Annotated in this window: 216 protein-coding genes, 2 tRNA genes, 1 pseudogene and 2 riboswitches (2 of these 221 running past the window's edge); of the genes and pseudogenes, 103 read left to right on the top strand and 116 right to left on the bottom strand. The window is 43.4% G+C overall.

The genetic code is table 11. The annotated features are described in order from the left end of the window. Both tolC and OCU46_RS20245 read left to right on the top strand, forming a co-directional pair. On the top strand, nt 1-1,144 hold the 3' portion of the coding sequence (gene tolC / locus OCU46_RS07615; RefSeq protein WP_141271457.1) for an outer membrane channel protein TolC. Its footprint begins 194 nt before the window's first position; 1,144 of the gene's 1,338 nt are visible here — the last part of the coding sequence; its start codon lies off the left edge, out of view; its stop codon occupies nt 1,142-1,144. 88 nt (nt 1,145-1,232) lie between these two features. Beyond that, complete coding sequence (locus tag OCU46_RS20245; RefSeq protein WP_141271456.1) at nt 1,233-1,592, top strand: HPF/RaiA family ribosome-associated protein; 360 nt, start codon at nt 1,233-1,235, stop codon at nt 1,590-1,592. A gap of 95 nt (nt 1,593-1,687) precedes the next feature. On the opposite strand, the gene OCU46_RS07610 is transcribed toward OCU46_RS20245, so the two are convergent. The 6 genes from OCU46_RS07610 to OCU46_RS07585 form a co-directional block, all read right to left on the bottom strand. Beyond that, nucleotides 1,688-3,061: a YjiH family protein gene (locus tag OCU46_RS07610; protein WP_141271455.1), complete on the bottom strand. Its 1,374-nt coding sequence runs from the start codon at nt 3,059-3,061 to the stop codon at nt 1,688-1,690. A gap of 121 nt (nt 3,062-3,182) precedes the next feature. After that, entirely contained in the window at nt 3,183-3,326 is a 144-nt protein-coding gene (locus OCU46_RS07605; RefSeq protein WP_167495385.1) for a hypothetical protein, read from the bottom strand. Nucleotides 3,327-3,392: 66 nt separating this feature from the next. Beyond that, nucleotides 3,393-4,496: a phosphoribosylaminoimidazolesuccinocarboxamide synthase gene (locus tag OCU46_RS07600; RefSeq protein ID WP_141271454.1), complete on the bottom strand. Its 1,104-nt coding sequence runs from the start codon at nt 4,494-4,496 to the stop codon at nt 3,393-3,395. 139 nt (nt 4,497-4,635) lie between these two features. Beyond that, nucleotides 4,636-5,010, bottom strand: a complete 375-nt coding sequence (locus tag OCU46_RS07595; protein WP_141271453.1) for a hypothetical protein — start codon at nt 5,008-5,010, stop codon at nt 4,636-4,638. Nucleotides 5,011-5,141: 131 nt separating this feature from the next. Then, nucleotides 5,142-5,333 carry a hypothetical protein gene (locus OCU46_RS07590; RefSeq protein ID WP_141271452.1) on the bottom strand — a complete coding sequence of 64 codons (192 nt, stop codon included), beginning with the start codon at nt 5,331-5,333 and terminating at the stop codon, nt 5,142-5,144. 172 nt (nt 5,334-5,505) lie between these two features. Then, the gene (locus tag OCU46_RS07585; protein ID WP_017030739.1) at nt 5,506-6,189 is read right to left on the bottom strand and encodes a DUF2786 domain-containing protein; all 684 of its coding nucleotides are present in this window, start codon (nt 6,187-6,189) and stop codon (nt 5,506-5,508) included. 191 nt (nt 6,190-6,380) lie between these two features. On the opposite strand from OCU46_RS07585, the gene ydiJ reads away from it, so the two are divergent. Next, nucleotides 6,381-9,410 (top strand): D-2-hydroxyglutarate dehydrogenase YdiJ, encoded by a 3,030-nt coding sequence (gene ydiJ / locus OCU46_RS07580; RefSeq protein ID WP_167495384.1) that lies wholly within the window; start codon nt 6,381-6,383, stop codon nt 9,408-9,410. A gap of 90 nt (nt 9,411-9,500) precedes the next feature. On the opposite strand, the gene OCU46_RS07575 is transcribed toward ydiJ, so the two are convergent. Further along, complete coding sequence (locus OCU46_RS07575; RefSeq protein ID WP_141271450.1) at nt 9,501-10,019, bottom strand: phosphoribosyltransferase; 519 nt, start codon at nt 10,017-10,019, stop codon at nt 9,501-9,503. A 255-nt stretch (nt 10,020-10,274) separates the two neighbouring features. On the opposite strand from OCU46_RS07575, the gene OCU46_RS07570 reads away from it, so the two are divergent. Then, nucleotides 10,275-10,658 (top strand): hypothetical protein, encoded by a 384-nt coding sequence (locus tag OCU46_RS07570; protein WP_141271449.1) that lies wholly within the window; start codon nt 10,275-10,277, stop codon nt 10,656-10,658. 58 nt (nt 10,659-10,716) lie between these two features. Here OCU46_RS07570 and OCU46_RS07565 read toward each other — a convergent pair whose 3' ends face one another. The 3 genes from OCU46_RS07565 to OCU46_RS07555 all read right to left on the bottom strand — a co-directional run bounded on the left by OCU46_RS07565 (nt 10,717) and on the right by OCU46_RS07555 (nt 13,238). Further along, complete coding sequence (locus OCU46_RS07565; RefSeq protein WP_141271448.1) at nt 10,717-11,718, bottom strand: metal-dependent hydrolase; 1,002 nt, start codon at nt 11,716-11,718, stop codon at nt 10,717-10,719. 772 nt (nt 11,719-12,490) lie between these two features. Further along, nucleotides 12,491-12,694 carry a hypothetical protein gene (locus OCU46_RS07560; protein WP_141271446.1) on the bottom strand — a complete coding sequence of 68 codons (204 nt, stop codon included), beginning with the start codon at nt 12,692-12,694 and terminating at the stop codon, nt 12,491-12,493. Between the two features lie 223 nt (nt 12,695-12,917). Next, entirely contained in the window at nt 12,918-13,238 is a 321-nt protein-coding gene (locus OCU46_RS07555; RefSeq protein WP_141271445.1) for a DUF4144 family protein, read from the bottom strand. 173 nt (nt 13,239-13,411) lie between these two features. Here OCU46_RS07555 and OCU46_RS07550 point away from each other — a divergent pair, with 173 nt between their 5' ends. Next, complete coding sequence (locus OCU46_RS07550) at nt 13,412-14,068, top strand: HAD family hydrolase (RefSeq protein ID WP_141271444.1); 657 nt, start codon at nt 13,412-13,414, stop codon at nt 14,066-14,068. Nucleotides 14,069-14,206: 138 nt separating this feature from the next. Here OCU46_RS07550 and OCU46_RS07545 read toward each other — a convergent pair whose 3' ends face one another. After that, nucleotides 14,207-14,914 (bottom strand): DUF3581 domain-containing protein, encoded by a 708-nt coding sequence (locus OCU46_RS07545; protein ID WP_141271443.1) that lies wholly within the window; start codon nt 14,912-14,914, stop codon nt 14,207-14,209. A 337-nt stretch (nt 14,915-15,251) separates the two neighbouring features. On the opposite strand from OCU46_RS07545, the gene thrS reads away from it, so the two are divergent. The 4 genes from thrS to rplT all read left to right on the top strand — a co-directional run bounded on the left by thrS (nt 15,252) and on the right by rplT (nt 18,432). Then, the gene (thrS, locus tag OCU46_RS07540) at nt 15,252-17,180 is read left to right on the top strand and encodes a threonine--tRNA ligase (protein ID WP_141271442.1); all 1,929 of its coding nucleotides are present in this window, start codon (nt 15,252-15,254) and stop codon (nt 17,178-17,180) included. Nucleotides 17,181-17,183: 3 nt separating this feature from the next. Continuing rightward, complete coding sequence (gene infC / locus OCU46_RS07535) at nt 17,184-17,738, top strand: translation initiation factor IF-3 (protein WP_141271441.1); 555 nt, start codon at nt 17,184-17,186, stop codon at nt 17,736-17,738. Nucleotides 17,739-17,842: 104 nt separating this feature from the next. Then, nucleotides 17,843-18,037 carry a 50S ribosomal protein L35 gene (gene rpmI / locus OCU46_RS07530; RefSeq protein WP_141271440.1) on the top strand — a complete coding sequence of 65 codons (195 nt, stop codon included), beginning with the start codon at nt 17,843-17,845 and terminating at the stop codon, nt 18,035-18,037. A 41-nt stretch (nt 18,038-18,078) separates the two neighbouring features. Next, on the top strand, nt 18,079-18,432 hold the full coding sequence (rplT, locus tag OCU46_RS07525) for a 50S ribosomal protein L20 (protein WP_004401084.1): 354 nt from the start codon (nt 18,079-18,081) through the stop codon (nt 18,430-18,432). A gap of 64 nt (nt 18,433-18,496) precedes the next feature. Here rplT and OCU46_RS07520 read toward each other — a convergent pair whose 3' ends face one another. Then, nucleotides 18,497-19,420 carry a LysR family transcriptional regulator gene (locus OCU46_RS07520; protein ID WP_141271439.1) on the bottom strand — a complete coding sequence of 308 codons (924 nt, stop codon included), beginning with the start codon at nt 19,418-19,420 and terminating at the stop codon, nt 18,497-18,499. 34 nt (nt 19,421-19,454) lie between these two features. Beyond that, complete coding sequence (locus tag OCU46_RS07515) at nt 19,455-19,937, bottom strand: GNAT family N-acetyltransferase (RefSeq protein WP_141271438.1); 483 nt, start codon at nt 19,935-19,937, stop codon at nt 19,455-19,457. A 213-nt stretch (nt 19,938-20,150) separates the two neighbouring features. On the opposite strand from OCU46_RS07515, the gene OCU46_RS07510 reads away from it, so the two are divergent. Beyond that, on the top strand, nt 20,151-20,984 hold the full coding sequence (locus OCU46_RS07510) for a sulfurtransferase (protein WP_141271437.1): 834 nt from the start codon (nt 20,151-20,153) through the stop codon (nt 20,982-20,984). A gap of 250 nt (nt 20,985-21,234) precedes the next feature. Here the strand turns inward: OCU46_RS07510 and OCU46_RS07505 are convergent, their stop codons facing one another. Both OCU46_RS07505 and OCU46_RS07500 read right to left on the bottom strand, forming a co-directional pair. Continuing rightward, complete coding sequence (locus tag OCU46_RS07505; protein ID WP_167495383.1) at nt 21,235-21,378, bottom strand: hypothetical protein; 144 nt, start codon at nt 21,376-21,378, stop codon at nt 21,235-21,237. A gap of 280 nt (nt 21,379-21,658) precedes the next feature. Continuing rightward, nucleotides 21,659-21,952 carry a hypothetical protein gene (locus OCU46_RS07500; protein ID WP_141271436.1) on the bottom strand — a complete coding sequence of 98 codons (294 nt, stop codon included), beginning with the start codon at nt 21,950-21,952 and terminating at the stop codon, nt 21,659-21,661. Between the two features lie 138 nt (nt 21,953-22,090). Here OCU46_RS07500 and OCU46_RS07495 point away from each other — a divergent pair, with 138 nt between their 5' ends. From OCU46_RS07495 to OCU46_RS07485, 3 genes are all read left to right on the top strand, one after another. After that, the gene (locus OCU46_RS07495) at nt 22,091-23,029 is read left to right on the top strand and encodes a LysR family transcriptional regulator (protein WP_141271435.1); all 939 of its coding nucleotides are present in this window, start codon (nt 22,091-22,093) and stop codon (nt 23,027-23,029) included. A gap of 538 nt (nt 23,030-23,567) precedes the next feature. Beyond that, the gene (locus OCU46_RS07490) at nt 23,568-24,152 is read left to right on the top strand and encodes an NAD(P)H-dependent oxidoreductase (RefSeq protein ID WP_141271434.1); all 585 of its coding nucleotides are present in this window, start codon (nt 23,568-23,570) and stop codon (nt 24,150-24,152) included. Nucleotides 24,153-24,306: 154 nt separating this feature from the next. Further along, nucleotides 24,307-24,672, top strand: coding sequence for a winged helix-turn-helix transcriptional regulator (locus OCU46_RS07485; RefSeq protein ID WP_141271433.1), 366 nt, complete (start codon nt 24,307-24,309; stop codon nt 24,670-24,672). A gap of 104 nt (nt 24,673-24,776) precedes the next feature. Here the strand turns inward: OCU46_RS07485 and OCU46_RS07480 are convergent, their stop codons facing one another. The 4 genes from OCU46_RS07480 to OCU46_RS07465 all read right to left on the bottom strand — a co-directional run bounded on the left by OCU46_RS07480 (nt 24,777) and on the right by OCU46_RS07465 (nt 30,656). Then, nucleotides 24,777-25,316 (bottom strand): peroxiredoxin family protein, encoded by a 540-nt coding sequence (locus OCU46_RS07480; protein ID WP_141271432.1) that lies wholly within the window; start codon nt 25,314-25,316, stop codon nt 24,777-24,779. A 586-nt stretch (nt 25,317-25,902) separates the two neighbouring features. After that, nucleotides 25,903-26,988 (bottom strand): PQQ-dependent sugar dehydrogenase, encoded by a 1,086-nt coding sequence (locus tag OCU46_RS07475; RefSeq protein ID WP_141271431.1) that lies wholly within the window; start codon nt 26,986-26,988, stop codon nt 25,903-25,905. Between the two features lie 12 nt (nt 26,989-27,000). Continuing rightward, nucleotides 27,001-28,008, bottom strand: coding sequence for a DUF3080 family protein (locus OCU46_RS07470; protein ID WP_244311406.1), 1,008 nt, complete (start codon nt 28,006-28,008; stop codon nt 27,001-27,003). A gap of 56 nt (nt 28,009-28,064) precedes the next feature. Beyond that, the gene (locus OCU46_RS07465; RefSeq protein WP_244311405.1) at nt 28,065-30,656 is read right to left on the bottom strand and encodes a DUF2339 domain-containing protein; all 2,592 of its coding nucleotides are present in this window, start codon (nt 30,654-30,656) and stop codon (nt 28,065-28,067) included. 699 nt (nt 30,657-31,355) lie between these two features. Here OCU46_RS07465 and pheS point away from each other — a divergent pair. The 5 genes from pheS to OCU46_RS07440 all read left to right on the top strand — a co-directional run bounded on the left by pheS (nt 31,356) and on the right by OCU46_RS07440 (nt 37,024). Further along, nucleotides 31,356-32,339 carry a phenylalanine--tRNA ligase subunit alpha gene (gene pheS / locus OCU46_RS07460; protein WP_017030158.1) on the top strand — a complete coding sequence of 328 codons (984 nt, stop codon included), beginning with the start codon at nt 31,356-31,358 and terminating at the stop codon, nt 32,337-32,339. 17 nt (nt 32,340-32,356) lie between these two features. Next, entirely contained in the window at nt 32,357-34,744 is a 2,388-nt protein-coding gene (gene pheT / locus OCU46_RS07455; RefSeq protein ID WP_141271428.1) for a phenylalanine--tRNA ligase subunit beta, read from the top strand. A gap of 186 nt (nt 34,745-34,930) precedes the next feature. Next, nucleotides 34,931-36,229: a DEAD/DEAH box helicase gene (locus OCU46_RS07450; protein ID WP_141271427.1), complete on the top strand. Its 1,299-nt coding sequence runs from the start codon at nt 34,931-34,933 to the stop codon at nt 36,227-36,229. A gap of 89 nt (nt 36,230-36,318) precedes the next feature. Beyond that, complete coding sequence (locus OCU46_RS07445; RefSeq protein WP_141271426.1) at nt 36,319-36,510, top strand: YwbE family protein; 192 nt, start codon at nt 36,319-36,321, stop codon at nt 36,508-36,510. 232 nt (nt 36,511-36,742) lie between these two features. Beyond that, nucleotides 36,743-37,024, top strand: coding sequence for a hypothetical protein (locus tag OCU46_RS07440; protein WP_141271425.1), 282 nt, complete (start codon nt 36,743-36,745; stop codon nt 37,022-37,024). A gap of 129 nt (nt 37,025-37,153) precedes the next feature. Here the strand turns inward: OCU46_RS07440 and OCU46_RS07435 are convergent, their stop codons facing one another. After that, nucleotides 37,154-37,543 (bottom strand): YkgJ family cysteine cluster protein, encoded by a 390-nt coding sequence (locus OCU46_RS07435; protein WP_141271424.1) that lies wholly within the window; start codon nt 37,541-37,543, stop codon nt 37,154-37,156. A 178-nt stretch (nt 37,544-37,721) separates the two neighbouring features. Here OCU46_RS07435 and OCU46_RS07430 point away from each other — a divergent pair, with 178 nt between their 5' ends. From OCU46_RS07430 to OCU46_RS07390, 9 genes are all read left to right on the top strand, one after another. Then, the gene (locus OCU46_RS07430) at nt 37,722-37,883 is read left to right on the top strand and encodes a hypothetical protein (RefSeq protein ID WP_167495382.1); all 162 of its coding nucleotides are present in this window, start codon (nt 37,722-37,724) and stop codon (nt 37,881-37,883) included. Between the two features lie 631 nt (nt 37,884-38,514). Next, a complete protein-coding gene (locus OCU46_RS07425) occupies nt 38,515-39,621 on the top strand; it encodes a hypothetical protein (protein ID WP_141271423.1) in 1,107 nt (368 codons plus the stop codon). A gap of 110 nt (nt 39,622-39,731) precedes the next feature. Next, nucleotides 39,732-40,061, top strand: a complete 330-nt coding sequence (locus tag OCU46_RS07420; protein WP_167495381.1) for a hypothetical protein — start codon at nt 39,732-39,734, stop codon at nt 40,059-40,061. A gap of 190 nt (nt 40,062-40,251) precedes the next feature. Then, nucleotides 40,252-40,725 (top strand): GNAT family N-acetyltransferase, encoded by a 474-nt coding sequence (locus OCU46_RS07415; protein WP_141271421.1) that lies wholly within the window; start codon nt 40,252-40,254, stop codon nt 40,723-40,725. Between the two features lie 78 nt (nt 40,726-40,803). After that, nucleotides 40,804-41,406, top strand: coding sequence for a flavin reductase family protein (locus tag OCU46_RS07410; protein WP_141271420.1), 603 nt, complete (start codon nt 40,804-40,806; stop codon nt 41,404-41,406). Nucleotides 41,407-41,465: 59 nt separating this feature from the next. Further along, a complete protein-coding gene (locus OCU46_RS07405) occupies nt 41,466-42,245 on the top strand; it encodes a PhzF family phenazine biosynthesis protein (protein ID WP_141271419.1) in 780 nt (259 codons plus the stop codon). 64 nt (nt 42,246-42,309) lie between these two features. Then, nucleotides 42,310-42,780 carry an ASCH domain-containing protein gene (locus OCU46_RS07400; protein WP_141271418.1) on the top strand — a complete coding sequence of 157 codons (471 nt, stop codon included), beginning with the start codon at nt 42,310-42,312 and terminating at the stop codon, nt 42,778-42,780. Beyond that, complete coding sequence (locus OCU46_RS07395) at nt 42,770-43,453, top strand: pseudouridine synthase (RefSeq protein ID WP_141271417.1); 684 nt, start codon at nt 42,770-42,772, stop codon at nt 43,451-43,453. The genes OCU46_RS07400 and OCU46_RS07395 overlap by 11 nt, the downstream gene beginning before the upstream one ends. Before the next feature lie 16 nt (nt 43,454-43,469). Then, nucleotides 43,470-43,925 carry an NUDIX hydrolase gene (locus tag OCU46_RS07390; protein WP_141271416.1) on the top strand — a complete coding sequence of 152 codons (456 nt, stop codon included), beginning with the start codon at nt 43,470-43,472 and terminating at the stop codon, nt 43,923-43,925. 95 nt (nt 43,926-44,020) lie between these two features. Here OCU46_RS07390 and OCU46_RS07385 read toward each other — a convergent pair whose 3' ends face one another. The 3 genes from OCU46_RS07385 to pulA all read right to left on the bottom strand — a co-directional run bounded on the left by OCU46_RS07385 (nt 44,021) and on the right by pulA (nt 48,385). Beyond that, nucleotides 44,021-44,248: a hypothetical protein gene (locus OCU46_RS07385; RefSeq protein WP_141271415.1), complete on the bottom strand. Its 228-nt coding sequence runs from the start codon at nt 44,246-44,248 to the stop codon at nt 44,021-44,023. Between the two features lie 350 nt (nt 44,249-44,598). Then, a complete protein-coding gene (locus OCU46_RS07380) occupies nt 44,599-45,024 on the bottom strand; it encodes a hypothetical protein (protein ID WP_141271414.1) in 426 nt (141 codons plus the stop codon). A gap of 163 nt (nt 45,025-45,187) precedes the next feature. Next, the gene (gene pulA / locus OCU46_RS07375; RefSeq protein WP_141271413.1) at nt 45,188-48,385 is read right to left on the bottom strand and encodes a pullulanase-type alpha-1,6-glucosidase; all 3,198 of its coding nucleotides are present in this window, start codon (nt 48,383-48,385) and stop codon (nt 45,188-45,190) included. A gap of 413 nt (nt 48,386-48,798) precedes the next feature. Between pulA and ihfA the strand changes: the two genes are divergently transcribed. After that, nucleotides 48,799-49,101, top strand: coding sequence for an integration host factor subunit alpha (gene ihfA / locus OCU46_RS07370; protein WP_017027221.1), 303 nt, complete (start codon nt 48,799-48,801; stop codon nt 49,099-49,101). Nucleotides 49,102-49,206: 105 nt separating this feature from the next. Here the strand turns inward: ihfA and purT are convergent, their stop codons facing one another. From purT to OCU46_RS07330, 8 genes are all read right to left on the bottom strand, one after another. Then, complete coding sequence (purT, locus tag OCU46_RS07365; protein ID WP_141271412.1) at nt 49,207-50,382, bottom strand: formate-dependent phosphoribosylglycinamide formyltransferase; 1,176 nt, start codon at nt 50,380-50,382, stop codon at nt 49,207-49,209. A 150-nt stretch (nt 50,383-50,532) separates the two neighbouring features. Beyond that, complete coding sequence (gene cdd / locus OCU46_RS07360; RefSeq protein ID WP_141271411.1) at nt 50,533-51,426, bottom strand: cytidine deaminase; 894 nt, start codon at nt 51,424-51,426, stop codon at nt 50,533-50,535. Nucleotides 51,427-51,573: 147 nt separating this feature from the next. Next, nucleotides 51,574-52,251 carry a CidB/LrgB family autolysis modulator gene (locus tag OCU46_RS07355; protein ID WP_141271410.1) on the bottom strand — a complete coding sequence of 226 codons (678 nt, stop codon included), beginning with the start codon at nt 52,249-52,251 and terminating at the stop codon, nt 51,574-51,576. Between the two features lies 1 nt (nt 52,252). Continuing rightward, nucleotides 52,253-52,615 (bottom strand): CidA/LrgA family protein, encoded by a 363-nt coding sequence (locus OCU46_RS07350; RefSeq protein WP_141271409.1) that lies wholly within the window; start codon nt 52,613-52,615, stop codon nt 52,253-52,255. Between the two features lie 3 nt (nt 52,616-52,618). Beyond that, nucleotides 52,619-54,034 (bottom strand): exodeoxyribonuclease I, encoded by a 1,416-nt coding sequence (gene sbcB / locus OCU46_RS07345; protein ID WP_141271408.1) that lies wholly within the window; start codon nt 54,032-54,034, stop codon nt 52,619-52,621. Between the two features lie 282 nt (nt 54,035-54,316). Continuing rightward, nucleotides 54,317-54,694, bottom strand: a complete 378-nt coding sequence (locus OCU46_RS07340) for a nuclear transport factor 2 family protein (RefSeq protein ID WP_141271482.1) — start codon at nt 54,692-54,694, stop codon at nt 54,317-54,319. Nucleotides 54,695-54,830: 136 nt separating this feature from the next. After that, a complete protein-coding gene (locus tag OCU46_RS07335) occupies nt 54,831-56,201 on the bottom strand; it encodes an L-cystine transporter (protein WP_141271407.1) in 1,371 nt (456 codons plus the stop codon). Between the two features lie 156 nt (nt 56,202-56,357). After that, nucleotides 56,358-57,017: an NAD(P)H-binding protein gene (locus tag OCU46_RS07330; protein WP_141271406.1), complete on the bottom strand. Its 660-nt coding sequence runs from the start codon at nt 57,015-57,017 to the stop codon at nt 56,358-56,360. Nucleotides 57,018-57,114: 97 nt separating this feature from the next. Between OCU46_RS07330 and OCU46_RS07325 the strand changes: the two genes are divergently transcribed. Next, on the top strand, nt 57,115-58,149 hold the full coding sequence (locus OCU46_RS07325; RefSeq protein ID WP_141271405.1) for a succinylglutamate desuccinylase: 1,035 nt from the start codon (nt 57,115-57,117) through the stop codon (nt 58,147-58,149). Here the strand turns inward: OCU46_RS07325 and OCU46_RS07320 are convergent. Beyond that, nucleotides 58,146-59,318 (bottom strand): alpha/beta hydrolase, encoded by a 1,173-nt coding sequence (locus OCU46_RS07320; protein WP_141271404.1) that lies wholly within the window; start codon nt 59,316-59,318, stop codon nt 58,146-58,148. The genes OCU46_RS07325 and OCU46_RS07320 overlap by 4 nt on opposite strands. 520 nt (nt 59,319-59,838) lie before the next feature. Between OCU46_RS07320 and glgC the strand changes: the two genes are divergently transcribed. Next, entirely contained in the window at nt 59,839-61,098 is a 1,260-nt protein-coding gene (gene glgC, locus OCU46_RS07315) for a glucose-1-phosphate adenylyltransferase (protein WP_141271403.1), read from the top strand. A gap of 27 nt (nt 61,099-61,125) precedes the next feature. Here glgC and OCU46_RS07310 read toward each other — a convergent pair whose 3' ends face one another. From OCU46_RS07310 to OCU46_RS07285, 6 genes are all read right to left on the bottom strand, one after another. Continuing rightward, nucleotides 61,126-62,451 (bottom strand): MATE family efflux transporter, encoded by a 1,326-nt coding sequence (locus OCU46_RS07310; RefSeq protein WP_141271402.1) that lies wholly within the window; start codon nt 62,449-62,451, stop codon nt 61,126-61,128. 89 nt (nt 62,452-62,540) lie between these two features. Then, the gene (locus OCU46_RS07305) at nt 62,541-63,617 is read right to left on the bottom strand and encodes a DUF4056 domain-containing protein (RefSeq protein ID WP_141271401.1); all 1,077 of its coding nucleotides are present in this window, start codon (nt 63,615-63,617) and stop codon (nt 62,541-62,543) included. 21 nt (nt 63,618-63,638) lie between these two features. Then, on the bottom strand, nt 63,639-64,784 hold the full coding sequence (locus tag OCU46_RS07300) for a BamA/TamA family outer membrane protein (protein ID WP_141271400.1): 1,146 nt from the start codon (nt 64,782-64,784) through the stop codon (nt 63,639-63,641). A 79-nt stretch (nt 64,785-64,863) separates the two neighbouring features. Continuing rightward, the gene (locus OCU46_RS07295) at nt 64,864-65,829 is read right to left on the bottom strand and encodes a hypothetical protein (protein WP_141271399.1); all 966 of its coding nucleotides are present in this window, start codon (nt 65,827-65,829) and stop codon (nt 64,864-64,866) included. Nucleotides 65,830-65,919: 90 nt separating this feature from the next. Continuing rightward, nucleotides 65,920-66,894 (bottom strand): Gfo/Idh/MocA family protein, encoded by a 975-nt coding sequence (locus OCU46_RS07290; RefSeq protein WP_141271398.1) that lies wholly within the window; start codon nt 66,892-66,894, stop codon nt 65,920-65,922. A gap of 15 nt (nt 66,895-66,909) precedes the next feature. Further along, the gene (locus OCU46_RS07285; protein ID WP_141271397.1) at nt 66,910-67,362 is read right to left on the bottom strand and encodes a dCMP deaminase family protein; all 453 of its coding nucleotides are present in this window, start codon (nt 67,360-67,362) and stop codon (nt 66,910-66,912) included. A gap of 238 nt (nt 67,363-67,600) precedes the next feature. Between OCU46_RS07285 and OCU46_RS07280 the strand changes: the two genes are divergently transcribed. Both OCU46_RS07280 and OCU46_RS07275 read left to right on the top strand, forming a co-directional pair. Next, entirely contained in the window at nt 67,601-68,023 is a 423-nt protein-coding gene (locus OCU46_RS07280) for an ATP-binding protein (RefSeq protein WP_141271396.1), read from the top strand. 18 nt (nt 68,024-68,041) lie between these two features. Beyond that, the gene (locus OCU46_RS07275; RefSeq protein WP_141271395.1) at nt 68,042-69,052 is read left to right on the top strand and encodes an adenosine deaminase; all 1,011 of its coding nucleotides are present in this window, start codon (nt 68,042-68,044) and stop codon (nt 69,050-69,052) included. Here OCU46_RS07275 and OCU46_RS07270 read toward each other — a convergent pair whose 3' ends face one another. Then, nucleotides 69,053-70,057 carry a helix-turn-helix transcriptional regulator gene (locus tag OCU46_RS07270; protein ID WP_141271394.1) on the bottom strand — a complete coding sequence of 335 codons (1,005 nt, stop codon included), beginning with the start codon at nt 70,055-70,057 and terminating at the stop codon, nt 69,053-69,055. A gap of 229 nt (nt 70,058-70,286) precedes the next feature. Here OCU46_RS07270 and OCU46_RS07265 point away from each other — a divergent pair, with 229 nt between their 5' ends. The 3 genes from OCU46_RS07265 to OCU46_RS07255 all read left to right on the top strand — a co-directional run bounded on the left by OCU46_RS07265 (nt 70,287) and on the right by OCU46_RS07255 (nt 73,303). Next, nucleotides 70,287-71,888 carry a DNA recombination protein RmuC gene (locus OCU46_RS07265; protein WP_141271393.1) on the top strand — a complete coding sequence of 534 codons (1,602 nt, stop codon included), beginning with the start codon at nt 70,287-70,289 and terminating at the stop codon, nt 71,886-71,888. Nucleotides 71,889-71,989: 101 nt separating this feature from the next. Further along, entirely contained in the window at nt 71,990-72,493 is a 504-nt protein-coding gene (ssb, locus tag OCU46_RS07260) for a single-stranded DNA-binding protein (RefSeq protein WP_141271392.1), read from the top strand. Between the two features lie 228 nt (nt 72,494-72,721). Continuing rightward, complete coding sequence (locus tag OCU46_RS07255) at nt 72,722-73,303, top strand: SH3 domain-containing protein (protein ID WP_244311404.1); 582 nt, start codon at nt 72,722-72,724, stop codon at nt 73,301-73,303. A gap of 68 nt (nt 73,304-73,371) precedes the next feature. On the opposite strand, the gene OCU46_RS07250 is transcribed toward OCU46_RS07255, so the two are convergent. The 3 genes from OCU46_RS07250 to OCU46_RS07240 form a co-directional block, all read right to left on the bottom strand. After that, nucleotides 73,372-74,448 carry a threonine aldolase family protein gene (locus tag OCU46_RS07250; RefSeq protein ID WP_141271391.1) on the bottom strand — a complete coding sequence of 359 codons (1,077 nt, stop codon included), beginning with the start codon at nt 74,446-74,448 and terminating at the stop codon, nt 73,372-73,374. A gap of 51 nt (nt 74,449-74,499) precedes the next feature. Then, a complete protein-coding gene (locus OCU46_RS07245) occupies nt 74,500-76,143 on the bottom strand; it encodes an SgrR family transcriptional regulator (protein WP_141271390.1) in 1,644 nt (547 codons plus the stop codon). Between the two features lie 116 nt (nt 76,144-76,259). After that, nucleotides 76,260-76,949: a VV20781 family protein gene (locus OCU46_RS07240; RefSeq protein WP_141271389.1), complete on the bottom strand. Its 690-nt coding sequence runs from the start codon at nt 76,947-76,949 to the stop codon at nt 76,260-76,262. Between the two features lie 520 nt (nt 76,950-77,469). Here OCU46_RS07240 and OCU46_RS07235 point away from each other — a divergent pair. The 6 genes from OCU46_RS07235 to OCU46_RS07210 all read left to right on the top strand — a co-directional run bounded on the left by OCU46_RS07235 (nt 77,470) and on the right by OCU46_RS07210 (nt 84,688). Then, nucleotides 77,470-78,024, top strand: coding sequence for an outer membrane beta-barrel protein (locus OCU46_RS07235; RefSeq protein ID WP_167495380.1), 555 nt, complete (start codon nt 77,470-77,472; stop codon nt 78,022-78,024). Between the two features lie 356 nt (nt 78,025-78,380). Next, nucleotides 78,381-79,607 carry an exonuclease subunit SbcD gene (gene sbcD / locus OCU46_RS07230; protein WP_141271387.1) on the top strand — a complete coding sequence of 409 codons (1,227 nt, stop codon included), beginning with the start codon at nt 78,381-78,383 and terminating at the stop codon, nt 79,605-79,607. After that, nucleotides 79,607-83,278 (top strand): AAA family ATPase, encoded by a 3,672-nt coding sequence (locus OCU46_RS07225; RefSeq protein ID WP_141271386.1) that lies wholly within the window; start codon nt 79,607-79,609, stop codon nt 83,276-83,278. The genes sbcD and OCU46_RS07225 overlap by 1 nt, the downstream gene beginning before the upstream one ends. Nucleotides 83,279-83,380: 102 nt before the next feature. Next, entirely contained in the window at nt 83,381-83,575 is a 195-nt protein-coding gene (locus OCU46_RS07220) for a hypothetical protein (RefSeq protein WP_141271385.1), read from the top strand. A gap of 24 nt (nt 83,576-83,599) precedes the next feature. Next, nucleotides 83,600-83,962, top strand: coding sequence for an MmcQ/YjbR family DNA-binding protein (locus tag OCU46_RS07215; RefSeq protein WP_141271384.1), 363 nt, complete (start codon nt 83,600-83,602; stop codon nt 83,960-83,962). Between the two features lie 159 nt (nt 83,963-84,121). Further along, entirely contained in the window at nt 84,122-84,688 is a 567-nt protein-coding gene (locus OCU46_RS07210) for an acyl-CoA thioesterase (RefSeq protein WP_141271383.1), read from the top strand. 56 nt (nt 84,689-84,744) lie between these two features. On the opposite strand, the gene OCU46_RS07205 is transcribed toward OCU46_RS07210, so the two are convergent. Further along, nucleotides 84,745-84,963: a hypothetical protein gene (locus OCU46_RS07205; protein ID WP_141271382.1), complete on the bottom strand. Its 219-nt coding sequence runs from the start codon at nt 84,961-84,963 to the stop codon at nt 84,745-84,747. 385 nt (nt 84,964-85,348) lie between these two features. Continuing rightward, nucleotides 85,349-85,446, top strand: a riboswitch (guanidine-I (ykkC/yxkD leader). Nucleotides 85,447-85,510: 64 nt separating this feature from the next. Between OCU46_RS07205 and OCU46_RS07200 the strand changes: the two genes are divergently transcribed. From OCU46_RS07200 to atzF, 7 genes are all read left to right on the top strand, one after another. Beyond that, nucleotides 85,511-86,584 carry a putative urea ABC transporter substrate-binding protein gene (locus OCU46_RS07200; RefSeq protein ID WP_244311403.1) on the top strand — a complete coding sequence of 358 codons (1,074 nt, stop codon included), beginning with the start codon at nt 85,511-85,513 and terminating at the stop codon, nt 86,582-86,584. Nucleotides 86,585-86,617: 33 nt separating this feature from the next. Continuing rightward, a complete protein-coding gene (locus OCU46_RS07195) occupies nt 86,618-87,448 on the top strand; it encodes an ABC transporter permease (protein ID WP_141271380.1) in 831 nt (276 codons plus the stop codon). Then, complete coding sequence (locus OCU46_RS07190; RefSeq protein WP_141271379.1) at nt 87,441-88,226, top strand: ABC transporter ATP-binding protein; 786 nt, start codon at nt 87,441-87,443, stop codon at nt 88,224-88,226. The genes OCU46_RS07195 and OCU46_RS07190 overlap by 8 nt, the downstream gene beginning before the upstream one ends. A 10-nt stretch (nt 88,227-88,236) precedes the next feature. Then, entirely contained in the window at nt 88,237-89,001 is a 765-nt protein-coding gene (locus OCU46_RS07185) for an urea amidolyase associated protein UAAP1 (protein ID WP_141271378.1), read from the top strand. Nucleotides 89,002-89,011: 10 nt separating this feature from the next. Continuing rightward, nucleotides 89,012-89,650 carry an urea amidolyase associated protein UAAP2 gene (locus OCU46_RS07180; RefSeq protein WP_141271377.1) on the top strand — a complete coding sequence of 213 codons (639 nt, stop codon included), beginning with the start codon at nt 89,012-89,014 and terminating at the stop codon, nt 89,648-89,650. A 93-nt stretch (nt 89,651-89,743) separates the two neighbouring features. Further along, a complete protein-coding gene (gene uca, locus OCU46_RS07175; RefSeq protein ID WP_141271376.1) occupies nt 89,744-93,334 on the top strand; it encodes an urea carboxylase in 3,591 nt (1,196 codons plus the stop codon). 20 nt (nt 93,335-93,354) lie between these two features. Next, the gene (gene atzF, locus OCU46_RS07170; protein ID WP_141271375.1) at nt 93,355-95,154 is read left to right on the top strand and encodes an allophanate hydrolase; all 1,800 of its coding nucleotides are present in this window, start codon (nt 93,355-93,357) and stop codon (nt 95,152-95,154) included. A 294-nt stretch (nt 95,155-95,448) separates the two neighbouring features. Here atzF and OCU46_RS07165 read toward each other — a convergent pair whose 3' ends face one another. The 4 genes from OCU46_RS07165 to OCU46_RS07150 form a co-directional block, all read right to left on the bottom strand. Continuing rightward, nucleotides 95,449-96,273 (bottom strand): SDR family oxidoreductase, encoded by an 825-nt coding sequence (locus OCU46_RS07165; RefSeq protein WP_141271374.1) that lies wholly within the window; start codon nt 96,271-96,273, stop codon nt 95,449-95,451. Nucleotides 96,274-96,294: 21 nt separating this feature from the next. Beyond that, nucleotides 96,295-96,708: a hypothetical protein gene (locus OCU46_RS07160; RefSeq protein WP_141271373.1), complete on the bottom strand. Its 414-nt coding sequence runs from the start codon at nt 96,706-96,708 to the stop codon at nt 96,295-96,297. 267 nt (nt 96,709-96,975) lie between these two features. Beyond that, nucleotides 96,976-97,758, bottom strand: coding sequence for a helix-turn-helix transcriptional regulator (locus tag OCU46_RS07155; RefSeq protein ID WP_141271372.1), 783 nt, complete (start codon nt 97,756-97,758; stop codon nt 96,976-96,978). A gap of 171 nt (nt 97,759-97,929) precedes the next feature. Continuing rightward, on the bottom strand, nt 97,930-98,247 hold the full coding sequence (locus OCU46_RS07150) for a LysR substrate-binding domain-containing protein (protein ID WP_208733540.1): 318 nt from the start codon (nt 98,245-98,247) through the stop codon (nt 97,930-97,932). A gap of 306 nt (nt 98,248-98,553) precedes the next feature. Here OCU46_RS07150 and OCU46_RS07145 point away from each other — a divergent pair, with 306 nt between their 5' ends. Beyond that, the gene (locus tag OCU46_RS07145) at nt 98,554-99,606 is read left to right on the top strand and encodes a DUF1254 domain-containing protein (protein WP_141271370.1); all 1,053 of its coding nucleotides are present in this window, start codon (nt 98,554-98,556) and stop codon (nt 99,604-99,606) included. Between the two features lie 282 nt (nt 99,607-99,888). Here the strand turns inward: OCU46_RS07145 and OCU46_RS07140 are convergent, their stop codons facing one another. From OCU46_RS07140 to OCU46_RS07130, 3 genes are all read right to left on the bottom strand, one after another. After that, nucleotides 99,889-100,449, bottom strand: a complete 561-nt coding sequence (locus OCU46_RS07140) for a prepilin-type N-terminal cleavage/methylation domain-containing protein (protein ID WP_167495379.1) — start codon at nt 100,447-100,449, stop codon at nt 99,889-99,891. 192 nt (nt 100,450-100,641) lie between these two features. Beyond that, nucleotides 100,642-100,718: transfer RNA gene (locus OCU46_RS07135), tRNA-Val, on the bottom strand. 42 nt (nt 100,719-100,760) lie between these two features. Next, a tRNA-Val gene (locus tag OCU46_RS07130) sits at nt 100,761-100,837 on the bottom strand. Between the two features lie 627 nt (nt 100,838-101,464). Between OCU46_RS07130 and OCU46_RS07125 the strand changes: the two genes are divergently transcribed. From OCU46_RS07125 to OCU46_RS07090, 8 genes and pseudogenes are all read left to right on the top strand, one after another. Then, complete coding sequence (locus OCU46_RS07125; protein WP_141271368.1) at nt 101,465-101,767, top strand: hypothetical protein; 303 nt, start codon at nt 101,465-101,467, stop codon at nt 101,765-101,767. A gap of 253 nt (nt 101,768-102,020) precedes the next feature. Beyond that, nucleotides 102,021-103,040, top strand: coding sequence for a helix-turn-helix domain-containing protein (locus OCU46_RS07120; RefSeq protein WP_141271367.1), 1,020 nt, complete (start codon nt 102,021-102,023; stop codon nt 103,038-103,040). 239 nt (nt 103,041-103,279) lie between these two features. Beyond that, complete coding sequence (locus OCU46_RS07115; protein WP_141271366.1) at nt 103,280-104,653, top strand: metal-dependent hydrolase family protein; 1,374 nt, start codon at nt 103,280-103,282, stop codon at nt 104,651-104,653. A gap of 88 nt (nt 104,654-104,741) precedes the next feature. Then, nucleotides 104,742-105,407, top strand: a complete 666-nt coding sequence (locus OCU46_RS07110) for a DUF3299 domain-containing protein (protein ID WP_141271365.1) — start codon at nt 104,742-104,744, stop codon at nt 105,405-105,407. An 88-nt stretch (nt 105,408-105,495) separates the two neighbouring features. After that, nucleotides 105,496-106,758 carry a carbohydrate porin gene (locus tag OCU46_RS07105; RefSeq protein ID WP_141271364.1) on the top strand — a complete coding sequence of 421 codons (1,263 nt, stop codon included), beginning with the start codon at nt 105,496-105,498 and terminating at the stop codon, nt 106,756-106,758. A 137-nt stretch (nt 106,759-106,895) separates the two neighbouring features. Continuing rightward, nucleotides 106,896-107,387, top strand: coding sequence for a GNAT family N-acetyltransferase (locus OCU46_RS07100; RefSeq protein ID WP_141271363.1), 492 nt, complete (start codon nt 106,896-106,898; stop codon nt 107,385-107,387). Between the two features lie 69 nt (nt 107,388-107,456). Further along, nucleotides 107,457-107,924 carry an OsmC family protein gene (locus OCU46_RS07095; protein WP_141271362.1) on the top strand — a complete coding sequence of 156 codons (468 nt, stop codon included), beginning with the start codon at nt 107,457-107,459 and terminating at the stop codon, nt 107,922-107,924. A gap of 83 nt (nt 107,925-108,007) precedes the next feature. Next, nucleotides 108,008-108,563, top strand: a pseudogene (locus tag OCU46_RS07090) (GNAT family N-acetyltransferase). A gap of 41 nt (nt 108,564-108,604) precedes the next feature. Here the strand turns inward: OCU46_RS07090 and OCU46_RS07085 are convergent. Further along, nucleotides 108,605-109,777, bottom strand: coding sequence for a multidrug effflux MFS transporter (locus tag OCU46_RS07085; RefSeq protein WP_141271361.1), 1,173 nt, complete (start codon nt 109,775-109,777; stop codon nt 108,605-108,607). 102 nt (nt 109,778-109,879) lie between these two features. On the opposite strand from OCU46_RS07085, the gene OCU46_RS07080 reads away from it, so the two are divergent. Then, nucleotides 109,880-110,824, top strand: a complete 945-nt coding sequence (locus OCU46_RS07080; protein WP_141271360.1) for a LysR family transcriptional regulator — start codon at nt 109,880-109,882, stop codon at nt 110,822-110,824. A gap of 85 nt (nt 110,825-110,909) precedes the next feature. Here the strand turns inward: OCU46_RS07080 and OCU46_RS07075 are convergent, their stop codons facing one another. Further along, a complete protein-coding gene (locus OCU46_RS07075; protein WP_141271359.1) occupies nt 110,910-111,518 on the bottom strand; it encodes a TetR/AcrR family transcriptional regulator in 609 nt (202 codons plus the stop codon). Between the two features lie 119 nt (nt 111,519-111,637). Between OCU46_RS07075 and OCU46_RS07070 the strand changes: the two genes are divergently transcribed. Continuing rightward, nucleotides 111,638-111,862, top strand: coding sequence for a hypothetical protein (locus OCU46_RS07070; protein WP_141271358.1), 225 nt, complete (start codon nt 111,638-111,640; stop codon nt 111,860-111,862). A 349-nt stretch (nt 111,863-112,211) separates the two neighbouring features. Here OCU46_RS07070 and OCU46_RS07065 read toward each other — a convergent pair whose 3' ends face one another. Both OCU46_RS07065 and OCU46_RS07060 read right to left on the bottom strand, forming a co-directional pair. Beyond that, on the bottom strand, nt 112,212-113,372 hold the full coding sequence (locus tag OCU46_RS07065) for an ADP-ribosylglycohydrolase family protein (RefSeq protein ID WP_141271357.1): 1,161 nt from the start codon (nt 113,370-113,372) through the stop codon (nt 112,212-112,214). A gap of 939 nt (nt 113,373-114,311) precedes the next feature. Continuing rightward, complete coding sequence (locus tag OCU46_RS07060; protein ID WP_141271355.1) at nt 114,312-114,662, bottom strand: hypothetical protein; 351 nt, start codon at nt 114,660-114,662, stop codon at nt 114,312-114,314. Between the two features lie 530 nt (nt 114,663-115,192). Here OCU46_RS07060 and OCU46_RS07055 point away from each other — a divergent pair. The 3 genes from OCU46_RS07055 (at nt 115,193) to OCU46_RS07045 (ending at nt 118,812) form a co-directional block, all read left to right on the top strand. After that, nucleotides 115,193-116,191, top strand: coding sequence for a helix-turn-helix domain-containing protein (locus OCU46_RS07055; RefSeq protein WP_141271354.1), 999 nt, complete (start codon nt 115,193-115,195; stop codon nt 116,189-116,191). A 107-nt stretch (nt 116,192-116,298) separates the two neighbouring features. Continuing rightward, nucleotides 116,299-117,621: a dipeptidase gene (locus tag OCU46_RS07050; RefSeq protein WP_141271353.1), complete on the top strand. Its 1,323-nt coding sequence runs from the start codon at nt 116,299-116,301 to the stop codon at nt 117,619-117,621. Between the two features lie 333 nt (nt 117,622-117,954). Next, nucleotides 117,955-118,812, top strand: a complete 858-nt coding sequence (locus tag OCU46_RS07045; RefSeq protein WP_141271352.1) for a DNA ligase — start codon at nt 117,955-117,957, stop codon at nt 118,810-118,812. A 22-nt stretch (nt 118,813-118,834) separates the two neighbouring features. On the opposite strand, the gene OCU46_RS07040 is transcribed toward OCU46_RS07045, so the two are convergent. Further along, nucleotides 118,835-120,205 (bottom strand): MATE family efflux transporter, encoded by a 1,371-nt coding sequence (locus tag OCU46_RS07040; protein WP_141271351.1) that lies wholly within the window; start codon nt 120,203-120,205, stop codon nt 118,835-118,837. A gap of 187 nt (nt 120,206-120,392) precedes the next feature. On the opposite strand from OCU46_RS07040, the gene OCU46_RS07035 reads away from it, so the two are divergent. Beyond that, a complete protein-coding gene (locus OCU46_RS07035; RefSeq protein ID WP_141271350.1) occupies nt 120,393-121,004 on the top strand; it encodes a riboflavin synthase subunit alpha in 612 nt (203 codons plus the stop codon). Here the strand turns inward: OCU46_RS07035 and OCU46_RS07030 are convergent. The 4 genes from OCU46_RS07030 to OCU46_RS07015 all read right to left on the bottom strand — a co-directional run bounded on the left by OCU46_RS07030 (nt 121,001) and on the right by OCU46_RS07015 (nt 124,327). Further along, nucleotides 121,001-121,204 carry a CPXCG motif-containing cysteine-rich protein gene (locus OCU46_RS07030; RefSeq protein WP_141271349.1) on the bottom strand — a complete coding sequence of 68 codons (204 nt, stop codon included), beginning with the start codon at nt 121,202-121,204 and terminating at the stop codon, nt 121,001-121,003. The genes OCU46_RS07035 and OCU46_RS07030 overlap by 4 nt on opposite strands. Before the next feature lie 29 nt (nt 121,205-121,233). Further along, nucleotides 121,234-122,106, bottom strand: coding sequence for a fructosamine kinase family protein (locus tag OCU46_RS07025; RefSeq protein WP_141271348.1), 873 nt, complete (start codon nt 122,104-122,106; stop codon nt 121,234-121,236). A gap of 926 nt (nt 122,107-123,032) precedes the next feature. Continuing rightward, nucleotides 123,033-123,542 (bottom strand): C40 family peptidase, encoded by a 510-nt coding sequence (locus tag OCU46_RS07020; RefSeq protein ID WP_141271347.1) that lies wholly within the window; start codon nt 123,540-123,542, stop codon nt 123,033-123,035. Further along, the gene (locus tag OCU46_RS07015; RefSeq protein WP_141271346.1) at nt 123,542-124,327 is read right to left on the bottom strand and encodes a sterol desaturase family protein; all 786 of its coding nucleotides are present in this window, start codon (nt 124,325-124,327) and stop codon (nt 123,542-123,544) included. Before OCU46_RS07015 ends, OCU46_RS07020 begins: the two co-directional genes overlap by 1 nt. A 78-nt stretch (nt 124,328-124,405) precedes the next feature. Here OCU46_RS07015 and OCU46_RS07010 point away from each other — a divergent pair, with 78 nt between their 5' ends. After that, on the top strand, nt 124,406-125,125 hold the full coding sequence (locus tag OCU46_RS07010) for a tRNA-uridine aminocarboxypropyltransferase (protein WP_208733539.1): 720 nt from the start codon (nt 124,406-124,408) through the stop codon (nt 125,123-125,125). A gap of 149 nt (nt 125,126-125,274) precedes the next feature. Beyond that, a complete protein-coding gene (gene nagK, locus OCU46_RS07005; protein WP_141271344.1) occupies nt 125,275-126,183 on the top strand; it encodes an N-acetylglucosamine kinase in 909 nt (302 codons plus the stop codon). Between the two features lie 26 nt (nt 126,184-126,209). On the opposite strand, the gene OCU46_RS07000 is transcribed toward nagK, so the two are convergent. Beyond that, a complete protein-coding gene (locus OCU46_RS07000) occupies nt 126,210-126,350 on the bottom strand; it encodes a hypothetical protein (RefSeq protein ID WP_167495378.1) in 141 nt (46 codons plus the stop codon). Nucleotides 126,351-126,693: 343 nt separating this feature from the next. Between OCU46_RS07000 and OCU46_RS06995 the strand changes: the two genes are divergently transcribed. Further along, nucleotides 126,694-127,068 (top strand): MarR family transcriptional regulator, encoded by a 375-nt coding sequence (locus tag OCU46_RS06995; RefSeq protein WP_141271343.1) that lies wholly within the window; start codon nt 126,694-126,696, stop codon nt 127,066-127,068. A gap of 176 nt (nt 127,069-127,244) precedes the next feature. On the opposite strand, the gene OCU46_RS06990 is transcribed toward OCU46_RS06995, so the two are convergent. From OCU46_RS06990 to OCU46_RS06980, 3 genes are read right to left on the bottom strand one after another with little or no spacing between them, the layout of a single operon-like run. Next, nucleotides 127,245-127,505: a DUF2960 family protein gene (locus OCU46_RS06990; RefSeq protein ID WP_141271342.1), complete on the bottom strand. Its 261-nt coding sequence runs from the start codon at nt 127,503-127,505 to the stop codon at nt 127,245-127,247. A gap of 37 nt (nt 127,506-127,542) precedes the next feature. Further along, complete coding sequence (locus tag OCU46_RS06985; RefSeq protein WP_371858839.1) at nt 127,543-128,370, bottom strand: mechanosensitive ion channel family protein; 828 nt, start codon at nt 128,368-128,370, stop codon at nt 127,543-127,545. Between the two features lie 58 nt (nt 128,371-128,428). After that, nucleotides 128,429-130,774, bottom strand: a complete 2,346-nt coding sequence (locus OCU46_RS06980) for an ATP-binding protein (protein WP_141271340.1) — start codon at nt 130,772-130,774, stop codon at nt 128,429-128,431. Between the two features lie 194 nt (nt 130,775-130,968). Between OCU46_RS06980 and cobB the strand changes: the two genes are divergently transcribed. Beyond that, a complete protein-coding gene (gene cobB, locus OCU46_RS06975; RefSeq protein ID WP_141271339.1) occupies nt 130,969-131,679 on the top strand; it encodes a Sir2 family NAD+-dependent deacetylase in 711 nt (236 codons plus the stop codon). 11 nt (nt 131,680-131,690) lie between these two features. Here the strand turns inward: cobB and OCU46_RS06970 are convergent, their stop codons facing one another. Continuing rightward, entirely contained in the window at nt 131,691-132,743 is a 1,053-nt protein-coding gene (locus OCU46_RS06970; RefSeq protein ID WP_244311402.1) for an ABC transporter substrate-binding protein, read from the bottom strand. Between the two features lie 280 nt (nt 132,744-133,023). On the opposite strand from OCU46_RS06970, the gene OCU46_RS06965 reads away from it, so the two are divergent. Further along, nucleotides 133,024-133,887 (top strand): DUF2189 domain-containing protein, encoded by an 864-nt coding sequence (locus OCU46_RS06965; RefSeq protein WP_141271337.1) that lies wholly within the window; start codon nt 133,024-133,026, stop codon nt 133,885-133,887. Between the two features lie 14 nt (nt 133,888-133,901). Further along, nucleotides 133,902-134,549: a DUF2987 domain-containing protein gene (locus tag OCU46_RS06960; RefSeq protein ID WP_141271336.1), complete on the top strand. Its 648-nt coding sequence runs from the start codon at nt 133,902-133,904 to the stop codon at nt 134,547-134,549. Between the two features lie 61 nt (nt 134,550-134,610). Here OCU46_RS06960 and ttcA read toward each other — a convergent pair whose 3' ends face one another. The 11 genes from ttcA to ccoN form a co-directional block, all read right to left on the bottom strand. Further along, nucleotides 134,611-135,537, bottom strand: a complete 927-nt coding sequence (gene ttcA / locus OCU46_RS06955; protein WP_141271335.1) for a tRNA 2-thiocytidine(32) synthetase TtcA — start codon at nt 135,535-135,537, stop codon at nt 134,611-134,613. Nucleotides 135,538-135,671: 134 nt separating this feature from the next. Next, nucleotides 135,672-136,619, bottom strand: coding sequence for a universal stress protein UspE (gene uspE, locus OCU46_RS06950; RefSeq protein WP_141271334.1), 948 nt, complete (start codon nt 136,617-136,619; stop codon nt 135,672-135,674). 169 nt (nt 136,620-136,788) lie between these two features. Next, a complete protein-coding gene (locus OCU46_RS06945; RefSeq protein WP_141271333.1) occupies nt 136,789-137,538 on the bottom strand; it encodes an FNR family transcription factor in 750 nt (249 codons plus the stop codon). A 111-nt stretch (nt 137,539-137,649) separates the two neighbouring features. Further along, nucleotides 137,650-138,309: a sulfite exporter TauE/SafE family protein gene (locus OCU46_RS06940; RefSeq protein WP_141271332.1), complete on the bottom strand. Its 660-nt coding sequence runs from the start codon at nt 138,307-138,309 to the stop codon at nt 137,650-137,652. Then, a complete protein-coding gene (ccoS, locus tag OCU46_RS06935; protein WP_141271331.1) occupies nt 138,306-138,494 on the bottom strand; it encodes a cbb3-type cytochrome oxidase assembly protein CcoS in 189 nt (62 codons plus the stop codon). Before ccoS ends, OCU46_RS06940 begins: the two co-directional genes overlap by 4 nt. Next, complete coding sequence (locus OCU46_RS06930) at nt 138,415-140,856, bottom strand: heavy metal translocating P-type ATPase (RefSeq protein ID WP_141271330.1); 2,442 nt, start codon at nt 140,854-140,856, stop codon at nt 138,415-138,417. The genes ccoS and OCU46_RS06930 overlap by 80 nt, the downstream gene beginning before the upstream one ends. 5 nt (nt 140,857-140,861) lie before the next feature. Continuing rightward, nucleotides 140,862-141,341 carry a FixH family protein gene (locus OCU46_RS06925; protein ID WP_141271329.1) on the bottom strand — a complete coding sequence of 160 codons (480 nt, stop codon included), beginning with the start codon at nt 141,339-141,341 and terminating at the stop codon, nt 140,862-140,864. A gap of 84 nt (nt 141,342-141,425) precedes the next feature. After that, complete coding sequence (gene ccoP, locus OCU46_RS06920) at nt 141,426-142,403, bottom strand: cytochrome-c oxidase, cbb3-type subunit III (protein WP_141271328.1); 978 nt, start codon at nt 142,401-142,403, stop codon at nt 141,426-141,428. Then, a complete protein-coding gene (locus OCU46_RS06915; RefSeq protein WP_141271327.1) occupies nt 142,403-142,576 on the bottom strand; it encodes a cbb3-type cytochrome oxidase subunit 3 in 174 nt (57 codons plus the stop codon). Before OCU46_RS06915 ends, ccoP begins: the two co-directional genes overlap by 1 nt. A gap of 9 nt (nt 142,577-142,585) precedes the next feature. Then, nucleotides 142,586-143,206, bottom strand: coding sequence for a cytochrome-c oxidase, cbb3-type subunit II (ccoO, locus tag OCU46_RS06910; protein WP_141271326.1), 621 nt, complete (start codon nt 143,204-143,206; stop codon nt 142,586-142,588). Nucleotides 143,207-143,217: 11 nt separating this feature from the next. Next, on the bottom strand, nt 143,218-144,654 hold the full coding sequence (ccoN, locus tag OCU46_RS06905; protein WP_141271325.1) for a cytochrome-c oxidase, cbb3-type subunit I: 1,437 nt from the start codon (nt 144,652-144,654) through the stop codon (nt 143,218-143,220). A 250-nt stretch (nt 144,655-144,904) separates the two neighbouring features. On the opposite strand from ccoN, the gene OCU46_RS06900 reads away from it, so the two are divergent. After that, nucleotides 144,905-145,273 (top strand): hypothetical protein, encoded by a 369-nt coding sequence (locus OCU46_RS06900; RefSeq protein WP_141271324.1) that lies wholly within the window; start codon nt 144,905-144,907, stop codon nt 145,271-145,273. A gap of 15 nt (nt 145,274-145,288) precedes the next feature. On the opposite strand, the gene OCU46_RS06895 is transcribed toward OCU46_RS06900, so the two are convergent. Then, nucleotides 145,289-146,470 (bottom strand): MFS transporter, encoded by a 1,182-nt coding sequence (locus tag OCU46_RS06895; protein WP_141271323.1) that lies wholly within the window; start codon nt 146,468-146,470, stop codon nt 145,289-145,291. 375 nt (nt 146,471-146,845) lie between these two features. Here OCU46_RS06895 and OCU46_RS06890 point away from each other — a divergent pair, with 375 nt between their 5' ends. Then, nucleotides 146,846-147,829, top strand: a complete 984-nt coding sequence (locus OCU46_RS06890; RefSeq protein WP_141271322.1) for a polysaccharide lyase family protein — start codon at nt 146,846-146,848, stop codon at nt 147,827-147,829. A gap of 365 nt (nt 147,830-148,194) precedes the next feature. On the opposite strand, the gene OCU46_RS06885 is transcribed toward OCU46_RS06890, so the two are convergent. Both OCU46_RS06885 and matP read right to left on the bottom strand, forming a co-directional pair. Beyond that, nucleotides 148,195-148,494: a DUF3634 family protein gene (locus OCU46_RS06885; RefSeq protein WP_141271321.1), complete on the bottom strand. Its 300-nt coding sequence runs from the start codon at nt 148,492-148,494 to the stop codon at nt 148,195-148,197. A gap of 25 nt (nt 148,495-148,519) precedes the next feature. After that, the gene (gene matP / locus OCU46_RS06880) at nt 148,520-148,969 is read right to left on the bottom strand and encodes a macrodomain Ter protein MatP (protein WP_102334929.1); all 450 of its coding nucleotides are present in this window, start codon (nt 148,967-148,969) and stop codon (nt 148,520-148,522) included. Between the two features lie 222 nt (nt 148,970-149,191). On the opposite strand from matP, the gene OCU46_RS06875 reads away from it, so the two are divergent. Continuing rightward, nucleotides 149,192-150,835 (top strand): S16 family serine protease, encoded by a 1,644-nt coding sequence (locus OCU46_RS06875; protein WP_141271320.1) that lies wholly within the window; start codon nt 149,192-149,194, stop codon nt 150,833-150,835. A gap of 67 nt (nt 150,836-150,902) precedes the next feature. Continuing rightward, nucleotides 150,903-151,433, top strand: coding sequence for a bifunctional 3-hydroxydecanoyl-ACP dehydratase/trans-2-decenoyl-ACP isomerase (gene fabA, locus OCU46_RS06870; protein ID WP_017028980.1), 531 nt, complete (start codon nt 150,903-150,905; stop codon nt 151,431-151,433). 193 nt (nt 151,434-151,626) lie between these two features. Here the strand turns inward: fabA and rmf are convergent, their stop codons facing one another. The 13 genes from rmf to OCU46_RS06805 all read right to left on the bottom strand — a co-directional run bounded on the left by rmf (nt 151,627) and on the right by OCU46_RS06805 (nt 172,539). Then, the gene (gene rmf / locus OCU46_RS06865; protein ID WP_026012689.1) at nt 151,627-151,800 is read right to left on the bottom strand and encodes a ribosome modulation factor; all 174 of its coding nucleotides are present in this window, start codon (nt 151,798-151,800) and stop codon (nt 151,627-151,629) included. Between the two features lie 243 nt (nt 151,801-152,043). Next, a complete protein-coding gene (locus OCU46_RS06860; RefSeq protein WP_141271319.1) occupies nt 152,044-153,966 on the bottom strand; it encodes a DUF3466 family protein in 1,923 nt (640 codons plus the stop codon). Nucleotides 153,967-153,972: 6 nt separating this feature from the next. Next, complete coding sequence (locus OCU46_RS06855; protein ID WP_141271318.1) at nt 153,973-155,886, bottom strand: ABC transporter ATP-binding protein; 1,914 nt, start codon at nt 155,884-155,886, stop codon at nt 153,973-153,975. Continuing rightward, nucleotides 155,864-156,103 (bottom strand): glutaredoxin family protein, encoded by a 240-nt coding sequence (locus tag OCU46_RS06850; protein ID WP_141271317.1) that lies wholly within the window; start codon nt 156,101-156,103, stop codon nt 155,864-155,866. The genes OCU46_RS06855 and OCU46_RS06850 overlap by 23 nt, the downstream gene beginning before the upstream one ends. After that, nucleotides 156,103-158,232, bottom strand: coding sequence for a bifunctional 23S rRNA (guanine(2069)-N(7))-methyltransferase RlmK/23S rRNA (guanine(2445)-N(2))-methyltransferase RlmL (gene rlmKL, locus OCU46_RS06845; protein ID WP_141271316.1), 2,130 nt, complete (start codon nt 158,230-158,232; stop codon nt 156,103-156,105). The genes OCU46_RS06850 and rlmKL overlap by 1 nt, the downstream gene beginning before the upstream one ends. Before the next feature lie 532 nt (nt 158,233-158,764). Further along, nucleotides 158,765-159,307: a cell division protein ZapC gene (locus OCU46_RS06840; protein ID WP_141271315.1), complete on the bottom strand. Its 543-nt coding sequence runs from the start codon at nt 159,305-159,307 to the stop codon at nt 158,765-158,767. Between the two features lie 160 nt (nt 159,308-159,467). Further along, nucleotides 159,468-160,478, bottom strand: coding sequence for a quinone-dependent dihydroorotate dehydrogenase (gene pyrD, locus OCU46_RS06835; protein WP_141271314.1), 1,011 nt, complete (start codon nt 160,476-160,478; stop codon nt 159,468-159,470). Nucleotides 160,479-160,524: 46 nt separating this feature from the next. After that, nucleotides 160,525-165,369 (bottom strand): NAD-glutamate dehydrogenase, encoded by a 4,845-nt coding sequence (locus tag OCU46_RS06830; protein ID WP_141271313.1) that lies wholly within the window; start codon nt 165,367-165,369, stop codon nt 160,525-160,527. A 262-nt stretch (nt 165,370-165,631) separates the two neighbouring features. Then, a complete protein-coding gene (gene pepN / locus OCU46_RS06825) occupies nt 165,632-168,235 on the bottom strand; it encodes an aminopeptidase N (RefSeq protein WP_141271312.1) in 2,604 nt (867 codons plus the stop codon). 241 nt (nt 168,236-168,476) lie between these two features. Continuing rightward, nucleotides 168,477-169,136 (bottom strand): hypothetical protein, encoded by a 660-nt coding sequence (locus OCU46_RS06820; RefSeq protein WP_141271311.1) that lies wholly within the window; start codon nt 169,134-169,136, stop codon nt 168,477-168,479. 175 nt (nt 169,137-169,311) lie between these two features. Beyond that, the gene (gene prc / locus OCU46_RS06815; RefSeq protein WP_141271310.1) at nt 169,312-171,318 is read right to left on the bottom strand and encodes a carboxy terminal-processing peptidase; all 2,007 of its coding nucleotides are present in this window, start codon (nt 171,316-171,318) and stop codon (nt 169,312-169,314) included. Nucleotides 171,319-171,336: 18 nt separating this feature from the next. Continuing rightward, nucleotides 171,337-171,966, bottom strand: a complete 630-nt coding sequence (proQ, locus tag OCU46_RS06810) for an RNA chaperone ProQ (protein WP_141271309.1) — start codon at nt 171,964-171,966, stop codon at nt 171,337-171,339. Nucleotides 171,967-172,065: 99 nt separating this feature from the next. Next, a complete protein-coding gene (locus OCU46_RS06805) occupies nt 172,066-172,539 on the bottom strand; it encodes a GAF domain-containing protein (RefSeq protein ID WP_141271480.1) in 474 nt (157 codons plus the stop codon). Nucleotides 172,540-172,718: 179 nt separating this feature from the next. Here OCU46_RS06805 and OCU46_RS06800 point away from each other — a divergent pair, with 179 nt between their 5' ends. The 3 genes from OCU46_RS06800 (at nt 172,719) to rsmF (ending at nt 178,185) form a co-directional block, all read left to right on the top strand. Further along, a complete protein-coding gene (locus tag OCU46_RS06800) occupies nt 172,719-173,993 on the top strand; it encodes a paraquat-inducible protein A (RefSeq protein WP_141271308.1) in 1,275 nt (424 codons plus the stop codon). Continuing rightward, on the top strand, nt 173,990-176,632 hold the full coding sequence (locus OCU46_RS06795; protein ID WP_141271307.1) for a PqiB family protein: 2,643 nt from the start codon (nt 173,990-173,992) through the stop codon (nt 176,630-176,632). Before OCU46_RS06800 ends, OCU46_RS06795 begins: the two co-directional genes overlap by 4 nt. A gap of 122 nt (nt 176,633-176,754) precedes the next feature. Continuing rightward, the gene (rsmF, locus tag OCU46_RS06790) at nt 176,755-178,185 is read left to right on the top strand and encodes a 16S rRNA (cytosine(1407)-C(5))-methyltransferase RsmF (RefSeq protein WP_141271306.1); all 1,431 of its coding nucleotides are present in this window, start codon (nt 176,755-176,757) and stop codon (nt 178,183-178,185) included. A gap of 180 nt (nt 178,186-178,365) precedes the next feature. On the opposite strand, the gene OCU46_RS06785 is transcribed toward rsmF, so the two are convergent. Together OCU46_RS06785 and OCU46_RS06780 are read right to left on the bottom strand one after the other, a co-directional pair. Beyond that, nucleotides 178,366-179,202 carry a CvfB family protein gene (locus OCU46_RS06785; protein WP_141271305.1) on the bottom strand — a complete coding sequence of 279 codons (837 nt, stop codon included), beginning with the start codon at nt 179,200-179,202 and terminating at the stop codon, nt 178,366-178,368. 105 nt (nt 179,203-179,307) lie between these two features. After that, the gene (locus tag OCU46_RS06780) at nt 179,308-180,177 is read right to left on the bottom strand and encodes a putative PEP-binding protein (protein WP_141271304.1); all 870 of its coding nucleotides are present in this window, start codon (nt 180,175-180,177) and stop codon (nt 179,308-179,310) included. A 274-nt stretch (nt 180,178-180,451) separates the two neighbouring features. Here OCU46_RS06780 and OCU46_RS06775 point away from each other — a divergent pair, with 274 nt between their 5' ends. Together OCU46_RS06775 and OCU46_RS06770 are read left to right on the top strand one after the other, a co-directional pair. Beyond that, nucleotides 180,452-181,504 (top strand): 3-deoxy-7-phosphoheptulonate synthase, encoded by a 1,053-nt coding sequence (locus OCU46_RS06775; protein WP_141271303.1) that lies wholly within the window; start codon nt 180,452-180,454, stop codon nt 181,502-181,504. A gap of 13 nt (nt 181,505-181,517) precedes the next feature. Continuing rightward, complete coding sequence (locus tag OCU46_RS06770) at nt 181,518-182,000, top strand: YajQ family cyclic di-GMP-binding protein (RefSeq protein ID WP_141271302.1); 483 nt, start codon at nt 181,518-181,520, stop codon at nt 181,998-182,000. A 54-nt stretch (nt 182,001-182,054) separates the two neighbouring features. Here OCU46_RS06770 and OCU46_RS06765 read toward each other — a convergent pair whose 3' ends face one another. The 3 genes from OCU46_RS06765 to OCU46_RS06755 all read right to left on the bottom strand — a co-directional run bounded on the left by OCU46_RS06765 (nt 182,055) and on the right by OCU46_RS06755 (nt 184,843). Next, nucleotides 182,055-183,212 (bottom strand): MFS transporter, encoded by a 1,158-nt coding sequence (locus tag OCU46_RS06765; protein WP_141271301.1) that lies wholly within the window; start codon nt 183,210-183,212, stop codon nt 182,055-182,057. A gap of 164 nt (nt 183,213-183,376) precedes the next feature. After that, nucleotides 183,377-183,811 carry a thioredoxin TrxC gene (gene trxC / locus OCU46_RS06760; protein ID WP_141271300.1) on the bottom strand — a complete coding sequence of 145 codons (435 nt, stop codon included), beginning with the start codon at nt 183,809-183,811 and terminating at the stop codon, nt 183,377-183,379. Between the two features lie 87 nt (nt 183,812-183,898). Beyond that, nucleotides 183,899-184,843 carry a precorrin-2 dehydrogenase/sirohydrochlorin ferrochelatase family protein gene (locus OCU46_RS06755; protein WP_141271299.1) on the bottom strand — a complete coding sequence of 315 codons (945 nt, stop codon included), beginning with the start codon at nt 184,841-184,843 and terminating at the stop codon, nt 183,899-183,901. A gap of 446 nt (nt 184,844-185,289) precedes the next feature. Between OCU46_RS06755 and OCU46_RS06750 the strand changes: the two genes are divergently transcribed. The 6 genes from OCU46_RS06750 (at nt 185,290) to OCU46_RS06725 (ending at nt 190,754) form a co-directional block, all read left to right on the top strand. After that, on the top strand, nt 185,290-186,318 hold the full coding sequence (locus OCU46_RS06750; protein WP_141271298.1) for an amino acid ABC transporter substrate-binding protein: 1,029 nt from the start codon (nt 185,290-185,292) through the stop codon (nt 186,316-186,318). A 71-nt stretch (nt 186,319-186,389) separates the two neighbouring features. After that, nucleotides 186,390-187,592: an amino acid ABC transporter permease gene (locus OCU46_RS06745; RefSeq protein ID WP_141271297.1), complete on the top strand. Its 1,203-nt coding sequence runs from the start codon at nt 186,390-186,392 to the stop codon at nt 187,590-187,592. 1 nt (nt 187,593) lies between these two features. Next, nucleotides 187,594-188,691: an amino acid ABC transporter permease gene (locus OCU46_RS06740; protein ID WP_141271296.1), complete on the top strand. Its 1,098-nt coding sequence runs from the start codon at nt 187,594-187,596 to the stop codon at nt 188,689-188,691. Nucleotides 188,692-188,707: 16 nt separating this feature from the next. Beyond that, nucleotides 188,708-189,457: an amino acid ABC transporter ATP-binding protein gene (locus OCU46_RS06735; protein ID WP_141271295.1), complete on the top strand. Its 750-nt coding sequence runs from the start codon at nt 188,708-188,710 to the stop codon at nt 189,455-189,457. Between the two features lie 207 nt (nt 189,458-189,664). Next, nucleotides 189,665-190,327, top strand: a complete 663-nt coding sequence (locus OCU46_RS06730) for a Bax inhibitor-1 family protein (protein WP_119010521.1) — start codon at nt 189,665-189,667, stop codon at nt 190,325-190,327. A 97-nt stretch (nt 190,328-190,424) separates the two neighbouring features. Further along, the gene (locus tag OCU46_RS06725) at nt 190,425-190,754 is read left to right on the top strand and encodes a TusE/DsrC/DsvC family sulfur relay protein (protein ID WP_141271294.1); all 330 of its coding nucleotides are present in this window, start codon (nt 190,425-190,427) and stop codon (nt 190,752-190,754) included. Here the strand turns inward: OCU46_RS06725 and yccX are convergent. After that, nucleotides 190,749-191,021, bottom strand: a complete 273-nt coding sequence (yccX, locus tag OCU46_RS06720) for an acylphosphatase (protein WP_141271293.1) — start codon at nt 191,019-191,021, stop codon at nt 190,749-190,751. The two genes, OCU46_RS06725 and yccX, sit on opposite strands and share 6 nt — an antisense overlap. Nucleotides 191,022-191,150: 129 nt before the next feature. On the opposite strand from yccX, the gene OCU46_RS06715 reads away from it, so the two are divergent. Then, on the top strand, nt 191,151-192,338 hold the full coding sequence (locus OCU46_RS06715) for a class I SAM-dependent methyltransferase (protein ID WP_141271292.1): 1,188 nt from the start codon (nt 191,151-191,153) through the stop codon (nt 192,336-192,338). A gap of 38 nt (nt 192,339-192,376) precedes the next feature. Here OCU46_RS06715 and OCU46_RS06710 read toward each other — a convergent pair whose 3' ends face one another. Further along, nucleotides 192,377-196,993: a VWA domain-containing protein gene (locus tag OCU46_RS06710; RefSeq protein ID WP_337972456.1), complete on the bottom strand. Its 4,617-nt coding sequence runs from the start codon at nt 196,991-196,993 to the stop codon at nt 192,377-192,379. A 273-nt stretch (nt 196,994-197,266) separates the two neighbouring features. Between OCU46_RS06710 and OCU46_RS06705 the strand changes: the two genes are divergently transcribed. From OCU46_RS06705 to OCU46_RS06690, 4 genes are all read left to right on the top strand, one after another. After that, on the top strand, nt 197,267-198,574 hold the full coding sequence (locus OCU46_RS06705) for a TolC family outer membrane protein (RefSeq protein ID WP_141270301.1): 1,308 nt from the start codon (nt 197,267-197,269) through the stop codon (nt 198,572-198,574). 1 nt (nt 198,575) lies between these two features. Beyond that, nucleotides 198,576-199,172, top strand: a complete 597-nt coding sequence (locus tag OCU46_RS06700) for an OmpA family protein (RefSeq protein ID WP_141270299.1) — start codon at nt 198,576-198,578, stop codon at nt 199,170-199,172. 130 nt (nt 199,173-199,302) lie between these two features. Then, nucleotides 199,303-199,653, top strand: a complete 351-nt coding sequence (locus OCU46_RS06695) for a DUF2750 domain-containing protein (RefSeq protein ID WP_141270297.1) — start codon at nt 199,303-199,305, stop codon at nt 199,651-199,653. Between the two features lie 66 nt (nt 199,654-199,719). Beyond that, on the top strand, nt 199,720-200,526 hold the full coding sequence (locus tag OCU46_RS06690) for a Cof-type HAD-IIB family hydrolase (RefSeq protein WP_141270295.1): 807 nt from the start codon (nt 199,720-199,722) through the stop codon (nt 200,524-200,526). 2 nt (nt 200,527-200,528) lie between these two features. On the opposite strand, the gene OCU46_RS06685 is transcribed toward OCU46_RS06690, so the two are convergent. From OCU46_RS06685 to OCU46_RS06670, 4 genes are all read right to left on the bottom strand, one after another. Beyond that, complete coding sequence (locus OCU46_RS06685; protein WP_141270292.1) at nt 200,529-201,005, bottom strand: GNAT family N-acetyltransferase; 477 nt, start codon at nt 201,003-201,005, stop codon at nt 200,529-200,531. Then, nucleotides 200,989-201,615, bottom strand: coding sequence for a LysE family translocator (locus OCU46_RS06680; protein WP_141270290.1), 627 nt, complete (start codon nt 201,613-201,615; stop codon nt 200,989-200,991). The genes OCU46_RS06685 and OCU46_RS06680 overlap by 17 nt, the downstream gene beginning before the upstream one ends. Before the next feature lie 61 nt (nt 201,616-201,676). Then, on the bottom strand, nt 201,677-202,420 hold the full coding sequence (locus OCU46_RS06675; protein WP_244311358.1) for a hypothetical protein: 744 nt from the start codon (nt 202,418-202,420) through the stop codon (nt 201,677-201,679). Nucleotides 202,421-202,431: 11 nt separating this feature from the next. Beyond that, complete coding sequence (locus OCU46_RS06670; RefSeq protein WP_167495347.1) at nt 202,432-202,590, bottom strand: hypothetical protein; 159 nt, start codon at nt 202,588-202,590, stop codon at nt 202,432-202,434. 283 nt (nt 202,591-202,873) lie between these two features. Continuing rightward, nucleotides 202,874-202,980, top strand: a riboswitch (glycine riboswitch). Nucleotides 202,981-203,064: 84 nt separating this feature from the next. Between OCU46_RS06670 and OCU46_RS06665 the strand changes: the two genes are divergently transcribed. Continuing rightward, nucleotides 203,065-204,450, top strand: a complete 1,386-nt coding sequence (locus OCU46_RS06665) for an alanine/glycine:cation symporter family protein (protein WP_141270287.1) — start codon at nt 203,065-203,067, stop codon at nt 204,448-204,450. A 55-nt stretch (nt 204,451-204,505) separates the two neighbouring features. On the opposite strand, the gene OCU46_RS06660 is transcribed toward OCU46_RS06665, so the two are convergent. From OCU46_RS06660 to OCU46_RS06650, 3 genes are read right to left on the bottom strand one after another with little or no spacing between them, the layout of a single operon-like run. After that, on the bottom strand, nt 204,506-205,285 hold the full coding sequence (locus tag OCU46_RS06660) for an ABC transporter ATP-binding protein (protein ID WP_141270285.1): 780 nt from the start codon (nt 205,283-205,285) through the stop codon (nt 204,506-204,508). Continuing rightward, nucleotides 205,282-206,331 carry a FecCD family ABC transporter permease gene (locus tag OCU46_RS06655; protein ID WP_141270283.1) on the bottom strand — a complete coding sequence of 350 codons (1,050 nt, stop codon included), beginning with the start codon at nt 206,329-206,331 and terminating at the stop codon, nt 205,282-205,284. The genes OCU46_RS06660 and OCU46_RS06655 overlap by 4 nt, the downstream gene beginning before the upstream one ends. Beyond that, nucleotides 206,328-207,227 (bottom strand): ABC transporter substrate-binding protein, encoded by a 900-nt coding sequence (locus OCU46_RS06650; protein WP_141270281.1) that lies wholly within the window; start codon nt 207,225-207,227, stop codon nt 206,328-206,330. Before OCU46_RS06650 ends, OCU46_RS06655 begins: the two co-directional genes overlap by 4 nt. Before the next feature lie 233 nt (nt 207,228-207,460). On the opposite strand from OCU46_RS06650, the gene OCU46_RS06645 reads away from it, so the two are divergent. Then, nucleotides 207,461-207,994: an ATP:cob(I)alamin adenosyltransferase gene (locus OCU46_RS06645; RefSeq protein ID WP_141270279.1), complete on the top strand. Its 534-nt coding sequence runs from the start codon at nt 207,461-207,463 to the stop codon at nt 207,992-207,994. A gap of 9 nt (nt 207,995-208,003) precedes the next feature. Here OCU46_RS06645 and OCU46_RS06640 read toward each other — a convergent pair whose 3' ends face one another. After that, nucleotides 208,004-208,633: a LysE family translocator gene (locus OCU46_RS06640; protein ID WP_141270277.1), complete on the bottom strand. Its 630-nt coding sequence runs from the start codon at nt 208,631-208,633 to the stop codon at nt 208,004-208,006. Between the two features lie 78 nt (nt 208,634-208,711). On the opposite strand from OCU46_RS06640, the gene OCU46_RS06635 reads away from it, so the two are divergent. Then, the gene (locus OCU46_RS06635) at nt 208,712-210,193 is read left to right on the top strand and encodes a carboxypeptidase M32 (RefSeq protein ID WP_141270275.1); all 1,482 of its coding nucleotides are present in this window, start codon (nt 208,712-208,714) and stop codon (nt 210,191-210,193) included. 167 nt (nt 210,194-210,360) lie between these two features. Here OCU46_RS06635 and OCU46_RS06630 read toward each other — a convergent pair whose 3' ends face one another. Further along, a complete protein-coding gene (locus tag OCU46_RS06630) occupies nt 210,361-211,209 on the bottom strand; it encodes a GGDEF domain-containing protein (protein WP_141270273.1) in 849 nt (282 codons plus the stop codon). 314 nt (nt 211,210-211,523) lie between these two features. Here OCU46_RS06630 and OCU46_RS06625 point away from each other — a divergent pair, with 314 nt between their 5' ends. Continuing rightward, on the top strand, nt 211,524-212,096 hold the full coding sequence (locus OCU46_RS06625; RefSeq protein ID WP_244311357.1) for a hypothetical protein: 573 nt from the start codon (nt 211,524-211,526) through the stop codon (nt 212,094-212,096). 122 nt (nt 212,097-212,218) lie between these two features. Here OCU46_RS06625 and OCU46_RS06620 read toward each other — a convergent pair whose 3' ends face one another. After that, nucleotides 212,219-212,686: a MarR family transcriptional regulator gene (locus tag OCU46_RS06620; RefSeq protein ID WP_141270271.1), complete on the bottom strand. Its 468-nt coding sequence runs from the start codon at nt 212,684-212,686 to the stop codon at nt 212,219-212,221. 286 nt (nt 212,687-212,972) lie between these two features. On the opposite strand from OCU46_RS06620, the gene OCU46_RS06615 reads away from it, so the two are divergent. The 4 genes from OCU46_RS06615 to OCU46_RS06600 all read left to right on the top strand — a co-directional run bounded on the left by OCU46_RS06615 (nt 212,973) and on the right by OCU46_RS06600 (nt 216,150). Continuing rightward, on the top strand, nt 212,973-214,058 hold the full coding sequence (locus tag OCU46_RS06615; protein WP_141270269.1) for a DUF3179 domain-containing (seleno)protein: 1,086 nt from the start codon (nt 212,973-212,975) through the stop codon (nt 214,056-214,058). Between the two features lie 298 nt (nt 214,059-214,356). Further along, on the top strand, nt 214,357-214,935 hold the full coding sequence (locus tag OCU46_RS06610; RefSeq protein ID WP_244311356.1) for a hypothetical protein: 579 nt from the start codon (nt 214,357-214,359) through the stop codon (nt 214,933-214,935). 145 nt (nt 214,936-215,080) lie between these two features. Continuing rightward, complete coding sequence (locus tag OCU46_RS06605) at nt 215,081-215,692, top strand: DUF3157 family protein (RefSeq protein WP_141270267.1); 612 nt, start codon at nt 215,081-215,083, stop codon at nt 215,690-215,692. A gap of 107 nt (nt 215,693-215,799) precedes the next feature. Beyond that, nucleotides 215,800-216,150, top strand: a complete 351-nt coding sequence (locus OCU46_RS06600) for an EF-hand domain-containing protein (protein WP_141270265.1) — start codon at nt 215,800-215,802, stop codon at nt 216,148-216,150. Between the two features lie 82 nt (nt 216,151-216,232). Here the strand turns inward: OCU46_RS06600 and OCU46_RS06595 are convergent, their stop codons facing one another. From OCU46_RS06595 to OCU46_RS06585, 3 genes are read right to left on the bottom strand one after another with little or no spacing between them, the layout of a single operon-like run. Beyond that, nucleotides 216,233-217,078: a dimethyl sulfoxide reductase anchor subunit family protein gene (locus OCU46_RS06595; RefSeq protein ID WP_141270263.1), complete on the bottom strand. Its 846-nt coding sequence runs from the start codon at nt 217,076-217,078 to the stop codon at nt 216,233-216,235. 1 nt (nt 217,079) lies between these two features. Next, nucleotides 217,080-217,700, bottom strand: a complete 621-nt coding sequence (locus tag OCU46_RS06590; protein ID WP_141270261.1) for a DMSO/selenate family reductase complex B subunit — start codon at nt 217,698-217,700, stop codon at nt 217,080-217,082. Nucleotides 217,701-217,711: 11 nt separating this feature from the next. Next, nucleotides 217,712-220,156: a DmsA/YnfE/YnfF family dimethyl sulfoxide reductase gene (locus OCU46_RS06585; protein WP_141270259.1), complete on the bottom strand. Its 2,445-nt coding sequence runs from the start codon at nt 220,154-220,156 to the stop codon at nt 217,712-217,714. Nucleotides 220,157-220,355: 199 nt separating this feature from the next. Here OCU46_RS06585 and OCU46_RS06580 point away from each other — a divergent pair, with 199 nt between their 5' ends. Both OCU46_RS06580 and napF read left to right on the top strand, forming a co-directional pair. Next, on the top strand, nt 220,356-220,922 hold the full coding sequence (locus OCU46_RS06580; RefSeq protein WP_141270257.1) for a molecular chaperone TorD family protein: 567 nt from the start codon (nt 220,356-220,358) through the stop codon (nt 220,920-220,922). 2 nt (nt 220,923-220,924) lie between these two features. Then, nucleotides 220,925-221,434 carry a ferredoxin-type protein NapF gene (gene napF, locus OCU46_RS06575; RefSeq protein WP_141270255.1) on the top strand — a complete coding sequence of 170 codons (510 nt, stop codon included), beginning with the start codon at nt 220,925-220,927 and terminating at the stop codon, nt 221,432-221,434. A 58-nt stretch (nt 221,435-221,492) separates the two neighbouring features. Here the strand turns inward: napF and OCU46_RS06570 are convergent, their stop codons facing one another. Beyond that, nucleotides 221,493-221,984, bottom strand: coding sequence for an outer membrane beta-barrel protein (locus tag OCU46_RS06570; protein ID WP_141270253.1), 492 nt, complete (start codon nt 221,982-221,984; stop codon nt 221,493-221,495). A 74-nt stretch (nt 221,985-222,058) separates the two neighbouring features. After that, the gene (gene hrpA / locus OCU46_RS06565; RefSeq protein WP_141270251.1) at nt 222,059-225,964 is read right to left on the bottom strand and encodes an ATP-dependent RNA helicase HrpA; all 3,906 of its coding nucleotides are present in this window, start codon (nt 225,962-225,964) and stop codon (nt 222,059-222,061) included. A 160-nt stretch (nt 225,965-226,124) separates the two neighbouring features. On the opposite strand from hrpA, the gene OCU46_RS06560 reads away from it, so the two are divergent. Continuing rightward, a complete protein-coding gene (locus tag OCU46_RS06560) occupies nt 226,125-226,376 on the top strand; it encodes a DUF6482 family protein (RefSeq protein ID WP_141270249.1) in 252 nt (83 codons plus the stop codon). A gap of 67 nt (nt 226,377-226,443) precedes the next feature. Here the strand turns inward: OCU46_RS06560 and OCU46_RS06555 are convergent, their stop codons facing one another. Together OCU46_RS06555 and OCU46_RS06550 are read right to left on the bottom strand one after the other, a co-directional pair. After that, entirely contained in the window at nt 226,444-227,814 is a 1,371-nt protein-coding gene (locus OCU46_RS06555; protein ID WP_141270247.1) for a MipA/OmpV family protein, read from the bottom strand. Between the two features lie 110 nt (nt 227,815-227,924). After that, nucleotides 227,925-228,614: a sulfite exporter TauE/SafE family protein gene (locus OCU46_RS06550; protein ID WP_141270315.1), complete on the bottom strand. Its 690-nt coding sequence runs from the start codon at nt 228,612-228,614 to the stop codon at nt 227,925-227,927. Between the two features lie 140 nt (nt 228,615-228,754). On the opposite strand from OCU46_RS06550, the gene OCU46_RS06545 reads away from it, so the two are divergent. After that, nucleotides 228,755-229,204: a tellurite resistance TerB family protein gene (locus OCU46_RS06545; protein ID WP_141270245.1), complete on the top strand. Its 450-nt coding sequence runs from the start codon at nt 228,755-228,757 to the stop codon at nt 229,202-229,204. On the opposite strand, the gene OCU46_RS06540 is transcribed toward OCU46_RS06545, so the two are convergent. Continuing rightward, nucleotides 229,201-229,731, bottom strand: coding sequence for a 3'-5' exonuclease (locus OCU46_RS06540; RefSeq protein WP_141270243.1), 531 nt, complete (start codon nt 229,729-229,731; stop codon nt 229,201-229,203). The genes OCU46_RS06545 and OCU46_RS06540 overlap by 4 nt on opposite strands. 151 nt (nt 229,732-229,882) lie before the next feature. Here OCU46_RS06540 and OCU46_RS06535 point away from each other — a divergent pair, with 151 nt between their 5' ends. After that, on the top strand, nt 229,883-230,515 hold the full coding sequence (locus OCU46_RS06535) for a DUF2760 domain-containing protein (protein ID WP_141270241.1): 633 nt from the start codon (nt 229,883-229,885) through the stop codon (nt 230,513-230,515). Beyond that, nucleotides 230,515-230,686, top strand: partial view of an Hsp70 family protein gene (locus OCU46_RS06530; protein ID WP_141270239.1) — the 5' portion only. It continues 1,673 nt past the right edge of the window; 172 of the gene's 1,845 nt are visible here — the first part of the coding sequence; its start codon is at nt 230,515-230,517; the stop codon falls past the right edge of the window. Before OCU46_RS06535 ends, OCU46_RS06530 begins: the two co-directional genes overlap by 1 nt.

The following is a 230,686-nucleotide window of genomic DNA, read 5'->3' as shown; positions in this document are numbered from 1 at the left end:
GACAGCTGGATATGCCTATGAAGATAGTGATCGCCACACAACAGATGGAAGTACGACCAATGTCACTCTGGGTTTATCTCAATCGATTTATGACCGAAGCAGTTGGATTTCTTTATCCATTGCAGAAAAGAATGCACGTCAGGTAGATGCAAACTTTGCAGTTACTCAACAGTCCGTTATCTATAGCGTTACGGAAGCTTACTTTAATGTTCTTAGAGCTGAAGATGACCTCCGTTTCATACAAGCGGAAAAAGAAGCGGTTGAAAAACAACTTAACCAAACTGAACAAAGATTTGAAGTTGGTAGTGCGCCCATTACCGATGTACAAGACGCTAGAGCTCAATATGACACAGTGGTAGCGCAAGAAATACAAGCCAAAAACTCTGTAGAAAACGAATACGAAGAACTGCGAGCCATTACAGGGCGACAAGTAGCAAATCTTGCACGTTTAGATACAGAACGTTTCTCCACATCTATACCTGCTATGTCTGCTAATCAGCTGGTGGAAAAAGCGACTAATGAAAACTTGCAGCTTTTAGCAGGAAGAATCCAAAAAGATATCGCTAAAGAACAGATCTCGCTCGCTAATTCAGGGCATTTACCAACGATATCGCTGACATCAGGGTATAGCTATTTAAAAAATTACGACGAGCCTAATGACCCTGCTACTGGCAAACAAATGGATGATGATGAAAATATCTTCAACCTTGGTTTGACGATTGCATTGCCTGTTTACTCTGGCGGACGCGTTACATCTGAAGGAAAGCAAGCTGAGTATCAATACATAGTTGCAGGGCAGCAGCTAGAAGAAACCTTTCGCGATGTGCAAAAGAATGTTCGTGCTTACAACAATAATATTCGTTCATCGATTGGTTCTATTAAAGCGTACAAACAATCTCTTGTGTCTGCTAAGTTGGCCCTGGAAGCAACAGAGCAGGGCTTTAGTGTAGGGACACGTACCATGGTTGATGTACTGGAGAGTACACAAAATGTGTATCAGGCGAAAAAGAATCTATCAGATGCTCGTTATCAATACATATTATCTCAGATCCAACTTAAGCAAGCCTTAGGCACATTAAGTGAGCAAGACATTTTTGATGTTGATGCAGGTTTGTTAGCGAACACTCAACATACGAAGTTCTAGTTTTAGATCGAGTTCATGCTCTTGTAGCGTTGCAACAAGAGCTTTGCATAACCGCAATCGGTTAGTGATAGTAAGGCAGGAAAAGAAGATGCAAATAACCAGTCACAATGTAGACATCTCATCTCAGGTTAGAGCTCTAATTGAAGAGGGCTATATGAGCATTCACCAGTTTAATTTGTACATATTATTGCTCAAATGTGACGTTAAGTGGCACGAGAGTCTGGGCAAATATCAGGTTGCTTTGAAGATCTATTTACAGGATCAAACACTCTACGTAATGCACTCCAACTCCTCGTTGGAAAGTGCGCTTGATAGTGCGTTTTGCTCATTGCAAATGAAGTTAGCAAAGCATGAAGATATGCTGGGTATAAAGAGGTTACTTCGAAGTAAACTAGAGCAAATGATGTGTTGGTTGAATCTCAGCCGAAGAAAAAAGGTTAGCCTCTAGATAAAAGGAGTGAGCGACTGGAAGGAAGCAATATGAAGGAAGATTAAGATGACCCCGTGATAACCATGTATAACGGGGTCAAATACTAGGGCTATTTAGAACAGCAGGTGTCCGCACAAGGCGATGATCGGTAGTGTGATTAGCGTTCTCAACACAAAAATGGCCATTAGTTCAAACACATTTACCGGAATCTTACTCGACAGTATTACAGAGCCTGTTTCTGACATGAAAATTAACTGCGTGATAGACAGTGCGGCAATGACAAACTTTGTAAGGTCGCTATCAATACTAGAAGCAGCGATGATTGAGGGCACATACATGTCAGTGAAACCGACCAAAACAGTTTCAGCTGCGGCCGTTGCCTCTGGAAGATTCAGCATTTCCAATACAGGCACAAAAGGAGCACCTAACCAGGTGAAAATTGGCGTCGCTTCTGCAATTATCAAACCGACTGTACCTACAGCCATAACCACAGGTAAAACGCCAAACATCATATCCAGTGCGCTGTGTAATCCCTCTTTTGCCACAGACGATAGGCTCTTCACTTTACTCGCTCTTTCTAGAGCTAGCTGATAACCAAACTTAACCGCAGATTGTCCCTCAGGGATCAGTTCATCATTGTTATTTGGTGCTGTTCCATCAATATAGGTATCTTTTTTGTAGCTTAGTGGTGGCAAGAACTGAATAATCATTGCAGCTACAACACCTGACAAACAGATAGTGGCATAAAATGGGACAAAGTAATTTTCTAAGCCTACCTGTGTTAGCACGACCAATGAAAAAGAGATACCAACAGGTGAGAACATAGTTGCTACGACAGCCGCTTCACGGGTCGTGTATTTTTTTTGCTCATACTGCTTGCTAGTAAGAAGGACACCAACAGTACCATCGCCAAGCCAAGAAGAAATACAGTCAATAGCTGCTCTGCCAGGAAGACGGAACACAGGGCGCATAACTTTACTTAATAAAGTTCCAAGTAACTCAAGTAGCCCAAAGTTTAGAAGTAAAGGTAGTAGCAAGCCTGCAAAGAAGAAGGTTACAAATAAAGATGGTAGGAGATCATGCAATACCAATCCACCAGTATTCCTATTCCAGATAAGCTCAGGACCAACTTGATGAAGGGCAGCTAGTGTGAACAATGCGCCTAAAAGCCTAACTACAACCCAAGATGGAGAAAGAACAAAAAGACGGTTGAGGAGAGTCGATTGGACAACAAATTTAGGCTTAAGGACGTTGGCCACTAGCGTTGCAAAAGCAGAGAAGCAAATTACTGCAGTAACCGTAGGCAAAATGGCATCACCAAGCACACTTTTCACGCCTTTTGCCATCAAAGCCAACGGAAAAGTAAAGCTATCCGCTACGTTCAGCGGTGCTAAAAAGAAAAATAATCCCAATATGGATGGGATAGCAAACATCAATACGTTTCTTTTGTTATTTACCGTATTGTTCGCTACTAAAATATCGCTCATCTACAACCTCATGATGACTATTTATTCACTTATTGTGAATCTTAAAACATTGATTGCGATTTTACACAGTAAGGTTACGTATGCAAGAATTGATTCATATAAATATGCACTTTTATTGAATTTAAAGTCGTTTGCTATTGGTTGTGGCGACAGTGTTGCTAGAGTGTTTGATCTTGATCTTGATCTTGATCTTGATCTTGATCTTGATCTTGGTTTTGATTGTGGTTGGGTGATGTGGCTGCTTTTGTTTAATTCTTGAAAACAAAAGACCTCCAATTATTGGAGGTCATTTTAATTCGATTAGAACTAGGCTAGTGAACCAGTTTTATTCTTAATCAATTAAGCCATATTCTTTGCTTAAGATTTCGACAATCTCAGACTTTGGATTAGAGCTTAATTGGATGGCGTTGCCAGTGATCTTTTCGGCAATGCTGGTGTAGGTTTTTGACAGATCCATCATGGCAGATAGCGGTAGTTCATTGTTGTTTGCCAATGCTTCACGCTCGTTCATGCGATCTTTATTTAAAAGGATATCTGGATCAGGGAAGTGGTTTAGCAAGAATTGGCGGAAACCTTCTTTAGAGTTTTCTACGACTTCGCCATTCTTATAGGCTTGCTCATCCCAAATACGAGACGAATCAGGTGTACCTACCTCATCCATGTAGATAAGTTTTTCATTGCCTTTGCTATCTGTAACGTAACCAAATTCAAATTTGGTATCGACAAAGATTTGTCCAATTTTGGCCAACTCGCTATCGATAACGTTAAAGCCTTCTTTAAGGAGTACTTCGTATTGATCGACATCTTCCTTAGCTTGGAAGTTAAACGCCCCATAGTTGTTCAGTAGATCTTGACGCGTGATATTGACGTCGTCTACTTCAGGTACATTGGGTATGCCTTTTAAAATACCTTTAGTCGATGGGGTAATAAGCAGGTCTTTTAGCAAGCCATCTTTAATAAGACCTTCTGGTAAATCAATACCACAGAAGTTACGTTCGCCTTTATCATAAGCGCGCCACATAGAGCCTGTAATATATTTTCTGCAAATAGCTTCAACCATTACCGGTTTAGCTTTTTGTACTATCCAAACCAGCGGGTGAGGGATATCAAGAATGTGGCTGTCTGCTAGGCCATTATCTTTAAACAGTTTGAACCAATGATTTGAAATTGCGTTTAAAGCTGCACCTTTACCAGGAACACCTTTTAGGTTCTCTTCACCATGCCAAATACAATCAAATGCTGAGATACGATCGCTAATAACCATGATAGCCAGAGGTGCATCTTCAGACACATCATAGTTTTTTTCTTTGATTAAGCGACGGCTATCTTCTTCAGTTAGCCAATATACAGAACGTACCTTACCACTGTGAACAGGCTTGTCCGTGCGGATAGGCAGGTCATCGTTAACGTCTAATACTTGGTCAGCAAGATTCATAATTTATACCTAATAGGGCAAATACTGATGCGAATAATACACAGATCATTTTCACTATTCCAATAGAAAAGCAAACGATTGCGCTATAGGCATTTGCCAAGGGGAGTTTTCCCCTTTGGTATCTTAAATTATTGTTAACTTAGTGAAGATATTGAGTATTTGACGTTGAGAAAAACACATCACAATCATGGTCTTTACCTAATTCTTGTAGTTGTTTCTGAGCGACAGCATCAATGTTACCACTAGCAACGACGGCACTAGCATTACCTGAAGTGATAGCTTTGATGACGACTTCCATTTCGTTGCTTTTATTTGAAGGCTTTAACTGAATAATTTTTTCACAATCTACACTGTATGTTTGAAGGTCTTTGAGCTCAGGCAAGTGAGTTTGCGCAGTAAATAGAATCCACTTACGAGCAGAGGATGCTTTAGCCAATCGCTCAAGGTTACAAGGCTGATAGGCGCGAGGTGAAAGACTTAAAGTACTGCTGTTATTCAGGTTTTGAAAGTGCATTTACTGTATCTCCATACATACTGTATGAATAAACAGTAATACTGATTAGGTTAAAGATCAAGCTCTACAATTAAAATTTGTGCATAAAAAAACCCAGCGCTAGGCTGGGTCGTTTATCTTGCTAGAAGAGCTTATGCTCTGTGTCCGCTTAGAGACTCTTTCTGCGGAGTGACGAGTTCTTCATGGTTGTAGCGTTTCACATCGATTAAGGCGGTTTGCTTACAGGTGTCGCAGCTGGAATTGACGAAGCCGTCCATGTAAGTCAGTTTTTCAACAAAGGCTAATTTTTTACACCAATCGCAATGTGAGAAAGTTTTTTGCATACCGTTAATTACTCCATAAGTACTTGCATGTGATACTACCTTGTTTAACTTCGAGACAAGCTAGCATCGTTATTTCGATCCTCGCTACAAGGTTAGGTACCTAATATTACACTACGAATGCGCAAATGTTAAATATTTGTTTAATTTAGTAACATTCAGGCTTTATTGAAGACTATTTAAGCAATTTTTTTGCTTGTGCACCTTCTACCGGACGACTTACCGATAAGGTTCTTCCTTTCTTTAGTCCCACTTCATAATCAGCTGTTAAATTTTTCATGGCTTCTTGAAGTTGCTTTTTAAAGGTTTCACGATCGATATTTTTGAATTCTTTATCGATGTAATTTTTAATCTTTTTGTCAGACTCGTCATCGGGAGCGATAAGAGGCAGCTTTTCTAGGGCGCCTTCTATCCAGCCAGATAAAAACGAGTTCACACGCTTTGTCACCTCAGAAGCAGGAGTACCAGAGCCTGCAAAACTGTTTCTAAACTTACCTGTGTGTTCATTCATTTCTCGATAAACAACATCGAATGCAAACGCAGCGAAGATAGCGCGATCAGCCTCACCGATAAACTCTACACGCTTCAGGCCCTTGTGATTAAGTAGCACAGCCTCAACACCAAATCTGGTATTAATCCCACGTATGATTCGTAGAATATTACTGCCTACGTTTGCAGGAAGCAGATGAGAGGATTGAGTTTTACCCATTTTGATGAACTCAATATCGTCTTTTTCAAGACCGTATTTGAGCATAAGGTTGTGCGCCATCTTGATGGCATTAGCCGCCTCATTTACATTGGCTGAATTACCCAACTCAAGACACTTTGCTATTTTTTTCAACGCTTTTTGCTTGTTCATGCTTTCTCGGTACGACCAAAAGGGGGACACATTTTACTCCTTTTTTATCTACTCTGAAAGCCCAATTTGTGACCATAGTCTCAAGTGGTTTTTATGCAGGAATAAATCATGTAAAGTGTTAGAAAATCGAACGAATTATTAAGATCACGCCGAACGCAATGGAGTAGAGCGTGATTATCGCAGGAAGCATTATGTTACCAAGACTCAACCAAGACTCTTCTATCAACTCAATCGTCGAACGCTATTTATCGGAGCTGCAACAAAAAGGCTTCCAGGGTGATATCGAAACTCAGTATGCAAGCAGGTTAGCTGTTGCTACTGACAATAGCGTTTATCAACAACTGCCCCAAGCGGTAGTGCACCCTAAAACCCAGCAAGATGTCGAATTGTTGGCACAGCTTGGTAATGAACCTGATTTTCATACTGTTCGATTTTCTCCACGTGGTGGCGGTACGGGTACCAATGGCCAGTCATTGACCGAAGATATCGTTGTCGATCTTTCTAGGCATTTGAATCAACTGATTGAAATCAATGTAGAAGAAGGGTGGGTGATCGTAGAAACGGGAATGGTCAAAGATAAGCTCAACGATCTTGTTCGACCGCACGGTTTTTTCTTTTCTCCTGAGCTCTCTACCAGTAACCGTGCAACTGTCGGTGGTATGATCAATACCGATGCGTCGGGGCAAGGTTCATTACGTTACGGCAAAACCTCTGATCATGTACTTGGGCTCACGGCTGTTTTGGCTGATGGTTCAGTGCTCGATACCGAGCAGTGGAAGAGTGTTGAAGAGAATACATTCGCTGTATCAGCGGTGACTGAAACTCAAAGAATCTGCCGAGAGCATCGAGCTGCTATTGAAGAGCGATTCCCACCTTTGAACCGCTTTTTAACGGGCTACGATTTAAAGAACTCCTTACAGGACAATGAATTTTTGCCGGAGAGAGTGCTATGTGGCTCTGAGGGTTCGTTAGGTTTTATTACACGAGCAAAGCTTAATCTAACACCGATTCCTAAATCTCGAGTGTTGGTTAACGTCAAGTACGACAGTTTTGATTCAGCGCTACGCTCGGCACCTATGATGGTTGAAGCGAATGCGCTGTCTGTTGAGACCATAGATTCAATAGTTCTTAACTTGGCAAAGCAAGACATTGTTTGGCATACAGTAAGCGACCTATTAACCGAAGTACCTGGGCAAGAGTTACTGGGCGTTAATATTGTTGAGTATGCAGGTAATGATGTTGCCGAAATCGACGATCAAGTTAGTGCACTTTGTTCTCGACTCGATTCGATGATTGAGAACGAGGAAGGGGGCATTATTGGCTACCAGATTTGTCGCGACTTAGGCAGCATCGGTAAAATTTATGGGATGCGTAAAAAAGCTGTGGGTTTGCTGGGCGCGACAAAGGGCTCAGCTAAGCCGGTTGCTTTTGCCGAAGATACCTGTGTACCTCCTGAGAATCTAGCTGACTTCATTGTCGAATTTCGAGCTCTGTTAGATGCACACAATCTTCGTTACGGCATGTTTGGCCACGTCGATGCTGGCGTACTTCATGTTAGGCCAGCACTTGATATGTGCGATCCTAAACAAGAAGAACTCATGCATAAAATTTCCGATCAAGTGGTTGCTCTAGTGGCCAAATATGGCGGATTGATGTGGGGCGAACACGGAAAGGGCTTTCGTTCTGAATACGGCCCAGAATTTTTTGGTGAGCATTTATTCGAGCAATTGCGCCGTGTTAAGAGTGCTTTTGATCCATTGAACAAGATGAATCCAGGCAAGATCTGTACGCCTCTAGAGTCTGATGATGAATTAGTGAAAGTGAAAGGCGTTAAACGCGCTCATTTTGATCGTCAGATCCCTGTGACCGTTCGCGATAGCTTTAATGGCGCGATGGAGTGTAATGGCAACGGCTTGTGCTTTAACTACGATGTTGCCTCACCTATGTGTCCGTCAATGAAGGTACTTGCTGACAGACGTCATTCGCCAAAGGGCAGAGCCGGTATCGTTCGAGAATGGCTACGCCAATTATCAGAACAAGGCGTTGATATACTCGATTTAGAAAGTAAAACACTCAAAGGCTCATTGTCTTTGAAGAGTATGCTAGATCGAATGACCAACCGCTTTAATAAGCGTCATCATTATGATTTCTCTCATGAAGTGTATGAGGCAATGCAAGGCTGTTTAGCCTGTAAAGCGTGTGCAACTCAGTGTCCTATCAAGGTCGATGTGCCAAACTTTAGAGCGCGATTCCTTAACTTGTATCACTCTCGCTATCAAAGGCCTTTAAAGGACTATTTTGTAGCAAATATAGAGTCGTTGCTTCCGGTAATGGCGCTGTCACCAAAATTAGTTAATACAGTACTTGATTCGGGCTGGGTCCAGTCATTAGTGTCTTCAACGGTAGGTTATGTTGATGCGCCATTGCTATCTTCACCGACATTGAAACAACGCTTAAAGAGTCAACATGTTGAAAAATACGATCATCAAAAGCTTTCAAGCTTAAGCGATGAGCAGAAACAGCGACATGTGATTGTGGTGCAAGACCCGTTTACAAGCTACTACGATGCGCAAGTCGTTGATGATTTTGTATCGTTGCTGGTGAAGCTAGGGTTCATCCCAGTCATGCTTCCGTTTAAACCCAATGGCAAAGCACAACACATCAAAGGCTTTTTAAAGCAATTTACCAACACTGCGCAAAATACCGCACAGTTTCTTGCCGAGGCAGCCAAGCTCAAGATGCCTATGGTGGGTGTAGATCCTGCGTTGGTGCTTTGTTACCGCGATGAATACAGAGAAACCCTGAAAAAAGATTGTCCTGATTTTTCCGTAAATACAGTGCATGAATGGCTACTGCCACAATTGGATTCACTTCCTTCTCGTGACAATAACAGTCAGGAACCTTGGTACTTGCTAGCGCACTGTACAGAGAAAACCATGTTACCAAATGCTGAAAAAGAGTGGGGTACCATTTTTACTCACTTCGGCGCCTCACTTGCCGCTGTGCCTGTTGGTTGTTGTGGTATGGCTGGTACCTTTGGACATGAGGCAGATAAACTGCAATGGTCAAAGGATATCTACGGATTAAGTTGGAAACCTAGCTTTGAACGCTTACCTATAGAACGTTGTTTGGTGACGGGATATTCGTGCCGAAGCCAGGTGAAACGCTTTGAAGGTACTGTGGTCAAGCATCCGCTACAAGCACTGTTGGAAGTGCTGTAAATAATAGAAAAGCGAGGTTTTACCTCGCTTTTTTTGATTGAAGAATCGTAAGTACACAAATCCTTTAGATTTGTTTATGTGGTTTGCTAATCACTTCACTAATTTAGAGACGTAAGGAACATTTCTGAGCTTGTCTTGCCAGGGCAATCCGTATCCAACGAGTAAGTCATCATTATTCATTTCATAAGCAAAATACTGTGGCACGGGTATCTCTACTCGGCTTGGTTTTACGAATAAAGTTGCGATAGAGATTGAGTTAACCTCGTAGTTGTTGGAAATATGCTCTACCAACCTTTTCATCGTGCCACCAGATTCAATTGCATCGTCGATCATGATGACATCCTTACCTCGAATTGAAATGTTCTCGTGGTATACGATGGAAGAGGTGTTGTTGCTATCGCCTGGTGTGTGAGGACAAGAGATAGTATCCATACTTAAATCGAAGCTCAGACTACGAACTAAATCAGCCGTGAATAAGATGCCACCTGGAACGACACTGATCACCACTGCATCTTCGAATTTCTCATTCAGCTTATCTGCGACAATTTTTACCCCTTGTTGAATCTGTTGTTCACTCAACACCAGCTCACCGATATGTTTTGATTTCATTTCTAACCCCTAAATCTGCTTCAACAGGATTATCTTTTCTATAAATTAATGCTTTGGCTACTTACCACATCATGGCGTTTTTCCACCTGCATTTACAGTGATAAAACTCAGTAATATGAATAATGATTGGATTTCAGATAAAGAATAATTCACTCAAAAAGAGGAAGGATTTAGAGCAAAACTTTACCGCGATTTATATTGCTACCTGTGGTTACAATATTGAGGTGTTTTACGGGTCCCTTAAACAAAGCCGCCATGAATCAAAAAGCAAAGCAACTGCTTCACCAGCTATGCGTTGAATACGACCGACTATCCAAAGAGTTTAAATCCCGCTCATTCCCTGAATTTTCTGAAACTATTACTCATCCATTGGGTCATTGTTTTGTCCGATGTCCCATTGGCAGTCAACGCTTTTCAATAGTGTCGATTAAATTTGATCCTGTTGTACGAGGGCAGGGTGTTCTTACTGAGTTTATTGATTATGTGAAAAGGAATCCTTACCACTACCAAGGCGTTGAGGTAGCAATCATCGAAAATAAAAGTTTGGCAAGGCATCTGCGAACCCATGGGTGGAAGTATAAATCTTTGTTTGGAAAGGTGTTCTTTTCTAATACGCCAACGCTAGTCAAAGATTTTTAATGAATCCACTCTTTGATGGGGCAGGCTTAACTTCCTACCTTCGTGTCGAATAAATACTTTAATCGCCGGTTAGCATATTTACAAAACGCTTTCTTGATTCTGGAGTGTTGTCGCGATGGGTTGTGTATTTAACGTGTGTGCTCGCATCAACAGAAGGCGATAGGTTGATGCTCCAAAGTGCTCTAATTTCATTGGGTATCATAGAGTATCGCACATCGATAATTTTGAATTTATCGGTAGGATCTTGTGCTATGAAATCATTCGAAAACTGTCTAAAGCGTTCTATGTCTTTTGCTTGTTGCGAGTTAGGATCTAGCCAAGGAAAATCTCTATTAACGTTTAGTTTGGAGATAGATTCACCAGAGTACTTTGTTACCGATGTGCCCAATCTGACAGCATCCACATAATATCGATCATCCGTTTCGTAAATCACCTTCCACAGTAAGATATTGCCGAACGTAGGCTTTGTTTCAATTCGCACTGGCGCATGCTGCCGCTCTTTGGCTAATTGCAATCCACTCGCTTCTGCTCTGTCTCGTTGGATTACCCCAAGGGTGAGGTAGATTAAGGCCCATAGAAGTGCAACACGTGCTAATAAAGGCCTTTTCTTTAGCGTTGCAAGTATAAGCAAAATTAATAGGGGGAGAGTGAATAAAGGATCAATAACTGAGATGGTGTTCCATGCAAAACGTTCATTGGTAAAAGGCCAAAATAGCTGGGTTCCGTATGAGGTGCAGGAGTCAAGTAGCCCGTGAGTACCATAGCCTAAGGCGCAATATGCCCAGCTTTGTTTAAACGAAAAGTTGTGTTTTTTTGCTATAAGCCAATGCAAAACCAACGCACAAATAAGACTACCAATAGGGATAAACAGAAGTGAGTGGGTAAATTGTCGATGAAATTGCAAAAACAGCAATGGATCACTCGATGAACGAATAAGTACATCTAAATCTGGCGCCATTCCAGCGAGCAACCCCAATGCACCAGCGACAACAATATGCTGTTTTTTACTAATTGACTGGGGCACTGAAGCCCCAAGCAATCCTTGCGTTAATGGATCCATTTTTCGCTCATTGATAAGGTATGTTTTTGCGCTCTGGATGAGGCCATCTTAAGTATTACACTGAGATTTCGAGTAAGTATTTCCAGAAGTATAGAGTAGCTTTATTCAGGTGAGAGAGAATTGAGCATTAAACTCCTTTTCTCGGATGTGCGTCAGCGTAGGATTCTTTGAATAGGCCAGACTCTTGTTGATTACACGACTTAGTAGAGAGCAGGCTTAACCTATAAAAGATGTAATATCGTGTATAAATCGGGTTTATAAATGATCTTAATTTAACAACATAGGAACTCTGTACGCCGTAAAGTAGAATAAGCTGACTTATCACCCATGTGAGTTACAGAGCTATAGAAATTACTCGCCTACATCTCTTTAATGCGAGTAGATTCTCTGTGACCGCTGACTAGTGTAGCTACAAAAAAGAGGCCCATCCCAATGAAGATTAAAGAGGGTTATAAAACCAAGAATAACCTAATGGTTATTGGTATTTCTGATCGCTTGAGTCCGAACCACCTCAATACGCCCATGCCAGTTTTCTTAGTCAGGGTGGTGTGTTTAGAGTGCACGGAATTCTTTGATATTGCGTCTTGTGAGGTTCATCAATCGACGTGCGTATCTTGCTAGACTCATTGGTAGGTGGTTGTTGCGGATGACGAGTTCGATAAAGGACCGTTATCTTGCAGGTTTCAAGGGTTGTTGTGTTTATTGTAAGTGTTATCGCTAACTTGAACTTATATGCCGTTGATAATAAAAAGGTGACTCGTTGAAGACTTCACTATAGTTCACTGGAACTAGAAGTTTTATTCTTTTTAATGTACTTCACTACCATCCAAATAACATAACCTGTCACGCCAACGATGAGTGCCGAGCGAATGAGAATAGGGGCGTCATGCTCAAGTTCATTAACGTGCGGGGCTATGCTGGCGTACAGACGACTGGTAAAAAGCAATCCCATAACTAGCATAAAAACTTTGTTCATTTTGCCTGCCTCGATATCAATGCTTTACACAGAACAAGCAATTAGTGGGTTGTATTTATAATAAACGCACGTTTTGTCCTGTTTGGATTTAGAAGAATGCGCTTCTTAAACAGGGCCGTCAATGTAACCCCCACTTTTAACCAGTAAGCTAATATTCCAGATTTGAAAGTCGTCATTGGTGAATAGGGATAACCTTCTTTGGGATGAAGGTTTATAAAGCCAGTCAACTTTCGAACTCAAGTGACTGTATGGCTTCTTCAATGGACATAAATTGAATTTTCGTCAGACACATTTCTGCTTTGGAGAACTCATGTTCTTGAATCAACTGAGTCACGGATTGAAGCGATAGTGAGGCTTCATTTGGTTCGAATAGATACGTGTCGTCTTTCGGACTGATTGCATAACTTCGGCCAAAGCTATCAATTAAACAGTCAGCACTTCCCATAATTAGGCCCTCTAACTTTTCATCTAGTTTATCCTCTGAAGCGGCATATATGAGCTCTGAATCACCGTCCAACTTTAAAATACATGGCCATTGAATCATCTTTTTCCTATCCACAAAATTTGCAATCCTTACGCCTACGTTATCACTGATTAGTTGAGGTCGCTATTTGAAGAGGCTGGCAATTTTAATAGCCTGGGCAATGGCCAGTTTGGATGGTTGCTATATGAAATAATTTTAGTAGTATCTCGTTTCCTGATCATCGAGATAGAGTTATGACCTTTAAAGCCGCAATTTTTGATATGGATGGATTGCTTCTTGATACTGAGCGAGTGTGTATGAACGCATTTGAAAAAGCGTGCAATACACTAGGTCTTGAGTTTTTGAAGCCTGAGTATCTCGCTATTATTGGCCAAAATGCCCAAGGAGTAGAGCGTACTATCCGTGCTGGTTACCCTGATGATTTAGATTATCCAGCACTGCGTAAAGTGTGGATGGAGTATTATCATGATGTGACGCATCACCAAGCTATCCCTATTAAAGAGGGTGTATTGGAGCTTCTTGATTGGCTGAAAGGCAATGACATACCAATAGCGGTTGCGACATCGACAGAGTTAAGCTTGGCCAAAACGAAACTTAAGCTGGCTGGACTAGAGGGATACTTTGATATTCTGGCTTGTGGATGTGAAGTGACTCATGGCAAGCCTGATCCGGAGATCTATTTATTGGCTGCAAGTCGGCTCAATATAGAGCCACAGCAGTGCTTAGGCTTTGAGGACTCGAACAATGGTGTGCGTTCGGGTATTGCAGCGAACCTGCAAATGTATCAAGTTCCCGATCTTGTTTCTCCGACTGATGAGATAGTAGCACTAGGGCATCAGATTCTTCCTTCGATGATTGATGTACTGCAGCATCTAAAAAGCGAACGTTAAGTCTTTATTCGCCGTAATCTAGGTCGTCATAAAGAACAAATTGCATTGCTAAAGTAGTAAATCTTTCGCTGACGACTAGACGTAAAAAAGGGTCTAATTTCATTAGACCCTTCTTCAATAATTCAGCGATAACGGGTGTTACTTGTTAAAGTTGGTTTTCGCAGCGTTGAACTTGTCTACGTAGGCCATCATGTCTTCTTCAACCCAAGGGATGAGACCGCTAGCAATCATGCGCTTGCTGCCAGTACCTATCACTTGGCCGTCTCCCTTAAACTCGAAGTTCAGAGTCACTACGCCACGCTTGCCGTTAACATCAAAGGTGGCGCTAGATAGTTCTACCGTCGGCTCTTTGATATCAAAACGATTAAACTCAAGCTTCATGTTTTCATAAATGATAAGAGGGCGCTTAGTGTTGAACATCATTTGCTCTTCTTTCATAAGAGGAACCATGATGTGAGGGAAGTTCATTCCAGAGAACTTTACATAGCCACGAATAACATTCTCAATTAACTCAGCATCGGTACAGATCTCTCCACGACGCTCCATGCTCAGATATTCTTTGCCTTTTTCATCTACAACCGAGCTGTTTTCATCACATGCGTGGTTTAACTGTAATTCAACACCATCACCGACCATTCCTGAGAAGGTGAACTTCATGTTTTGGCTTAGTCCCTCGTTCTGCAGTAATACAGCGAATAGCAGATCGCCGGGTACGCAGAAACGCTTGTTGTCTTCGTCATGAATAGGGTTGAAGTCACCAGCAATACCTTTAGCGAAATCGCTAGCTTGTTTGCGAGTAAAATGAATCGAAGAATTATCACTTACGAAGTACGGGGATAGAAACATAGTTACGGCTTAAAATCTTTGTTATTAGTAGATATGTGACCGGAGTATATCAAAGTGTAAAATCTTAATGGTCTATCCAGTGTATATAAGTTTGTATAACAGTGTAACTTAACGTGTTGATATACCGAATTAAAGCCGTGTAATCGGGCATTTTGGTTGTTATTTGAGTGATTTTGGTTACAATGCTCAGCTTGCTGTTATTTGAATCCAATCACATCAGTAATTGTGAAGGACTTAACGGCCATTTCTTTGGCTCTTGCATTCTAGGCATTGAACGCAAGAGATTAACTTAAACATGTGTTGCTTCGTATGTAACACCACTGGAATAGGACTTAAAATGCCTGTAATTACTCTTCCTGACGGCAGTCAGCGTCAATTTGACAACCCTGTATCAACTCTAGATATCGCAGCTTCTATCGGCCCTGGTCTTGCAAAAGCTACCATCGCTGGTCGTGTAGATGGCGAGCGCGTTGATGCTTGTGATCTTATCGAACAAGATGCAAGCCTAGAAATCATTACTGCAAAAGATGAAGTTGATGGTCTTGAGATTGTGCGCCACTCATGTGCTCACCTTCTTGGTCATGCTATTAAGCAACTTTATCCTGATGCGAAAATGGCTATCGGTCCAACTATCGATAACGGTTTCTACTACGACATCGATATGGAGCATCACCTTACGCAAGAAGATTTAGACAAAATCGAAAAGCGTATGAAAGAGCTTGCTAAGACCAAGTATCAAGTTGTTAAGAAAAAAGTCAGCTGGCAGGAAGCTCGCGATGCATTTGAAGCTCGCGGAGAAACCTACAAAATTGAAATCTTGGATGAGAATGTGTCTAAAGACGATCGTCCAGGACTTTACCATCATGAAGAATACATCGACATGTGTCGTGGTCCACACGTACCGCACATGGGCTTCTGCCAACACTTTACGCTACTTAACGTAGCGGGTGCATACTGGCGTGGTAACAGTGACAACAAGATGCTTCAGCGTATCTACGGCACTGCATTCCACGACAAGAAAGCACTTAAGGCGCACCTAACACGCCTTGAAGAAGCAGCTAAGCGTGACCACCGTAAGATTGGTAAGCATTTAGACTTGTTCCACATGCAGCAAGAAGCGCCGGGTATGGTGTTCTGGCACCACAATGGTTGGTCTATCTTCCGTGATCTAGAAGTATTCGTTCGTGAAAAACTAACAGAATACGATTACCAAGAAGTAAAAGGTCCTCTAATGATGGACCGCGTTCTTTGGGAACGTTCTGGTCACTGGGACAAATACGCTGATGCGATGTTCACAACTAACTCAGAAAACCGTGAATACGCTATCAAGCCAATGAACTGCCCTGGTCACGTTCAGATCTTTAACCAAGGTTTAAAATCGTACCGTGATTTACCGTTACGTATGGCTGAGTTCGGCTCATGTCACCGTAACGAACCATCAGGTGCTCTGCACGGTATCATGCGTGTTCGTGGCTTTACTCAGGATGATGCACACATCTTCTGTACTGAAAGCCAGATCCAAGATGAAGTGATTAGCTGCATCAAGATGGTTTACGATACATACCAAACATTCGGCTTCGATAACATCGTAGTTAAGCTATCTACACGCCCTGAAAAGCGCGTAGGTTCTGATGAAATCTGGGATGAATCAGAGAAAGCACTAGAGCAAGCTCTGCAATCTATGGATATTCCTTATGAGATCCAGGAAGGCGAGGGTGCGTTCTACGGACCGAAAATTGAATTTACTTTGTATGATTGTCTGGATCGTGCGTGGCAATGTGGTACAGTGCAACTCGATTTCAACTTACCAGGCCGTTTAGGTGCAACTTATGTAGGTGAAAATAACGAACGATTAGTTCCAGTTATGATTCACCGTGCAATTCTAGGTTCACTTGAGCGCTTCATCGGTATCTTAATCGAAGAATACGCTGGTTTCTTCCCAACGTGGTTGGCACCAGAACAAGCTGTAATTTTGAACATTACTGACAAACAAGCAGAATATGTTCAAGAAATTGCACAAAAAATGCAAAAAAGTGGAATTAGAGCCAAAGCGGACTTGAGAAATGAGAAGATTGGCTTTAAAATCCGCGAACATACTTTAAAACGTGTACCGTACATGTTGGTTGTCGGCGACCAAGAAATGGAAGCTGGCGAGATTGCAGTGCGTACTCGTAAGGGTAAGGACCTAGGCAAGTTCAAAGTGGATGATTTTATCTCTTACATCCAAGCCGAGGTTTCAAGCCGTAAGCTCAATCTGGAGGAATAAGCTATTAAAGGCGGAAGACGTGGTCAACAACAACCGGCCAAACAAAACCAGCACCGTTTAAACGGTGAAATTCGAAGTGTACGTGAAGTTCGCTTAACTGGCGCCGATGGCGAACCAGTAGGTATCGTTACTTACGCAGAAGCGCAGGCTGCAGCAGACGAAGCTGGTATGGATCTCGTAGAGATCAGCCCTAACGCCGAGCCACCAGTTTGTCGTGTGATGGACTATGGCAAATTCCTCTTTGAAAAGAGCAAAGCTCTTAAAGAGCAAAAGAAGAAGCAAAAGCAGATTCAGATTAAGGAAGTAAAATTCCGTCCTGGAACTGATATTGGAGACTATCAGGTAAAACTACGCAACCTGACGCGTTTCCTAGAAGACGGCAACAAAGTGAAGGTAACAATTCGCTTCCGTGGCCGCGAAATGGCACACCAAGACATCGGTGTAGACGTTCTGAAGCGACTGAAAGAAGATACAGTAGAATTTGCTGTTGTTGAATCTTTCCCTAGCCGAATTGAAGGTCGTCAGATGATCATGGTGCTAGCCCCTAAGAAGAAGTAATTATCGGCCTGCAAGTAATTTAACCTTGCTGCATATAAGTGGCAGGGTTTCATTCGCCCTAATTACTATGTTATTAACAACTCAACAATGCGGAGTTATTCATCATGCCTAAGATGAAAACCAACAAAGGTGCTGCTAAGCGTTTCAAGAAAACTGCTGGTGGTATCAAATTTAAGCACGCTGGTAAACGTCACATCTTGACTAAGCGTACTACTAAGAACAAGCGTCAACTACGTCCTAACGCAATCCTTCCTAAGTGTGAAGTGGCTGCTGTTATGCGTATGATGCCATACGCTTAATTCTTTTTAGTTTATAATTCGTTTAGTTTAGGAGAGACATAATGCCTCGCGTAAAACGTGGTGTACAAGCTCGTGCACGTCATAAGAAAGTTCTAAAACAAGCAAAAGGTTACTACGGAGCACGTTCACGTGTTTACCGCGTAGCTTTCCAAGCAGTTACTAAAGCTGGTCAATACGCATACCGTGACCGTCGCAACAAAAAGCGTCAGTTCCGTCAGCTATGGATCGCTCGTATCAATGCTGCATCTCGCCAGAATGGTCTATCTTACAGCCGTTTCATCAACGGTCTTAAGAAAGCATCTATCGAGATCGACCGTAAGATCCTAGCGGATATCGCGGTATTCGACAAAGCTGCATTTGCAGTACTAGTTGAAAAAGCAAAAGCTGCTCTATAATTTAGAACATTAAAGCTTTATTTAAAGGAGACCCTAGGGTCTCCTTTTTTATTGCTTGCAATTCTTAGCTGAAAGCTTGTTGTCCAAGCTCAATGGATTTGCACAGCTCGTCCTTAATTAGCGGTAAGCAAAGCTCTCTAAACCACTGGTGCTCAGGATCATTGTTATAACGAGCGTGCCAGAGCAAGTAATAGCTATGCTCATCGGTATCAAACGGAACGGGCTTAACAACCAACTTTTTATCAGCAAAACCTGCGGCAATATGTAAGGGAACCGTCATCAAGGTTTCAGTTATAAGCAAGGCTTCTACACCAGATTCAAACGATGGCACAGTTGCGAATATGCGCCTTTGTTGTCCTGCATCTGCAATCAATCGATCCACTTCTCTTTGTTTATCTACGACACCATTCACCAAGATGTGCTTAGCATCTGAGTAGCGCTTTGTGGTCATCGATACCGTTGCCAGTGGATGTGAAGTTGACATCAGCACCACGTACTTGTCACCACCAAGACGCTTACCAAATAGATTGTCTGGTATATCTTCTGCCATGGTCGCAACCACATCTACGCTTCCTTTATGAAGTTCGCTAAGGTCTTCGCTTTGCCAAAGTTGGGTGGTTAAACTCGATAATGGGGATTGTTGTTCCAGTTGCTGGCAGATAACTGGCAGTATCTTAGGTGCAATGAAGGCATTGAAGGCGAGGGTAAAGCGACGGGTGATTTCTTTTGGAGTTATCTCTTCAGGAGAATAAAGCCTGTCTAGCCTTTGCAAAAGTTCAGGTAGTTCTTTTTGTAGATGGGAAGCTCGTTGGCTTAATGAGAATTGATTGCCTTCACGGATCAAGATTGGATCTCCGAAGGCATCTCGTATTTGCAGTAATGTTTTGCTCATTGCCGACTGACTAACGTTTAACTCTTGTGCAGAAAGCGTCAGGTTTCGGGTTCTGAGCAATGAATCTAGGGCTATCAATAATTTATAGTTGTGCATCCTTCGTCCTTGAACGATTTCTCACTAGTGCGCTCTACAAGGTTTTTAACATCCAAACATCACACATATTATGTAGTGTTCCTTCTAGAGGTTTGTTTAAATGCTCGAAGCCGAGCTTTTCATATAAACGCACCGCTGACGTCATGTTTGAAAGCGTATCTAAATAGCACTGAGTGAAGCCTTGTTGTTTGGCAAAGTCTAAACAGTGGTTAGACAAGGCTTTACCCAAACCTAAACCTCTCGCTCCCTCTAACAAAAAGAGTTTTTTTAGCTCGCAAGTCGATGAGCCTTTGGTAAATGGCGCTACTCCGCATCCGCCAACAACAACACCATCTTTAAGGGCGACAAAGTAACGGCTCTTATTCTCTAAGGTGTAGTAGTGACTCATACTTTCAACTTCAGGATCTGAAGGTCCATAACCTTCACCAACCGCGCCAAATTCTTCGCCCACTTTTTTGATGACTTCTTTGACGACAGGGTCAAACTCTGGATTTATGCTGACTATTTGTAACGACATAGTGGTTTCCTCATTCTTAGTTCTTAATCACAAGTTACCGTTATTAATCACCATAGAGAAATGGATAAAATGACTACTTGGTATGATTTTTTTTCAAGTCTAGCATAAAACAAAGAATTAATATCATGGCTAATATAGTGAGCATTACACTTGTCACAAGAGTAGGTTTGATAAATACTGAGTTGTTAGGAATCAATATTTTAGGGATATGAGATGAGCAATGTGTTGGTTGATTGTGCTTGGCTGAATGAGCATTTAGATGACAAAGACTTGGTACTGTTTGATGCCTTTATGCTGAAAGTGGTTGGCAAAGACCCTATTGAATACTCAGAGTTTGTCACTATTCCTGGCGCATTGCCTTTTGATATTGAAAACGACTTTTGCAACAACGAATCTACCCAATTGCACGCGCTTCCTACACCACAACAATTTACCAAGCACGCTCAGAAATTAGGAATTAACAAGCAAAGTACGGTGGTGATTTTCGATAATCAAGGTATCTATAGCGCGCCTCGAGCATGGTGGACGTTCAAGGTTATGGGCTTTGAAAATGTTAAGGTCTTAGATGGTGGATTACCTGCTTGGATTGAGAAAGGGTTCCCAACGACTTCTGCTTATACACAGATTACTGGCAGTGGTGATTTTGTTGCGAATTGCGACTCGAGTAAAGTGACCGATTATCAAGCGGTATTAGCAGAGTTGAACAACCCTCAACAATTGGTGGTGGATGCTAGAGGCAGTGCGAGATTCAATGCTGAGGTTGCAGAACCAAGGCCAGGCGTTAGAGCAGGGCGAATTCCAAATTCCGTGAATCTTCCGTTTGCGTCTTTGATGGACGGTAATGGATTTAAATCAAAACAGGCGTTATCACAGCTTTTCTCTAATATTGGTAGTGAAGATTCTGAGCGCTTAGTGTTTTCCTGTGGCTCAGGGATTACGGCTTGCATTCTTATCTTAGCTGCACATGAAATAGGACTATCCAATACTATTTTGTACGATGGCTCATGGGCGGAGTGGGGTTCTAACGAAGCACTTCCGCTTGGCTAATCAAAATAGGGGCTATAAACGCAAGTTATTCTTCTTCTCGGTGGTAAGCATAAAGTAGCTCCTTTATTTCAGTTTGGGTTAGCTTTGAATGACCACTATTGGCATAGTTAAAAGGTATTTAGTTAACTCGTTTTTGCCCCAAAGAGTGTTTGAATCTGACAGAGTTGCTAGGTGCAAAGTGACAGCTCGGAATACTTATTTTTATGCTGAAGTTTTGATTTTAGAAGAACAAGTGACCAAATTTAGTTGGCTACTGCATTACTGCTTGAGATAGTCTGAGGCATTTCAACTTTTGACATAGTTCTTTTATCATCGCACTGTATTGACGCTCAGTAATAATGCGTTTGCGTTTGCGTTTTAGCCTAACTAGATCTTTTAGTTGAATGGTTTTCATTACAAAACCCTCAATCATGATGTGACATATGATAGTAGCTACTTGGGCACTGTTAGATTACAGTGCGTCTGTAGTGGTTCTTTTTCTCAATCGCGACATATCATACTGGATGATTTAGTTGAAGGTATTCAGCTGTCTATGAAAAAGAACTCTGTGATTATAGAGAGAAAATGTTAGACATACTTATCATATTCCCAATATATATGCGTTTAGTTTCACCATTACAAGAAACACCAAATGCAAGGGCACCAACTAAGGTGCCCACAATTGCTAATTTCAATTATTCAGAAAATAGGTCGTAATCGATATCAGACATTACGTTCATTGCTACTTCATTACAGGTTTCAACATCATCGCCATTTGATTCAACAAGTTCGATAATTTTTCCAACTTCGTCATGTTGGTTTGATTGTTTCGCTTCACCTAGTGCAACACACGTTTTCAGCAGTGAAGTCTCAAGCGTTGGGTATTGCTCATCGTATACCCAAGTATCAACATCAGAATAATCACTATAACTAGCTGCAGAAGCGCCAAAAGTTACACCAAGAGCAAGAACGATAACCAATTTTTTCATTTATATATTCACTTATTAGTAATTTACTAGGTGAATCCATCCGACTAATTCCTTAATACAACTACTATACGAAAAATGAATATTATTAGTGAAATGGTATATATTTATAATTACACATGAATAAATTTGATAATAAGTATGGCAAGTTCGATAATTCAAAACCTTTCAAGGATAGATCTGAACCTATTGGTTACTCTAGAGGTGCTGTTGCGAGAAAAGAATGTAACAAGGGCAGCTAATGAGATGCATGTTACGCAATCTGCAATGAGCTATTCGTTGCAGAGGCTGAGAGATACGTTTGATGACCCTTTATTTACCCGAGTTGCAAAAGGGCTCGTACCTACGAGTAAAGCGTTAGAGCTTGGTGAACAACTGCCTGCTATCTTGAAGCAACTAAATACTTTAGTTCAACAAAAGGTCTTTGACCCTAAGTTGTGTACAGAGACATTTTCAATATCAATGGCTCCTTTCTTGTCGACAATTGTTACGCCCAGATTACTCATAAAGCTCTTGGAAACTGCTCCTTTGGTTAACTTGGTTGAGTTGCCTTTGCGGGCTAGTCATCTTACTTCTATAGAGCAGGGAAGTTTGGATTTCTCTGTGCATTATAAATCTCCTAACAACCCTCAATATCAAGTCAATTATGTTGGGAAATTACCAGCATCGCTTTTTGCTCGTTTTGGTCACCCTTTATTTAAACTAAAGTCACTTAGTGTTCAGGACGTAGTTGAATACCCTATTATCGGTATGCAAATAGAGTCTGATATTAACAATGAATTTGATGCACCTGTAGACAAGTTTTTAAATCAACTAAAACCCGGGTGTAAAACCAAACTTAGAGGTGCTCAGACTCAAGTTCTTATTGATGTGATGCTCCAAAGTGATGCCTTACTTTTTGGCGCTGATGCATTAACTTCTTACAAAGGACATGGAAGGGATTTCAAGTTACTTCTTCCAGTGAAAGAGTGGTTCGCCTCAGCGCACATTATTCGTCATAGCAGAAACAAGGATAACGATGCCTATGTTTGGTTTGAGAAGTTGCTCGAAGATGAGTTAAGAAATGTTCTAGAAAGCTAAGTCAATGGGCACTTTACATACCGCAAATAAACAAGTTTTCTGAGTCTAATAGTCACAAGCAGTTGGGGGCGATGGTCTACCGCAAGATTTCGTCTTGGGCTAGTAGCGATAGTTTGATATCAAAAAGGGAATCCAAGATCACGCAGCAATTTGGGTATTCATATGCTTAAAAGATACATAGAGCAAATCAATCCATATTGGCGGTTCGTTAACTTATTTCATTTGATGCAACAATTCGGCTAGAAAGCTTTTATCCACTGATGGGTTGAGTTAGCCGATTAGCTAACAAACTTCTGCCCCATTATGAGTTACAACCATGTATTATGACGAAATAGTAAGCTGAATTGACCTAAGAAAAACTAATGATGAAGCTTATTTATGAAAGCTTTAATATGAGTCATTCTTTTTTATCTCTAAAGTAGGTTACTAAAAGTATACTAATTGTAATCCAATATCAGGTAACTAATATACACCGCAAGACACAAGAGACGAAGGTTTCATATGTGTATTCACCCTATTTTTTGCGGAGTAATTAGCTATGAGTAACGTTCTTATCATCAATGCCCACGAACCATCACCATTCTCAGAAGGTAAACTTAACACTTCTTTGGTAGATAAAGCGGCGACACTATTAGAACAGAAAGGTCATTCAATTCGCATCGTAACCATGCAAGAGGAATGGGTCGTTGATGAACAGTTAGCACATTTTGAATGGGCTGATCGTGTGATTCTGCAATCACCAGTAAACTGGATGACAATCCCTTGGTCTTTCAAAAAATATATGGATGAAGTATTCACTGCTGGTATGGGAGGCGCATTGTGTGCTTTTGATGGTCGCAGTGCAGAAGATCCGACTAAGAACTACGGTACAGGTGGCACACGCACTAACACTAAATACATGCTTTCACTGACATTCAATGCACCCAAAGAATCTTTTGATGATCAAGATGAGTTCTTATTCCAAGGCAAAGGTGTGGATGATCTAATGTTCCACATGCACGCTAACTTTCGTTTCTTTGGTATGTCAGCATTGCCGACTTTTGCTTGCTATGACGTGATGAAAAATGGCGATATTGAAAATGACTTTGTACGCTTTGAATCGCACCTTAACGAGCTATTTTAATTAACAAGACCAGTAGGGTTGGTTAATTACCTCTACTGAGAACTTAATTCAATTGGCGCGTAGTGCTACCATAGCATATGACTTAAACCAGATATTTGTGACTTCTTTTAATGAATGAACCCCAGCTATCTGGTTTCTTGATTGATGAGGTTGTATGAAAGCAAGAATAGAAGTAGACCCAGGAGGGCGTAAAAATGTTATCGATGCCTGCTCTGAGCCTTGTGCGATAGAAAAAGGCATGCGGATCTTGGGTTCTAAGTGGAAGGGTTCTATCATATACCACCTGAAAGACGGGCCAGTCAGATTTAATGATCTTACAAGAATGTTGGGCGGAGCCAGTAAGAAGATGGTTGACCAGCGCTTAAAAGAGCTAGAAAGTGAAAATATGGTGGTACGCCGCGTGATCAATGACAAGCCACTAGCGGTGAGTTACGAACTGACAGAGTTTGGCACAAGCGCTCTGACAATTCTTGATGAATTGAGGAAGTGGTCTGCAAGCAACAATATTCAGATCAAATGATGTGCCGCTCAACATTGTTAGCTCAAACTATCACTGAATAGATATAAAAAGGCAACCTGTTAAGAGGTTGCCTTTTTTCAATCTTGCCTTGTGAGGTTTGAGACTTAGTAGTCTAGTGTGCCTCGGATTGGGTAGTGGTTATTTGGATCTCGAATCCAGGCTAGACCGCGAGTTAATGCACCAAGCTCTGGTCTTACAAATGGGTTGTTTGATAGGTCAACTACATGGACATTTCCGTGCTCATTGACGACAAATAGCCCTGGCTCTGCAAAGTTATGGTCCGTTTCTGCTTCAGAACGCGGTAGAGAAATATAAAGTCCTAACGTCTTCATTTGTTGCTCACTTAGACCATAAGCAATTGGGAAACTGATATCGAGCTTTTCTAGATGTTGCTCTAATTGTTGTTTTGAGTCGCCAGATACAGCCAAAATATCAACGCCTGCATCACTAAATGCCGGCTTGTACGTCTCAATTTCGTTAAGGTATTTGGTACAAAGTGGGCAATGCTTACCACGATAGATAAATAACGCTTGCCATGTGGCTTCACCTTGAGGCTGACCTAACGTAACTTTGGTCCCATCCACGGTTGTTGCTTCTAATGTAGGAAAAGTGTCACCGGCTTTGAGCTTCTGTGAGTATGTCATTTCGACTCCTTGAATTGGATTTACCACTAAGTAGATAAAAAGATAAGTCACTAGGAAACCAGTTGCAACTGGTATACTTTTAGTAACCTTGCTGTGAGCTTGAGTTCATGCTGTTTATTCAGTGCTCAACTCGATAAGCGGAATGGGAACGTCTACATTGTCTGGATGAAAACAGCAATCTTAATCATCACTGGTATGGGTATGTTTTTCCCGCTGTTCTGGTCTCGTGGATTATGGACACTTCTAACGAGCGTAAGATGGAAGTTCAGATCTTAGAAGAGGTGAATGAACTCAGAGCTGAGGTTTAGGTATCGATATCAATACTTAAAAAGCAAACTGAAAGAAATGAGTAGTCTGCAATCTTGCGGCTAGACTTGCCATACCTGTAGTTATTCATGAGTTGTTAATATTCGATTTTTAGTAACTCATTTTTGTCCAGAAATGAGCCAGAGCACAGGCTGAAAACCAAACGACAAATCAGATCCACTTTCGGTCAGTGCAAAGCGTAATAGCGTACTGAGAAGGCCGCTTTTGTAATCATTGGCGGCCAATTTAAATGTCTCTGCAAGCATGCACTTATTGGGTGTTAAGGGATAAGCCTCATGACTTTGCCACTGTCCGTTGTAACATACAGATAGTCATCAGGTGAAATCTGTATGTCGCGGATCCTTTCACCTAAATCGTCAAATAAGCGCTTCTCTTCAATCAACTTGTTACCGTCTATCTTAATAACGTTGATATGAGTAAGCTTTAAGGCTCCGGCTAACAGTTTACCGTTGAGATCAGGATAGCGTTCACCGCGATAGATAATGAGCGAAGAAGGCGCAATAGATGGGGTATAGACGAGCGAAGGCGGGGTAACGCCTTCTTGGTATTCTGAGTCTCCCACCATTAAAGGCCCCCAGTACTCTTTGCCATGAGAAGTCATTGGCCAGCCGTAGTTATGTCCTTTTTCGATCTTGTTTATTTCATCACCGCCACGAGGGCCATGCTCTATTGCCCACAGTGTTTTTGTCTGTGGATCAAATGTTATTCCTTGCGTATTCCTATGCCCATAGCTCCATATCTCAGGTAGAACATCGTTGCTGGTTACATAAGGGTTGTCCTTTGGTACTGAGCCATCAGCATTAATACGTATAATCGTGGCTGCATGATTAGAGGTATCTTGGCCATTATCTCTATCGCCTCTGTCACCGATGGAAAAATAGAGCTTATTATCATCATCAAACACAATGCGGCTACCAAAGTGTCTTCCGGTATCGGAGTGAGACTGCGTTGCTAAGACTTCTTTGAAGTTGCTAAGCGATCCCTTGGAATAGGTTGCAGAGGCGAGGACAGTACTCGCACCTTGTTTATCAGTTTGGCTGTAGGTGATGAATAACCGGCTAGTGTCTTGCGGGTGAAAAGCTAAGTCTAGTAATCCTCCTTGGCCGCCTGAGTAAACATCTTCAGGCTTGTACAAGGCTTTGTACTCTCCTGATGGGATATCGAGTTCCACAATAGAACCATTGCGTTCGCTAATTACGGCGGTTTTGCTATCGGCGAACTCAATTGACCAAGGTACTTTCAACCCGGTTGCTACGGTTTGCAAAGTGTAGGCGTGGCTTAGTTTCGCACAACCTAATGTTGCCAATGCAAGTGTGAGTAGATGAGTTTTCTTCAATCGAAGCATGCCGGATTCCTTTTAGCCTGACTGCCCAACCTGATCGCCACAACGTTGAAATAGAGACATCCAATATTGTGCGTGGTTGATTGTCACTTGTTTGTATTCATTATATGCACTTTGTACAGGATGATGGTATTGGTTGTCGAGCTTGACGGAATAAAGAATGTCGATGTGTGGAGATAGCGTATGGTAGGCAGAATTAAGATCAGCGAGGTAAGGCTGAATCTCCCCAATGTAGTACTTCTGGAACACGTTTTTTAGTCTGCGATACTTTGTCGTGTCTCGATTTTTCCCGCAGAATACAATGCTGTCGTGCTGCTTAAGCTGCTGTGTGCTTGCTTGCAAATAGAGGGTCGCGGATTGAAGTGAATGGCTTATGCGCCCAAGTTGATCGTACTTTTCTATCTCTTCTTGAAAGCTAAGGATATCAAACTCTTCTGGTAACTGTCCCTTATCGTAGTGAGCGTGTAGTGAGGACAATTGTTGAAGTACCTTTTTCAGACTATACAATCCTTGATTAGTCTCTTTGGTGTACCAGTTTGTTGAGAAAGCATTGGCGTAAAGCGAGTCACTGCTATACAGGGTATTAGAGATATGTAGTGGTAATTCTTGCCATTTAATGCTGTAGATGCGCTGCAGATCTTCGTTGAGTTCTACGCCTAATTCACTGGTGGCGAGGCACGACTTCAAGCCACCTAATAGTGCCACTTCATACTCTAGGGATCTGAATTGATCTTGCACCTTGCCCAGTACCGTGTTTCTTTCAGCAACCAATTCCATAAGGTGACATTTTGACAGTTGAAGTGCATCAACAAGACCAACAGTTTGTCTGGATGGTTGCTGGAAGAGTTCTCGCTTCCTTGGATACTCAGGTGTTGGAGTCACGACTTTTACCGTGTCTTTTTGCTGAACATTAGCAAGGCGCTCAAGATAGTTCTCAAACTTGCTTTCAACGCTAGAGGCGTTATCACAACCAAGTAGCAGTGCGCATACGGCAAAAACGACTGCGCTTTTTGCTCCCTTCACATTCTTCCCTCGAATAATACTCATAATCACATATACGCATTGGGAGAGTAGATCGCCTAAGTGGACTTGGTCACGGCAGTATCATCATGTTTTAAACGCTGGAATAGCCAACCTATTGCAACTAAGCAAAGCCCTAATCCTAAGAAGGATAAAGCGCGATATAAGCCAGTTAGCTGAGACATATCAATCACAAACGCTTTAAAAATGACAATGAAAAGGATACCGAAGCCGATATGGTGAGCGAATTGATTCATCTGTTTTTGCGACCAAACAATGGCCGCAACTGCCAGCAATAACCAAACGACAGAATAGGTATAGAGCTCTAACTCTTTAATACCAAGCACTATGCCAATAGAGCCGTCATGAAAGTAATGTCGAATTAACGCATTGATTCCCAGGCACAGAAATGCGCCAGCTGCAGATAATGCATAAAGGGAGTACTGACTGGGAATAAGTTTGAACAACTTCCCAATAGCAAAAATGAAACCTGGTATTACCCACAACGGCAGCAACCAATTGAGGATGAAATAGTCCCCAACAACTTGGTTGGTGATAAATGGGTTTAATGTTGTGAACAGATGGACCTGAAGTAAGGCAAAACCAGCGATCAATGCGTAGGCAAAATATTGGTACACCAGCTGTGTTTTGCCTGTGCTGATCTTATAGCGATAAAGGTATATGAGAGAAAGCGCCAACCAGTTCATCGCAAGCAGGGCTGACTCCTCAAAGGTAAGAGCAAATACAGAAGGGTAGTCACCAATAAGGAAGTAGCTTGTTTCGGTCGTAACAAATAAAGCGATGAGATGAAGACGAGATCCTACCAACCAAGGGTCTATGGATGAACGATTTAACTGCATGCTGGTGGCGTAAAGCAAACCAAAGCAGACAGGATAAATAAGCAATGTCCAATGAACACCTAAGATAGTTTCTGACTGATACTCCGGTAACCATGGAGCCAGGGTAAGCCTGATAATTACAACGGCTACCATGATTTTGATCAGCCAATCTGGAGCGCTGAAATTAAATCTACGACTCCAGAAGGCAAGAGCAAATAGTTGCACAGCTAACGCAACGGTAAGTGTTCCCGCTTCTAGAAGCATGGTAAATATCAAACACAGATTCGCATTAGCCAACAGCCAACCGGAAACCAATATATGAGGCTCTTTATACCGCCTTGTAATGTACACACCAATAACGGCAAGAAGCGCCAGCTCCACTGACCACAATGAGTAGATCATTTGGCTCGCCTCATTGCTGGTTAAACTATAACTGGTGGCAAATAGTAAAGGCACTGCACTCGCAAATAACAATGAGAATGCAGGGCGATTTGGGTTACGACGATGCATCATCGAGGCAAAAATCAAAAATGCGATGGCGCAGAATTGAGTGAACTGATGTGCTCCCGTGTACATGAATAGCATGTCGTTGAAGTCAGATGTCGGTATATACAGCACTAAGGTCATTATGGTGAGTATCAATGCCAACATTGGCCAAGTATCAAAAGCAGAATGCCTGATAGATATTGCGCACAGGACGGCAGCATAAATCAAAGAGCAGGCGATGAGCTCAGGTTGATACCCGTAAAGGACATAAAAGAGCACAAGGGGAGCAAGTGAACATATTAACCCTGCTTGTTCCTTACGTGGCATGAGTAAGATTTTGAGAGGCATAGCGACGCTATTTTGTTGCAGTAATCGCCATCCAAGGACAGGGGTAAGGGTAAATAGATAAAGAGACAGCAAGCTAAAGCTAAGGAGCACATAGATCTCAGATGAGGTACTAGATAGCAATGTTGTAATCAGTAGCCATGCGAAATTACCCGCAAAACACAATCGCCACAACCACTCACTGCCAACCCGCTCTGAGATGTAGACAGCAGAAGCACTAATAAACACTACAAACAGGGCAATTTGTAAGGTATTGGGCTGCAGTTCCCAAAATAACGCGGGTATCGCATAACTGCCAATAACACCAATGAAGGCAACGATAGGGCCAAACCTAAGCGCCATAAAGGTGGCAAGAGAGGTAACAATGATCGTAAGAACCAACGCCGGTGTCGGAGGTATAAACTGATAGTAGTGGGTTGAGACTACAATCATGGCAAAGCAGGTGATGACACCCGCCGAGGCTAATGCCGCACTGACTTGGCTAGTTTGAATATTGAAACGTTTGGGGTAACGAATCAGGTATTCTGCGGCAATTAATAGAATAATGCCAAATGCAAAGCCGAGTAAGATTCGAGCATGTGCGGAGATCAATCCCGCTTCAACGGCATATTTAGCAAGAAAAACCCCACCGAGAGCCAGTACAAAACCGCCAAGCCACAGCAGTATATTACTACTCAAGGCGGCGAACAGTTTCTTAGCGTTTTCTCCAATTGAATCCCATAAATTGAAGTATTCACCTTTTGGCTGTTCTTGATAGAGCTCAAGGGCAGGCTCAGATTCGGGTGATACTGGCTCTTGCAAATCAGTAGCTAGGGGCTCATGGTTTGTGCCTTGGCTATGTTGTTCAACATTTTTCAGTGCCACTTGCAGCTGTAATTGTTCCAGTTCAGCTTGTAACTTGGAGATTCTCTTATGAGCATACCGAGCCATCACAAGCCCAACGATGATTGCGATCAACAGAATAAATTGCAGTAGTAGCATTATTTCAAACATATATAACAAGAGTACTGAAGCCTATTAGGTAAGCATAGACCCTTGAAGCTAAAGTGTTTTTAGCTTCAAGGGGATTTTTTGCACGAGTAACGGTGCATCTTAATAAGTGACAGTTGAAATCTTAGATTTCCATGACATATCTAAATCATATGTCAGTACCCTTTGACCTCTTTAATTTTAGGAGCCTACTTAAAGGCTACAGCTAGGATCTTATCAAATGATACTGCGATACAACCGACTCGCATATTTCAGTGCTTCACTATTTAGCAGGGTAGAGCTCATTGCTCGTCGATGTTACCGAGTGAGCAATCGTGCGGAACTGAGTGCAGGGGAGGAGTTGCTGAAAACGATCTGGCGACGTTACCCTAAAACGTACAACGAAGAGTTTATCAACTGGGTTGAAAGAGATATTTATAGATTAAAATGCAGATTGAAAGAAAACGAATGCAAAATTCAGCGTCTTACCAGTCAAGTTAACAAGTAAAGATTTAGGTGATTTTTTGCTATTTACTGCTTAATTTGCCCGCAATATGTGTGCAGTTGCGTCCGATCTTGTCAAAGAATTAATAAATCTTGAATTTCCTCCCAATTAGGTTTGGCTTTGTGTCTGCCTTTTATTACTATGTGTAGCTATTCAAAATACCCGAAGTCCCGAAGGATACTGCCAGCTAGGCAGATGAGGAAACAATGCAACATCTACAAGAGATTATTGCTAACGCGACTGCTGCTATTGAAGAAGCACAATCGCTAGTCGCACTGGATGAAGTGCGCGTTCAGTTTCTAGGTAAAAAAGGTGAGCTAACGCTTCAACTTCAAAGCCTAGGTAAACTACCACCAGAAGAGCGCCGCAGTGCTGGTCAAGAGATCAACAAAGCAAAAGGCGCAGTTCAGCAAGCGATTGCAGCTCGCAAAGACGGCCTGCAAAAAGCAGAGCTAGAAGCGAAGCTAGCGGCTGAAACTATCGATGTGACCCTACCAGGTCGTCGCATTGAAAACGGTGGTCTGCACCCAGTGACTCGTACTATCGAGCGTATGGAACAGTTCTTTGGTGAGCTTGGTTTTGCAACAGAATCAGGCCCTGAGATCGAAGATGCATTCCATAACTTCGATGCACTGAACATTGCAGAAGATCATCCGGCTCGTACTGACCACGATACTTTCTTCTTCAACCCTGACTTGATGCTACGTACTCACACTTCTGGTGTTCAGATTCGTACAATGGAAAACGGTAAACCACCGTTCCGTTTCATCGCTCCAGGCCGTGTATACCGTAACGATTACGACCAAACTCACACTCCAATGTTCCACCAAATTGAAGGTCTGTTGGTTGACGAGAACGTAAACTTTGCACAGCTTAAGGGCATCATTTCTGACTTCCTTGTTGCTTTCTTCGAAGAAGAAGTTGAAGTGCGTTTCCGTCCTTCTTACTTCCCGTTCACAGAGCCTTCTGCAGAAGTTGACGTTAAGCGCAAAGACGGCAAATGGCTAGAAGTTCTTGGTTGTGGCATGGTTCACCCGAACGTACTTCGCTCTGTAGGCATCGACCCTGAACAATACCAAGGCTTTGCATTTGGTATGGGTGTTGAGCGCTTGACTATGCTTCGTTACGGCGTAACGGATCTGCGTGCGTTCTTCGAGAACGATCTTCGTTTCCTTAAACAGTTCAAGTAATCCAGGGGCACAATTAGATGAAATTCAGTGAATCATGGCTTCGTCAGTGGGTTAGCCCTGCGGTTACTACTGACGAACTAACACACCAAATTACAATGGCCGGCCTAGAGGTAGACGATGTTCTTCCTGTAGCGGGCGAGTTTACCGGCGTTAAAGTAGGTAAAGTTGTTGAGTGTGGTCAGCACCCTGATGCTGACAAACTGCGCGTAACTAAAGTAGATGTTGGCGCGGAAGAATTGCTAGATATCGTATGTGGCGCATCAAACTGCCGCGAAGGTATCTTAGTTGCTGTTGCAACAGTAGGTGCTGTTCTACCTGGCGATTTCAAAATCAAGAAAGCAAAACTGCGTGGCCAACCGTCACACGGTATGCTGTGTTCATTTACTGAGCTAGGTATCGACATCGAGTCTGATGGCATTATGGAGCTACCTGAAACTGCGGTAATCGGCACTGATTTCCGTGAGTTCCTAGACCTAAACGACGTAACAGTAGATGTTGACCTAACCGCTAACCGTGCGGATTGCTTTAGCATCCGTGGCCTAGCGCGTGAAGTGGGTGTTCTAAACCGTGAATCGGTAAAAGAGCCTGAATTCGCAACAGTCGCTGAAAGCATTCAAGACACTGTTTCTATTGAAGTAAAAGCATCAGAAGCATGTCCACGTTACCTTGGCCGTGTGGTTAAGAATGTAAACGTTAAAGCTTCTTCTCCAATCTGGATGCAAGAAAGACTTCGTCGCTGTGGCATTCGCTCTATCGACCCAATCGTTGATATCACCAACTACGTGATGCTAGAGCAAGGCCAACCAATGCACGCGTTCGATCTAAGCAAGATTGAAGGTGGCATCGTGGTTCGTATGGCTGAGCAAGACGAGAAACTGACTCTTCTTGATGGCAACGAAGCGAAGCTAAACGCAGATACGCTTGTTATTGCTGACCACAACCAAGCACTGGCTATTGCAGGTGTATTCGGTGGTGAAAGCTCTGGCGTAACCACAGAAACAACAGACGTATTGCTTGAGAGCGCATTCTTTGCACCGGATCATATCCGTGGCCGCGCCCGCGCATACGGCTTGCACACTGACTCTTCTATGCGTTTTGAGCGTGGTGTGGATTACGCACTGCAGCACAAAGCAATGGAGCGTGCGACACAGCTTCTTGTTGAGATTTGTGGCGGTGACGTTGCACCAATCGCGGGTGTTGAATCTGAAGCAGATCTTCCAAAAGCAAACACAGTATCTCTACGTCGCTCTAAGCTAGACAGTCTGCTAGGCCACGCTATCTCTGATGCAGACGTGGTTGAGATCCTTGAGCGTCTTGGTTGCACAGTTGAAACTACTGATGCTGGCTGGAACGCTGTTGCTCCAACATGGCGCTTTGATATTGCTATCGAAGAAGACTTGATTGAAGAAGTTGGCCGTATCTTTGGCTACAACAACATTCCAAATCAAGCGCCAATGGCGGCTCTTACAATGAACGATCACAAAGAGGCGAACCAGCCACTTAAGCGTGTTCGTGATTTGCTAGTAGACCGTGGCTACCATGAAGCAGTGACTTACAGCTTTGTAGAGCCTGAGCAGCAGAAGCTGATTGAACCAAACATTGAACCTTTGATTCTGCCGTTCCCAATCTCTGCTGACATGTCGGCGATGCGTGTGCAGTTGATTCAAGGTCTTCTAAACACCGTTGTTCACAACCAAAAGCGTCAGCAACCACGTGTACGTCTATTTGAATCAGGCCTTCGTTTTATCCCTGATGCAAATGCTGAAAACGGCATGCGTCAAGAATCGATGCTTGCGGGCGTTATTGCGGGTACTCGTTCTGAAGAGCATTGGGATATTGAAACCAACACTGTTGATTTCTTCGATCTTAAAGGCGACCTAGAAGCGGTTCTTGAACTAACGTGTGACGACAAAGCATACAGCTTTGCGGCAACTAAGCACCCAGCACTTCACCCAGGACAAGCTGCAGCTATCATCCTAGCCGGTAAAGAAGTGGGCGTGATTGGTACTGTTCACCCTGAGCTAGAGCGCAAGTTTGGTCTTAACGGTCGTACTGTTGTGTTTGAACTTGAGTGGTCTGCAATTGCAACTCGCGTATTGCCTGAAGCAGTAGCGGTATCTAAGTTCCCTGCAAACCGTCGCGACATCGCGCTAGTTGTTGATGAAGCTGTGGCTTCTGGCGACGTAGTAGCTGCATGTCTTGCAAACGGTGGTGAGCTAATGACAGATGCGAAACTGTTCGACGTTTACCAAGGTAAAGGCGTTGAAGAAGGTAAGAAGAGTCTTGCGATTGCTCTTACTCTTCAATCAGTTGAGCGTACTCTGGAAGAAGCTGACATCTCTGGCGCTGTTGAAGCAACAGTCAATGCTGTATCAGAGAAGTTTGACGCTGTACTGCGTGACTAGTTTTATCACTAGTACTGAGTAACACTAGATGAAGTAGGGAGCCTGATGGCTCCCTATTTTTTTAGCTATCTTCTGCGAAATTGGGTGTATTTGCACTGAGAACGGGTAGAAAGTCGTTAGTGCTACTTCAATGAGCTGAAATACGCTAGAATGCGCCTCACAATTTAAGTCTGAGCCAAATTATCTATGACCAATGCCACAACCTCTAACAGCTTTGCTGATCTTGCCTTAATTAAGCCTCTTTTAGCACGCCTAGAAGAACTGGAGTATCAACAACCTACACCTATTCAAGCGCAAATCATTCCTAGCGTACTAGCGGGTCGTGACGTCATTGCTGGTGCGAATACTGGCTCAGGTAAAACAGCCGCATTTGCATTGCCAATGCTACAGGAACTGTTCACTAAGCATGCATTAGTTAAATCTAGCGCTAGCAAGGGTAACTATGTTTCTGGCTTGATCTTAGTGCCAACGCGAGAGTTAGCAAAACAGGTTGCCGATAACATCAAGTCCTACTCAGTTCATTTTAACGGTGAGATCAAAACCGTAGCAGTGTTCGGTGGTGTATCGACCAATGCACAAATGCAAACGTTGCGTGGCGGAACAGATATCTTGGTAGCAACGCCAGGTCGTCTACTTGATCTTATCTCTAGTAATGCGATCAAGCTTGATAGAGTGAAGACTTTGGTTCTTGATGAAGCTGACCGCATGTTGAGCCTTGGCTTTACTGAAGAACTATCCGATCTTCTGGCGAAACTGCCTAAGCAAAAGCAAACGCTTTTGTTCTCAGCGACCTTCCCAGAACAAGTACAGGCGCTAACCCAAGAACTGTTAAATGATCCTGTTGAAGTTCAGCTGCAGAGCGATGATGAGAGTACCGTGGTTCAGCGCGTATTCAACGTCAATAAAGGCGAAAAAACAGCGGTACTGGCGCACCTGATCAAGAAGCATCAATGGCGACAAGCGCTAGTATTTGTAAACGCTAAAAACAGCTGTGAGCACTTAGCAGACAAACTGTACAAACGCGGTATTGAAGCCGACGTATTCCATGGTGATAAAGGCCAAGGCTATCGTACGCGTATCCTTGATGCGTTTAAATCAGGTGAGATTGAAGTACTTATCGCAACTGATATCGCAGCCCGCGGTTTAGATATTGAAAAATTGCCGGTAGTAATCAACTTCGACCTTCCAAGAAGTCCATCAGATTACATGCACCGCATTGGACGAAGTGGTCGTGCAGGTGAAGTAGGCTTGGCTTTGTCACTTATCGATTATGAGGACCTGCATCACTTTAAGGTTATCGAGAAGAAGAACAAGATTCGCCTGGAGCGTGAACAAGTTGCAGGCTTTGAGGTGGACGAAACCATTACTCAAGAAATGATTGAAGCCAACAAGCCAAAGGCTGCTCCTGCAGGTACTGGCAAGAAGAAGCGCAAGAAAAAGAAGCCGGATGGAGGCTCTGACGACATCTGGTTAAGAAACTCTTAATCAAAACTTATGAGTGTCAGCTAGGTGCTTTTCAAGCTATCCAGCTGGCACTTTTTTATGATTCATACTGTAGCGATAAGGACGAGTACATGATCGGAACTCAAAGATCGGACATTCACACTGGCCTAGAAGTGAAAATTGTCCTTAAGAAAGATCAGCGCACTGGAACCCTCACTTCAGGCGTAGTTAAAGATATTCTGACTAAGTCACCGAATCACCCCCATGGTATTAAGGTTCGCCTTGAAAGTGGCGATGTGGGGCGCGTGAAGGAAATCGTCTAAACACCGGTTTTTCAGTTCAACCAATGGAAAATTATAAATCGTTGGTTAACTGATGCTTCTAGATCAGCTTTGAGGCAAGCCTCTAGGGCAACTTTAACAACGTATGTAACAAAATCATCATTACGATACTGATAACATTTGGCGATTGAGGTTTTTATGGAAAGTTGGTCGTCAGTACGTGTTATGGTGGCGTTATATTTCTCTTGAATATCAGGCTTAAAAAGGAAGTTGTATGAATTTGGATAAAGCTAAAAAACGTATCGCAAAGCAGGTTAAAAAAGGCTTCAATGGTTATCCAAAAATCACATTAGCGTACTACGGAGTTACTAAAGATTGTGCAACTGAAGTAGCCGTTCAATTTATTTTGGGCGAAGGGGATAGTGTTCAAGAGGAGCGTTTCTGTTGTGAAACTGAAATTAGGGACAATGAGCAAATCCAAACGACTTTACTGAAAATAATCGAAAGAGCTAATGCCAATTCAGTAATTGAAATTGAAGGTGTTACGGTTCTCTAATTTTTTGATTTGCGTTCAAGAACAAATAGCTGGGTGTAATCAGCGCAATGCTTTAGGTTCAGGCTTGTGTCGGTCTGCAACTTAACTGGACGCCATATACAAGCGCAAGAATTAACCTCAGGCATAGCTCTATGGTCGGCTTGAGCTCATTAGTTTGTCTAGTTGCTTCTGAGCTTTGTTTGGGTTCTCTAGATCGACAATTTCAATCATTTCACATTCATCTCTAACCATCTCATCGATAAGGCTAGGGTAGAGGCGACAATCTTCAGGCCGGTCTTGGTAAATACTACAGGTATATTTGTCTTTCTCTTCAGCTTTGATTTTTGGTGCTAATTCTAAAAAAGGGCAGCGATCTAATTGCTCTCTTGTTTCGGGGTCAAACCAGATCTTTCCATCTTTCACATATTCAAAGATATCTGGATTAAATAACTCCCACAGATCTATTTCTTCTTGTGTAGCAGCCAAATCGCCATTTCCATATTTGATGCAGCATTTCCCACATTGGTTACAGTCTTTCATTGTGTTTCCGCTGAGTCATGACTATTGAGTGAGTCTATCATCAATAGTCATTAGGAGAACGTGCAAATCACAAGCGCTTAATTTAGGTTCGCTCCACTGTTCATTGAAAATCTTTCCCAAACCCTTTTAGTATTTCGTTATAATTCTGTTAGTTATCAAAAATTTAATAAGATAGAACATGAGAAAATACTACATCGTTGAAGGTGACACTTCTTCTAAAAAACAGAAAGTCGCTTACCCAAAGATGGCATTGTGCGAGAAATGCGTGAGTGAGTTCGCTGTTATTAGTGAAGGTGATAGAACGTACGAGCCGTGTAAAAAATGCGGTGCTGACGACTAGCTAGCCTTTAATTCACTTCAATAAAATAGGGATGTTTTATGATTTTAATCCCTAAAGGTAGAACACTTGTTGTAATGGTTAATATCTAAGATTGTGTGGATGAACTTAAAGAAAACACGGCCTCTATAAGACCCAAGCTTTCTTTTCTGATTGGGGTTGTATAGGGGCTATATTGGCAAACTCATCCCTGCCCAAAGCCGTTTAGCTCATTTGCTCTAAAAATTTTACGACTACCAGTCAAAGTGAATTTTTCTAATGTGTAGGAATAGCTATGTCAGCCTTCTAACCTGACTATTTATATAGTTTATTAGGTTTATCTGACTGCAAAGTATGTAAATGGCTTGTCTTGTCGAGCGTTCAGTCTCGTTTTATCGGCAAGTAGTCGCATAACTCTCTGTTAATCATAGGGTTACCGCATTATTATCTAAGATAACGAGCATTGTTAAAAAGAGATAACACGCACGCTCGTTTTTATGTAAAAACAAAATGCGAATTGTGATAAATATGCATTATATTTCATTGGCTTATGGTAGCCTGAATGAAACTTAGGCAATAAGAAAAACGAGCAGGCTTGTTATTCAGAATGTTAGGCATCTGGGTTACATCATCGGCAACTAATTAAGGGAAGTATATGGCGGGAACGAAAGTCAAAGTTTCTGGATTCGAAATGCAGTTCTCAGAGGGAGTCGAAATGAACGACTTCTATCAAGAGTTGGAGTCAATAAGTCGAAATCAAGATATAATTGTAGGAGCTTATTCAACAAGGGTTTATACGCGGATTGTTGATGGATTAGCTGTTGGGCTCATATTAACGTTCAAAGATGATCGTAAGAAGTTGGCTACAGAGCAAGATGGTAGTGGTAAGCTTAAGGTTAATAGAATTGAACTAAAAGAGAATCAAACTAGTACTGAAGCCAGCTTATTCTGTTTTAACCCTTCAACAAAATGTGGCGTATTTACACACTATGCTGGAGCTGCTTCTGTTTCCGTTTATACGTCAATATTTGGCCAAGCGCATAAAAATGTTAAAGACAGGTTGGTAGATCAACGAGTCAATGAGTATTCCCGCAGTAGATCTCGAGGAGACATAAAGAGAATAAAACATAGGGCTCAATCAGAGTTTAGTGGTTCATTTAGTTTTAAATATATATATCAAGAAAAAGATCTTAGCCAAATTTTGGATAACCTAAAATCGCTATCTGAAGTGGAGGTTATTACTGAGCTTGGAATTCCAGAAGAACCTGTATTTAGACACTTAGGCGCAGTGACTAAGAAAACCACTCAAACTATTAGTTTTCTAGATCAATTTAAATCAATAGAAAATTTGAAAGGTCACCTTTCAAATTTTATCCACGATGCTTTTTCACAAAAAAATAAAAAGTACGCTTTAAGGTTAATTGGTTCTAGCTTGAGTGGGCAACGAGCACAATATTGGATTGGCGAAAATATTGAAGAATACGGTTTTTTTGATTACGACGATTATATAGATGAGTTGCCCGACGATGTATGGGATAGCTACCTAGAGTGTACGGCTCTGGCTAACTTATCAAATGTCTTAAAAGGTAAAAGCGAAACATTTGGTCATCTCAAATCAGTTGAAAGTTGGGACAAATATCAGTCGGTTGCAGACTTATCTCCTGAACCTGATTTGACTGTAACGAAAAGTAGATCCTTGAAATCAAATGATGATTTCAAGGGTGACAGTTTGCCTCCATTGCAAATTGAGATGTGTCTATGATCTCGTGTGAAATTGCATTGGCTATCCTAGAATATCATTCCAAATGGAGTGTTGGTATTTTTACATCTAGTCTAACTTTGGCCAGCTTTCTTTTTACAATGAAGTCATTTGTGATTCAAACAGTCAAAGATAAAATTTATGATTCACCAAGTTATAGAGATAAGGTAAAGCAAAGAAGGGAAGCTGGCTCTCGAGTCGAATATTACGGTGGGCTTAAGCGCCTTTCTTTTTTGCTTAAATGGACGATTTTGGTTGCTCTGATTAACTCTATGCTCCAATTATGCTTATCTCCGTTCAATAACGTGTGGCTAGCGATCATTTGTCTTTTTACAAGTGTTATTACCGGTTTTCTATTTTTTAGTGTGGTTTGGATCGTATCCGAAAACATGAAGGATCTGATTGAGCAAGCAGAGCAAAAAGCGGAAAGTGAAGAGAAGTAAATGCCTAACAAATTGCTTAAGTCTGATTCATAAACGCGTGCCGAACTCGACTCGCTCAAACATGACACACGTTCACTCACTGCTTAGCAAGGCGTTACGTTACCGTACCTCAGCCAATAAGGCTAACTAAGTAATATAATTAACACGCTCCTGCCCATTAACGTATTACAAATTACGGTATGTATAAAATATGATTCACATTGAGCGCTTAAACTCCGCGCATGTCCCTTTTGTCAAAAAGATACAACTCTCTGATGAAAGTGTTAGATTTGCTTCCACGGCCGATGACTTCTTGCTTGATTCAAGTGACACCACACACCGATATGTGATTAAGCAATATAATTTAGTGGTTGGCTTTTTTAAGCTTGATATCGATTATGCGTCTACTTATCGCTTCTGCTCTAAAAGCAGCGTTGGTTTGCGAACTTTTGCTGTAGACCAAAGACAACAAGGCAAGGGATTAGGCACTAAAACCGTAGAGGCGTTACTTTGTTATCTTGCTAAACATTATCATACCTACGATTTTGTGTATTTAACGGTGAATTGCAAAAATCCTGCGGCGATTGCGTGTTATCGAAAGGGTGGCTTTGAAGATACGGGTGAGCTCTATCTTGGTGGTCAAGCAGGACCGCAGCATGTCATGCGTCGCAAAATCACAGTGTAATGATTTATATCCTTTTAATTCTTTAGAACTTGCTAGGATTACGGTTCACATCGATAAGTGCCAGTTAAAGGATGAACAATGGACTTTGATACCTCTGACTTAGAAAGCCAAGACAATTATCGCCTTCTTAATGGTGGCGTAACCCCAAGACCGATAGCTTGGATCAGCACACGATCAAAAGCAGGCGTCGATAATCTTGCGCCGTATTCGTTTTTTACCGTCGCGAGTTGTAATCCTCCTGTACTTATCTATACCCAAGTGACTCAAAGAAGTGGCATAGAAAAAGATACCCTTCAGAACTTAAAAGAAACGGGCGAATGCGTCGTCAATATTGTGGGTTCAAGCTTGCTAGAAAAGATGAACAGCACCAGTGCACCTTTAGATTCTGATGTGAGTGAATTTAAGCACGCAGGAATAGAGCATACTGCCAGTAAAAAGGTTAATGCCTTGTCAGTCAAAGACTCGCCAATACGCTACGAGTGTCATCTAAGGGAAGTCATATCTTTAGGCGACCTTCCTGCTGGTGGAACGATTGTTCTGTTGGATGTTAAGTCTGTTTACGTTCGAGATGATTTGTATGTTGATGGCGTGATTAATCAACAACTTGTTGATACGGTAGGGAAAATGGGTGGTAACGACTTTAATGTTGATGCGAATATTGTTGAGTGCATTCGTCCCTAAAACATAAAACTCAATCAGTAACTGTAATACTTTTTAACTGCAAGGGAGCGCAACAGAGTATGGATATTAAGATTTATCAGGTGGATGCCTTTGCTGAGCGGGTATTTGAAGGCAATCCAGCAGCAGTATGTCCACTTGATGAGTGGCCTTCAGATGAACTACTGCAAAATATTGCCCAAGAGAACAATCTCTCTGAAACGGCATTCTTTATTGAGGAAGGTGATGGATATTCACTGCGCTGGTTCACACCCGGTGGAGAGGTAGACCTTTGTGGGCATGCGACCTTAGCTGCTGCTCATGTGTTGTTCACACACCTTGGCTATCCAGATGACGTCATCGCATTCCACACAATAAGTGGTGCCCTGCTGGTTGGGAAGTCAGGTTCAGGGTATAGCATGAGCTTTCCTGCTAGTAACATTCAATCTATTGATGCGCCGAGTGACTTGATTTCAGCCTTGGGTATTACCCCTAGCGAAATATTGTCAGATTTTGATTACGTGGTCATTTTAGAGAGCGAATCCCAAGTTGTGTCTCTATCACCTGATTTTGCAAAGCTCTCAAATCTAGGTTTGCGCGGTGTTGTGGTATCTGCACCTGGAGATGATGTTGATTTTGTGAGCCGCGCTTTCTTCCCTAAGTATAACGTCAATGAAGACCCAGTTACCGGCTCTGCCCATTGTGAACTGGCTCCTTATTGGGCGAAAAAACTTGGCCGAACTCAGTTAGTGGCTAAACAGCTTTCTAAAAGAACGGGAATCGTTCAGTGCGAGGTAGTGGATGATAGAGTTATCCTTTCAGGTAACGCGGTAGATTACCTATCAGGGACAATAAGCATCTAAGCACTGTGAATGAAGCACTGTGAATGAAGCATAGCGAATGGTTTGTATATGAGAGTTACATAACATGGATGAAAAGAGCCAATCTTATTTAGAAGAGTATCTAGGATCCTTACCTAGGGAACAGGCAGAGAAATACACTTCCTTTAGTAGCGATTACTTTTGCGCCGATGAACACAACGCTAATCTGTGTGCACAGTTGATTCTACGCGGAGAAAAACGCGCTTCATGCAGTATGGAGTATTGGTACAGTCATGAAGGGGAGGCTATGCCAGCGGTTGGCCATTTGCAGGTTGTTACTGATTGGAAAGGTGCTCCCATCTGCATTATAGAAATAACTTCTGTAAATACCTGCAGATATTGCGACGTCACTGCTGAGTTCGCGGCCGAAGAAGGGGAAGGTGATAAATCTTTAGAGTGGTGGCGTGAAGCTCACTGGAAGTTCTTTAGCTTAGAGTGTCAAGAATTGAGGATAGAGCCTACTAAGGAGATGCTGTTAGTTCTAGAGCGTTTTAAGGTTGTCTACAGTGCGTCTTGATAGATTTGTGTGTAAAAGCACCGAACTCAGCAAAGAAGAAGCGACTCAGCGCATTCATCAGGGAATGATCAGTGTTAACGGCGAGGCGGTGACTAATGAAGCTTCGCAAGTTCATGAGAACAATAAAATAACTCTTGCAGGCGACACTTTAACGACTCGCGCATTTCGATATATTCTCATGCATAAGGCTGCCGGTACCATTTGTTCCAATAGGGATGAAGCCTATCCGTCACTATTTAATCAAATCACTATTGATCGGGTTTCAGAGCTTCATATTGCGGGACGGTTAGATGTTGATACAACCGGTATGGTGCTGATAACCGATGATGGGCGTTGGTCATTTAACATCACAACGCCTAGTAAAAAGTGTGAAAAGGTTTACCGAGTTGGGCTACATCGTCCTATTGCTGATGATGCTGCGACTAAATTTAGTAATGGTATTAGTTTGCAAGGTGAAGATAAATTGACCTTGCCGGCGGTGTTGGAAGTGCTGGACCCTAAAGAGGTGCTACTAACAATCACAGAAGGCAAGTTTCATCAGGTGAAGCGTATGTTTGCAGCGATTGGCAATCGAGTGGTGTCATTGCATCGGGAAAAAATCGGTGATGTCGTATTGGATATAGACGTCGGTCAGTGGCGATACCTGACTGCAGAGGAAGTAGAGTCTTTTTGAGTTTATAAGGATGAATATGATTCCACTGAATACCTCCATCGTTTCCGGTGTGGCGCTATCTGAGATTGATGGCGAGATGAGACTTTTACTCATGAAAAGAGTAAAGGGAGAGTTCTGGTGTCATGTGGCAGGTTCCATTGAGGGCGATGAAACGGCAGTTGAAGCTATCCTTCGTGAGTTCAAAGAGGAAACTCAAATCCAGGCAGATGAGCTGTATAACGCTCAATTCCTAGAGCAGTTTTTTGAGCCCAGTGTAAATGTAATTGAGCTTATCCCTGTGTTTGTGGTGCTGTGCCCTCCACATCAGCAAGTAGAGTTGAACGACGAACATACAGAATTTAAATGGTGCAGTTTAAGTGAGGCGCTAGAGTTGGCACCTTTTCCCAATCAACATGCGGTCTATAAGCATGTGTGGTCTTATTTTGTTGATAAACCAGTAAACTCGCTTTATCGAGTTCCTTATCATACTTGAGCAGCCTATAGGCAGTGAGTGACTCTCTGCTTACTTGCTAGTTGTTGCATCGCATAGCATCCACTTACCAAGGTAAATGGATGCTATAAGGTGCATTAGTGATAGCGCTGTTTGAGTTCACGGTAGATGCAAGATGGATGATCTTTACACTCTTCACGAAGTTGATTCCAAGCTGTACGTTTCTCGCGTTGCTCTTTAGACTTTGCTGAGATGGTTTGCTTTTGCGTATCATCAATTAGGCTAGAGTCCAACCCAAAACCTCCTGACGCCAATGCGCCAGATGAAACACTTACTAGTGCTAATAGTGTTAATAACTTCTTCATGGTAACTCCTTAGAATTTTTAACCGATGTTGAATTTCGTTGCTGTGCCTGGTGTGAGGGCATTTAATCACCGGCATTGAAAAACAAACAGTTAGCTACCATCGACATATTGGATAGGTGGATAAGAATAGGGAATTGATAGATGAAACTGAGAAAGCAGTTTTGCATTGCCAAGTTCTAGTTCTGTAGTTTGTATGTGCTCCTATCTTAAACAGAACAATGAGCCTAAAATTGTCCAGCATTTAAACAGTCGGTGTTGGTGTTTTAAAATTAAAAACGTGAGCCGTTTGGCTCACGTTTTTGAGAAAGACGCACTTTCTAACATTAACAACCTGCCCCCAATATTAGGGATTAACGGTATTCAATCACCCGAGCAACGTAGCGGAACACGCCTGAGTCACCGTAGTAATCTTTATAAAGATCGACAGAGAAGAAGTCAGGCTGATCTTTTTCGATGTGCTTAGCGATATCAGCGCTTAACTTATCGATGTTATGTTGGTTGTATACGTGGAAGGTATGCACCTTTTCTAGACCCATCTTCTTCGCATCGTGATGTGTCACGTAGATGTCTTTGTATTCAGAGATAACGAAACCTTTGTACTCAACTTGCTGAGCATTAGTATCGATGTCTTTTTCAATTTGTACTAATACTGGAACCGAAGTTTCTAGAGAAGCCATATCAGCATCAATTTTTTGCTGTTCTTGGCTGATGTTTTTCGCCATAGCACTAGTAGAAAGAAGAGTCAGTAGGCTCACTGCAATAAGCGTTTTTTTCATGATTTATTCCTTGTCGATACGGCCGATTAATGTCCGTATTGTTGTGTTGATAGGGGTAATTTAAGGTGCTTTTTGGCGATTACCAACACGGTTATGAAGGATTAAATCCATCGAAACTAAGTAGCTGAAAGCCTCAAATCTGAAGCTTCCAGCTTGGCTTTAGCTATCTTTCTTCAAATACAACAGCGCTCCATGGGGGAATAATGGCAACCTCATCGTTCATCTCAGTGCCGTTGGCCAAAGAGAATGGACCAAGTTGGGAATGAAAGCGGTGAGGTTTAAATTGACTCATGTTGAGTTGGTCGATGGTTTGAATATCATTGCGAGCGTTAATCACGACAACAATGCGCTTGCGTTGCGGATCGATGTCTTTAAATGGGGCGCGATCATCAATGCTCATCACTATCAAACCTGGGATCTGAGACGAGCCCGTGTTATGGAATTTAACGCGCTGTTGGATGTCTCTACCATCGCCTAACGTAAAGAGTGGACTGCTGTTTCTGATCTCCATCATCTCCTTGAAAAAGCGTTCCATAGTGGCGATATCACTTGGCGAAACCTCTACATTTCCTTGTGTGTTCTTATAGATCTCTTCAATCACTGGCCAATTTTGCTCGTCTTCATCGGCATTGGGTAAGCCGATGTTCCAGTTATTGGACTGCTTGCTAAAGTCGACTCGATTGTACCAATCACCGGAATCATAGGAATTTCTTTCCATTGATTTAGAGCGAAGCAACTCACTGCCCATGTGATGGAAAACCACATTCTGACCATACATAACGGTAGCTAAACTGGTAGCGTGCATTCGAATACGCGTTGTTACGTCGGCATCGTACGGGGCTTTATATTGATGATTGTCCCACAGGGTTTGATTGTCGTGTTTCTCTACGTAGTTGATGATTTCCCAAGCATCTTTTGCGTATCCTGCAGGCTCATCGTTGTACTCTAACTGTGAGCCTTTAATCAGGCGATCTTGGCTATCGGTAAAAGAAAAGTCTCTTAAGTTTCCTGCCATACCAAGGCGCACAATGTCAGCCAGATGCTTCGCTTGGGCCTCATCCACCTTATTAAGTTCGTTAGGGTAGACAAAAGCGCCATTGCCAAAGCCTTGTGAGGCTCTTATTTGTTCACCTTTATCAAATGGCGAGCCGCCACGGACTGCGTTCCGCATGCGATCGGAGAAGGTGCCTATGCCAGTGCCATATAAATTGAGCTGAGAGGCTTGTTGGAACTGACTGTCGCTTTTCACCTCACCAAAGTCCCATCCTTCTCCATAGAAATAGACCTCTGGATTGACTGTTTTAGCGGCGTCTAAGGTTGCCAATATTTGCGATTTAGGATGGTGTCCCATTAAATCCCAACGGAACGCATCAACCTTATAGTCTTTGGCCCAAACAACAACAGAATCTGTGATGAGTTTTTCCATCATTTGACGCTCAGGAGCGGTATTAGAGCAACACGTGCTTTCTTCGACTTCTCCGCTCACTGGGTCTAAACGGTGGTAGTAGTTTGGAACGATTTTGTCCAAAACGGATTTGTCTGCAATACCTGATTCGTTGGTATGGTTGTAGACGACATCCATAACCACATTCATCTTAATGTCTGACTTAATTGCCGCGATCATTTTACGAAATTCAATGATACGCTGCATGCCATTGGCTTCAGTGGCGTAGGAGCCCTCAGGTGTTGAGTAGTGGTATGGATCATACCCCCAGTTATAACTGTCGTTTTGACTAATGGCACGACTCAGCTCTTGAACATCAGGCGCTTCAAGTGAGTCTTTACGAGAGAATTGCTCTAATACCTGCTCGCCGGATAATCCACTATCACAATACACGCCAAACTTAGGGTGGCGTATTAGGTTAGGATTCATTTGGCACAGTGTTCTATACGAATCGCTGATGTCAGCACGCTCTGTAAGCTCTTCATTGACGGTTGCAAAGTCAAATACAGGCATTAGGTGCAAGTGAGTCGCTCCGCGTCGTGACAGCGATTTAAGGTGCGTTACAGGTAATGAATCTGCTTCTGTAAAGGCTAAGTATTTGCCACGATAATGGTCGGTTGTGGACTCATCCAGTGCTGAAAAGTCACGAACATGAGTTTCATAGATCATAAACGTTGCAGGGTTTTGTTGGGATACGGGGGAAGAGACATCATCCCAGCCTGCGGGTTTTAAATCAGGGTTATCGAGATCCACGACTTGGCTATGCTGAGAATTCGTCGATAAGCTAAGAGAGTAGGGGTCAGTCACTTGTAGCGTTTCTACTCGACCGGTGACCGGGTGATACAAAGTGACTTCATATCGATAGTAATCACCATGAACTAATTCTGTATATTCAGCAAGCCAACTACCAGAGGCATTATCCCGTCTCATTAAAATTGGCGTCTTCGCTCTTAATTCCTCATCAAAGGGTATTAATTTCACCTGTTGCGCGGTAGGAGCCCAAAGCCTAAATGTGGTAGTGTCGGATTCATGATCTATCACAGCGCCATATTGTAGCTTGATTGCCTCTTCGGCATATAAACTGTCTAGCAACTCAGCCGTTTGCACCCGAGTTACTGAACTCAGTACTCGCGCACTTTCTTCCTCGCTATAAGAAACTAACCAAATTTGACCGCGAATCATGTTTGCAATGGTATTGCTATCGCCATCTTTTACTTCAAAAGCAATAAACGTATCTGACAGATGAGGATAGTCTTGTTTCCAAGATGAGTTGGCCGAAGGAGCGAGTGCTAATTTTGTTGCAGCACCCTCTATAAGGTTGTCTCTCTCATTAATACTCATGCCACCGGTTGTAGACATGACCAATTCGGCTTCGGTAGTGTTCTTAGGTACTAGTATGACTGAAGGCGATACCCAGTGAGAGCTAGCTCCCTTTAAACCAATTGCTGATTCTGGAGGTGTGGTTGAAGGGATATAAAAAACACGATTAGTATCTTTAAACACATAACCTACCTTAGCGCCTTCGTTAGCACTATCAGAAAACTTCAGTTTTAAAGCCGAGGTTTGATAATCGGGGTTAAAGCGATGAGGAGTAAAGTTGACACATTCGGCGTTAGGATCAATCTGAAGATCCCAGTACACCCCATAATCAGGATGCTGCCCACTAGGCTCTAAGCCTGCTTCCCAATCCGTATTGTCGCCCATATATCCGTCACAGGTTTGGTCGTTCCATACATGCAGCATGTAATCCGGCTCGGCATCAGTGGAGTTGAAATAGATTCTGGCGATGTTGGGATTGGCCAAGGCTGTGTCTTGAACAGCGTCTTCTTGCGTAGCACAACCTATGCTAGAAAGTGCGAGAGCAATAGAAATAGACAGCTTACATCTTGTTGCTGGCATAGAAAAAAAGGTAGGCATGAAATTCCTTTTCAAGCGATTGTAATTTAGACAAGTGTACTTAAATTTTAAAATGTTCCGTGTGAGCCTGTTCACCTTGCTCAACTATTATTATTAGCATAGTAGAACAAGTGACTGAATTTGCTCTATAAATCTCACTTTTTTGTAATCTTTCCTCATCAAATAGTCATCTTTGTTGACAAAATTTAACGTAAAAAGACTTGAATTATCTAAGTGTCTAATTCTTATAAATATTATTTAGAAAAAAGTTGGCGAAAGTGAAAACCTTGTCATACACTTTCGATCGAGTCATCAATATGTAGTTGATTGTAGAGACAAATTTTAGGAGCTATCGTTGGTTTCCATTTAAGTGAAGCCTAGGAGTGGCAAACTCTAGCGTAGCAATTGGTTCATCTAGCTTTGAGGAAAGTTTTATGGCGCTCACCAAGGCCGATTTGGCTGAAAACCTGTTTGAAAATCTTGGATACAGTAAACGGGATGCCAAGGAAACCGTGGAAGTGTTTTTCGAAGAAATTCGTAAATCACTTGAAAGTGGCGAACAGGTAAAACTGTCTGGTTTCGGTAACTTTGATCTAAGAGACAAGAAGGAACGACCTGGTCGTAATCCGAAAACAGGTGAAGATATACCTATTTCAGCACGTCGCGTGGTCACGTTTAGACCTGGGCAAAAACTTAAAGCACGAGTGGAAGAGCTTAAGAAAGACGACGTTAAGTAATAAGCCATTTGAGCAAAACGAAAAAAAGAGGTCATATGACCTCTTTTTTGATTTTTGCACATCTAGAAATTAAGTTTTTCTAGGTTTGTATTATGAGGAATTCAATTAGTAATGAATCTTAACCTTTTTAGCGGCATCAACAGCAGCATCAACTGCGCGTGTTGTATCTTTAGCACGCGTCAAAATCACACCTAAGCGACGACGGCCATCAATGTCAGGCTTACCAAACAGTCTGATCTGGGTATCAGGGTTGCCAACTGCATCTTCAATGCCTGTGTACGATAGGTTGTTTGACGTACCTTGACCCAAGATGACAGCAGAAGCAGCAGGACCGGTTTGACGGATCTTGTTGATAGGGTTTCCGGTGAATGCGCGAACGTGCAGTGCAAATTCTGACATATCTTGAGAGATCATGGTAACCATGCCCGTATCATGCGGGCGAGGGGATACCTCGTTAAAGATAACCTTGTCGCCTTTAATGAACAACTCAACACCGAACAGACCGTAACCGCCAAGTGCATTCACAATTTCTTCAGCAACGTATTCCGCCGCTTTAAGGGCAACATCAGACATTTGCTGTGGCTGCCAAGACTCACGGTAATCGCCATCTTCTTGACGGTGACCGATAGGCGCACAGAAGTGAACGCCGTCGACAGCACGCACAGTTAGCAGCGTGATTTCGTAATCAAAATCGATGAAGCCTTCAACGATTACACGACCTTCACCGCTGCGACCACCTTCTTGAGAGTAGTCCCATGCTTTTTGAACATCTTCTTGTGAGCGGATAACGCTCTGTCCTTTACCAGATGAACTCATTACAGGCTTAACCACACATGGCATGCCTACTTCAGAAACGGCTGCGCTGAAGTCTTCAAAGCTGTCTGCAAAGCGATAGTTTGATGTGTTTAGGTTTAGCTCTTCTGCTGCTAGACGGCGGATACCTTCACGGTTCATCGTCAATTGGGTAGCGCGTGCATTAGGCACTACAGTGGTGCCTTTTTTCTCAAGCTCTACCAAGGTATCAGTAGCAATTGCTTCGATTTCAGGAACGATGTAGGTTGGTTTTTCTTTATCAACAATGCTTGCTAGCGCTTCACCGTCAAGCATATCCAGTACATAGCTTCGATGAGCTACTTGCATCGCTGGTGCGTTTTCATAACGATCACAGGCAATAACCTCGATACCCAAACGTTGACATTCTATGGCCACTTCTTTACCCAGTTCGCCAGAACCTAGTAATAAAACCTTAGTTGCACTTGATGCCGTAGCCGTACCCAACATAGTATTTCCTTTAAGAAGATGATTTTTTTCAGCAGATAATACTCAAATTTTCGCGTAGCGCAATCGTTTGCATGGCGAAATTGATGAATTTTTTGTGAGAACACCACAGACTAAGTTGTGGTGTTCATATAAGAAGATGCTTTGTAGAGATTATTCGCCAATCGCAACGTAAGCGACAGGGATATCTGGATTGATCGCTTCTATGGTGCTTTGGGTATCCGCTAGGTGAGAGATGGAGCCTTCATTCATTTCAGCTAAACCCACTTCTGCAATTTCCGAGAAGGATATGCCAGCCATTTGCAGTTGTACTAGCGCGACCTGTAATGGTGGCAAGCTTGGGTTGAATGCTGCGTTCTCTGCGTAGCTTCCGCAATACAGGGCACCCTCTTTCGTTTTTATAGACACGCCACTGTGATCCTTTGTGTAAGGTGCGTGGCTGCGATTTAGTGCATAGATAGCTTTTTCAAGCAGTGGATCGTTTTCAGCAAAGCTATATCCATGGTCAACTGGAGACATTAATCCTGACTCAATACCTAGGTCCTTTGGTCCAAAGGATTCTGGTAAGTACTGCTGTAGCGTCATTTCGTCCCGCTGGGGCAGTTGTACAGAAAGGTGCTCAGCGGTTGAGAGTTCATTCATGAATTGGCGACAGTGACCACAAGGACTGAAGTTGATAGTGATATCAGAGATACCTTCTTCGCCCTTCATCCATGCATGGCTGATAGCAGATTGTTCAGCATGTACAGTTTGTCCGAGCTGCGCACCTGCAAATTCAAGATTTGCTCCAAAATAGAGCTTTCCAGAAGTCCCTTTAACAATGGCTCCAACATAGAATTTTGAGATAGGAGCGACAGAGTAAGCAGCAGCAAATGGAAGTAAAGCTAGCTTTAACTCTTGTTCATTGAGCTGGGTGATCTGCTTAAGCGTTTGAAACTGATCATTGCTTAACTCACCAGCAAACGAAGGAGAATCAAAGATAGATTTGAAACCTTCTACATACTCGGTTGGAAGATCTTTGTAGAGGTCAATAAAACGCTGGCTCATTGCAGGTTCCTGTTAGAAAAATCATTGCAAACAGCATAGTGCAACTGGCTGTGAATAGGGAGACTAATCGGTGAGGTAAACGGTTTCGTTCACACTGAATGCTGTTTGTTTGCTCGTTTTGGAGTCGTATCAGTAATAGAAAAGTCTTCAAGAACTCAGGCCAAGCATCAGAGTCATCACAAAGGGAGCTAAAAGCGAGGTAATAACTCCACATAAAACCAATGCAAGTGAGCTAAATGCGGCATCCTTTTGACTGTGTTCAAACGCCGTCGCGGTGCCAAGAGCGTGGCTAACCGTGCCCATAGTCAGTCCCTTTGCGATAGGGTGCTTTATCTTCAGTAGCTGATAGACAGGGTAGGCCAGTAGTGAGCCTGTTAACCCAGCTAGCAATACTAAAATGGCGGCTACAGCGGGCTCACCGCCAAGCTCAGAGGATACCTGCATTGCTATCGCAGTGGTCACGGACTTACCCATAATACTGGCGAGTAATTGTGAATCAGCGCCAAGTAATACAGCTAATAGACCTGAGGATAGCATTGCGCCCAGGCTACCGATGACGCATGTGGTGAGGATTAACTTCCATTTTGCCCGTATCTCGTTCAACTGTTCATACAGAGGGTAGGCTAGCGCCACTACCGCGGGCTGCAATAGGTGTTGAATGAGCTCATTGCCTTCGTAATAGGTTTGATACGGCACTTTAAAGAGCAGCAAAAACGGAATAATGATGGCTAAGCTGATGAGTAATGGATTAGCCAAAGGGTGGTGTGCTTTCTTAGCGATAAATCTAGCAATGAAGTAGACGACGATACTGAGCAGTAACCACATATTATTTGTCCTCCGCTAACAGCTTATCGAGCGCTAAAGAGAGGAAAATCAATATAAATAGGCTTCCCAATACTGTACTCACCACGATAGCAAGGGCATTATCGAGTAGCATGTGGTAGTGATTCATAAGGCCAGCACTGATGGGAATAAACAGCAAGATCATGTATTTGATCAATAGCGAAGCGCTAGGCTGTACCCAGTGAGGTTTTATAACACCACTCACTAACCCTAGAAACAGAATCAACAGGCCTAGCACGCTCCCTGGTACAGAAAGCGTGAAAAAATCCTGTATCCAATCACCGATAACAAGGGAAAGGACGATCAAGCCTGCACTGAGTAGATAGAAGAATGCCTTGCTGATCATTGACTAAGAAACCAATTGTTCAACGTAGTGATAGATGGCTTTGAGGATCTTCATCTTATGCTCATCTCCTTGATGCTGCGCACCAAGATTTTCTAGGTTTAATAGGTAATTTGGTAATTCTTGTTCAAACTTATCACGACAGTGCAGTAGCCATCGTTTCTGTTCTTGATCGGTGAGAGTGTGAAAAAAGTTTCGCGCTCGATAGTTAAACAGCAAAGGCGCAATGCGAGGATCAGTGACTTGGATATCTAGTGATCCTAAAACCTCAGGTTTAGCTTCACGGATAATACGCATCTGCGCTTTATCTGCCGGTGAGAAGAAGCCATTGTAGAGCTGCTCTTCTATGTTAGGGCTGGCTGGAAACGCTCTATTCTCTGCAAATACGGCATCAAGTTTTTCTCGAATTTGTGGATGTTGCTGAAGGAGTTGTTGCCTTTGCAAGCATTGTTCTTTATCGATTTGTGTGCGTTCAATAGCCTCAGTCGTTAATACACCAAGGGGAGCAAGAATAGGGCACTTATTCAGATGGACAAGTTTTACTGGAATAGGCAATTGACCCTCTTCAAGGTCGCTGCGCTTGGTATAGAGCCTTTGTTTGATTTCGTCCGCAGAAAGTTCAATTAACGGCGTAATGTCTTGAGTAAGATCGATAGTGATTAGAGCTTTAATTGGCGTCCAACCTATAGGCGCAATCAACGCGGTTTTTTGATGCTCAGTGCTAAGCATTCCAGATACGTGAACCAGCGGCGTCATATTGACAATATCGACAAGAGCGTTGAGCTTTTGTTTTCCTCTGTGTTTATAGAAGAAATCAAATAGCTTAGGTTGGCTCTGTTTCACCTTTTTGGCCATCTCAATAGTGGCATACACATCGGCCATCGCATCGTGGGCGTTGCTGTGCTCAATACCGTTTGCTACCGATAAATGCTCTAATCGAAAACTGGTATTTCCTTCGTCGTTTTCTGGCCAGTTTATCCCTTCTGGTCGCAGAGCATGACAGGCGCGCATAACATCTAATAGATCCCATCTAGAATTTCCGTTTTTGTAACTCCACTCATAAGGTTCTATGAAATTACGATAGCAGGTATATCGAGTAACCTCATCGTCGAAGCGTACGCTGTTGTACCCAAGGGTGCAGGTATTTGGACGACTCATTTCGTTGTGAATGGCAGTGATGAATTCTGGCTCTGATAGGCCTTCTTTCATGGCTTTTTGTGGCGTAATGCCAGTCACAAGTGCGGCTTCGGGATTGGGCAGATAATCTGCAGGCGGTCTGCAATAGATGACGAGCGGCTCACCAATGACATTGAGATCGGCATCGGTGCGCACACCAGCAAACTGACACGGTCTATCTTTTGCCGGACTGACTCCCCAAGTCTCGTAATCAAAGAAAAAGAATGTGGGTTGGTCCGTGTGCATAAAAAATGTCCAAATATCAGTATGTTGTCAGTTATTAGACCATTGCCGAATGCGGATAGCAAACCCCTTGAGCATTGTTGTTAGTCAAAGATTAACGTAGGGAATAAATCCTGTGGCTACTTGTTGAGAACAAAGCATCAATGGCAATGAGAAATATGATTCAATTCAGAATCTTATAATTATCTTAGGAGGGAAATTACCAGAGAGTACAAATTTCCATCAATGTAATGGAGGTTCCTAGAGGTTGATCAAAAAAGCCCCTAGGAGCTTGGTGTTGCTGAATCAATACATAGTATTGTTGTTGAGGCTTTCTTTAGGGATTTGCTGTATGGAGTCCCAGTGTTCAACAATCTTTCCATTGCTGTCAAAGCGGAAAAAATCCATGGTGACGTATTGGTCATCATCAGGCCATGTTTGATGCGTATGCAAGGCAACTAAGTCGCCTTCTGCAATTGCACGTACAAATTCAATTTCTTTGTCAGGGTAGTGTTGCTGCATTTCTGTAAAGTAATCGATAAACGATTGCTTGCCATCTCCAACCAATGGGTTGTGCTGTATATAGTCATCACCCACATACAACTCGACTGCTTGTTTAGGGTTGCCGAGATAGGCCATTTTGTAGAATGCGATGGCGTTTTCTTTATTGGATTCGAGCTTCATAGACATGTGCCTTTTCTTTAGCGTGTCAGTGTTTAAAAACTAGGCGACATTGTGTGATTGTGCGAATTCCTGCTAGAGATACAAAAAAACCGAGGCAAAAGCCTCGGTTTGTCGTTTCTTAGTATCAGTTAAAAGTTTAAGCGTTGGCTTCTTCTAGCTGTTCTTTCTTTTCTTTACCTAGGATACGTGAAGTAATCGTGCCCGCAGTCATAGCCCCAGAAACATTAAGTGCAGTGCGCGCCATATCAATCAAAGGTTCGATAGAAATAAGTAGCGCGGCAATCCATACAGGTAACCCCATTGCAGGCAATACAATTAGAGCTGCAAAGGTTGCACCGCCGCCAACACCGGCAATGCCAAATGAGCTGACGGTGATGATAGCCACTAACGATAAGATGAAGCTAAAGTTCATTGGGTCAATACCAACAGCTGGAGCAACCATAATTGCTAGCATCGCAGGGTAGATGCCTGCACAGCCATTTTGACCAATGGTTGCGCCAAATGATGCTGATAGGTTTGCGATTGCTGGTGGAACGTTCAATTTAGTGATTTGCGCTTCTACGTTTAGCGGGATTGTTGCCGCTGAACTGCGAGAGGTAAAGGCAAAGGTCAGTACTGGCCAAATCTTCTTGAAGTACTCTTTCGGGCTAACGCCAACAAGCGACACTAGCAAACCGTGCACAACAAACATTAGGGCGATGGCTACGTAAGATGCAACGATAAAGCCAAGCAGGTTGAGGATGTCAGATGCACTAGACGTTGCCACAACTTTCGCCATTAGTGCTGCAATACCGTAAGGCGTTAAGGCCATAATCATTTTAACTAGGCGCATAACCACAGACTGAGCCACTTCAACAAACGTGCGGATCGGTTGCTCTAGCTCTTCTTTTTCAATCATTACCTTACGAGCTGCAATGCCCATAAGTACGCTGAAAATCACAACAGCAATGATTGAAGTCGAGCGAGCGCCAGTCATGTCGCTAAATGGGTTTGTAGGAATGAAGCTAACTAACATTTGCGGAATAGACAGATCTGCAACGCGATCAATACGGCTCTCTAGTACAGCGATACGTGCTGTTTCTCTAGCGCCTTCAGCCAGTCCTTCAGCGGTGAGACCAAACACCTGAGTAACCGCAATACCAATTAATGCTGAAATAGCGGTAGTAAATAGCAATACGCCAATGGTCAGTCCGCTGATTTTTCCAAGAGAGCCTGAGTTGTCCAGTTTAACAACAGCAGAAACCATTGATACCATCACAAGCGGCATGATGATCATCTTAAGAAGTCCAACATAGCCACTACCAACGATTTGAACCCAATCAAGAGTTTGAGCAATAGCAGGGTTACCCTCGCCATAGATAAGCTGTAGTGCTAAGCCAAAACCACTACCTGTAACTAAGCCTAAAAGTACCAGACGGGAGAGCGTATTTTGTTGTTTTTGTTTAGAAAATAGAAAATAGATGATACCAACAAAGAGAGCTAAGTTGGCAATAACGGCAACTGACATAGTTATTCCTTTAAAGTGTAAATCCGTATGTTTTTATAATCAGATCTTGAAAGAGAGCATAGATTATCGAATTTTCCACCCAACAATAAGTATAAAAAGGAATAACATATTCCAAAGTTAAAATGTGAAGGCTCATTAATTCAACAAGTTAGTGGTTCAACGAGTCATTTCGCGATAATGAGCAATGGTTTCGCCGCTGTCATTAGCCTCATTGCAAAGGCCATCAACAAGATAGCTTGCAACATCTTGTGCAAGAATTGGGCGAAGATTTTCAATTGGGCCTACCATCACTGGCTTAACGACTTTAAGGACTTTCTGAAGTACTACCTCGTCCCATCTTGGCAAACTTCTTTCCCCTAGCAGGGGGCCTGGCCTTGCAATGATCAAATGTTCAAATCCCAATTGTCGCAGGTCTCGTTCCATCTCCCCCTTACATTTGAGGTAGTGAGAAGGTGATTCGGTCTTAGCGCCATAGCTAGAGACCACTCCTAATCGCTTTACGCCGAGGCTTTTCATCGTTTTTGCAAAAGAAATGACTAAATCATGATCTATGCGATAGAGCGCTTCATTGCTTCCAGCCTGCTTTTTAGTAGTGCCCAAGCAAATAAGTCCAAGACTTGCTTTGATCGTTAACGAACTGTCGAACTCGTCATTGGGCAGAGTCACCAATGAATCTGCTGACTGGGCTAACGGACGCCTGGTTACAGCGTAGATGTTATCGACATATTCAGGGTGCTGCAGAAGATAATCTATGGCGTGTTGACCTATAAGGCCAGTGCCCCCGGCAAGAATGAGATTTGGCTTTGTGATTTCCATAGAGAATGCCTATTAATCTTCTGTCACTAGGACTGAGTTTCGGTATGATGTTATACCCATGTTACATCTAGATATAAGGCTTAGGAAGGGAGAGTCCATGCCAGTACCATTATTTGAGTCTTCATTTTTACAAGAAACGCTACAAGCATCTGAGGTTTCGTCTCGCTCCGTTACACTCGGCAATGGAGTGCAAATGAGTTTGTTGAAAAAGGGAGTACTTAAAATTTCACCGCCTTCTGAGGCGAAACCAAGTAAACACATGGTAATTTCTAGTGCAGTCCATGGAAATGAAACTGCGCCCATTGAAATGGTGGATGATCTAGCTTCGCAAATAGCTAACGGGTCTATTGTTCCAAAGCATCATTTACTACTGATCATTGCGCACCCGAATGCAATTCTTGCAGAAGAGCGATTTGTGCAGACCAACTTAAACCGCTTATTTGGTGATGCAGCTTACCCTGAATCTCAAGAACTGGCTTTAGCTGTTTCATTAAAAGAGCAAGTCACTCATTTTTGGCAAGACGTACCTATGGCAAGTCGTTGGCATTTGGATATGCATTGCTCAATTCGCGCCTCTAAGCACTATACCTTTGCGATTAGCCCTCAATCGACTTACCCAACTCGGCGAAAAGAGTTTATCGACTTTATGCAACAGGCTGGCATAGAAGCTGTGCTGTTATCCGAAGAGCCTTCAAGTACCTTTAGTTGGTTCAGTTCGAGTAAATTTGGCGCACAAGCAGCAACATTGGAGCTAGGGCAGGTCGCAAAGTTTGGTCATAACGATATGGATAAGTTAGCGCAGTTCAGGAAGGTATTTTGGGAGCTTGTAGAGTCGGTAGAGTCGGTAGAGTCGAGCACCAGTGGAGATATGATCACCTATCAAGTAGACAGTTCAATTTATCGTGAGAATTTGGATTTTGAATTCTACTTTGACAAAGCACTACCCAATTTCTCAAGGTTTTCTGAGGGTGAAACGTTGGGTAAAGATGGAGATAAAGTATTGACCATGCCAGTAGAGCAGGGTGGTGTTGTGTTCCCAAATCCAAACGTAGAGCTAAAGCAAAGAGCCGCACTGATTGTAAAACCCTGTGCGACTCGATACGTGGATAACCAACTGACAGTATTAGATTAGTTTTTGTTGTCTTTGAGGAAGCGATTCATCTTTTGCATGCTTTGATCAAAGTAAGGGTTCCAACTTATCCGAGCCCTTACTTGAGTCTCTTCACCATCCCCATAGGCAGAAAACCACACTTGGTCACTAGGCACCTCTGAGCAGTCCTTAGGCGTACCCTCTGGTTGTTCTCTAAAGCACAGTCTCACTTCACCATCGCGCTTGTAGATAGGATTCTCTGGAGAAAACACCAGGGATATGTGTGAGGCACTTACAATCTTCTGATTGGGAAGATTCATACTATAGCTTGTGATGCGCTCATCTTTGTATTGAGTTTCCCCAAACCAAAGTAGTTCACTGTGGCTACTCGTGAATTTTTCGGAAAATTGTTCAACGGCGTATTGCGAATCAATGGTTTCGTCTGCCTCACTAAGCATAACAAAAGTAGGCTTGTCATAAGCGGCATCATCTATGTAGTCTCGTACTACTGCAGATGATTTGTAGTAGGTTGCAGCTCCTTTCATATGTAGTGAATTATACCGAGTATAATTGTCCTCAGGCAGCTGACTTTCCCAATCAACAAACCAGCTAGCCAGTGGAGAGAATCTCGCTAAAGAGTCGCGAGGTTTGAACGCAGGAGAAAACAATAATAACCCTTTCACCTCGGGATGCTGATAGGCTAATGCCGTGACTAAGTTAGCACCTGTCGAAAAGCCGCCTAGCCAGACGCCTTCAACTTGCTCGTTCAATAATTCGTAATGATGAGCAACGATATTCTGCCAATCTTCTATTTCAGGAAGGGATAAATCCGCTGCTCGTGTTCCGTGTCCGGGTAACAAAATAACTCGAACCAGATAACCTTGAGCGGCTAGATCGGGTGCGATATCGACATAAGAAAATGGAGAATCGCCCAGCCCATGCACTAACAAAACACCCTGTCCATTAGGGTTTTGTGGCACGAGTTCAAATGGCGCTACCGCACTGAGTTCAGTTTGTTTGTCATTGGTTAAGAATACGCGATTTTCAAGTAGCCACTCTTGTGTGTCGGCAAGGTAGGTTTGATAGTCATCTTGCATGTAAGGCTGTAGTGATTTCGATGCGACAAATTGCGGATCTGTAGGTTCGCTTGCACATCCAGAGAGAGTTAAAGCAAAAACGGGTAATAAAACTAGTTTTTTGCATGTGAGCATTATCAATATCCTTATGAATGGTCAGTATGCTGGTGTATATCACTATATTTCTTTATTCACTGAAATTTATCTTCCATAGATTAACTTTGAAACTGTTTTATTTACATCAGTCATTTGAATGTAACTTAAATTTATACCAAGCATAGGCTTACTGTAATAAATACTCAGCATTATTCAATTAGATTAGAAGACTGATTTGATGCTTGGTATCTATTTTGCATTTTCTGCAAATTACCAAGTAAAAATCATAGATTTGAGTGATGATTAATAATGAAGCAATTGTTTGAGATTTGTACAATCTGTGACATTATTCACCAAATTGCATCTTACCCACACCTTAACGTGACCTAACTCTCATTATCATTACATTGAGATTTGATCTTTTAAAAAGTGTGAGTTTAAGCAGATATATTTCACAGGATTAATTTATTATCCCTGCAATGACGAACAAAAGAGCTTTTAAAAAGCCGTATTTCGTTTTTTTTTACATTATATTAGTTCAATGTTAGAGGCCCCCAAAATGACGGAACATAATAATAATTATTCTCATTTTTCGAGTAATAAAATAGTACGTAACACAGTTGCATTAGTACTAGCAGGCGGGAAAGGTACTCGCCTGAAGGGATTAACCAAAGAAATCGCTAAGCCAGCTGTATCTTTTGGTGGTAAATACAAAATTATCGATTTTACACTTTCAAACTGCATCAACTCAGGTATTCGTCGTGTAGGCGTACTGACTCAGTTTATGGCACACGATCTTATCGATCACGTGCAAAAAGGCTGGGGCTTTATGACTAACTCTACGTTAGATGAGGGTGTAGCAATTATCCCAGCACAACAGCGTGTTGGTGAATCTTGGTACCGTGGTACGGCTGATGCTGTATACCAAAACCTTGATTTGATTCGCAGACGTAAGTGCGAACAAGTTCTTATTCTTGGTGGCGATCACATCTACAAGATGGATTACTCTCGCATGCTTAACTTCCATGCTGAAAGTGGTGCAGACGTAACGGTTGCTTGTATCAAGAAGCCTATCGAACAAGCCTCTTCATTCGGTGTAATGTCTCTAGACACAGACGGCCGTATTGTTAAGTTTGACGAGAAACCAGAGAACCCAACTCCACATCCAAAAGATCCAAGCCAAGCACTTGTTTCTATGGGTATCTACATTTTTAATGCAGATATCTTGGACAAAGAGTTGAACGATGCTCTGCTAGACCCAGAATATGGTCACGATTTTGGCCACAACATCATTCCTAACCTACTAGAGCGTGCACGCGTAAACGGTTATGTATTTACTGAACGTCACCCTGGTAACAACGGTTACTGGCGCGATGTAGGTGATTTGGATGAGTACTATGCAGCAAGCATGGACCTAGTATCACCAGATCCTGAGCTTGACCTATACGACCATTCTTGGCCGATCATTACTCAGCAGCAGCAACGTCCGGGCGCAAAATTTGTGTTTAACGACGAAGGCCGTAGAGGCTACGCTGTAGATTCAGTTCTATCTGCGGGTACTATTATTTCTGGTGCTGAGATCAATCACTCACTGGTTGCAGGTAACTGCCGTGTTGAAGAAGGTACAGTTCTGAAAGACAGTATCATTCTTCCAGAAACCGTTATCGGTAAGAACTGTCGTCTAACTAAGGTTATTGTAGGCGAGAACACTATCATCCCTGATGGTACTGTTATCGGTGAGAACCTAGAAGAAGATTCTAAACTGTACGAAGTTACTAAGAATGGCGTTGTACTAGTGACTGAAGCAAGCTTCCAGTAAGCACTGCTATAGTTAATGAAATGGAGCCTATTGGCTCCATTTTTTTTGCAATCTAGAAATGGTTGCGCGGTAATTATTCCACGCAAAAATGCCTGCGAGAGTGTTGCCAATTGCAGCGCCAATAAACAAACCCTGTAAGCCGCCAAGGTATGCGCCGCCATACAAACAAGGCAAAAAGAACACAAAGAGGCGACAAGAAGAGACCAGTAAGGCCTTCATTGGTTTGCCGAGAGCATTAGAAACAGACACCAGCAAGATACAAACGCCTAGTGGAGCAAGGCTAAATGGGACGATAACTAGGTGCATGTCTAAAATTCTCTCTACGCTTTGTTCACCTGTCATCAATGTCGCCAGTTGTCCAGAAATGATTAAAGTAATCAGAGCGACTAGCACTTGTGAACCAAGAATAAACAAGCACGCAATATTGACCAACTTGATGATCTTATCGCTATCTTTCGCCCCAACATATCTACCTATCATAGGGGGCATCGACATAGTTAAGGCAAGTACGCAGACTATGGCGAAAAACTCATAACGGCATCCTAGAGCCCAAGCGGCGACCGCAGCGGTTCCATATGACGCTAAGAGCTTTGTTGAAAGCATTGCGGCTAGAGGAGGCATCAGTTGACTGGTCATCGCTGGCATCATTATGCCAAACAAAGAACGAATGCTTTGCCCAATATCTAGATTGCCCCAGTCAAACGAATAGTAATGTTTAGATCTGATACGATAGATTACGTAGAGAATGCCGATACCAAAGGCAATAATTGTTGCCACTGCCGCGCCGTGGATTCCCATATCAAAATAGAAAATCAATATAGGGTCGAGTACCACGTTTAAGATGCTGGTCACCACCATCATAATGCCTGGTAACATGGTGTTCCCATTTGCACGGCAAACACTGTATAGAAAATACAGCACAGCACCGACCCAAGCGCTGATCAGCCAAACTATCCAGTAAGTATCAATGATGGGGAAGACTTCTTCAGTCGCACCTAATAGAGACAATAATGGCGAGCGAATCAAATACAAGAGCACGCAAATTGCGCCGCAACCAATGCTACCGAGTGCTAACACTAATCCACCCAGTTGCTTGGCATATTTTTCATCGTTTGCACCTAATGCATGGGCAATGACAGATGTGGTTGCAATGCCAAGGCCGACTTGCACCCCAATGATCAATTGACCAATAGGAAGGGTAAAGCCTTGGGCAGCAAGAGGTAGGACACCAAGCTGAGCGATAAAAGCCGAATCGATAAGCTGGAAACTCATTAAAGAGAGTACGCCAAAGATCATCGGCCAAGTCATCTTATAGAGTTCTTTACCTAAGGTTCGGCTAGTCTGTGATTTCATTGATATCAGTTTGATTCTTCGAGGAATTTAAAAGAGTAGTAAGCGTAGTCGCTATCTGGCCTCGCTGCGAGCGAGGCCAGCGCTGAATATTAGTACGGTGGTAACAGTTGGTTGTTGTTGAGCTTATGTTGGTCGTCTACTTTTTTTGCAAACTGAGCAATTTCAGAAAATTGTTTCTTGGTCCAAACGTGGCGTTCTTTAAGGTAACCAGGTAGAGCACTAAAGTTTTTCTCAGAATTGGTTGCAACAAGGGTAAGGTAACCAAAATCTTCAAGGCCTTCATACTGAGCGAGTGACGTTGTCACTCTGTCATCGGTATCTCCCCAGTGAGGAGTGATTGTTAGCCTAGGTTCATAGTCACGTGTTTTTACTACCCACTTGTTAGGCAGACGCTTGCCACTGTCCCACCATTTTTTATCAAGACCATCCATAACCTCTTCGGTTCGGTCTTTGTCTTGAGCACCAAGTTCGGCAAGCTTTCTCAGAAATATCTTAGAAAAGGCCTGCTGATACTCTTCTTTAGTAGGATTTGGGTTGTTTTCTAAAATCTCTATTGCAATAAAAGAGCCAAGCATATTGGAGTAGAGATCTTCCGGAGAGTAAGCAGATGGGTATTCCTTAAACCCAGCGACCGAAGTGAAACCAAACCATTGAGCGACTTCGTGCCACTGCGCTAAGCGAAACGCAAGCAGGGCACTAAGCTCGATTTCAGCTTGTGCTTGCTCTTCTGAAGTCATGTCAACTGGCTTGTCAGTCATCTCAATAACGCGGCTACGAAGTTCATCTTCAAGGATGACCTGTTGTTTTGTGCCTAGCTGACCTTGGATTTGTGAGTGTAGATACAGCGTATAGTCTGCTGTATCTCGCACATGGGCTGTATCAATAATACCGCCTTTAGAGGTATAGATAAGCCCATTTGATTCCGCGCCAGTACCCATCAGACTGCTGGCAACCCCTTGTTCTCCATCGTTGTATAGGTGCTCTTCGAGATCGGAAAGTTCAACAATGTTGTTAACCCGAAAGAAAGGGACAGGAACGACACCAAGTTCAGACTTCATGTTGATACCAAAGGCGCAACAAGGACGAACACCACTAGGGGGATCAATCGCGTAGCTAGCAGAAGAAAAGAGTGTGATTGCTGCAATAAGTAGAGATTTAAATTTCATTAAATGCCTTTAAAGGGTTCTTTAGAACGCTTCATGTATATTGAAATAAACAGTAGTCTCGTCTCCAAAGCCTAGGTCAAGACGAACGTTGACTCTAGGTTTGAAAGCAAAACGATAACCGACTCCGTAGGTAGGGAGCCAACTGTCTTCAAATAGTCCTTCAAAGTGAGGGGCGATATTTCCGGCTCCGCCCCAGATTACAGCGCCATGACGTTGGTTAAACTTGTGGCGGTATTCTAGCTGTGCTGTCATTTGATAGCGGTCTCTGTAACGGCCGCTATAGTACCCGCGCATGCGGTCGTCTCCACCGAGTTTGCTCATGGCAAACCATGGGAGATCTTCATCATTGCTTAGACCCTGCACAAAATAGTCGAAAGCAAGGATGTTATCGTCGTATAAATTCACATACTCACGATAATTGAAAGTCAGCTCTTCATAATCGTAGTCACCACCAAATGTTTTGACATACCACCGGTGTTCTAAGCTGACAAATCTACCTGAGTAAGGGTTGGTTTCGTAATCGCGGGTATCGTACTCAAGTGCCAAAATAATACCAAGGTTAGTGGTGTCCTCTAGTTGTTCTGGCGTCAGTGCGCTACCGTCGGATTCTTGGTGGTATAGAAATGTGGCGTCGATACCTGTTTTGATAAAGTAGCCATCTACAAATTGATAGGAAACTGTAGGTTCTAATCTAAGGAAAAGCGCCTCGTGTTGTGTTTCATTACCATCTTCCTCAGCAGCATCCTTTCCCACACCCCAATATTTACTTGGCGTTTGAGATAGGCGACCCATCAAGCCTAATTTCCATTGGTTTTGATTTAAGAACGTAGTGTTATCAATGCCTATTCCGTAGGTGCCTTCTGACGATACATAACCGCTTAGCGTTAGAGTCGATAGCTGGTTGCCTGTTTCTAGACCTTGAGGTGCGTATAAACCAACGGCGGCAACACCTATGCCTACACCTTGTTCTGGGTTAGCAAAGGGGCCCGGTAAAACGCCCCAATCCATGCCACCAGACAAATCAACCTCATCACTGGAGCCAAAGAACTCTAGCAAGTCTGTAACCCAACCAGTGCCTTTGTTTGTAAGATCGTTACCTTCAGCAAATGCGCACAAGGGAGCACTAGAAAGAAACAGCAGGGTGATGGGCTTAGGTAAACGCATCATTAACCGAGTATAAAATCTTTACCCAAGTCGGCCTTGGGTGTGAGTGCGTTGGAAAATGAGGTCATGTTTAATTGCATGTTTAAAAGCGGGTGTCCAAAGAAATAAATGCACTTTGACGATCGCCAAAGCCAAACTCACCAATGATATTAAAGGTTGGGTTGATTACGTAGTTGAAGCCAACGACGGTGTTCCATTCTGATGCGAGTTCTTGTTTAACTACAAAGCCTGCAGTTTCTCCATCAGCTTCTACTAGGTCTACAAATTCCGCTGGGAATAGGTCTCTTAAATCACCTTTAAGAGTTTGTTGAATATTTTGGTATTGACCACCGACCCAAACTCGAACAGGGTGACCATGATTAGTAAAGTCATAGCCTACACGAGGTGTTACAACGATAGAATCGATACCACCATCAATAACGGTTAAATTGGTTTTAGTGTAGCTCGCATCAACAATGGTAAACCACTCGTTATAGCCACCGGCAACGACCAAACCACCACCATACATGTTTCCATCTAGATCTAGTTTAAAAGCGGCGTCTCTAACTATAGTTGTTGGATTGCCTGGAGTGCCTAGGTCTAGCGCTACATCGATAGTCGTTTCTGAGTAACCAGTTATTTTACCTGCAATAGCGTACAAGTTTAGAAATGGAAACAACCACATATCGGCTCGAACAGTCCAAACATCACTTTCCTGGAAGCCACCTTTGGTATCAACGATAATATCGTTTACGGGAATGTCAGCAGGGATTTCAGGTATCAACCAACCATTACAGTTTCCGCCAATCGAGATGCCGATACATTGTTCAGGTCGACCTGAATTTCCTAAGCTGTTTTTCAAACCATTGAGCTCAATAGAGTTAACATTGATACCTTGCTCAACGTGCATGTAACCAACACTGATCCCAAACGCTTTAGGAAGAATATAGCCACGCTCTTCCGCTTCGGACTTCCAAATTGGTAATTCAAATGATGTAGCAAATGAATAGGTGGGAGCAAAAGTAGTGCCAATAATGGCTGCGGCAGTAGAGAAACGTCTAAGTTCCATTCAGAAATCCAAAAGGTATAAAATTGTGATACGGATAACGCAATTATATACCTTTTGAACAAAAAAGTGAGAAATTACACAGATTTAGAATTAATTTAGTGGGTGTTTTATATGCACTTTGCTTAGTATTTCGTCGATCAAGTGCAGGGTCGCGATAGTGTGCTCTGGAGATATCACCTCACTGAATAATTTTCCTTCTCGCAAGCAGCCTTGTACTTCGCGAATTTGATACTCAAAACCCGAAGCTTCGTGAGGTAGATTGAGCGCAACGGGTTCTTTACCGTACACCTCTAGTGTTGCTTTTGTGGCATCCCAAAAAGCGCCTTCAATGGTGATTTTCCCATCGCTGCCATAGATGGTCATGCTGTTATCTAGGTTTGCCCTAAAAGAGCAAGTGAACTGACTCGTAAAGTCACCGTAATCCAAAGTCGCAGAGCAGCGTTCATCGACCTTGGTTTCTCCAACAAATATATGCGACGAGAGACTTTGTGGTTCTCGTTTGGCTAAGTATTGAGTTAAAGAAATATTGTAGATTCCAGCATCTAGCAATACGCCACCAGCGAGTTTTGGGTTGAACAATCGGTCTTCGTAATTGCGCTCTGCCTTAAAACCGAAAGTAGAGTGGATATTTTCTAGCTGTCCAATTTGGCCTTCTTCAACCCAACGCTTTACTTCAAGCCAAGTAGGAAGAAATCGACTCCACAGCGCCTCCATTAGAAACACGTTGTTGTCTTTAGCAATCTGAAATAACGCTTTCGCTTGGGAGGCATTCACAGTAAGAGGTTTTTCACACAGCACAGCCTTACCGGCTTCAAGACACTGCTTAGCAGTATCAAAATGAAACTGGTGGGGACTGGCTATGTAAATCACATCAATCTCTGGAGAACTGATAAGCTCAGCATAACTTTCGAACACGTGCGTTATTTTGTGTTGCTGTGCGAAAGATTCAGCGTTAGTACGATCACGGCTAGCTACACCATATAAAGTGCCATCATTGATAGCACCAAATGCTTCAGCGAAGCGATTAGCAATGCGCCCCGGTGCAATAATTCCCCAGTTGATCATCCGTTATCCTATGCGTTAGTCATCAGACTTCAGTTCTTTTAATGGCAGCCAGTCAATGGTGACGCCGGCTTGATTGAACATATCTTCACTGACCTTGATTTTGTCTCCCCAACGAGAAAGAAAATCAGGCTCTTGTTCTGGGCAGTGTACCGCAGAGATCCCTGTTTGAATGATCTTCGCCGCACAGTTTGGACAAGGGAAATGTGTTACCCAAATTTCACAGCCATCCAAATCACGTTTTGCGAACAAGATTGCATTTTCTTCGGCATGCAGCGTTTTTAGATATTTCATATCACGCTCGTCGGTTTCAGCGCTGTCTGTAATACCGTGGGGATATCCGTTAAAGCCAACAGAGACAATACGGTTGCGTTTGGTGATTACTGCTCCAACTTGAGTGGAAGGGTCTTTACTCCAAGAACCAACCAGTTCAGACATCTGATAAAAGCGCTTTGCCCATTTTGTTAGCATTTTTAATTCCTTGATTTAACTGAAAGTACAACGTTAACCTTATGGGTTTTAGCTTAACTGTTATTCTTTGCAAGCTAAAACATTTTTCTATGATTAACCGTATCTGTTTGTAATTTACTCAAAGACTTTGCTTGATTTCAGATTTGTTACGTTTGTCGTGAATTTACATTATTGGGTTGCATTATCATTTTTCTTCAACCAATAGTTAATCGTTAAACCAAGAGGGTAAGACTTCAATTTGTTAGTTCTCATTCGTGGTCTGCCTGGCTCAGGTAAATCGACATTAGCCAAGCAGCTAAAACAGACACATGATCTCGTGCATCTAGAAGCGGATATGTATTTCACTGATGAGAATGATGAAGGCTATCAGTTTGATACGAGTAAGCTTGGAGCTGCGCACCTTTGGTGTCAAAAGCAAACGCAAATGCACCTTAAACAAGGTCGCTCTGTCGTGGTCTCCAACACCTTTACTCAATTGTGGGAGATTCGACCTTATCAAAGAATGGCAAAGCAGTGCTCTGCAGAGCTCATTATCTACGAATGTGAAGGGCAGTTTGCAAATGTCCACGACGTTCCGCTAGACAAGATAGAGGCAATGCGCAAGCGCTGGGACGTCTTACCACGAGATCTAAAAAAGCGTCTAAAATCAACTCAGTACTAATGCACAAGGAGAGTGGTATTGCGACAGTTTATCGAAGGCCTACCTAAAGTAGAGCTTCATTTGCATATTGAAGGCACACTAGAGCCAGAGTTAATGTTCGAACTGGCGAGAAGAAACAATATTGAGATACCGTTTTCTAACGCAGAGGAAGTTCATAAGGCTTATCAGTTTAATAATCTGCAATCCTTCCTTGATATCTATTATCAAGGTGCAAATGTGTTAATCACAGAGCAAGATTTCTTTGATTTAACGTGGGCCTATTTACAAAGGTGTCACCAAGATAATGTGATGCATACCGAAATCTTTTTTGATCCTCAAACTCACACCGCCAGAGGCATATCTTTTGATACGGTTGTCAGTGGCATTCATAGCGCTCTCATCAAAGCTCATGAAGACTTAGGCATAACTAGCCATTTGATTATGTGCTTCTTGCGTCATCTCGATGAGGACTCAGCAATAGACACACTTCAAAGTGCCTTGTCTCATAAGGATAAAATCATAGGGGTGGGGCTGGATTCTTCTGAATCAGGACATCCGCCTAAAAAGTTTCAGAAAGTCTTTCAGTTAGCTCTTAAAGAAGGATTTCTCACAGTCGCTCACGCAGGAGAAGAGGGACCGGCAAGTAATATTCAAGATGCAATGACCATGCTTGGAGTGTCTCGTATAGATCATGGTGTTCGCTGTGTTGATGATCCTAAGCTCATTGAGACGTTACAAGTATTGCAAATCCCACTGACGGTATGTCCGCTATCCAACGTCAAACTCAAGGTGTTTGATACCATGGAAGAGCACAACATCGTTGAGTTGTTGCATCAGGGGCTTTGCGTGACCATTAACTCAGACGACCCTGCGTATTTTGGCGGCTATATGACGGACAACTTTCATCAAATAGCCCTAACGCATCCCGTGGAATCAAAAGAGCTGGCTCAGTTTACTCGTAATGCCATTAAGGCGAGCTTTGCTAGTGAGGCACGTAAACAAGATCTGCTGCGACATTTAGAGGGTTATCTTGTTCAAGGCATCCACTGATTATTGATATTTGCCAAGAGCCGAGGTCAGGTTACTGATGACCTTGTCTCTGATGTGCAAAGGCTTAATCACCTCAACAAGGTTCGCATTTTTCATTAACCACCACTCAAAGCCCAAGCTATCGCGTATTTTAGCTCTAATAGTCGTGTGCTCATCATCGGACTCTACAATGGATTGGCACTCAGAAAGCTGCGTTTCCTCGATAAGATGCAGGCCGTTATAGTTGTTGATTTTGAGCACTATTTCAGTGAACTGTCCACCTGAGAAATGAGGCACATGCTCTTCAATGTATTGCTTAGCACTAAAGTTTTGATGGGGTTTTAACACTGTGAAACCAAGCTTCATCTCTGTGATTCTATGGATAGCAAAGGTACGGTAATCTTGGCTATTCTCTTTTACCGCTAGCAAATAAAAACTGCGACCATGCAGAGCAATGCCAAGAGGTTCAACGCTGTAAACCTCGTCCTGCATACTGCCACGTTTTCTGTATTTCATTTTTAGCAGTCGCTTCTCTAATATGCCCTGTTCGATAGTGTCTATTAGGGATTCATCAAAGCTGGGTGAGGTCAGTTGAAACTCAATAGGAGCGTAGCTAAAGCGCTCTTTCCAAAGCTCAATCCTTTTGTCTCTTTCCGCTTTACCGGTACTGATCAGATTTGACACCTCTTTGCGCATTGTCGGGGGGAGCATTTCCAATACTTCGTGTTCAATGATTTGCAGAGAAAGGACGCTACTCATTGCTGCAGGATTGATAGGGTGTTGTTGACCCTGTGAGATCTTTATCTGATGAGGCCGTTTGTCCGTATCTATCTCCACAGAGTAATAGTCTGAGGCCACCTTATTTATAACCCTTTGTACCGTTTTCATCTGACTTTTGTCATCTAAAGTGGAATCAATAAGATCTTTGGAAAGCAGTATGTGGCGCAATTCAAGGCTAGTGACATAGTCGGGATGACAGGGGATATTTTGCAGAACGAGTTGATAGCGCTCAAACGTTTTGGACATTGCTTTACACCTTCTCATCAGATAACGTTGAATATTTTAGTAAAAGAGACAGTTTTTGTCTCTATGTTGACCATAATTAGTGGTGCAATGGTTAATTGGAACAGAAAATATGCGATCTACTTGTGTAATAAGCACTCTGGTATTAGCAAATTCATCCCCTGCCTTTGCAGATAATGCCCGTCAAACAGACTCTCTTAGCACGGTTAGATGGACTCAATAAGGAATAATAATGACATTAACCTATGTGATTTTTGGTTTAGTAGTACTGCTTGCTTCGGCAATCGCGTATTGGGTAGCGCAGCGTCCTATTGGACAGTTAAAGCTTGAGCTTGAGCTCGCCAACGCAGAGTTGGCTAACCAAACGGATTTAGCGCAAAGTACACAACAAAAACTCGAGCATGCCTTAGAAGACGTGAGCGACTTAGAAGTGCGCTGTGCGCAATTAGGGTCTGAGCTTCAAGCGGTTAGAGTCTCAGAGCATGGTTATAGGAAACAGCTTAGCGAAAAAGAGCAGCTGTTACGCCAGACATCAGACGCGCTGAGCGCTTCGAAAGTTGCAGAAAGCTCGGCAACAGCAAGCTTCAAAGCAAAACTAGAAGAGTTGCAGGTTGAGATGCAAAGAAGCCAAACCTTGAACTTGGAGCTTCGTGAGCTTAATGAAAAATATTCATTGGCCATGGGTAAGATTGGCGAACTCAATACTGAGATTGAAACCAAACAGAATCACTTTGATCAGCAAATCGCACTGCTTAAAGAAAGCAAGCAAGAGCTCAGTAAAGAATTTGAGCGTTTAGCCAACGAGATTTTGGAGCGCAAAGGACAAGCGTTTAAGCAGCTTAATACAGAAAGCATGAGTTCAATCCTAAATCCTATCCACCAAGAGCTGAGAGGGTTTAAGAGTAAGGTCGAGGATATCCATAGCAAAGAGACTGAGCAGCGAGTCCAACTGCGTACAGAATTGCAGAATCTGCAAAAGCTGAACCGAGAGATCACCGATCAAGCGGATAAACTCACAACCGCTCTCAAGGGTGAGAAAAAAGTGCAAGGCAACTGGGGCGAATTGATGCTTGAGAATGTCCTAGATAATTCAGGACTTCGTCTTGGCACAGATTATAAACGAGAAGTCAGCATAGAGAGTGAGGAAGGGCGCTTTAGACCAGACGCTATCGTGTATCTTCCACAAAATAAACACCTGGTTATTGATGCTAAAACTTCATTGAATGCTTATACCCGTTATGTGAATTCAGAAGATGTGAATGAGCGCGAGATTGCCCTACGAGAACATGCTTCTGCAGTGCGAGACCGTATTAATGAGCTGGCTTCAAAAGAGTACAGCAAGCTGCCTGGTATTAACTCGCCAGAAGTTGTAATCATGTTTATTCCAATCGAATCTGCGTATGTCGAAGCATTGAAAGCGGATGCGAACTTGTTCCAATCCGCTTTGGAGAAAAACATCCTTGTGGCTACGCCAACGACGCTGTTAACCAGTTTGAATATAGTAAGACAGCTTTGGCGCTTTGAAGAGCAAAACAAACATACCGCAGAATTGGCAAATCGCGCCGAGAAGTTTTACTCCAAACTCAATACCTTTTTAAACTCTATGGAAGGGGTAGGTAAGCAGCTGGATAAGGCCAAGGAAACTTATGACAGAGCGCTAGGTCAATTGCATACAGGCAAAGGCAACCTAATCAAACAAGCATCAGAATTTAAAGAGTTGGGCGTTGCAGTTACTAGAGAATTGCCTGCTGAATTGGTAGAGAAGGCGAATCTCGAGCTTGAGTATCATCATTCTGCCCCTGAATTGACCGTGATTGATCACAGTAGCAACTAATTCGGCGATGAACATCGCAAACACTATACTTAAAGCAGTCAACGATGAAGGCGACTGTCTTATATCTCTGAGTGAGATAAGCAAATAATGAAGGAATCACAATGGCATCACGCGGCGTAAACAAAGTAATCATCGTGGGTAACTTAGGTACCGATCCTGAGTTACGTCACTTCTCAAACGGTAATGCAGTAGCCAATTTTACGGTAGCAACATCAGAAACTTGGCAAGATAAATCAACAGGCCAACAAAGAGAAAAGACCGAATGGCATCGTATTTCTGTTATGGGGAAGCTTGCCGAAATTGCGGGTAATCACCTTCGTAAGGGCTCTCAAGTGTATATCGAAGGCCAATTGCAGACACGTAAATGGCAAGATAAGTCGGGTCAAGAGCGTTACACCACTGAGGTGGTTGTTCAGGGTTTTAACGGCACGATGCAAATGCTAGGCGGTCGTCAGCAAGGCGAGCAAAGCCATCAAGATAATCAATATGGCGGTGGTGCTAATCAAGGAAATCAGTTTAACCAGGGCAATGCACCGTCAAGTCAAACTACCTCACAGGATAGGTTTACACCAAGCCCAGATGACTACGACGATATCCCGTTCTAGCACTTAAATTTGGTTGCAATTGTTCCCATTGAGCTCAACATTTTGTTGAGCTTTTTTTATACTTACTGGTCCAGCTTTTTGAGCTTGAATATTAAAGACACTTTACGTCGCCACTGTTGATATCTTGTACTAATTAGCAGTAGGAAACGATCCTTACTGTCGTAAATTGATAAGAACAATCTAGACGTCAGCTTTATACTACAAGCTGATAATGAGTGGGGTACAACAGTGTGTGACGAAGAAGAGTGTGGCAGTATTTTTGAAGATATCTTATTAGGTTTTGGTATCTTCTTTTTAGTGATGGGATTTTTTAGATTACTGATTGCTGCAGTAGAGGCACTGTTTGTTCTGATTAGCTTTTTGTTTAACTGCATTTTGTGGGTTTTCTACAAAGCTAAATTGCTATCCACAAAAAGTACAAACCGTTCATCATCGCATGCTCACCAGAACGATTTAGCGACTTACCAAGGACGTATTCCATATGCACAAGGCTTAACGGCTGTCGTGATGATAGTAGGTGGCTTATTCCTGTTTATGGGTAACGACGCGAGCAATGTGTCAGCCAATGAGGCTTTTCGTGAGAAGAGTAAAGTGGTGCAAACTGAGCCTGCTAAAGTACCGATGCTAAAGGCTAGGGTGCTTGCCTCGCAGCTAAACGCTCGGTTAGAGCCTCACGCAAATGCTAAGATCTTGTATAAGCTAAAGCGTTACCAGATTGTTGATGTTTACATGAAGCAAGACGGCTGGTGGCTAGTTGAGTTTAATGGGGTAAGAGCTTGGTCTAGTGCTAAATATCTGTCAGCTGAATAAGCACTGATAGTGACACAAAACAGCAAAGAAAATGCCCAATTTATGAAGATAAAATTGGGCATCATAATTTAGACAGTTTTGCTTGATAACCATTCAAAGATCGCAACCAATTGAGCATCTTCTAAGTGAAGTAGTGTATCGCCCACATACCATTCAATCATTGACTGCAAAGGGTTTCCTGTTACTTGCGGATTACCTAGCCATATCCCTTGCTCCTGAGCCAGTTGATCTCTTAACTTCACTGCCGTTTCGTAATCAAAGGGCAAGATCAGGTGAAGCATATTCGCTTGAGGTTTTACTGGGTTGAGTGTGAAACTTGGGTATTTTGAGATGAGTGAATAAAGCGCTTTTGTACGCTCGTACAACAAAGGCATTTGCTCTAAACGTTGATCAAATTGCATGGCTGCTGAAACTACATAAGGCGTTCTATGATAGACATTGCCACCCTGACGTTGCATCCATTTACGAGCTAGGGCAATAAATGATTCATCCCCCAGTAATATAGATCCTCCAAGCCCGCCTAAGCCCTTATACAAAGAGACATAGGTTGTATCAAAACCAGCAGCGATCTCGTGATAGGGCTTATTATAGAAAGCGGCAGACTCCCACAAGCGAGCTCCATCCATATGTAGATGTATGTGATTGTCTTTGCAGTACGTTTTGATCGTTTGTAGTTCTTCCCAAGGCAGCAACTGCCCGCCAATTTCACGCATAGGCAGCTCGTAAAGTACGGCAGATAGTTCATCTGGGCACGATGCGAGATCTTCGACTGTCCATGGTCGGTAACGGTTGCCAAGATTGAGGATATTGAACCGCTGTTGCAATTGATAGTTTTGATTCTCATGGCGAAGAATATGGCTAGTTTCATGCATTCCAACGAGCTTATTGCGTTTTTGTCTGCAGACAAGATCTAACACGGTTGGCTGAGTCAGTGTGCCCGTCATGACAAATAGCCCTGCTTGATAGCCCAATAGCTTTGCAATTTTAGCCTCGAATTGCTGGATCAAGTCCCCCTCACCATAAACATCGTGTTCAATATCATTGTCTGCGCACCACGCTGCCATTTGAGAAAAAAGCTCAGCGGGAGTTGGAGTTTGGTGGCCTGAAATGATGAGGCTGCAATCAGCTCGCAGGTTTTTTGTCATTGTTTACTTATCCTTTGCTGTTAATTGTTGATGCTAATGGAGCAGTTAGGTTCAACTTTCTCTTTTATCAAACCAAATTTTGCTGATATCCATAAAACCAAGACTATTGATTACCGTTCCTCGAAGGGTTTGGTGACGGTGAAAGGCGTAGGACTTTGTCCATAGCGGTATAACTCGATATTGCTCTAAATAACGCTGCTCTATAAGTGACAGTGTCGCGTTTGTGTCGGGTGCATTTTGAACTTCCGCAAGCCATTGTTGTTGCTTGAAAGAGGTGAGCATGCGTTTTGCTGATGCGCTGAGCAAAAGCCAATAATAATGGTCAAGAACAGGGTCTGCACCAATTAAGAAATTTTCAATCCACACGTCCGCTTTCGAGAACTCGTCAACATACTCTATTTGAACGTCGTGCTCATTCAGTCGATTCCAAAAGTGGTGTAAAGCATCACTATTTTTTTTCAGAACCTTTAATGAATGAGGAAGCTCTAGTGATTCGCTTTGGCGTGAATGAGCGTTAGAGTCGAGCGCAACAGAATGATTGAATAGAGAGTGGGAAATAGTATGGCGAGCCTGATAGTGCTGTTTTAGGACTTCTTGCGTAACACTCGCTAGTGATCTCCTAATGTCATCGTCCAAGCTTTTGTTCATGCACAAACCCTTACAGCCAAGGCTTGACCCTAATAATTCTGGGGCATTGTCTATGCGTTTTTCTGAATCCTCAAACTCTAACAAATGGCCTACTGACGTTTTATTTGTCTCTAACACATGCCAAAACTCGGCAGATTTAAGTATGCCGTGATGAGCAAAATAACCCGTGTTCTTCAGCAGTGTCCAATGATCAATGGTTTTTGTACCCCAATGATACGCGCCTGTACCATAGGGAAAATTTGGCTCAGCGGGATTGTTTAAGTATATCGATGCATGGATATCGGCTATGGCGTGCAGAAATATTGGGTCGTCAAAGGTGAGGGTGACTTCTACCCATTGACGATTTACCTCAACGCTTTCAATACTTTGATAAAGTTCATTAGCGATGGTATTGGGTTTCTTGTGGGCAAGTAGTACTTGCTTGACGTGCTCTGGTGTTAGTAATTCCCCATTATGGAAGTGCACATCGGGGCGGATACGAAAGTAGTGTGTCAGCCCTTCTTGATAAAACTGATGAGCAAGACGAGGGATGAACTGTTTGCTGAGCGGTTCAAAATCAACAAGCGTATCAAACATTGCAGATACAATTATTCCAGCATTTCGATCCACCATATGCATTGGGTGGCAATTAGGTAGAGAGTAGGGCACAAGTGATATGAGTTTGTCTGAGCGCTGGTTATCTTCCGAAAATTCAATCATCCATTCAGGAAGGCTCTGTTTAAAGACTTTCTGGTAGTTAAAAATATCCGCATAGCGAGCGGCTTCGTTGAGTTCACCGCCCGCGACGTATGTCTTGAGGACGTCAATGAGCACAGTATGAAATGAGCGGACTATTTGTAGCTGAGTTTTGATTCCTCTGCCTCTTCCAGGTTGCCAGTTTACCCAGCCGAGTTCTGCTAACGTTTTCATTGTTTTAGCGACGTTGCGAGTTGAGCAAGACATGATCTGAGCTAAGGTTTGACTATCCACCACAGAAAGCGCGGTACCAAAGTAGCGGTCGAGTTGTTTCAGGCGGTTCAGTTGAATGGTGTTGGTGGGTTTTACCATAGCGAGCCTATTAAGGTGAACAATATAGGATAACCTAAAAAATATAGTTCACCTTTAATGAGGGTCAACCTAAAGGGGGGAGGTTGACCCCATTAAAGTAGTGCTAGGTGATTTGCTTAAGAGTCGCTATCTGGTCTCCAGCTTAGTGCGCTTGCAATACTACCGACAACAATGGCATCTTGTTGCTGCTGTGTAATCTCTGGCAACATCTGCAGAGTCATAGAGCCATTGGTTTGAGTCGCAGCGACTTCTTTTCTATTGAGTGTAAAGCTGTATCCGAGAGGTTGTCCCCCTTCAAATGCTGAGCCTTGTGCTTTTTTAACTGCAGCGAGTTCTACTTTGGTTCCATCAAGAGTAACAAATCCAAACTCTTTACTTGCCCCAAGCATGCTTTTCTCGGTTTTGATTTGGTAATGGCCTACAGAGGTGCCGTCTTCAGTGATATCACATTGGAACGGATCGCTATCGGACATAGCAATCGAACCGAGATTAAAACTGGACTGTTCACCACTGCATTGAATCTTCCAATGATGGCCGCTATTACTGTCAATAGTGGCAACCATATCACCGTCACTTGAATCTACTACACCAAACCAACTTGATTTAGTTGCATCTCTAGAGAATTTACCAGAGTAGAGTTCTGCAACCTTAAAAGTGCCTTGTTGTCCAAATCCGCCAAATTTACCATCCACGGTGATGGGAATGATAGGTTGTGCCGCCACGGCGTCTGTTTTAACCATCATAGCGGTAGAGGCGCAGCCAAAAAGAGTGCTTGTAACCAGTAAAGCTAACGTTAATTTTTTCATTACCATCCACCCAATGTTTAATTGATGGAGGGATTCTATGAAATTTTAATAGGAATAAAGAGGAAGAGTGATTATGAAGCTGTTCCACTTTTAGCAGGCTTCTATTGATAAAGGGCTAAAGCGATGAAAACACCTGAGCACGACGTGTTTTTACGTATCCGTGTTTTTACGTATCAATAAGGACTCATAAAAAGGTCGCCTGAAAGGGGACTTTACAGGCGACATTTACTTTTAAGGCTTGGTTTTTCGCATGGACTTAATGCAATTAGTCTTTTTTCTGACTCCAAGCGTGAAATGCATTGCGGTGTTGTTTCTGCTGCATTCTCTGCTTATGTTTACATTGTCGACCAATACGGGTTCTACGTGTGCGGGTAAGGCGGTTCATTACGTTTACCAAAGACTGTGGTTCATTGCATCATGCAACGAACAAAAGGGTGAACAGCTGTACAATAACTGTTCACCTTTTAAGTATGTATCCAATTGTAGAATCTTTCCTAATTATTTTGCAGGAGAGATCACAATGAAGCACATTCAATGGGCAATCTTAAGTGTAGCGCTGGTCGCAGGTTTAGCTAACGCAAGTGAAGCAAGCAATGCTGCTTCCGCTGATGAAGGCACGGGCTTTTTCTCTGGTATCACTCTGGGAGCCGGTTATGCGCAAGACAATATTGATGGCAAAAGCCTGAAAGGTTATAGCGTATTTTCAAGAGGCTATTTGGTTCGTTCTTGGAAAGATTATTTGTTCACAGACTTTCGTGTTAGCACAACATCAAAAGATGATGTTGTTGGTCGCTATGACGCGGATCTTGAGCGATACCAGGCAAGTATCGGGGTTGATTATCCTTACCATGCTTCTGAAACTATCACAGTAAAACCCTATCTGACCTCCGGTTGGTCTTGGGACAAGTTGGAAGCAGGACCGGAAAAAGTGCATGACAATGGGTTCTTAGCGGCTGTCGGTGTAGAGACTCAGTTTGGCGACCATGTTGTAACCAACCTTGGGTATTCAGAGCAGTTCTCTGGAGACTTAGACGCGAATCAGTTCATGCTAGATGTAGGCTACAAGTTTAAATAGTCACTTTCTAAAACCCACTAATAAAACAGTGGGTTTTTTATGACACACTAGTCGTACTAAGCACCTTAAGTTTGGTTGGGGACGATAAATGTCGCTAATTAACAGTATGATGAGCACTACTTAACGCACAAGGTGAAGTATGATGTATACCCAAGGCGATTTATGCCCCCATTGTGGCATTCTTATCATGATGCCAACAGATTTAGAGCCAGTCTGTCTGTGTTGTGGTAAAACTATTAATGAAGACGATGATGAATAGTTAGAAAGATTAATTCTTGCGCTACTAAGCCTTATTTCTCATAGAGTTACCTTTCCTTAACATTGAATTATAAAACTACTTTCTTACGTTGGTTTTGATGAAAATATTGCACACCTCTGACTGGCATCTAGGCCAGAATTTTTTTACCAAAAGTCGTTTGCCAGAACACGAAAAATTCATCCAGTGGTTATTGGAGACCGTCGAGTCTGAAAAGGTTGATTGCGTGATCATTGCAGGAGACGTGTTTGATACCGGAACTCCACCAAGTTACGCAAGAGAGCTCTATAACCGTTTTGTCGTGGATATGCATCGCATAGGGTGTCAATTGATTGTGCTTGGAGGCAACCACGATTCGGTCGCCATGCTCAATGAATCAAAACAGCTTCTAAAGCAGCTTCATACTCAGGTGATAGCGAGCGTAGGCACAGAGACCTCAGAGCAAATACTAGAAATAAAAAATGGTATCGGAGATGTTGGCGCTATCGTGTGTGCCGTTCCTTTCATTAGACCAAGAGACATTGTCAAAAGCGTATCGGGTGAATCGGGGAGTGAAAAACAAAAGGCGCTGGGTGATGCGATAAAAGCTCATTATTCCACACTCTATCAGCAAGCTGTGGCGTTGCGTTCACAGCGAGAATTAGATGTTCCGATCATCGCAACAGGGCATTTAACCGCACTGGGTGTAACAGCCTCCGAGTCAGTGAGAGACATCTATATTGGTACCCTAGATGGTTTTTCAGCAGATGGATTCCCACCGGCAGATTACATTGCCCTAGGACATATACATCGACCGCAAAAGGTCGCTAAAAGTGAGCATATTCGATATAGCGGTTCGCCTATCTATTTGAGTTTCGATGAACTGAAATCTCAGAAGCAAGTGGTACTAGTAGAGTTCTTATCAAGCCATGTTGCAAGCATTGAGCCTGTTGCCGTTCCTTCATTTCAGCCGATGTTTTCCTTGAAGGGCGATTTAGCGAGTTTGCAGCAGCAACTGGATAGTATTGACATAGAAGAAGGCACATCTGTATGGGTGTCTATCGAAGTAGAGGTACAGGACTACTTAACGGATCTTCAGCAAGCCGTGCAGAAGATGATCGGAGATAAAGAGATTGAAGTGTTGCAACTTCGCCGCTCAAGAGCGCATAGAGATCGCACTTTAAATCAAGAGCAGACCGAAACCTTGTCTGAACTGAGTCCGATAGAAGTGTTTAGCAAGAGATTAGCCATTGAGGCCTTTGACACTGAAGAAGACAAAGCCAGAGAGCAACGGATAACCACACGATTTAAGCAGATTGTTGAAGATGTCGAAGGGGAGAAACCATAATGAAAATCCTTAATCTAACCTTCGAAAACCTAAACTCGCTCAAGGGAAAATGGCATATCGATTTTTCATCACCTTCTTTTATCGAAAGCGGTTTGTTTGCGATTACCGGTCCTACTGGTGCGGGTAAGACAACCATTCTCGATGCCATTTGCTTAGCCATCTACCATGAGACGGCAAGGCTTGGCGGCATCTCAACCTCGAACAATGAAATCATGACTCGTGGCACCGCCAGTTGCAGTGCCGAAGTCGAATTTGAGGTGAAGGGTAAGGCGTATCGAGCACACTGGAGCATGCGCCGCTCTCGCAACAAGGCTGATGGTAATTTGCAGCCGGCGACGGTTGAACTTGCGGAAGTCGACTCCGGCACTATTATCGCCGACAAGGTGAAAACGAAGAACGATCAGGTCAATGAGATCACGGGGCTAGATTTTTCTCGTTTCACTAAATCTATGATGCTCTCTCAAGGGCAGTTTGCTGCATTTCTCAACGCCAATGCTAACGATAGAGCCGAGTTGCTAGAAGAGCTTACAGGTACTGAGATCTATGGCCTGATCTCTGAACGTGTTCATCAACATTATAGCGATGCAAAAATAGCCCTAGGGCAACTCAATGCAAGAGCTGAAGGTGTAGCACTGCTGTCGCAAGAGCAGCTTAAAGAGCTAAGCGAGCAACAACTAAAGCTCTCCTTATTGAGCACGAGTCAGCAGTCGCAGTTAGCGTCATATCAAACTCAGCTGAACTGGTGGCAGCAGCAACACACTCTAGAACAAAAAGTGACAGTGCAACAAAATGTTCTCACTACGGCACAAGCAGAGCATCAAGCATTACAGCCGGAAATAGAAAAACTGCAACGCAGTGCTCCTGCTGAAGGTCTGCGCACCAGTTTTGAATTATGGGCTAACACTAAGTCAGAAAATGAACAACTTGAGTCCCAGGTTGTTGCTAAACAGCTATCCATTGATGAACAAAATAAAGCCCTAGAACCACTTCAAGAAAGTGTGCATCAAACCCAGCAGAATCTTAATCAAGCCGTTGAGCAACAAACCCATCTACGAGAGTTAGTGCAGCATAAAATAGTCCCTCTAGATACCCGCATTGCTGAGCAGAAAAAATCAGTGGCACAACAGAACACTGTGGCAGAGGAGTCTGCTCAAGCGTTGCAAGGCCAAAATAAAAAGAAGCTTGAATTTTCTGCGCAGATTGAGTCTGCATCTAAAGCGGTGATAGAAGGGAAAACATACCTAGACGCGCATGCTAAGGATGAATGCCTGCAAGGTGCGTTGTCTTTGTGGCTTCAGAGCTATAAGCAATATGAACAATCACAGACAAAATCGAAACTGACAACAGAGTCGGTGACTACCCTTAATGACGAGTACGGAAAGGGTAAGCAGTCTTTAGATTTAACGCAGAAAAAAGTAGAAGAGCTAAAGCGCGCTTTGCTAGAAAAATCCAAGCAACTTTCTAGTACACAACAACAATTAGAATTAGCCTCTAAAGAGGGCGATGCAACAACTCTGCATCAACAATTGCAAGCTTTGCTAAGCAGTCAACCAAGCTATGTAAGACTAGAAAATGGCAATGCCAAGTATGCTGAGAACTGCAAGGCAATACATGATCTTACGCAGTTAATAGATGAGCAAACAGTCTTGACGGCGCAGAAGCAGCAACAGGTGACTGAACTTCGCGGCAAGCAGGCACAACTTGAGCAAAGCATATCGGACATTAGTCAGCTTCTTGATCAGGAAAGTGAGCTGGCGAAGTACAGAGCGCAGTTAGATAACCACTCTCCGTGTCCGCTGTGTGGGTCAGCTGAGCATCCAGTGTTGCAGACGAGTAGCAATCTTGACGTGAAAAACTTGCTGACGCGATTAACCGACGCAAAGAATCAGCTCATTCAAACAAACACAGAGTTAAAACAGCAAGAAGCGCAGCTAAATACGCAGCTTAGCCATTTACAGCATGCTCAGAAAAGACATCCCGAGCTAGTACAAGAAAAAGAGAAGATACAAGAAGGGTGGCGCACTTTTACAGCATCACTGGGCTTGGTTTTAGAATTAGGTGACAACCAAGCGGTTGAGCGCTTGCTACAAGAAAACCAACAGCAGCAACAGGGCATTAATGCTCAACTTAAGCGTTTGGCTGAACTCCAGAAATGTCGAGATGAAGCGCATAAGGCGGAGCAAGAATGCCAAGTCACTCTTACATCGTTGAATGACAACTTAAATAGTCAATCCAATGCGTTAGCTATTCTAAACAGCAAACTGGAATCAGCGCAAAAAGAAGCAAAACAATGGAGTGATGCTGCAAGCACGGTTTGGAATGAACTGGCTACACAGGTCAGAGAGTCAGGGTTTAATTTACCACAGGCCGATACCGAGCAGTGGTTTAAGCAAAAGCAGCAAGACCTTACTCGTTGGCTGAAACTGACGTCTGAAATACAGCAAGCAGAGCAGCAACTAGATAGATTACGCACTCAAAGTAATGCATTAGATGAATCGCTAGTGTCAGCAAACACCAGATTAGTTCAAGAACAGACTCGCTTAAAAGAGATGGAATCAGCTCTGTTAAACGATGAGAATCAGCGCCGAGAGTTATTTGCTGATAAATCGGTAGCACTTGAGTCTGAAAAGATGCGTCTAGAGGTGGAACAAGCTGAGAAACGCTACAAAGTCGCTATGGAAACTAGAGACACGTGTAAGGGTAAAATTGCCACGCTAACAGGCGAGTTAACGTCAATGCACAAGCAGAAGCAGCTTGTTGGCGATAACCTCATGCAGCGCACTCAGACGTGGGAGAAGGAATTACAGTCGAGTCCTTTCTCGACGATTAATGAGTTTCAGACGGCTTTACTATCTAAACAAGAAAGAGATGAGCTCACTTCCAAAATTGAAGAGAGTAAAAAACGCCTTGAACATGCAAAAGCAACGCTCAGTAGTGCAAGCTCAGCTGTAATTACACATAAGCAAGATGCCGAAGACAAAGGCTGGGAGTTACAGCCTCAGGCTACCCTTGAGCACGAATTAGCACTAGTGAAACAAGAGTCCGAACAAACGCTAAAACAGCAGGGTGAGATTACTCAACAAATCGCTTCAGATGAAGAGAATCGCCAGCGATTGAGTGGCTTACTGGATGAAATAGAGAAGTTCCAGCAAGAGTACGTTGATATCTCACACCTGAACTCGCTGGTGGGTTCGGCCAAAGGAGATAAGTTTAGGAAGTTTGCCCAAGGCCTGACACTAGAGAACTTAGTGTATCTAGCGAATAAGCATTTGGCGCGTTTTCATGGTCGATATGAGCTGAAACGTAAGTCTGATGATGGACTTGCTCTTCAGGTATTGGATACCTGGCAGGGTGATGCAGTGCGTGACACCAAGACTTTATCCGGCGGGGAGAGTTTCTTAGTCAGCCTTGCATTGGCCTTATCCCTTTCTGACTTGGTAAGCCATAAAACCAGTATCGATTCGCTCTTTCTTGATGAGGGCTTTGGCACCCTTGATGCCGAGACACTTGATATGGCTCTTGATGCGCTCGATAACTTGAATGCGTCGGGCAAGATGATTGGCGTTATTAGCCACGTTGAGGCGATGAAAGAGAGAATACCATTGCAAATCAAGGTGTCGAAGCGAAGCGGCCTTGGTGTCAGTGAGCTTAGCCGAGAATACGCAGTGTAGTTGCAAACAGGTAACCGAACAGTCGCTTCTATAGCGACTGTTTTTGTCTTGAATATCGCTATTGTGAAAACAGATTTATAATTGATTCTATAAGGTATAGCGATGGTTAAGTGGGGTGTGGGTCTAGCGGTTGTATTGGCGCTTTTAAGCTACTGGGAATTGGCACTATTAGCCATTATCTGCATCCCAATTATTATGGTGGCTCTCCCGACTATGGTCATTACAGCAGGGGCTATGCTAGGTGTAGTGCTCGCCAAAGGGCTATTGATATTATTGCTAATCTTGATCTTTGGGTAAACGTTGAAATGATGTGGGGTGTGTATGGATTACCAAGACTTCAATCAATTTTGTAGCTCATTTAAAGCAACTAATCATGTTGTGCAATGGGGTAATGCTGATGTCTGGAAGGTGGGCGGTAAAGTATTTGCTATTGGTGGGTGGAGTAAAGATAAAACACCTGCATTCACATTCAAAACCTCTGATCTGAATTTTCAGTTTCTAAGTGATCATGATGGATACATACCTGCACCGTACTTTGCCAGCCGCGGAATGAAGTGGATTCAACAGGTGGATACCAGTGGTCATTTGGATGAGGAGCTCAGATATTATCTGTCTGAATCCTATCGCTTGGTTGCCCTTGGCCTAAGCAAACGTAAGCGCGCTGAGCTAGGCATCGACCTCTAGTTTGTCCTATATCTTTCCTTCTACATCTCACTAAGACAACTTCATTGTGCGTGTCACTATCAACTTGTACTAAACTAACTCATCTGACCACTCTTAATGTTTGCCACGCGCGTCTTAGCATGGTTATGCAGTAAGTGCTTAAGTAAAGGAGAACCAAGCATGTACCCATTTTTGCGCCTTGCCAAAGTGTATTGGCAAGCACGAAAACAATCGGCACTAAAAATAAGTGATAAAACCACCACCTATTTTTCTTGTCGCCCATGGGATCTTGATATTTTCAATGAGCTAAACAATGGCCGAGTGTTAACCCTTTACGATCTAGGGCGAACTGCGCTGGGGATCCGTTGCGGGCTGATGAAGGTACTAGCAAATAAACGCTGGGCATTGGTCGTAGCAGGCAGTTCGGTACGTTATAGAAAGCGCATTCACATGTTCAACAAGATCACCATGCATACTCAATGTGTAGGCTTTGATGATAAATGGCTTTATGTAGAACAATCTATGTGGGTAAAAGGGCAGCCTTGCTCTTCGGTATTGATAAGAGCCGGTGTGACATCTAAACAAGGTATCGTGAGTCCAAGCGAGGTGTTAGAAGCGATGGGCGAACCCGATCTGTTTGGCGCACTGCCACTTTGGGTCAATGAATGGGTAGATTCAGAGCAGCACCGCCCATGGCCACCATTAGATGGTGAGGTGGAAGCCGCACCACAAGTAGAGCAAGCTTAGCTATTCTGTTCTTTGTCAGGAGTTCTAAGAAGAGCGCCTGATCTAAGAGGTCGAGGTTAAATTTTGCTCTTCTTTAGGTAAGGCTTAGGATTCACTTGTCCAAGTACGAAATAGTTGGCGGCACCGGCAAGACAAATACTTAGCAGAGTCGCTATAAACATCGGCACTATATTGCCAGTAGGCATGCGTAGTTCGAGTACTAAATGAAATGCAAATAGCAATACTATTATCGCCGTTAAACCAGTGGTGATTTTAGCAAAAATTGGTTTGTTCATTGGGGTACTCGCGCTGTTAGAAACATAGGTCGCGATGTTACAACACATTTTAATTATTTACTTATCATTGGGCGCCATTGCGAGAATTCTTTTTATTCTAGAAGAACTGGCTCGTATTTTTAAGCTTGTTAACCCTTTGGCAATAATCGTCTCAACAATTCCTCCATTCTCCCAAAAGACATTCATAAATACGGGTGCATTCTTTGCACCAATACAGAACGTTCGCACCAAAATAATCATAACTTAAGTAAGTTAATAATTACCTGCACCCATAAGCCCTTGATGTTTCTGGGTTTTAATTTTTGGCATGCTTTTTGGATTACTTTACATAAGTTCACAAGAGCACAAAGTTTTTAGGGCAACTTGCCTTTCTAACTACAATTCGGCAATAGACATCTAGGGTTCCGGCTGTGTTTACAGCGTCTGGGTCAAGAGTTGTCAACCTCGTAAGGGGTCACACGGAGGGATAGAAGCCCGGGAGATTTAACCAAGCCAATTGGTTGTGTCTCTTGTGTTTGATATCTAGTGACTCATGGAGGAGATTCCTATGAAAGCTCAAATAAAGAAAAGCCTACTTGCATCTGTTGTTGGTGCCACACTCATCACTTCAGCCTTTTCCCCAAGCGCATTAGCTCAAGAGAAAGAAAAATTTACTATTGCATGGTCTATCTATGTTGGGTGGATGCCATGGGATTATGCAGATCAGTCTGGAATCCTAGATAAATGGGCCGATAAATACGGTATCGCAATCGATGTAGTTCAAGTTAATGATTACATTGAGTCAATCAACCAATTTACTACCGGCCAGTTTGATGCAACCGTAATGACCAACATGGATGCACTAACCATTCCAGCAGCAAGTGGCGTTGATTCGACTGCTCTGGTGGTGGGTGATTTCTCAAATGGCAATGATGGTATTGTGCTTAAAGGCAATAAAGGGTTGCAAGACCTTAAAGGGCAGTCGGTTAACCTTGTTGAGCTTAGTGTTTCGCATTACCTGATGGCTCGTGCGCTTGAGAGCGTTGGTTTGAGTGAACGTGATGTCAAAGTAGTGAATACTTCCGATGCCGATCTTGTCGCCGCATTCACCACTAATGACGTTACTTCTGTCGTAACATGGAATCCGCTTCTTAGCGAAATTACCTCCCAGCCAGACACTTCTTTTGTTTTTAACTCTTCTGATATTCCAGGTGAAATCATCGACCTATTAGTGGTCAATACGGACACTCTGCAAAGTAACCCTGCGTTAGGTAAAGCCTTAACAGGTGCATGGTATGAAATCATGTCAATCATGCAATCTGCTGAGAAGGGCGATGAGGCTAAGTCTTATATGGCTCAAGCATCTGGCACAGATCTAGATGGATACAAGTCTCAGCTTGAAGCAACCAACATGTTCTACTCAGCTAATGACGCCGTCAGCTTTACACAAAGTCCTACGCTTGCAGCGACCATGCAGAAAGTCAGTGAGTTCTCGTTTGAACATGGCTTACTCGGTGAAGGTGCTCCAGATGCTGGCTTTATCGGTATAGAGACACCGGCTGGCATTTATGGCGACCCAAGCAATATCAAGCTTCGATTTACTTCTGAATACATGCAAATGGCAGCAGAAAACAAGCTGTAATTTGGATATTCGGTCAAAGTAAATGGAGTCGTTATGACCAAAGTAATTAATCGTCATCCGTCCAAATTTGGACGAGTTATGTTGGGTATGATGCCATTTCTTATTCTGCTTGCCGTCTACGTGACGGCATCAGATGCAAGACTGGCTGCGAACTCGGCTGATAAGCTATTACCGGCGTTTAGCAGTTTTGCTGATGCCATTGACAGAATGGCCTTTACCCCAAGCAGAAGAACGGGTGAGTACCTGATGTGGACTGACACGTTTGCCAGTCTTGCTCGACTAGGTTGGGGGATTGGTATTAGTGCCTTGCTTGGATTATCCCTTGGTATTGCTACCGGAATTATCCCACTTGTTCGTTCATCTTTGTCACCAGTGATCACTGCAGTTTCACTTATACCCCCAATGGCGATATTACCGATCTTGTTCATCTCTTTTGGAGTGGGCGAAGTTTCTAAGGTCGTGTTGATTGTTATAGGTGTATGTCCAATCATTATTCGCGACATTCAGCTTAGGGTACAAAGCTTACCTGACGAACAGCTCATTAAGGCACAAACATTAGGCGCAAGTAGCTGGCAAATTATCGTGCGCGTTATTCTTCCTCAAATCATGCCCAAGCTCATTGAAGCCGTTCGCCTTACTTTGGGCAGTGCTTGGCTATTTTTGATTGCTGCGGAGGCTATCGTTGCGACTGAAGGTTTGGGCTACCGCATCTTCTTAGTACGTCGTTATCTATCAATGGATGTGATTCTGCCATACGTATTGTGGATCACTATCTTGGCTTACTGCATGGATTGGCTATTACGCCTAGCATCGCAAAAACTAAGCCCATGGTATCACCAGTCTCAAGGAGAGAATCATGGCTAAACCACAACCGATTATCGAGATTAAACAAGTTTGGAAAGAATACGGGGATAACATCGTTCTTGAGCGCTTGAACCTCACGGTTAATGAAGGTGATTTCGTCAGTATCGTTGGTGCTTCTGGTTGCGGGAAAACGACATTTCTCAACATGCTGTTAGGCACTGAAACACCCTCGAGAGGCCAGATGCTGCTGGATGGTAAGCCTCTGAGTCAAGAGCCGGGTGTAGAGCGAGGGATCGTATTCCAAAAGTACTCGGTGTTTCCACACCTGACAGCGCTTGAGAACGTGATGCTGAGCTATGAGTTTGAGGATAGCGGTATTGCCAGTACTCTTTTGGGCCGATTGTTCGGGGCGAAAAAACAGCAAGCCAAGACACACGCTTTAGAAATGCTTGAACAAGTAGGTTTATTAGCGGCTCAAGACAAGTACCCACACGAGCTATCTGGCGGTATGAGACAGCGTTTATCGATCGCTCAAGCCTTAATTAAGAAACCACGAATACTGTTACTGGATGAACCTTTTGGGGCTCTTGACCCTGGTATTCGAAAAGATATGCATGTGCTAGTGAAGTCTCTTTGGAAAGAGCAAAACCTTACGGTATTTATGATCACTCACGATCTTAGCGAAGGGTTTCATTTAGGTAACCGTCTATGGGTGTTTGATCATACGCGTCATGATGAGCAAGCTCCCGAACGATTTGGTGCGCAGGTGACTTTCAATATTCCGACCGAAAGGCTGGAGCACACCCCACCAGAACAACTTCTTCAAAAAATTGCATAAGGAAATAAGTATGTTAGCTAAACAGGAAGTGATTTTTTCCGACACACTGCCTGGGGCCGCACATTGGTCTATGGTCGTGCCTAAGGGTCGAACGGTACGGTTCAAAGACCTTGAAGGAGGCGCCAACTTGAGTGTGTTGTTCTATAACCCGACCAATCCATTAGAGCGCTACAACGCACCGGATACATTGAAATGCCAGCATACGTTCAAACTAACTACGGGCAACTGTTTGTATTCGGATATGGGGCGTATTTTCTGCTCAATTGTACGTGATGATACCGGTTGGATAGACACAGTTTGCGGTGTCGCAAATAAACAGAAAGTGGCACAGAAGTGGGGCGAACGAGATTACCAAACTGAGCGTAATCAGTGGAAGCAGAACGGTTTTGATGCTTTGTTAGTCGAAGTGGCTAAATACGGTTTAGGTAAGCGCGATCTAGCCGCGAACTTAAACCTGTTCAGCAAGGTGTTCACTGATGAGGAAGGTAACCTCAGTTTTGACCCACACCACAGTAAAGCTGACGATTGCGTTGAGTTGCGATTTGAAATGGATACCTTGGTAGTGATGACGACTTGTCCGCACCCATTAAATCCGTCAGAGACTTACCCATACAAACCTGTCGAGGTTACGGTGTTTGAATCTGAGTCAATGTCAGAAAGCGATGCGTGTTTAAACCATCGCGAAGAAAACGAGCGAGGCTTTGAAAATAACCGCCGTTATGCAAGCTCGGTACAACAAACCGCCGAACCATCCACTCTCAGTCACTGTTGTTAAGGAGCAAAGTATGATCGTAGAGAGCCAATTAGAACTAAATGAAGCCCTGTATCGTGACGTTGTTCCTGCCGGTGACTACTACATGAAGGTCGTTAAGAAAGGGCAGACGGTTCGTATTCTCGATATTGAAGGCAACCAAGCAGCAGATACTTTGTTCTATAACGCGAATGATCCATCAGAGCGCTACAGTGCGATTGATACGATTCGTGAGCAAGGTAATGTGTATCTAACAGCGGGCACCAAGATTCTGTCTGACCAAGGCAATGTGATGTTAGAGATCGTTGCAGATACGTGTGGACGTCACGATACCCTTGGTGGCGCGTGTGCAACCGAAAGCAACACAGTACGTTACTCAATTGATAAGAAATGTATGCATGCCTGCCGAGATAGTTGGTTGTTAGCGGTAGCCGAAAATGAGCAATTTGGCATGTCTAAGCGTGATATTACTCATAACATCAACTTTTTCATGAATGTACCTGTCACGGCCGAAGGTGGACTTACTTTTGCAGATGGTATCAGTGGTGCAGGTAAGTATGTTGAGCTGAAAGCGCATATGGACACCATCGTTCTAATGTCAAACTGCCCGCAATTGAACAATCCATGTAATGCCTACAATCCAACACCCGTTGAGGTCATTGTTTGGCAATAGAGCCAGCAAGGTAGCTGCAAAAATTGAGCAAGGGACGACCCTATTTGATGCTCTTTGTTTTTCTGGGACGACCCAGATTTTAGGGACGAAAATATGTTTAGTAAGGTATTAATTGCTAACCGTGGAGCCATTGCCTGCCGAGTTATCCGTACACTAAAACAACTCAATATCGGAAGCGTTGCTGTTTATAGCGAAGCAGACTCTCAAAGTTTACACGTCGTCGATGCTGACGAAGCCTTCACTCTAGGTCAAGGCGGCGCATCGGAAACGTATCTCGATCAAGATAAAATCATCTCAATAGCGAAATCATCAGGTGCAGAGGCCATTCACCCGGGCTATGGCTTCTTGAGTGAAAACCCAGAATTTGTAGAACGCTGCGAACAAGAAGGGCTGATCTTTTTAGGGCCAACAGCAGAGCAAATGCGTGCGTTCGGTCTAAAGCATTCTGCACGAAATATAGCGACTCAAGCTAATGTTCCTTTGCTGCCGGGTACAGACCTACTCAATGATAAACAACAAGCACTTCAAGAAGCAGAAAAAATTGGTTACCCAGTCATGCTTAAGAGCACGGCCGGTGGTGGCGGTATTGGCATGCAGTGCTGCTTTACCAGCCAAGAGCTTAATGAGGCTTACGATAGCGTTAAACGCTTGAGTGAAAATAACTTCAGTAACAACGGTGTATTCTTAGAAAAATTTATCCAACAGGCTCGCCATATAGAAGTGCAGATCTTTGGTGATGGCCAAGGCCATGTGGTTGCACTCGGTGAACGTGATTGCTCTGCGCAACGACGCAACCAGAAAGTGATTGAAGAAACACCGGCACCAAATCTCAGTGATGAAGCGCGAGTACAGCTGCAACAAACTGCTGTGCGTCTCGCGAGTGAGGTGAAATACCGTAATGCTGGCACCGTTGAATTCGTGCTGGATCAGCAGACACAAAACTTTTACTTCCTAGAAGTAAACACACGTCTGCAAGTAGAGCATGGTGTAACCGAAGAAGTATTCGGTGTTGATCTTGTTGAGTGGATGATTCGCCAAGGCGCTGAAAAACTAGATCTAGATAAATTGAGTGCGAACCTTACCTCTAAAGGTCATGCGATTCAGGTTCGACTCTATGCCGAAGATGCCAATAAAAACTTTCAGCCGTGTGCGGGCTTGCTTAGCCATGTGGAGTGGGCAAAACAAGAGAATTTGCGAATTGAACACTGGATAGAAGCCGGCGTTGAAGTATCGCCCTTCTTCGATCCTATGCTAGCCAAAGTAATAGTGCATGCTAAAGACAGAGAAACAGCGTTGGCCGAGCTTAAGCAGAGTCTCGACAACAGCACTATTTACGGTATCGAGCACAACCAAGCGTATTTGAGTCAACTATTAGCCAGTGACCTTGTAAAGAAAGGGGAAGTGCTCACTCAATCTCTCAATAGCTTCGAATTCAAACCCCATACTTTTGATGTGATAAGTGGCGGTACCCAAACAACGATTCAAGATTATCCAGCTAGGACGGGTTACTGGGATATCGGCGTTCCACCTTCAGGTCCAATGGACTCACTAAGCTTTCGTCTAGCCAACAAGCTAGTTGCGAATGATGAAGCATGTGCTGGCCTAGAAATCATCGTGTCGGGCCCAACTCTGAAATTTAATCAAGCGACTAAAATTGCAATTTCGGGCGCGAGCATACAAGCGTCACTTGACGGTGAATCGGTTGCGATGAACAGCTCCATTCAAATTAAACCAGGACAAACATTGAAGCTAGGAAAGGTTGAAGGTGGCGCTCGCACTTACCTTGCTGTGCAAGGCGGTATTGATTGTCCTCAATACCTTGGGAGCCGCTCAACATTTACACTTGGCCAGTTTGGTGGCCATGCTGGTCGCGCGCTCGTTGCTGGTGATGTTTTACATATCAACGAGACCGCTAACGAGCCAACAGCTGCGATCACTTCAACAGCCCTGCCAGATTTTAACGGTGAATGGCAAATTCGCGTTATTTATGGCCCCCATGGTGCTCCAGACTTCTTTACTCCAGAAGACATAGATAGCTTCTTTGATGCTGAATGGAAAGTACATTTCAATTCGAGCCGTACTGGCGTTCGTCTGATCGGACCTAAACCTAACTGGGCTCGTAGCGATGGCGGCGAGGCGGGACTACATCCGTCAAACATTCACGATAACGCTTATGCGGTTGGCACGATCGACTTCACTGGTGATATGCCGGTTATCTTGGGTCCAGATGGTCCAAGCCTTGGTGGTTTCGTTTGCCCAGCGACCATCATCAAAGCAGACCTTTGGAAGATGGGGCAGTTAAAAGCGGGAGACAAGATCCGATTTATTCCTGTATCAGTAGAAGATGCAGAATTTGCAGAGCGTGCTCAGCTTTCTCAGATTGAGACGGGTGAAATCATTGAACTAGCGCTACCAAAAGCAGAGCTAGCATCGCCAATTATCAAGACGATCCCAGCTGAGCAATATGGAGAGCAAGTTGTATATCGTCCAAGTGGCGAGGATTATCTGCTAATTGAGTATGGGCCACAGGTGCTGGACATTCGTCTACGTTTTCGCGTTCATGCCTTAATGCTTAAACTCCAACAAAAAGGCCTTGTTGGCGTGGAAGAGCTGACACCTGGTATCCGCTCTTTGCAAATTCACTATGACAACTTAGTGTTGCCGCGAGAGAAGCTACTTGCTGAGCTTGAAGAGATTGAATCGACGTTGGACAACATCGATGAGATGACAGTTCCTGCCCGCGTTGTGCATTTACCTCTGTCTTGGGATGACGAAGCCACGCGACTAGCGATTCGCAAGTATGACGAAGTGGTTCGTAAAGACGCTCCTTGGTGCCCTGACAATATTGAGTTCATTCGTCGTATCAATGGTCTGGATTCGGTTGAGGATGTAAAGCGCATTGTTTTTGATGCTAATTATCTAGTGATGGGGCTAGGGGATGTTTATCTAGGTGCTCCTGTTGCCACACCCATGGATCCTCGTCACCGCCTTGTAACGACTAAATACAACCCAGCGCGAACCTGGACGCCCGAAAATGCGGTAGGTATCGGCGGTGCTTACATGTGTGTATATGGAATGGAAGGCCCTGGTGGGTATCAGTTTGTGGGTCGCACACTGCAAATGTGGAATCGCTATCGTCAAACAGAAGCGTTCTCGAAACCATGGCTACTTCGCTTCTTTGACCAAATTAAGTTCTACGAAGTCAGCGCAGAAGAGCTTCTTGATATTCGCGAGAAGCACCCTCAAGGCCATTACCCAGTGAAGATTGAAGAGACAGAGTTTTCTCTAGCGGGTTATCAGTCTCTACTCGACGAACATGCCAGTGAGATCAAAGAAAGCAAAGCTCGTCAGCAAAAAGCGTTCGAAGAGGAACGTCAGCGTTGGGAGATTTCAGGCCAAGCGAATTTTGTAGCGACTGAAATTGAGCAATCTAGTGTTCAAACAGAGCTAGAAGAGGGCCAAGAAGCCATTGAAAGCCATATTGCAGGCAACATTTGGCAGGTGTTAGTCGAGCCGGGCCAAACCGTTAAAGAAAATGACGTAGTCATGATACTCGAAGCGATGAAAATGGAGCTCGAAGTAACGGCAAGTGTGTCGGGCGTGATTGACTCGATTTGCCACGAAGCTGGAGCGCAGGTGCATGCAGGCGAGCCACTTTTAGTTGTCAATACGTGTGCTGCATAAGGTTTTGGAGATAAAAGATTATGACGAATTCAGTTACAACTGCTCAAACTGCATCAGAGCCATTGACCATCAGTGGCTTGCTAGAGGCTTTTCGTAGCGGAGAGATTAAGGTAGAACAGTTTTTGCGCTCTAAGCTTGAGCAAGTCAGAGCCGATACGTCTAATGCTTGGATTTCGGTGATTTCCGACCAACAATTGGACAATTATTTATCCGAGCTTGCCACTCAAGATAGCGAGCACCTGCCTCTTTTTGGTGTTCCTTTCGCTATCAAAGACAATATTGACTTGGCAGGATTAGACACTACTGCCGGCTGTGATGCATACCGATATCAACCGCAAGAGTCTGCCTATGTGGTCAAGCAATTAATCAAAGCGGGCGCAGTGCCATTGGGTAAGACGAGCCTTGATCAATTTGCTACAGGTTTGGTTGGTACTCGAAGCCCGTGGGGAGCGGTGAATAATAGCTTTGATGCGCAATACATTTCGGGGGGTTCAAGCTCTGGAAGTGCTGTATCCGTTGCGACAAACCAAGTGTATTTTGCGCTAGGAACAGATACCGCTGGCTCTGGCCGCGTTCCTGCTGCTTTTAATAACCTTTATGGCTTGAAACCCAGTAAAGGATTAATAAGTTGCACTGGTGTGGTACCTGCGTGTCGCACCTTAGACTGCGTGACATTTTTCACCAAGAGCGCGGAAGACCTATCCACTCTGTACCAAGTGGGTGCGAGCTATGATGAGAGTGACTGCTTTTCTCGATATGCTATTGAACAGGGGATAGAGAATATCGCCCAATTTTCAGGGCTTAAAGTTGGCGTACCATCAGAGGAGCAACTTAAATTCTTTGGTAATGACGAATACCGTAAGCTGTATGCTCAGTCCATAGCTCGTCTAGAGTCATTGGGCGCAGAAGTGATACCGTTTGATCTGTCTCCATTTATTGAAGCCGCTAATTTGCTTTATCAAGGTCCTTGGGTTGCCGAGCGTTACGCCGCTATTGAGTCATTTTTTGATAGCAATCAACAGCAATGCTTAGATGTTATTCAGACCATTGTTGGAGGAGCCAAGGATCTTTCTGCTGTCGATACCTTTAAAGCTATCTATCAGCTGCAAGAGTTTAAGGTTCAATGCGATCGGCTAATGGACAATGTAGACGCAGTGCTAACCCCTACAGCCGGCACCATTTACACCATCGAAGAGGTCAATGCTGATCCCATTGCCCTAAACTCAAACCTCGGCTACTACACCAACTTCATGAATTTACTGGATTATAGTGCCATTGCCATGCCTGCTGGATTTACCGAGGCGGGCCTACCGTTTGGCGTTACGCTGTTTGCGCAGGCGTTTGAAGATGAGAGACTAATGGCGTTGGCTTCTGAATGGCAACAAGCGATGAACCTGCCTTTAGGTGTGACACAAGTTGAACCAGAGAGTGCTGATATTGTTGATCTTCTAGTATGCGGCGCTCATATGAAAGGCCTAGCTCTCAACCACCAACTGATTGAACTAGGTGCCAATTTTAAGAAACGTACAACAACGTCTGAAAACTACTCCCTGTACTGTCTTGCGGGTGGACCGCCTTCAAGACCTGGGCTAGTTCGAGCTCATAGCAATGGCCAAAAGATTGAAGTCGAAATCTGGCGTATCCCCAAAAAGCACTTAGGTGCCTTGCTAGTGCAAATTCCTCATCCATTAGGGTTAGGCAGTGTTCAACTCGAGTCTGGCGATTGGGTTAAAGGGTTTATTTGTGAAGGCATAGGTATAGAAGGCGCAACAGATATTACGGAAACAGGGGGTTGGAGACACTTTCTCACACAATCGTGATTGATACGTCGAACACAATGAGCAGGCTAGGTGACTTTGCTTAGCCTGCCGTTATATTTACCAATGATTTGGTGTAGCTGAATAATTTTAGTATCTATAAGCGTCGTTGAGTACATCACGTTCAACATATAGGTTTAATAGGGGCAGGAGTTTTTCTCAAAGGGAAGTAGGCATTGGGGACATAAAGCGTGAACAAGTCGGCAAACTTTGAAAGCCGACGACTTGCTTGAACTTAAACTACGATGGTACAGCTTTTCTCGAATATTTGCTTATCAGTACTCACTGAAAACAAGACTAAGTCATTTTATTAATGATGAATGAGAATAGCTTGCCTAATTTGCCTTCACCTATAATTTTTTGTCCCCACGCCATGAGTTTTGCATCGATAGTACTCTGATAGATTAGTTTTGGATTACTTGAGAATCCTGCCTTAATCAGAGTTTTTACAGTCGACAGTGTATTTGACCCATTATCGTATGCATTTTTTAAGAAGTGATGGGCTTTTGTGGTGGATTGCTGATAGTCGCTGATAACCGTACCTTTACTTAGCATATCGGTTAGCTGTATGTCTGGGAGTTCGGTTTGGACACAGCCAGGCTCTACCATCGAGATTTCAATATTGAACTCTCGTACCTCTTGTGACAATGATTTCACCATGCCATTCAGTGCATGTTTACTGGCTGAGTACCATGCATTCATGGCAGTAGAGGTTCTAGCGGCTATAGAAGTAGTAAAGACAATGCGCCCGTAGCCTTGTTTACGCATGTGTGGCAACACAGCTTGCACAATTCTTGCGGGTCCATAAACATTCGTATCAAACTGTGCGTGTACGTTTTCGATACTTTCCGCTTCTATTGGTCCTGCGATTGGGTAGCCAGCGTTAGAGTAGACAATATCAATAGAGCCAAGGCTATCGTGCATTTCGTTAACGATGTGGTTTATGGTTTGTCCATTACGCACATCTACTTCAAAGACTTTTGCCCCTAACTCTTTTAGTGGAGTTAAGCGTTCAAGGCGTCTTGCGCCACAGTAAACATTGTGACCGGTGTTGAGCAATGACACGACTAAGTCGTAGCCAATACCCGAAGAAGCGCCGATGACAAGGACATTCTTTTGCATAGTTCTATCTCTATTAATAAATTAGGATTGGCTGGCAATTTGGTTCATTCTTCGATTCTCAAACCAGTAAAATACGGTGTAAGTACAGATCGTGATATCGGTAATCACAAAAGGAACGAAGTTAGCGTTAAGGTAGGCTGTTTCTGCATTGAAGAAGTTTGAGGTGTACAGATACACCATGAACAACTTTTCCAAAAACGAGTACAGGATTACGGGCTCACGCCAGCGTGGGATAAAAGCAGATGCCACGATAAAAAAGCCCATGAGACCGACCATGATGCCCCAATGCCTAAACAGAAAAACATACTGCGAGTCATAGGGTAGGTTGTTCATTTGAAGTAGTGCTTCGGCCGGGCTGAGTGCATAGACACCAGCGAACATAGTGACAGCGCCACCGATTATCAAGAAGGGTTTGATAAAGCGGTTAAAGAACATATAGATGGCCTCTGTTGAATTGAAAATTTATTGATTGCTACGTGGCGACTACATGTGCGACCCTGCTCCGTGATGTAGCCTTGCTACAAGAAAGGAAGTACGTAGTTGCTATAGTGCATTTTTTGTATGGGTGATTTAGTAGGTAAAATAACCGAAGAATGCAGGGAGATAAGCAGTAATATTTACTGCATTTACAATTCACATGACGTGAACCTTTGCAAGGTTGCAGAGGATGGGGGATGACCAGTTAAAGATTTTGCATTCGTATTAAGAGGCTTCAATACCCAAGCCATTGCGTAACGCAAATTGAACCAATTCAGTATTGTTATCGAAATCGAGAGTGTCGAGCATGCGATACTTGTGCGACTCGATTGTTCGAGGACTTAGAAAGAGTTTTTCCGCGCATTGCTTTGCAGTGTAGCCTTGAGCAAGTAGCGCTAATACAGTGCACTGCTTTTTACTTAGCTTGAGAAGTTTTTCACTTTCATCGAGTTTACTTTCACTGCCTTTGTTCAAACTTCTAGTGACGGTAGAATGTTGCCAATAGACTAACCAAATATCGCAAAGCGCTTTGAGTTGGTTAAGATCGGTTTCGGTAAGATCAGTTGAGTCATCATTAAACCTTGAAAACGCCAAAGCCCCCCATACCTGTCCAAACAACTCTAGTCTCATGATGCCGTGCCAGCGTCCACCTTCCATGTAAAGTTCGCGTAAAGTACTAATGTTAGATTGCTTCAAATCATTTGAATTAAACAGCTGATATTGGCTCTTTAGCCTGAGTAGTCGTAGGTAATCTACATAGTTGCCCACCACAAAACGGGCTTTATCGAGCTCTGGAATATGCTTTCGAGAGACAGATACGCTCTTGCCATCATTGAGCATTATCATAGAGTTCGGAAAGAGCGTAAGGCGGTCGAGATTAAACCATTCTAGTCCTTGCTTAGCCAGTTTATTAAAGGTGCTGTCAAACTCGCATGCGCTGCATGATGATAGGGCGTTTACTTGTGAAACGACTAAATGATCGAAACTGACTTTGTTTTCAATGCTCATATTGTGCTCACTAAATAATCTTATTCCAAGTTAACTTTGACATGGTTTTTCTGTCAACATTTTGGTTTTCGCAGAGCGAAAATGCAGTGAAATTACGGTATACCGCTTCAATGTTCAGAAAATGAAATTAAAGTGAATATACTTGTTGTTCTGAGCGATCAGGACTAAAAATCAGCAACTTAAAAAAAGAGCGGGTTCAAGTGATTGAATCTTTTTCACAAACCAAGCCAAGGCTTTGCCTTTGTTATTTTTGTTCCAGGCCAGATGTATTTCACGCTCTCGTTGATCAACATGCTCCACTTCTAAAGCTATTAGTTGCCCGATCTGGAGTTCTTGCTGGATACGATGAACAGGTAAGTAACCCACTCCTAGACCTTGCAATTGAGCCTCTATTTTTTTAGAAATGCTGGGAACAGTGATCCGAGGCTGTCCATCGAGCAAGCCCGCAGAGCGTGTTTCTAACGTTCTCGAACTGTCCGCGACTACCACCGAGGGGTATTGTTCTCTGTGGTTTTTGATTTTGCAGTCCAACTTTCTATGGGGTTGAGGGATTATACATAAGGAAAAGGGGATGACTGGTCTTATGCATAATTAACTTCCCACGTTGCCCATTATGCGCTTTGGTCATAATTACTTATTTGAATAGTTCATTAGCATTAATTAAGTGCGAATTATAGTATTTGCACATCAGCTTCTACGGCTTAAATTACTCAAGGCTAAATTGATATTTCAGCATATATTGCCAATCTCAGCTTTGAATTGAAACTAATGACATTTGATAAATTGAGAGAACATATGAAAGCGTTAAAACTAACGGCAATTGCTTTAGCTACCTCTTCAATTATGGCTTGTTCAGCATTTAATGGTGAATCCGCTACTACTGTTAAAGTTGACAATCTAGAAGTCACAAAACAGAATTTTGCACACGCTGAAACTGCTCGTATGTATCGAAACTGGATGGTGAGTGGTGATGCGAACAAACAGTTCGCAATACTTCAAAACTTACCGCCACGCGGTGACAAAGCGCCTACAGTACAAATGAACGACGATACTCTTTACGGTGTTGCTATCGTTAAAGCGGTAGATGGCCAGGTGACGTTTGACATCCCTGACACTGGTGACACATACATGTCTGTTCAAGTTGTCACTGAAAACGGTCACGGTGAACACCTAATCGTTGAAGACGGTGTACATACCGTTCCTATCACTGACTCTAGTACCGCATTCTTAATTTATCGCTCTGGTGTGGAAAATGGTCTAGAGAAATCACGTGAAGGTTTAGCAAAAGTCGACACTTCTCAATTCAATTTTGCAGTTGACTATCAACTTCCAAACTACGACTTTCAAGCTGTAGAGAAAGAAGTGTGGGAGCGTAAGCGTGTTGTCGATGGTATTGTTGAGAAAGAAGGCGTATTTACCTATACCTTCCCTCGTACTCCAGAGAAAGTGACAGATCTAACACAGTGGAACCTTGAGAATGCTGCAGGTTGGGGGGGAGCATCGCCTGTTCCGCTAGAAGGTAACAAATACGTCAACTCGCCAGTAATCGATGGCTCTGCTTGTTACACCACTACATTTGAAGACCCAGACAATCGATTCTTCACGTCAATCACTGCGTACGATATGGAAAAATACCTAATTGATGGTGCTGTCGCTCAAAATTCCCATTCATGGAAAGTAAATGCAGACAAAACAGTGACCGTTTCTTTTAACTGTGGTGAAAACGCGATTAATAATATCGATACCAAAGGACAGAACTTCACGATCACTACTCGACACTATGGTGCCACACAGGCAGTGATAGATTCAGAAAAAGATCCAATCATTACGGCTATAAAAAGAAGTTAATACGACTTAATTAAGAGAAAGGCTTTGCGATGCAGAGCCTTTTTTTGATCTAGTAAGTAATGCACAAGTGTGCCACTAGTAAGACGTAGGTAATGAGTGAACTTTCCAACTAAGATAGAGGTTTGCTATGCCACTGCGTATCCATTAGCCGCAAGTTTCAGAGTGTTACTGACTCACATCTGTTCAGAAGTTGCTGCTACGGACCCTGCACTAATCTTAAATATGTCTGGATAGCGCTTAGCTATATATTTAGCGTCAGTGCCAAACATTGTCATTTGAAAACTAACAATCCTCAGTTTCAACTTCTAGTAAGTAGCCATTTGGAGTGGGTTCATCATCATCTGGCTCTTTATATTTAACGTAGCAGTGCGTGTAATCTCCGGATGTCTCATGAAGACCATATCCGATATATACGCGGGAACTCGTACCTGTAGTGCAATCACTTGAATAACAGACATCAAGTTCGTTCGCATCAACGCTTGAGAGCTGAACAATACCCAACCTTGGTTGCCCATCAGGGGCCATAAGCTCATCGTCTGACAACATTGCTTCAGGGTAGCCATACTTCAGTTCTAGATAACCGATATTGGTTAATATTGGATCAGAGACGGTTTTATCATCAGCAGAATTACGGGCATCATTTTCAACACCATTAATTACAGCCAACGAGTACGCTAACGTCGCGGCATCGTGAATTGACGCCTTAATGCCTTCAAGTGTTGCGATGCGAGCATCACGTTGAATGTTCACATGCTTTTGCATTGCCACAGTCGATAAAATCCCGAGCAAAACGATAACGACAACAAGCTCTACAAGCGTGAAACCTGAATTCTTACGAAGCACATGATCCCCAAATGATTGATAGGTATTTCGCATAAAAGTAGCATGATGACTGCTTTATATACTTACCAATCGATGCCATTTCGGGGTCTTAGTAAAATTGAGATAGCAGTGTATGAGTTTGTTATGAAGGGATGCAAATGAGCATAAGCCAGAAACAACAAAGCCCGCTAAAAGCGGGCTTTGTTGTAAATTTGGTGGGTCCGGGCGAATTCGAATCGCCGACCCCTACCATGTCAAGGTAGTACTCTAACCAACTGAGCTACGGACCCAAATTTTGTTGTTCAATACGATTGCATGTGAATGCAAGAGGATGGTGGGTCCGGGCGAATTCGAATCGCCGACCCCTACCATGTCAAGGTAGTACTCTAACCAACTGAGCTACGGACCCATACTCTTTGACTTTTTCGCTAACAGGCTTTAGTAGGCCTTGTAGCTTAGTGCTCTGTAAGGAACGAGTGCAATAATATGTAGAGCTAATTCCTAAGTCAATCAAATAATTAGCACAAAGTGATTGAGTGAATAGAAATTGGTCATTATCAGTTTCAAAGATGTTCAATTGAGATCAAGAGCTTTGATAGCCTCGAAGTAGACTGGTTTATAAACGCCTTCCTCTAATTTATCACAGCGCTTTTTTAGCATAGATGTAACCCTCCCCAATAACCTGCGCAATTTATCTATTGGAATATCCGATAGAATCTCACTGGTTCCATTAGCTGACTATCCCTTAAGATACTCCCACAAGAAAGACAAAGGGCGGCATTATTATGAATAAGATCACTAAGAAATGTTTTAAGGCAATCGGTCTTACAATAGCTTTTCTATATTCAAGCCACATTGGATCGGGGTTTCTAGAGGGGCTCGGTCTGTATGGTAGAGAATCAATTCAGTTCTTAATCTTTTTAGCTTGTGCCTTTGCTTATTGTAAATACGACGGAAATAAACTGAGACGAAGGGTGGCTGTATAGGGATAGATAACTAGGTAAGGAGGCAAATTACTACTCACTGAGGAACTAACATGAAAAAGACACTTTCACTAATTACGCTGACGTTTTTATCACTAACAGCACAAGCCAGTATCCAACTCTGGGATTGCAATGATGGATACAACATTACATCTGACAATAGGGTGATGATGCTTAATGATAAGGACACAGGCCAGACTTTAAAGCTACGCAAAGTGGATGAGAGAAATTTCGTGCATAAAACCGACAGCCTTCAAGTGGATATTCGAAAGGAAAAAGACGGAGGGGCTTTTGTGAGCGTCTTTTGGTTTGAGGAGGAAGACATGTATTCAACTTATTGCCCGAATGTCTTTTGAAAACACTAGAGGAACCACAACAGGTCAATGTAATGGATTAGAAGAGTAGGAGTTTGACGCGATAGCCTACCCAATACATTCTATGAGGCGATATATAGTTGATCGAGTTCATGATTCAGCTTTGATAAGGTTGGCGCTGCGATGCAAACCCTTGAAATAGTGTTCAACCGAAAAATATGACGAGTTAGGTATTTGAATTCTTTGTTGAATTTGCCATCCTCATACTAGTGATTGGTTTTACTTAGGAAAGGGAATGACTTCGGCAGAGCAGCATATCAACCTTGTTCGACTAGATGACGTTAAGTTTTTTGTCGATCTTTTGATGCAAATTGATGCAGATGCGTATGAGCTTCTTCGTCAAGCAACCATCCCCAATGACATTAACAGTGCCAATAGCTACGATTGCTTACCAGAGAGTGTAATGCTCAATGCGCTTGAGGTCTTAGGCTCGCACTACACAAAGGAAGAGTTGGGGGTGATCTTTTGGGAAGGGATCCGCAATAGTTATATGCCTAGCTTTGTGTCACAACTTTCTGAACATGGATCTGTTTTAGACGCCTGCCACGAATTGACTGAGCTTGTTCAACTCTCATCGCCAAATTCAAAAGTATATCCAACGTTTGCTGCTGGTTCCTGGTGGTTAGTCAGAGAAAAGCTGGGGCAAAAAGAGTCTTGGTATGAAGATGCTGAGGTGTTTTCTGTTCTGTTTATGGTGGAGTTCATTCGTTCGATCACCCATTCAACATGGAAGCCTGAGCAGATTGCTTTGGTGAGTGACCATAGTGATCTCTATAACAGCCTGCCCACATTACATAATGTCACTTTTATCTATCAGCGCACTGCGACCGGCATCAAGATCCCTGAATCTGTAATGGAGAGCCTGCCGCACTTTTATGGGGGGTCATCTAACCCAAACCTTGTTATGCCTATCTTGTTCAATGAACCTACTTTTATGGATACCTTTCGCTTAGCGATTTCACCTTACTTGTCTATGGGAAAACTACCCGTCAAGGTGGCGGCAGAGATATTAAGGATGAACGTTAGAACCCTGCAGCGCCGATTAGAAAAAGAAGGTTTTGTCTATAAAGAGCTGATTGAAGATATGACCTTCGAACTCATCGTAGATGCAATGAAAGGGTCTACAGAATCCTTAACCACCATTGCAAATAAGTTTGGTTATTCCGATGCTGCTCACTTTACACGTGCCTTTAAGCGCCGCTACAACCAAACACCTAGTGCATTTAGAAAGTCTCTTACCAACGAGCGTAATTAGACGCGTTGTTTTATTGGTGTCATCAAATGGCAATTAATAAAAGCGGAAAGTCCTTAATATCACTTCTAAGCTATTGAGTGTTACAGAAATTAACTAACACATTTCAATCATTAAGATGATGTAACGGTAGGAAATCAAAACAGACCTACACAATGGCCTCATTGATAGATGGATATACCGTCATTAAACCTGGCGAATCACGATGGATATTGAGTTTGACGCTTTATAGGAAACAACAAATGAAAAACGTTTTGAAACTTTCAGCAGTTGCAATTTCATGTTCTCTAGCATTTTCTGCTTCGGCAGCAACGACTATTTTTAAGAACGTCGATGTTTTCAACGGTACAGAAGACAAACTGTACGAAGACCATTACGTGATGGTTGTTGATAATAAAATTGAACAGATTTCATCTAAAGAAATCACAGCAGAAGATGCGACGGTCATTGATGGTGAGGGTAAAACTCTAATGCCAGGTTTGATTGATGGCCACGCGCACATCATGATTAACTATCACTTTGACCAAATTGAGAAGAACAAAGACCTTACTGATATCTCAATTAACTCGGTTACTGTAGCTGAGCGTTATCTGCAAGATGGTTTTACCACTGTGCGTGATATGGGTGGCCCGGCGTTTGGTTTGGCTCGCGAAATTGAAGCAGGGAATGTGGAAGGGCCGCGCCTTTACCCGTCAGGCGCATTTATATCACAAACGTCAGGGCATGGTGATTTCCGAGACCGTAATGATGCTGGTTTCTCTCCAAAAACAGCAGGCGACTTATCTAACTTTGAACGTATGGGCATTGGCGCGGTAGCTGATGGTGTACCTGAAGTGCAGCAAGCAACGCGTACTAACTTACGAAACGGCGCGACTCAAATCAAAATCATGGCGGGTGGTGGTGGTTCATCACGTTTTGACCCAATTGATACGGTTCAATATTCAGTGGAAGAAACCTGTGCCATTGTAGAGGCAGCTAAAGATTGGAACACCTATGTTGCGGCTCATACATTTAATGATCGTTCTGTGAACCGCTTGCTTGATTGTGGTGTTAAAACGTTCGAACACGGTTTCTTTATTAACGACGATACCATGAAGCGTATTGCGAAAGAGGGTGGTTACGTAGTGCCGCAAATGTGGGGACTATCGCCAGATTTGGCTAAGAACCCTCTGATGCCAGCCGATAAACTACCTATGGTGGCGAAACTTCAAGAGGCGTACGGTGACTATGGTCAACGCCTGCTTAAAAACAATGTAAAAGTAGTCTTTGCCTCAGATTATGTGGGCGTGAATTCAGATGCCGAGCGTGCACGTCGTTATGAGATTTACTGGCGTACACAAGCATTTGGTAGCAACTACGAAGTACTAAAACAAATGACGTCTATTGCGGGTGAAATGCTTGCAATGTCCGGCCCTCGCGGAACAACGCAAGGTAAACTGGGTGTGATTGAAAAAGGCGCTATTGCAGACATGATTCTTGTTGATGGTAACCCATTGGAAGATATGTCAGTGATTGGTGCAACCGAAAAATGGTTTGATGCGGACCCTGAGTACAAAGAGATTGAAACTATCAAGCTTGTAATGAAAGACGGCAAAATCTATCGCAATAAGCTGTAATCAATCCCGTTCCTATTAACTGATTAGAAACGTTGTTAAGTACCAAGGCAGGGCTTAGAGCTCTGCCTTCTTTTTGAGGTGTTTGTAAATGAAATTGTTAAAACGAATCCTACTTGGAAGTGCATTGTTGTTCTCATTAAATGTTGTTGCCGAGGAGATGGAACCTACATTTTGGCAAGACTTGCTTCCTCAAGTGGACACAGTAGAAGACCCGTTTGCAGCGCTAGATTCTAACCAGCTTTACGATCTAGGCACCATTGCTCGCTATCGCGATGCTCAAAAAGTAGAAGGGTTCAAACCTTCAGAAGCTTCTCAAAAAGAGATGGCACAACTTGAAGAAAACTTTGCAAAATCTAACATTGATGTAGATGCGCTATTTGTTCAGCGAGAAAAGATCATGCAGCAGCGCACGAAGCTTGCAACCTTACCGAATCAAGGTGTGCTTAATAAACCCCATCGTATACCTGGATTTATTACCCCTGTTGAAATGGAAGGCACTAAGGTGACTAAGTTTTTCCTAGTTCCTACAGCGGGCGCATGCATTCATACGCCACCACCGCCACCTAACCAAATTGTATTAGTTGAATACCCAGAAGGGATTGAGCTAGTTAGTTTGCAAACGCCAGTATGGGTTGAAGGTGAGCTGTTTAATGAAGCAACCGCAGCTGATGTAAATTACAGCGATGGCGCAAGCAATGTTGAGACTGTGTATCAGATGTCTGCGCTAGAAGTAGAACTATATCAAATGAACTAAGTCATTTAACTTGTGGCGCATAAAGGGCATCGAGGTCTTATTATTAACGCTAAACTATAATCAAATCATAAAGATACTAAGGTGTGACATGACTTTGACTTCTAGACTTTCTAAATCTTGCTTAGCAATTGTAACGGCACTTGCATCAACAACGGCTTTTGCTGAAGGCGCAAATTTTGAAGGCCCAGATTCTGTAGAGAACACTATTGCAGCGCAGAAAGCGGATCAAAAAGATTGGCGCCAACACCTGGCAGACAACGGTTTTACCTTTGGCGCGGATTATTTTGCCAACGGTTTTGCAAGTAGCAACGGTGCTACTGGTGATGATGTGACGGCTTCTTCAGGTGTAGCTCGTTTGTACGGTCAATGGAGCTTAGTGGGTCGTGAAACTGGCAATACTGGTAGCTTAATTTGGAAGATTGAACATCGTCATGCTTATTCTGATTATGCACCAAAGGATTTTTCAGGGATTACAGGTAATCCTTTAAACCCTGATACCTTGGGATATATGGGATTGATGTCACCAGCATTTAGTGATCAAGGATTTCGCGTAACGGATCTTAACTGGAAGCAAAAGATCAATGGTGGTCGAGGTACTATCCAGGTTGGTTGGCAAGATGTTACCAACTACGTTGATACTTATGCATTAGCAAGCCCTTGGACTGGGTTTTCAAACCTAGCTTTTTCTACGGGCTCTGGTGCTATGGGGTTGCCTGATGATGGTATTTTGGCAATTTCAGCAGGTCATATGATTGGTGACAACTTTTATGTGATTGCGGGTATTGCGGATGCTAAAGGCGATTCTGGTGATATTTTTGAGGGCTTTAATACCGTCGGTGATGGTGACTATTTCACTACTTTAGAGCTAGGCTGGACGGCATCTCAAGAGCAGATCTTTACAGAGAACTTTCATGTGACTCTATGGCATATGGATGCCACAGACCGCCACAATATTGACCCTTTTGGTGCTAAGGGCGAAGATGGTAAAGGTATTAATTTCTCGTATAGCACTTTTGTAACGCCTCAGATCATGCCATTCGTTCGTGGCGGTTTCTCTGACGGCGGTGTGGCCCTGTATCAAAAGTCGATTAGTGCTGGTTTTGGATACTTCGGGCTAGGTGGCGCGAAAAATAACCTTGGATTCGCCGTGAACTGGAGCGAAATCAATGAGAATTATTTCTTAGCTTCCGCTGCTAATAGTGATACTCAAGTGACTGCCGAACTCTACTACAACATGCAATTTGGTGATCACTTCCAAGTAACACCTGATATTCAGTTGATTGCCGATCCTGCGTTCTCAACAGAGAGTACCGCGTTAGTATTTGGCTTACGTGGACGTGTGTTCTTCTAACAGCGTTCTTAAGTTTTGTTTCAGTAAAAGGGTCCTGATCTTATCAGGGCCCTTTTTACTTTCCCCAAGCTAGCTTTACCTTTTTGATTTGTTATAGTGAAATAAATCAATAACTTGATTGGGCGAAGGGGGAGTTGATGGAAATTAAAATAAGACGTTCAGAGCCGCAGGATGCAAGAGCGGTAAAAGAAATTTATGAATGTACCAATGCGTACATGGGTACGTTGCAACTGCCCAATCCATCACTCGCCTTATGGGAAGGAAGGCTTTCCAATATCCCAGATAACGTCTTTTCTTATGTAGCCGTTGCCGGTGATGAAATCGTTGGCAATATAGGCTTTGAGGTATCCACAAATCCGAGGCGTCGACACGTTGGTTCATTTGGCATGGGGGTGAAGGATCAACATCAAGGAATAGGTGTCGGGACAGCATTATTGGCTACGGTCATCGATTTAGCCGATAACTGGCTTAACCTAAAACGCTTAGAGCTGACCGTTTATGTGGATAATGAATCTGCCATCAGTTTGTATATGAAGCATGACTTTGTGATTGAAGGTGAATCTCAAGCCTACGCATTTCGAGATGGAGAGTATGTCTCTGTGTATCACATGGCAAGAATCAAAGGTTAGCTTGTTTTATGGTTTCGATCATACGCCTTACCGTGTTGACCAATAAGGCTTGAATTTAAGGAATATCCAATGTCAGAACACTCAGCAATTGTTCGATGGGAACGTGGCGAAACGGAAGTGTTTAGCGACAACAATTACAGCCGAGGTCACATCTGGGAATTCGATGGTGGGGCAACTGTGTTAGCTTCAGCATCACCTCATGTTGTCCCACTGCCTCTTTCTGTAGAAGAAAATGTCGATCCTGAGGAAGCCTTTATAGCCGCGCTGTCGAGTTGTCATATGCTGGTCTTTTTATCTGTTGCAGCGAAGAAGAAATACGTTGTTGAAAGCTATACAGATAACGCAATGGGTACTCTAAGCGAAAACAAAAGTGGCAAAATGGCGGTAACTCAAGTGGTACTTCGCCCTGAAATTGTGTTTTCTGGTGAGCGAATCCCGACAAGAGAGCAGCTAGAAAAAATGCATCATATCTCTCATGAGAATTGCTTCATCGCTAACTCAGTCGAAACTGAGGTGACGACGGAAATTATCGTTTAGGCATACTTAGTGACAGCGTAACAATATGGTGCGTATTTTTTGTGTTGTTGGTGGTGAATGGAGGCGAGATGAACTCAGTGAAAATGGAAACTAACAGATTACGTTTTGCTCGTCCTTCCTTAAAGGACCAGCCTGCCATGCTGGTGGCGATCAAAGAGAGCGAGCAAGCACTTAAGGAGTTCCTACCTTGGGTGCCATTTGCGCTTTCACAGCAGGCATCAATCGAACATACTCAGCAGGCCATTGATAACTTCGCAAATTTCAAAGAAGAACTGCGTTTCTCTCTTATCGAAAAGGCATCGGGTAGATTAATTGGCGCAATAGGTTTGATCATTCGCGATAAGGATGTCCCTTTCTTTGAGATTGGCTATTGGCTATTGGCTATTGGCTATTGGCTATTGGCTACGCAGCGATAGTGTTGGCAAGGGATTTATCAGCGAAGCTGTGGCTAAGCTAGAAGAGTACGCCTTTGACGAACTTAACGCGAAACGTTTGGAGATCAGGGTCGCACAAAGCAATATCAAAAGCAGAAAAGTTGCTGAGCGCTGTGGTTATGAGCTTGAGGCGAATTTGCGTAATGAGCGTAGATTGCCGTCAGGGAAACTCGATAATACTCTGGTGTACGTAAAAACTCGTTAGGTAGCGAACCATTTTGGCTCGCCACCTAATTTATACCGGCTTTAGTTCTCACACACTTCGTAATTGGATTTACGTCGACACACAACATACCAAAGTAGTGGTAATGACATAAACAGTGCCATCATCTGTAATGAGCCAAGTGGCAAGAAGTTAACGATACCTATCAATGTTGATGCACCAGCCATTTGGAAAAAGCCAAGTAGCGAAGCGGCAGTACCTGCTCGCTCTGAAAACGGCGCTAAGGCTGCGCTACAACAAATCGCAAGGGTCAAGCAGAAACCAGTACTTGCAATAAACACAGGGCCCATGAATGCAATCGGGCTATCAACGCCTTGCAGTAGCAAGATAGAAACTGCTGCGAGGGTGCACATGGCGATCGCCAGTTTCAGTGCGCGAGATTGACCCAAGCGACGGATGATAATTGGGGCGGTAAAAGAGCCCAGAATGTTGATAAGCGCATTGCTACCAAACCATAGAGAAAAGGTTGTAGGATCTAGGTCTAACTCGACCATCAGACGCACTGGAGCTACGCTAACAAAGGCAATGATTATGGCCATTGCCAACATAACCAGTCCCGCATTGAACCTAAACGTATGGCTTTGCAAAATAGGTTGGTATTGCTTCCAGTTGATAAGCTTGGGACTAGAAATAGTATTAGACGGGCGAGTTTCCGGTAAACGCAGCAACGAAAACAGAGTAACAAATAAGGCGTAACCGGCCATGAAGTAGAAGGTTGCTCTCCAATCCCATGTTTCACTCAGCCAGCCTCCTAGCATAGGTGCTAGCGCAGGAATGACACAGATAACGCCATTGATGTAGCTGTAGATAGAGGCGGTTCTTTCTGAGCTATAGCTATCACGTACTCCCGACATCACACCTACTGATACTGCGCACGTGCCTAAGCCTTGTAATATACGAGCAAGCCATAGCACTTCTATTTGCATAGCTAACGCGGCAACAGCCGAACCAAAAATATACAGAAGTAGGCCACTTAGAATAAGCGGTCGACGCCCGTAGCGATCAGCCAAAGGCCCAGCAAGTAACTGACCCAAACCCAAAGCGGCTAAAAAAAGTGTGATGGTGGTTTGGATGTTTGCCATTGGCGTTTGCAGATTGTCGGCCATTTGTGGAAGTGCAGGGAGATAGATATCAATTCCCATTGGGCTTATGACGATCAATAACAAGAAGAGGTAAATAGGGGCTTTGTGGTTCATTTGTATCTTTGTCTGTGTGGTGTAGAGCGGCAGTGTATCAATGTTGCGATATGACTAATATTGAATTATTGTCATCAGATACTTTCTATAAAGGAATATCTGATGAAGTTAGACTACATTGACTTGAACCTTCTTAGGCTGATGTTGATATTGCTTGAAGATGGAAGCGTCAGTCGCGCGGCGACGCGATTGAACCTTAGTCAGTCTGCGGTAAGCAAGCAATTAACTAGGTTGCGAGAGCAGCTTGGTACTGTATTAGACGATCCACTGTTTATACGTACAGGTAGAGGGTTAACCCCAACGGCGAGAGCGTTAAAGCTGGAAGCACCACTTCGTCAATGGCTAAGAGATTCGCACATTATGCTACTCCCTGAATCCTTTGACCCTGCAAGCGATGAACGCACCTTTACCATCAGCATTTGTGAGACGGCGTTCCCGGTGATAGTCCCTAGGCTGATGCCCAAACTGACTCGGCTTGCTCCTGGGATGCAACTCAGTATTGTCCCTAAATCTAAGGCAAGTTTGAATCATCTAAATCAAGGTGACTTGGATCTGCTGATAGTGGCAAGAGATACGGATCAACGTGTAGAGGCGCCTCATCATGTTTCCGATTTAGGAGATCAACCTAACCTCGAGTTATATCGTGACAATCATGTTTGTCTGGTTAGCCAATCACATCCTATTTCTATAGATTCATGGGACGAAGGCGCATTTTTGGACTCAGATGGAATTCGAATCTTTGTAGAGGAGAGTGAGTTTTGGTTGTTAGACCGCGTAGCAGCCGAACAGGGACAACGATTGAAAGACAAAGCTAAGGTCCCTGATTTTCATAGTGCAGCACTATTAGCGCAACACACCAACATGTTTTTTGTGTGTACTTCTATCTTTGCTAAACAACTGGCGCAAAGATACATGCTCAAACCCTTGCCTCTGCCCTTTGAATTAAAGCCAGTAAGCTACCGCATGCTATGGCCAAGTATGTTAGAGCGAGATTCTGCTCACCAATGGCTTAGAGAGTTGATCGCAGAGTGTTGTCATGATCTATGATAGAGGCTAAATCTTTTCGCTTGTTCGCTTTTGAACGACCTTGCTAGTTTTCAAAGCATGTTAGCTAAACGTTAGCTGTTTCTATTCACGGTTTCTTTGCGAGACCATCAACAATTTTTTTCAAAAAGTATTGGCTATCATCCAACATGCTGACGGTTTTTGCATCACTGTTCGCCGTTAGAATACTGCAATAGCCATGCAGCGCGCACCAAACAAAGCGTGCCTGTTGCTGTGTATCTTCGATGGTAAACACACCTGCATCTTGACAAAGTTTAAGCATGTGCCGAAGAAAATCGAATGTTGAATCAGCTTCCTCCCTAAGCTCAGAATTAGCGCTTTTTAGAAGACCGGTATTACCGAACATCAGCTGATAATATTCCGGAAATTTACGTGAAAAATTAATATAGCATTCACCCACAGCAGTAAAACGTTCCATTATGGGGAGGGTTGAGTGTAACTCCCAAGTGTTGGTCATCGAACGACCAAATTGATTAAATCCTTCTTTTGCTATAGCACACAGCAACTCTTCTTTATCCTTAAAATGTCGATAAGGTGCGGTTCTTGAAACATTAAGCTCAGCCGCTAAACCCCTCATCGTGATTGAGTCTATTCCCTCAGCTCTCAACTTGTCAGTGGCAACTCTAATTAACTCACTTCTTAGATCACCATGGTGATACTTACTGTCATTTGCCATTTTTAATATCTCGTTACATCCAGACTCTAATACATTACCGAATCATGTTGACGGCGTCTACATGGTACAGTAATGTTTCTTATGTAGACGTCGTCAACATTAATCTAAGGATGGTAAGTATGAATGGTTCAACATTTCGCAAAATCGCAAGATGGGTACACTTTTTAATGGCAGCTTTAATCGGCACTTTTATATACTCGCCGTGGAGTGAAAACCCAATGTTTTCTAATGTCATCTTCTGGTTGGCTGTCCCACTGTTAACACTCAGCGGTTTATGTATGTGGAAACAAGGCATTATCATGAAGAAGCTAAGAGGTAAGGCACTGCCAACAGAACAAATCTAATTGACCAAAAGAAAGCTATGGATAAACTCCTTGTGAGCTTTATCCAAGCATATTTTGCTTTTTTATTTAGAGGTTATGGGCTCTAGAGGGAATGAGTATGGAAACCTCGATTCAACTTATTTCCACTTTTCAGATTGGCAATGTAGAGGACAAATGCACTACGTGCGTGATGGTTTGAGCCTATAGGTAAGATTATCGCAACCAAAGCACATTCAATGAAGCAGTGTCCAAACACTCCAACAGGGCAACCTTTTGTGCCGTTTAGGGTTGAAATGAGCAAGTAGGGTTTATTTAGTCTAAAGAGAAGGTGAATTGTAGGGGGATAATAAATACTCTCCCTACACTTTTATTACGAGTAGCCCAGTGACTGTAGAAGCTCATCTATATCGTGTTTCTGTGTTAGCTTTTCGATCCATTGCAAGGGAATTCCAACTGCACCGCCGATCCCATAGCAAGCACCCAGCACTGCGCCTAGTAATATGGAACGTCCACAAGAATCTCCCCCCGCATAGATGTTGCGTTGAATAGCTTCCTGATACGTTGTAGATGTAGCCAAGTTATGTATTACTGAAGGTACGCCGTATGTCAGGTTACAACTCATTCCAAATCGAGAAGTAACGGTTAAGTTACTTTCGTGTTCATAGGATAATGCCTCATCAATAAGAGCTTTCACCAAGTGTGGGGCACTATCACGTCCAATAGTTATGGCAGAGTGAGGGGAAGCCCCTTCTAGAGCAGCTTCTATAATGGTTGCTACAGCTTGACCAAACTGAACAGCAACTTGATTATCATTCGTCACTCGAACAGCGGATTCTACGACTTTAGACAATTCAGGATCACCACAATAGGCAGCGACTAAAGATGGAAGTTTGGAAATAGCGGTCAGCTGCTCATCGTTGGCACCGTGGTAACCAGAGATGGCTTCGACTTTAGTTGCTATGTTCAACGCATAAGCAACCATATGGTCATCGTCATGAGTTTGTCTAACAGCTGCTTCAATCTTCTCAGCACACTTAGCTCCTTTGACTTGCTTTACGTTGGCAAGCACTTTAGTCAGCATCATGCGTTGTGTGTTCTCATCACCGTCAAATGGTATCGCTTTAGCGAGTAAGATCGCTTCATGCTCTGCCTTGGTAATATTGTCTAGTGTGTCGCGAGTTGGATGGTCGATGTAGCCTATATATTTTCCCCCGTAACCAAAATGCTCTTGGAAAGAGCTTTCGTAATGGGATTTATGATAACGATTGCCGTTTTGAGCAATTGAACGCATAAGTACCAATGCTTGTTCGCCATACTGTGAGCAATCGCCTACGTTTCTTTCCTCATGAGCAAAGAAACCAGAATCATTGGCGTAATCATCTTTGTTAGGGGGATGGAATTCAGGTGTCCCTTTAGAAATATCACGGATTCTTTTTTGGTCGTACAACCAATGAAATCCTACAGCTGCAGCATCGGCGACCAATGAGCCAAGAAGCATACTTTTCACACGATGAGACGTTTGATTGGCCATAAAAAGGTTTTCCTATGTATCCCAAGTAGTTAGTCAAGATTTAGACTACTAAACCCTTAGATCTCAGAGTGCATATAAATTTACTTGCTAACCGCGAATAATGCTGGGGCTGAGAGCACTTTGACCTTTATATTCAGTAGTTAACAGAAGCTACGCCTGCCTTTAGGGTAGCAGGTCTTGTTGTTTGACACTCAGAAATTGCCTATAGAGGTATACATAGCGTTGCATTCATTGACTCATTCCATATGAAGCGTTGTTTCATAATGATTGGCTATGACATTTCTATTTGGTTAGCTAATCTGGCAAGTCATACACGCCCGTAAGATCTATTAACAGTTGAAAACTGGATTATTCTCTTGTTTTTGATAGGGTTTTATTTGTAATACAAATAAAAATAATAGTGGTACAAATTAATGGCTAGAATGACTGTTTCACAGGAGGAGTTCGAACGTATTTTAGAAATCGAGAGTACGTTGAATCCATCCTTATTTGACTCCCTTTTATTGGCGAGGCGGATAGAGCACAATGACTTGCTGGTGGCTTTAGTCGATTTGCATAACCAGAAAATGGTTAGGATTGAGAAGATGAACGCACTGATATCAACGGTCAGTGATAGAGATGAGAGGGTAAATACACGGCAGAGGTACACAACGCAGTTAGTGGTTTGTCTGTGTCTATTGGTGGCTTTCTACAACCTTTTTCTAGGCACCGCCGTTAGCTTATTCATGGGCATGATAATGCTATGTGTGTCTGCATATGGAGTCTATAGAATAAACCAAGAAAAGTACTGTTCGAGGGCGCTAGTAGAAGCCTTTAAAGGAAACCTGCTGTCGTAATGTTACATTGAACGCCAAGCACGCACTACGGCTTATAGTGTTGTTGCTTGGTGGTCATTATTTTGAGTAGGGGACATTGTTAGTAGCGCTTATATAAAGCGTGCTATGCTGCGTATGTGTTTTCCGCTACTTCATTTCTCTTATTGATGCACATTTGGCGTTTAACCAGCGTTTCCATGACCAATGTATCTAAATAATCATCACCGATAACCAGTTCACCTAGGTCGGTATCGCTAACTTGATTGATAGCTTCCTGGTAAGCGTCATAGGAATCAAGCACAAAGGGAGGGAACTTTGCTGCGTACTCATAGTTGCGAAGAAAGAGCTTGGCGATTTCCAACTGACATGTTGCATAACAATCAGCTTCAAAATTGGTTGCTAAGGTGCTCAAACGATTAGCTTTGCGTATCAATTTATCTAGTTTTAATTGCTCTTCTTTACTGAGTTTGCCCATTTCTCTCGTACCCCTCACCATTAGATCACGTAAGATTGAATTGCTGTTTCGAGTTTACGCTTTTGAAAGGGATATTACTTACCATTTCATGCCGAGTAGCAGATTCTCTATATAACGAGAGTACTGCGGATAATCTCGACAAGGCATAGCGAAAAATAAGTTTGACTAATTTTTGTTAAAAGAATGCCAAAGCACCAATAATTAACAGTGCGCAAATAATCGAGTATTTTAGAGGCTTGGTATCATACTGCTCAAAGTCTTCTTGAAGCATTTCTACTAATTTAGTCATTTCTATTTCTCTCTGTTTAGGTATTGGATCAGTTTATAAGGGGTATGGCTTATACTGCTAACCAATACGTGCCACCATTCTCGATTTAGTAGAAGTTTGTTATCTTGCTCTGATCCACTACTGCGCTCGATGCGCCACCAAAGCAGTTCCACATTCAATTTGGCTTATCAGACCGTTTTAAAGAGTCAATTTCAATGCTAGATTATATTTTTAGAACAAGGATGTGACATAAAGGGACTTTATGAGCAAACTGGATTTGTCGTTAGTAGTAGAAGACCAATGGCTCTCAATTAGAGAGGCTCTAATCGAAGCAAACGTCGATATTCATCAAGAATTAGATGAAACGCTGCTATCCAACTATTCTCCTCGCTCTCAAACCCCCATCAATTTGATATCTGTGTTTTCTTTCATGGATCTAATTGTCCCCAAATTAACATCAGAACAGTTTCAGTACGTGGCACTAACCTCGGCCCGAAAAAATGCGGTTAATGCCATTAAAATGATGGAGTTTGATGAGTGTACTACGGTAAAAGAAGCGCTAGTTTCGTACTGTCGTCAGTGTACTCATATCATGACCGATACAACGCTAACCATTGATTCGTTTGCGGGTAGCACTTGGTTTATGTGCGCTAGGCCCTATTCAGAACAACCGCGATACCCTTTAACTGAAAGCTATGGGTTATTTCTGTATCGAGAGTTAGTCGCTCAGTTCAGTGGTACGGAATGGAAGCCGAGCCAATTGGCGTTGAGAAGCTTCAATGCTCAGCACATTGATGAAGCCACTTGCTTACCCAGTCCAGTCGTGTATCTGGGGCAAGAGTTTTATGGTTTTAAAGTAGAAGATGAAGTACTGCAATTACCATTAAAACTGCGCCCGTATACTTCTACAGAGTCTGTATTTAAAAATACCGATGTGAATTTTAGTCTCGCGTTAACGTACGTTGTATTAGCTCATCTTGGAGAAGACGTTGTGACATTAAAACAGCTGAGCAAAATTACTCAGTTGAGTGTTCGGACAATCCAAAGACGACTTGAAGAGGCGGGGACAAACTTTACATCACTCTATGACAAAATCATTCTTGATGAAGCTAAGCGGTTGTTGGTGAGTTCTAACCAAAAGGTGTCGGATATTAGCTACCATCTCGGCTATTCGAATCCATCTGCGTTTACCCGTTTCTTTAAACTAAAAGAAGGATTAACACCGAAACAATACCAATCGCACCATATTAAGAAGCACTAGTTGATTAAGTTTACAGCGATTAGTGGCGTGATTAGATAATTTTTATTTCTTCATGTTGATATATTTTGCGCCATCTCCAGGCAAACAACCTAAAAAGTATATCAATTATGAAAAAGACAATTATTGCAGCAGCACTACTGGTTTCATTTGATTCAATGGCTCACGACATTCCTTTCGAGCACACTCACGATAAAGACGGAGCAGGTTATACAGTCACTGCAACTGGCATGTACATCTCTGATACTGACGTCTACGCACCACATTGGAATGCTCGTGGCAAGACTCAAGAGCAAGTAGACCAGCGCGCCGCTTACATGGCTAAGTTTTTCAACCACCAACGTGACCCTGAAGAGACGGCTAAAGATGAAGCGTTCCGTGAAATGCTAGGTAAGGATACAGTTTACGTTAACACTGTGCTTCCAGCCGCTATCGGCGCTAAGTCTTTCACTAAGGCGCACGCTTATGACGGTATGAAGCGTAACGAAGAAGCGGGCGTTACCCTTGGTAGTTTCTCTAACTACAACAACCCTAAGAGCCAGATCACAACTGAACGTGATACGTTTATCCAAACCGCTGAGTATGCTGAGTCTTTAGGATATCGTCACATTCGTACCGTTGCTGACGTTCGTAAGAACTGGGCAGAAGGTGTGATGTCTGTTACGACTCATGCTCAAGGCGCTGACTTTGCTATCGCTGATATGGGCTTGGTAGAAGAATACCGTAAACTGGGTGTTATGCAGATGAACTTCGTTTATAACGATGACAACGCGTTAGCAGGTGGTGGAACTAACCAGTCTTCTGGTGTGACCCCTTTGGGTGAAGAGTTCATTCGTGAGGCTAACGAACACGGCGTGCTGATTGACGTATCTCACTCTTCAAACCAAACCGCTATAGATGCAGCGCGACTATCAAAAAAACCAATTATCGCGTCTCACTCTAATGCTCAAGGTCTGCATAATATTGGACGTAACATTTCTGATGAAGCAATGATTGCTGTGGCTAACTCGGGTGGTGTGGTGTGTTCCACTGGTGTTGGTATGTTCCTTAACGCCGAAGGTGACGCGTCACCAGAAGCATTTGCAAAACACGTTGTTTACACCGCTAATCTAATTGGTAAAGACAAGACTTGTTTCTCTACTGACTTCTTGCATAACTACAAAGATTTTGTATCAGCGCTATTGCCAGATACGGAGACTTACGCACCAGAAGCAGGCATGAGTGGTATCACTGAGAACATCACTATTGAGCAGGGTTGGGCGGTAGCACGTGTGCTACACGAAGACTACGGTTGGACAATTCCAGAAGTTCGTGGCTTCTTAGGTGAAAACGTCTTAGGTCTTTATGAGCAAATCTGGGATGACTACGCAGAGACAAAAGTCGCAACACTTGCCGCTGAACATAGTCATGATTCTCACGATCATAGCCACTAAGTAAGCCTAAACATCCATCAGTTTGTTTAGTGCACGGTAGATTTTTAAAGCCTATTCGATAGCAAGAGTGGGCTTTAGTTTCATTAGCCTTTGGTAAACCGCTGGTTATAAAAGTAAAGTGATTTAGCGTCACTTACGGGAATGTGCTTAGGTCTACTCTAAATGCAGAACTAAGAACAATGCTGTGAGCGTGGAACGTACATCATATTTTGATGAAAGCCTGAACCATCTACATTTTTCTTGCTCGAGACATCCCCTAAAACTGTTTCTAACTTGTCGGAATCATGCCACAACTACCCATTCTATTAGTGTCCCGAAAACGGAGGCTAATTTATGTCAATACGAAACCCCGTCTCTTTGATTGCACTTGCGTGCTCTGTAGTTGAATCTGAAACAGCCGTTTCTAACGAGTTCGCCAACTCATTGATGCTGGCTAAGTCTTATCAAGGGGAAGAGCTTAATAGCAATTACTTTGTTAGTGAGAAATTTGATGGTGTGAGGGTTATATGGGATGGAGAGAATTTGCGAACCCGTGGCGGGATTATATTAACTGCTCCTCGATTTTTTACTGAACAGTTGCCTAAGTTCGCTATTGAAGGAGAATTATGGGCAGGTCGCGGTAGGTACTCTCAAGTGCAGAAAACGGTATTGGATGCGATACCCAATGAGTCAGACTGGAGCACTATAACTTACTTGGTGTTTGACAGAATAGACAGCGTGTCTACCTTTGAAGACCGGTACGCTTCGCTTCAATTATGGAAGACGAGCTCGGGCTCTGATGCTCATCAGATACAAATAGTAGAGCAAATTCCATTTCATTCTAATGCTCAGTTAAAGGCGAAATTACAACAGGTTACAGATAAAAATGGCGAAGGGCTGGTGGTACGTCATAAACACGCTGTGTATGTTTCAGGCCGAAGTGATCTGATGTTTAAGATAAAGAACCACCAAGATGCAGAGGCGAGGGTGATTGGGTATAAGCCAGGTAATGGGAAGTATCAATCGCTGGTGGGGGCGCTTTATGTCGAGTCGCCCTCTGGTGTTCGGTTTTATATAGGGAGTGGCTTAACGGATGAACAACGTAAACATCCGCCTAAGCTTGGGGCTGAGATTACTTATCGCTATAACGGCACAACAGAAAATGGTGTGCCGCGTTTTGCGCGCTTTCTAAGAGAGCGAAAGGTGCACTAGCGAAAACTAACAGCGGGAAGTATTAACGAGATGCAAACTCTAGCTGAACCTCTGAGCTTTGACGGTGCATCCATTTAATACGCATAGACAGTAAAACAGCCGCTGTAGTTAAGCCTATGATAAAGCCATACCAGTATCCATGAGCGCCCATAGGTTCAAATAGCCAATCCGTAGAACCGAGGACATAGCCGATAGGTAATCCAATCATCCAGTAGGAGATAAAGGTACGATTAAAGATAGATTTCATGTCTTTGTAACCACGAAGGGCTCCTGCGCCAACCACCTGAACTGTATCACTAAATTGATAGATAGCTGCTAGCAACAATAGTTGTACAGAGAGTGCAGTTACAGCCCTGTTGTCTGTATACAGGTTTGCTATATCTTCTCTAAACAATACCGTGAGTACCGCAGTCACAACGGCAATCGCTAATCCCAAAAAAATACCTACACGGGTCGCTATACGTGCACCTTCGGTATCCTCTTCACCTAACTTATGCCCAACACGAATACTTACCGCGCCACCAATACTCATTGGGATCATAAATACCATGCCTGATACGTTGATAGCGACTTGGTGCGCGGCAACGATAATCGGACCAAGCGGTGAGACCAATAAGGCGACAACGGCAAATAATGTCACCTCAAAGAAAATAGACAGTGCTACCGGAAGACCAAGCTTGAACAGGCGATACTGTGCCTTGAGGTTTGGTTTATGCCACTGATCGAACAGACCAATCTTCGCCAGTCGCTTAGAGGTGATCGTGTAGAAAAGTAGCATGCTAAACATTATCCAGTACACTATGGTTGTAGCCACACCACAGCCAATGCCGCCTAAAGCGGGGGCACCTAATTTACCGTAAACAAAAATATAGTTAAGTGGAATGTTGATTAGCAGACCAACAAAACCGATGACCATGGCCGGTTTGGTCAAAGACATACCATCGGTAAAGCTTCTTAAGGTTTGGAAGAACAAAAACGCCGGTACTGCAGGAAGCATCGCATACATGTAGCCTGTAGTGATGTCCGCCATGGTTGCATCTACATCCATCAACCCCAAGATATTGCTGGTTTGCAGTAAAACGAAGCCAATAGGGAAGGCAATCAATACCGCTAAGCTACCCCCTTGTTGAATCTCATTCGCAATCTTGTGTTGATGCCCTTTACCGTTCAATTGCGCCACGATGGGGATCAGAGCCATCAAGATACCGATACCAAATAATATAGAAGGCAGCCAGATACTGGACGCGATTGCCACTGCAGCCATATCTGTAGCACTAACGCCGCCAGCCATAATGGTGTCCACCACACCCATACCTGTTTGAGCTACAGAGGCAATTAGGATCGGGGTCGCGAGCTTTATCAGGTTTTTGGCTTCTTTTTGGTAACGATGCACGGCGTTTTCCTATATTCATTTAGGGGACGAATAGTAATATCAAACCGCTGATCGTGCTATGGTTTTTCTATGATTTGTTTTTCCACTGAACAATTTCAAAGTGCCGGTAACCATGATGCTTTGAATGTCTCTAAAACACCCCACATGGTATACTTTTAAAAAATTAGAAAGGTTGCAAAGAGGAAGTATGTTTACAGGAATTGTTCAGGGAACGGCTCGAGTTATCTCTATAGAGCAGAAGCAAGATTTTCAAACTCATGTTATTGAATTACCCGATGCGCTGAGTGACAACATATCCGTTGGGGCGTCTATTGCTCACAATGGGTGTTGTTTAACTGTGACTAAAGCTGATGGCAATATAGTCACATTTGATCTGATGAAAGCAACGTTAGACCTGACAAATTTAGGTGAGCTTAAACCTGGCGACTATGTCAACGTAGAGCGCGCTGCACGCTTTGGTGACGAGATTGGTGGGCATAATATGTCTGGCCATATTTCGGGAACAGTAACGATCGTAGATATTGTTAAAAGCCCTAATAACCAAGCTATTTGGTTTGAGGCTGATTCGGATAGTCTTCGTTATATCTTAAAGAAAGGGTATATAGGTCTTGATGGATGTTCGTTAACCATTGCAGAAGTGAACGATAATCGGTTCAGCGTGAATCTTATCCCCGAGACCCTTACTCGTACCTTGTTTGGGCAACGTAAAGTGGGCGACAGAGTAAACCTTGAGGTTGACCCTCAAACACAGGCAATCGTTGATACTGTGGAGCGAGTGTTAGCTCAAAAAGCACTTTAGAAGATTTGCTCGTCGTCAGCATCAATCTTCAATTCGACTTTATCTCTTACCTCATCTAATTCCATGCTGAGATGGATAGAGTGGCAACAGGCAGGGCAATCATCATAGAAATCTTGATTGCCCTGAGTCGTATCTAAGGGAACGGTAATATGTTGGCCACAGTGAGGGCAAGAAACATGTCTTTCAGCATATTCTTTCATAATGGTGCTCCTGACGCTGGGTTCAGTATTCACGCATATTGTTTGAGTAGTTCGTCTATCCTCAGTTGCGCGTCATTCAAATAGTGTCCGCCAAAGAGATTGCAATGGTTCAGCACATGGTAAAGATTATAGGTGTTTTTGCGCTCTTCATAACCTTCCAGCAGGGGTTTGATACTCTTATAGCCTTGATAGAAGGCATCAGGAAATCCCCCAAATAACTCGGTCATTGCGATATCACACTCTCTATCTCCCCAATAACAGGCAGGATCATAACAAATGGGTCCAAATGGAGACTCAGCGCAGTTGCCATGCCATAAATCACCATGCAATAAAGCCGGTTTTGGGTGGTGATTCGAAAGCGAGAACTTGACGCTATCTATGATTTCTTCCAAGTTTCCGAATTCTATGCCTTTCTCTTTAAGCAGTTGCAGTTGCCATCCAATGCGTTGCTCAGCAAAAAATTGGCACCACTTTTTGTGCCAGCGATTGGGCTGCACAGTTGCGCCAATGTAATTGTCGTTATCAAAGCCGTACTCTTGTTGATCACCCCAAGAGTGTAATCGCGCGACGTCTTGGCCAAACTGGTAACTGGCTTCGTGATTAGATAGCGGATGGGTAGGGAGGTAGTTGAGAATTAAAAAGGACGCTTCTTTAGTCGAGCCAAAGTGCACGATCTCCGGGGTCGATACGGTATTAGACAGTCTCAGTTCATTAAGGTTATCAACTTCGGCTGAAAAGCTGGCAAGAAACTCTTTACTATTGATCTTAATAAAGTAGCGCTGCTCACCATCGCTGATCATATAGCTTTCGCTAATATCACCGGAAGTAATGCGCCTCTTTTCTTCAATCTTGAATTCAAACATCAATATGTCTGAAAGCTGTTGGGTTATCGCCTGCCACATAATTTACGCCTCAGCTGATCCTCACGTAATTAAGTTTAGGCTAATTCTCGCTAGGTAATAGCAGTAGAGTGGTATTACCTAGTCTGGATCAAAAACTTTTTGTAGGAATTGCTAATTTACATGCCGAATTTGCAAGAAAGCATAGAACGATAGAGTAAGTGAATTGGAATGGCTTTATTCCAGAAAGGTCAATCAGGTAATCCTACTAGCTGTCCCCTCTGGTAGCGGTACAACCTCAGCGACTTTTATGTCCAAAATACATCTGGTTAAGTAAGTGTATAGCAAACACTGCTTATCAAATATGATGTGTAGTACATGTGAGAGTCCTATTCTCATTTCTCAATGATAATCGTCGGTCCTGATTCAATAGAAAGGTAGGGCTGACTGAATCAGCCCAGATCTACTTACATGTTGCTAATCACAAAGCCCATTGAAGCTATAAATGTGCTGAGCAAGCCAATGGTTTTGAGCATTACTGCATTATCTACTTCTAAGTTGAAGTTAACGCTAAATTTCATTTTATCTCCTAGATTCATTCAATAAAGTCTTCTAAACAACGTCAACAGAAGCGTTCGGGCCCAAACTTTTCTTGTTGGCTCTATTATATCGCTGCATTAGGTTGAAGGGAAAAAATGCTTTAAAAATTAATGAAATATTCGCTTTTTACGTCTAGCAACTAGACACCAAAATCATTCTAAATGACTCCGAAAAGGTAAAGGGGTTTAACCAAAACAGCCAATTGAACATATAAAGGATTGCTAATATCCTGAGGACATTAGCAATGAAGAAAGTTGTAAGCTTTTCAGGTGGACGCACTAGCGCTTATTTATGCCAACTAATGAAAGAGCTATACGCAGATGATATTGGTTTGATTTTTATAGGACCAGACGTTGATTCTCTATAATTCTACGTGTTTGCCTAATTAACTAATTTACACGGCGAATTTGCCAAAACACATCGGCCCAGTAAGGAGAGTCAAGGCGCGAGATAATGACGCCGCGAGACGTAGAGGCATGCATGAAGCTGTTGTCTTCCACATAAATCCCTACATGTCGGGTATTGAAGCCTGTTTTAAAGAAAACCAAGTCACCAAAACGTCTATCGTCATAATCGACTTCCTTGCCGACCTGGCTTTGTAATTCCGTCGTTCTTGGCAGAGGTTGCGTGAATAATTGTGAATAGGCAATTTGCGTGAATGCGGAGCAATCTATGCCGTTTTGTGTTGTCCCACCAAGCCGGTAGGGGGTCTGGTGCCACACTTTGTAAAATCGAAATAGCTCATCACTTTTTTGCTTGGAAACTTTATCGTCAATTTGCTGGTCAATCTGATTGGTGTTTACTCGCGCTTGAGAATTCGTTTCAGGGCCAGACGCACAGGCTGTTAATAGCGTAGCTAATGTAATAAGTAGTAATTTTGAGCTATGTAGGCGTGTCATTAATTCTTCCTGAAAGGCTGAGTCAGCATTTTATCAATTCGTTGCTCTTGAGGCTTACGGAAAACACCAATCCCAATATTCATGTTTTGATGGCCCAACTTCGGTTGATCTATATAACTTTGGAACATGCGATCCCAAATTGAAAGACAAAATCCATAGTTGGAGTCTGTCTCTTGCCTTATTGTGGAGTGGTGGACTCTGTGCATATCTGGTGTCACTAGCCATTTGCGCAGTACTCTGTCTAAGGACAAAGGCAGGCGCATATTACTGTGATTGAACATAGCGCTGGCATTAAGCACAATCTCAAAAATAATAACCGCAACAGGTGGAACACCAAGGGCGAAAACTAAGCCAATCTTTATCCACATAGACAACCAGATTTCAATAGGGTGAAAGCGTGCGCCAGTGGTGACGTCGATGTCTTGGTCTGCATGATGGACTTTATGCAGGCTCCAAAGCATTGGAATGCGGTGAAACAAGCGATGTTGCCAGTAGATGGCGCAGTCCAGCGCTATAACTGCAAGCGCAGTTGCGATAGGTAAAGGGACTGATAGCCAATATAGCAATCCAATTTGGTTTTGCTCGGCCCAGAGCGCAGCCTCTACCGCCAATAGCGGCATGGTGATCACTAAAATTACTGAGTTAAATCCGGTTAAACTGAGATTATTTAGCCAACGAAAACCTTTTGGCTGGGTCAGTGGGCGTTTGGGTTTCAGAGCTTCTACTAGTGCGCAGATACACAGCACTACGATAAAAACACTTAACCTTATGGATGCAACGTCCATTAAATATTTTTCTCCAAGGTGATGACAATTCTAGTGTGCTTCATTACTCTTACTTCCTTTTACGCAGTAGGGCGAAAAATGCGTGTACATGCCGTTCATAAACTCGTTGAGTACAGACTGAAACAATCTACCAAACCGTTTAGCGCTAGGGGATCTAAGGTAGAGCGTTGCCCACATTGTCGTATCGCGCAGCAGTATTGTATTTGCGCTCATCAGCCCCAGGCTCATACAGGTTTTGCATGCCTGCTAATTTACTCGGACAACGAAGTATTAAAACCGAGCAACACAGGACGACTCATCGCTGATATCTGTGAAGATGCTCATGCGTATCAATGGAACCGTACAGAACCTGATGCCCAAATGTTGTCGCTATTACAAGATACAAGGTATCAGCCCATTCTGATATTTCCAGAAAATTATCTATTTGATTCTAATGCGCTTGTTCCTGATGAGAGACTAAGCTTTGTTCAGGACAAGATACCGCTATTTATTTTCCTAGATGCCAGTTGGCGTGAGGCGCGTAGGATTTATAGAAAGTCGGAGTATTTACATCATTTCCCCGTCATGTCTATTCAACCAGAAAAAATCTCTGAATATGTAATGAGAAAATCAGAACATGAACAACATCTAGCCACTTGCGAGGTAGCGTCTCTTGTTTTTCAAGAGTTTGGTTTAAACAATGCCAGTGATGAGTTGCAATCATGGTTTGAGGTGTTCAAAGAAAGCTACATGCTGAGCAAAACAAGAGAAAAGAGAGATTTTAGCCGTCCAGTGCTTAATCACTATCTATCAAAATAAGTTTTTTAGTTACATCTGCGAACGGAGTTTAACCGAATAGACTGAGCTGACTTTTTTTTATGGCAGTCATCACGGTATGTATGCCAGAAGATCGGGATAATACGAATTATTTTTCAATGAATTATACGGTTTAGTTTAGGAGATGACTGATGTTTTATGGCTTTGATGTGGGCGGCACTAAGATTGAATTTGGTGCGTTTAATGAGAGTCTGGAGCGTTTAGCGACAGAACGAGTGCCAACACCAGGTGATGACTATGCAAAGCTAGTTGAAACATTGGCTGGTTTGGTAGAAAAATACGATGCGCATTTTGGTGTAGAAGGTCTTATTGGATTTGGTCTTCCTGGTATGGAAGATGCAGAAGACAACACTATCTTGACGGTAAACGTACCAGCAGCAAAAGGTAAGCCTTTACGTGCTGATCTCGAAGCTCGCATTGGACGCAGCGTTAAGATTGAAAATGATGCGAACTGTTTTGCTCTGTCTGAAGCATGGGATGATGAATTGAAAGATGAAGAGTCTGTAATGGGCTTGATTCTTGGCACTGGTTTCGGTGGTGGCATTATTCATGAAGGCAAGGTTTTCTCTGGTCGCAACCACGTAGCAGGAGAGGTTGGCCACACTCGTCTTCCTATCGATGCATGGTTCCACCTAGGCGAAAATGCGCCTTTGCTAGGCTGTGGTTGTGGTAAGAAAGGCTGTTTAGACAGCTACCTTTCTGGTCGCGGATTCGAGCTGATCTACGATCACTACTATGGTGAGAAGAAGAAAGCTATCGACATCATTACAGCTTATAACGAGGGTGAAGAAAAAGCAGTAGAACACGTAGAGCGCTTTATGGAGCTGCTAGCGATTTGTTTTGCGAACATCTTCACCGCTTACGACCCACACGTGGTTTCTCTGGGCGGCGGGCTATCAAACTTCGAGTTGATATACGAAGAAATGCCAAAGCGTGTGCCAAAGTACTTAATGCCAGTGGCTAAGTGCCCTAAAATTATTAAGGCGAAACACGGCGATTCAGGCGGTGTGCGCGGCGCAGCATTCTTGAACATTCGATAAGCTTCCGCTTAAACAGCATATAGAAACTAGAGCGCTTCGGCGCTCTTTTTTTGTTTTTCTATTGTCTCATAGGTAGCCTTTAAATCTGTTAACTCTGCTCGATATGCTTTGTAAGTCCAAAGACTTAAACCTAATGTTACCGCTGCTATTATGGCTAAAATGATCATTCTCAATTTTCCTATTTCGTAGGATTTGATAATAAAATTTAACCTGTACCTAAAACATGTAGCGATTAAAAAAAATGTTCACCTTTTGCTTTGAGTTAGCATGCGATTGCTTTTCTGGCAGTCTTAATTGCTCGTACATTGAGTCGCTCTAATTTTGTCCAGAGTTCAGTACTTAGATTAATCAGATGAATATGAATTGTTAAGTATCCTGTTCGGTTTATTCAATAAATGTAATTTTCGGTTCTTTCAGAAGCAAAAATCTACAAATTTGAGCGCTATTTTGCTATAAACACGCTTCAAATTTTCATGCCTGCTGAGAAGCAGTGAACAGGGGAATCATTTAATGAGACTTGCACATAAACGTAACGTGCAGATGAAGCTGCAAAAGCGCATCAGAACTAGCGCTAAAACTGCTGCTTCTAAGCCAGTAGTTAAAGCTGCAACAAAACCAGCAGTAGCGACTGCAACCGTTAAGGTTGAAGACAATGTAGAAGTGAAGGCTTCAGACATTGCACTTACTCCAAAGCAGCAACAGGTACTTGATATCGTTGTTGCCAACGCTGAAGGCATCAACCCTAAAGGGATCGGTCTAGAGGCAGGTCAAGAAGAGGCTAAAGCGGCTTCTTGGGCAACCGGCGCACTGAAAAAATTGCTGACTGAGAATCTTGTTCAAAGAGAACAGTTGTCAGGAAATAAGGTTATCTATAAGGCTCTTTAATTAGACTTTGCGATAATAATAATGCCTCGATTATTCGGGGCATTGTCGTATTTAGGCGAAAGAAATTTTCTTTAACGCAAAGAAAACTCTCAAAATTACGCAGTACTGTGTATTTATACAGTACTGCGTGGTTTTAGACAAACGCCAATAAAAAAGGGGCCATCAGGCCCCTAGTGTTATTTTTTGCCAATCGGCTTATTCTCTTTTGGTTTTAGCGTAATTTTGCCAAAGCCCAACTTTCTGAAGTAGTTGTCACGATAATCACGAACGGCTTTTGTATCAGATACCGCTTCGATTTGTTGTTCCATCTTAAGGAACTCTTTTAGGTCGATCCCCTCAGCTTCGGCAACTGCTTCATGAATATTGCGGTGCTCTTGATAAGAGAACAGTAGTTCTTTGTGTTGTTTGTTGTATACGTATTGAATCGTTCTTGCCATTGTATTCTCTGTTTAGTATTCGACGAATTATCGACGGTTAAGCTGGTTGTGAACTCACAGCAATGCGCGGTGGAGTAATGCCGTTTTTCTTGAACTCTTTCATTACACGCAGCGTGATATCAGTTTCGAACAGTTTCTCATATCCGGTATCGACAACATAGGCCTTACAGGTCAATTGTATTGCTAAATAGTTCTCGGTGATGGTTTGTTTGACCAAAACAACAACAGGTTTGGGAAGATGTATGTAACGACTCGATGATGCGGCTTCTTGAATTAGGTTTCTTGCCAGATCGATGTCTTGATCCATTCCGATAAAGAAGGGGATGACCACTTGCATATCTAACGCACCATAGTTGCCACTGACGGTGACTTCATTAAGGAATTTGTTATTAGGAATCGTAATGATGTCATCATTCAGGGTACGCATGCGAACTGAGCGCAATCCGATGGTAATAATGTCTCCGTAGTTGCCTTCGAACGTGACGCGGTCACCTACTTGGAAGGGGCGGTCTATCATTACTGTTAAGCCTGCGATGAATGAAGCGGCGAGATCCTTTAATGCAAAGCCCACCGAAACGGCAAGAGTACCACCAATTAGGGCCAATATATGGTCGTTGATTCTGAAGCTGATCATGAACACCACAATACCAGCAGTAATGTAGATGAAGAACTGCAGGAAGGATTGCGCTTTTTGCAAAATCATTCGGTACTGTACAAATTGCGCACTAACACTTTCTACAAGGGAATCAATGAATCTGAGTAGTAACCAAGTACAGGCAATGATAAGCACAGAAAATAGAACGCCCCCCCAGCGAACTAAACTGGCAAAATCTTGAATAGCCGAAACGTCAGGTACTTCTGTCATCGCGTACGAGAGACTACTGAATGTAGTTAATAGAACAAGGTATAAAAATCTTTGCATATTATTTTACCAGTAAATGCTGACGGTGAAGGACATTGGTGACATGGCGATACCAGTGATCTGAGATTTTAGCCTTATCGTCACTCCACTCGATGTAGCCACGACTTTGGAAGTAACGCAGTGTACCGAGCACTTCAGAGTGGCTAAGCTGTGTACATTCAGACAGTTCCTCTTGGTTTGCCACTTCCAATTGCACGATAGAGCGAAGTACAGCCAACATTGGCTTAGGCATTTTTTCGAGCTCTTCTGACTCTGGTGCTCTAAATAACCTGACTACGATACTGTCGTCATTTTTATTACGGCGTAGAGATAGCCTGAAGAATCTAAGCGCTACTGTTGGGTTACCATCTGCATAATGCCAAAGGATGCGGTAGAAGCCATTTCGAGCACGGTCTTCTTCGCTGATATTGCCGTGATCCCACTGTTTTGGTACCACAAGACCTTCAAATGAGAGTCGATACTCATCTGATTGATTAATGCGAGACTCAAGCAACTGAGCTACCTGCGCTTCATTCCAGTTTGGTAAGAAAGAGACCCAATCGAACAGTAGCCTTTCTCCACGAGCTCTATCAACAAAACGCCAGCTTGCTTTTTCGATGGCCAGTACAGCGCGGTGGTTTTTCTTAGAACGGCGCAATAAGTTAGTAAACCGAATCAAGCCGTTGAGTCCACCCACCATTGGTTTGACCAAACGTTGACCGTTATCGAGTGCAATGAGGTAGCTTTCATTACTTTTTCGAAGGTGGTTAAGGATTTGGATCTCGCCAGCTTCTCTTTCAAGGCCTAGCTGCTCGGCAAACTCCTCAATGAGTGCTGAGTAACCTGCATAAGGGCAGTTGAGATAGATTGGCGTGGCATTCTTGACCTTGTGAAGTAACTGCTTAAGGAAGGTAGTAGTGCCTATACCGCGCTCGCCGGATACAACGCAAACTGCAGGGTTGTTTGACAGTACGTATCGTGAGACTTGCTTGAACTCTTCTGTCGCGTAGTCAATTAAGGTGCTGTCTTCATGACCAGGAGTGACGTATTTGAAGGTTTCGTCTCCCTTAATTCGAACAAAATTTTGTGACTGCATTTCACTTTCATTCTGCTTGGCTACTTCTATTTTGAATAGGTAGGCTAAACCTTGGCTAAAGAAGGTGAAATTGGACAGTTTTGCCACAATCATGCCTTGGCACGTAGCGGTAAAGATCCAGACAATACCTAATACGGTCGCGATGATGTTGAGTAAAAAGGTCTTTTCGTTCTTTTCAGCCCATACAATCCAAAGTGGTTTATCTGGCATCTTAGCGATGCGACGAAACACGATAGGGCGCCATTTACGCAATACATTAATCGTAATCAACACAAACCAGAAGAATACGAGGCTAGATATCCAATAATAAATGGTGCCTTTGCCGACCATTCGCTGTGAGATTTGCAAAATCACGCCAACAAAGATGAAACTCCAAACGTACCAACGTATCGTCGACAAACGTAGCGCGACAATTTCTTTGCTGGAACTACGACTGTTGCGATAAGCAAATTCGAGGATAAAGCTAATTGCGATTGAGCCACCCAATATCCACCAAGTGAAGATTTCAAGGACGATAAGTTGACTTAGGCTCGGTATCGAAGATAGCACTCGCAAAGAGAGTGTAATTGCGATAAGTACGGCTATTGCTCTATTTGCGCGGCTTATGTACCAAATTAAGCGCATCCAAAGAGGAGGGCGAGTACCATGCTGAACTTGAGCATTTTTGAAGGCTTCAATGAAGCGTTTGCTATTAGCAAGCCACCAAGTCAAAGCAAAGTAAATGAACAAGACCTTAAGCGCTGCCCACATTACTGGGATCGGTGAGATAAAGATGTCTTTGATCAGAGCTTTAAAACTACGGATTTGCAGATGCACCAAGAACTCGCCATTGAGACGGGTTATATACCATTCTTGCTTAAACTGGATAACACCGGAGGGTCCAAATCCGGCGATTAGGTCTTTGGTTGAGCTACTCGCTAGGGCAAGCAAGTCAGCTTTACTTTTGCTAAGACTACTTAGAGTCAACCATGAGCGTTCGGCGGTTTGCCAGTTTTCATCGCTACCATCTTTGTTGTAGGCTTTTATCTGCTCAGCGAATTGATCGGCATGTTTAAGTTGCTCTGTAATCACCGCTTCCATCAACTGATTAACCTTGTCGCGATCTTCTCGCGTCATGAATAGCGGCTCAGGTAATTTGTCGATTTCAGTCGCGATGCTGATAGAGACCTTATCAATATTCGGTTCATCTGCTAAGTCATATTCCCAGTTGGCAGAAGCACCAAAAGAAAATAAAGCTAGGAGCAGGGGAAGGAAGAATAGTTTTGAACGCATGATTCTCTCTTGTCCGTTTGATTCCTTGAAAAGTTTAGTGCAGAGAATGTGTTTCACGAAATTTTTTGTGAAAAAACATTGAATTAGATGTAAAACATTTCACTTAAAGATGAGATCTCAGTCTCTTTATTTACCCCTTGTATGAATGTTAATCTTTGTTAACAATTCATTAGCAATTGCTTCGAGGCCTCAATATGAACTTTCCATACAAAAACATTGTTGTGTTAACCGGCGCGGGTATCTCAGCGGAATCGGGAATACAAACGTTCAGAGCACAAGATGGGCTTTGGGAGAATCATCGTATTGAGGATGTTGCCACGCCAGAAGGCTTTGCTAAAGACCCGGTGTTGGTGCACTCCTTTTACAATATGCGTCGGCAGAAGCTTCTGTCTGAATCTATCCAGCCAAATGCTGCGCATAAAGCCTTGGGGCGCTTGGAAGAGATGCTAGATGGAAATGTTACTGTAGTAACGCAGAACATAGACAATCTTCACGAAAGAGGCGGCACCAATAACATAGTGCATATGCATGGTGAACTACTGAAGGCTCGCTGTAGCGAGTCGGGTCAAGTGGTTGAGCAACTGACGGATCTTAATGATGGTGATCTGTGCCACTGCTGTCAGATCCCACATCAAATGAGGCCCCATATTGTGTGGTTTGGGGAGATGCCACTGCAGATGGATAGAATCTATGCTGCTATCGAAGAGGCTGATCTTTTTGTTTCTATCGGCACATCTGGAGTGGTGTACCCGGCTGCAGGCTTTGTGCATGATGCGAAAATGCACGGTGCACACACCATAGAAATCAATCTAGAGCCGAGTGCTGTACAGAGTGAATTTGAAGAAAAGCGTTATGGTCCCGCAGGTATTGAAGTGCCTAAATTGGTCGAAGAGCTACTTTCTTAACCTGCCGCAGACTAGCGCATTTTAACTTCTAGAAATAGTTGCTCGTATCTTTGGCGGCTATCAGGCGAGTTGAGTTTGAAGTGGCCATTTTCAATTGCTTCAGCAGAAAGCAGTTGTAGCAGTTGACTCTCTGTAGAAAGCCCATCAACTGCTGGCGTTAAGCCTGAGTGGAGCGCGATCTGAGATTGAGTCGTTTTGTCCATTAGGAAGTTCATTAGCAAAAGAGCATCCTCATCTGCATCGCTTTCTATGTTAATAGATAACGCATATACGTCTAATATAGCGCCTTCAGTAGGCCATTCAATGGCGATATCAGCATCTTCTAAGTTTCCGATATAAGCATGATCATTACTCAATATTCCAACTGAAACTTGTCCAGACAGAAAGTGCATTTCTGGGTCGTGCTTAGACAAAAAAGCTGCATTGTTTCTCATGTCGAGAAGCCATTGCTTTGATTGCTCCAATTGCGTGTCTGTAGCGTTATTGATGGGATAGCCCATTCCAAGTAGTGCAATAGAGACCAGTGTTTGTGCATCATCTAAAATCAGTAACTGTCCCGTCCATTGTTCATCATGGAGATCTATCCAATGAGAAAGCATCGAGGGTGGCAACATTTTAGAGTTTGTTGCTATACCCATGCCTTGAACCATCAAAGGTAGTGAATATTGGAAGTAAGGCGCAAGCTCGATTCGATTTAACTCGGGCTTAATTGAGCCTGCGTTGGAAAGCGTACCTTTTGGTATCGGCTTAAAGTGGTTATTAAATTCTGCTTGTGCTGGGAAATGACTGTACGGGATCAACGTTAGATCTACGGCTGAATAGTCAGTGACGCTGATACGATGTGGTGTGTCGATATCATAAATGCGCTGCTCTACGACAATACCAGTTTGCGCCGTAAACTCAGATAGAACTGTCGATGGGATCAGATCTTTAGGAAGATAAATACTGACGGCACGTGGGGTGATAGCGTCAACCGTTTCTTCTTCAAATGTTTGTTCTGACTCAGAAAAAACAGAAATGCTAAAGAACATGGATAGAAGGGCAAAGGTCTGAGTGAATCGCATTAGTAGAGCCATAGTTGTAACGTTAGCTTTCCCTTAAGTATCTTTTAGGGCGCGAGTATAACAGAAGTGCAAGGGTTTGCACTTAAAGAGGCTTCTTAAGATCGGGTGCAAATACTGTACTTGATGAATATTTGTACGAGGAAAGGTGCAGATAGTTTATTTGTTTAGTAAAACACCGTTAAGTGATAGGACCTTATGCTTAAGACTATGCCGTAATGCCAGTTTGCAGGTATACTTGCGCCAGAATATTTTCTTTTAAAGGCAAGGACCTAAAGATTCAATGAGCGATCCGATAGAGAAAAACTTCAACCTTGGTGGTAGCGTAGATAAGGCATTGGCCGGGGATTATGAATTAAAACCCGCTAGTGTAATTAGTGAAGCATGGCAACTGACGATGCGTAACTTTTTGTCTTTTTCTCCAGCTGTTATCCTGCTTATCGCCATCCAAGCTGTTATTTTTATCGTTGCACTTAAACTGCAAATTGGTGATCTCTCAGCAATCTTAAATATGTTCCAAGACCCTGAATCTATGGAGCCAGGAATTTTCCAATCGATCTTCGTTGCCAACTTCAGTTATGAAGTAGTAGCGGCACCTATCTATGCCGGTGTTGCGTTAATGGCAATGAGTCATGCAGCAGGCTTAAGAACTGAGACTAGACACATCACCAAAGGTTTGCCTTTTATGATGCCCGTTATTCTGGTCACTATGCTTAACCTATTGTCTCAAGCGATTGCTGGTGCATTGCTTCCGTTCTTATCTCTTTATCTGTCTCTTGCGTTTAGCAATGCTGTTTTATTGGTCTGTGAAAAGCGTCTGACTCCAATAAAAGCGCTGTGGACATCGATGCGTGCGGTCAATAAACGTATCTTCTCTATTGCGGTTATCTATCTTGTGACCATGTTTGCATTCGTTGCTGGGATGATGCTGTATGGTCTAGGTCTAGTTATCGCAGTACCGTTTTTCTTCCATGCTAAAGGTATTATTTACCGTAATATGTTTGGTATTCGCTTGCAGGTTGTTGCCACACAAGATGCATCAAAACAAGAGTCGGAGAATGACGATCACTTTAATGATTCTGACGATGACAACACGCCTCCAAGTTCGGGTACCCATCGAGGCGGCTCAAACACATTTGATGCATAGGATAATCGTTTAAAATGAAATGTCGTATATTGACCGCGGCGCTATTGGTCATGGGCCTAAATACAGCACAGGCTGAGGAATACATGTTTACCTACAGCAAACTGTATTCGCCACTAAAACATAATCTGAAAGAGCCACAACAAGATGTCAAAGTAGGACTCTTCTTCACTAACTTTGAAACCAAACAGCCATGTTCAATAGAAAAGGCTTGGATGGAGAAAGAAGAGCATTATGAAGAGTTGTCTATTAGTGATAACGGAGAAGTGAACGTACCTTTGGATAGCAATCTGAAAAGTGCGAATCCATTAGTTTACATTCACACGCAAAAAGAAGCGCGTTGTGATTACTCCTTGGTTGTTTTAACTAAAGAGCCTTTAAGTGGTGTAGTAGGGTATTCAGAGTTAGAGAGTAAAACTTCTCAAATGAAAACTGTGCTTGGCGGTCTAGGCGGGATGTTCTCTAGTTGGTTTACCCCAGATATTGAAGGTGTCACATTAGAGTTCACACCTGATACCGTGAATCAAATTATGCTTTCTAATGGTAAGGCTGTTCCGGTAAGCGAACAAGGTAAAGCCATCCTCAAGCTGGCGGATCTTAGTGACGGTGTCACCGCTAACATATCTGAGCAAACTCAACGAGTTATGCCATATATCGAACAATAAATCAGATATAAAAAAGGCCGGAGCAATGAGTCTCCGGCCTTTTGCTATTTGTACGAAAGTATTAAACGTTAGTCACGTCTAATTGAAGTTTTGGGTCAAACTCCATTGGCTCGTTTTTTGTAGTTGCTACAGGCATTTCTTCTTTATCAAAGCCAATGTCACCGCCATTAATCACCCCAGAATCTTTATCGACGGATTTAAAATCGAATAGCTCAAAATCTGCTAGGTGACTAGGGACTACGTTCTGCATGGCGCGGAACATTGTTTCTATGCGACCTGGGAATTGCTTATCCCAGCTGTTTAGCATCTGCTTGATATTTTGACGCTGCAAGTTTGGCTGTGAACCACAAAGGTTACATGGAATGATTGGGTATTCACGCATATCGGCAAACTTGATGATGTCTTTTTCACGACAGTAAGCCAGCGGACGAATTACAACGTGTTCGCCATTATCTGAAACCAACTTTGGTGGCATTGCCTTCATTTTGCCACCATGGAACATGTTCAAGAACAATGTTTCTAGGATGTCATCACGGTGATGGCCAAGAGCAATTTTGGTTGCGCCAAGTTCTTTAGCTGTGCGATATAAGATACCGCGACGCAGACGAGAACATAGAGAACAAGTCGTCTTACCTTCAGGGATTTTGTCTTGAACGATAGAGTAGGTGTCTTCTTCTACAATCTTGTACTCAATGCCAAGGGTCTCAAGATATTCTGGAAGAATATGGTCAGGGAAACCTGGCTGCTTTTGGTCAAGGTTAACGGCTATTAAAGAAAAATCGATTGGCGCGCTTTTCTTTAGGCTCATCAAGATCTCAAGCATGGTAAAGCTGTCTTTACCGCCAGATAGACAAACCATAATGCGATCGCCTTCTTCAATCATGTTGAAGTCTCTGATTGCGTTGCCTGTGTCACGACGAAGACGCTTTTGCAACTTGTTGAAGTTGTATTGTTGTGCCTTAGTGCGCTCTTGAACTTGTTCGCTCATTTAACTATCCGGATACTTGATTAAAAAGAGAGTGCGTATGATACGGATATTCTAGGCAGTTTCCAGTGAAAAAACAGCGAACATAAAAAAGCGGTGTTACCACCGCTTTTAACTTGAACTCTAGTTTATTGAAACTAGCTGCCGTGTGGATCCAATGGACTGACGTATCCACTAGGTTTGAGAGCCAACACGTCACAGTTAATTTCATCAATGATATTTTCCGCTGTGTTGCCAAGGAACACCGCAGATAAGCCTGTTCTTCCAGAAGTGCCAAGTACAACTAAACCTGCACCAAGATCTTCAACGGCTTTGGGTATTACGTCTTGCGGTAGGCCTTGCTCAACAATAGTTTGTTCTTCAGCGATACCATATTCTTGTCGAAGAGCTTTCATACTTTTTAGGTGATGGCCGCGAACTGAGTCAGTGTAGATAGTAGGATCAAATTCAGGTAATTCGACGGTAATGTTTGGAGGCGTGATAGGGTAAGAGTTAACTAAATGCAGTTCGGCTTCTAATCGACCAGAGAGGTCGAGTGCTTGTTCAACCATTCTATGGTTGAGTTCAAGGTGAGCCTCATTCTCTGACCCAACGTGAACGGAGACTACGACATGACCTTTTTCTGGCCAATCATGGTTTTTAACCAGCAATACCGCACATGGACATTTTCTAAGTAGGTGCCAATCTGTTGGAGTAAACAATACAGATTCTAGAAGGTCGTGCTGACGCGTCGTCTTGACCACAAGCTCATAGTCTTTAGCGAACACTTCACTGATGATGGCTTCGTAAGGCCTATTGTGCCAAACCACTTTAATGTCGAGTTCGATGTGTTCATCATCTCTGTATGGCTCTGCAACTTCTTTCATCCACTGTTCACGCTGATGTATAACACCAGCGCGCATCGCGTTTCTTTCATCAGGGGAGAGCATAGATGTCATTTCATAAGAAAAGTCATATATTGCGAGGAAAAAAGTAATCTTACTTGGTGACTTACTTTTCTTTCCGATTTGCATGGCTCGAGCCAAGGCTGGCTGCTGCTCTGCGTCGATATTGGCAACAACCAGAATGTTGTTGTATATACTCATAGACCACCCGTTTCATTCTATTGACGATAAGTACAATATAACTCTACTGTGAAGAAAAGTGTTAGATTGCAATCTAAGATTAGACGAAAAAAGAGTGATTTATTAGTGATTTAGAAGAAATAAATGAGGAATTTGAAGTGACTCAGCTAAGAGTCACTTCTAGAGTAGGTTAGCTACGGCAAGCGCCTGCTAGTTTTGCTAGAGCATCGTGGTCGTTAATAGTGATGTACTTACCTTTAACAGCAAGAATATCTGATTTTTGGAAACGACCTAGTAGACGACTGATGGTTTCAACTGTCAGGCCAAGGTAGTTACCAATATCACCACGTGTCATGGTCAATCGGAATTCTCTTGGGCTGAAACCACGCTGAGAAAAACGCTCAGATAGGTTATACAAGAAGGCGGCTAGGCGCTCTTCTGCATTCTTCTTTGATAACAGCAAAATCATATCTTGGTCGCCTTTGATTTCACTACTCATCAAACGCATGATTTGTTGGCGAAGCTTCGGCATCTTACCTGACAAATCATCAAGGATTTCGTAAGGGATCTCACACACCATAGAGGTTTCCAAAGCTTGTGCAAAGCTTGGGTGTGATTGGGTGTTGATCGCATCGAAACCAACCAAATCGCCAGCGAGGTGGAACGCTGTAATCTGCTCGTCGCCTTGTTCAGTTATAGTGTAGCTTTTAATTGTGCCTGAACGGATGGCATACAAGGATTTCAACTCGTCACCAGCCTTGAAAAGCTCTTGGCTTTTTTGAATAGGCTTCTTACGCTCTATAATCTGGTCGAGTTGATCTAGCTCTGTGTCATTCAGCGTAAATGGAATGCAAAGCTGTGAAATACTGCAATCTTGGCAGTGAATAGCACAACCACCGGACTGTATGCGCTTTGTTGCTGGTTTCTCAATATTAATCATATTTAATAGATATACATATAATTGATTTACGTCAATATATTAGCACTTTCAACCCTAAATGGGTAGTCATATAAACGATAGTTATATCAGATAGTTAACCAATTCCTTTGTCTACTTTACCAACAAAAATATTGAGTAGATTGAATAAGCTATCATTAAACTACCAATCACGCGGCGAATGATTGAAGAGCGGAAAAACTGGGAATATTTAGCTGATCCCGCGCCAATCAGAATCATTGCAGGTAGGGTTCCTAATCCAAAGCAGCCCATAATCAGCAAGCCATTAATTGCACTGCCGGAGACCGCGGCCCAACTCAACATTGAGTACACCATCCCACATGGGATCCAGCCCCAAACCATTCCAACTGGGTAGGCATACCAAGGGGAACGTAAAGGAATCATCTTGGCCGCAATAGGTGACAGGAACTTCCATAAGTACTGTCCTAACTTTTCAATTCTTAATAAGCCATTCCACCATTGAGCTAAATATAAGCCTAATAGCAGTATCATTACGGCAGCAATAGCGCGCAAAATGGTTAAAAAGTGGGTTGAATCAAAAACGCTGACACTACTTGCCACAGTGCCACCGATTAATGCACCTATGACAAGATAGGAAGTTATGCGTCCAAAGTTATACAACAGAGTAATTTGGAACGAACTTTGGCGTCCATTTAAAGCTACGGCACTGGCTATTCCGCCGCACATTCCCATACAGTGACCAGCACCCGCTAATCCAATAAGAAAGGCGCCTAACCAATCTATGTTACTCATTGCGATTTGTTGCCCTTGGATTTGTCGCTTTTGTCTGACGGGATGTCATCTTCTTCGAATAGGATATTGTGTCCTTGTCGATCAAGATCTTCAAATTGCTCCGTCTTAACTGCCCATAGAAATACGGCCACTGCTACGGCGACCAGTATGATTGCTATGGGGATCAGAATGTATAGACTTTCCATGTTTATTTAGTAATCTCAGTGAGTTAGTAACTACGATGATGGAGCTTGCTGACATGCCCACCACTGCAATATAAGGTGCGACTAATCCGCAAACCGCAAGTGGCAGAATAAGCAGGTTGTAACCTAGCGACCAAGCTAGGTTCTCCCTAATAATCTTACGTGTTTTAAGAGCAAGGGTACGAGCCTCGATTAATTTGTCTAACTTATCGCCCAAAAGTACCATATCTGCTGAGGACTTAGCGACATCAGTCCCGCCGCCCATAGCGACAGAAAGATGGGCGCCGGCAAGGGTTGGGGCATCATTAATACCATCACCGATCATTAGTGATACGTCTTTCTTCGGTAAGCTATTGAAGTAGTTGAGCTTGCCTTCTGGGCTTACTCCGGATTTGAGCTCATCTATGCCAAGCTGACGAGCGACAGGCGCCGCATTTATTTCGTTATCTCCAGTGAGTAGAGTAGTGCGGATACCTAAGTCTTTAAGAGATTGGATGAAGCTTTGACTGCTTTCTCTTATTGGGTCGCTGTAGGTAAAGGTAGCGGCCAACTCGCCATTGATAGACAAATAAACCGTATGTGGCGTATTTGCAATGGTGCCGTCACAAACAAACTTATAACTGCCTATCTTGCAATCAAGCTCATTGACCAACCCCGTGAGGCCAGAGCCAATATGGTTCTCTACTTTTTCAGCGGATACTGAGCTATCAATATGCGGCCTAAATGCTACGGCGATTGGGTGGTTGGCGTGGGCTTCGAGGGCGGAAGCAATGGCGAGCACTTGTGATTCTTGCCACTGGCCAAAAGTAGCAACATTAGACAGCGAGACTTTGCCTTCTGTTAGTGTGCCAGTCTTATCAACGATAACGTGATTGATTTTACACAGCGTCTCAATGGCATGGGATTTTCGCAATAATATACCCAGGTCGCCCATTCTTGAGGTAGAGCAAGTGATGGCCGTTGGGGTTGCCAAAGAAAGGGCACAAGGGCAGGTAGCAACCAGTACGGCTAGCATGATCCAAAATGCGTCTTCTGGTTGATTTTGTTGCCAGTAGAAGTAGGTGCAAGCTGAGATAATTAAGATTGCGGCGACAAAATAACGCGCAACTATATCCGCTATTTCGGCGATCTTTGGCTTGGTTGCTTGAGCCTCATCCTGAAGTCTAACTATATTCGCAATCATGCTTTCTTGCTTGCGGCAGGCAACTTCTAAGGTAAAGGTTTGCTCACCGTTGATTGTACCGGCATACACGGTCTCGCCGGTGCTTTTCTTAACATGCAAAGATTCGCCAGTCAGCATAGATTCGTCAACAAATACCGCTTTATCTAATACATAACCATCTGCAGGAACATGCTCGCCGGCAAGTACTCGCACGCGGTCTCCAATGCTCAGAGTTTTAACCGGAACTTGATTACCATCTTCTAGTGTTGCCATAGCAGGGACAAGCTTCAGCAAGTTGGCACTGGCTGCTGCGGCTTTACGCCGTGCTCGCATCTCAAGAAATCTTCCTAGTAGTAAGAAGAAGGTAAACATTGAGATGGATTCAAAAAACACTTCACCACTTTGTGTAATGGTCGCGATAAGGCTTGCGAAGTAGGCGAATATTAGCGCGATAGAAACGGGAACGTCCATCCCAAGGGTTCTGGCTTTTAGGCTTCGCCACGCGTTCATGTAAAAGGGCAGAGCTGAGTACAACAGAACGGGTGTTGCGAAAATCAGACTAACCACTCTGAAGTAATGCTTGAATTCAGGCTCTAAATTACCAAAGACCTCAAGATACAAGGCGACCGCAAGCATCATCACCTGCATAGTCGCCAATCCTGCAATACCTAGTTTGTATAGGTATTGCTTCATTGCTCGATAATAAGTTTCTTCTTGTTTGTCGGCTTCGAAAGGGGCGGCTTTGTAGCCTAGTTTGTGGATTACACTCAACAACTCACTCAGCTTAGTTTGGGTTTTATCCCAAGATAATAGTGCCCTGTGAGTAGCAGTGTTGACCCGGATACGAACGACACCTTGGTGTGCGTTCATTTGCTTTTCAATTAGCCAAGCACATGCAGCGCAAGATACACCATCTAGTGACAATGTCACTTCCGAGGTGTTTTCATCATTGCGCACAAACTCAGATTGCACTTGCTCATTATCGTAATGGATCAACGCTTGCAACTGATCTGGAACGAGATCGACTCGCTCCGCTTTCTCTGTACGGTACTGATAGTAAGAGCTTAAACCACTATCTACGATCGTCTGCGCCACAGATTCACAACCTGGGCAACACATCTCTCTCGACTCTTTTAGAATCGTGACGCGATAGTTCGTGTTCTCTGGTACATCTTCACCGCAGTGATAACACGATTTTTCCATAATAATCAGTTCATTAATGGTGCTGGAGTGGAACTTGGAAAGGTCATTCGACCTTGAATTAACCATTGCTTGTCATGAGGTCGTAGTTCAATAAACCATGGGCCTTGCAGCGGTTCTTCCAAGTGAATCTTGTACGTGCCAGAAGGGTTGGCGGTAGCTAGGTAGTTAAAGTCTCTGTCAGGCAATGTACGGTGTGAAAACTCCACATTAAGTGCAGGGAAGTTACTAAGCTCACCTTTGCTTAACTCAATGACGATATCAGTTTCGCTAGAGTACACCATTGCAGAAAGGTTGAGATCTTGCGCCACACTCACCTTAGACAGGTCGATGTTGATGCCTTTACCTTTTTTATAGTAATCCTCGGAAACCAAAGAAACGGTATGTTGAGACAAAATATACACCCGTAGTAACGTACCGAAAACGGTGGTTAGGATTAACAGGAGTATGAACCAAGCCCAAAACTGCTTATACCAAGGCTTTACCATAAAAAAGTTCTCTAATTGAAAAATGAAAGGATGATTGTAAAGAAAAGTCAGCCCCTTTGGGTAGGGGCTGTTATTGAGTTGTTACTAATTATCTTGGTTGGTTAGACTCCAAACATAAGCAGAGACAAGTTGTACCTTCTCTTCGCCCATAATGTCTTTCCAAGCAGGCATAACGCCCATACGACCGTTAGTTACTGTTTCCGTTACTGCAGCTCTTGAATCGCCGTATAACCAGTTATTATCAGTTAGGTCAGGTGCACCAACCGCAGGGTTACCTTTACCATCTGTACCATGACATGCGGCACATACGACAAAGCGAGATTTACCTGCTGCTGCTTCGCGAGCGTTAACTTTACGACCAGATAGTGAAAGGGTGTAGCTAACGACTTCTTTAACGCCTTCTTCCCCTAGCACGTCAATCCAAGCTGGCATTTCGCCAATTCGGCCGTCCATCACTGTAGTAACGATAGCTTCGGGCTCTCCGCCGTACAGCCAAGCGTTATCAGTTAGGTTAGGGAAGCCAAGCTGACCACGTGCATCAGAACCGTGACACTGAGAACAGTTTTGTAGGAACAAACGCTGTCCAACTTTTACTGCCTCTTCATTCTCTGCAATTTCTGGGATAGGGCGTAAGCCACTACCGTCGTCGGTCATCGCGAGTTTTCTGAACGCTTCACCGAAGTAAGCGTCGGCATCTTCAAGTTCTTTTGCGTATTGAACCAGTTGCTTGTTTTCTTGAGCACGAGCAATTGATGCTTTTGACTCTTCAATACTGGTTACCGTTTGGTCTGAACTCTGCCAGCCTAGTAGGCCTTTGTAGTTGCCTAGACCTGGGTAGAGTGCAAGATAAACGATTGCAAAGATGAAAGTAGAAACGAACAGGTAAGTCCACCACTTAGGTAGGTCACTGTTGAGCTCACGAATACCATCGTATTCGTGTCCCATATCATCACCTGGAGCAACCCCCATTCTGTCCTTGACACACCAGCGAAGGATGATAGCAACACCTACCAAAGTTCCCACTGTGATGAAGGTAATCCAAAGACTCCAAAATGTAGTCATTATTTAGTCTCTCCTTGCTGGTCTTTCTTCTGACTTTGTTCGTCCGCAAATATAAGATTTGCATCCTCTTCGAAGCGCGCTTTGCGGTTTTTACCGAAAGCCCACCACACAACGCCGCCAAAACAGACAAATAGTAGAACTGTCCAGATGCTGTGAATAACACTGATATCCATATTCACTCCTTACTTCATCGCATGGCCGAGAGACTGAAGATAAGCAATCAGAGCATCCATCTCTGTTTTGCCTGCTACGTCGGAAGACGCAGAAGCAACTTGCTCGTCAGTATATGGTACGCCAAAGTTGTTCTTGAAGATCTCTAGTTTCTTCTGCGTCAACTTGCCGTCCAATACGTTTTCTTCTAACCAAGGGAAGCCAGGCATGTTTGATTCAGGCACAAGCTCACGTGGATTAATCAAGTGAACGCGATGCCATTCATCAGAGTAACGTCCGCCTACACGTGCTAAATCAGGACCAGTACGTTTTGAGCCCCAAAGGAAAGGATGCTCCCAAACGCTTTCACCTGCGACTGAGTAGTGACCGTAACGCTCTGTTTCAGAACGGAATGGACGAATCATTTGACTGTGACATACGTTACAACCTTCACGGATGTAGACGTCACGACCTTCCATCTCTAGTGCAGAATACACGCGAAGGTTCTGTACCGGCTCAGTAGTTTGCTTTTGGAAAATCAGTGGAGTGATCTCAACTAATGCCCCTAAGCTGATTGCAAATACAATCAAAATTGCCAGTAGTCCAACGTTTTTCTCAACGAGCTCGTGGCGATTTTTTGAATTGTTAGCCATATCAAAATCTCCTATTGTGCCGGTTGAGGAACAGCTTTAAGACTGTCCTTTGGTGCAGCGATGGTCTTGTAGGTGTTGTAAGCCATTAGGAACATACCTGCCAAGAAGATAGCGCCGCCGATAAAGCGAACCGTGTAGTACGGGTAAGACGCCTGAACTGATTCAACGAAGCTGTAGGTTAGGGTGCCATCTGGGTTAACACTGCGCCACATTAGGCCTTGCATTACGCCAGAGATCCACATCGCTACGATGTAAAGTACGGTACCTACAGTCGCTAGCCAGAAGTGAACATTGATCAAGCTTACTGAGTACATGCGCTCTTGACCGAATAGCTTAGGAACAAGGTGATAAACCGAACCGATAGACACCATTGCAACCCAACCTAACGCACCAGAGTGCACGTGACCAATAGTCCAGTCGGTGTAGTGAGACAATGCGTTAACTGTTTTGATCGACATCATTGGTCCTTCAAAGGTAGACATACCGTAGAAAGACAAAGAAACAATTAAGAATCGCAAAATTGGGTCGTAGCGCAGTTTATGCCAAGCACCAGACAGCGTCATGATACCGTTGATCATGCCACCCCATGATGGAGCAAACAGAACCAGTGACATCACCATACCAATAGACTGTGTCCAGTCTGGAAGTGCTGTGTAGTGAAGGTGGTGCGGACCAGCCCAAATGTAAAGAGAGACAAGAGCCCAGAAGTGAACGATAGAAAGACGGTAAGAATAAACAGGTCGTTCAGCTTGCTTTGGTACGAAGTAATACATCATACCAAGGAAACCAGCAGTCAAAAGGAAGCCAACAGCATTGTGTCCATACCACCATTGAATCATGGCATCGACGGCACCGGAGTACATCGAGTATGACTTCATAGGGGAGACTGGAATTGCCATGCTGTTTACGATGTGCAATACCGCAACAGTGAGGATAAAGGCCCCGAAGAACCAGTTGGCTACGTAAATATGCGATGTTTTACGCTTAACCATAGTTCCGAAGAACACGATAGCGTAAGCCACCCAAACGATAGCGATAGCGATATCGATTGGCCACTCTAGTTCTGCGTATTCTTTGCCGGATGTGAATCCCAGTGGCAATGAAATAGCAGCGGCTAAAATAATCGCTTGCCAGCCCCAGAAGGTGAATGCCACTAGTGGGCCACCAAATAGGCGCGCTTGACAGGTGCGCTGTACCACATAATAAGATGTGGCGAATAGGGCGCTTGTACCAAACGCAAAAATAACCGCGTTCGTATGAAGCGGTCGTAGACGAGAGTAGGTTAACCACGGCGTATCAAAGTTAAGCTGTGGCCAAACCAACTGAGCGGCAATCAAAACACCCACACCCATGCCGACAATACCCCAAAGAATGGTAACTAGGGTAAATTGACGAACAACGGTGTAGTTGTAGTTTTGTTCAAGCTGCTTTTCTTGGCTCATTTGCATGCTTCCAATTTATTATTAACTACACTTTTCCAACACAACGCCAACAAGTTGACGCAACGACAAATACCAACAAAATCCGAGGAAAATGAGTCAAAAACGCTCGACTTCCTAAAATCCATTTTAATGATGGTATTAACAACATGAATTATACGGAATTAACATTTGAATGACAGAGACTTAACTATAGGAATGAATAGAGTTTTCCTATTTAATGTAAAAAGTTTGAAGTTTGTTACAAAGGAGTCATTTAATGGCCGCAGAAAAATTGACCAAAGGGCGTTTAATTCAAATTATTGTGACATTTGCTGTGCTTATCGCTGCCTTCACTTGGCGAACAATTGAACATAGTGATAACAATTCAATGAGTGAAACTAGTTGTATAGCGGTGGATTCGTGTCGATTTGAGTTCAACAGTAGCGACTATTTGCTTGAATTGGACGCTGAAAAGACAGCATTCCGTGTGACTAGGATGTCAAAACCTGAAAACGACGACTTCGTAGAATATCAGGGAGAAAGCCATCATATTTCAGAGTTTATTGCGGTTGATAGTAGCAGTCAGTTTACTTTTATTGTAAGAAATTACGAGCAAGCGCTGCGGGTAAATGTTAACGATAAGTGATATCTAGCACGTTATCTACGACGGTAGGCTCATCTTTACATCTCTTGCGCTTAACGCTCCGAATAATGCACAAAACCCACCTGCGATCGCTATCACCATTAAAGAAGCATTCCAATTTCCGGTAACTTGGTGCAAGTAACCAAGAAGCGGTGGTCCCATTGTTGCAATTCCGTAACCGAAGCTTTGAGACATTGCGGATAAAGCCGCTGCTTGAGAGGCATTGTTACTTCTTAGACCAACAAACGATAAACCGATAACAAAGGTAGAACAGTTGCAAAAACCAAACATAAGGGTCCAGAAAATGGCGATGCTTGGTAGCCAGATCAGTCCAAATGTAGCTGCTACGGTGCCTATTGCGGTGAACAAAAATAGAACTTTGGTGCTTTTAAGTCTTGATAGGAAGGGGATGAGTACAAGACCGGGCCAGATTGTCGCAAACTGCAACAACCCGTATATATACCCAGCTTCTACTTCTGTCATACCTTGGTCTAGCAGAATCTTGGGAAGCCAACTGGCAAATGAATAGAAAGTAAATGAGTTTAATCCAAGTGCTAATGTTACCTGCCATGCTATGCCGCTACTAAGAAGCTGCTTGATGCTTACTCCTCTATGCTGACTATTTTGCCCCTTGGTTTCTTTAGTTCGAAACCAGAAAACCAAAGCTAAAGTCACAAATAACAAATTAAACAAGAGTGCAAATTGCCAACCAGTTAGAGGACTTACTGTTAGGTGTGACAACGGAACCATAGAAGCAGAAGAAAGTGTCGAGCCAATTCCCATGGTAAAGGTATATAGGGACGTCATCACGGCGATACGTGTTGGAAAGTTCATCTTAACGGCTACAGGCAAAAGAACATTACCAATAGCGATACCTGCGCCAATGAACACAGTGCCTAAGTATAAGGTTGCAACACTTCCAAATGAGCGTAAACACACCCCAAAGAAGATAGAAAATAGTGCGAGGCAAACGCTCTTCTTTAAGCCAAATCGAGTGAGCACGGTCAAAGCTAATGGTGAAATTAAGGCGAAAGAGAGCAGTGGTAACGAAGAAAGCATTCCTAGAATCGTGGAGCTTAGGTGCAACTCTTCCATGATCTGATCAAGCAAAGGGGCCAAACTTGTAAAGGGACCACGTAAATTGGCAGCGAGCAGTAATATTCCACCTAGAGCTAGGTAGTGATTGCGTGTAAGAGACACAGGTATTCCCGTAATGAAGAGCAAGTGAGTGATTATAAAGGAGTAATGTTTAGTTGTAGAGTGTTGATTTGTAGTAGTTAACACATCCTTTATAAACCTTAATGCACTATAACTAAACGTGCTTTGGTAGATAATAGAACCACTAAAATAACTCTGAATGCTGTAAATATTCTTTTAGTGTCCCGGAATATGGAGCTTAAGCTGCTAATAGCTTGATAGGCGCCATTTTAGACTTGGATCGTGTTTCAAATAATATGAAGCACAGAAAATGCAAGTCGTGTAACACTCTTTAAATATGATAAGACTAGATGGACTGCTGCAATGATATCTTTGATTTCTATTTCATATCTATCTCATACTCTAAAAAGTGCCCTTATGTTAAGAACTATTGTTGCTAGTACCATTGTGCTGGCCTTAAGTGGCTGTGGAACAAGCAGCGTTAACTCTCCCGAGTCGAATAATCCCAATCAATACGCCGATTACCCAATCGATGAATCCGGTCGATATAGAGTCATTAGCTCTACAGAGCTTAATTCAGACGGTCCACAAGGCATGGAAACCTATGCATTAATCGAAAGTATCTTGGGTAAAGGCACTATTGAAGCACCAGATCTCTATTCAAACAACGACCCCGATGGTGGCAGACATATTGTTGAAGAATACGACGAAGTGATTGGTAACCACTTTAAATTTATTATGCATTTTGAAGATGGTGACCGTGATAAAGGACGCGTTGATCGTCAGAGAAATGAGATAAAAGCCTATGATAAATCGCCCGATAAATTAAAAGGCTATCTAGGCACGACCTTTGAGTACAGTTGGAAATTCAAAATCGATGATAACCTTAAAGTAACCAAGCATTTTACCCATCTATTTCAGTTGAAATCTGTTGCTGAGAAGAATAGCGAGGACTTTGTCAGTACAAGCAGTCCGTTACTCACAATTACTGCTAATGTACGCAATAATCAAAGTGGCCTAGAAGTAAGACACGTGCATTACAACAAGGATCGCACGGGTACAGAAAACAACACACTGATTCATACAACTAAGATGAATGATGTAGATTGGGCACATGATATTGCAGGGCAATGGATTGAAGCCTTTGTGCGTGTTGATTATAAAGAGTCTGGGAATCTATACATGACGTTAACGCCGCTGGGTGAATCTAAGCCAATGATTGAAATTAATGAGAGCAACATAGAAATGTGGCGCTCAGGGTTAGATGGACGTGATGGAAATTTTGTAAGGCCTAAATGGGGTATTTATCGTTCGCTTAAATCTGAACATCTATTAAACCAGGACCATGATGAGGTTTACTTTGCAGACTTCAAAATTAGAGAAGTGAAACTTATCGAGTAAGTCTGAGTGAGATAATCAAGACAGTTCATTTTTTAAAGCCAAGTTGATGAGACTTGGCTTGTTAGTTTCTGATAGCTAGATGCAGGACTATGCAAAAGAATGAGGCCTGTTCAAACGTCTCGAAGCAATGCACGAACGGGTGTTTTGGTCGATTCAACAATTAGAACTTATCGAGACTCAGAAAAGTTCTTAACGCATAAACAACTGCGCAAAGTCTCACAGTGTAAAAAGAGAACTAAGGATAAGAGAGGGACGAGTTATAGGGGCTAAACACCTACTCATAAAACCTTATTTAACATAATATACATAATATGCACTTAAATTAAAGCTTAGTGGATAGCAGATATAGAGCTTAAATCCCGCCTCTAGCGCTTATGAGCGTGATTTTTCGCGCCTGGCAACGCGCTACGTAAAATGTGGCGTGTTTTATTGGGTACGCTCTTAGAAAATTTAACTCTGAATTGCTCTCTAGACTTATAAACCTTCATCGTTCCACTGAATGGATTTTTACGAGCAATGTCTTTGCACTTGTGAAGAAACGATTTGTCTACTTGCCCTGTGTGTGAGCTAACTTCGCCTTCTTTAAACGTTAGCTTCATTTTCGGTTTATCGTAAAGTACGATCGCAAAGATAAGCGCTGCCGCGATCAAAATGACATATAACATTAATGCCTCCTACATTGAGTGCGTATTAGTCTGATAACAGTTTGCTGAGGTCTTCTTTGAGCAAGTTTACCTTTTCGTTGGCTTTTTCACTGCGCTGAGCTTCACTAAGTAGATACTCAATGGCATCAGATAATGTACAACCCAGTTCATTGGCTCTATGAGAGAGTTTTTCCCAAACTCGATAATCCAAATCGATGGATTTTTTTCGAGTGTGCACTTGTTCTGCGTTGAAATGACGCTTTCGTTTAGCCCTTATGGCTTGTTTGAGTTTGTTGTCTAACTCAAGAGACATGTGATTATCAATCCACTCCAACACTTGAACGGGTTCATGTTCGATAGCACGGAGTAACTCTACTGCTGCAGCGTCAGCACTGCTGTCAAGATGACGAGTGACTTTCTCACCTTCTTTCCATTTTTTAACTAAGTAGTTCCACTTCCAACCGCATTCTAGGTTTTCAAGTTGTTGATATTTCATGATTGTTAATCTAAGTCCATTTAAATTTAAGACATACAGTGACAGCGTAACCCTAGTCGTTCAATTTGACAATGCAAAGACCTTGCATATTTGTCGTAAAGCACAATTTGATGTAACCAAGTCTAAATTAGGCGCACCGAAATGCATCAAGTACACTATTTTTCGGGTTATCTGTTAATAGCTTAGGTATACTAAGCAGATAGTATATTTTAGTAAGTTTTTATGAAATCGATAGATTGGCAACTCGCAACTCCACAGCACGATCAAGTTATAGACTCTGGTCTATCTCTGTTTCAATACCAAGAAGCCCCTTTTATCTCATTGCAGCCTCGACTAGACGCTAGTCTAAGGCGATTTGTAGCTCTAGCAGATGATGCGCCTTTGTTGGCAATCAACGGCTCTGATACCGTGTCGGTGAAGAAAGATGTCGCCTCTATCCTTTCTCGGTTAACAGAAAAGTCTGTTCACCATACGGAGTCCATTGTAGCAGAAGAGCTATTAGGAAGTTACATTGTCACTGATTCTGGTGATGTACAATCCTCAGTAGGCTTGTTTGAAAAGCACACTGATGGTTATCTGATTATTTCTGCCAATGCGGTGCTGTCTCAGCCTACAACTTTGTTGGCAATTCGTGCACTACTGGCTGGCGAAGACGTTGCTAGAGTCGCAGCAAGCAAGAATGGTTTTTCTCCTAAGCAACGATTTAAGAGCTCAGTGAAGCTCATTATTGTTGGTGATCGCAATCAGTTAGCTGACCTAGATTATCTAGACCCCGCTTTCTCGTCTTCCCACACTATGTTTACAGAAGTCGAAATGGACATTCGCGTCGATACAACGACCGCTCCAATCTATTTGGGATATGTGGCGAGTCTTGTGCGCAGCGCGGGTTTGCCAGACATGTCAGCAGAGGCAATACACAGCTTCCTAACTGCCGGCGCACGCGTATGTGAAGAACAACACTTTGCTCCACTCTCCGCCTCTTGGATTCGCGCTTTGCTGCGAGAAGCAGCACTAGAGTCTAATTCGGACACTATTGAAGCCAAGCACATAGATGCAGCACTTGAAGCTCGCTACTACCGAGAATCTTACCTTCCTAATAGAGCTCTGGACGATATTCTTGATGGTCAAGTTTTGATACAGACCCAAGGGAGCCAGGTTGGCCAGGTAAATGGTTTAACAGTGATTGATATCCCTGGGCATCCTGTTTCCTATGGTGAGCCTGCTCGTATCTCCTGTGTTATTCACTTTGGTGATGGTGACGTATCTGATGTTGAGCGTAAGGCAGAACTAGGCGGAAACTTGCATGCCAAGGGCATGATGATTATGCAGGCCTTCCTAAGTAGTGCACTTGATCTCGATGAGCCTTTGCCTTACTCGGCTTCAATTGTATTCGAACAATCGTACAGTGAAGTAGATGGAGATAGTGCCTCTTTAGCAGAGCTGTGTGCATTTGTGAGTGCCTTATCTGGTTATGAAATCAAACAGAACATTGCTGTGACGGGCGCAGTTGACCAATTTGGACGCGTTCAAGCTGTTGGAGGCCTCAATGAGAAAATCGAAGGTTTCTTCTATGTCTGTGCACATCAGGGTTTAACTGGAGATCAGGGTGTTATCTTGCCTAAATCAAACCTGAGACATCTGTCATTACACAAAGATGTTGTAGATGCGATTAAACAAGGCAAGTTCCATATCTGGAGCGTTGAAGACGTTCATCAAGCACTGCCTATTATTACAGGGCAAGATTTCAGTGGTGACAGTGACGACACCATCTTAAATAAAATCGCCGAACGCATCGACAGACTCAATCAGCACGATATCAGCGAAAGTTTACTTGATCGCTTAAAAAGAGTGCTGTTTAGAGACTGATCGGAGTTGTAAGTACTATACCGCATCACATAAGATGCAGGTTCAAAAAATCTGGAGACTCAATACAATGCAACAAAAACCTTGCGATATCGCAAACTCATATGATCGTGACGACCTATTAGCATCAAGCCGTGGTGAGCTATTTGGCCCTCAAGGTCCTCAATTACCAGCTCCTAACATGCTGATGATGGACCGCGTGACTAAAATGTCACAGACTGAAGGTGAGTTTGGCAAAGGTCTTATTACTGCAGAACTAGATATTACTCCAGACCTTTGGTTTTTTGATTGCCACTTCCCAGGTGACCCTGTAATGCCAGGCTGTCTTGGTCTAGATGCAATGTGGCAATTGGTTGGTTTCTTCCTTGGCTGGATTGGCGGCGAAGGTAAAGGTCGTGCACTTGGTGTAGGTGAAGTTAAATTCACAGGCCAGATTCTTCCTACTGCGAAGAAAGTAACCTACGAAATCAACATGAAGCGCGTAGTTAATCGTAAACTGGTTATGGGTATGGCTGACGGTCGCGTACTAGTAGACGGTAAAGAAATTTACGTTGCTAAAGATCTTAAAGTTGGTCTTTTCCAAGATACCTCTAAGTTCTAAAACTGATTCAAATCTTTTCTACTAAAGCCATGACCTAGTGTCGTGGCTTTTTGTTATCCCCTTCTCTCACGTCCTATTAGATTGTTTTTATACAAAAATGGTTATTTATATAATATTCTTAGTTTTATATATTTAGTTATAGTGCGTTAGGGCCATTAAAACAAGACCCCTGATGGGGCCTGTTTTGATGAGGTTATTTATATAGACCGGATTCCATGTCACCTTTCGCGTCTCTCCAACCGCCCAACCATTGTGATTTGGCATCGGTTTGCTGATATGGGCAAGTATCGCTCGAGCGACCATTAAGCCCCGCTTTGTAACCTTGGGACTGTGCTCTCTCAAGACGGTCGCGTTTTTGTCTCTTCATAGTTAAATCCTCTAACCTTTCAATAAACAAACTAAGGGCGCTGTAAGCTTCTTCGTTCGTGGGTAATGGATATATCAGTCTGTTATAGTTTGCTGAAGCATCTACGTTCAAAGAATCTCAAAGCACCCATATAAGATTCGTCTATAAACTGCGTTTTCTCAAGGTGAAAAAAAGGACAACCCACAATTTGTGATGTTGTCCTGAGTTAACTAATTGTTTAACGCCTATAAAAAACTTAAATAATTACTTCTTATATCGTCTGCGAAGGCCTACTAGACCAAGTAAACCTAACATCCACGGTGCAATGCTACCCCCCTGACGTTCTATCGCTTCTTGTTCTACACTACGAGGTGTAATGGTTGCTGTTGCATCAGGTGAATTGAGATCAACCGTAGGTACCAACTTAACAGCTACAATTTCCTCAGTTCCAGTTCCGCCATCACAATATGCGTTATGACCAGTATTATCATAACCACCGGCACAGTACAGGGCTGTTGCTGCGATTTCACCTTTATCATTGATATCTGATGCGGCGATAATACGGTATTGGTTATTGTTTCCCGAAGCATCATCGTCGTTAGTTAGGTCATCAAGCCACCAAGCACGATTTTGGAAAAGCGCACGACGAGTAGCGTGTGTACCTACATCAAAATCATACGGGTTGATAAAGCCGCGATGTCTACGCTGCTTACCGTTGTATTCACGCGCTGTTTCTGCATCGATAATACCTACCATTTCATTGTAGTTATTTACCGCTTTGGCCTCACCGCCCGAGCCTGTAAAGAAGATAGACTCTCCAGTTTCCGATAAGTAGGTAGCTGAAGGCGAATCTGCATTTGCATCAGCAACAAATATACGGTTTGCAGCTGCCCCGTTTTCTGGGTAGAAACCACTACGCTTTGATTCACCAATAACCATCAAGTTGTTATTGATATCTGTCGCACGAGTATTAGCGTAAATGTAATCGCCATCATCTTCTACATAAGCTCTAGCAATAAACTTGGAAGTCCATTGGTCGTCTTGAGTAAGGTCTAAGCCATCATTTGGATAGTAAACTGCCGCCTGCATTAGCAAGTTATTGTCGTCACGCAAGGTGTTATAGCCAACAAGAACCGGCTTGCCTTCATACGCAGTTGGATCTGCTGCCGAGCCGTCTTCATTTGCAATTAACGTACTGTCAGGTACTACCGCGCCACGCACACTAGACATATAAGATTTTTGGTCGCGTGTTGCCCCAGTATCGGACGTACTCCATGGGGCTACAGATACTCCCGTTGAACCATCACTGCTCCAGATAAATCCCTTTGTAGAAAAAGCGAAATTCTGGCAGTAATCTTCTGCTCCAGGATCTGCTATCGGCGCATCCCCACTAAAGCACTTACCTACATCACGGCCGTTATAATCTTTGTCGCTGTCTCCATAATCAAATGGCGCAACCGATGCACTGCCAACGATGTATGTTGCGCCACCATAGCTGAATGAGTCAAACGCCATGGTGCGACCCATTTGAGTAACAATAGTACTTACTGTCTCACCGTTGAAGGTTGTGGCCGGTGGTAAAATCGTTGTTCCGACGAACCCACGCTCTCGGAATGCAAGACCATAGTTGCCGAAGTTATAGTAGCCACTGCTCGTGGTGCCCATAACTTCTCCGTCAACACTAAATTTGTTAATAACAACATTGTTAGAGTCGGCTACCCAACTACCGCCGCCTGGTTGGTAGTCTTGAGACGGTTCAGTCGTAAATAACTGTGCCCCATTGGAAAAGCCTTTCGCATTCGCGGTGTAGCCCCAGTAGTAAGCTTCACGCTCACGCTCTAAACCACCACTATCATTGATGCCTTTCCATTGACGTGTAGCCCAGTTCTCACAACTGTTATAGCCTAGTTGGCGATAACAGTAGCTTTCTATATCGTCAAAATCTTGGTAGATGAAGGTGTTATCAAGGCCAAAAGGCGCTTCATCACGAAACGGAATACCGTCAGTACCCGTTTTGGTATCGCCGGCAACATTGCCACTTTCATCAATGGCACTGCCATAAGACTCAAGACCGAGACCATCGGGTACGGCAACCACTTCAACGTTGTAAAGATTGGCACTTGCACTATAAGACGCCATAACCAAAGTGGCTACGGCTGAAAGTTTAAAGATACGACTGCAATTCAAAATATCTTATTCCTGCTGCATTGCTTCGAGCTCTTCCCAGCGCTCAAATGCTATTTCTAGTTCCTGTTCCTTGGAGGCTAGCTCCTCTAGCACAGGCTGTGTTTCCTCTACTGGAAGTGCAAAAAATGCAGGGTCATTAACCCTTTCCTGTAGGCCTTCTAATTGTTCTTCAAGTTGTTCAAGAAGCTGTGGTAGCGATTCTAACTCACGTTGCAACTTATACGACAACTTTTTACTGGTATTGCGACTTGGTTTACTTGTTGCTTTCTCTTTAACCACAACATCAGACGTACTCGCAACAAACTCCTGCCTAGTGGCTTTAGCTTGTGCTCGTTGCTGCTGAGCGTCATGGTAGCCACCAACAAACTCTTCGATACGGCCATTGCCTTCAAAGATCCAACTCGCCATTACTGTATTATCGACAAACTCACGATCGTGGCTCACCAAAAGTAACGTTCCCTGATAGTTGGCAAGCAAATCCTCTAAAAGTTCCAAAGTTTCTATATCTAAATCATTGGTTGGCTCATCGAGAACCAACAAATTGTTCGATCTTAAGAAGATTCTAGCTAATAATAGGCGGTTCTTCTCACCGCCAGACAGCGCTTTAACCGGAGAACGGGCACGACGAGGCGAGAACAAAAAGTCTTGAAGATAGCTAAGCGCGTGACGTTCCCTGCCCCCAACCATGACTTCCTGTTTACCATCAGCAAGGTTGTCTATTACTGTCTTTTCTGGGTCTAGAGCTTCACGATACTGATCAAAATAGGCCACTTCAAGCTTAGTACCGCAGTGTAAGCGGCCTGAGTCAGCTTCTAGTTGACCTAACATGAGTTTAAGTAAAGTACTCTTACCACAACCGTTAGGCCCAATCAGAGCAATCTTATCGCCTCGCATCACCGTAAAGCTGAAATCGTCAACAATTTGCTGACCATCAATCTGGTAGCTAAGGTTTTGCGCTTCAAAGACAATCTTGCCACTGCGTGCACCATCGTCGATTTGAATATTGGCCTTACCCTGAACTTCGATGCGCTCTTTACGCTCACGACGTAACTGCTTAAGTGCTCTTACACGACCTTCGTTACGGGTACGACGAGCTTTAATGCCCTGGCGAATCCATGTCTCTTCTTGCGCTAGCTTTTTATCAAACTCAGCGTTCTGCGCCTCTTCTACACGTATCGCTTCTTCTTTATCAATAAGATATTGCTGGTAGTTGCCAGGGAATGACGAAAGTCTTCCCCTATCTAAATCGACAATTCGAGTCGCCATAGACTGTATGAAGCTTCTGTCGTGCGAGATAAAGATGATAGAACCGCGAAAATCCTTCAAAAACGTCTCTAGCCACTCAATGGTTGTGACATCCAAGTGGTTGGTAGGCTCATCAAGAAGCAACACGTCCGGATCACACACTAATGCACGAGCGAGCGCTGCCTTACGTTGCCAACCGCCAGAGAGGTCCGTTAGCAAGGTATGACCGTCTAAACCTAAAGCCTCTAATACGTTAGTGATACGGCTTTCAAAGCGCCACGCACCACTGTGCTCTAGTTGCTCTTGGATCTTAGATAAACGGTTAATGTTCTTTTCACTAGGGTCTTCAGCAACAAGATCCAGCTGATCTTGATAGATCTTAAGCTGGTTACCTATTTCGGCTAGGCCCTGTGAAACGTAATCAAGAACCGTACCTTCTTGATTTCTTGGTGGATCTTGCTCAAGACGCGATACAACCACATCTTGTGTGATCTGCATATGGCCATCGTCCATTTGCACGTCACCTGCGATGACTTTCATCAAGGTAGATTTACCAGCACCGTTTCGACCGACTAAACAGACGCGCTCTTTTTCTTGAAGTTGGAAGTCTGCGTTATCCAATAAAGGGATATCACCGAATGCCAATTGACCATTATGAATGGTAAGTAATGCCATTATTCTCTAACCACTGTTGTAATTGTTGTAAGTTGAAGGGCCAGTTAAGCTCTGAATTGTCAAGATGAACCACGGGAATTGTGACCCCGTAACGTGAAAACAGCTCATCATCAAATGCAATATCAACGACTTGAGGCTCCACCCCCACTGTGAGCAACAGCTTATGTGCTTGCTCACAGAGATGGCACCCTTCAGTACTGTATAAGATTACGCTCACTACGCATTCTTCTCTAGAGAGACCAACCAGCAGTTGTGAATGTGCTTGTTGCGAGCAAAGTCCAGTGGCAGTGTCTTATCAGAAATATTCTGCGCTCTAAGGCCTAATTCTTTGATCGCATCCAGATCCATTTTGAATTGGCGCTTATTGTTAGAGAATACAATTGTTCCTTCAGGACGTAGCAGTCTCTTTAGGTGTGTCATCAACTGTATGTGATCGCGTTGAATATCAAATGTTTGCTTCATTCTCTTAGAATTTGAGAATGTAGGCGGATCGATAAAGATAAGATCGTACTGACCCGTCGCCGTCTCAAGCCACTGTAAACAGTCCGCTTGCACGAATTGGTGCTGCTTACCCTTGATACCGTTAATGGCTAGGTTCTCTTTTGCCCAATCCAGATAAGTATTAGACATATCAACCGTAGTGGTTGATTTAGCGCCGCCTACAGCGGCATGAACGGTCGCACTGCCTGTGTAGGCAAATAGGTTAAGGAAGTCACACCCTGCCGCCATCTGACCTATCTTGCGGCGAGTCAGTTTGTGATCTAGGAATAACCCCGTGTCTAAGTAATCGAACAGGTTCACTTTTAACTGAACACCATATTCGTTCACTTGCATCTGATGAGATTTTTGCGCCAATTTTTGATATTGACTGGTCCCTTTTTGTCTCTGACGAACCTTAAGCACCACATTATTGGCTTCTACCCCAGTGACTTGAATAGAGGCTCGAATAATGTCAGTAAGCCTACGCTTAGCCACTTCTGGATCGATAGTCTTTGGAGCCGCGTACTCTTGAATAACAAGGTGCTCTGGATATACGTCAATAGCAACGTTGTAGTCAGGAAGATCGGCATCGTAAATTCGGTAACAATCTAGGTGTTCTTTCTTCGCCCATTTACCAATTTTGCCAATGTTCTTTTTCAAACGGTTTGCAAAATCTGGTGCCACAATAGCATCAGTCTTTGCCGCGTCCGTATTAGACGCTGCTTTCGCAGAGATGCCGTAGTTCTTCTGCAAACAGTTCAGGGCGCCATTATTTACTTTATATTGCTTATCTGCGCGCATGCGAAGACAGCTCAGCAATTCATCAGAACTTGAGAAGATCGACGCATTCCAACCACCAAATTGTGCCTTCATCTGTGCACCAAACTCAGAATAAAGTGCAATCAATCCAGGTTCAGTACTTAGACGCTCACCATAAGGAGGGTTACAAATAATCGTGCCTGTAGGCGCGTCTTTAGGCGCTTCAATTTGTGTTGCATCGCCTAGACGAAAATCAATCAAACCTTCAATGCCCGCTCTTACCGCATTCTTTTTCGCTGTTTCTAGTACACGAGGGTCGTTATCGTAGCCAATCACTGGTACTTCAAACTTGTTGATACCACGACGGCCCACGACTTTAGCTTCAGATTTTACTTCAGCCCACAGTGCATAATCGAAATCTTTTAGGTTCTCTAAGCTCCAGCTAGTGCGAGCATGACCAGGGACTACATTTGCAGCCAACATAACAGCTTCAATCAACAAAGTGCCTGAGCCACACATAGGGTCGATAAGCGGAGATTGCTTGTCCCAACCACTTCTCATCACTATCGATGCAGCTAGCGTCTCACGCAACGGCGCACGACCCGCCTCTGTTCGATAGCCACGCTGGTTGAGCCCTTGCCCCACCATATCGATACCCAAAATGGCATCTTCTCTATGTAGACGAACATGAATACGAAGATCTGGACGATCTTTGTTGATCTCAGGTCGAGGCAAGTTAGCTTTGGTAAAGGTATCAACGATGGCGTCTTTAACCTTCATCGCACCATATTGGCTATTGCGTATTTCACGGTTGGTACCGTTGAAGTCCACGATAATAGATTTGTTTGCGTCAAAAAGGTTCGGCCAACGAACGGACATGCACGACAGATATAAATCCATATCGTCTTGGCATTTAAATTCCGCGAGAACACGTACAAAACGAGAAGCGGTGCGGCTAGACAAACAAGCTCTATAGATCTGTTCTAAGTCTGCTTTAAATCGCACCCCTGCTTGCACAGGTTTTGGGTCTTCAATTCCCAAGTTCTTAAGTTCTTCTACCAATAAATTTTCTAAACCATTGGCCGTTACCGCAAGGTATTGATGCATGTTAATCACTAAGCTGCTAATAAAATGGCGTTAATTATAAACCCTTCTAATTGTAAATTCCGAAATTTCTCCGTTTATTAGCGCTAATTGTTCATTTCTAGAGCACTAGTTTGTGTTGGTTTAGTTTCAACATGCTTATCTCTGCGTCCAGCTATTTATCTCTGTTTTTTACCACTAAATGAGCCCCAAGCCGCTAGTGAATACTTATTCACGTTATATTTGGTATATACCAGGGTGCTTTTTCGGCTGAAAGTTACTTACAAAAGCCACTAAAAAGGGAAATAAAATAGGTAATCACCCATTCAAATGCCACGTTATGGGAGAAATGACCACGAAAAAGAATTTAAAAAATGTGCACTTGCAACACCTAACCTCACACTAATTGCGATTAATTAAGGTGGATTGGAAAAACTGTGAGATTGGAATACTCAATCTGATGGGTATTTAGACAAAGAAAAAGGCCGCTTTAGAGAGACTCTAAAACGACCTTGGGGAATAGCAATTAACGTTTGATGATACGAATTAGCGCAAGCTACGAAACCATTTGAATGTGGCTTTGACAGAACATTGCATTGGCTGAGCGCATTCGGTCGTGCATTACCTTGATAGGCTCACAGAACGACATGACTTTACTCCCTGTAAGATAAAAGTCTTCTGTGCTTACTGATATAACGATGCTTGCGGTTTCTGACGATTCAACCACCATAAAGTGCCCGGTATTGAATTCGTTTTGCAACTCAACAATCTCCCCTTCCTGTGGCTGATATCCTGCTGACTGGGTTTCAAAAAACCAGCTTTTTGGCTGCACAGGCTTATGGAAGCGCTTAACTGTTACTGCTTTAAGTACTAGCTCAGCTTGTCTTGGAATAGATAAAGGGAGGCCCTTAACAGAGTCTTGGAATACATGATAGATGTCCGCGTCTTCAACTGAAAACGGCTGTGCTGTAAATGCAGATTCGATAAGAACTTTACGGGGGAGATCAGAGCGAAATACCATATCTTCGCTAATCTCAAGCATCAGAGAGGATTTATCCTCATCGTAGTACCAATTCCATGTATCGCTTAGCTTAAGCATAACTCTGTCCTGTTTTAAACTCGGTTTAAGTAAGGCGCTACACCATCCCTTTAAAGGGTCCACGTTACTTTCCGATAATTCTACTAACAGGAGACGAAAAAAAAAGGGGAAAACAATTCCCCTTTCCATTCGCTAAACAATTGGTTTTAATGCAAATTGATTACAGATTCTTAACGATATCACCAACCAAATTTGGACCTTTATAGATAAAGCCCGAGTAAACCTGCACCAACTTAGCACCAGCTTGCATCTTTTCTTTTGCCGAAACGTAAGAATCGATACCACCAACACCAATAATTGGGATCTCATCACCCAATTCATGGTGCAGCTTAGCAACTACTTCAGTACTGCGAAGTTGCACTGGGCGTCCACTTAAACCGCCTGCTTCATCGGCATGCTTCATACCAGAAACAATTGAACGATCTAACGTAGTGTTAGTGGCGATGACACCATCAATGCTGTGCTTACGCAGTGAGTCACAGATCTGAACAATTTCATCATCACTCAAGTCTGGAGCAATCTTAAGTGCTACAGGTACATAGTTACCGTGTAACTCATTAAGTTCTTCTTGTTTGGCTTTTAAGTCACCTAGTAGTGAATCTAACGCCTCACCATATTGAAGTGAGCGAAGATCCGGCGTATTCGGTGAAGAAATATTGACCGCGATATAGTCAGCATACTGATACACTTTTTCCATACAAATCAGGTAGTCACTGTTACCTTCTTCGATTGGCGTATCTTTATTCTTGCCTATGTTAATGCCAAGAATGCAATCAAATTTAGCCTTCTTAACATTTTCTACTAGCGCATCAACACCTTGGTTATTGAAGCCCATACGGTTGATGATACCCTCCGCTTCTAACAAGCGGAACATACGAGGTTTATCATTACCTGGTTGAGGACGTGGTGTCACTGTACCCACTTCTACGTAACCAAAGCCCATCGCATCAAATGCTTCAATACATTCTGCATTTTTGTCTAGACCCGCAGCCAAACCCACTGGGTTTCTGAAGGTTAGACCCATACATTCAACAGGACGATGTGGCAGTTTTTGACGATAGAAAAGATCGAGAGGAGTGCCGGTAATTTTTGGAAGATAGTTAATTGCGAGATCGTGCGCCGTTTCGGCGTCGAATTGAAATAAGCCAGTTCTGGCAAGACGGTAGAGCATTGTGCCTCCGATAAAAAAAAGCCCCGTGTAAACGGGGCTGTATTATTTACTTTGTAGCTTCACAATTCAAGTTCAAAAGCATCAACTCTCTCAAAGCAACGGAAAATTTAGCAAATTCATGCACATTACCTACCTTAAACTCGTTCAAGGTGTTCTCCCAACGTTGCAAAGCAATGCGATTGTTAACGATCCAGTTTTCTATGGTCTCTTCTTCTGAAAGCGGTGAATCACCACAATTACATTTCAACACTTGCACAGTCAACTGACGTTGCTGCCAATCAAGATCCTCTCTAAAGGCTGCACGGGCTAAGGCCTGCCAGTTATTATCCACTACCTGATTATTGATTTGATCAAGGAACCAGTGCAGTGACAATCGATCACCTAAGTAGAAGTAGAGTTTTGCTGTACGCTCGATGGTTGTGCCACACTCTTTGGCCGCCAGGGAAATATCGTAACAGCAGTATAAGCTTGAAAGTCTCGCTAAGTAATTTGCCAATGACTTATCAACCCCCTTCTCAATCCATTGCTGTGCAATGCTTTGATGCTGTTCAACTTCACTTGGCACCAAGAATTGATCTAGCTTACTAACGATCACTTCCACATCAGCTTTAAAGCGTTCGACCAACTGTTCAACACTACTATTGTGTGATCGGTTTCGTAACATCCAACGAGTTAATCGTCTCAACGTGCGGCGTATCACGACCATCAATTGGTATTGAACGCTGGTGTCGATGCGATTATCGTGTTCGCGAATTTTGCTAAACACTTCAGAGAATTTAAACAACTCTTTTGACGCGGCAAAAGCATTCGCTATATCAACAACATTGGCTCCCGTCTCTTCTTGAAGACGAGTGACAAAATTGCAGCCCATTTCATTGACTATCTCATTAGCAAGTGCCGTTGCAATTATTTCACTACGCAGTGGATGCGAGTCCATACTGGTAGAATAGTTACGTCGTAACCTATCAGGGAAGTATTCCACCAGCATACGAGAGTGATACTTGTCATTTGCAATTGCGTCAGTAGCAAGCTGCTCTTTTAACAGCATTTTGCCATAGGCCACCAGCACAGAAAGCTCTGGTCTACTTAGCCCAACGCCCTGTTTCTCTCGCTCTTGAAGTTGTTCATCGTCAGGAATATATTCAAGTTGTCTATCTAAATGCCCTGCTTTTTCCATAGTATGAATGAAGCGCATCTGCTCTTTCATACCATTGACACCTTGCTCCTCTGTCACAGAGATTGACTCTGATTGACAGTAAGCATCGTGCAAGACGATTTCAGATACGTCTTGTTCCATCGAATCTAGGATTTCATTTCTTTGTTTTAAGGTAAGATCGCTGTTTTGCACTAGGCCATTTAGCAAAATCTTAATGTTAACCTCATTGTCAGAGCTATCTACTCCGCCCACATTGTCAATAAAGTCTGTATTGACGCGGCCACCGTTAAGTGCAAATTCAATGCGACCAAGTTGAGTTAACCCAAGGTTACCACCTTCACCGACTACTTTTGCACGCAATTGATTGCCGTTTATTCGCAGTGAATCATTGGCTCTATCGCCTACTTCTGAGTGGCTTTCTTTACTCGATTTAACATAGGTGCCGATTCCGCCATTCCACAACAGGTCGACTTGCATCATTAAGATATGCTTTATGAGCTCATTTGGCGCCATTGCATCTTCGTCAACGCCTAGCATAGCTTTGATTTCAGGTGACAGCGTCACGGATTTGGCTTTTCTGGAGAAAACACCGCCGCCCTTTGATATCAATGACTTATCGTAGTCATCCCAGCCAGTTCTTGGGGTGTTGAATAAACGCTCTCGCTCTTTGTAAGAACTTGCCGCATCAGGATTTGGATCAATGAAAATATGAAGGTGGTTAAACGCAGCTTGTAGCAAGATATGTTTTGATAGCAACATGCCATTACCAAACACATCACCAGCCATGTCACCAACACCGATAACCGTAAAGTTAGTCGTTTGACAGTTAACACCCAGCTCACGGAAATGACGTTTAACTGATTCCCAGCCCCCTTTTGCCGTGATCCCCATGACTTTATGGTCATAGCCATTTGAACCACCTGATGCAAATGCATCCCCTAACCAGAAGTTGTATTCTTCAGACACGCTGTTCGCTATATCAGAAAACGTAGCCGTACCTTTATCGGCCGCAACGACTAGATAAGAGTCATCTTCGTCATGGCGAACAACATTAATTGGCGGTACTAGGTTACCGTCTACAATATTGTCAGCAACATCTAACAAAGAACTGATGAACATACGGTAGCAACGCTGACCTTCAGCAAAGATTTCGTCTCTTCCTGTTAGCGTATGTTGTTTCTTACAAACGAACCCGCCTTTTGCACCCACCGGTAATATCACCGTATTTTTTACTTGCTGCGCTTTAACCAGCCCAAGTACTTCGGTTCGAAAATCCTCTTGTCTATCCGACCAACGTAAACCGCCACGTGCTACTTTGCCCCCGCGAAGATGTACACCTTCAACATCCGGTGAGTAAACGAACATCTCAAACTCTGGCACCGGTTTAGGGATCTCTGGAATTTTCTTAGGACTCAGTTTTAATGCTAAACACGGCTTACGATCGCCATCATTTGTTTGCTGATAGTAGTTAGTGCGTAGCGTTGCACGAATCATCTCTACATAACGACGCACGATACGATCATCATCGAGACTCTCTACCTTCTCCAGCTGATCTTTGATCTGTTTGATCACTTTCAACTGAGACGCATCATCACCGTTATTTTTTGGAAGGAAGCGTTTTTCAAACAGTGTCACCAAATTATTAGCAAGCTTAGGATGCGCGGCTAACGTATCTCCGATGTAGTGCTGACTGAAAGGAAAACCAACCTGGCGCATATACTTAGCGTAAGCGCGCAGAATTGTGGTCTCGACACCCGTAAGTCCCGCGCCTAAAATGAGTCGATTAAAGCCATCGTTCTCTAATTCTCCTTTCCATACACCGGCAAATGCTTGTTGGAAACGATCCCTTACCTTATTGAAATCAACCGCATTACTGCCTTTATGGAGCATTGAGAAATCTAAGATCCAATACGTCTCACCGTTATTGGTCTCTACTTGATATGGAGACTCACCAATAACTCTTAAGTCAAAGTTCTCCAGCATAGGCATGACATCCGACAAATGAATGGGCGTGTGCTTATGATAAAGCTTAAGGTGAACGACCTTGGAATCGATGAGTTCTTCTTGCGGTCTGTAGAACAGCATTCCTAACTGATTAAATTCATTTAGAAGCTCTAAACGTTCAATATCTGCAACGGCTGCATTTGGTAGTACAGCTTCTTGATAGGATCTTGGAAACGCTTCCATATAGCGTTTCGCTAAAGGCAAGCCACGGCTTTCACCTAAGCTAGACACAACAGCTTGCTCTAATCTATCTCCCCAAGTCGAAGATGCCTCCATCAAGTCTTGCTCAATGCTCTTAGTATCAAAGGTTAGGTTGCTGTCTTCAACGCGCACAATGTAATGGGTGCGAGCCAGAGGGCTTTCAGAGAAATACGTTGTAAATTCAACCTCTTTGTCAGTATTAAATGCGCGCTTAAAAATGCGCTGAGTTTGACGGCGGAGCTCGGTGTTATAGCGCTCTTTGGTGACATACACCATACAGCTCAAGAAGCGACCAAATGGGTCTTTACGCACAAACAGTCGGATCATATCTCGATCTTGCATCTGCACAACGCCCATCCCAATGTACAAAAGCTCATCTTCGCTAGCTTGTAGTAATTCGTCTCTAGGGTAGGTTTCTAAGATGTTGTGTAGTGCTTTGAACGCATATGACCCCTTCAAAAAGCCACTGCCTTCGAGAATACGAGCTACCTTGTTGCGTACAAGTGGAATACTCTCAACGCTTTGGTTATATACCGCTGAAGTATAAAGGCCAGTAAATCGATGCTCTCCAATCACCTTACCTTGCTTATCAAAGGTTTTAATACCGATGTAGTCATTATAAGCAGGTCGATGGATACGAGATGGACGATTGCCTTTAGTCAGAATAAGGATATAAGGCTTAGTGGCCTCTTCTCTAGCAGACTCGGAAAAATTAGAAAGCTTAGTCGCTCGTACGCGAGATTGATCCGTAAATAAACCAAGTCCTGCGTCTTCAGTTGGCTCCAAGATTTGTTCATCATTCGCTTCTACTAGTCGGTACTCTTTATAGCCCATCAAGGTGAAGTTATGATCACCAAGCCAATTTAAAAACTCTAGGGATTCTTCAATGTGCTTGTTGTCTATGCCTTTTACTTTCTCAAGGCCTTTCACTTGCTTAACGACTTTCTTTAAAGCGTCCGTCATGGGTTGCCAATCGTTCACAACAGAATGGGTATCACGCACTACACTCTCTAGCTCTTGTTGCAGGTCATCCATCTGACTCTTACTAGAGAGTCTATCTACCTCAATATGGAACACTGACTGCAGTTGGCCATCAAGAGCTTTGTTATTAATATCAAACACTTTGCCATTTTTTAAATGCAGCTTGGCTGGTCCATGCAACATGATATGACTTGATAGTCCCATACGTGACAGTGTCATTTTAATCGAGTCAACTAAGAAGGACATGTCCGGTAAGATGATCTCAACAATGGTGTGGGTTGACTGCCAGCCATGTCGGCTCAAGGTCGGGTTAAATACCTTTACCGATAAATCATCCAGATCCTTCTCTTTCATATGTTGCCATAGGCTTACAACCGCACCATACAAATCAGATTCATTTCGAGACACTAAGTCATCATGAGAGATGTTACTAAATAGATGTTGCGCAAGCTTAGTCACCACGGTCTGGTGCTGCGTATCAAGCTTGTCTTCGATCAGTTGATAGACTTTTTCAAGTAGTACAGGGACTAAGGGTTCACGTGCATTCATGGGGCACACTCCGTCAGAGATTTTTATTGTTATGTTAATGCAAGGCTAGTAAATCACGTCTCACAAGCAGATAAATCTGCCTATTGGCGCTATTGTAGGTTTTTTATTTCATCATCGTTACATAATTAAAGCCGCATTCTCTAAAAATCTTCAATATGTGACGAAACTGTTAATAAGCAAATCTTTCCCTTGAATATAGAACAAAAAAAGGCTTAGCGTCATGCTAAGCCTATTCATTCATAAGCGATTGTTTGTTATGCAATTATTTAAGTGCAGCTTCAACTTTTTCAAACAGATCTTTGGCCAAGTTAGGAGTATCACGCAATACCTCTAATTGTTGACGCATTAATTGCTTGCGCTGCTCGTCATATCGAGCAAATTTCAGCATTGGATCGATTAAACGCGATGCCACTTGTGGGTTAGTCGTATTTAGCCTTGCTAACATTTCCCCAGCAAATTCATAGCCACTGCCGTCTATAGCATGGAAGCCGTAAGGATTACTAAAAAATGAGCCCAGCACGCTGCGAACTCTATTAGGGTTCTGCATGCTAAAAGCGCTGTGCTCCATGGCCGATTTCACTTTTGACAACACATCGGAGCTTGGTTTAGAACCCTGCAGCATAAACCACTTGTCCATTACCAGTCCGTCGTGGCTCCAGCGTCCACTAAATGCATTCATCAGATCTTCACGACTTGCTAGATCAGATTGATTTGCCGCTGATAGTGCCCCTATGGTGTCAGTCATGTTATCACTGGCTTCAAAGTGCTGCTCGGCAAGAGACTGATGCTCTTCTAAACAAGATAAAAAGCCGAGGCAGGTATTGCGCAGAGCCCGCTTAGCAATGCTCTGATGAGAAATGTCATACTCACCACCGCTCAGTGATTGGTATGTCGCTAGTAGTTCGCTTTCAAGCCCTTTCGCAACTGCTAATTTAAGCTGTTTCAAAGCCTTTGAAATGCCATCTACATCTATGGTATCAAACCAACCGCTCACTTCGCTGTGAGGAGGCAATGTAAGTGCTTCTGCTACAAAGGCTTTGTCTAAGCCCTCATCCGTCAGTAAAGCTTTAAACGAATTGATCACATCATCAGAGAGTTCTATGTCGACTCCCTCATTAACCGCATGCTTTATATATTGAGCTAACAGTGTCTGGCCTGCATCCCAACGCGACACTTCATTGGTAGAACACTTCATTAAGTGAACTAGCTGAGACTCTTCATAGTCGTACTCAAGTTTTACAGGAGCGGTAAACTCTCTAAGTAACGAAGGGGTTGGCTTTTCATCAACTTGCTCAAACACAAAGCTATGAGATTCTTTGGTAATCTGCAGAAGTGAATCAACGGGCTTTGCGTCGGTAACTAACGGGATAACAGAACCGTCTTGTCGATACAGCTCAATATCAAACGGTATATGTAGAGGCAGCTTATCCTCTTGTGTGGCTGTTGGCGCTGTGTATTGGCGAATATTCAACGTATAGGTCTTGCGAATAGCGTCATATTCATCAGTTACCGTCACAACAGGAGTACCTGATTGACTGTACCAGCGCTTAAATAGGCTCAAATCGACACCGGATGCATCTTGCATAGCCGATACGAAGTCATCACATGTCGCCGCAGTGCCGTCATGGCGTTCAAAATACAGCTTCATGCCTGATTGGAAACTTTCTTCTCCCAACAAGGTATGAATCATTCGAATCACTTCACTGCCCTTTTCATATACGGTCAATGTATAGAAGTTATTCATCTCTATCACTTTATCCGGACGAATTGGGTGTGACATTGGGCTTGCATCTTCAGCGAACTGTGGCCCGCGAATAATGCGTACATTGTTGATTCGGTTGACTGGACGAGATCCTAGATCACTGGAAAACTCCTGGTCCCTAAATACCGTTAACCCTTCTTTTAAACTCAACTGGAACCAATCTCGGCAAGTCACTCGGTTGCCTGTCCAGTTGTGAAAATATTCATGGCCGATAACGGCTTCGATACCAAGATAATCTTTATCTGTTGCAGAGGCCTGATCGGCAAGGACGTACTTTGAATTAAAGACATTAAGCCCTTTGTTTTCCATCGCCCCCATATTGAAGAAGTCCACTGCTACGATCATGTAGATATCAAGGTCATACTCTAGGTCGAATCGCTCTTCATCCCACTTCATCGAGTTCTTAAGGCTGAGCATGGCATGATGAGCTCTGTTAAGGTTTCCCTTATCAACAAAAATCTCTAAAGCAACGTTACGGCCGGAGCGAGTGGTAAAGCTATCCACCAGCTGATCAAAATAACCAGCGACCAAAGCGAACAAATAACTCGGCTTTGGATGTGGGTCTTGCCATTTCACCCAGTGTCGGCCGTTCTCTAGCTCACCCTCTGCAATCTTGTTGCCGTTACTTAATAGGAATGGAAAACCTTCCTTGTCGGCTTCTATTGTGGTGGTGTATTTAGCTAATACATCGGGTCTATCGAGAAAGTAAGTAATGCGTCTGAAGCCTTCCGCTTCACATTGAGTGCAAAACGCTCCATCTGAAAGATACAATCCCTCGAGGGCGGTGTTCGCTGATGGGTTTAGTTCTGTAGTGATGGACATATCAAATTGATCGGGCAAGTTTGAAATCACCAAACCTTCGTCATTAAGTTCATAATCACTCCAATCAACACCATCGATGCAAACTGCTTTAAGCTCAAGGTGTTCGCCAACCAAACTTAAACTCGTCGCGCCGTCATTGGCTAACACAGTCGATGTTGCTACCACTACCGTTTGTGTTTGATGCAGTTTAAACACCAGATCGATATCAAGAATATTGTGAGAAGGTGTGGTGTAATCTTTGCGATATTTAGCGACAGGCTGAACAGGAGCTGCGTCTTTCATTCCTACTTCCTATGTAATGATGTTGTAGAGGGATTAGGGTCTATGTTTATGGAAAAAATTACAAGTACTACCCTCGTTTGAACTTAATAAATTAGAGGCGATATGCACCTTGTACTGACTGTTGTTTATTTAGCACTCATCCAGAGTTGTTTAATTAATACGACTCATTAATATCGTTAACCAATTAAACTTCAAAGCATAAAAAAGGCACCTAAACGGTGCCATATTCTTGAACCTATATTCATCGCATTCGTGCTAATTCTGCGTACATATCGGTTCCGGTTCCAGACAGAGTCAAGGTGTCATCATTTAGACTGTAGCTAGATTGTGTTTCGCCGTTTTCATACAGCAACACCAAGTGATCGTTTTCTATGTAATAGATGCCACGCTTGATCGACTCTTGTCCCTGCTCTCCGCTAGCACGAAACATGAACACAAAATCAGGCTGAAGTATCAGGTCAAGCTTTTGAACATTACTGGCTAGAATATCCTCGCCTGCCAATACCTGGCTCGACCAAATACCCGCTAAAGGTTTCGAGAGCGCTTTATGAAAGGTAATGCCATTAAGGTTCAGGCGATTGTGGGTCGTTTTGTACGCGTAGATTTGGGGAGTCGACGTATTCAGACCAAGTACTATGGTATCGTCACTGGCGTTGTACAGACCTTCCCAGCGTTCTACCGAATAATCTTTCTTCTGAATATCTATTGTGAAGTAGTAGTTTGAGTCAAAGCTTAATCGGATAGTTAAAAAGTTATCCTGTGTTGACTCTGGTGCCGGATTGGTAATAAACCATTCCCCTAGTAAGAAGGGATAATCAAAGCTCGGTTCTTTATTTTCACTAGCACCAACACTAAACGACTGTAGCGCGACCAAGAAGAAGATAAACAAAATTCTGCGCATCATTATTCCTTAGTTTTCCCCAAAACATTTAAAGCTTAGGTACTCTTCTACGATAATGCGAAGAATTTTGATCTAAATCACACTTTAAATTTCCAAAACCTATTCAGAGACGTAAAGTAACCACATAAAAAAAGGTGGCTAATAAGCCACCTATTCATTTTAGTTTTCAACAACACTAGCTGTTTGAGCTATCTGATAACATATCAACCATGATTGAAATCGATTCATCAAGATAAGCATCTGGCGCCTTATAATCACTTGGCACATCGTCGAGTGATTTAAAGGCCTCTTCACCATTCGCTTTTTGGCGCTCATTGATTCGCTCAAGGCGCAATACTTCGCGTTTCTCAGACTCTTGCTCACGGGTCTTAAGATTCAAAGAAAGCTCATTCGAGTCCTTCTCTTCTTTATAGCGAACTATATCGTCTTCGATGAAACCAAATTCCATGTCATTTTGAATACGCTTGACATGTTGGTCAGTCAATTTCTTGATCAGTGCCGATTCGTCACTCAGTTTAGTGTACTTAGCAGGCTCAATGCTATCCCAAGGTAGTGCATTATCTTCCACACTCTCACCTGTTTCAGCAGGGTCGATAGGTGTTGGATAATGAATGTCTGGGATCACGCCTTTGTTTTGCGTACTACCACCGTCAATTCTATAGAATTTTTGAATGGTGTATTGTACATATCCCAATTCGTTGTCAAACAAATCGTAAATATGATTCAACGAGCGATGCTGCTGTACCGTGCCTTTACCAAACGAATTTTCGCCAAGAATAACCGCACGTCCGTAATCTTGCATAGCTGCAGCAAAAATTTCAGACGCCGACGCACTGTAGCGATTAACCAGAACTGTCAATGGACCGTCATAACTAATGGCATTACCGTTGTCTGCATTAACATTGATACGGCCATAACTGTCTCTAACCTGGACGACTGGTCCACTGGTGATAAACAATCCAGAGAGTGCGGTTGCTTCACTCAATGCACCACCGCCGTTATTGCGTAGGTCCACTAAAATGCCGTCAACATTCTTCTCTTTAAGCTCAGTAATCAATTTGTCTGTATCTTTTGAAAGTCCCACGTAAAAACTTGGTACTTCAAGAACGCCAAATTTTTTACCGTCTTTTTCTATGATCTCAGACTTAACCGCTCTATCTTCTAAACGAACTTTATCGCGAACGATAGTAACAACGCGTGTTTTAGCATCTTTGCCTTCAGGCAAGATTTGCAGATTAACCTTGGTACCTTTTGGTCCCTTGATAAGGTCAACGACATCATCAAGACGCCAGCCAATAACATCGACTATCTCTTTACCATCTTGGCCAACACCAACAATTCGATCGCCTTCACCCAACTCTTTACTACCAGCGGCAGGACCACCAGCAACCAGTGAGCGAATAACCGTGTAATCATCCGTCATCTGCAACACGGCACCAATTCCCTCTAGAGATAGATTCATCTCTGATTGGAAAGTATCGGCATTACGTGGTGAAAGATAACTAGTATGAGGATCAACCTGACGAGCAAATGCGTTCATGTACAGCTGAAACACGTCTTCGCTTTGAGATTGTGAAATTCGCTTCATCGCATTGTTGTAGCGTTTCGTTAAAATCTCTTTGATTTCTGGCCATTCTTTGTCAGTCAGAGCCAAATTAAGCGCGTCGTACTTTACTCGCTTACGCCATAACTCATCAATTTCCTTTGAATCTGTCGGCCAAGCTTCTTCACTGCGGTCCAGCGCTATAGATTCATCAACATCAAACTTGATTTCATCATCAAGTAGCTCAAGAGCGTACGCGTAACGTTCAAAGCGCTTTCTCATTGAAATGTTATACATCTCAAAGGCAATGGTGTTATCACCCTCTTTTAGAGCATCATCAAGTTGGGGTCTATAGGTATCAAAACCATCTACTTCAGATTGAGTAAATAGATTGCGACTAAAATCCAACATATTCAGATATCGATCGAAAATCTCTGCTGAAAACTGGTCGTCTAATTTGAATTGCTTGTAATGAGAGCGAGTAAAACGTGAAGTCACTCGTTTAGCAGCAGTTTGGTGCTGAACTTCAGGGGTGAGAACAGGTAAGTCTTTTACCGTGAGGTTTGCTTCGACAGCATTTGCAGAGGCAGCTAGCATAACGCTAGCTGCAATCAGCGTAATCTTTGAACGCATTTTCATTCGCAGGATAAACTCCTTTTAAGCGCGAAGATGCTCCGCCTTAACGACCATTTGCAGGCCATTATTGAGTTGCACTCGCACATCATCCTTGTTTACTTCAACAATGGTCGCAGCCATGTTGCCTTTACCCATGTTAACATTCACATTGTTACCAACAGTAATTTCATCGTTGTTCAATGCGCGTGTTTCTACTGGGGCTTGCTTAGGTTGTTCTGCTCTTGGCTTAGGCTTGCGAGCCGGAGCTGCTTTTTTAGCTTGAGCGCGTTTTGCTTTTTGCTCTTCACGGGCTTTATCAGCCTGTTCTTTTCTGCGAGCCGCTACGCGAGCCTTGCTTTCAGCAAGTGCTTGTTGCGCATGGTCCACATGTTCTTGTTCTAGTACGCCACAGTCGTTGCCATCTAGGTCAACACGTACCGCACCAGCTTTAACGCCATGTAGGTAGCGCCAAGATGAAGTGTATTGTCTTAGTGCTGCTCTAAGTTGAGTCTTGCTCACTTTAGAATCTTCACTTAGACGTTCTGCTAAATCCTGAAAAATACCAATTTTCAGTGGCTTAGCTTCGCCTTCTAAAGTAAAGCACTTAGGGAAGCATTCGGCAATATAAGCAATCACTTCTTTACTGGTTTTTAATTTTTCGGTGTTTTCCATGCGGGTTCCTGATTAAACGCGACTCTTGCGCGAGATTCTCAATAATATTCAGCGCTATTATAAAGACATGACAAGTAAAAACCACTCCCGAGTGGTACTTTACTTAGAGTTAATTGGCTCATTGAGCATTTTTTCGACCATATCCATCAACAATACTAACCCTTGTTCGTCGATTTCGCTAAAGCGGTCATGTAGTGGACTGTCAATATCTAGAACACCAGCCACCTCTCCATTGATTGAAAATGGAATAACAATTTCTGAATTGCTGGCTGCATCACAGGCAATATGCCCCTCAAACTGGTGTACATCTTTAATGCGTTGAACCGTATTTGTTGCAGCTGCTGTACCACATACACCTTTACCCCAATTGATACGAACGCATGCAGGGTTACCCTGAAAAGGCCCTAGCACTAATTGATCGCCCTCTTTGAGATAGAAACCCACCCAATTGATATTCGCCAATTCCATATTTAGTACGGCGCTTATATTCGCTAGGTTTGCAACCAGGTTAGTTTCACCGCTAATTAATGCCTCAACCTGTAGCGTTACTCTTTGGTAGTCTTTGATGTCCACTTTTTTGTTACCTGTATTGAAATTGTAACCAAACTCTTTGAAATCCTTCACAATAGGACTCAATATCCAAGATTGCGTATATACTGCAAACTGTAACCGATAAATCATTGAATCTAAACCATCTACGCCAATAAATGTGCTAGCGTAGCTGTCGATATAATCTAGGTACGATAAACTGCATGGCCACAATCCACAATGCAATCACTACTAATTCCGAACTGCGCCTATGTCAGGGCTGCGGATTAGCCGTGTCTTCGACGCCTATCAATGATAATCAAGATGCGTATTGTCCCCGCTGTGAAACGCAACTCTATCGTGGACACAGACACTCTTGCTCCGGAGACGTTGCCCTTGCCACTGTGGGGCTTTTACTCTTTGTCCCTGTCGTCCTTTATCCTTTTCTATCAATACGCCTATTTGGCGAATACATAAGTGCCACACTGTTAGATGGCGTATTTCTGCTGATAGATGAAGGTTTTGCGTTTGTTGGCTTTCTAGTGCTTTTTTGCGGTTTCTTAGTGCCACTTGCTCACTGCGTTTGTGTACTTACAGGCAATCTGGCGCTAAAGAAGAACAATACCCCGTTAATGCGCTGGAGTATGTATGGCATTTATCATCTTAAGCATTGGATGATGATAGACGTATACATCGTCAGTATCGCCATCTGCTGTTTTAAACTTACCGATTACAGTGACCTTATCTTTGGCTTAGCACTTCCTGTGTTAGTGGTACTGCAGCTGGTATGCTTGGCATTAGTCATGCGCGTGAGCCCAAGAAAATATTGGCAAAGGCTAGATGAAATTCAAAGTCTAGAGCGCCCAGTTAGCGATACAGTAGACCTAAATGAACTACAAGATTGCCCACAGTGCCATTTAGTACAAACTGATACAGAACATTGCGTACGTTGCCATAACAAAATGAAGCGAACGCCCAAGCAGTCACTCCAAGCCACTTGGGCCTATCTTATCGTTGCCACTATTGCCCTAATTCCCGCTAATGTGATTCCAATATCAATATTGTTTACCAACGGTGCTCGCCTCGAGGATACGATTTTCTCTGGGGTTATATCCCTAGTAAACAATGACATGCTAGTGATAGCCATCATCATCTTTATTGCCAGTATTGTGGTCCCCGTTGCCAAGATACTCGGCATTCTCTATTTGTTACTTTGTATTCATTTCAAGCGCTCCGTTTTCCATAGACAACGTATGATGCTGTTTTATATAGTGAAATGGATAGGTAAATGGTCAATGGTAGATCTCTTTGTTATGTCTATCATGCTAACCTTAGTCGATAGAGGACAAGTACTTAATTTCACACCTGGCTACGGTGCGGTCGCATTTGGCATCGTGGTCGTCTTTACTATGTTTTCTGCAGATGCCTTAGATCCACGTTTGATTTGGAAAAACCATACTCACAAGCATTCAACCTCAACTGGTGACACTTTTTCATGACAGAGCAAAATCACTCATCCTTACCTAAACCAAAGGTAAAGCGCTCCACAGGACTCTCACCTCTTTGGGCCCTGCCTATTGTTGCGCTTCTGCTTGGTGGCTGGCTAATGTACAAAAGCATCAGCGAAGCTGGCCAGCAAGTTCGTATTCATTTTGCCAATGCTCAAGGGTTGATTGCAGGAAGAACGACGATACGCTTTCAAGGGTTGGAAGTTGGGATGGTGCGCAAGCTTGAGTTGGCAGAAGACCTCAATGGGATCTATGTAGATGCCGAGCTCTATTCTGATGCGCTGCAACTGTTAGGAGACGACACGCAATTTTGGCTAGTTAAACCAACAGCCAGCCTAACGGGTGTATCTGGATTAGATGCGCTAGTGTCAGGCAACTACATCGCCATACAAAGTGCTACCAAAGGGTTTAATAACCCACCAAAGGCATTCACCGCACTATCTAAGGCCCCTCAAGACTTACACAGTGGTAGTTCGGAAGGTTTACGCCTCACCCTCAGAAGTAAAGACCTTGGCTCAGTGAACGTAGGCTCTAAGATCCTATTTAGAAAAATACCCATCGGTGAGGTTTATAGCTTCAATCTCGATGAAGATGGTAAATCCGTTGTTCTAAGGGCTTATATAGACGAAGAGTATGACCATATCATTACTAGCGAAAGTCGTTTCTGGAATGTATCCGGCATCAATGCAAAAGTCGGCTTTGATGGCGTTGATGTCAGGGTTGAAAGCCTTGCTGCATTGATTGGTGGCGGAATAGCTGTTGACTCTCCTGCTCAAGGTACTCGAGTAGAATCTGATACAGAGTTTAGACTCTACCCTGACCTAGCTACGGCAGGTCGAGGCATTCCCATTAAGATAACCCTTCCAGACGACAACAATATCAATCCAACCGGTGCCCCTCTGATTTACCGAGGGATTGAAATCGGTCAAATTACCAATGTTCAACTTAGCAAGGATAGACTGGACATCATCGCCCAAGCAACGGTTGAACCTGCCTATCACGATCTGCTGAATTCAGGTTCTCAATTTCTACTCGAAGAAGCTTCTCTGTCATTGGCTGGTGTTGAAAACCTAGGTAACTTTGTAACAGGCAATTTCTTGACCTTACTCCCTGGTGAGGGAGAGGCTACTCGCTCATTCAAAGCCGTCAAACAAGACGAGCTTAATACTCAAGACAGCGGCAACTTAGCTTTGTCTTTGATGGCCGAGCATAGCTTTGGACTGGCCAATGGTTCAGCAGTACTTTACAAGGGCATTCAGGTTGGTCACGTTACGTCGTCACAATTACACGATCATGGTGTTAAGGTTAACGTACTGATTGACGCTCAATACCGCGCATTGGTACGCTCTAAAAACCGCTTCTTTGTATCAAGTTCCGTATCGGCAAGTTTTGATGCAAGCAATCTGAACGTTAACGTGCCTCCCCTACAGCACCTGTTAGCAGGAAGCATTAGCTTTATTCGAGAAGGTAATGAGTCTATAAACTCAAGCTACACACTCTATGCGAGTGAGGCGTTGGCGGAACTCGCCAAGCACACTAAATCTGGAAGCCAAGTGATTTCCCTTCTGGCTTCTGAAATGCCTCCAGTGAATGTTGGCACCCCTATCTTTTATAGAAATCTAGTCGTAGGAAAAGTATTGGATTATCAGTTAGGCCACTCTGGCATGGAAGTGAAAATAAAGCTCGACAACCAGTACCGTCACCTCATCAACGCTAATACTGTTTTTTGGAACCATTCAGGCGTAGAAATCGACGCAGGTCTATCGGGCGTGTCAGTTAAAGCAGCCCCATTAGCTAGAGTAATACAAGGAGGAATCGCTTTTGATACTCTGCCTGGTGTTGAGAGCAAACTCGGCAAGCACTATAAGCTTTACCCAAATCAAGATGATGCACGACAGTTTGGAAAAATCATTCGCATCAATGCCAGTGACAATGCCTCTGTTACCAAGGGAACCAAGCTCAAATATCAAGGTGTGGATGTTGGTGAGGTGACTCTCGTCTCTCCTCTATTTGAGAAGACTGGTGTTGAAATGCTTGCGCGCATCTACCCAGAGTATGTTTCCAAGATTGCGGTTAAGGGAACCCAACTATGGCTAGTGAGCCCAGAGATTAGCCTCAGTGGTGTTAAGAATTTAGCCAGTGCTATCATCCCTAGCATTGAAGTTAAACCTGGTAACGAAAGTGCCAAAAAAAATCAGTTTACTCTGCTTAAGAAAGCTCCTCTAGAAGATGGCGTGACTTTTTATCTGCAAAGTGAAGTTAAAGGCTCGGTTTCAAAGAATACCCCTATCCTCTATCGCGAAATGGAAGTCGGTTACGTAAGTGATGTTCAACTGGGTGAGCTTGCAGATCGAGTCATCATCACTATTAAGGTGGACAAAGACTACGCCTATTTAGTGAGACAAAACTCGCTGTTCTGGAATGTCTCAGGTCTTGACGTCTCTATCGGCTTAAGCGGTGCAAATGTGAAAGCTGGCACAGTAGATAGTCTTCTAAAGGGTGGTATCGCATTTACTACGCCGGAAGAGCAAAATTTACTACCAATGGCAGAAGAAGAGCGCTCTTTCTACTTGTATAAACAAGCAGAGCCGACTTGGCTAGAGTGGCGAACCGCTATTCCAAAACCATAGATAACATTTAGAGGCGAGTGAGCATCACTATCAACGCCTCTGTTCTATTTCGCTATACACTTCCAAGATAAGGCGAGCATTGCTACACTTCGCAGGCTCGCCTTTCTCATAGGAACCCTACCTTGCATCAAAACGTATATATCCCTGAGCAGTTTGTTCAACTGATGAAAGAACAAATGCCTAAACACCTAGATCTAGATGAATTGCTAGAGGCCTGTAAACGACCTCTAAAACGTAGCATTCGAGTCAATACACTGAAGATCTCCGTTGAAGACTTTAAAGCTCAGGCATTAGCAATGGGTTGGCAACTGACACCTGTACCTTGGTGCAGTGAAGGCTTTTGGCTTGATAACGTCGATGAGTCAACGACTTCACTTGGAAATACCAGCCAACACCTTGCGGGTCTGTTCTACATTCAAGAAGCCAGTTCTATGATGCCAGTCACTGCGTTGTTCGATGACCTCAACGTAGACTCTAATTTTCGTGTACTGGATATGGCCGCAGCTCCGGGCTCAAAAACCACGCAAATCGCAGCCAATATGGGTAAACAAGGTTTAGTGGTGGCTAACGAATTTTCAGCAAGCCGAGTCAAAATTCTATTTGGTAACTTAATGCGCTGTGGCATCGGCAATATGGCGATGACCAATTTTGATGCTCGTGTGTTTGGTCCTTGGCTCCCTGAAAAGTTTGATGCCATTTTGCTCGATGCACCTTGCTCTGGTGAAGGTTCTTTGCGTAAAGACGCAGACGCAATGAAGAATTGGAGTTTGTCTTCGGTTGAAGAGATTGCCAATACCCAACAAGACTTAATTGAAAGTGCCTTCCATGCCTTAAAGCCAGGAGGAACGCTGGTTTATTCTACCTGTACGCTAAATCGTCAAGAAAACCAGCAAGTGGTCGATCATCTGTTAGAAACCTTTCAAGGTGATATCGAAGTTGAATCCTTAGAGGGGCTTTTCCCCGAAGCTTCTCGATCACTCACCGCAGAAGGATATATTCACGTATACCCTCAAATCTATGACTGTGAAGGCTTTTTTATAGCCAAGTTTAAAAAGACGGGCTCAGCAGCAGCGCCAAAAGTGAAAAAACGTTTAGGGAAATTCCCGTTTCTGCGAATGTCCAATAAAGATAGTGACACCGTCACCAAGTCATTGTTTGACGCTTTAGGTATTCAGGTATCGGAGAATTACTCGCTATGGCAGCGCGACAATGAAATATGGTTGTTCCCCGTGCTGATAGAACCGCTACTCGACCAAATGCGTTTTCAGCGCATCGGTATCAAGCTTGCTGAGGCGCATAAGAAAGGTTATCGCTGGCAGCACCAAGGCGTAGTCGCAATGAGTCAACACAACGAAAGTAATGCCGTTGATCTAACGATCGATGATGCTCGTGAATGGTATATGGGGCGCGATATCCGTCCTGAGGTCCCTTCTAGTAAAGGCGAGGTACTGGTTCGCTACGATGGTGTGACCATAGGTATTGGAAAATGGGTTGGCAATCGCATAAAAAACGGATTGCCAAGAGAAATGGTTCGAGACAATAACTTGTTCTAATTCATAGAGATGAACTAGAAGCCTGCAGTTTAGCGTTTGAACAAAGGGGCTCTTATGTGGCAAGAGCGCCTTTGTGTACTAAACTTAACCCAATTAATCGGTTAGCGCAGGCTCTTACACAGAGCCATTCCCCTAAGCCTAGGTCAGGATAGCCTAGGCTATTTTTTGGCTAATAATAAGCTATTTTACTAGATGAATCCCATCAGCCTCAATGGTGATCAGGCCCGCTTTGTACAGCCCACCGATGGTCTTTTTAAATGTTCCTTTACTGGTGCGAAACACCTTAAAGATGGCATCAGGAGAAGACTTGTCGTTCAGTGGTAAGAAACCGTCTTTTTTATTCAGTAGATCGATCACTTTTTCACTAAGATCATCCATCTTAGCCACACCCACTTTCTGCAGCGACAGATCAATCTTGCCGTCTTCACGTACTTGCTTGATGTAGCCCTTAAGGCGCTTACCGATAAATAGCTTGCCAATCACATCTGAGCTAAAAATCATGCCCCAGTGCTCACCATTGATGATGGCCTTATAGCCCAAGTCACTGCGTTCAGCGATCAAGAGTTCTACTTGGTCGTTGGACTTATAATGGTGTGGCGTTTTATCAAGCCATTTATTGAACTTAGTGGTGCCTACGATACGGCCGCTAGCATTGTCCGTATAGACATACACCAAGATTGTTTGGCCTTCATTAAAACGCGCGCGCTGCTCACTGTAAGGGACAAGTAAATCTTTCTTTTCTATACCCCAGTTAACAAATGCACCCGTGCTGTTAATGCTGGTGATTTCCATCAAGCCCCACTCGCCTACTTGTGCGATTGGGTTTTCACGCGTTGCGCAAAGTTCGTTGTCGGAATCAAAATAAAGAAAAGCTTTAACTAACTGACCAACTTCAGGCTCCTCACTGAGCTGTTTTTTAGGCAAAAGTACACTTCCATAATCGTAAGCGTCTAAAAAAACACCAAAGTCAGTGATTTGGGTGATTTTAAGTGAGTTAAGTTGGCCAATTTTAATCATATTATTACTCGGTTTTTAGATATCGCGACGATTGTATTGCCTTACCCCAACAATACAAAGTCTTTTCTAATACTTTGCTCAATACAAAGCAGTAACCCTAGTCACTCAATCCAGATTAATAACGTCACATTGCGGGTGCTCAACTAAAAACTCTTGTAGCTTCGCTTTACTGACCAAGTCTTCGGTAACCAAAATTGCAGGCTTACGAGCCGCATTAGCTTGTGTTAGCACCAGTGACAGTAACTCAGTTACGGATTCATGCTCCACGTTGTAGCCAGATGACACCGCTTCGTTATTTCTGTCAACCCCAAGAGTGAGTTGAGTTAGAGAAGCAAGATCGATGCATACACCATCAAAATATTTTAATAGTCGCTCTGAAAGTAATACAGAAGACGGCGTATCTGCGCCAAATAGAACCTTAAGACCGTTTAACCCGCGAGGAAGACCCTGCTCCGCAAGATTATCAATGACCTTAGCTGCGTCACTTAAGCTACGCACAAACGGAACAACAATCTCTACGTCAATGCCCTGCTCTCTAAGCTCTTTAATAAACTGACACTCAACCGCAAAGCTCGCCTTATAAAAGCTAGAGGCATAGCGGGAAACACCGCGCATTCCGAGCATAGGATTTAGCTCTTTCTCTTCTAGGCTGCCGGCAATTAAAGTAGACAAAGAACTGCTATCGCAATTGCTCAATTGCACTCGAACGCGCTTATGCTCACCTAGCTTAAGATCTTTTGCCGTTTCGTTTAAAACTTCTAGATAGAACTCTCTTAGATCTTGACCATTCACCACCGCCTCAAGAGCCATTTTGTCCGCATCATTGAGTGTTGAGTCTTGGCCAATAAGCGCTGGGTGAAAGAAAACGCGCTCTTGAATTACGTCCCCAATCGACAGCAATACATGCTCTGCACCGTCGTTAACTTGTTGCAATGAAGTGCCTAAAAGAATTTCCGAATTTAGCGTGTTTGGCATTTGCGTCCCTTTCTAGATCTAAGTAGCTATTATCTGATTCAAAATACCACCTCACACCGACGATTCAAATACTTAACCGAAAATTTAGGTGAAGAAAAACACTCAACTCTCCCTTAACTTGACTGAGCATGTCTCTTACTCTTTATAAGCCTGTATAACGTGCAATTCTTAGGCAAATAACTAAGAATTTCTCGATTTTGGGGTATTGAAGTTTATTCCCTGTCGTAATTCCGCTATCTTTAGCCCAATTTCGCTATAAGAAGAAAACAAAATTATGTCTCTAAAAACTGATGAGTTGCGCACTCAACCACTCGGTCCAATGCCAACACCAGCTGAGTTATCTCAAAACCATCCTCTTACCGCTGATGTTGCAGCACGTATTGAAGAGTCTCGTCGTCAAATAGAAGCTATCCTAAAAGGCGAGGACAAACGACTACTGGTCATTGTTGGACCTTGTTCTATTCATGATACTGAAGCGGCCATGGATTACGCGGCTCGCTTAGCGGCGATTCAAGAGCAATACAAAGACCAATTGTTCATTGTTATGCGTACCTACTTTGAGAAACCTCGCACCATCGTCGGTTGGAAAGGTCTGATTACAGATCCAAATCTAGATGGCTCATACGCACTAGAAACTGGTTTGAACAAGGCGCGCAAACTTCTGCTAGACATCAACAAGCTAGGTCTAGCTACCGCAACTGAATTCTTAGACATGATTACAGGACAATACATTACTGACCTGATTTCATGGGGCGCGATTGGTGCTCGTACAACCGAGTCTCAAATCCACCGTGAAATGGCGTCTGCCCTTTCGTGTCCTGTGGGCTTCAAGAATGGCACCAACGGCAGTGTAAAAATTGCTATAGACGCAGTGCGCGCTTCTAAAGCATCACATTACTTCTATTCGCCAGACAAAAATGGTCGTATGACGGTATACCGCACCTCAGGTAACCCTCACGGTCATGTGATTCTGCGTGGTGGTGATACTGGTCCAAACTTTGATGCACAATCAATCGAAAGCGCTTGTGACGCTCTAGGTGAAGTAGGCTTGCCGAAACGACTTGTTGTAGATTTTAGTCACGCAAACTGCCAAAAGCAGCACCGTAAACAACTCGATGTGGCAAAAGAGATCGCAAGCCAGATTAAATCAGGCAGCACCTACGTTGCAGGCATCATGGCAGAGAGCTTTATTGAAGAAGGTAATCAGCCAATGGACGATCTTTCTGCATTACAGTACGGCAAATCAATCACTGATCCGTGCCTAAGCTGGGCACACACAGTAGAGATGCTGGATATTTTATCAGACGCTGTTAAAACTCAACTTTAAGGAGAAGAAGTAAATGCCTTCATTTGATATTGTTTCAGAAATCGAAGTTGTCGACGTAAGACACGCGGTAGAGAACGCAAACCGTGAGCTTTCTACCCGTTTTGATTTTAGAGGCGTACAAGCAAGTTTTGAATACAAAGACGAACAAGTAAAACTGACTGCTGAAGCTGAATTCCAGTTGCAACAAATGCGCGATATCTTGCGTGGCAACCTCACGCGACGTGGCGTTGACGTGAATACGATGGATGCACAAAAAGAAGAAGCATCTGGCAAAAACTGGTACCAAACCGTGCTATTTAAGCAAGGCATCGATAAAGAAATGGCAAAAAAGCTGGTTAAAGCAGTAAAGGATGCCAAGCTTAAAGTTCAAGCAAGCATTCAAGGCGAGAAAGTTCGCATTACGGGTAAAAAACGTGACGACCTACAATCGGCTATCGCACTGATCAAGAGCTCTGATCTTGGTCAGCCTTTCCAGTACGAGAACTTCAGAGACTAACGTCAAACAAAGTTCATAAATACCAACGAGGGCACAAGCCCTCGTTTTTTATGCCTAGCCTACCACCATCTGCTGTTTAGTTTTGCTTGCTGCTACTAGCATGTAAATACAGGTTGCTAAAAGCGCGGCAAATAAATAACCTAATAGACCATGTACTTGAGAGAGAAACCCATCAGCCACAACGGGCCCTGCAACAGAGCCAATACTGTAGCTAAATAGCATTACTTGTGTTGCTGACACAATAAAGCGCTCATCAAGCTTTTCGCATCCTAGATTTATTGCGACTGGATAAATACCAAATGTTGCCATCCCTAATAAAAATAGGGATCCAGCCAACAACGCTACCGATGATGAAACAAACGTCAAGCCGATAGCAAACATTCCTAGCATACACAGTAGAGCCATTAACATAATGCGGCTCATGAATTTATTAAGCTGGCTAACCAAAGGCTGAACCAACATCCCCCCTAAGATCACTAATGCCATCAAACTGCCTATATCAGTGTGGTCAATTTTACGATTAGTCAGTTCTAACGGCATTAACCCGTAAATGGCTCCCAATGTCAGACCCGAGACAACACAACCGATAATTGCCGCATGGTTGAGTCTCGAAATTTGTTTTATTGAGAGTGCTGCCGACTCTTCGCTATTGGGTTGTGTACAGGCAACAAACTTTAATACCAAAACAGCTACTACTATTGGCGAAACAATCGCAACAAACGGTGTAACTCCATCAACGCCGAAAACGCCAATTCCAAGCTGTCCAAAAGCAGAGCCCCCATACAGTGAAAGCATATAGAGACTCAATCTCTTCATTCGAGACTCTTCATCGCCAGACATTAGCCAAGACTCAACGATGACAAAGATTCCCGCAACCGCAACACCTGCAATAAAACGTGCAACTAACCAAACCAAGCCATTGGTAAACATAGGTAACGCTATAACCGTTAAGGCAAATGTTACTAAGCACCCTATGAAAGCGCGTCTATGCCCTACCTTGTGAATGATACGCTCAACAATGACGGCACCGAATAATAAGCCTGCATAAAAAGCACTCGCAAGCCAACTTGCATAGTGCATTGGAATACTAAAACGACTCAACATAAGAGGAATTACGCTCATTAAATAGCCCGATGCCACTGCGTAAAATGTCAATGCGATAACAGGTACGGTGATGCGAGATACACCTTCAGGAAGAAGTGCTTTTTCCAATGTCTTGCGCCTAGGTTTATTGTTAATAAGGAAGGATTCAAGGCGCGAATATGGGATTATTCTAAAGATTAGTAAAACAATTAATTTTTACAGTATCGATAAAAGTTTTTAATCGTGTTCTAGACGGAGAAACGCCCGAAAATTGATATTGCGGGCGCTGATGGTTATTTGGTAAGTGCTTGATTTAACCACTGATCAAACTGAGATTTGGGTAAGGCACCACTTAGCATATCTACGCGCTGTCCTTTCTTAAACACCATAACGGTTGGAATGCTTCTGATTTGAAATTGAGCCGCTAACTGCTGCTGAGCCTCTGTATCAATCTTGACGCAGCGCACCAAACCTTCACGCTCTTTCGCCACATCAGCAAAGACTGGCGCAAACCCTACACACGGATTACACCAAGGTGCCCAAAAATCAACGACTATGGGTGTATCGCCTTGTAGCAAAGCTGCAAAGTTTTCGCTGGTTCCCTCAATGGGAGCACCATCAAGTAACGCTTGTTTGCACTTACCACATTTAGCGCCCTCTGAAACTCGTTCACTAGGAATTCGGTTTAAACCGCCACACGAAGGACAGCGGGTTTTAAATGATGACATAACTTCCTCATTTCTTTTGATTAATTGTTTCAAGGCTTTGGAGGTACCTATTGAGCTAGCTAGCAGTAAGCTGCTCTGTGTAATTCGCTACCTCGCGTACCCTAATACTTCTATAGGTCCGCAACATAAAGAAAGCTCTGACAGTAGCGCCTTGTTTGCTTCTGGAAGCAATACCACCACTGAGCGGAGCTGCTTCTGTTGTTCCTCTAGTAACTTTTTAAGTTCAGCTACCTCACGCCATGAAATCCGCTCAGCGTCTCTTCGGCAACTCTCTGCAAATACTGCATCTAGCTCATGATAAAACAGCACCATTTCCGACGACTGCATTAGACGCAAGGCTTTGAGAGTAAGCATTTCAAAGTCACTGCCCGTTTCTATCCAACTTACCGAGTAACTAGGTTCGAACTGTTTGCTGGTTAGCATATTTTCATAGCAAGCTTGTAGCTCTGATTTTAACTCTGAGGTTTTTACCTCAGGTGCCTCGAAGAAGTACTCCCAGAACAATCGCCTGCGGGTCACATCGGGTAATCTCGACTTAATATCGGCGCGTTTAGACGCTGCAAAATCTGCCAATAGACCTAAATTTTGCGGTAAAACCGCCTCAAAGGTACGCCTTAAGTTACGAATTAATACAGGCGAACTGCCACCACTTGAAAACGCCACCTGAATTCGTCCGCGATTAATCATTGAGGGGGTAATAAAGTCGCAATACTCAGTGTCATCAACCACATTAACCATAATGCCTGCTCTTTTCGCATCGGCATGCACTCTATGGTTGAGCTCTGGATTGTCTGTTGTAGCCCAAATCTGTATGAATTCTTCGATGAGTTCTTGTTGATAAAAGCCTTTTATCCAACTGAGCTTCTCCTGTTCATACAAAGACAGTAAAAAAGGCTCCAATGTCGGTGACACTACTGAGACAAAAGCGCCCGCTTTGAGCAGGCTCTCTACTTTTCTGCTCGCTACTTCCCCCCCACCGACAACCAAAACTGGTTTGTGATAGAGATCATAAAACAGAGGAAAATATCGCATTTTGTTCCTTAAATGTTAATTCACCAAGCTAGATTCGAGTCACTATTTTGGTGCGTACAAAAATTTACACAGCTGACTGTGACATTGTAAAGCTCCGTAATATTTAAATCATCATGATCATACACCAGCTTAACTGCAAAATTCAGCATAAAGCACCGGCTTAGCCATGTATATTAGGAATTATCTCCGAATCACCAAAGTTACACAATGTTGCACTATTTACAAACTGACAACATTTAGTCATTCTAAAGTGGCTGGTTAAGAGTAAATCACAATTTGTAATTAATTGAGATACTTAGCAACCTCAACTACTTTGTATACGGGTGTAAAAAATATGCCCCAATTTAGTGAATCGTACAATCAAATTCACAATTAATGCAGAAATGCAAAGTCGTACTAGGTGATGCCTCATCACCCATGGATTTTAAAAGAAAGGATACGAATAGATGGCGAATAAACTCACAATTCTAGCTTCAGTAATAGCTGCATCATCAGCTGTAGTAGCGACGTCTGCATCAGCAGCAGATAGCACGCTAGACAAAGTATTGGCTGCAGGCTCTCTCACCTGTGGTGTGAGCACCGGCCTTCCAGGCTTTTCGAACCCTAACTCAAAAGGCGAGTGGGAAGGTATCGATGTTGAGTACTGTCAAGCGCTTGCTGCCGCAGTTCTAGGCGACAAAACTAAGGTCAAGTACGTACCACTAACAGCAAAAGAGCGTTTTACCGCGCTTCAATCTGGTGAGATCGACGTACTGTCTCGTAACACGACTTGGACTCAGCACCGTGATACAGCACTAGGTCTTAACTTCGTAGGTGTTAACTACTACGATGGTCAAGGCTTCATGGTTAAGAAAGATCTCGGTGTTTCTAGTGCCAAAGAACTTGATGGTGCTGCGGTATGTGTACAGTCGGGTACAACAACCGAGCTGAACCTTGCCGATTACTTCCGTGCAAGCGGTATGGAATACAAGCCAGTCGTATTTGATACGGCAGCTCAGACCTCTGCAGGTTTCGACGCAGGACGCTGTGATGTACTAACGACTGACCAATCTGGCCTATACGCACTTCGTCTAAACCTTAAAGACCCTTCTTCTGCGGTCGTATTACCAGAAATCATTTCTAAAGAGCCTCTAGGCCCTGTTGTTCGTCAAGGCGACGACAAGTGGTTCAACGTTGCTAAATGGACGCTTTCTGCAATGATCAACGCTGAAGAGTATGGTATCTCATCTAAGAATGCCGATGAAATGTTGAAATCTTCGGATCCAAACGTTAAGCGTATCCTTGGTGTTGACGGTCCTAAAGGTACAGCACTAGGCATCAAAGACGACTGGGGTTATCAAGTTATTAAACAAGTGGGTAACTACGGCGAAAGCTTCGAACGTACTGTTGGTACAGGCTCCCCTCTACAGATTAGCCGTGGTGTGAACGCACTATGGAATGCGGGTGGCTTTATGTACGCGCCACCAATGCGTTAATCCTGAAGTTGTAACCTAAGGGCGGCCTCGCCGCCCTTTTGTTTAAATGGATTTAATTAAAGGTTAGTTGTATGACGCCACCGAAAGTAAACCCCGCCGGAGCGAATTCGGCATCAAAAAGTTCCAACCTCCTCTACAATCCCACCTTCCGAGCCATCGCCTTCCAGGTTATCGCTGTACTTGGACTAGTTTGGTTCTTCTATACCATAGTCAACAATGCATTGAGCAATTTGGATGCACGTGGTATCGCGACGGGATTTGATTTCTTATCAAAAGAAGCTGGTTTTGGTATTGGACTGCACCTCGTCGAATATGACGAGACTTACAGTTACGGTCGAACCTTTATTGTTGGCCTACTAAACACCGCTTTGGTTGCCGTATTGGGGATCTTTTTCGCTACAATACTTGGTTTTATCATGGGTGTTGCTCGCCTATCGAGCAACTGGCTGGTAAGCCGCTTAGCCGCAGTGTATATCGAGATATTTCGTAACATTCCGTTGTTACTACAAATCTTCTTCTGGTATTTCGCTGTATTGCAGGCGCTCCCATCACCGAGACAAAGCTTGAGCCTCGGAGAAGCCATATTCTTAAACGTGCGCGGCTTGTTTATGCCCGCTCCTGTTTTCAATGAAGGTAGTGGCATCGTTATCGGCGCATTAGTGATTGCGATCATCGCGTCAATCGTTATTGCAATTTGGGCTAAGAACAAACAAAAATTGACAGGTCAGCAGACCCCTGTGGGTCGAATTTCTGTCGGCCTAATCATCGTGCTTCCGTTGATTGCATATTTCATTGCAGGTATGCCAATCAGCACCGAATACCCTGAACTTAAAGGATTTAACTTTAAGGGCGGTATCAGTATCATTCCAGAACTTGCAGCCCTTACTCTCGCACTGAGTATTTATACGGCTTCATTTATTGCCGAAATCGTGCGTTCAGGTATCAACGCCGTTAGCCACGGTCAAACTGAAGCGGCGATGTCACTGGGCTTGCCTCGTACTCGTACGTTGCGTTTAGTCGTTATTCCGCAAGCATTGCGAATCATCATTCCGCCACTGACTAGCCAATATCTTAACCTGACGAAAAACTCTTCTCTTGCTATGGCAATTGGTTACCCGGATCTTGTGTCGGTATTTGCGGGCACGACACTGAATCAGACGGGTCAGGCTATCGAAATCATCGCAATGACAATGGGTGTCTACCTGACATTGAGTCTACTGACCTCTCTAATCATGAATATCTACAACAGAAAAGTAGCGCTGGTGGAGAGATAATATGAGCATACATCAATTTCAACCTGATCTTCCGCCACCGTCTAGTTCTGTAGGTGTTGTAGGTTGGTTACGTAAAAACTTATTCAGTTCACCATTAAACTCTATCGTTTCCGTGATATTGGGCTATCTCGCCTTCTTACTTATCAGTAACGTTGTGAGCTGGGCATTTTTAAATGCTGATTGGGTCGGTACCACTCGTGATGACTGCACCAGTGCAGGTGCATGTTGGGTATTTATTAGCGTACGTTGGGAGCAGTTCATGTACGGCTTCTACCCTGAAGCTGAACTTTGGCGCCCTCGCCTATTTTACGCAACACTTGCACTGTTTGTTGCTGCATTAATCTATGAAAAAACACCTAAGAGAACGTGGATTTGGTTATTCTTCGTTAACGTCTATCCGTTTATCATTGCAGCCTTGCTGTACGGCGGTATATTTGGGTTAGAGGTAGTAGAAACTCACAAATGGGGCGGCTTGTTAGTTACTCTGATCATCGCACTTGTGGGTATTGTGGTTTCACTTCCTATCGGTGTGGTACTGGCGCTAGGTCGTCGCTCTGAGATGCCCATCATTCGCAGCATGTGTACGGTTTACATCGAAGTTTGGCGTGGCGTACCGCTGATCACTGTTCTATTTATGGCTTCGGTAATGCTGCCTTTATTCCTATCCGAAGGAATGGAGACAGATAAACTGATTAGAGCCCTGATTGGTGTGGTCATGTTTAGTGCTGCATATATGGCAGAGGTTATTCGTGGTGGTCTACAAGCTATTCCAAAAGGGCAATATGAAGCGGCTGATGCGTTAGGGCTCACATATTGGAAGAAAATGCGTTTAATCATTCTTCCTCAAGCGCTTAAGATTACCATTCCTTCGATTGTAAATACCTTCATTGGTTTGTTTAAAGACACAAGTCTAGTTCTCATCATCGGTATGTTTGATGTTCTAGGTATTGGTCAATCCGCAAATACCGACCCTGAGTGGCTTGGTTTTGCTATCGAAAGTTATGTATTTGTCGCGTTAGTGTTCTGGGTATTTTGTTTTGGCATGTCGAGATACTCGATATGGCTAGAGAACAAACTTCACACCGGTCACAAACGATAATTATCAAGGACGTATTATGACGCAACAACAAGATTACATGATCCAGTTGAAGGACATGAACAAGTGGTACGGTGAGTTTCACGTACTAAAGAACATTAACCTTGAAGTTAAAAAAGGCGAGAAAATCGTTATCTGTGGCCCATCGGGCTCGGGTAAATCGACAATGATACGCTGTATTAACCGCTTGGAAGAGCATCAACAAGGGCATATTTTTGTGTCCGGTACTGAGCTGACTGAAGATTTAAAAAACATCGAAGCTGTACGTAAAGAAGTGGGAATGTGTTTTCAGCACTTTAACCTGTTCCCACACCTAACCGTTCTAGAGAACTGTACGCTTGCTCCAATTTGGGTTAAGAAAATGCCTAAAGAAGAAGCTGAGAAAATAGCGATGAAATACCTAGAGCGCGTTAAGATCCCTGAGCAGGCAGACAAGTACCCAGGTCAGCTCTCCGGTGGTCAGCAGCAACGTGTAGCGATCGCACGCTCTCTTTGCATGAACCCTCAGGTAATGCTATTTGATGAACCAACATCTGCACTCGACCCAGAGATGGTACGTGAAGTATTGGACGTTATGGTTGAGTTGGCTGATGAAGGTATGACAATGCTGTGTGTAACGCACGAGATGGGCTTTGCTAAAGAAGTGGCCGATCGGGTTATATTCATGGATGCGGGAGAAATTATAGAAGAAAATAACCCTGTAGATTTCTTCGAGAACCCACAATCGGATCGTACCCAAAACTTCTTATCGCAAATACTGCACCACTAACGGCAGTTTTCACGTAGAATAAAGGGTAGCGTTGCTGCCCTTTTTACTGTGCATTAGCATTATGCTTACTTATTGTTACACTTTACGGTTCACTCAGTAACGTTATTTGCTTAATATCAAGTTGGCTTAGGCGAATGTCATACTTGAAAAATGGAACTTTTCGCCACATATATATACTAATTATTTAAAAGGTCTTTGAGGAACACTATGAACAGTCCAATGGTATCACGCACTCGCACGCAAGAAAGTGTGCTGCAAACCAACAAGGTTTTGCGTAACACCTACTTCTTGTTATCACTAACACTACTTTGGTCTGCTATCGTTGCGGGCTTCTCTATGGCAATGAACCTACCTCGTCCAGGTCTGATCATTATGCTAGTTGGCTTTTACGGCCTACTTTTCCTTACTGAAAAGAACCGTAACAACAGCATGGGTCTAGTGTTCACATTCCTATTTACAGGCTTTTTGGGTTACACCACAGGCCCTATCCTGAATGCATACATCGGCGCTGGCATGGGTGACACCATTGTGACTGCGCTTGGCGGTACAGCACTCGCATTCATGGGTGCATCAGCTTACGCTCTAACAACAAAACGCGACCTATCTTTCCTTGGTGGTGTGTTGATGGCTGGTTTCGTTGTTCTACTAGTCGGCATGGTGGCGAACATCTTCCTACAAATGCCTATGATTCATCTAGCAATGAGCGGCATGTTTGTTATGTTCTCTACTGGTGTAATCTTGCTAACAACACAGCAAATCGTACGCGGTGGTGAGACAAACTACATCTCAGCAACAGTAAGCCTGTACGTATCTATCTACAACCTATTCATCAGCCTACTTAGCATTCTAGGCATCATGAATAACGATTAATTTTGATTAATCTATGAGTTGTTAAGCCCGCACTAGTTGCGGGCTTTTTATTTTTTATTGATAATTCAATGAATAGAATCCAAATTAGGAACAGACTATGTTTGAATTTAACGGCAAAAACATAGAAACAGACGCGCAAGGCTATCTTCTTAACTTTAAAGATTGGGAAGAAGGCATGATTGCTATCTTAGCCGAAGAGGAAGGCATTGAGTTGACAGAAGCTCACCTTGAGGTGGTACATTTCGTACGTAACTTTTATTTAGAGTTTAATACCTCCCCTGCCGTTCGAATGCTGGTAAAGGCAATGGAAAAAGCGCACGGTCCAGAAAAAGGCAACAGCAAGTACCTGTTCAAGCTTTTCAAAAAAGGCCCTGCTAAACAAGCGACTAAATTGGCAGGACTGCCAAAGCCTGCAAAGTGCTTATAAAATATTAAAGCCCGAATAGTGCTTAAACTCGGTTTCTGATGAAATACAGCTTTCTACAGAAGCCGTTCTTGGCCCTTGTTTAAGCCATTCACCCAGTTGGTCTACCGCAGACTGAGAACCACAGGCCATGACTTCTACATTGCCATCATTGAGATTTTTTGCATACCCCGTCAAACCAAGCTTTAACCCTTCATGAGCAGTGTGATAACGAAAGCCAACCATTTGCACCCTGCCCGACACCAAAAACTTTCTACAAACAGACAACATTAAACCTCCTCTTGGTCTCTATTCAATTTACAATAGACCCTTATCTGAAAGTATAAGCCCTTCTGATTTGCTTTTAGCGGATGCTTACACGACAATGTCACAAAATTTTCTTCGAGACTTACATTTCCTATGAGTGCATCTATAAAACTTGCCAAAGGCAGAGATAAATCTGTTCGCCGTCGTCATCCGTGGATCTTTTCTAGAGGTATAGAAACGGTTTCAGGTGACCCTCAACTTGGCGATACAGTGGATGTATTCGCGCACAACGGGCAATGGCTAGCAAAGGCGGCCTACTCGCCTAACTCTCAAATTCGAGCTCGTGTGTGGAGTTTTACCAAACAAGAAATCGACACTCAGTTTTTCATTCAGCGCATCGAGCAAGCACAAATGTTGCGAGATGAATGTATCGCTGAGGCCGGACTTACGGGATATCGCCTAATTGCGGCAGAGTCTGATTCAATGCCAGGGGTAACCATTGACCGTTACCAAGACTATATGGTGTGTCAATTCCTAAGTGCTGGTGCAGAGAAGCATAAGCAAGATATTGTAGATGCTCTCGTACACTGCTTTCCTAACTGTTCTGTTTACGAGCGCTCTGATGTTGCCGTGCGTAAAAAAGAAGGCTTAGAAGAAAGCACAGGCCTTCTGCATGGTACCGACCCTACTGAGCCAGTAGTAATTGAAGAGAATGGCGTAAAGATTCAAGTTGATATTAAGACGGGTCACAAGACAGGCTTCTATCTTGATCAACGAGACAGTCGTCAACATTCTATGAAGTATGTAAAAGGTAAACAGGTTCTCAACTGTTTCTCCTACACTGGTGGCTTTGGACTGTATGCTTTGAAAGCTGGTGCAGACCGCGTAATTAATGTCGACGTTTCACAACCTGCACTCGATATCGCTAAGCAGAATGCTGAAATCAACGGCTTTAATATCAAGAAGGCGGTATTTCTTAACGCTGATGTATTTAAGATTCTTCGCGAATACCGAGATCAAGGCACACAGTTTGATGTGGTAATTATGGACCCACCTAAGATGGTGAGTTCTAAAAACAACCTTACTAGTGGCGCTCGTGGTTATAAAGATTTGAACATGCTTGCTATTCAAATTCTGAAACCAGGCGGTACCCTTCTTACTTACTCGTGTTCAGGTTTAATGGAATCAGGTTTATTCCAAAAAATCATAGCTGACGCTGCGCTTGATGCAGGGCGCGAGGTGAAGTTTGTTGAGTCATTTACTCAGGCAAGCGACCATTTGTTTGACACGGCTTACCCTGAAGGACTTTACCTTAAGGGCTTTGCGGCTAAGGTTGTCTAATTGAAAACGCCCTATTTAATAGTAGGGCGTTTTTTATACTAGTTGTCGTTGACCACGACTATTTGTTCGAGACTGTCCATTAAGTCGTTAGCTGACACTCCATCAAACTCAATGGTCACTTGTTTCCCCCCTTGCTCAACAACTAAGCTCGCAGTATCTGTGCCCGTAACAGAGCTCAATAGGTCATCCAACACAACTGACTCATCTTCACCATTAAACAAATCACGTAGATCGATAACGTCCTCTCCGATTGTGAAGTCTTTAATAACATCGACGTTAGTCTCACCTGCTTGAATATCAGTAGAGTCAACTAGATCTGAACTGGTCCATACGAAGGTATCTGCACCTGTACCCCCAAATAAGATATCATTGCCTCCACTACCGGTTAGAATATCATCACCGCCTTGACCGTAGAGAATATCGTTCTGCTCTCCACCAGTTAGCGTATCGTCTTCATGGTTGTCGGCTGAGATATTAAACTCTCCCGCATTTGCGGTGATATAGTCAAATATATCTTTAGTAGTGATCGTCTCTTCAGTTTTATCTGACATTGCGACAACATAGTTTTTTAGTGCTTCCGCACCTTGACCGTCTATACCATCAAACGAAATAGTATCACCAAACAAGATGTCTCTTCCCCCATCTGAGGAAATCGTATCTTTTCCGGGCAATGTTTCAAATATCTCGCCTTCTATAGCTTCTGCAAGACCGTCAACATTGACTATAAACTCAGCAGAGCCGTCACTATCAAACGTATTTAATGTATCTTTACCATCGTCATCTAGATCCAAACCAATGGCTACAACATTTGAAATATCATTCAATGAATCAAAGGCATCTTCATCTTCATCTTCATCTCGGTTGGGTTGACCATCCGTAATGAACAAGGTTACACCAGGATTTGACTCCGTCGCGCCCTGATCTTCTAGCCACTCTGTTGCAACATCGAACGCTTTAGCATAGTTTGTGGAGCCATCAGCTTCTATCGCATTAACCGCTGTAGCGAAGTCAGCTTTGATTTCCTCAATAGTTCTTGTTTCATTTTCGGCTGCTAAATTGACAGAAAACGCTATTGACGTCCCGCCGGCAAATCCTGCTAGCATTATATTAACGCTACCGGAAAAATCCTTAACTGCACTATCAACTATCTTATTGAATGCCTCTATGATCTGGGTTTTAGCCGTCCCGATCTGAGCCGCACCTCGCATACTCCCGGACCGGTCCAGAAGTATCACTATATTGAGATCTTCACCTTTATCACCAATAACACTTGTCGTATCACCAATGATAATTTCATTCCGATCATCCCCGTTAATAACCTGATCACCCGAACCTTCTTCAACAAAGGCGTACTCAGCTTTCAAAGCGTCATCTGTGACGGAAGCCTTGTTGCCATCTATATCGGTGCTATTTGCAGTAACTATAAGCTCGCCATTGCTCAACGTACTCACATCTATATCAGAGATTGAGTAGTTCCCATCTATCAGGGTAAAGCCTTCTAGCCCTTCCAAATCAATTTCTAATGTTTTACCTTTTTCATCAGTAATAACTAATGAATCTAAAGTAAGTCCGCCCTCGCCAATAAACCCTCTAATCGTAGCGGTTTCACTTCCATCGATTTCTTCTTCAAAGTTATTATCTGTCAATGACACTGATGGTTGTGTAACAACATCATCATCGTCTTCATCATCACCATAGGTAAAGTCTTTTTCTACCGTATCAGTCACGGTGGCTTTGTTACCATCCACATCGGTACTGTTAGCGGTAACGGTTAAAGTGCCATCATCAAAATCCGATACATCAATGTTCTCTACTCGGTAGGTACCATCTTCATTAATGACCACTTGACTGACATCAACCTCAATCGGATCTCCGCCTGGTCCTGTAATCACCAAACTGTCTAAGGTCTTGCCTCCTTCACCTAAGTAACCGCTTATAGTGGCTTGTTCACTTTCATTGATGACCTCATTCTCAGCCTCATCATTCCCTAGCGTGTTATCAGTCAACGAAACAGACGGCTGCGCAATATCATCGCCTTCGTCGTCACCATCATCACCGTAGGTAAAGTCTTTCACGACCGTATCGGTCACCGTCGCTTTGTTACCATCCACATCGGTACTGTTTGCGGTAACGGTTAAAGTGCCATCATCAAAATCCGCTACATCGATGTTCTCTACTCTGTAGGTACCATCTTCATTAATGACCACTTGACTGACATCAACCTCAATCGGATCTCCGCCTGGTCCTGTAATCACCAAACTGTCTAAGGTCTTGCCTCCTTCACCTAAGTAACCGCTTATAGTGGCTTGTTCACTTTCATTGATGACCTCATTCTCAGCCTCATCATTCCCTAGCGTGTTATCAGTCAACGAGACAGATGGCTGCGCAATGTCCTCGCCTTCGTCGTCACCATCATCACCGTAGGTAAAGTCTTTCACGACCGTATCTGTCACCGTCGCTTTGTTGCCATCGACATCGGTACTGTTTGCGGTAACGGTTAAAGTCCCATCATCAAAATCCGATACATCAGTGTTCTCTACTCGGTAGGTACCATCTTCATTAATGACCACTTGACTGACATCAACCTCAATCGGATCTCCGCCTGGTCCTGTAATCACCAAACTGTCTAAGGTCTTGCCTCCTTCACCTAAGTAACCGCTTATAGTGGCTTGTTCACTTTCATTGATGACCTCATTCTCAGCCTCATCATTCCCTAGCGTGTTATCAGTCAACGAAACAGACGGCTGCGCAATATCATCGCCTTCGTCGTCACCATCATCACCGTAGGTAAAGTCTTTCACGACCGTATCGGTCACCGTCGCTTTGTTACCATCCACATCGGTACTGTTTGCGGTAACGGTTAAAGTGCCATCATCAAAATCCGCTACATCGATGTTCTCTACTCTGTAGGTACCATCTTCATTAATGACCACTTGACTGACATCAACCTCAATCGGATCTCCGCCTGGTCCTGTAATCACCAAACTGTCTAAGGTCTTGCCTCCTTCACCCAAGTTACCGTTTATAGTGGCTTGTTCACTTTCATTGATGACCTCATTCTCAGCCTCATCATTCCCTGGCGTGTTATCAGTCAACGAGACAGACGGCTGCGCAATGTCCTCGCCTTCGTCGTCACCATCATCACCGTAGGTAAAGTCTTTCACGACCGTATCTGTCACGGTGGTTTTGTTACCATCCACATCAGTACTGTTTGCAGTAACGGTTAAAGTCCCATCATCAAAACCCGATACATCGATGTTCTCTACTCGGTAGGTACCATCTTCATTAATGACCACTTGACTGACATCGACCTCAATCGGATCACCACCCGGACCGGTAATCACCAAACTGTCTAAGGTCTTGCCTCCTTCACCCAAGTAACCGTTTATAGTGGCTTGTTCGCTTTCATTGATGACCTCATTCTCTGCCTCATCATTCCCTAGCGTGTTATCAGTCAACGAGACAGACGGCTGCGCAATATCATCGCCTTCGTCGTCACCATCATCACCGTAGGTAAAGTCTTTCACGACCGTATCTGTCACGGTCGCTTGGTTGCCATCGACATCGGTGCTGTTTGCCGTCACCAATAACTCGCCATCATCAAAACCAGAGACATCAATATTCTCTATGGTGTAGTAACCGTTTTCATCCACCGTTACTTGGCTAACATCAACATCGATAGGGTCTCCACCTGCACCTGTAATAACCAAGCTGTCGAGGGTTTTACCTCCTTCACCCAGATACCCAGTAATGGTCGCTTGTTCGCTCTCGTTAATGACCTCATTCTCGGCCGCGTCATCACCTTCGGTGTTATCCGTCATGGACACGTATGGCGGCGCTATATCATCACCGTCGTCATCACCATCGTCGCCGTAGGTAAAGTCTTTCTCTACTGTATCTGTCACTGAAACCGGATTTCCGTCGCCATCACTACCTGAAGCTACAACGGTAAGAATGCCATCAGCTAACGACTCGACATCTATATCAGTCACTTCGTAGTTACCGTTGCCATTAAATTCAATCTCGTTGAGATCAATCTCAATTTGTTTATCGTTGCTATCAATAATGACAAGTGAATCGAGTGTTTCACTATTCCCACCCAAGAATCCTTTAATTGTTGCCGTCTCTCCCTCGCCGTTGATCACCTCTTCCCCGTTGTTATCCGTCAGCGAAACTGTGCTCACCGACAATAAGGTGACGGTTTGAACGACAAACTCCGTGACAGCGTCACGCTGCTCAGGAGTAAAACCAGCGGGGAAAACCCCTTCTGTTTGAAAATCTGTTGTTGCGATGGTTTGTGCTCCGTCACGCTCAACCGCGCCCGTAGCAGTTAAGCTCGAACCATCATCTTCTCCTGACTGAGGGTCGTTGCCGTCTTCAGCAGTAGGATCACCACCTTGTTCAAGTGAGTCTAAAACACCTTGAATACCTGACTGAGCGTCTACAGATTGGATAGAGTTTTGCTGAGCAATCGACACTCGCAATTCGGTAACAATGTCTTCGGGTACAGTTAGCGGGTTTTCGCCTACGGAAAGTATTACGTCACCGTCTTGCGGTACATAATCTAGAGGGGCTATTTTTAGGTTGCCTTGCGCGTCGACAATCAGCCATGCGTCGCCTGCCACAACGTCTTGAGCAAATGAGATACTGTCCATGTGTTCTCCTTGGCTAGAGTGTTCCGAGCTAGCCTGTTATCTACATATACATCTTTCTCGCTTCTGTTTAAATTTTATACTATTTTTAAGTAAACGTGACGCTAATGTAACCACGAAAAAGGAGTTAACAATAGGAAGCAAATTGATTACAAATTAATTGTAAATAGTTTTGTTTTAACTATTATGTACTTAGTGACCAAAACGCTGTATTGAAAGCAAATGAAGGCTTCAGTTTTGGTTAAAAAAAAGTAACGGAATACTAGGGAGTACACCTTGAAAAGGATTAAGCTAAGCGCAGTCGCTCTAGCTACAATGCTGTGCAATCCAGTCTCAGCCCAGTCGTTAGAGCAAGCCATCTCTTACACGCTTCAAACCAATCCAACGGTCAAAAGCTCTTATAACGACTTCATGTCCTATGTTTATGAAAACAAGGCCGCAGTACGTGAGTACTACCCCAAACTTGACCTGTCTGCTGGTATAGGTTGGGAAAACTATCAAGATAACCAAATTGACCGAGACGAAGATTTTACTGCAATTGATGCATCTTTAACTTTCACTCAGTTGATTTGGGATGGTTCAAATACCCTAAACAATATGGATCGAACTGCAGCAGAAGCCGAATCTCTTAGATATAAAGTTCTCAGTGACGCATCGGATATCTCATTGGAAGTCGCCAAAGTGTATCTCGATGCTTTAAAAGCCTACGAGATATTGGCTCTTTCAGAAAGCAACCTGGCTACCCACAAAGAGATCTTTAAAGATATCAAGAAAAGAACCGATTCCGGTATCGGTTCAACAGCAGATTTATCACAGGTAGAGGCTCGTATTGCGAAAGCACACGGTAATTTGCTGGCCGCTCAGAACAATCTGTTTGATACCCATACACAATTTACCCGTCTAGTGGGTCAAAGCCCGCAAGGCCTTGTTTTCCCACGTGCTGACGAAACGACCATACCCCTCACCCTATCCGAGGCTATCGACGTAGCATTAGAAAAACACCCAGTCATTAAAACTGCTCTTGTTGATGTCGATGCGGCTAAGTTCCAATACAAGCAATCGAACAGTCCAAACCTACCTACTTTCACCATTGAAGCAGGTTACAACTACTATGATGACGCTGAAGGTGTCGGCTATCAGCGTGACGAAATGAACGCCACACTAAGAATGCGCTACAACTTGTTCAATGGTGGTGTTGATAGCGCGAATAAAGATAGAGCAGCCTATCAGATGAACATGGCTAAAGACCTTAGAGATAGAGCATATCGTAATGTCGAGGAAAGCTTACGCTTGTCATGGAGTGCACTGGATTTAACGCTTCAACAGAAAGAATTTCTCGCGGACCACGTAGACGCAGCATCCGATACTGTTGTTGCTTATGACAAGCAGTACAAAATTGGTAAACGAACCCTGCTTGACTTGTTGAACACCGAAAACGAGTTGTTTGAGTCTCGCAAAGGATACGTCGATGCGTTATATGCTGAGCAATACGCAAAATTTCGCGTGTTAAATGCAACAGGCACATTACTTGAGTCTTTGTTAGTAGACGTTCCAGAACAATGGAACGAGGCGGTGGAGTACTAATATGAAAAAGATATTTCTAGCCTCAGCAGTTTCACTAGCATTATTTGGCTGTGCGAACGATACCGAAGAGTACATTGAAACACCTCTTCCTGAGCAACAAGCGGACCTTCGAGATTTCGACGGTGATGGCGTGATCAATGCTCGTGATAAATGCCCAACAACACCTAAAGGTGCTCGAGTGAATAACGATGGTTGTGAAGAACTGATCGAAGTTGCGCAAGAGCAAACCTTGAAGATCCTATTTGAGAACGATTCAGCTGAAGTGAATCCTGTGTTCTCCGGTCAGATACAAGGTATGGCAGAGTTTCTAAAACAATACCCTGAGACCTCAATCGAGATCCAAGGTTTTGCGAGTAACCCAGGTGATAGAGAATACAACCTTGAGTTATCACGTAACAGAGCACTGTTTGTTCAAGATAAACTTATAGGTTTTGGTGTAGAACCAAATCGTGTCACCATTATTGGTTATGGTGAGGACGATGCAGAAGATGACACCCCTACCGATGAGGCGCTAGAGCGCAGAGTAGAAGCGACTGTTGTTGGCTTTAAAGGTGACTTCATCAAAGAGTGGACCATCTTTACTAAGCTACCTAAATAGATGGAGTCAAATTCGTTTGTATACTAGCCGAGCATTTGCTCGGCTTTTTTATTTACAGCAAGGTAAATTGTGCCATGCAAAGAATAAGCATGCTAAAATAGCCGACATATCACACTGTTAGGAAATAACCATGAGCCAATTGAGCAACGATATTCAGCAAAACCTAGAATTATTTGTTGAACAAAGCAAAAAAGACAATCGTGTTTGGGGTCTAAAAAACGAAGATGGTTGGCTAGCTTGCGACTCTAGCGAGTTTGCTGAAACTGAAGTTATGCCATTTTGGTCTAATAAAGCCGATGCTGACTACCACAACGTTGAAGAGTGGGCAGATTTTGAAGTAATGGAAATCCCTCTGGACATCTTTGTTGAAGATTGGCTAATTACCCTATCAGAGGATGGCGTTCTCATTGGTACTAACTGGAATGCTGAACTAGAAGGCAAAGAAGTAGAGCCTGAAGCACTGGCTAAACTCTACATCTAAATACGTTTTACTTTATCCCTGCCAATGTTTTGGTGGGGATTTTTGTTTTTAGGTAGGTCATAAACAATGTATAAACTCATCGCTATCGATATGGATGGCACGCTGCTTAATACCGACAAGGTTATCTCTGAACAAAATAAGCACGCCATCGCACAAGCAAAAAAACAAGGCGTGACTGTAGTGTTGGCGTCCGGTCGACCTTTGCAAGGCATGGTTGATAGCCTAAAACAACTGAATATGAACAGTAACGATGATTATGTTCTTTGTTACAACGCCGCAATGATTCAAAATATTGGCACAGGTGAAGTCATTCGAGAATGTTTAGTCTCTGGAAAAGATGCTAAACGCGTTGCTAAATTCGCAGAAGAGCGTAGCTGCAACTATCATGCCTTCAGTAAAATCCATGGGCTGATTACACCTCGTGACAGTCATTACACGCAGCATGAAGCAAAAATCAACGATCTCACCGTTACTCTAATGGACTTCGATACACTCGAAGATGATCATCCCATAGTTAAAACCATGCTGGTAGACCCTGTTGAGATCTTACAACCTATCGTTGATAGTGTTCCACAAGCTTTAAAGAATGATTACTCCGTTGTACGAAGCGCCCCATTCTTTCTTGAGTTCAACAATCCGTTAAGTAATAAAGGCGAAGGTGTTAAGGCACTAGCTAAGCACTTAGGGATTGAGCAAAATGAAGTGATGTGCATTGGTGATGCAGGCAATGATCACGATATGTTGAAATATGCAGGGCTTGCAGTTGTAATGCAAAATGCCGATGAAGAAACCAAATCTTTAGCGGATCACATTACCGATACCAATAATAACTCTGGTGTGGCAAAGGCAATTGAGAAGTTCGTTCTCGCTTAATCCTATAATGCTTTAGTCATACAGCGAATATGCGTTTGAAATCCTTTTTTCTTATAGCTTTCAAGCGCATTTTTATTAAAATCCCACACCTCTACATTCAGCCTTTTAGCGCCGTAATCGGAAAACTCTTGTTCGATACGCTCAAACAAAGCCTGACCCAACCCGTTTGCTCTAAACTCCTTGGCCACATACCACTGGTCTATGCTGCCAATCAATTCAGACTTTGTTAATGGTGAAACCAATTCATAAAGTTGCCCAGCTATGAAGCCACATACCGCATCACCTCGTGTAGCAACAAACACAGCGCAGTCTGGTGTATTCAGATAATTGTTTATTTCAGCTTGTAGCTCATTGCGACATGGTTTTTTAATCTGATCCACACATTGTTCATGGTGCCATAGATAAAGGGCGCTCCATAAATCGATTAATGACGCCTCATCCTTTTTTTTAGCTCTTTTAACGCTATAAGTATCCGACATTCTGCCACACCACCCTAACAGCTAATCCAATTAACACGACACCAGAAATCTGGTCAATAAGCTTGCCCTTGTTGCGTAGTCTCTCCAAGAATATAGGACTTGAAAGTACTAAGGTAATGAATGTGTACCACAGTCCATCAACAATGAGAGGGGTTATTACGACCGTTGCTTTTGCTCCCGTGCTCTCTCCTACAGCCACAAATTGACTGAATAAAGCGATAAAGAATAGAGCAATTTTAGGACTAAGAAGAGATATTAAGAGGCCTTCCTTTGCAGACTGTTTGATGCTGACAGCCTCACCCTTTTCTAACGTACTGGCTATGCCATCTGTCGCTGTCAAAGATTTGTAGCCTAAGTAGGCAAGGTATGCTGCACCGCACAGAGAGATGGTCACAAATAGCGCTTCTGATTTATGCAGTACGACCGCGAGGCCTATAACGGTGATAAAGGCATAAAAACCTATACCAATAGAATGTGCCCATGCAGCAGCAAGACCATTAAGCCTACCACCAGCTAAGGTGTGCTTAGTCACAGTGGCAAGGCTGGGACCAGGAGACATAGCGCCAAGTAAACAGATTACAAACAGCGAAAGCCAGAGTTCGAGAGACATTAGGTAAACCAATAGCGAAAGTAGACCTCTATGCTATTGATTTATTTTGGCAGGTAAACCCCTATTGCGCTTTTTTTTGCAATCCTATTGCTTCAGTGGTTTGATCGATTTTAACAATTTTGGCTTGTTTGGCGTCGATACTCTCGTCAATTTTCTTAAGTCGATCAGAGGCGACTTTCTTTCTATCACAAGAGTCTGATTTAGCATCCCAACTAGTGCCATCCAAATAAATCTGACACTCTTTGACTAGGCTATTGAGGGTGGTGATGAGTTTCGCTCGCTGAGTGTGGAGGTCATTGACTTCTTTTTGCAGGCGCAGCTGATCTTGGAAAAAGACTTTAGATGTTTCTAAGACTTCGTTTTGTATCTCTGTGCGCTCTTTAAGGGCTTCATTGCTTGCAGTGAGTTCTTCTACCGCCGTTTCTTGTTCCTCAAGCGTTATCTTGAGTTGCTTGAGCTCCGCTGAAAGCTTTTTATTTTCATTCTGTAAGTTTGTTGACTTATCTTGAAATTCAGTCACAGATTGCGACGTTTTTTGCTCACGCTCATTAGTCGCAGTTAGAGATTGCTCCGCTTCAGACAAATCAGAGCGAAGTTGATTGTTTTCTGAAATTAATGTTGAGTGCTCTTGAATGATCTTCTGGTGATTTTCTCTTTCAACAATAATCTCTTGATTGGCATTGTGTGAAATAAACGCGCTCCCCGCTGCCACTCCCAGTGCAAAACAAACAACCCCGGCTAAAACCGTTGTTTTTGCATTGCCTGCACGAGCATACATGCTGGATACATTCTTTTTATCAACCACACAATTCTCCATCAGCGAATCAATTCAGTAATCATCAACACGGCAGTGTAGACTACGAAGGCACCAGATAACACTATAACCACCCATTTCTGTAGCTTTTCGTTGGTGTTATACCGAACAAACAGAAAAGCTAGGGCAATCAGTATAACGATAGCCAGTAAACGCGTCATTTTACCCCCTTTAAATCCGTTTTATATCAGTTCTACGTTAAGTCTATCAGTTAAGTATTTGTTTTATTTATTCTAGAACAAAAGATTTTCCTATTATCCCCTTGAAACTGTAATGATTTATGTTAATTTAGCGGCCTGTAAGTAAATTACTTACACACCTAGCGTTTTTACGCTAGTTCCAATGAAGACTGCAGGAGAGTGACGTTTTATTACGTCTACCGAAGAAGTAAATCTTTCAGGTTCTTGTTTATACGTTCTTGTTTAACAAGTGAGGACTGCAGTTGGAGGAATCTCTGGAGAGAGCCGTACTACTTAGATGTAGCAATCGGCCGCCGAAGGAGCAAGCCCTTTTAGGGTGAAACTCTCAGGCAAAAGGACAGAGGAGTGAAATTGCGTTTAACCTTTTGCTGTTAATTTTGTTCTATTGATCCGCGTTCACTCTTCTCCTTATATGTTGTTTATTAAGGGGAAAACATGCCATTTACACAATCTTCGCTACATTCTGTTTTACAATCCATCGACAATTTCGTCTGGGGTCCACCTCTTCTGATCTTATTGGTCGGTACTGGGGTTTATTTTACCTTTAGTCTGGGACTAATTCAGTTCAGACACCTTCCTACTGCGTTAAAAATGGTGTTCACCAAATCCGGTGATTCCAAATCTAAAGGTGATGTTTCTGCCTTTGCCGCGCTGTGTACTGCCCTTTCTGCCACTATCGGTACCGGTAATATTGTCGGCGTTGCTACGGCAATCAAGCTTGGTGGCCCTGGCGCTCTATTTTGGATGTGGCTTGCTGCTCTATTTGGCATGGCGACCAAATATGCTGAATGTCTACTCGCAGTAAAATATCGCACCACTGACGACAAGGGCGGCATGCTAGGCGGCCCAATGTACTATCTTCGAGATGGTGTTAAGTCGCCACTTCTAGCCACATTGTTTGCTGTATTTGCGCTAGGTGTTGCGCTATTTGGTATCGGCACCTTCCCGCAGGTTAATGCCATCCTAGATGCCTCTGAGGTTACTTTAGGCGCGGATAGAACCATGGCAGCCGTGATTCTTACTGTACTAGTGGCAATGGTTACGTTGGGAGGTATTAAATCTATCTCACGCGTTGCGGGTAAAGTAGTTCCCACTATGGCGGTGATCTACATTGTTTCCTGCTTAGGCATATTGGTGAACAATAGCGATCAAATCCTATCGGCTATTGAACTGGTTATTGTGTCGGCCTTTACACCAACAGCGGCAAGCGGTGGCTTCTTTGGTGCAAGTGTTATGCTTGCTATCCAATCTGGTATTGCTCGTGGCGTCTTCTCTAACGAGTCTGGATTAGGCAGTGCTCCAATGGCAGCAGCGGCAGCTAAGACTGACTCTTGTGCTCGTCAGGGACTTATCTCCATGACTGGCACCTTCTTTGATACCATCATCATTTGTACAATGACTGGCTTAGCACTAATCATTACTGGTGCATGGCAAACAGATTTAGCAGGTGCAATGATGACCACACATGCATTTGCTGTTGGTCTTAATGCCGATACCCTTGGCCCTATCTTGGTATCTGTAGGCTTATTGTTCTTTGCTTTTACTACCATTCTTGGTTGGAACTATTACGGTGAGCGCTGCGTGGTTTACCTATTTGGTACTAAAGCAATACTGCCTTATAAAGTGCTGTTTATTGCCTTAGTCTTCTCTGGCGCATTTATGAAGCTAGATATGATTTGGCTTATTGCTGATATCGTTAACGGCTTGATGGCGGTACCAAACCTGATTGGTTTGATTGCGTTAAGGCAGGTAGTTATCGCTGAGACTAAACTGTTTTTCAGCAAGCCTCTGAACTCTGCGGTCGCAACCACTTCGGTATAAAATATAGAGGCCACTATAAATAGTGGCCTCGTTTCTAACAGCTGAAAGCTTTCTGCTATCCCCGCGTTTTTACTGCCAGTATGTTGGGGTTACCCGTCATCGTATTGGTCGATACTTGAACCTGATATGGATAAATAGATTGGATGAGCTCTTGAGTCAGAATCTTGTCTGGCGTCCCATCCGCTAGCAACTTTCCATTCTGTAGCAACATTAATCGATCACAAAACTCTGCCGCCGTATTTAGATTATGAAGCGCGACTACAACGGTCTTCCCCTCTTTTACCAAGCTATGCAAGATATTCATCAACTGGGCTTCATGGCCAATATCCAGACTAGCACTAGGCTCATCTAGCAAAATAATTGGCGTATCTTGAAGTAAAATTCGCGCCACATGAACCAACTGTTGTTCGCCTCCGGACAATTGTTCCACTGTTCTGTCGGCCAAATTTTCAATGTCGAGGCGCTTCAAGACTTGCTCTATCTTTTGTTTTTTCTGATCCACATTAAGGTTGGAATTATTCACCAAGCCTAGAGAGGCCAACTCCGTGACTTTATAGGGAAACTCGACTCGATTGGATTGAGGTAAGTAGCTGATCTGTGACGCACGTTCAGTTGAATTGAGCTCAACTATCGACCGACCTTGTATGAAAACATCACCCGAAGACGCTTTTAAATAGCCACTTAAGTGCTTTAACAAGCTCGACTTCCCTGCTCCATTAGGGCCGATAATACCAATCAACGCACCTTCGCTAACCTCAAAGTTAACCTCTTTTAAAATGAGCTTCCCATTAATTTGAGCGCACAAATCAACGGTATTAAGACGAGGTTTACTCATAACAATCGACCTTGTTTTTGCACTCTAACCACTAACCATAAAAAATAGATCCCACCCAATACTGCAGTGATGATGCCAGCCTTTATCTCATAAGGTGCAATCAAGTAACGCCCTAATAGGTCGCACACTAACAATAGAATTGCCCCCACTAAAGCTGACAGTGGCAAAAGACTGATGTGATTGGCTCCCGTCAACATTCGAACAAGATGAGGTACCATCAGACCAATAAATCCTATCGGACCCGCAATAGCGATAGACATCGCTGTAAGTATCGACGCACACAGCAATAAGGCAAAACGACTTCGTTGTACGTTCATCCCTAAACCATGGGCTGCTTCATCACCAATAGAGAGTGTGTTGAGCCAACTCGCTCGTTTCAAGAGCCACACCGAGGCCACAATGATGACCGGCAAAGGCCATGCAATGTGTTGCCACAATCGACCTTCCAGTCCGCCCATGGTCCAAAAAACAAATTGATTGACTTCATATTGCCTAGCAAATAGAAGCACCCCTAGCGTCGCTCCGCCTAATAGAGATGAGAGTGCTAATCCCGCCAAAATTAGATAAAGAGTTTGACCATTACCCGAGTTTTTCGCCAGTACATAGACAAACATAGCGCAAGCCAAAGCCCCAGCACTGGCAATTACGGGTGTCCACAATGGGTTAGAGAGAGAAAGCCCAGTCGCAATGGCAATTACGGCGCCAAAACTGCTACCCGCACTCACCCCAAGAACATCTGGACTCGCTAAAGGGTTTCGAAATAAACCTTGTGTACACGCACCCGCAAGGGCTAAGGCACTACCCGCGGTAATTGCAGCAACGACCCTAGGTAAACGTATATGAACGACAATCGCTGACAAAGTCGGATATTGCGAACTTGCATTCTCCTGCCCTTCTACAATCCAGAGCTTTAAGAACCCGAAAAGATCCGCCAAAGAAATATCAACCGCGCCTAAGGTCAATGCAAACCAAATAGAAAGCAAAAGCACTAGCAAAGAGCCATAACTGTAGAGGCGTATTTTTGGCAGGCTTGAATCTGCAATCATGGAGCTGGCGCTCCTAAGACCGCTTTATTGACGAATAAAATAGTATCAACGATATGCTGACTATAAGTACCCCTCAGGTTTTCAGGTATCGGATAAACGTCCCCATGCTTGATCGCATCAATTCCTCTTAGGGCAGGATCTGTCATTACCTGATTCATGAAATTATCAGCGCCCTTTTCGTCGCCATAAATCCAACCAGGCACAAACAATACTTCAGGATTTAATGCTACCAGTAACTCTTTAGACATAGGGGTTTGCCCAAACTTATCAGCCTGCAGATCAGAGACTAAGTTTTTAAATCCAGCTTTATCGAGGATGAGCTGCCAAGTCGATTGACGGGTGCTCGATGTTCCCCAGCTATTGTAATCAAGTACCGTATATTGATGGCTAGTAAATATGAGCTCTTCTTCCAATCGGCGATCCATTTCCGTCACCATCGCTTCGGCTTTATTTTGTTCATCCACCATCTTACCCACCAGCTTGATCAACTGTTTGATTTCTTCATAGCTTGATGGCGTGGGTAATAGAAAAACCTTTATGCCCGCAGCGCGAAGTTGCTCCACACGGCTAGCATCGCTCCAATTGGCAGCAAAGACGAGATCGGGCTGATTAACCAAGATCCGTTCGACGTTTAAATCAAGGCGTAGAATAGAAGAAGGCATCTTTCCTGCCATTACAGAGAAATGTTCATCATCCACGAGATTGGTGACGGAGCTGAACTGTTCAGGTTCAATCAAATCCAGCAATACTTCATCGCTAAATAGTGATTTAGATGAGATTTTTTTTGGTGCTGAAGGAAGATCAACCGCCGTGCCACTAGCATCAGTGACCGTCATCGGGAAACTTGCCCATACAGCGGGTGCACAAAAACAAGCAAGTAGCAAAAAGACGCGCATAGTACTTTCCATAGACTGTTTAGTTCAGGGATTAATTCATCCTTTACTATCAACTCTCTGCGAGGCTAGATTACGCTTAAAGCCATCTTCATGCTGCATGTAAAGAAAATTGAAGTAATCCGTGATTTTATCAAGTAACAGTGATTAGATATCAGATTGGGACATAGAGTAACAATGTTTCTCTACTAACGCATTGAAACATAGCCTAATTGTAAGCCGAAAAGGACGATTAAATGAAATTCAGTGGCAATATCGATGAATTAGCTTATCCATTCATCTTTGAAGAAAGCCCACTTTGTGATTTTGAAATTCTCACAGATGAACTTTGCACCGTAGTCGGATTAGCTCTAACCGCAATAGAAAACACTCAGATACGTCACTCTTTAGAAGAGCTGCAACCAAAGATATTTCATCTTAACGGGTCAATTCGTGGGAAAAACGGCATATTTGAGAGTGATATAGAGCAGCTCACTAACGAGTACCACACCTTTAGAAATAGCGTAGCTGATGACCAAAAGCGTTTCGTTTTACCTAGAGGCACAGGTCCAGTCGTACAACTGCATTACTGTCGCAGTCTCTCTAAAAAGGTCGTAAGGCAATTGGTTTTGGTAGAAAAATCCGGTAAGAATGTGCCTGAGACTTTACCTCGGTTTGCTAACCTTCTAGTCAATTACTTTTTTGCCTTAACTCGTGTGCTAAACCAAGAGATGGGAATTGATGAGCCTGAATATATCAGTATCAATTACCCTGCGAAGCCTCAGGCTTAAGTAGTTCGACTATAAACTGCTGATCATGAGTTGTGCGCCTAACGCAACCAGCACCACACTAGTACACATCTGCAGACGGTAATTGGTTTTACCGTTTGCCAACAACGCTTTGGCCCTATCCAGCATGCTAGCAAGCCCACACTGCCAAATCATTGCTAATACAAAGTGTATTGAAGCAAGAAGCATAGATTGGAGCCACAAGTTTCCATTTTGGTCGATGAACTGTGGCAAAAACGCGAGATAAAACACCGCTGTTTTAGGGTTTAACACATTGGACAGGAACCCTTCTCTAAGAGAAATATAACGCGAAACGCCCTGTTGACTGCTATCGATATGCAACGCACCCACGCCGCGCCGTAGCGAGCGAACTCCTGACACGCCAAGATAGATTAAGTAAGCCGCACCAATAAGCTTAATACCATTAAACAAATCTGGGCTTTGGCTAATAATGGCGGCAACACCAATTGCAGACCAAGTCGCGTGAAGGTATAACCCTAGGCAAATCCCCAAACTGGTAGCGTAACCATCCCACTTCCCGCCTCGACTGGTGTTTCTTATCACCAAGACAGTGTCTAGCCCCGGTGTAATAGTCAACAAGGTCATTGCGGCGATAAAAGTGTATAAGTCGTTAATCTGCATTGGATTTTCTATTGCTGACTAGGTTAGAAGCAGGAAGTTTGCTAGTCTAAACCAATTCATCACCCTTAAGGAAGAGATATGTCTGCATTTCAATCACTCAAAGACCATTTCCAGAAGATTGATAACTTTAACCACCTATCGGCAATCTGCGGATGGGATGCAGCGGCTATGATGCCAAGTGGAGGCAATGAAGCTCGTTCTCGCGCTATGGCTGAGCTATCTGTTCATGTACACAGCTTAAAAACCGAGCCTCAACTCGAGGAGTGGTTTGGGAAAGCCTCTGAGCAATCTTTATCAACGCAAGACACCGCAGTACTGCGAGAGATGAAGCGAAGTTGGCTTATGTCCAACGTACTACCAGCCAAACTAGTAGAAGCTAAGTCGTTGGCAGGATCCAAGTGTGAGCATGCGTGGCGTACACAACGTGGTAATGATGATTGGCAGGGGTTTTCGAAGAACTGGCAGCCTGTGGTTGAATTATCTCAGGAAGAAGCACAAATACGCGCAGAAGCAACTGGATTAAACCCTTACGATGCAATGCTCGATATCTTTGAGCCAGGTACGAACAGCGAGTCCCTTACCCAGATCTTTGATGACGTAAAATCTTGGCTTCCAAGCTTGATAGACACGGTTATTACCAAGCAAAGTGCTGAATCCCTGATTGAGTCGACAGGCACCTTCGACACCTCAAAGCAGAAAGCACTAGGCCTTGAGGTAATGAAACTACTTCAGTTTGATTTTAAGCATGGTCGCCTTGATGAAAGCGTCCATCCTTTCTGTGGGGGCGTGCCAGAGGATGTAAGGATAACCACACGCTACGATGAGAAAGAGTTTATGCAGTCCCTGATGGGTATTGTGCATGAAACAGGTCATGCTCGCTATGAGCAGGGTTTACCTGCAACTCTTTCCGGCAATCCTAGTAGCGAAGCGCGTTCAATGGGGATTCATGAATCGCAGTCGCTGTTCTTTGAGATGCAGTTAGGACGTAGCGCGCCTTTTATTGGTCATCTAAGCCAAATGGCGACTAAGCAATTCACCTCTCACGATCCCGCGTTATTTGAGCCTAGCAATCTAAACAAGCTTTACACTCGAGTTAAGAAGGACTTTATCCGCGTTGATGCTGACGAACTGACCTACCCTGCCCATGTTATTCTTCGCTTTGAGATTGAGCGTGACCTAATTAATGGCAAGATCAGTTACAAAGATGTGCCAGAGTTATGGGATGCGAAGATGCAGTCTTATCTTGGTCTGTCTACTGCTGGAAACTACAAAAATGGTTGTATGCAGGACATTCACTGGACCGATGGTGCCTTTGGATACTTCCCAAGTTACACGCTTGGCGCAATGTACGCAGCTCAGTTTATGGCTGCTATGAAGCAGTCTGTTGATGTCGACAGAGCACTTAATGCCGGTGATCTCACTCCTATTTTTACTTGGCTATCAGATAACATTTGGAGTAAAGGAAGTTTGCTAACGACGGATGAGTTGGTTAAGCAAGCTACAGGAGAGATATTAAATCCAAGTCACTTCAAGCGTCATTTAGAAACTCGTTATTTGTAACACCAATCGAGCACCTTTTAGGTGCTCGAATTTTATAACGACACATAACTCTCCGTTACCGCTCATTGCTGACAACTCAGTACCTGCTTAATGTTTGAAATTATCGATTTGAACAGAGGATAAGGTTTATAGAGAAATAACCAATCGGAAGGTAGTTTAGGAGAGACCTAGAGATCGTAAGAAAGATCATGAAAGTGGCATCGATTATTGCGGCCATTATTCTTCACCTTGTATAACGCTTTATCCGCTTGGAAGAATAATCTCTCAAACTGATTTTCTGCCATAGGGAGGACTGTGGTACCACCAATGCTTAGGGTGACATCAAAATGTGCATCTTGAATAGGCAATGGTAGTGACTTTTGTAGCCTTGTCATTACTTCCTCAACTTCTGATTGTGAAGTACTTGGACATAGAATAATAAACTCATCACCTCCCCAGCGCGCTAATAAATCATAGCCACGAATCTGCTTGCGTAAATGCTCAGCGACAATCACTAGGACTCTATCACCAACCTGATGCCCATAGACATCATTGACTTGTTTGAAGTGATCGATATCCACTAAGATCATTGAGGTTTCAGTCATGTATCGTAATGAACGCTCTAGCTCTTTTTTGGACAGCTGCTCTATCGCTCTCTTATTAAAGGTATTAGTCAAAGGTTCTATTTCAGCCATTCTCCTTTGCCTGCGGAACATGTTATGAATGCCATAGGCAATCAGAGCTAAGCCAAGCAAAGCTAGTACATCACCGACAAATATATCGACTAACGCATTAGAGTTTATGAACGATTGAAATTGATAAACCTCTTCTAGAAACTCATAAGATTCGCATATCATTAGTGACAGTAAACCCAACTTTACGGTGTATTCAAGGGTGGTTCTGCCAAACAAATAGATCGTAGTCAGTAAAATGAAAGAAGCTGACTCTAAAAGAAAGTCCGTTTTATCAAGAATTTGAAAACTGAAGAATAAATAGGCAGGAAATAAAGCACTAATGGCAATCCATAGATAATTCATATCAAGATCACCCTGCCAATACAACATGGATGTACAGGCTTATTTAAGCTTATTCTAAAGAAAAGGAGAATACTTAATTCGGTCATATTTAAACACTATGGTCTCGACTGGCTAAGAAAGCCAAGCTTAATACCTTGTTACAAATACCGCAAATCGACCTTCACACTTCTAATGAAAATTAATTTCCTTAGGTTGAGTATTTTGATTTATACAACTTTGCTAGTAGATATCCCAGTATCTATTTCTTGGTTGTTCTACTTAAATAGACGTTGAAACTAGGCAGAATGCCGAGCAGTCACTCTTTAGGAGAGCACATGAAAAATCGTCATATCATTACAATAATTGCGTTAACCGTGAGTCTAATAGCCGGTTGTAGTTCAGCCCCTAAACCTGGCGATACAGTAATAGAGCAACAAGTGATTGAATCGAATACGGTCACTACAACAGCAGTTATTGTTGGTATAGATAAAGAGAGTCGAGCCGTTACTATTGAGCATTCACACCGCCTAACAACAATATATGTCTCTCCACTGGTAACGCACTTTTCAGAGCTTGAAGTCGGCGACATCGTAAAAACTGAATATACTGAATCTGTAGCTTTACATGTACAAGCTCATGACGGTTCAGCTCGTCTTCAAAGCTCAGGAGATCTCGACACCTCGACTAAGGGTGGTGGTATTTCAGCCTCAGAGAAAACAGAAATCATTGCTGATATTTTGGCGATTGATAATGAAAACAACACTGTAACAGTGAAAGGCCCTCAGGGCAGTGAAATGATACTGCCTGTTGAACAGCACCCTGAATATTTGGACAAGATCTCCGTTGCCGATCAAGTAGTCGTGACGTATACAAAAGCGGTAGCCATCTCCATCGAGGAGCAAAAGTGATCACCCTAATCCATAAAGGCTAGACCTCAGCCCATACGACTTTCATAACCACCCTCTCAATGACGGCCCATTGAGAGGGCTCACTTTGTCTTTAACTTAAAATCCCGCATCTACACTTGGTTTCATTTATGATGCGCAAGCAAAGCTTTAGTACATAAACGAGTCAGCTCTTTATTCTCTTCTTCAGTCAGGCACTCCATAAACTCTGTACGAGTTTCGATAACGACTTCACTGCATACCTGCCTGATTTGCTCTCCACTTTCAGTAAGCGCGAGTAACTTATTCTTTAGATTATTGTCGTCTTTCATCGTTTTCACCCAACCACGCTTAACCATATTATCAACAGTGCGTTTTGCTGTGCTTCTATCGTACATTAGATAGTCAGCTACGCTTTGTTGCTTAATCGGTTGGTTCTCAAAAATAATGTACATTGCCAGTAGCATCTCAAGAGTAATGTCAGCATGGGCTCGTAACTTTCCATGAACTAGATTTCGATGAAGCCGGGTTAACACTGTCATCAGAAACAGTGGGCTGTTTTCTAGAACCGGCAGGCGGCGTAGTTCTTTCGCAAAAATAGTATCTGTGGACATAGTGAGTTCTCATTTTCAAAAACAGGTTATACATAGCTTATTTATGTTGCTTACGCAACAATAGCAAAAATATGACCAAATGTCTTGCTACCAACTCGGTAAACATAATTTCTTTTCATATCTATCTTTGTTTCAGTTGCCCATTACATAGTAACTCGACTTCTTCTTGATCGTAAATCGCACGATAATTGTTGCGTAAGCAACATAATGCGATTATAGTAAGCATATTGTTGAGGGTGCAACATAAAGTGCAGGACGCAAACACGATTAACTAAGAGAGACTTACATGAAAAAAGTAATCTTTAATGTATACGCTGCGGCACTGGCTTCTACTGCTATATTTTGTGCCATTTTAATGACAGAGCCTGGCCAATCATTGGCTGTGCCAAGAGACTGGGTGTTGGGTTACTACAACAACCTTTTCGTCTTTATCATCCTACAAACCTTCGCATTAGGTGGTCTATGGTATCTTCGCGAAAAATGGGGAATGTGGAATCGAAAATTAATGTCTCTCGCAACCATTGGTGTCTTCATCACTTTCTGGGCTGAATCACATGCGATGCCAACTGCATTCCCTACACAGCAGTTTAATGCAGCCTACTTCTCCATAGAGGAAGCCGATGAGAAAATTCCAGCGGAAGATCAACGCGTCTATGTAGTAGAGCAAGGTGACGAGGTTCGTATTTTCCCTCGCTACCATATTCAAGTACCTCATGTGGCTGGTTGGAAACATGAAGACACTGACTACGCAATCACTTATTGCGGTCTGTCTAACCTACCTATGGTTGTAGAGACTGACTACGGTTTAGGAGAAGCAGACTTACAAGTATTAGGTCAAACTCACAACAACTTAGTATTTAAAGATGTGAACAACGGCACCGCTATTCAGCAAGCGACCATGCAATCTGAGTTTACTGAACACAGCCCAACAGTTATTCCTAACACCATGATGGATTGGGAAGAAGCTAAGGCGCTATACCCTGATGCGAAGGTCTACCTATACGGTATGGATCGTATGATTGATGGTTTGCTACTAGAGCTGTTTGAGCAGCCCCTCATTGACCAACGTGATCTAGAAAATGAGAAGTTTATCTTCCCGACACTAGCACTGACAGATCAACGCATGAACCCTAAAACAGAGATCTTTGGCTACGATAACGGTCAAGGACAGCAAATTGCTATTCATCCTGATTTCGCTCGCAACAACGATGGTTATCAGTTCGCCTTAGGCACCGAAACTCTCAGAATTGAATCTGATGGCAATATCGTTCGCTTGTTGAATGCAGAGACAATGAAGCAAGTCCCAACACACAACGGTTTCCACTTTGGGATCTGGGCTGAGTACTTCCCTGAGTCTGAGGTTCTTCTGTAGGCAATAGCGATACTCATAACAGCCTATGTTCTTAATAGGCTGTTTTTATTAAAGCAAAAAACGCAACACCCTTTATAGAGGGTCTAATTAACTCTCTGATTGATAAAAGTACATGTAGCACTAACCCACTGCGAAAGGGCTTAATGTTCTGCAGTATTAATAGATGGATTTATTTCGAAGCGGCTTAAGTGCTCAATATGAGACAAGCTTTATTTTAAAGCTTTAACAACACCTATACATACCCAGACAAGATGATCTTGTTTGTGAGTATTATTAATAAAACGTTTCTGGAGAAACCATGATCAAACACTATTCCATCATCGCGATAGCTTTCTTATTATCGGCTTGTAGCACCACTCCACAAAAGGGTGACACCGTACTTGAAACTCGCGTTCTTGAGTCGAATACCATCACTACTTCAGCGGCCGTTATTGACATCGATTATGAAGATCGTTCTGTAACGATTGAAAATCAGAACCGCATTGTCGTGTTATATGTAACGCCTGAGGTAAAGCGCTTTGATGAAATAAAGGTTGGCGATTTTGTGACAACTGAATATACAGAATCTGTCGCCGTGCATGTGCAAACTCAAGATGGAGAAACCCGTATTCAAACCTCTGGAGATTTAGATCAGGCAAGAGAAAGTGTTGATGCAATGGAACAAATCCAAGTCGTATCAGACATCTTGGCCGTAGATACCACACTAGGTACCGTCACCTTGAAACAGCCGCACGGTGGTGAACTGACACTACCAGTAGAATACCCAGATAACCTAAATAATGTCTCTGTGGGCGATCAGGTAGTGATGACTTATACCAAAGCAGTTGTTATCTCAATCGATAAACAAAGTGATGAAATGCCTTTATCTAGAAAATAAAAGAGACTGAATCAGCGGTTATTATCTAAAGCCTAACTTAACCGTTAGGCTTTTTGCTTCCATCCGTCTTATTTGGCTAGCCATGTACTGCTAAAATGAAACAGCCGATATCAAGTTTTCAGTTCACACACCTCAGGATGTCTAAATGAAGTTATACCGATGGAGTTCTTTTCTCAGCCTAGTGCTTGTTAGTAATGTCTATGCTGGTCAACAGATCGTTCAGTTAGAGGACGGTCGCCAAGCTGTACTCAACGACGACTTTACTTGGCAATACCTAGATGCCTCTGCAAATGAAGAAGTAACAGATCCCGCCTCTGTAGTCTCGGCGCCGGAGAACAAAACCCCTACCACACCGTTAACCAGTGCTTCTATTGCCGCCTCTACTCCGATAATTACCGGCGCCAGCATAGTAATTGTTGGTAGTGAAAAGACCACTATCGAGGTAGAACATTCAGGCGTAGAGATAAACCTTGTGGAGCCCCAGTGGATTGACGGGCATTTAGTTGTTGAAAGTGAAATCACTAACAATGGTCTGCAACCCGTTATAAAAGCTGATCTCAAGATTGATGTTTATGATCTGCAAGGTAACTTACTTGCTAGTGAAGAACACGCTGCGTTTCGTTCTATAAAACGCATGGCAGACACCTATCTTCGACCACAACAAACGAAACAAGGTTCGACAATAAAGATTAAGGTACCAAAACAAGAACAATATCAAATTGTAACTGAAATCAGTGAGTTAGATCATCGAGGATAATCTAACTTACTGTTGAAACTGTGTCTTTGCATTACTTTACATTAGCTTACACTGATATTCATTCAGGGGCCTATGTTTAAGGTGTAAGAACAAACGAGGACACGATCATGAAAAGCAAATTAGCACTATCAGTCCTAGCGATTCTCGGCTTATCCATTGCACTTGGTGTTAATGCAGCAGGCCAAGGTCGCGGAGTACAAAGCGCCAGCCCAATGCCAAACTTTACTGCAATGGATACCAACAATGACGGTAAAGTAAGCGCCGATGAGTTCAACACCTTTAGAGCAGAGCGCATGGAGCAGCGTGCGAGCGAAGGGAGACAAATGAAAAACGTCTCAAAAGCGGCAACCTTTGATTCTCTAGATACAAATGGTGACGGTTATATCGACCAAACAGAGTGTCAAAATCAGCCTTGCGATGGAGGTCGTAAAAGAGGCGGCCGAGGACAAAACGCTTAAACATACGCTATAAAAAAGTGAGTGCCGAATAACTCGTGCACTCACTTTTTTTAGCCGATAGTTGTCAGTAATTCACTGCCCACTAAAGACCTGTGGTCATGTGCAAGCTGTAAAATAGACCACGGCCGATTAGCTCTGAGATCCAGATGAGTACCAGAGCAACGCCAAGGTTAATTGGGTTTACTGACGCTTTATTGATTAATGGCATAATCCAAATCAGCAAGCCAAACACTAATAGTGCAACCTGCAATATCAAGTAGAAGCCTAATCCGTCTACCAATTCTGAAGCCTTCACTACTGACGACTGAATATCACCAATTAGGGTCATCTTACCCACTGTTGCCAGCAAGCTAATACCAATGGCAATAACCGCAAGGATCGCAATGTTACGATCTACCGTGAACCGACTGTCATTAGCAAACACAATCACCCACTGTGAGAACAGCAGACCCGTGACAACCATAGTCATCACAAAGCTCATTGGCGTATAGATGTTGTTCCAAGTCGGTACCGTATCAATCATGTACACACTGATCATCGAATACATAAAGATAACACCCAACGCCATAGCAACTAGCATCAGCAGTTTCTGAACGCCAGCGCCTCCTTTTTTCAGAACAGAAAGTAGCCACTGTAGGCCACCCACCGCAAAGAACGCTGCGCCGAAAAAGACTTCATTCGATAGCCAAGCGGAACCAAGCATATTAAATGCATTAAATGCTCTTAGCGGAGAGCCAAGGTGAGTGGTAGAGAACAGAAAGCCAATACCCATGATCGCCCACAGAAAAAACATCGGCACTTTATAGCTATGTATCTGATCGATGTCATAACCTTTAGCTAGAGCGCGCGCACTAACTAACAGATATCCGCCCACAGCAGTTTGTGCAAAAACGGTAAAAAAGATCAAAGACCATTCGTGAAAAATCATCTTACACCTCCTTAGGGTTAGCTAGGAAACCGCTCGTATCACCGGTTGCTTTCGCATTCTTGTTAAGCTTGATAACGATGTTTGGTAGTGTTTGTGTCGACGATGGCAAAGGCGCCACATCAGCAGTCGCACCGTATTTCTCACGAAGAGTATTGATCTCACCAAACTCCAGTGCGCGAAGGGGACAAGACTCTACACACATAGGTTGTTTGCCTTGACCAACCCGCTCATAACAGCCATCGCACTTGGTCATGTGACCTTTCTTTGCATTGTACTGCGGCGCGCCATATGGACAGGCGTTGGCACAGTGTTGACAGCCTATGCAGACTTCTTCGTTCACCACCACTAAACCGTCTTCACCACGCTTGTGCATAGCACCTGATGGGCACACCTTCACACACGCTGGATTAGTACAATGGTTACAAGCGATAGAAAGATAATAAGAGAACACATCCTTCTGTACCCAGGTATCGCCATCTTGAACAAAACCACCACCTGCATATTCGTAAATACGACGATAGTTGGTCTTAACATCTAGGTCTCGATAATCTTTACAAGCAAGCTGGCAAGTCTTACAACCTGTGCATTTACTTGAGTCTATGTAAAAGCCGTATTGTTTCATTACTTCCTACCTTATGCTTTGCTCAATGCTTTGATTTGAACGAGATTCGTGTGTTGCGGGTTACCCTTCGCCAACGGACTTGGTCTTTGAGTGGTAAGCACGTTGATTGAACCCGCATGATCGATCTTCTGACCATCAGGGGCATACCAAGCGCCCTCGCCCAACGCTACAACACGAGGTAGGATTCGAGGCGTGACCTTAGCGGCTATATGCACTTCACCACGGTCATTAAAAATACTCACCATATCGCCATTCTTGATTCCCCGCTCTTCGGCATCGATTGGGTTAATCCAAACCTCTTGCGGAGCTGCTGCTTTAAGCAAAGCAACATTGCCATAGGTTGAGTGCGTTCTCGCCTTATAGTGAAAGCCCGTCAACTGTAGTGGATAGGACTCTATTTTCGGGTCATTGTGACCTTCAAACGAATCCGCATAGATAGGAAGCGGGTGAATCACATCCCCATCTTTTAGTTCCCAGGTGGCTGCTATTTCCGCCAGTGCTTCGGAGTAGATCTCAATTTTTCCACTTGGTGTATTCAGCGGATTTGCTTGTGGATCCTTACGGAAATCTTCATAAGCGATATAGTCACGATTATATTGACGCTTATAAATACCAAGCTCTTTCATCTCTTCAAAGGTCGGCAGCGTTGGGTCTTGTTTACGAGTTTCCGCATACAAGTGCTCTACCCACTGCTCTTGAGTTCGGCCTTCAGTAAACTCTTGCTCTACACCCATACGCTTAGCAATTTGCGAACACATTTCGTAGATACTTTTAGCTTCAAACTGTGGCTCAATCGCTTTTTGCGCGTAGATAAAGTACGGCGCATTCGCCGCTTTGCCGTCCATCGCCCAATCATCTTGCTCAGAGGTTGTTAGATCCGGAAGGATGATATCCGCATATTTTGCAGATGAAGTCATATGGTTATCAACAACCACAATCATTTCACATGCCTTATCATCTTGCAGGATCTCGTGTGTGCGGTTGATATCCGAGTGCTGATTGATCAAGCAGTTACCCGCATAGTTCCAGATCATCTTGATTGGATTTTGCAGTCGCTCAACACCACGGACACCATCAGTCTTATCTGTCATTTCGTCATGACGGTAAATAGCGTCCGTCCACAAGAACATGGAAATAGACGCTTTAACCGGGTTTGGCACAGTAGGGAAACGTACAAACGGAATGTTAATATCACTCTCACGAGCACCAGTTGAACCGCCTGCAACACCGACCGAACCTGTAAGCAAAGAAAGCATCGCAATGGCGCGGCAAGCTAGCTCACCATTTGCTGTGCGCTGCAGTCCCCAACCTTGGTGAATAGCACATGGTTTATTGGTGCCTATTTCACGAGCCAGTTTAACTATGGTGTCGACAGGGATGCCGGTGATCTTAGATGCCCACTCAGGAGTTTTCTCTATACCGTCTTTGTCTTTACCTAGGATGTAAGACTTGTAGTCGCTGTTCTTAGGCGCTGACGCTGGCAATGTCTTCTCATCAAAGCCCACACAGTATTTATCCAAGAACGCTTGGTCGACTAGGTCTTCAGTGATCATCACATAAGCCACACCCGCTACCAATGCGGCATCAGTAGATGGACGAATCGGAATCCATTGGTCTTCACGGCCACCCGCAGTGTCTGTGTACCTTGGATCAATGATGATGGTTTTCGCGTTAGATTTATTCTTGCTCTCAACGTAGTGATGGATCAAGCCCCCACCAGACATACGCGTTTCTGCCGGGTTGTTACCAAACTGAACATTCAGTTTAGTGTTCGCCAAATCAGAGAAAGAGTTATTGTTTGCCCAGCCGCCGTAGGTGTAGCTAAGACCCTTGGCAATCTGCGCAGTAGAATAGTCGCCGTAGTGGTTAAGATAACCACCGGAAAGGTTCATCAAGCGAGCAATAAGCGTTTGGGCTGGCGGCCATGACTTAGTCACTGTTCCACCTAAGGTACCAGTGCCATAGTTTAGGTAGATTGAGTCATTACCGTAATCCTTAATAAGACGCTGCATTGTGCCAGCGACTTCATCGTAAGCTTCTTCCCATGTGATACGCTTAAACTTACCTTCACCACGCTTGCCCACACGTTTCATTGGGTATTTCAAACGATCAGGATTATATACACGGCGGCGCATTGAACGGCCACGCAAACAAGCACGTACCTGCGTACTCTCACCGTAGACATCGCTGCCAGTGTTGTCCGTTTCAACGTATTTGATTTCACCATCTTGCACGTGCATACGCAGTGGGCAGCGTGAGCCACAGTTTACTGTACATGCACTCCATACCACTTTTTCATCAGAACTTTGTTTGACGGCTGCTGATACTGGGCTGGATTTAAATGGAAGGCTGATACCACTGGCCAGCGCTGCAACACCCCCTACTGCTGAAGACGCTTTTATGAAGCCTCTTCGAGTAAGGTTCATTACGCCTGACTCATGATTATTTTTTGTCATTATAAGGTGCCTTTGTTCTAGTAATTACTACTACTTTATAGTTAGCCGGATAAATGACATCTATAGAAAAACGCTTGATTGATTGATATCAAGAACGGCTCAAAAATAGTTTTAACGTGCTAGAACTTAGAGGCTATTCATAGACAGTAATAAGGATTTGAATATACTTAGCCATCATCACCTATGCGGAATTTTACGAATGATTCTCAATACAGCTAAGCTCGTCGGTTCACTCTTCTACGAACGTTGGAAAAAACAAGAGCTGACACAAGTGTTAGTCGCTTTGGCTGAAGAAAATATCGTTTCTCAACAATGCCTTGATGCCCTTGAGGTACAATCAGAAGAAGGGTTAGAGCACAGTTTCTCTCATCTTTTTGAAGGACTAGGAGAAATGCCCGCGCCTCCATGGGGTTCAGTGTATCTTGATAAAGACCGGGTAGTGTTTGGCGAATCGACCGTTGAATATCGTGCATTTCTTGCAAGCCATGGAATCTCTCTTGATACCGGTTTAAGAGAGCCAGAAGACCAATTTGGTTTAACCTTGTATGCCTTTTCTCAGCTGCTTGCTGAAGAAAAAGAGCACGCCTCCCAACACCTACTGGAGTACCATCTACTACCTTGGGCATTTCCCTACTTAGATCTACTTAATGAAAAAGCAGGTAATCCTTTCTACAGTGTGCTGGCGGTTGATATTAAGGCTTGGCTGATGCGAGTTTCAGATGAATTGCAATTAAACATCGTAAATAGAAAACTGTACCTAGATTAACTATGTCCGACGCTATTGATTCAAATCGCAGAGGCTTCTTAACTCGATTATCTAAACCGGTTAGGGCGTTAAGTGCCGAAGCAGAGCCTACTCCAAGAGCGGCTCCCCGTCCGCCTCAAGCCGTTGATGAAGCACTGTTTGAACGCCTATGTGACGGGTGCGGAAAGTGCGCAGAGGCTTGCCCAAACAGCATAGTGCACATACGTGAGAGCCTAGCGCGTATCGATATGGACTATAACGAGTGTACTCTTTGCCAAGAATGCAGCAAAGTTTGTCCGACCGGAGCGCTGAATCTGAGCGTCAAAGCTCAAATAGACTTAGTTCCGAGTTTTTCACAAGGGTGTGATAACTATCTTCAGCTGACTTGTCATCTTTGCCAGTCCAGTTGCAAGCTAGCCGCCATTCACATAGAAGAAGATGAACTTCCAAGGCTGGAAACCGAGCTATGCAACGGCTGCGGTCAATGCCAATCTTCCTGTTATGTCAACGCGATCAGTATGGTGGCAAGCTAAGTCTAGAAACAAAAAAAATGCTCCTAAACAGGAGCATTTTTTCATTCTAAATTGGGTATTACAAAAAGTGGAATGTTGCGTTTAGCGTGAACGAATCAATATTGCCGGCATCACCAACTTCAAAGTTTTGGTAACCCGCACCCACTGAAATCATATCAATGACGAAATACTCAACACCTACGCCGTACATCACATCATAGCCATCATCACTAAGTGCGCTAGTTTGGCCACTCACATCATAACGGTTTGCACCAAGGCGACCGTAAATATGTACAGGACCCAAGTCCACACTCGGTTTAATGCCCACATAGAAAGAGTCAGCATCGTACTCTTGTCCACTGAACTTAAACTTACCATGATTCCAGTAACCCGCTTCAATACCGATGATCGGCAAGATGCCCGTACCGACATGCAAACCAAATGTAGTATTGTCATCGCTGCCAAAAGAAGACTGACCTACTGCACCACCAGCGTATAACCATGAATCTGCAGCTACCATAGACGAAACACTCATCAGACCAATGGCAAGAGCATGTTTAACGTACTTCATTCTAACTTCCTGTTTTAGTTGTGGTTTTACTTTGTCACATTATGAACCATAAATGACAAAATCACAGCATTGATTTACGCATTATCAATTGCATTTCGAATACGTTTATCCGAAATCGGATACGGTGTGCCCAATTGTTGAGCAAAATAACTCACGCGTAGTTCCTGCAGCATCCAGTGGATCTCTTTTACTGACTCTGGAACTACAGCGCCCTTAGGTATCTTGTTCTTTAACTCTTGGTACTCTTTTGCTACTGCCTCAATCTTAAGAAGCTGTAAACGGTCACGATTTGGATCGATTGGTAGTTTCTCCATGCGCCTTTCAATAGCACGCATATAACGCAAGATATCTGGCAATTTCTTCCAGCCACAATCGGTCGCAAAACCTTTATAAATCAGGCCTTCAACTTGCGCCTTTATGTCCGACAAAGCGAAGGCCATACTAAGATCAACACGCCCTTTAAGCTTTTTGTTAATATTGAATGCCGTGGTTAAGATCGCCTCTACCTGTTTTGCAATATCCACCACAGTATCACCAAGCTCTGCGCGCACATGCTCTTTGAGAGCTTCAAACTTATCAGACTCCCACACAAGGCCGCCCTGACCTTCAATCAGCTTATCGACACCGCAAGCAATGCAATCATCGATTAGGTCAAGCACCTTACCAAACGGATTGAAATACAGGCCTAGTTTCGACTTGTTCGGAAGATTCTGATGCAAGTACTTAATTGGCGAAGGAACATTAAGCAGAACTAAACGGCGTTGACCCGCTTGCATTGCTTGCTGCTGCTCATACTCAGTCTCAAACAGCTTGATCTCAACGCTTTGCTTAGCATCAACAATCGCTGGGTAGGCCTTAACTTGGTATCCGCCACGCTTTTGCTCATATACACGAGGGATCTCACCAAAGCTCCAGGTGTGCAGATCTTTTTGTTCAATATCATCATCAGCTACCTTGGAGAGAGTCTGTTGTACCTTCTCTTTTAGGCTGTCTTTAAGCTCATACAGATCCCCGTGCTCTTTCAATTTGCGATTACGATGGTCTACCGCTCGGAAAGTGACCTTAAGGTGATCTGGGATCTGCTCTAGCTTCCAGTCTTCTCTTAAGACTTCTACTCCCGTCATGCGACGTAGCTCTTTCTCTAAGCTATCAAGCAATGGCGCTTCCATTGGCGTGACTCGAGACAGGAAAGCATCCGCATAATTTGGTGCTGGAACAAAGTTACGACGCAGTGTTTTAGGCAGAGCCTTGATTAAGCTCACGACTAACTCATGGCGTAGACCTGGGATTTGCCAATCGAAACCTTCTGGCTGAACTTGGTTTAATACCGGGAGCGGAATATGTACCGTGACACCGTCACTATTATCACCCGGCTCAAACTGATAGCTTAGCTTGAGCTTAAGACCATTCTGATGCCAAAAGTTTGGATAATCTAATTCAGTGACATGCGAGGCATCGCCACGGAATAACATCTCTTTTTCAAAGTTGAGTAGCTCTGGATTAGCTTTACGCTCTGTATTCCACCAGCTGTCAAAATGACGACCCGAAATGGCATCCGTTGAAACACGCTGATCGTAAAAATCGAACAACTCATCATCATCCACCAAGATATCGCGACGACGTGATTTATGCTCCAGTTCTTCGACTTCTTTTAATAGCTTACGGTTTTGCTTAAAGAAGTGATGCTTGGTTTCCCAATCTCCCTCCACCATAGCAGCACGGATGAACAATTCTCGACATAGCGTCGGATCAACCGGCCCGTAGTTCACGGTGCGTTTAGGAACAATTGGAATACCGTAAAGCGTCACCTTTTCGTGAGCCTGGACTGCGGCTTGTTTCTTCGACCAGTGCGGTTCGCTGTAACTACGCTTAATTAGATGCTTAGCCAGAGGTTCAATCCACTCAGGCTGTATCTTGGCCACAATGCGGCCCCATAGACGCGAGGTCTCTACCAACTCTGCTGTCATCACCCATTTAGGTTGCTTTTTAAACAAGCCCGATGCCGGGAAGATATGGAATCTTGCGTTACGCGCACCTTGGTATTCATTCTTTTCTTGGTCTTTCATGCCCACATGAGACAGCATGCCACTGAGCAACGCGCAGTGTACAGACTGGTAATCTGCAGGTTCATCGTTAACCTTAATCTCCAATTCACGCAAAGATTGACTGAGTTGGAAGTACAAATCTTGCCACTCGCGAACACGCAAGTAGTTGAGATAGTCTTGCTTACACTGGCGACGGAACTGATTACCCGATAACGCCTTTTGTTGGGTTTTAATGTATTCCCAAAGGTTCACAAAACTTAAGAAGTCCGAGTCTTTATCAAAGAATCGTCGATGCTTATCATCCGAAGATTGCTGCTTATCACTTGGACGCTCTCTTGGGTCTTGAATAGATAGCGCTGAGGCAATGATCATCACCTCTTTAGCACACCCAAGACGAGGCGATTCAATCACCATACGTCCAAGACGAGGATCGATGGGTAGTCTGGCTAATTTTCGGCCAATACCGGTTAGACGCTTGCGCGGGTCCTTAGCGGTTGGGTTAATAGCCCCCAACTCTTCAAGCAGTCGCACGCCGTCTTGAATATTGCGGCGATCGGGCTTTTCTACAAACGGGAAGGCTTCAATATCTCCCAATCCCAACGCCGTCATCTGCAAGATAACGGACGCAAGGTTAGTTCTCAGGATTTCTGGATCGGTGAATTCAGGGCGAGACAAAAAGTCTTCTTCTGAATATAGCCTGATACAAATACCCTCAGCAACACGGCCACAACGACCTTTACGCTGATTGGCACTTGCCTGTGAGACCGCTTCAATCGGCAGTCTCTGTACCTTAGTACGATACGAGTAACGACTAATACGCGCTGTACCTGGATCAATCACGTAGCGAATGCCCGGTACCGTCAACGAAGTTTCTGCCACGTTGGTTGCCAGAACAATTCGACGTCCGCTGTGCGATTGGAAAATACGATTTTGCTCAGAAGACGATAGCCTAGCGTAAAGAGGGACTATTTCAGTATCTCTTAGGTTACGTTTACTCAGAGCATCTGCGGTATCGCGTATCTCACGCTCACCGTTCATGAAGATAAGGATATCCCCTAGCCCTTCATCGCACAGTTCATCAACTGCTTCAAAGATACCCTCGAGTTGATCCCTATCGACATCATCTTCACCAGACAAAGGACGATAGCGAGTATCAACGGGATAGGTACGTCCTGAAACCTCGATAATAGGCGCATCGTTAAAGTGCTTAGAGAAGCGCTCAGGGTCGATGGTTGCAGAGGTGATAATGATTTTAAGATCAGGGCGCTTGGGTAATATATTTCTTAGATATCCCAGAATGAAGTCGATGTTGAGGCTTCGTTCGTGAGCTTCATCGATAATAATGGTGTCGTATTGATTAAGGTAGCGATCATGCTGAATCTCTGCCAGCAAGATACCGTCGGTCATCAGCTTAATTTGCGTATTTTCACTGATCTTGTCGTTAAAACGCACTTTATAGCCGACAAATTCACCGAGCTGAGTTTCCATCTCTTCAGCAATACGACTCGCTACTGAACGCGCAGCAAGACGCCTTGGTTGAGTATGACCTATTAAACCCGTTTTACCTCTTCCGAGTTCTGCACAAATCTTAGGAAGCTGAGTCGTCTTACCCGAGCCTGTTTCACCCGCAACGATCACTACCTGATTATCGGCAATAGCCTTAGCGATATCATCTCGCTTCTGGCTTACCGGTAAGATTTCAGGGTAATCAATGGTAGGCATGTTTGATTGGCGTGCTTGCACCGTCATCATGGACTTTGCAATATCTAATGCGATTTCATCAAACACGGCATTTTTGGCACTCTCATTCTTGATTCGACTCGCGCCTTGAATGCGTTTAGATAGGCGAAAGCGATCCTTTATCATGCACTCTTTAAGAGCGGCTTTAAGAGAGGTAGCGGTATTTGTCTGTTTTTGAGGCTGAGATTGGGTCAAAACGATTCCGAAACGATAACTATGAAAGGTATAACTCGCTAAATTGTATCACAATAGGCATAAAAAACGTCTAATTGGTTCATCGATAATTGTCTTTCAATGATCGATTTAGCCTCGGTTTCGTAAGTGTTTTCACTCTTCTTTAGTCATCGAGGAACCCATGGAACTGCTAATCGAATCACTAGAAGGCGATATTTATTTAGCCTACGAAATTGAAGGTAAACACAAATCACCGCTGTTAGACCATCACAGCACGCCAAAAACCTTTAGAAGCCTGGAGCAAGTCCGAGAGTACTGCTCTGGTGATAGGTACCAATCTGCTTCGCTACTGCAGGCAACCGCGTACGACGAAATGTGTGGTTTTAATGATTCAGAGCGAAATTCGACAGTAATGAACCTAAATTGGTTTTAACGTCACCCTTCAGGTAAAAAAGAGGCCCTCATGTGAGCCTCTTTCTAACGTGTGTCACGTATTTAACCTAGAAATCAAACTGCAAGTAGACACTGTTGTAGTTACTGCCACCCTTGATACGCCCATATTGTGACGATTTTTCAAAGATTGCCGAGCGGTGATGGATTGAGTAACCCAACCAAACGCCGTCCATTGGTCGATAGTTGAACATGGAGCCAAGGTTTACATCCACAGAGAAATCCAAATAGTTCAAGAAGTTGTTAGGCTCATAGCCTTTCTCGTCAAACTCGTTTTGCTCCAGCGAGTTGATCTTTGAGGTATAGGACATACCTTCTGCAACACCAAGACGCCAATCAAATGGCCAAGGTACGGTGTAGTACGCCTTGATAGCCAAAATGTATTCTTGGCTAGACGCCTGATCTTCATGACTCCAGTGCCAACCAAAGCCTGGTGTTAAGTAAATATCTAACGGCAAACCAAATAAGCTATCAGTCAAAGGATGCCCGTAGAATATGGTCGTGATTTGGCTATTGTATGGGTCATCTTCGATATCACCGCCTAGAATATCACCTAAGTTAGATGGTGTTCCCCAACCGTGTGCGATACGTACATAAGGTTTGTTGGATAGATGGGGTTTACGTGGTTTATCCGGATCGTTAAAGAACCCAATACCCAGATAGTATTCGGTTTGCACTTGGTCATCGATAACCACTGCATCTTTGGCACTACCATCAAGTATTTGTACGCTCGCCGCACCCAATAAATAGAAGTTTGATATAACGTGATAATTAGCGCGAACACCTACAAAAGTATCGACACCTGCATCAAGATCCTCACCAAGGCCATAATAGTAAGAGTTAAAATCACTGCTCTTTAAGCGCAACGTACCATAAGGCTGCAAAGTCAAAGAACCGAATTGATACTCACCTTCAGTTCCTATGGTTCCGTACCAATTACCATCGGTATCTGTCATCAATTCTGAGTAGGCGAACCACTCATCGGTGTATTGATACTCCCCTCGTATACCCAGATCGAGGGCATCCGCTCCATATTCGTTCTGGATGTCCGCTGGAATATCAATGAAGCGAAGTCGTCCTAAGGCTGAAACGTTCCAATCACTGTCTTTAGGGTTGTAAAGGTAACCCCCTAGAGTTAAGCCTTTGACGTAAACGTAATCGTTTTCGAAATACAGCATGGGTATAAAGGTACTAACACGCTCGGCGTCATCAAGATCCAGCCCGTTCACATAGGGCACAGACGCACTTCTCACCACCCCTGCTAAGCCCCAAGTCTGCTCTGGGTTTTTGGAGGTATTTTCGCGAGGTTCTGTTTCTTCTGATTTGGCAGGTTCGGTGACCGCTCTTTCTTCCGCTATTGCAGCGGAAGATAGGCAGATAGCAATCGATGCAGCCAGCATCGTTGGTTGAGATTTGTTCATAGAGTCCTTTCAAAGCTAAAAACTAGAGACAAGGCTAAAAGTCACTAATAATTATAGGCTTACAATTCTAAGAAAGGTAAATATAGTTTTCGTATAGCGTCATTTAAAGGTTAAGAAAGACCGTGCCAGATGGCAGTTGAGCCACTTACTAAACAAAGTACTAATGAGATACGCCTCATCCACTCTTTTGAAAGGTAGTCTACCGAGCGCATTGCAGCCCAATAGCCCAGCATAGATGCAGGTATGAGCGGTACGGTTAACCAGAAGTGCTTCATTGTAAATAACCCCATGGCCATCAGCACAATTAGAGATAAAATCGAGCTAAACACAAAAAACGCGGATAAATTGCCACGCAGATTGTTGGCATCTTGATGCTGAAGTAACAGTGCCATTGGCGGTCCGCCAATACTCGAACTGGTTCCCATAAAGCCAGACATGAACCCGGCAACAAACATGCGCTTAGGCGTTGGTTCAAGTCGGAATGGCAATGCGCTCACCAGTACGGCTAACAATACAAATAGCCCAAGTCCAAGTGACAGCATGCTAGCGGACACATAAAGCAGTATCCCGCCTCCCACTAGAGAGCCTGGTATTCGACCATACAAAGCGAGTTTCAGGCCACCAATGCTGATATTAGAACGGTATTTAAAGGCATTAATCAGTGACACCACCAGTGCCACTAGGCAAATAGGCGCCGGTACATAATCAATTGAAATTTGGAACAACAAAGGGGCTGCAACAATCGCTAAACCAAAGCCGATCGCAGTCTGAACAAAGGCTCCCACAAAGATCAATAGCATGGCGATAAGGGATGAGGTTTCAAATATACCTAGCTCAGGCATTACAACTCCAAAGTAGTTTTTCAAAATTCACTATTGACTTCATTACCTGTCGTCCTGCATATAATGAATAAACGATAAAGAATCATGAGGCTGATCACATGTTCAATAAAATTCATTCTTTGTTTAAAGAGCTATTAGATGGCAACGATCTTGCCACTCACACACAAAAGCAACCAAAGCTGGCTATTGCCGCTTTGTTATGTGAAGTGACGGCAGCTGACCATGAGCAAACGCCTCAAGAGTTAGCTGCAGAGCAGCAAATGCTACAAAAACTGTTAGACGTGACACCTGAAGACGCGTCAGCGTTGCTAGAAAACGCACGCGAGCAAGCTAACCAATCAGTCTCTTTGTACGACTTCACTTCTCAATTGAGAGATTTACCTAGACCTGAACGGAACAATCTCATTAAAGCCATGTGGACAGTCGCTTATGCTGATGGAGAGCTTGACCCTATCGAGGAATCCGTCATTCGCAAAGCCGCTGAGCTCATCTATGTCGATCACAGTGACTTTGTAAAAACAAAACTAGAAGTACAAGGCAGTAATTAGAGCATGACTAGCGCAAGCTTTGCTAGATTATAAGCATCGGTATAACCAGAATGCTGTCTGCCTTCCCACTCTATGTTTAAGGCTTCTTGCGCCGCCCTGTGACCAATGCGCTTCTCTCTGAGGCGATGTTGCATGCGGTACAAGGTAGCGAGATTTACAAACTCAACAAAGGGAAAATCAATCCCTTTCTCTTTGCATTCATTGCGAAAGATAATGTCGTCTCGACCCCAGCTTGCATAAATTTTGTTCGCGCCGCCGAAATTTTTGATCATCGACTTCATCACGTCCTGAAGCGGCCTACCCTGTTTTTCAATCTTACGCGGGGTGATGCCCGTTAATTGAGTACAAAATAAAGAAACTTCATCTTGTTCAGGCTTCACATAATATTGCGCGCGCTTAACGATTTCTTGCTTAGCTAGATCAATCTCCGCTAAACCAATTTCTATGATTTCACCTGTGATGCCCTTGCCGTTTTCATTCCAGCAACACATTTCTAAATCAAAGCAAACAACTCGGTTATAGTTCATTAAATCTTGTTCATGAGCGATATTAATTGTCGTTAAGTTTACCCTAATTTGACATACTCAAACACTAACTAAATGTATTTAAGTACTTGAATTTCTATTCAAGCGCCCGCACATTTAGAGCAATTACATTATACCTAATGAGACTCTAATCATGATTATCGACCTATCCGTGTTACCCAACACGTTTGATATGCTTCATGCAGGTTTAGCTGCATCAAGTGTCGTCCTTCTGGCTGTTGCTATCGCGCGTAAGCCAAAAACCATTGAAAAGATCGTCGAAAAGCCCGTTGAAAAACGTGTTGAGGTTGAAAAGCCTGTAGAAAAAATCGTTGAAGTCGAGAAAATCGTCGAAGTTGAAAAAGTAGTAGAGAAAGTTGTGGAAGTTGAATCAAAACTAAAAACAGCCTCTACGGATTCTGCACTGCAACTGCTCTCACTTCTGCAACAAGAAGCTCGCTTAGTCGACTTCCTAAAAGAAGATATTTCATCTTTTGCTGACGAAGAGGTGGGCGCAGCCGCTCGCGTTATTCACAGTGGCGGACAAAAAGTGCTAAAAGACTACGTTACGCTAACGCCAGTTCGCACTGAAATGGAAGAAACACAAATTCAAGTGGCTGAAGGATTTGACGCTCAAGAAATTCGCCTTGTAGGAAATGTTACTGGCAACGCTCCCTTCACTGGTACGCTTGTTCACAAAGGTTGGAAAGCTGACCAAATTGAACTTCCAAAGCTTGCTGAGAACTACAACGCTAACATCATCGCCCCTGCGGAGGTTGAGCTGTAATGAGTGAATCTGCGAAGTACATTGTTGGTATCGATTTAGGTACCACCCACAGCGTTTTATCCTTTGTTGATAAGCACCAAGAAGAAGCCAAGGTTGAGGTAATGCCGATTCCTCAGCTCAGTGCGCCGGGTCAGGTAGAGAGCCTCAATCAATTAGGGTCTTTTATCTATC

Source organism: Vibrio comitans (assembly GCA_024346835.1).
Classification (GTDB): domain Bacteria; phylum Pseudomonadota; class Gammaproteobacteria; order Enterobacterales; family Vibrionaceae; genus Vibrio; species Vibrio comitans.
Note: the sequence above shows the minus strand (reverse complement) of the source record. Positions and strands in the feature narration are given on the sequence as shown.

Coding starts and splice junctions, on each gene's coding strand:
- OCU46_RS20245 (WP_141271456.1), top strand. CDS start 1,233: ATGCAAATAACCAGTCACAATGTAGACATCTCATCTCAGGTTAGAGCT.
- OCU46_RS07610 (WP_141271455.1), bottom strand. CDS start 3,061: ATGAGCGATATTTTAGTAGCGAACAATACGGTAAATAACAAAAGAAAC.
- OCU46_RS07600 (WP_141271454.1), bottom strand. CDS start 4,496: ATGAATCTTGCTGACCAAGTATTAGACGTTAACGATGACCTGCCTATC.
- OCU46_RS07595 (WP_141271453.1), bottom strand. CDS start 5,010: ATGCACTTTCAAAACCTGAATAACAGCAGTACTTTAAGTCTTTCACCT.
- OCU46_RS07590 (WP_141271452.1), bottom strand. CDS start 5,333: ATGCAAAAAACTTTCTCACATTGCGATTGGTGTAAAAAATTAGCCTTT.
- OCU46_RS07585 (WP_017030739.1), bottom strand. CDS start 6,189: ATGAACAAGCAAAAAGCGTTGAAAAAAATAGCAAAGTGTCTTGAGTTG.
- ydiJ (WP_167495384.1), top strand. CDS start 6,381: ATGTTACCAAGACTCAACCAAGACTCTTCTATCAACTCAATCGTCGAA.
- OCU46_RS07575 (WP_141271450.1), bottom strand. CDS start 10,019: ATGAAATCAAAACATATCGGTGAGCTGGTGTTGAGTGAACAACAGATT.
- OCU46_RS07570 (WP_141271449.1), top strand. CDS start 10,275: ATGAATCAAAAAGCAAAGCAACTGCTTCACCAGCTATGCGTTGAATAC.
- OCU46_RS07565 (WP_141271448.1), bottom strand. CDS start 11,718: ATGGATCCATTAACGCAAGGATTGCTTGGGGCTTCAGTGCCCCAGTCA.
- OCU46_RS07560 (WP_141271446.1), bottom strand. CDS start 12,694: ATGAACAAAGTTTTTATGCTAGTTATGGGATTGCTTTTTACCAGTCGT.
- OCU46_RS07555 (WP_141271445.1), bottom strand. CDS start 13,238: ATGATTCAATGGCCATGTATTTTAAAGTTGGACGGTGATTCAGAGCTC.
- OCU46_RS07550 (WP_141271444.1), top strand. CDS start 13,412: ATGACCTTTAAAGCCGCAATTTTTGATATGGATGGATTGCTTCTTGAT.
- OCU46_RS07545 (WP_141271443.1), bottom strand. CDS start 14,914: ATGTTTCTATCCCCGTACTTCGTAAGTGATAATTCTTCGATTCATTTT.
- thrS (WP_141271442.1), top strand. CDS start 15,252: ATGCCTGTAATTACTCTTCCTGACGGCAGTCAGCGTCAATTTGACAAC.
- rpmI (WP_141271440.1), top strand. CDS start 17,843: ATGCCTAAGATGAAAACCAACAAAGGTGCTGCTAAGCGTTTCAAGAAA.
- rplT (WP_004401084.1), top strand. CDS start 18,079: ATGCCTCGCGTAAAACGTGGTGTACAAGCTCGTGCACGTCATAAGAAA.
- OCU46_RS07520 (WP_141271439.1), bottom strand. CDS start 19,420: ATGCACAACTATAAATTATTGATAGCCCTAGATTCATTGCTCAGAACC.
- OCU46_RS07515 (WP_141271438.1), bottom strand. CDS start 19,937: ATGTCGTTACAAATAGTCAGCATAAATCCAGAGTTTGACCCTGTCGTC.
- OCU46_RS07510 (WP_141271437.1), top strand. CDS start 20,151: ATGAGCAATGTGTTGGTTGATTGTGCTTGGCTGAATGAGCATTTAGAT.
- OCU46_RS07505 (WP_167495383.1), bottom strand. CDS start 21,378: ATGAAAACCATTCAACTAAAAGATCTAGTTAGGCTAAAACGCAAACGC.
- OCU46_RS07500 (WP_141271436.1), bottom strand. CDS start 21,952: ATGAAAAAATTGGTTATCGTTCTTGCTCTTGGTGTAACTTTTGGCGCT.
- OCU46_RS07495 (WP_141271435.1), top strand. CDS start 22,091: ATGGCAAGTTCGATAATTCAAAACCTTTCAAGGATAGATCTGAACCTA.
- OCU46_RS07490 (WP_141271434.1), top strand. CDS start 23,568: ATGAGTAACGTTCTTATCATCAATGCCCACGAACCATCACCATTCTCA.
- OCU46_RS07485 (WP_141271433.1), top strand. CDS start 24,307: ATGAAAGCAAGAATAGAAGTAGACCCAGGAGGGCGTAAAAATGTTATC.
- OCU46_RS07480 (WP_141271432.1), bottom strand. CDS start 25,316: ATGACATACTCACAGAAGCTCAAAGCCGGTGACACTTTTCCTACATTA.
- OCU46_RS07475 (WP_141271431.1), bottom strand. CDS start 26,988: ATGCTTCGATTGAAGAAAACTCATCTACTCACACTTGCATTGGCAACA.
- OCU46_RS07465 (WP_244311405.1), bottom strand. CDS start 30,656: ATGCTACTACTGCAATTTATTCTGTTGATCGCAATCATCGTTGGGCTT.
- pheS (WP_017030158.1), top strand. CDS start 31,356: ATGCAACATCTACAAGAGATTATTGCTAACGCGACTGCTGCTATTGAA.
- pheT (WP_141271428.1), top strand. CDS start 32,357: ATGAAATTCAGTGAATCATGGCTTCGTCAGTGGGTTAGCCCTGCGGTT.
- OCU46_RS07450 (WP_141271427.1), top strand. CDS start 34,931: ATGACCAATGCCACAACCTCTAACAGCTTTGCTGATCTTGCCTTAATT.
- OCU46_RS07445 (WP_141271426.1), top strand. CDS start 36,319: ATGATCGGAACTCAAAGATCGGACATTCACACTGGCCTAGAAGTGAAA.
- OCU46_RS07440 (WP_141271425.1), top strand. CDS start 36,743: ATGAATTTGGATAAAGCTAAAAAACGTATCGCAAAGCAGGTTAAAAAA.
- OCU46_RS07435 (WP_141271424.1), bottom strand. CDS start 37,543: ATGAAAGACTGTAACCAATGTGGGAAATGCTGCATCAAATATGGAAAT.
- OCU46_RS07430 (WP_167495382.1), top strand. CDS start 37,722: ATGAGAAAATACTACATCGTTGAAGGTGACACTTCTTCTAAAAAACAG.
- OCU46_RS07425 (WP_141271423.1), top strand. CDS start 38,515: ATGGCGGGAACGAAAGTCAAAGTTTCTGGATTCGAAATGCAGTTCTCA.
- OCU46_RS07415 (WP_141271421.1), top strand. CDS start 40,252: ATGATTCACATTGAGCGCTTAAACTCCGCGCATGTCCCTTTTGTCAAA.
- OCU46_RS07410 (WP_141271420.1), top strand. CDS start 40,804: ATGGACTTTGATACCTCTGACTTAGAAAGCCAAGACAATTATCGCCTT.
- OCU46_RS07405 (WP_141271419.1), top strand. CDS start 41,466: ATGGATATTAAGATTTATCAGGTGGATGCCTTTGCTGAGCGGGTATTT.
- OCU46_RS07400 (WP_141271418.1), top strand. CDS start 42,310: ATGGATGAAAAGAGCCAATCTTATTTAGAAGAGTATCTAGGATCCTTA.
- OCU46_RS07390 (WP_141271416.1), top strand. CDS start 43,470: ATGATTCCACTGAATACCTCCATCGTTTCCGGTGTGGCGCTATCTGAG.
- OCU46_RS07385 (WP_141271415.1), bottom strand. CDS start 44,248: ATGAAGAAGTTATTAACACTATTAGCACTAGTAAGTGTTTCATCTGGC.
- OCU46_RS07380 (WP_141271414.1), bottom strand. CDS start 45,024: ATGAAAAAAACGCTTATTGCAGTGAGCCTACTGACTCTTCTTTCTACT.
- pulA (WP_141271413.1), bottom strand. CDS start 48,385: ATGCCTACCTTTTTTTCTATGCCAGCAACAAGATGTAAGCTGTCTATT.
- ihfA (WP_017027221.1), top strand. CDS start 48,799: ATGGCGCTCACCAAGGCCGATTTGGCTGAAAACCTGTTTGAAAATCTT.
- purT (WP_141271412.1), bottom strand. CDS start 50,382: ATGTTGGGTACGGCTACGGCATCAAGTGCAACTAAGGTTTTATTACTA.
- cdd (WP_141271411.1), bottom strand. CDS start 51,426: ATGAGCCAGCGTTTTATTGACCTCTACAAAGATCTTCCAACCGAGTAT.
- OCU46_RS07355 (WP_141271410.1), bottom strand. CDS start 52,251: ATGTGGTTACTGCTCAGTATCGTCGTCTACTTCATTGCTAGATTTATC.
- OCU46_RS07350 (WP_141271409.1), bottom strand. CDS start 52,615: ATGATCAGCAAGGCATTCTTCTATCTACTCAGTGCAGGCTTGATCGTC.
- sbcB (WP_141271408.1), bottom strand. CDS start 54,034: ATGCACACGGACCAACCCACATTCTTTTTCTTTGATTACGAGACTTGG.
- OCU46_RS07340 (WP_141271482.1), bottom strand. CDS start 54,694: ATGAAGCTCGAATCCAATAAAGAAAACGCCATCGCATTCTACAAAATG.
- OCU46_RS07335 (WP_141271407.1), bottom strand. CDS start 56,201: ATGTCAGTTGCCGTTATTGCCAACTTAGCTCTCTTTGTTGGTATCATC.
- OCU46_RS07330 (WP_141271406.1), bottom strand. CDS start 57,017: ATGGAAATCACAAAGCCAAATCTCATTCTTGCCGGGGGCACTGGCCTT.
- OCU46_RS07325 (WP_141271405.1), top strand. CDS start 57,115: ATGCCAGTACCATTATTTGAGTCTTCATTTTTACAAGAAACGCTACAA.
- OCU46_RS07320 (WP_141271404.1), bottom strand. CDS start 59,318: ATGCTCACATGCAAAAAACTAGTTTTATTACCCGTTTTTGCTTTAACT.
- glgC (WP_141271403.1), top strand. CDS start 59,839: ATGACGGAACATAATAATAATTATTCTCATTTTTCGAGTAATAAAATA.
- OCU46_RS07310 (WP_141271402.1), bottom strand. CDS start 62,451: ATGAAATCACAGACTAGCCGAACCTTAGGTAAAGAACTCTATAAGATG.
- OCU46_RS07305 (WP_141271401.1), bottom strand. CDS start 63,617: ATGAAATTTAAATCTCTACTTATTGCAGCAATCACACTCTTTTCTTCT.
- OCU46_RS07300 (WP_141271400.1), bottom strand. CDS start 64,784: ATGATGCGTTTACCTAAGCCCATCACCCTGCTGTTTCTTTCTAGTGCT.
- OCU46_RS07295 (WP_141271399.1), bottom strand. CDS start 65,829: ATGGAACTTAGACGTTTCTCTACTGCCGCAGCCATTATTGGCACTACT.
- OCU46_RS07290 (WP_141271398.1), bottom strand. CDS start 66,894: ATGATCAACTGGGGAATTATTGCACCGGGGCGCATTGCTAATCGCTTC.
- OCU46_RS07285 (WP_141271397.1), bottom strand. CDS start 67,362: ATGCTAACAAAATGGGCAAAGCGCTTTTATCAGATGTCTGAACTGGTT.
- OCU46_RS07270 (WP_141271394.1), bottom strand. CDS start 70,057: ATGTCCAAAACGTTTGAGCGCTATCAACTCGTTCTGCAAAATATCCCC.
- OCU46_RS07265 (WP_141271393.1), top strand. CDS start 70,287: ATGACATTAACCTATGTGATTTTTGGTTTAGTAGTACTGCTTGCTTCG.
- ssb (WP_141271392.1), top strand. CDS start 71,990: ATGGCATCACGCGGCGTAAACAAAGTAATCATCGTGGGTAACTTAGGT.
- OCU46_RS07250 (WP_141271391.1), bottom strand. CDS start 74,448: ATGACAAAAAACCTGCGAGCTGATTGCAGCCTCATCATTTCAGGCCAC.
- OCU46_RS07245 (WP_141271390.1), bottom strand. CDS start 76,143: ATGGTAAAACCCACCAACACCATTCAACTGAACCGCCTGAAACAACTC.
- OCU46_RS07240 (WP_141271389.1), bottom strand. CDS start 76,949: ATGAAAAAATTAACGTTAGCTTTACTGGTTACAAGCACTCTTTTTGGC.
- OCU46_RS07235 (WP_167495380.1), top strand. CDS start 77,470: ATGAAGCACATTCAATGGGCAATCTTAAGTGTAGCGCTGGTCGCAGGT.
- sbcD (WP_141271387.1), top strand. CDS start 78,381: ATGAAAATATTGCACACCTCTGACTGGCATCTAGGCCAGAATTTTTTT.
- OCU46_RS07225 (WP_141271386.1), top strand. CDS start 79,607: ATGAAAATCCTTAATCTAACCTTCGAAAACCTAAACTCGCTCAAGGGA.
- OCU46_RS07220 (WP_141271385.1), top strand. CDS start 83,381: ATGGTTAAGTGGGGTGTGGGTCTAGCGGTTGTATTGGCGCTTTTAAGC.
- OCU46_RS07215 (WP_141271384.1), top strand. CDS start 83,600: ATGGATTACCAAGACTTCAATCAATTTTGTAGCTCATTTAAAGCAACT.
- OCU46_RS07210 (WP_141271383.1), top strand. CDS start 84,122: ATGTACCCATTTTTGCGCCTTGCCAAAGTGTATTGGCAAGCACGAAAA.
- OCU46_RS07205 (WP_141271382.1), bottom strand. CDS start 84,963: ATGAACAAACCAATTTTTGCTAAAATCACCACTGGTTTAACGGCGATA.
- OCU46_RS07200 (WP_244311403.1), top strand. CDS start 85,511: ATGAAAGCTCAAATAAAGAAAAGCCTACTTGCATCTGTTGTTGGTGCC.
- OCU46_RS07195 (WP_141271380.1), top strand. CDS start 86,618: ATGACCAAAGTAATTAATCGTCATCCGTCCAAATTTGGACGAGTTATG.
- OCU46_RS07190 (WP_141271379.1), top strand. CDS start 87,441: ATGGCTAAACCACAACCGATTATCGAGATTAAACAAGTTTGGAAAGAA.
- OCU46_RS07185 (WP_141271378.1), top strand. CDS start 88,237: ATGTTAGCTAAACAGGAAGTGATTTTTTCCGACACACTGCCTGGGGCC.
- OCU46_RS07180 (WP_141271377.1), top strand. CDS start 89,012: ATGATCGTAGAGAGCCAATTAGAACTAAATGAAGCCCTGTATCGTGAC.
- uca (WP_141271376.1), top strand. CDS start 89,744: ATGTTTAGTAAGGTATTAATTGCTAACCGTGGAGCCATTGCCTGCCGA.
- atzF (WP_141271375.1), top strand. CDS start 93,355: ATGACGAATTCAGTTACAACTGCTCAAACTGCATCAGAGCCATTGACC.
- OCU46_RS07165 (WP_141271374.1), bottom strand. CDS start 96,273: ATGCAAAAGAATGTCCTTGTCATCGGCGCTTCTTCGGGTATTGGCTAC.
- OCU46_RS07160 (WP_141271373.1), bottom strand. CDS start 96,708: ATGTTCTTTAACCGCTTTATCAAACCCTTCTTGATAATCGGTGGCGCT.
- OCU46_RS07155 (WP_141271372.1), bottom strand. CDS start 97,758: ATGAGCATTGAAAACAAAGTCAGTTTCGATCATTTAGTCGTTTCACAA.
- OCU46_RS07145 (WP_141271370.1), top strand. CDS start 98,554: ATGAAAGCGTTAAAACTAACGGCAATTGCTTTAGCTACCTCTTCAATT.
- OCU46_RS07125 (WP_141271368.1), top strand. CDS start 101,465: ATGAAAAAGACACTTTCACTAATTACGCTGACGTTTTTATCACTAACA.
- OCU46_RS07120 (WP_141271367.1), top strand. CDS start 102,021: ATGACTTCGGCAGAGCAGCATATCAACCTTGTTCGACTAGATGACGTT.
- OCU46_RS07115 (WP_141271366.1), top strand. CDS start 103,280: ATGAAAAACGTTTTGAAACTTTCAGCAGTTGCAATTTCATGTTCTCTA.
- OCU46_RS07110 (WP_141271365.1), top strand. CDS start 104,742: ATGAAATTGTTAAAACGAATCCTACTTGGAAGTGCATTGTTGTTCTCA.
- OCU46_RS07105 (WP_141271364.1), top strand. CDS start 105,496: ATGACTTTGACTTCTAGACTTTCTAAATCTTGCTTAGCAATTGTAACG.
- OCU46_RS07100 (WP_141271363.1), top strand. CDS start 106,896: ATGGAAATTAAAATAAGACGTTCAGAGCCGCAGGATGCAAGAGCGGTA.
- OCU46_RS07095 (WP_141271362.1), top strand. CDS start 107,457: ATGTCAGAACACTCAGCAATTGTTCGATGGGAACGTGGCGAAACGGAA.
- OCU46_RS07085 (WP_141271361.1), bottom strand. CDS start 109,777: ATGAACCACAAAGCCCCTATTTACCTCTTCTTGTTATTGATCGTCATA.
- OCU46_RS07080 (WP_141271360.1), top strand. CDS start 109,880: ATGAAGTTAGACTACATTGACTTGAACCTTCTTAGGCTGATGTTGATA.
- OCU46_RS07075 (WP_141271359.1), bottom strand. CDS start 111,518: ATGGCAAATGACAGTAAGTATCACCATGGTGATCTAAGAAGTGAGTTA.
- OCU46_RS07070 (WP_141271358.1), top strand. CDS start 111,638: ATGAATGGTTCAACATTTCGCAAAATCGCAAGATGGGTACACTTTTTA.
- OCU46_RS07065 (WP_141271357.1), bottom strand. CDS start 113,372: ATGGCCAATCAAACGTCTCATCGTGTGAAAAGTATGCTTCTTGGCTCA.
- OCU46_RS07060 (WP_141271355.1), bottom strand. CDS start 114,662: ATGGGCAAACTCAGTAAAGAAGAGCAATTAAAACTAGATAAATTGATA.
- OCU46_RS07055 (WP_141271354.1), top strand. CDS start 115,193: ATGAGCAAACTGGATTTGTCGTTAGTAGTAGAAGACCAATGGCTCTCA.
- OCU46_RS07050 (WP_141271353.1), top strand. CDS start 116,299: ATGAAAAAGACAATTATTGCAGCAGCACTACTGGTTTCATTTGATTCA.
- OCU46_RS07045 (WP_141271352.1), top strand. CDS start 117,955: ATGTCAATACGAAACCCCGTCTCTTTGATTGCACTTGCGTGCTCTGTA.
- OCU46_RS07035 (WP_141271350.1), top strand. CDS start 120,393: ATGTTTACAGGAATTGTTCAGGGAACGGCTCGAGTTATCTCTATAGAG.
- OCU46_RS07030 (WP_141271349.1), bottom strand. CDS start 121,204: ATGAAAGAATATGCTGAAAGACATGTTTCTTGCCCTCACTGTGGCCAA.
- OCU46_RS07025 (WP_141271348.1), bottom strand. CDS start 122,106: ATGTGGCAGGCGATAACCCAACAGCTTTCAGACATATTGATGTTTGAA.
- OCU46_RS07020 (WP_141271347.1), bottom strand. CDS start 123,542: ATGACACGCCTACATAGCTCAAAATTACTACTTATTACATTAGCTACG.
- OCU46_RS07015 (WP_141271346.1), bottom strand. CDS start 124,327: ATGGACGTTGCATCCATAAGGTTAAGTGTTTTTATCGTAGTGCTGTGT.
- OCU46_RS07010 (WP_208733539.1), top strand. CDS start 124,406: ATGCGTGTACATGCCGTTCATAAACTCGTTGAGTACAGACTGAAACAA.
- nagK (WP_141271344.1), top strand. CDS start 125,275: ATGTTTTATGGCTTTGATGTGGGCGGCACTAAGATTGAATTTGGTGCG.
- OCU46_RS07000 (WP_167495378.1), bottom strand. CDS start 126,350: ATGATCATTTTAGCCATAATAGCAGCGGTAACATTAGGTTTAAGTCTT.
- OCU46_RS06995 (WP_141271343.1), top strand. CDS start 126,694: ATGAGACTTGCACATAAACGTAACGTGCAGATGAAGCTGCAAAAGCGC.
- OCU46_RS06990 (WP_141271342.1), bottom strand. CDS start 127,505: ATGGCAAGAACGATTCAATACGTATACAACAAACAACACAAAGAACTA.
- OCU46_RS06985 (WP_371858839.1), bottom strand. CDS start 128,370: ATGACAGAAGTACCTGACGTTTCGGCTATTCAAGATTTTGCCAGTTTA.
- OCU46_RS06980 (WP_141271340.1), bottom strand. CDS start 130,774: ATGCGTTCAAAACTATTCTTCCTTCCCCTGCTCCTAGCTTTATTTTCT.
- cobB (WP_141271339.1), top strand. CDS start 130,969: ATGAACTTTCCATACAAAAACATTGTTGTGTTAACCGGCGCGGGTATC.
- OCU46_RS06970 (WP_244311402.1), bottom strand. CDS start 132,743: ATGCGATTCACTCAGACCTTTGCCCTTCTATCCATGTTCTTTAGCATT.
- OCU46_RS06965 (WP_141271337.1), top strand. CDS start 133,024: ATGAGCGATCCGATAGAGAAAAACTTCAACCTTGGTGGTAGCGTAGAT.
- OCU46_RS06960 (WP_141271336.1), top strand. CDS start 133,902: ATGAAATGTCGTATATTGACCGCGGCGCTATTGGTCATGGGCCTAAAT.
- ttcA (WP_141271335.1), bottom strand. CDS start 135,537: ATGAGCGAACAAGTTCAAGAGCGCACTAAGGCACAACAATACAACTTC.
- uspE (WP_141271334.1), bottom strand. CDS start 136,619: ATGAGTATATACAACAACATTCTGGTTGTTGCCAATATCGACGCAGAG.
- OCU46_RS06945 (WP_141271333.1), bottom strand. CDS start 137,538: ATGATTAATATTGAGAAACCAGCAACAAAGCGCATACAGTCCGGTGGT.
- OCU46_RS06940 (WP_141271332.1), bottom strand. CDS start 138,309: ATGAGTAACATAGATTGGTTAGGCGCCTTTCTTATTGGATTAGCGGGT.
- ccoS (WP_141271331.1), bottom strand. CDS start 138,494: ATGGAAAGTCTATACATTCTGATCCCCATAGCAATCATACTGGTCGCC.
- OCU46_RS06930 (WP_141271330.1), bottom strand. CDS start 140,856: ATGGAAAAATCGTGTTATCACTGCGGTGAAGATGTACCAGAGAACACG.
- OCU46_RS06925 (WP_141271329.1), bottom strand. CDS start 141,341: ATGGTAAAGCCTTGGTATAAGCAGTTTTGGGCTTGGTTCATACTCCTG.
- ccoP (WP_141271328.1), bottom strand. CDS start 142,403: ATGACTACATTTTGGAGTCTTTGGATTACCTTCATCACAGTGGGAACT.
- OCU46_RS06915 (WP_141271327.1), bottom strand. CDS start 142,576: ATGGATATCAGTGTTATTCACAGCATCTGGACAGTTCTACTATTTGTC.
- ccoO (WP_141271326.1), bottom strand. CDS start 143,206: ATGGCTAACAATTCAAAAAATCGCCACGAGCTCGTTGAGAAAAACGTT.
- ccoN (WP_141271325.1), bottom strand. CDS start 144,654: ATGCAAATGAGCCAAGAAAAGCAGCTTGAACAAAACTACAACTACACC.
- OCU46_RS06900 (WP_141271324.1), top strand. CDS start 144,905: ATGGCCGCAGAAAAATTGACCAAAGGGCGTTTAATTCAAATTATTGTG.
- OCU46_RS06890 (WP_141271322.1), top strand. CDS start 146,846: ATGTTAAGAACTATTGTTGCTAGTACCATTGTGCTGGCCTTAAGTGGC.
- OCU46_RS06885 (WP_141271321.1), bottom strand. CDS start 148,494: ATGTTATATGTCATTTTGATCGCGGCAGCGCTTATCTTTGCGATCGTA.
- matP (WP_102334929.1), bottom strand. CDS start 148,969: ATGAAATATCAACAACTTGAAAACCTAGAATGCGGTTGGAAGTGGAAC.
- OCU46_RS06875 (WP_141271320.1), top strand. CDS start 149,192: ATGAAATCGATAGATTGGCAACTCGCAACTCCACAGCACGATCAAGTT.
- fabA (WP_017028980.1), top strand. CDS start 150,903: ATGCAACAAAAACCTTGCGATATCGCAAACTCATATGATCGTGACGAC.
- rmf (WP_026012689.1), bottom strand. CDS start 151,800: ATGAAGAGACAAAAACGCGACCGTCTTGAGAGAGCACAGTCCCAAGGT.
- OCU46_RS06855 (WP_141271318.1), bottom strand. CDS start 155,886: ATGGCATTACTTACCATTCATAATGGTCAATTGGCATTCGGTGATATC.
- rlmKL (WP_141271316.1), bottom strand. CDS start 158,232: ATGCATCAATACCTTGCGGTAACGGCCAATGGTTTAGAAAATTTATTG.
- OCU46_RS06840 (WP_141271315.1), bottom strand. CDS start 159,307: ATGCTTAAGCTAAGCGATACATGGAATTGGTACTACGATGAGGATAAA.
- pyrD (WP_141271314.1), bottom strand. CDS start 160,478: ATGCTCTACCGTCTTGCCAGAACTGGCTTATTTCAATTCGACGCCGAA.
- OCU46_RS06830 (WP_141271313.1), bottom strand. CDS start 165,369: ATGAATGCACGTGAACCCTTAGTCCCTGTACTACTTGAAAAAGTCTAT.
- pepN (WP_141271312.1), bottom strand. CDS start 168,235: ATGAAAGACGCAGCTCCTGTTCAGCCTGTCGCTAAATATCGCAAAGAT.
- OCU46_RS06820 (WP_141271311.1), bottom strand. CDS start 169,136: ATGCGCAGAATTTTGTTTATCTTCTTCTTGGTCGCGCTACAGTCGTTT.
- prc (WP_141271310.1), bottom strand. CDS start 171,318: ATGAAAATGCGTTCAAAGATTACGCTGATTGCAGCTAGCGTTATGCTA.
- proQ (WP_141271309.1), bottom strand. CDS start 171,966: ATGGAAAACACCGAAAAATTAAAAACCAGTAAAGAAGTGATTGCTTAT.
- OCU46_RS06800 (WP_141271308.1), top strand. CDS start 172,719: ATGGCCACAATCCACAATGCAATCACTACTAATTCCGAACTGCGCCTA.
- OCU46_RS06795 (WP_141271307.1), top strand. CDS start 173,990: ATGACAGAGCAAAATCACTCATCCTTACCTAAACCAAAGGTAAAGCGC.
- OCU46_RS06785 (WP_141271305.1), bottom strand. CDS start 179,202: ATGATTAAAATTGGCCAACTTAACTCACTTAAAATCACCCAAATCACT.
- OCU46_RS06780 (WP_141271304.1), bottom strand. CDS start 180,177: ATGCCAAACACGCTAAATTCGGAAATTCTTTTAGGCACTTCATTGCAA.
- OCU46_RS06775 (WP_141271303.1), top strand. CDS start 180,452: ATGTCTCTAAAAACTGATGAGTTGCGCACTCAACCACTCGGTCCAATG.
- OCU46_RS06770 (WP_141271302.1), top strand. CDS start 181,518: ATGCCTTCATTTGATATTGTTTCAGAAATCGAAGTTGTCGACGTAAGA.
- trxC (WP_141271300.1), bottom strand. CDS start 183,811: ATGTCATCATTTAAAACCCGCTGTCCTTCGTGTGGCGGTTTAAACCGA.
- OCU46_RS06755 (WP_141271299.1), bottom strand. CDS start 184,843: ATGCGATATTTTCCTCTGTTTTATGATCTCTATCACAAACCAGTTTTG.
- OCU46_RS06750 (WP_141271298.1), top strand. CDS start 185,290: ATGGCGAATAAACTCACAATTCTAGCTTCAGTAATAGCTGCATCATCA.
- OCU46_RS06745 (WP_141271297.1), top strand. CDS start 186,390: ATGACGCCACCGAAAGTAAACCCCGCCGGAGCGAATTCGGCATCAAAA.
- OCU46_RS06740 (WP_141271296.1), top strand. CDS start 187,594: ATGAGCATACATCAATTTCAACCTGATCTTCCGCCACCGTCTAGTTCT.
- OCU46_RS06735 (WP_141271295.1), top strand. CDS start 188,708: ATGACGCAACAACAAGATTACATGATCCAGTTGAAGGACATGAACAAG.
- OCU46_RS06730 (WP_119010521.1), top strand. CDS start 189,665: ATGAACAGTCCAATGGTATCACGCACTCGCACGCAAGAAAGTGTGCTG.
- OCU46_RS06725 (WP_141271294.1), top strand. CDS start 190,425: ATGTTTGAATTTAACGGCAAAAACATAGAAACAGACGCGCAAGGCTAT.
- yccX (WP_141271293.1), bottom strand. CDS start 191,021: ATGTTGTCTGTTTGTAGAAAGTTTTTGGTGTCGGGCAGGGTGCAAATG.
- OCU46_RS06715 (WP_141271292.1), top strand. CDS start 191,151: ATGAGTGCATCTATAAAACTTGCCAAAGGCAGAGATAAATCTGTTCGC.
- OCU46_RS06710 (WP_337972456.1), bottom strand. CDS start 196,993: ATGGACAGTATCTCATTTGCTCAAGACGTTGTGGCAGGCGACGCATGG.
- OCU46_RS06700 (WP_141270299.1), top strand. CDS start 198,576: ATGAAAAAGATATTTCTAGCCTCAGCAGTTTCACTAGCATTATTTGGC.
- OCU46_RS06695 (WP_141270297.1), top strand. CDS start 199,303: ATGAGCCAATTGAGCAACGATATTCAGCAAAACCTAGAATTATTTGTT.
- OCU46_RS06690 (WP_141270295.1), top strand. CDS start 199,720: ATGTATAAACTCATCGCTATCGATATGGATGGCACGCTGCTTAATACC.
- OCU46_RS06685 (WP_141270292.1), bottom strand. CDS start 201,005: ATGTCGGATACTTATAGCGTTAAAAGAGCTAAAAAAAAGGATGAGGCG.
- OCU46_RS06680 (WP_141270290.1), bottom strand. CDS start 201,615: ATGTCTCTCGAACTCTGGCTTTCGCTGTTTGTAATCTGTTTACTTGGC.
- OCU46_RS06670 (WP_167495347.1), bottom strand. CDS start 202,590: ATGACGCGTTTACTGGCTATCGTTATACTGATTGCCCTAGCTTTTCTG.
- OCU46_RS06665 (WP_141270287.1), top strand. CDS start 203,065: ATGCCATTTACACAATCTTCGCTACATTCTGTTTTACAATCCATCGAC.
- OCU46_RS06660 (WP_141270285.1), bottom strand. CDS start 205,285: ATGAGTAAACCTCGTCTTAATACCGTTGATTTGTGCGCTCAAATTAAT.
- OCU46_RS06655 (WP_141270283.1), bottom strand. CDS start 206,331: ATGATTGCAGATTCAAGCCTGCCAAAAATACGCCTCTACAGTTATGGC.
- OCU46_RS06650 (WP_141270281.1), bottom strand. CDS start 207,227: ATGCGCGTCTTTTTGCTACTTGCTTGTTTTTGTGCACCCGCTGTATGG.
- OCU46_RS06645 (WP_141270279.1), top strand. CDS start 207,461: ATGAAATTCAGTGGCAATATCGATGAATTAGCTTATCCATTCATCTTT.
- OCU46_RS06640 (WP_141270277.1), bottom strand. CDS start 208,633: ATGCAGATTAACGACTTATACACTTTTATCGCCGCAATGACCTTGTTG.
- OCU46_RS06635 (WP_141270275.1), top strand. CDS start 208,712: ATGTCTGCATTTCAATCACTCAAAGACCATTTCCAGAAGATTGATAAC.
- OCU46_RS06630 (WP_141270273.1), bottom strand. CDS start 211,209: ATGAATTATCTATGGATTGCCATTAGTGCTTTATTTCCTGCCTATTTA.
- OCU46_RS06625 (WP_244311357.1), top strand. CDS start 211,524: ATGAAAAATCGTCATATCATTACAATAATTGCGTTAACCGTGAGTCTA.
- OCU46_RS06620 (WP_141270271.1), bottom strand. CDS start 212,686: ATGTCCACAGATACTATTTTTGCGAAAGAACTACGCCGCCTGCCGGTT.
- OCU46_RS06615 (WP_141270269.1), top strand. CDS start 212,973: ATGAAAAAAGTAATCTTTAATGTATACGCTGCGGCACTGGCTTCTACT.
- OCU46_RS06610 (WP_244311356.1), top strand. CDS start 214,357: ATGATCAAACACTATTCCATCATCGCGATAGCTTTCTTATTATCGGCT.
- OCU46_RS06605 (WP_141270267.1), top strand. CDS start 215,081: ATGAAGTTATACCGATGGAGTTCTTTTCTCAGCCTAGTGCTTGTTAGT.
- OCU46_RS06600 (WP_141270265.1), top strand. CDS start 215,800: ATGAAAAGCAAATTAGCACTATCAGTCCTAGCGATTCTCGGCTTATCC.
- OCU46_RS06595 (WP_141270263.1), bottom strand. CDS start 217,078: ATGATTTTTCACGAATGGTCTTTGATCTTTTTTACCGTTTTTGCACAA.
- OCU46_RS06590 (WP_141270261.1), bottom strand. CDS start 217,700: ATGAAACAATACGGCTTTTACATAGACTCAAGTAAATGCACAGGTTGT.
- OCU46_RS06585 (WP_141270259.1), bottom strand. CDS start 220,156: ATGACAAAAAATAATCATGAGTCAGGCGTAATGAACCTTACTCGAAGA.
- OCU46_RS06580 (WP_141270257.1), top strand. CDS start 220,356: ATGATTCTCAATACAGCTAAGCTCGTCGGTTCACTCTTCTACGAACGT.
- napF (WP_141270255.1), top strand. CDS start 220,925: ATGTCCGACGCTATTGATTCAAATCGCAGAGGCTTCTTAACTCGATTA.
- OCU46_RS06570 (WP_141270253.1), bottom strand. CDS start 221,984: ATGAAGTACGTTAAACATGCTCTTGCCATTGGTCTGATGAGTGTTTCG.
- OCU46_RS06560 (WP_141270249.1), top strand. CDS start 226,125: ATGGAACTGCTAATCGAATCACTAGAAGGCGATATTTATTTAGCCTAC.
- OCU46_RS06555 (WP_141270247.1), bottom strand. CDS start 227,814: ATGAACAAATCTCAACCAACGATGCTGGCTGCATCGATTGCTATCTGC.
- OCU46_RS06550 (WP_141270315.1), bottom strand. CDS start 228,614: ATGCTATTGATCTTTGTGGGAGCCTTTGTTCAGACTGCGATCGGCTTT.
- OCU46_RS06545 (WP_141270245.1), top strand. CDS start 228,755: ATGTTCAATAAAATTCATTCTTTGTTTAAAGAGCTATTAGATGGCAAC.
- OCU46_RS06540 (WP_141270243.1), bottom strand. CDS start 229,731: ATGAACTATAACCGAGTTGTTTGCTTTGATTTAGAAATGTGTTGCTGG.
- OCU46_RS06535 (WP_141270241.1), top strand. CDS start 229,883: ATGATTATCGACCTATCCGTGTTACCCAACACGTTTGATATGCTTCAT.